The 230686-nt window shown below is 42.4% G+C and carries 212 protein-coding genes, 1 tRNA gene, 6 pseudogenes and 4 riboswitches (2 of these 223 running past the window's edge); of the genes and pseudogenes, 40 read left to right on the top strand and 179 right to left on the bottom strand.

Going from position 1 to position 230686, the window contains the following annotated elements; translation table 11 throughout:
• The 13 genes from ruvA to ACZ5Q0_RS09710 all read right to left on the bottom strand — a co-directional run.
• Positions 1 to 535 carry the 5' portion of a Holliday junction branch migration protein RuvA gene (ruvA, locus tag ACZ5Q0_RS09770; RefSeq protein WP_446818206.1) on the bottom strand. It extends 62 nt beyond the left edge of the window, so only the first 535 of its 597 coding nucleotides appear in the window; its start codon is at positions 533 to 535; its stop codon lies beyond the left edge, outside the window.
• Positions 535 to 1032 (bottom strand): crossover junction endodeoxyribonuclease RuvC, encoded by a 498-nt coding sequence (gene ruvC, locus ACZ5Q0_RS09765; protein WP_446818207.1) that lies wholly within the window; start codon positions 1030 to 1032, stop codon positions 535 to 537. Before ruvC ends, ruvA begins: the two co-directional genes overlap by 1 nt.
• 226 nt (positions 1033 to 1258) lie before the next feature.
• Positions 1259 to 1825, bottom strand: a complete 567-nt coding sequence (locus ACZ5Q0_RS09760) for a hypothetical protein (protein ID WP_447182504.1) — start codon at positions 1823 to 1825, stop codon at positions 1259 to 1261.
• A 156-nt stretch (positions 1826 to 1981) separates the two neighbouring features.
• Positions 1982 to 2740 carry a YebC/PmpR family DNA-binding transcriptional regulator gene (locus tag ACZ5Q0_RS09755; RefSeq protein ID WP_446818209.1) on the bottom strand — a complete coding sequence of 253 codons (759 nt, stop codon included), beginning with the start codon at positions 2738 to 2740 and terminating at the stop codon, positions 1982 to 1984.
• Between the two features lie 23 nt (positions 2741 to 2763).
• Entirely contained in the window at positions 2764 to 3435 is a 672-nt protein-coding gene (locus ACZ5Q0_RS09750) for a methyltransferase family protein (RefSeq protein WP_446818210.1), read from the bottom strand.
• Positions 3436 to 3453: 18 nt separating this feature from the next.
• Positions 3454 to 4200 (bottom strand): NAD(+) synthase, encoded by a 747-nt coding sequence (nadE, locus tag ACZ5Q0_RS09745; RefSeq protein WP_446818211.1) that lies wholly within the window; start codon positions 4198 to 4200, stop codon positions 3454 to 3456.
• Between the two features lie 5 nt (positions 4201 to 4205).
• Complete coding sequence (gene cysK, locus ACZ5Q0_RS09740) at positions 4206 to 5135, bottom strand: cysteine synthase A (protein WP_446818212.1); 930 nt, start codon at positions 5133 to 5135, stop codon at positions 4206 to 4208.
• Between the two features lie 4 nt (positions 5136 to 5139).
• On the bottom strand, positions 5140 to 5907 hold the full coding sequence (locus ACZ5Q0_RS09735; protein WP_446818213.1) for a UPF0280 family protein: 768 nt from the start codon (positions 5905 to 5907) through the stop codon (positions 5140 to 5142).
• 4 nt (positions 5908 to 5911) lie between these two features.
• The gene (locus ACZ5Q0_RS09730) at positions 5912 to 6337 is read right to left on the bottom strand and encodes an NIL domain-containing protein (RefSeq protein WP_446818214.1); all 426 of its coding nucleotides are present in this window, start codon (positions 6335 to 6337) and stop codon (positions 5912 to 5914) included.
• A 17-nt stretch (positions 6338 to 6354) separates the two neighbouring features.
• Positions 6355 to 7578 (bottom strand): homocysteine biosynthesis protein, encoded by a 1224-nt coding sequence (locus ACZ5Q0_RS09725; RefSeq protein ID WP_446818215.1) that lies wholly within the window; start codon positions 7576 to 7578, stop codon positions 6355 to 6357.
• Positions 7579 to 7596: 18 nt separating this feature from the next.
• Positions 7597 to 10092 (bottom strand): homocysteine S-methyltransferase family protein, encoded by a 2496-nt coding sequence (locus ACZ5Q0_RS09720; RefSeq protein WP_464827127.1) that lies wholly within the window; start codon positions 10090 to 10092, stop codon positions 7597 to 7599.
• A gap of 286 nt (positions 10093 to 10378) precedes the next feature.
• A riboswitch (SAM riboswitch) is annotated at positions 10379 to 10477 on the bottom strand.
• Between the two features lie 29 nt (positions 10478 to 10506).
• Positions 10507 to 10827: a Sec-independent protein translocase subunit TatA/TatB gene (locus ACZ5Q0_RS09715; protein ID WP_446818217.1), complete on the bottom strand. Its 321-nt coding sequence runs from the start codon at positions 10825 to 10827 to the stop codon at positions 10507 to 10509.
• Positions 10828 to 11016: 189 nt separating this feature from the next.
• Positions 11017 to 12438 carry a sensor histidine kinase gene (locus tag ACZ5Q0_RS09710; RefSeq protein ID WP_464827126.1) on the bottom strand — a complete coding sequence of 474 codons (1422 nt, stop codon included), beginning with the start codon at positions 12436 to 12438 and terminating at the stop codon, positions 11017 to 11019.
• Between the two features lie 317 nt (positions 12439 to 12755).
• Between ACZ5Q0_RS09710 and ACZ5Q0_RS09705 the strand changes: the two genes are divergently transcribed.
• Both ACZ5Q0_RS09705 and ACZ5Q0_RS09700 read left to right on the top strand, forming a co-directional pair.
• Positions 12756 to 14288 (top strand): YifB family Mg chelatase-like AAA ATPase, encoded by a 1533-nt coding sequence (locus tag ACZ5Q0_RS09705; RefSeq protein WP_464827305.1) that lies wholly within the window; start codon positions 12756 to 12758, stop codon positions 14286 to 14288.
• Positions 14289 to 14437: 149 nt separating this feature from the next.
• The gene (locus ACZ5Q0_RS09700) at positions 14438 to 14767 is read left to right on the top strand and encodes a phage holin family protein (protein ID WP_446818220.1); all 330 of its coding nucleotides are present in this window, start codon (positions 14438 to 14440) and stop codon (positions 14765 to 14767) included.
• Positions 14768 to 14876: 109 nt separating this feature from the next.
• On the opposite strand, the gene ACZ5Q0_RS09695 is transcribed toward ACZ5Q0_RS09700, so the two are convergent.
• The 10 genes from ACZ5Q0_RS09695 to ACZ5Q0_RS09650 all read right to left on the bottom strand — a co-directional run bounded on the left by ACZ5Q0_RS09695 (position 14877) and on the right by ACZ5Q0_RS09650 (position 27282).
• Positions 14877 to 16028 (bottom strand): methyl-accepting chemotaxis protein, encoded by a 1152-nt coding sequence (locus ACZ5Q0_RS09695; protein ID WP_446818221.1) that lies wholly within the window; start codon positions 16026 to 16028, stop codon positions 14877 to 14879.
• A 734-nt stretch (positions 16029 to 16762) separates the two neighbouring features.
• Complete coding sequence (locus ACZ5Q0_RS09690) at positions 16763 to 17863, bottom strand: putative sulfate/molybdate transporter (protein ID WP_446818222.1); 1101 nt, start codon at positions 17861 to 17863, stop codon at positions 16763 to 16765.
• Positions 17864 to 18196: 333 nt separating this feature from the next.
• Positions 18197 to 20368, bottom strand: coding sequence for a heavy metal translocating P-type ATPase (locus ACZ5Q0_RS09685; RefSeq protein WP_446818223.1), 2172 nt, complete (start codon positions 20366 to 20368; stop codon positions 18197 to 18199).
• Between the two features lie 54 nt (positions 20369 to 20422).
• Positions 20423 to 21268, bottom strand: a complete 846-nt coding sequence (locus ACZ5Q0_RS09680; protein WP_446818224.1) for a bifunctional 5,10-methylenetetrahydrofolate dehydrogenase/5,10-methenyltetrahydrofolate cyclohydrolase — start codon at positions 21266 to 21268, stop codon at positions 20423 to 20425.
• Between the two features lie 4 nt (positions 21269 to 21272).
• Positions 21273 to 22052 (bottom strand): deoxyribonuclease IV, encoded by a 780-nt coding sequence (locus tag ACZ5Q0_RS09675; RefSeq protein ID WP_464827125.1) that lies wholly within the window; start codon positions 22050 to 22052, stop codon positions 21273 to 21275.
• 314 nt (positions 22053 to 22366) lie between these two features.
• Positions 22367 to 22714 carry a YraN family protein gene (locus ACZ5Q0_RS09670; protein WP_446818225.1) on the bottom strand — a complete coding sequence of 116 codons (348 nt, stop codon included), beginning with the start codon at positions 22712 to 22714 and terminating at the stop codon, positions 22367 to 22369.
• The gene (locus ACZ5Q0_RS09665; protein WP_446818226.1) at positions 22711 to 22992 is read right to left on the bottom strand and encodes an EscU/YscU/HrcU family type III secretion system export apparatus switch protein; all 282 of its coding nucleotides are present in this window, start codon (positions 22990 to 22992) and stop codon (positions 22711 to 22713) included. Before ACZ5Q0_RS09665 ends, ACZ5Q0_RS09670 begins: the two co-directional genes overlap by 4 nt.
• Before the next feature lie 82 nt (positions 22993 to 23074).
• Positions 23075 to 24649 carry a hypothetical protein gene (locus tag ACZ5Q0_RS09660; protein ID WP_447182503.1) on the bottom strand — a complete coding sequence of 525 codons (1575 nt, stop codon included), beginning with the start codon at positions 24647 to 24649 and terminating at the stop codon, positions 23075 to 23077.
• Positions 24591 to 25319 (bottom strand): ribonuclease HII, encoded by a 729-nt coding sequence (locus tag ACZ5Q0_RS09655; protein ID WP_446818228.1) that lies wholly within the window; start codon positions 25317 to 25319, stop codon positions 24591 to 24593. The genes ACZ5Q0_RS09660 and ACZ5Q0_RS09655 overlap by 59 nt, the downstream gene beginning before the upstream one ends.
• Positions 25320 to 25338: 19 nt before the next feature.
• Positions 25339 to 27282, bottom strand: a complete 1944-nt coding sequence (locus ACZ5Q0_RS09650) for an oxidoreductase (RefSeq protein ID WP_447182502.1) — start codon at positions 27280 to 27282, stop codon at positions 25339 to 25341.
• 358 nt (positions 27283 to 27640) lie between these two features.
• On the opposite strand from ACZ5Q0_RS09650, the gene ACZ5Q0_RS09645 reads away from it, so the two are divergent.
• Both ACZ5Q0_RS09645 and ACZ5Q0_RS09640 read left to right on the top strand, forming a co-directional pair.
• On the top strand, positions 27641 to 27958 hold the full coding sequence (locus tag ACZ5Q0_RS09645; RefSeq protein WP_447182485.1) for a transposase: 318 nt from the start codon (positions 27641 to 27643) through the stop codon (positions 27956 to 27958).
• Between the two features lie 47 nt (positions 27959 to 28005).
• The gene (locus ACZ5Q0_RS09640) at positions 28006 to 28878 is read left to right on the top strand and encodes an IS3 family transposase (RefSeq protein WP_464827124.1); all 873 of its coding nucleotides are present in this window, start codon (positions 28006 to 28008) and stop codon (positions 28876 to 28878) included.
• A gap of 232 nt (positions 28879 to 29110) precedes the next feature.
• Here the strand turns inward: ACZ5Q0_RS09640 and ACZ5Q0_RS09635 are convergent, their stop codons facing one another.
• The 20 genes from ACZ5Q0_RS09635 to ylxM form a co-directional block, all read right to left on the bottom strand.
• The gene (locus tag ACZ5Q0_RS09635; RefSeq protein WP_447182501.1) at positions 29111 to 29923 is read right to left on the bottom strand and encodes a CoA-transferase subunit beta; all 813 of its coding nucleotides are present in this window, start codon (positions 29921 to 29923) and stop codon (positions 29111 to 29113) included.
• Positions 29924 to 30901 carry a CoA transferase subunit A gene (locus ACZ5Q0_RS09630; protein WP_447182500.1) on the bottom strand — a complete coding sequence of 326 codons (978 nt, stop codon included), beginning with the start codon at positions 30899 to 30901 and terminating at the stop codon, positions 29924 to 29926.
• 90 nt (positions 30902 to 30991) lie between these two features.
• Positions 30992 to 32140, bottom strand: coding sequence for an acyl-CoA dehydrogenase (locus tag ACZ5Q0_RS09625; RefSeq protein WP_447182499.1), 1149 nt, complete (start codon positions 32138 to 32140; stop codon positions 30992 to 30994).
• Between the two features lie 19 nt (positions 32141 to 32159).
• Entirely contained in the window at positions 32160 to 32942 is a 783-nt protein-coding gene (locus tag ACZ5Q0_RS09620; protein ID WP_447182498.1) for a short-chain-enoyl-CoA hydratase, read from the bottom strand.
• A gap of 35 nt (positions 32943 to 32977) precedes the next feature.
• Positions 32978 to 33832, bottom strand: a complete 855-nt coding sequence (locus tag ACZ5Q0_RS09615) for a 3-hydroxybutyryl-CoA dehydrogenase (protein ID WP_447182497.1) — start codon at positions 33830 to 33832, stop codon at positions 32978 to 32980.
• Positions 33833 to 33877: 45 nt separating this feature from the next.
• The gene (locus tag ACZ5Q0_RS09610; protein ID WP_447182496.1) at positions 33878 to 35233 is read right to left on the bottom strand and encodes an acetyl-CoA C-acyltransferase; all 1356 of its coding nucleotides are present in this window, start codon (positions 35231 to 35233) and stop codon (positions 33878 to 33880) included.
• A 206-nt stretch (positions 35234 to 35439) separates the two neighbouring features.
• Positions 35440 to 35619, bottom strand: a complete 180-nt coding sequence (locus ACZ5Q0_RS09605) for a Com family DNA-binding transcriptional regulator (protein ID WP_446818235.1) — start codon at positions 35617 to 35619, stop codon at positions 35440 to 35442.
• A 97-nt stretch (positions 35620 to 35716) separates the two neighbouring features.
• Entirely contained in the window at positions 35717 to 35827 is a 111-nt protein-coding gene (locus tag ACZ5Q0_RS09600) for a Com family DNA-binding transcriptional regulator (RefSeq protein ID WP_464827304.1), read from the bottom strand.
• A gap of 295 nt (positions 35828 to 36122) precedes the next feature.
• Positions 36123 to 37289, bottom strand: a complete 1167-nt coding sequence (locus ACZ5Q0_RS09595; RefSeq protein ID WP_446818236.1) for a CapA family protein — start codon at positions 37287 to 37289, stop codon at positions 36123 to 36125.
• A 238-nt stretch (positions 37290 to 37527) separates the two neighbouring features.
• Entirely contained in the window at positions 37528 to 37737 is a 210-nt protein-coding gene (locus ACZ5Q0_RS09590; RefSeq protein ID WP_446818237.1) for a sulfurtransferase TusA family protein, read from the bottom strand.
• A 12-nt stretch (positions 37738 to 37749) separates the two neighbouring features.
• Complete coding sequence (gene yedE / locus ACZ5Q0_RS09585; protein ID WP_446818238.1) at positions 37750 to 38820, bottom strand: YedE family putative selenium transporter; 1071 nt, start codon at positions 38818 to 38820, stop codon at positions 37750 to 37752.
• A 267-nt stretch (positions 38821 to 39087) separates the two neighbouring features.
• Positions 39088 to 39924, bottom strand: coding sequence for a ribosome biogenesis GTPase YlqF (gene ylqF, locus ACZ5Q0_RS09580; protein ID WP_446818239.1), 837 nt, complete (start codon positions 39922 to 39924; stop codon positions 39088 to 39090).
• Positions 39925 to 39999: 75 nt separating this feature from the next.
• A complete protein-coding gene (gene rplS / locus ACZ5Q0_RS09575) occupies positions 40000 to 40350 on the bottom strand; it encodes a 50S ribosomal protein L19 (RefSeq protein WP_446818240.1) in 351 nt (116 codons plus the stop codon).
• Positions 40351 to 40463: 113 nt separating this feature from the next.
• Positions 40464 to 41000: an RNA methyltransferase gene (locus ACZ5Q0_RS09570; protein ID WP_464827303.1), complete on the bottom strand. Its 537-nt coding sequence runs from the start codon at positions 40998 to 41000 to the stop codon at positions 40464 to 40466.
• Between the two features lie 38 nt (positions 41001 to 41038).
• Positions 41039 to 41773 carry a tRNA (guanosine(37)-N1)-methyltransferase TrmD gene (gene trmD, locus ACZ5Q0_RS09565; RefSeq protein WP_446818242.1) on the bottom strand — a complete coding sequence of 245 codons (735 nt, stop codon included), beginning with the start codon at positions 41771 to 41773 and terminating at the stop codon, positions 41039 to 41041.
• Between the two features lie 45 nt (positions 41774 to 41818).
• Positions 41819 to 42334, bottom strand: a complete 516-nt coding sequence (rimM, locus tag ACZ5Q0_RS09560) for a ribosome maturation factor RimM (RefSeq protein WP_446820779.1) — start codon at positions 42332 to 42334, stop codon at positions 41819 to 41821.
• A gap of 66 nt (positions 42335 to 42400) precedes the next feature.
• A complete protein-coding gene (locus ACZ5Q0_RS09555; RefSeq protein ID WP_446818243.1) occupies positions 42401 to 42631 on the bottom strand; it encodes a KH domain-containing protein in 231 nt (76 codons plus the stop codon).
• Positions 42632 to 42658: 27 nt separating this feature from the next.
• Positions 42659 to 42925: a 30S ribosomal protein S16 gene (gene rpsP / locus ACZ5Q0_RS09550; RefSeq protein ID WP_446818244.1), complete on the bottom strand. Its 267-nt coding sequence runs from the start codon at positions 42923 to 42925 to the stop codon at positions 42659 to 42661.
• Positions 42926 to 43099: 174 nt separating this feature from the next.
• The gene (gene ffh / locus ACZ5Q0_RS09545) at positions 43100 to 44446 is read right to left on the bottom strand and encodes a signal recognition particle protein (RefSeq protein WP_446818245.1); all 1347 of its coding nucleotides are present in this window, start codon (positions 44444 to 44446) and stop codon (positions 43100 to 43102) included.
• A gap of 16 nt (positions 44447 to 44462) precedes the next feature.
• Positions 44463 to 44804: a YlxM family DNA-binding protein gene (gene ylxM / locus ACZ5Q0_RS09540; RefSeq protein WP_446818246.1), complete on the bottom strand. Its 342-nt coding sequence runs from the start codon at positions 44802 to 44804 to the stop codon at positions 44463 to 44465.
• Positions 44805 to 45234: 430 nt separating this feature from the next.
• Here ylxM and ACZ5Q0_RS09535 point away from each other — a divergent pair, with 430 nt between their 5' ends.
• Together ACZ5Q0_RS09535 and ACZ5Q0_RS09530 are read left to right on the top strand one after the other, a co-directional pair.
• Positions 45235 to 46116, top strand: a complete 882-nt coding sequence (locus ACZ5Q0_RS09535) for a metallophosphoesterase (RefSeq protein WP_446818247.1) — start codon at positions 45235 to 45237, stop codon at positions 46114 to 46116.
• A 293-nt stretch (positions 46117 to 46409) separates the two neighbouring features.
• Positions 46410 to 47015, top strand: coding sequence for a hypothetical protein (locus tag ACZ5Q0_RS09530; protein ID WP_446818248.1), 606 nt, complete (start codon positions 46410 to 46412; stop codon positions 47013 to 47015).
• A gap of 387 nt (positions 47016 to 47402) precedes the next feature.
• Here ACZ5Q0_RS09530 and ACZ5Q0_RS09525 read toward each other — a convergent pair whose 3' ends face one another.
• Positions 47403 to 49604: a DUF3160 domain-containing protein gene (locus ACZ5Q0_RS09525; protein WP_446818249.1), complete on the bottom strand. Its 2202-nt coding sequence runs from the start codon at positions 49602 to 49604 to the stop codon at positions 47403 to 47405.
• 265 nt (positions 49605 to 49869) lie between these two features.
• Between ACZ5Q0_RS09525 and pflB the strand changes: the two genes are divergently transcribed.
• Complete coding sequence (gene pflB / locus ACZ5Q0_RS09520; protein ID WP_464827123.1) at positions 49870 to 52107, top strand: formate C-acetyltransferase; 2238 nt, start codon at positions 49870 to 49872, stop codon at positions 52105 to 52107.
• 3 nt (positions 52108 to 52110) lie between these two features.
• The gene (pflA, locus tag ACZ5Q0_RS09515) at positions 52111 to 52848 is read left to right on the top strand and encodes a pyruvate formate-lyase-activating protein (RefSeq protein ID WP_446818251.1); all 738 of its coding nucleotides are present in this window, start codon (positions 52111 to 52113) and stop codon (positions 52846 to 52848) included.
• A gap of 209 nt (positions 52849 to 53057) precedes the next feature.
• Here the strand turns inward: pflA and ACZ5Q0_RS09510 are convergent, their stop codons facing one another.
• The gene (locus ACZ5Q0_RS09510; protein ID WP_446818252.1) at positions 53058 to 53942 is read right to left on the bottom strand and encodes a DegV family protein; all 885 of its coding nucleotides are present in this window, start codon (positions 53940 to 53942) and stop codon (positions 53058 to 53060) included.
• A 307-nt stretch (positions 53943 to 54249) separates the two neighbouring features.
• Between ACZ5Q0_RS09510 and ACZ5Q0_RS09505 the strand changes: the two genes are divergently transcribed.
• From ACZ5Q0_RS09505 to ACZ5Q0_RS09490, 4 genes are all read left to right on the top strand, one after another.
• Complete coding sequence (locus tag ACZ5Q0_RS09505) at positions 54250 to 54654, top strand: hotdog fold thioesterase (RefSeq protein ID WP_446818253.1); 405 nt, start codon at positions 54250 to 54252, stop codon at positions 54652 to 54654.
• A 672-nt stretch (positions 54655 to 55326) separates the two neighbouring features.
• Entirely contained in the window at positions 55327 to 56190 is an 864-nt protein-coding gene (locus ACZ5Q0_RS09500; RefSeq protein ID WP_446818254.1) for a hypothetical protein, read from the top strand.
• A gap of 484 nt (positions 56191 to 56674) precedes the next feature.
• Positions 56675 to 56746 (top strand): hotdog domain-containing protein, encoded by a 72-nt coding sequence (locus tag ACZ5Q0_RS09495; protein WP_447182888.1) that lies wholly within the window; start codon positions 56675 to 56677, stop codon positions 56744 to 56746.
• 616 nt (positions 56747 to 57362) lie between these two features.
• Positions 57363 to 59354 (top strand): S-layer homology domain-containing protein, encoded by a 1992-nt coding sequence (locus tag ACZ5Q0_RS09490; RefSeq protein WP_446818255.1) that lies wholly within the window; start codon positions 57363 to 57365, stop codon positions 59352 to 59354.
• A gap of 78 nt (positions 59355 to 59432) precedes the next feature.
• Here ACZ5Q0_RS09490 and ACZ5Q0_RS09485 read toward each other — a convergent pair whose 3' ends face one another.
• Positions 59433 to 59684: a Ger(x)C family spore germination protein gene (locus ACZ5Q0_RS09485; RefSeq protein ID WP_464827122.1), complete on the bottom strand. Its 252-nt coding sequence runs from the start codon at positions 59682 to 59684 to the stop codon at positions 59433 to 59435.
• Between the two features lie 180 nt (positions 59685 to 59864).
• Here ACZ5Q0_RS09485 and ACZ5Q0_RS09480 point away from each other — a divergent pair, with 180 nt between their 5' ends.
• The 3 genes from ACZ5Q0_RS09480 (at position 59865) to ACZ5Q0_RS09470 (ending at position 63421) form a co-directional block, all read left to right on the top strand.
• Positions 59865 to 60545, top strand: coding sequence for an MBL fold metallo-hydrolase (locus ACZ5Q0_RS09480; RefSeq protein ID WP_446818256.1), 681 nt, complete (start codon positions 59865 to 59867; stop codon positions 60543 to 60545).
• A gap of 363 nt (positions 60546 to 60908) precedes the next feature.
• The gene (locus ACZ5Q0_RS09475; RefSeq protein ID WP_446818257.1) at positions 60909 to 62681 is read left to right on the top strand and encodes a B12-binding domain-containing radical SAM protein; all 1773 of its coding nucleotides are present in this window, start codon (positions 60909 to 60911) and stop codon (positions 62679 to 62681) included.
• A gap of 359 nt (positions 62682 to 63040) precedes the next feature.
• On the top strand, positions 63041 to 63421 hold the full coding sequence (locus ACZ5Q0_RS09470; protein WP_446818258.1) for a DUF3232 domain-containing protein: 381 nt from the start codon (positions 63041 to 63043) through the stop codon (positions 63419 to 63421).
• A gap of 188 nt (positions 63422 to 63609) precedes the next feature.
• Here the strand turns inward: ACZ5Q0_RS09470 and ACZ5Q0_RS09465 are convergent, their stop codons facing one another.
• From ACZ5Q0_RS09465 to ACZ5Q0_RS09455, 3 genes are all read right to left on the bottom strand, one after another.
• Positions 63610 to 64380 (bottom strand): transposase, encoded by a 771-nt coding sequence (locus ACZ5Q0_RS09465; RefSeq protein WP_446818259.1) that lies wholly within the window; start codon positions 64378 to 64380, stop codon positions 63610 to 63612.
• 92 nt (positions 64381 to 64472) lie between these two features.
• Complete coding sequence (locus ACZ5Q0_RS09460) at positions 64473 to 66194, bottom strand: diguanylate cyclase (protein ID WP_446818260.1); 1722 nt, start codon at positions 66192 to 66194, stop codon at positions 64473 to 64475.
• Positions 66195 to 66612: 418 nt separating this feature from the next.
• Positions 66613 to 66688 (bottom strand) — tRNA-Ala (locus tag ACZ5Q0_RS09455).
• A gap of 454 nt (positions 66689 to 67142) precedes the next feature.
• Here ACZ5Q0_RS09455 and ACZ5Q0_RS09450 point away from each other — a divergent pair.
• From ACZ5Q0_RS09450 to ACZ5Q0_RS09420, 7 genes are all read left to right on the top strand, one after another.
• On the top strand, positions 67143 to 67922 hold the full coding sequence (locus ACZ5Q0_RS09450; protein WP_446818261.1) for a Gmad2 immunoglobulin-like domain-containing protein: 780 nt from the start codon (positions 67143 to 67145) through the stop codon (positions 67920 to 67922).
• Positions 67923 to 68544: 622 nt separating this feature from the next.
• Positions 68545 to 69006 carry a COG2426 family protein gene (locus ACZ5Q0_RS09445; protein WP_446818262.1) on the top strand — a complete coding sequence of 154 codons (462 nt, stop codon included), beginning with the start codon at positions 68545 to 68547 and terminating at the stop codon, positions 69004 to 69006.
• Positions 69007 to 69099: 93 nt separating this feature from the next.
• Entirely contained in the window at positions 69100 to 69759 is a 660-nt protein-coding gene (locus tag ACZ5Q0_RS09440; protein WP_446818263.1) for a PIG-L deacetylase family protein, read from the top strand.
• Between the two features lie 12 nt (positions 69760 to 69771).
• On the top strand, positions 69772 to 70824 hold the full coding sequence (locus ACZ5Q0_RS09435) for a glycosyltransferase (protein WP_446818264.1): 1053 nt from the start codon (positions 69772 to 69774) through the stop codon (positions 70822 to 70824).
• Positions 70825 to 70929: 105 nt separating this feature from the next.
• On the top strand, positions 70930 to 71790 hold the full coding sequence (locus tag ACZ5Q0_RS09430; RefSeq protein WP_446818265.1) for a DUF2935 domain-containing protein: 861 nt from the start codon (positions 70930 to 70932) through the stop codon (positions 71788 to 71790).
• Between the two features lie 504 nt (positions 71791 to 72294).
• A complete protein-coding gene (locus ACZ5Q0_RS09425) occupies positions 72295 to 72717 on the top strand; it encodes a Na-translocating system protein MpsC family protein (protein ID WP_446818267.1) in 423 nt (140 codons plus the stop codon).
• A gap of 258 nt (positions 72718 to 72975) precedes the next feature.
• Entirely contained in the window at positions 72976 to 74028 is a 1053-nt protein-coding gene (locus tag ACZ5Q0_RS09420) for an alcohol dehydrogenase (RefSeq protein WP_446818268.1), read from the top strand.
• A gap of 923 nt (positions 74029 to 74951) precedes the next feature.
• Positions 74952 to 75069: riboswitch (molybdenum cofactor riboswitch) on the bottom strand.
• 227 nt (positions 75070 to 75296) lie between these two features.
• On the opposite strand, the gene ACZ5Q0_RS09415 is transcribed toward ACZ5Q0_RS09420, so the two are convergent.
• The 9 genes from ACZ5Q0_RS09415 to ACZ5Q0_RS09375 all read right to left on the bottom strand — a co-directional run bounded on the left by ACZ5Q0_RS09415 (position 75297) and on the right by ACZ5Q0_RS09375 (position 82704).
• Positions 75297 to 76088 (bottom strand): energy-coupling factor transporter transmembrane component T family protein, encoded by a 792-nt coding sequence (locus ACZ5Q0_RS09415; RefSeq protein ID WP_446818269.1) that lies wholly within the window; start codon positions 76086 to 76088, stop codon positions 75297 to 75299.
• Positions 76088 to 76945, bottom strand: coding sequence for an ATP-binding cassette domain-containing protein (locus ACZ5Q0_RS09410; RefSeq protein WP_446818270.1), 858 nt, complete (start codon positions 76943 to 76945; stop codon positions 76088 to 76090). The genes ACZ5Q0_RS09415 and ACZ5Q0_RS09410 overlap by 1 nt, the downstream gene beginning before the upstream one ends.
• Positions 76936 to 77763, bottom strand: a complete 828-nt coding sequence (locus ACZ5Q0_RS09405; protein WP_464827121.1) for an ATP-binding cassette domain-containing protein — start codon at positions 77761 to 77763, stop codon at positions 76936 to 76938. Before ACZ5Q0_RS09405 ends, ACZ5Q0_RS09410 begins: the two co-directional genes overlap by 10 nt.
• A gap of 197 nt (positions 77764 to 77960) precedes the next feature.
• Positions 77961 to 78689 carry an energy-coupling factor transporter transmembrane component T family protein gene (locus ACZ5Q0_RS09400; protein ID WP_446818272.1) on the bottom strand — a complete coding sequence of 243 codons (729 nt, stop codon included), beginning with the start codon at positions 78687 to 78689 and terminating at the stop codon, positions 77961 to 77963.
• Positions 78686 to 79369 carry an energy-coupling factor ABC transporter ATP-binding protein gene (locus tag ACZ5Q0_RS09395; RefSeq protein ID WP_446818273.1) on the bottom strand — a complete coding sequence of 228 codons (684 nt, stop codon included), beginning with the start codon at positions 79367 to 79369 and terminating at the stop codon, positions 78686 to 78688. The genes ACZ5Q0_RS09400 and ACZ5Q0_RS09395 overlap by 4 nt, the downstream gene beginning before the upstream one ends.
• Before the next feature lie 160 nt (positions 79370 to 79529).
• The gene (locus ACZ5Q0_RS09390) at positions 79530 to 80264 is read right to left on the bottom strand and encodes an energy-coupling factor ABC transporter ATP-binding protein (RefSeq protein ID WP_446818274.1); all 735 of its coding nucleotides are present in this window, start codon (positions 80262 to 80264) and stop codon (positions 79530 to 79532) included.
• 57 nt (positions 80265 to 80321) lie between these two features.
• On the bottom strand, positions 80322 to 80888 hold the full coding sequence (locus tag ACZ5Q0_RS09385) for an ECF transporter S component (protein WP_446818275.1): 567 nt from the start codon (positions 80886 to 80888) through the stop codon (positions 80322 to 80324).
• Between the two features lie 170 nt (positions 80889 to 81058).
• Positions 81059 to 81907 (bottom strand): tRNA (N6-threonylcarbamoyladenosine(37)-N6)-methyltransferase TrmO, encoded by an 849-nt coding sequence (gene tsaA / locus ACZ5Q0_RS09380; RefSeq protein WP_446818276.1) that lies wholly within the window; start codon positions 81905 to 81907, stop codon positions 81059 to 81061.
• 59 nt (positions 81908 to 81966) lie between these two features.
• A complete protein-coding gene (locus ACZ5Q0_RS09375) occupies positions 81967 to 82704 on the bottom strand; it encodes a hypothetical protein (RefSeq protein WP_446818277.1) in 738 nt (245 codons plus the stop codon).
• 316 nt (positions 82705 to 83020) lie between these two features.
• Between ACZ5Q0_RS09375 and ACZ5Q0_RS09370 the strand changes: the two genes are divergently transcribed.
• Both ACZ5Q0_RS09370 and ACZ5Q0_RS09365 read left to right on the top strand, forming a co-directional pair.
• Positions 83021 to 83392, top strand: a complete 372-nt coding sequence (locus ACZ5Q0_RS09370) for a NusG domain II-containing protein (protein WP_464827120.1) — start codon at positions 83021 to 83023, stop codon at positions 83390 to 83392.
• A gap of 15 nt (positions 83393 to 83407) precedes the next feature.
• On the top strand, positions 83408 to 83947 hold the full coding sequence (locus ACZ5Q0_RS09365; RefSeq protein WP_446818279.1) for a Gx transporter family protein: 540 nt from the start codon (positions 83408 to 83410) through the stop codon (positions 83945 to 83947).
• Positions 83948 to 83953: 6 nt separating this feature from the next.
• Here the strand turns inward: ACZ5Q0_RS09365 and ACZ5Q0_RS09360 are convergent, their stop codons facing one another.
• The 44 genes from ACZ5Q0_RS09360 to ACZ5Q0_RS09145 all read right to left on the bottom strand — a co-directional run bounded on the left by ACZ5Q0_RS09360 (position 83954) and on the right by ACZ5Q0_RS09145 (position 143841).
• Complete coding sequence (locus ACZ5Q0_RS09360; protein WP_446818280.1) at positions 83954 to 85096, bottom strand: FAD:protein FMN transferase; 1143 nt, start codon at positions 85094 to 85096, stop codon at positions 83954 to 83956.
• Positions 85062 to 85916, bottom strand: coding sequence for a 4Fe-4S binding protein (locus ACZ5Q0_RS09355; RefSeq protein WP_446818281.1), 855 nt, complete (start codon positions 85914 to 85916; stop codon positions 85062 to 85064). The genes ACZ5Q0_RS09360 and ACZ5Q0_RS09355 overlap by 35 nt, the downstream gene beginning before the upstream one ends.
• 46 nt (positions 85917 to 85962) lie before the next feature.
• Positions 85963 to 86475: a molybdopterin-dependent oxidoreductase gene (locus tag ACZ5Q0_RS09350; protein WP_446818282.1), complete on the bottom strand. Its 513-nt coding sequence runs from the start codon at positions 86473 to 86475 to the stop codon at positions 85963 to 85965.
• Between the two features lie 164 nt (positions 86476 to 86639).
• Positions 86640 to 87254, bottom strand: coding sequence for an FMN-binding protein (locus ACZ5Q0_RS09345; RefSeq protein ID WP_446818283.1), 615 nt, complete (start codon positions 87252 to 87254; stop codon positions 86640 to 86642).
• Positions 87255 to 87283: 29 nt separating this feature from the next.
• The gene (locus tag ACZ5Q0_RS09340; RefSeq protein ID WP_446818284.1) at positions 87284 to 88408 is read right to left on the bottom strand and encodes a molybdopterin-dependent oxidoreductase; all 1125 of its coding nucleotides are present in this window, start codon (positions 88406 to 88408) and stop codon (positions 87284 to 87286) included.
• A gap of 95 nt (positions 88409 to 88503) precedes the next feature.
• The gene (locus ACZ5Q0_RS09335) at positions 88504 to 89394 is read right to left on the bottom strand and encodes an FN3 associated domain-containing protein (protein WP_446818285.1); all 891 of its coding nucleotides are present in this window, start codon (positions 89392 to 89394) and stop codon (positions 88504 to 88506) included.
• An 82-nt stretch (positions 89395 to 89476) separates the two neighbouring features.
• A complete protein-coding gene (locus tag ACZ5Q0_RS09330; RefSeq protein WP_446818286.1) occupies positions 89477 to 90367 on the bottom strand; it encodes an FN3 associated domain-containing protein in 891 nt (296 codons plus the stop codon).
• 194 nt (positions 90368 to 90561) lie between these two features.
• The gene (locus ACZ5Q0_RS09325; protein WP_464827119.1) at positions 90562 to 92280 is read right to left on the bottom strand and encodes an S-layer homology domain-containing protein; all 1719 of its coding nucleotides are present in this window, start codon (positions 92278 to 92280) and stop codon (positions 90562 to 90564) included.
• A gap of 91 nt (positions 92281 to 92371) precedes the next feature.
• Positions 92372 to 92689, bottom strand: a complete 318-nt coding sequence (locus ACZ5Q0_RS09320; protein WP_464827118.1) for a DUF2149 domain-containing protein — start codon at positions 92687 to 92689, stop codon at positions 92372 to 92374.
• The gene (locus tag ACZ5Q0_RS09315) at positions 92667 to 93320 is read right to left on the bottom strand and encodes a MotA/TolQ/ExbB proton channel family protein (protein ID WP_446818290.1); all 654 of its coding nucleotides are present in this window, start codon (positions 93318 to 93320) and stop codon (positions 92667 to 92669) included. Before ACZ5Q0_RS09315 ends, ACZ5Q0_RS09320 begins: the two co-directional genes overlap by 23 nt.
• Positions 93317 to 94945, bottom strand: coding sequence for an Ig-like domain-containing protein (locus ACZ5Q0_RS09310; protein WP_446818291.1), 1629 nt, complete (start codon positions 94943 to 94945; stop codon positions 93317 to 93319). Before ACZ5Q0_RS09310 ends, ACZ5Q0_RS09315 begins: the two co-directional genes overlap by 4 nt.
• Before the next feature lie 212 nt (positions 94946 to 95157).
• Positions 95158 to 98910, bottom strand: a complete 3753-nt coding sequence (locus ACZ5Q0_RS09305) for an S-layer homology domain-containing protein (RefSeq protein ID WP_447182494.1) — start codon at positions 98908 to 98910, stop codon at positions 95158 to 95160.
• 180 nt (positions 98911 to 99090) lie between these two features.
• Positions 99091 to 102393 (bottom strand): molybdopterin-binding protein, encoded by a 3303-nt coding sequence (locus ACZ5Q0_RS09300; RefSeq protein ID WP_446818294.1) that lies wholly within the window; start codon positions 102391 to 102393, stop codon positions 99091 to 99093.
• A gap of 108 nt (positions 102394 to 102501) precedes the next feature.
• Complete coding sequence (locus tag ACZ5Q0_RS09295) at positions 102502 to 104064, bottom strand: purple acid phosphatase family protein (protein WP_447182493.1); 1563 nt, start codon at positions 104062 to 104064, stop codon at positions 102502 to 102504.
• Positions 104065 to 104300: 236 nt separating this feature from the next.
• Positions 104301 to 107669 carry a hemoblobin-interacting domain-containing protein gene (locus ACZ5Q0_RS09290; protein ID WP_464827117.1) on the bottom strand — a complete coding sequence of 1123 codons (3369 nt, stop codon included), beginning with the start codon at positions 107667 to 107669 and terminating at the stop codon, positions 104301 to 104303.
• A gap of 229 nt (positions 107670 to 107898) precedes the next feature.
• Positions 107899 to 110040 carry an S-layer homology domain-containing protein gene (locus ACZ5Q0_RS09285; RefSeq protein ID WP_446818297.1) on the bottom strand — a complete coding sequence of 714 codons (2142 nt, stop codon included), beginning with the start codon at positions 110038 to 110040 and terminating at the stop codon, positions 107899 to 107901.
• Between the two features lie 697 nt (positions 110041 to 110737).
• Positions 110738 to 110853, bottom strand: a riboswitch (molybdenum cofactor riboswitch).
• Positions 110854 to 111063: 210 nt separating this feature from the next.
• A complete protein-coding gene (locus ACZ5Q0_RS09280; protein ID WP_464827116.1) occupies positions 111064 to 115344 on the bottom strand; it encodes an RCC1 domain-containing protein in 4281 nt (1426 codons plus the stop codon).
• A gap of 373 nt (positions 115345 to 115717) precedes the next feature.
• Positions 115718 to 115835: riboswitch (molybdenum cofactor riboswitch) on the bottom strand.
• Between the two features lie 276 nt (positions 115836 to 116111).
• The gene (locus ACZ5Q0_RS09275) at positions 116112 to 117113 is read right to left on the bottom strand and encodes a mannose-1-phosphate guanylyltransferase (protein WP_446818301.1); all 1002 of its coding nucleotides are present in this window, start codon (positions 117111 to 117113) and stop codon (positions 116112 to 116114) included.
• 20 nt (positions 117114 to 117133) lie between these two features.
• Positions 117134 to 118702 carry a murein biosynthesis integral membrane protein MurJ gene (murJ, locus tag ACZ5Q0_RS09270; RefSeq protein WP_447182490.1) on the bottom strand — a complete coding sequence of 523 codons (1569 nt, stop codon included), beginning with the start codon at positions 118700 to 118702 and terminating at the stop codon, positions 117134 to 117136.
• Positions 118695 to 119627: a GDP-L-fucose synthase gene (gene fcl / locus ACZ5Q0_RS09265; protein WP_446818303.1), complete on the bottom strand. Its 933-nt coding sequence runs from the start codon at positions 119625 to 119627 to the stop codon at positions 118695 to 118697. Before fcl ends, murJ begins: the two co-directional genes overlap by 8 nt.
• Complete coding sequence (gene gmd, locus ACZ5Q0_RS09260; protein ID WP_446818304.1) at positions 119620 to 120669, bottom strand: GDP-mannose 4,6-dehydratase; 1050 nt, start codon at positions 120667 to 120669, stop codon at positions 119620 to 119622. Before gmd ends, fcl begins: the two co-directional genes overlap by 8 nt.
• A gap of 4 nt (positions 120670 to 120673) precedes the next feature.
• Entirely contained in the window at positions 120674 to 121933 is a 1260-nt protein-coding gene (locus ACZ5Q0_RS09255) for a WcaI family glycosyltransferase (protein ID WP_446818305.1), read from the bottom strand.
• 5 nt (positions 121934 to 121938) lie between these two features.
• A complete protein-coding gene (locus ACZ5Q0_RS09250) occupies positions 121939 to 123135 on the bottom strand; it encodes a glycosyltransferase family 4 protein (RefSeq protein ID WP_446818306.1) in 1197 nt (398 codons plus the stop codon).
• Between the two features lie 125 nt (positions 123136 to 123260).
• Positions 123261 to 124076, bottom strand: a complete 816-nt coding sequence (locus tag ACZ5Q0_RS09245; RefSeq protein WP_464827302.1) for an acyltransferase family protein — start codon at positions 124074 to 124076, stop codon at positions 123261 to 123263.
• A 217-nt stretch (positions 124077 to 124293) separates the two neighbouring features.
• Complete coding sequence (locus ACZ5Q0_RS09240; protein WP_446818307.1) at positions 124294 to 125724, bottom strand: hypothetical protein; 1431 nt, start codon at positions 125722 to 125724, stop codon at positions 124294 to 124296.
• 66 nt (positions 125725 to 125790) lie between these two features.
• A complete protein-coding gene (locus ACZ5Q0_RS09235) occupies positions 125791 to 127140 on the bottom strand; it encodes a capsular polysaccharide export protein, LipB/KpsS family (RefSeq protein ID WP_464827115.1) in 1350 nt (449 codons plus the stop codon).
• Between the two features lie 56 nt (positions 127141 to 127196).
• Positions 127197 to 128249 (bottom strand): pseudaminic acid synthase, encoded by a 1053-nt coding sequence (pseI, locus tag ACZ5Q0_RS09230; protein ID WP_446818309.1) that lies wholly within the window; start codon positions 128247 to 128249, stop codon positions 127197 to 127199.
• A complete protein-coding gene (locus ACZ5Q0_RS09225) occupies positions 128250 to 128828 on the bottom strand; it encodes a formyltransferase family protein (RefSeq protein WP_446818310.1) in 579 nt (192 codons plus the stop codon).
• A complete protein-coding gene (gene pseG, locus ACZ5Q0_RS09220) occupies positions 128800 to 129921 on the bottom strand; it encodes a UDP-2,4-diacetamido-2,4,6-trideoxy-beta-L-altropyranose hydrolase (protein WP_446818311.1) in 1122 nt (373 codons plus the stop codon). The genes ACZ5Q0_RS09225 and pseG overlap by 29 nt, the downstream gene beginning before the upstream one ends.
• The gene (locus ACZ5Q0_RS09215; RefSeq protein ID WP_447182489.1) at positions 129918 to 130655 is read right to left on the bottom strand and encodes a cytidylyltransferase domain-containing protein; all 738 of its coding nucleotides are present in this window, start codon (positions 130653 to 130655) and stop codon (positions 129918 to 129920) included. The genes pseG and ACZ5Q0_RS09215 overlap by 4 nt, the downstream gene beginning before the upstream one ends.
• Entirely contained in the window at positions 130652 to 131800 is a 1149-nt protein-coding gene (pseC, locus tag ACZ5Q0_RS09210) for a UDP-4-amino-4,6-dideoxy-N-acetyl-beta-L-altrosamine transaminase (protein WP_446818313.1), read from the bottom strand. Before pseC ends, ACZ5Q0_RS09215 begins: the two co-directional genes overlap by 4 nt.
• 6 nt (positions 131801 to 131806) lie before the next feature.
• Complete coding sequence (gene pseB, locus ACZ5Q0_RS09205) at positions 131807 to 132790, bottom strand: UDP-N-acetylglucosamine 4,6-dehydratase (inverting) (protein WP_446818314.1); 984 nt, start codon at positions 132788 to 132790, stop codon at positions 131807 to 131809.
• A gap of 14 nt (positions 132791 to 132804) precedes the next feature.
• A complete protein-coding gene (gene rfbD, locus ACZ5Q0_RS09200; protein WP_446818315.1) occupies positions 132805 to 133677 on the bottom strand; it encodes a dTDP-4-dehydrorhamnose reductase in 873 nt (290 codons plus the stop codon).
• Positions 133674 to 134240 carry a dTDP-4-dehydrorhamnose 3,5-epimerase gene (gene rfbC, locus ACZ5Q0_RS09195; RefSeq protein ID WP_446818316.1) on the bottom strand — a complete coding sequence of 189 codons (567 nt, stop codon included), beginning with the start codon at positions 134238 to 134240 and terminating at the stop codon, positions 133674 to 133676. Before rfbC ends, rfbD begins: the two co-directional genes overlap by 4 nt.
• Positions 134241 to 135122, bottom strand: coding sequence for a glucose-1-phosphate thymidylyltransferase RfbA (gene rfbA / locus ACZ5Q0_RS09190; RefSeq protein ID WP_446818317.1), 882 nt, complete (start codon positions 135120 to 135122; stop codon positions 134241 to 134243).
• A 16-nt stretch (positions 135123 to 135138) separates the two neighbouring features.
• Entirely contained in the window at positions 135139 to 136206 is a 1068-nt protein-coding gene (gene rfbB / locus ACZ5Q0_RS09185) for a dTDP-glucose 4,6-dehydratase (RefSeq protein WP_446818318.1), read from the bottom strand.
• Positions 136207 to 136250: 44 nt separating this feature from the next.
• Positions 136251 to 137780: an undecaprenyl-phosphate galactose phosphotransferase WbaP gene (gene wbaP / locus ACZ5Q0_RS09180; RefSeq protein WP_446818320.1), complete on the bottom strand. Its 1530-nt coding sequence runs from the start codon at positions 137778 to 137780 to the stop codon at positions 136251 to 136253.
• A 154-nt stretch (positions 137781 to 137934) separates the two neighbouring features.
• Complete coding sequence (locus ACZ5Q0_RS09175; protein WP_446818321.1) at positions 137935 to 139215, bottom strand: GumC family protein; 1281 nt, start codon at positions 139213 to 139215, stop codon at positions 137935 to 137937.
• A gap of 379 nt (positions 139216 to 139594) precedes the next feature.
• Complete coding sequence (locus tag ACZ5Q0_RS09170; RefSeq protein WP_446818322.1) at positions 139595 to 140170, bottom strand: hypothetical protein; 576 nt, start codon at positions 140168 to 140170, stop codon at positions 139595 to 139597.
• A gap of 19 nt (positions 140171 to 140189) precedes the next feature.
• Positions 140190 to 140732 (bottom strand): hypothetical protein, encoded by a 543-nt coding sequence (locus ACZ5Q0_RS09165; protein WP_446818323.1) that lies wholly within the window; start codon positions 140730 to 140732, stop codon positions 140190 to 140192.
• A gap of 1 nt (position 140733) precedes the next feature.
• Positions 140734 to 140970: a helix-turn-helix domain-containing protein gene (locus ACZ5Q0_RS09160; RefSeq protein WP_446818324.1), complete on the bottom strand. Its 237-nt coding sequence runs from the start codon at positions 140968 to 140970 to the stop codon at positions 140734 to 140736.
• Positions 140971 to 141260: 290 nt separating this feature from the next.
• Entirely contained in the window at positions 141261 to 141995 is a 735-nt protein-coding gene (locus tag ACZ5Q0_RS09155; protein ID WP_446818325.1) for a hypothetical protein, read from the bottom strand.
• The gene (locus tag ACZ5Q0_RS09150; protein WP_446818326.1) at positions 141996 to 142964 is read right to left on the bottom strand and encodes a ParA family protein; all 969 of its coding nucleotides are present in this window, start codon (positions 142962 to 142964) and stop codon (positions 141996 to 141998) included. It lies immediately after the preceding gene.
• A gap of 211 nt (positions 142965 to 143175) precedes the next feature.
• Positions 143176 to 143841, bottom strand: a complete 666-nt coding sequence (locus tag ACZ5Q0_RS09145) for a YdcF family protein (RefSeq protein WP_446818327.1) — start codon at positions 143839 to 143841, stop codon at positions 143176 to 143178.
• Positions 143842 to 143934: 93 nt separating this feature from the next.
• Between ACZ5Q0_RS09145 and galE (ACZ5Q0_RS09140) the strand changes: the two genes are divergently transcribed.
• The gene (gene galE / locus ACZ5Q0_RS09140) at positions 143935 to 144927 is read left to right on the top strand and encodes a UDP-glucose 4-epimerase GalE (protein WP_446818328.1); all 993 of its coding nucleotides are present in this window, start codon (positions 143935 to 143937) and stop codon (positions 144925 to 144927) included.
• Positions 144928 to 145184: 257 nt separating this feature from the next.
• Here galE (ACZ5Q0_RS09140) and ACZ5Q0_RS09135 read toward each other — a convergent pair whose 3' ends face one another.
• Positions 145185 to 149489, bottom strand: a complete 4305-nt coding sequence (locus ACZ5Q0_RS09135) for an acyl-CoA dehydratase activase-related protein (protein ID WP_446818329.1) — start codon at positions 149487 to 149489, stop codon at positions 145185 to 145187.
• Between the two features lie 168 nt (positions 149490 to 149657).
• On the opposite strand from ACZ5Q0_RS09135, the gene ACZ5Q0_RS09130 reads away from it, so the two are divergent.
• Positions 149658 to 150254 carry a TetR/AcrR family transcriptional regulator gene (locus ACZ5Q0_RS09130; protein WP_446818330.1) on the top strand — a complete coding sequence of 199 codons (597 nt, stop codon included), beginning with the start codon at positions 149658 to 149660 and terminating at the stop codon, positions 150252 to 150254.
• A gap of 345 nt (positions 150255 to 150599) precedes the next feature.
• Entirely contained in the window at positions 150600 to 151715 is a 1116-nt protein-coding gene (locus ACZ5Q0_RS09125) for an NADH:flavin oxidoreductase (RefSeq protein ID WP_446818332.1), read from the top strand.
• 180 nt (positions 151716 to 151895) lie between these two features.
• On the opposite strand, the pseudogene ACZ5Q0_RS09120 reads toward ACZ5Q0_RS09125, so the two are convergent.
• The 3 genes and pseudogenes from ACZ5Q0_RS09120 to ACZ5Q0_RS09110 form a co-directional block, all read right to left on the bottom strand.
• Positions 151896 to 152391 (bottom strand): annotated as a pseudogene (locus ACZ5Q0_RS09120) (DUF4411 family protein).
• A complete protein-coding gene (locus tag ACZ5Q0_RS09115) occupies positions 152388 to 153533 on the bottom strand; it encodes an ImmA/IrrE family metallo-endopeptidase (RefSeq protein WP_446818335.1) in 1146 nt (381 codons plus the stop codon). Before ACZ5Q0_RS09115 ends, ACZ5Q0_RS09120 begins: the two are co-directional and overlap by 4 nt.
• 278 nt (positions 153534 to 153811) lie before the next feature.
• A pseudogene (locus ACZ5Q0_RS09110) lies at positions 153812 to 153980 on the bottom strand (IS66 family transposase); the annotation flags it as partial.
• A 250-nt stretch (positions 153981 to 154230) separates the two neighbouring features.
• Here ACZ5Q0_RS09110 and ACZ5Q0_RS09105 point away from each other — a divergent pair.
• The gene (locus tag ACZ5Q0_RS09105) at positions 154231 to 154440 is read left to right on the top strand and encodes a helix-turn-helix transcriptional regulator (RefSeq protein WP_446818336.1); all 210 of its coding nucleotides are present in this window, start codon (positions 154231 to 154233) and stop codon (positions 154438 to 154440) included.
• Positions 154441 to 154839, top strand: a complete 399-nt coding sequence (locus tag ACZ5Q0_RS09100; RefSeq protein WP_446818337.1) for a DUF2178 domain-containing protein — start codon at positions 154441 to 154443, stop codon at positions 154837 to 154839.
• A 192-nt stretch (positions 154840 to 155031) separates the two neighbouring features.
• On the opposite strand, the gene ACZ5Q0_RS09095 is transcribed toward ACZ5Q0_RS09100, so the two are convergent.
• From ACZ5Q0_RS09095 to ACZ5Q0_RS09080, 4 genes are all read right to left on the bottom strand, one after another.
• Entirely contained in the window at positions 155032 to 155595 is a 564-nt protein-coding gene (locus tag ACZ5Q0_RS09095) for a hypothetical protein (protein ID WP_446818338.1), read from the bottom strand.
• Between the two features lie 201 nt (positions 155596 to 155796).
• The gene (locus ACZ5Q0_RS09090; RefSeq protein WP_464827112.1) at positions 155797 to 156693 is read right to left on the bottom strand and encodes a zinc metalloprotease; all 897 of its coding nucleotides are present in this window, start codon (positions 156691 to 156693) and stop codon (positions 155797 to 155799) included.
• Positions 156694 to 156706: 13 nt separating this feature from the next.
• Entirely contained in the window at positions 156707 to 156982 is a 276-nt protein-coding gene (locus ACZ5Q0_RS09085; RefSeq protein WP_446818340.1) for a hypothetical protein, read from the bottom strand.
• 396 nt (positions 156983 to 157378) lie between these two features.
• Positions 157379 to 159031 (bottom strand): carbon starvation CstA family protein, encoded by a 1653-nt coding sequence (locus tag ACZ5Q0_RS09080; RefSeq protein ID WP_446818341.1) that lies wholly within the window; start codon positions 159029 to 159031, stop codon positions 157379 to 157381.
• Positions 159032 to 159972: 941 nt separating this feature from the next.
• On the opposite strand from ACZ5Q0_RS09080, the gene ACZ5Q0_RS09075 reads away from it, so the two are divergent.
• Together ACZ5Q0_RS09075 and ACZ5Q0_RS09070 are read left to right on the top strand one after the other, a co-directional pair.
• A complete protein-coding gene (locus ACZ5Q0_RS09075; RefSeq protein WP_446818344.1) occupies positions 159973 to 160080 on the top strand; it encodes an SLOG family protein in 108 nt (35 codons plus the stop codon).
• Positions 160064 to 160339, top strand: a complete 276-nt coding sequence (locus ACZ5Q0_RS09070; RefSeq protein WP_446818346.1) for a hypothetical protein — start codon at positions 160064 to 160066, stop codon at positions 160337 to 160339. Before ACZ5Q0_RS09075 ends, ACZ5Q0_RS09070 begins: the two co-directional genes overlap by 17 nt.
• Here ACZ5Q0_RS09070 and ACZ5Q0_RS09065 read toward each other — a convergent pair.
• The 3 genes from ACZ5Q0_RS09065 to ACZ5Q0_RS09055 all read right to left on the bottom strand — a co-directional run bounded on the left by ACZ5Q0_RS09065 (position 160319) and on the right by ACZ5Q0_RS09055 (position 163780).
• The gene (locus ACZ5Q0_RS09065; protein WP_446818348.1) at positions 160319 to 160780 is read right to left on the bottom strand and encodes a VanZ family protein; all 462 of its coding nucleotides are present in this window, start codon (positions 160778 to 160780) and stop codon (positions 160319 to 160321) included. The genes ACZ5Q0_RS09070 and ACZ5Q0_RS09065 overlap by 21 nt on opposite strands.
• Positions 160781 to 160915: 135 nt before the next feature.
• Positions 160916 to 162076 (bottom strand): DNA-processing protein DprA, encoded by a 1161-nt coding sequence (gene dprA, locus ACZ5Q0_RS09060; protein ID WP_446818350.1) that lies wholly within the window; start codon positions 162074 to 162076, stop codon positions 160916 to 160918.
• A 9-nt stretch (positions 162077 to 162085) separates the two neighbouring features.
• Positions 162086 to 163780, bottom strand: coding sequence for a YifB family Mg chelatase-like AAA ATPase (locus tag ACZ5Q0_RS09055; RefSeq protein ID WP_446818352.1), 1695 nt, complete (start codon positions 163778 to 163780; stop codon positions 162086 to 162088).
• 1139 nt (positions 163781 to 164919) lie between these two features.
• Between ACZ5Q0_RS09055 and ACZ5Q0_RS09050 the strand changes: the two genes are divergently transcribed.
• The 3 genes from ACZ5Q0_RS09050 to ACZ5Q0_RS09040 all read left to right on the top strand — a co-directional run bounded on the left by ACZ5Q0_RS09050 (position 164920) and on the right by ACZ5Q0_RS09040 (position 167172).
• The gene (locus ACZ5Q0_RS09050) at positions 164920 to 165150 is read left to right on the top strand and encodes a hypothetical protein (RefSeq protein WP_446818354.1); all 231 of its coding nucleotides are present in this window, start codon (positions 164920 to 164922) and stop codon (positions 165148 to 165150) included.
• Positions 165151 to 165550: 400 nt separating this feature from the next.
• Positions 165551 to 166741 carry a thiolase family protein gene (locus ACZ5Q0_RS09045; RefSeq protein ID WP_446818356.1) on the top strand — a complete coding sequence of 397 codons (1191 nt, stop codon included), beginning with the start codon at positions 165551 to 165553 and terminating at the stop codon, positions 166739 to 166741.
• 2 nt (positions 166742 to 166743) lie between these two features.
• Positions 166744 to 167172 carry a Zn-ribbon domain-containing OB-fold protein gene (locus tag ACZ5Q0_RS09040; RefSeq protein WP_446818357.1) on the top strand — a complete coding sequence of 143 codons (429 nt, stop codon included), beginning with the start codon at positions 166744 to 166746 and terminating at the stop codon, positions 167170 to 167172.
• A gap of 152 nt (positions 167173 to 167324) precedes the next feature.
• On the opposite strand, the gene ACZ5Q0_RS09035 is transcribed toward ACZ5Q0_RS09040, so the two are convergent.
• The 4 genes and pseudogenes from ACZ5Q0_RS09035 to rsmH all read right to left on the bottom strand — a co-directional run bounded on the left by ACZ5Q0_RS09035 (position 167325) and on the right by rsmH (position 171664).
• The gene (locus ACZ5Q0_RS09035; protein WP_464827301.1) at positions 167325 to 168170 is read right to left on the bottom strand and encodes an IS3 family transposase; all 846 of its coding nucleotides are present in this window, start codon (positions 168168 to 168170) and stop codon (positions 167325 to 167327) included.
• 41 nt (positions 168171 to 168211) lie between these two features.
• On the bottom strand, positions 168212 to 168895 hold the full coding sequence (locus ACZ5Q0_RS09030; RefSeq protein ID WP_446818359.1) for a transposase: 684 nt from the start codon (positions 168893 to 168895) through the stop codon (positions 168212 to 168214).
• 633 nt (positions 168896 to 169528) lie between these two features.
• A pseudogene (gene galE / locus ACZ5Q0_RS09025) lies at positions 169529 to 170453 on the bottom strand (UDP-glucose 4-epimerase GalE); the annotation flags it as partial.
• Between the two features lie 146 nt (positions 170454 to 170599).
• Positions 170600 to 171664 carry a 16S rRNA (cytosine(1402)-N(4))-methyltransferase RsmH gene (rsmH, locus tag ACZ5Q0_RS09020; protein WP_446818361.1) on the bottom strand — a complete coding sequence of 355 codons (1065 nt, stop codon included), beginning with the start codon at positions 171662 to 171664 and terminating at the stop codon, positions 170600 to 170602.
• A gap of 606 nt (positions 171665 to 172270) precedes the next feature.
• Here rsmH and tnpA point away from each other — a divergent pair.
• The 4 genes from tnpA (at position 172271) to ACZ5Q0_RS09000 (ending at position 173937) form a co-directional block, all read left to right on the top strand.
• A complete protein-coding gene (gene tnpA / locus ACZ5Q0_RS09015; RefSeq protein WP_464827111.1) occupies positions 172271 to 172573 on the top strand; it encodes an IS66 family insertion sequence element accessory protein TnpA in 303 nt (100 codons plus the stop codon).
• 47 nt (positions 172574 to 172620) lie between these two features.
• Complete coding sequence (tnpB, locus tag ACZ5Q0_RS09010) at positions 172621 to 172923, top strand: IS66 family insertion sequence element accessory protein TnpB (RefSeq protein WP_464827110.1); 303 nt, start codon at positions 172621 to 172623, stop codon at positions 172921 to 172923.
• A 71-nt stretch (positions 172924 to 172994) separates the two neighbouring features.
• Complete coding sequence (locus tag ACZ5Q0_RS09005; RefSeq protein ID WP_446820783.1) at positions 172995 to 173663, top strand: IS66 family transposase; 669 nt, start codon at positions 172995 to 172997, stop codon at positions 173661 to 173663.
• A 1-nt stretch (position 173664) separates the two neighbouring features.
• The gene (locus ACZ5Q0_RS09000; protein ID WP_446818366.1) at positions 173665 to 173937 is read left to right on the top strand and encodes a hypothetical protein; all 273 of its coding nucleotides are present in this window, start codon (positions 173665 to 173667) and stop codon (positions 173935 to 173937) included.
• Positions 173938 to 174356: 419 nt separating this feature from the next.
• Here ACZ5Q0_RS09000 and ACZ5Q0_RS08995 read toward each other — a convergent pair whose 3' ends face one another.
• The 55 genes and pseudogenes from ACZ5Q0_RS08995 to ACZ5Q0_RS08725 form a co-directional block, all read right to left on the bottom strand.
• Positions 174357 to 175847 carry a DUF262 domain-containing protein gene (locus ACZ5Q0_RS08995; protein WP_446818368.1) on the bottom strand — a complete coding sequence of 497 codons (1491 nt, stop codon included), beginning with the start codon at positions 175845 to 175847 and terminating at the stop codon, positions 174357 to 174359.
• Between the two features lie 209 nt (positions 175848 to 176056).
• Entirely contained in the window at positions 176057 to 176710 is a 654-nt protein-coding gene (locus ACZ5Q0_RS08990; RefSeq protein WP_446818370.1) for a hypothetical protein, read from the bottom strand.
• Between the two features lie 327 nt (positions 176711 to 177037).
• The gene (locus ACZ5Q0_RS08985; protein WP_446818372.1) at positions 177038 to 177199 is read right to left on the bottom strand and encodes a hypothetical protein; all 162 of its coding nucleotides are present in this window, start codon (positions 177197 to 177199) and stop codon (positions 177038 to 177040) included.
• A gap of 144 nt (positions 177200 to 177343) precedes the next feature.
• Positions 177344 to 178054 carry an ImmA/IrrE family metallo-endopeptidase gene (locus tag ACZ5Q0_RS08980; protein ID WP_446818374.1) on the bottom strand — a complete coding sequence of 237 codons (711 nt, stop codon included), beginning with the start codon at positions 178052 to 178054 and terminating at the stop codon, positions 177344 to 177346.
• Positions 178055 to 178346: 292 nt separating this feature from the next.
• Complete coding sequence (gene istB, locus ACZ5Q0_RS08975; RefSeq protein WP_446818376.1) at positions 178347 to 179090, bottom strand: IS21-like element helper ATPase IstB; 744 nt, start codon at positions 179088 to 179090, stop codon at positions 178347 to 178349.
• Positions 179083 to 180639, bottom strand: a pseudogene (gene istA, locus ACZ5Q0_RS08970) (IS21 family transposase). Before istA ends, istB begins: the two are co-directional and overlap by 8 nt.
• A gap of 142 nt (positions 180640 to 180781) precedes the next feature.
• Positions 180782 to 181009 (bottom strand): hypothetical protein, encoded by a 228-nt coding sequence (locus tag ACZ5Q0_RS08965; RefSeq protein WP_446818377.1) that lies wholly within the window; start codon positions 181007 to 181009, stop codon positions 180782 to 180784.
• Between the two features lie 22 nt (positions 181010 to 181031).
• On the bottom strand, positions 181032 to 181418 hold the full coding sequence (locus tag ACZ5Q0_RS08960; protein WP_446818378.1) for a helix-turn-helix domain-containing protein: 387 nt from the start codon (positions 181416 to 181418) through the stop codon (positions 181032 to 181034).
• 54 nt (positions 181419 to 181472) lie between these two features.
• Positions 181473 to 182288: an ImmA/IrrE family metallo-endopeptidase gene (locus tag ACZ5Q0_RS08955; RefSeq protein WP_464827109.1), complete on the bottom strand. Its 816-nt coding sequence runs from the start codon at positions 182286 to 182288 to the stop codon at positions 181473 to 181475.
• A gap of 530 nt (positions 182289 to 182818) precedes the next feature.
• Complete coding sequence (locus tag ACZ5Q0_RS08950) at positions 182819 to 183748, bottom strand: hypothetical protein (protein ID WP_446818381.1); 930 nt, start codon at positions 183746 to 183748, stop codon at positions 182819 to 182821.
• 35 nt (positions 183749 to 183783) lie between these two features.
• Entirely contained in the window at positions 183784 to 183939 is a 156-nt protein-coding gene (locus tag ACZ5Q0_RS08945; RefSeq protein WP_446818383.1) for a hypothetical protein, read from the bottom strand.
• Between the two features lie 205 nt (positions 183940 to 184144).
• The gene (locus tag ACZ5Q0_RS08940; protein WP_446818384.1) at positions 184145 to 185233 is read right to left on the bottom strand and encodes an FRG domain-containing protein; all 1089 of its coding nucleotides are present in this window, start codon (positions 185231 to 185233) and stop codon (positions 184145 to 184147) included.
• A 23-nt stretch (positions 185234 to 185256) separates the two neighbouring features.
• Positions 185257 to 185928, bottom strand: coding sequence for a hypothetical protein (locus ACZ5Q0_RS08935; protein ID WP_446818385.1), 672 nt, complete (start codon positions 185926 to 185928; stop codon positions 185257 to 185259).
• A gap of 212 nt (positions 185929 to 186140) precedes the next feature.
• On the bottom strand, positions 186141 to 187151 hold the full coding sequence (locus ACZ5Q0_RS08930) for an SDR family oxidoreductase (protein ID WP_446818386.1): 1011 nt from the start codon (positions 187149 to 187151) through the stop codon (positions 186141 to 186143).
• Between the two features lies 1 nt (position 187152).
• Positions 187153 to 187938 (bottom strand): nucleotide sugar dehydrogenase, encoded by a 786-nt coding sequence (locus ACZ5Q0_RS08925; RefSeq protein WP_464827108.1) that lies wholly within the window; start codon positions 187936 to 187938, stop codon positions 187153 to 187155.
• 491 nt (positions 187939 to 188429) lie between these two features.
• Positions 188430 to 188660 (bottom strand): hypothetical protein, encoded by a 231-nt coding sequence (locus ACZ5Q0_RS08920; RefSeq protein ID WP_464827107.1) that lies wholly within the window; start codon positions 188658 to 188660, stop codon positions 188430 to 188432.
• A gap of 37 nt (positions 188661 to 188697) precedes the next feature.
• Positions 188698 to 189438, bottom strand: coding sequence for a PaeR7I family type II restriction endonuclease (locus ACZ5Q0_RS08915; protein ID WP_447182486.1), 741 nt, complete (start codon positions 189436 to 189438; stop codon positions 188698 to 188700).
• A complete protein-coding gene (locus tag ACZ5Q0_RS08910) occupies positions 189438 to 191177 on the bottom strand; it encodes an Eco57I restriction-modification methylase domain-containing protein (protein WP_446818390.1) in 1740 nt (579 codons plus the stop codon). Before ACZ5Q0_RS08910 ends, ACZ5Q0_RS08915 begins: the two co-directional genes overlap by 1 nt.
• A gap of 29 nt (positions 191178 to 191206) precedes the next feature.
• Positions 191207 to 191374, bottom strand: a complete 168-nt coding sequence (locus tag ACZ5Q0_RS08905) for a helix-turn-helix domain-containing protein (RefSeq protein WP_464827300.1) — start codon at positions 191372 to 191374, stop codon at positions 191207 to 191209.
• A 445-nt stretch (positions 191375 to 191819) separates the two neighbouring features.
• Positions 191820 to 193331 carry a recombinase family protein gene (locus ACZ5Q0_RS08900; protein WP_446818393.1) on the bottom strand — a complete coding sequence of 504 codons (1512 nt, stop codon included), beginning with the start codon at positions 193329 to 193331 and terminating at the stop codon, positions 191820 to 191822.
• Between the two features lie 262 nt (positions 193332 to 193593).
• Positions 193594 to 197421, bottom strand: coding sequence for a recombinase family protein (locus ACZ5Q0_RS08895; protein WP_447182483.1), 3828 nt, complete (start codon positions 197419 to 197421; stop codon positions 193594 to 193596).
• A gap of 113 nt (positions 197422 to 197534) precedes the next feature.
• Positions 197535 to 199193: a recombinase family protein gene (locus ACZ5Q0_RS08890; RefSeq protein ID WP_446818396.1), complete on the bottom strand. Its 1659-nt coding sequence runs from the start codon at positions 199191 to 199193 to the stop codon at positions 197535 to 197537.
• The gene (locus tag ACZ5Q0_RS08885; protein ID WP_447182482.1) at positions 199190 to 200809 is read right to left on the bottom strand and encodes a recombinase family protein; all 1620 of its coding nucleotides are present in this window, start codon (positions 200807 to 200809) and stop codon (positions 199190 to 199192) included. Before ACZ5Q0_RS08885 ends, ACZ5Q0_RS08890 begins: the two co-directional genes overlap by 4 nt.
• A 226-nt stretch (positions 200810 to 201035) precedes the next feature.
• Positions 201036 to 201092, bottom strand: a pseudogene (locus ACZ5Q0_RS08880) (hypothetical protein); the annotation flags it as partial.
• Between the two features lie 181 nt (positions 201093 to 201273).
• Positions 201274 to 201558, bottom strand: coding sequence for a helix-turn-helix transcriptional regulator (locus ACZ5Q0_RS08875; RefSeq protein WP_447182481.1), 285 nt, complete (start codon positions 201556 to 201558; stop codon positions 201274 to 201276).
• A 74-nt stretch (positions 201559 to 201632) separates the two neighbouring features.
• Positions 201633 to 202616 carry an N-acetylmuramoyl-L-alanine amidase gene (locus ACZ5Q0_RS08870; protein WP_447182480.1) on the bottom strand — a complete coding sequence of 328 codons (984 nt, stop codon included), beginning with the start codon at positions 202614 to 202616 and terminating at the stop codon, positions 201633 to 201635.
• The gene (locus ACZ5Q0_RS08865) at positions 202603 to 203019 is read right to left on the bottom strand and encodes a phage holin family protein (RefSeq protein WP_447182479.1); all 417 of its coding nucleotides are present in this window, start codon (positions 203017 to 203019) and stop codon (positions 202603 to 202605) included. Before ACZ5Q0_RS08865 ends, ACZ5Q0_RS08870 begins: the two co-directional genes overlap by 14 nt.
• 82 nt (positions 203020 to 203101) lie before the next feature.
• The gene (locus tag ACZ5Q0_RS08860) at positions 203102 to 204163 is read right to left on the bottom strand and encodes a hypothetical protein (RefSeq protein WP_447182478.1); all 1062 of its coding nucleotides are present in this window, start codon (positions 204161 to 204163) and stop codon (positions 203102 to 203104) included.
• Between the two features lie 14 nt (positions 204164 to 204177).
• On the bottom strand, positions 204178 to 205305 hold the full coding sequence (locus tag ACZ5Q0_RS08855) for a hypothetical protein (protein WP_447182477.1): 1128 nt from the start codon (positions 205303 to 205305) through the stop codon (positions 204178 to 204180).
• A 26-nt stretch (positions 205306 to 205331) separates the two neighbouring features.
• Positions 205332 to 207509: a phage tail protein gene (locus ACZ5Q0_RS08850; protein WP_447182476.1), complete on the bottom strand. Its 2178-nt coding sequence runs from the start codon at positions 207507 to 207509 to the stop codon at positions 205332 to 205334.
• A gap of 119 nt (positions 207510 to 207628) precedes the next feature.
• Positions 207629 to 207970, bottom strand: coding sequence for a type II toxin-antitoxin system RelE/ParE family toxin (locus tag ACZ5Q0_RS08845; protein ID WP_447182475.1), 342 nt, complete (start codon positions 207968 to 207970; stop codon positions 207629 to 207631).
• Between the two features lie 3 nt (positions 207971 to 207973).
• Positions 207974 to 208222 (bottom strand): type II toxin-antitoxin system prevent-host-death family antitoxin, encoded by a 249-nt coding sequence (locus ACZ5Q0_RS08840; RefSeq protein WP_446818407.1) that lies wholly within the window; start codon positions 208220 to 208222, stop codon positions 207974 to 207976.
• A gap of 157 nt (positions 208223 to 208379) precedes the next feature.
• Positions 208380 to 208526: a hypothetical protein gene (locus ACZ5Q0_RS08835; protein WP_447182474.1), complete on the bottom strand. Its 147-nt coding sequence runs from the start codon at positions 208524 to 208526 to the stop codon at positions 208380 to 208382.
• 131 nt (positions 208527 to 208657) lie between these two features.
• Positions 208658 to 210448, bottom strand: a complete 1791-nt coding sequence (locus tag ACZ5Q0_RS08830; RefSeq protein ID WP_447182473.1) for a reverse transcriptase domain-containing protein — start codon at positions 210446 to 210448, stop codon at positions 208658 to 208660.
• Between the two features lie 590 nt (positions 210449 to 211038).
• On the bottom strand, positions 211039 to 211455 hold the full coding sequence (locus ACZ5Q0_RS08825) for a hypothetical protein (RefSeq protein WP_447182472.1): 417 nt from the start codon (positions 211453 to 211455) through the stop codon (positions 211039 to 211041).
• A 326-nt stretch (positions 211456 to 211781) separates the two neighbouring features.
• Positions 211782 to 212357: pseudogene (locus tag ACZ5Q0_RS08820) on the bottom strand (major tail protein); the annotation flags it as partial.
• Positions 212358 to 212400: 43 nt separating this feature from the next.
• Positions 212401 to 212757, bottom strand: a complete 357-nt coding sequence (locus ACZ5Q0_RS08815) for a hypothetical protein (RefSeq protein ID WP_464827106.1) — start codon at positions 212755 to 212757, stop codon at positions 212401 to 212403.
• Between the two features lie 12 nt (positions 212758 to 212769).
• The gene (locus ACZ5Q0_RS08810; protein ID WP_447182884.1) at positions 212770 to 213180 is read right to left on the bottom strand and encodes an HK97-gp10 family putative phage morphogenesis protein; all 411 of its coding nucleotides are present in this window, start codon (positions 213178 to 213180) and stop codon (positions 212770 to 212772) included.
• A gap of 38 nt (positions 213181 to 213218) precedes the next feature.
• Positions 213219 to 213533, bottom strand: coding sequence for a head-tail adaptor protein (locus ACZ5Q0_RS08805; protein WP_447182883.1), 315 nt, complete (start codon positions 213531 to 213533; stop codon positions 213219 to 213221).
• Entirely contained in the window at positions 213460 to 213666 is a 207-nt protein-coding gene (locus ACZ5Q0_RS08800; RefSeq protein ID WP_447182897.1) for a hypothetical protein, read from the bottom strand. Before ACZ5Q0_RS08800 ends, ACZ5Q0_RS08805 begins: the two co-directional genes overlap by 74 nt.
• Entirely contained in the window at positions 213663 to 213971 is a 309-nt protein-coding gene (locus tag ACZ5Q0_RS08795) for a head-tail connector protein (RefSeq protein ID WP_447182471.1), read from the bottom strand. The genes ACZ5Q0_RS08800 and ACZ5Q0_RS08795 overlap by 4 nt, the downstream gene beginning before the upstream one ends.
• Before the next feature lie 18 nt (positions 213972 to 213989).
• The gene (locus ACZ5Q0_RS08790; protein ID WP_447182470.1) at positions 213990 to 214637 is read right to left on the bottom strand and encodes a hypothetical protein; all 648 of its coding nucleotides are present in this window, start codon (positions 214635 to 214637) and stop codon (positions 213990 to 213992) included.
• A gap of 63 nt (positions 214638 to 214700) precedes the next feature.
• Positions 214701 to 215894: a phage major capsid protein gene (locus ACZ5Q0_RS08785; RefSeq protein ID WP_447182469.1), complete on the bottom strand. Its 1194-nt coding sequence runs from the start codon at positions 215892 to 215894 to the stop codon at positions 214701 to 214703.
• 5 nt (positions 215895 to 215899) lie between these two features.
• On the bottom strand, positions 215900 to 216709 hold the full coding sequence (locus tag ACZ5Q0_RS08780) for a head maturation protease, ClpP-related (protein WP_447182468.1): 810 nt from the start codon (positions 216707 to 216709) through the stop codon (positions 215900 to 215902).
• 66 nt (positions 216710 to 216775) lie between these two features.
• Positions 216776 to 216958, bottom strand: coding sequence for a hypothetical protein (locus ACZ5Q0_RS08775; RefSeq protein WP_447182467.1), 183 nt, complete (start codon positions 216956 to 216958; stop codon positions 216776 to 216778).
• A 75-nt stretch (positions 216959 to 217033) separates the two neighbouring features.
• Positions 217034 to 218266, bottom strand: a complete 1233-nt coding sequence (locus tag ACZ5Q0_RS08770) for a phage portal protein (protein WP_447182466.1) — start codon at positions 218264 to 218266, stop codon at positions 217034 to 217036.
• Between the two features lie 37 nt (positions 218267 to 218303).
• Positions 218304 to 219857, bottom strand: coding sequence for a terminase large subunit (locus ACZ5Q0_RS08765; RefSeq protein WP_447182465.1), 1554 nt, complete (start codon positions 219855 to 219857; stop codon positions 218304 to 218306).
• 20 nt (positions 219858 to 219877) lie between these two features.
• Positions 219878 to 220390, bottom strand: coding sequence for a phage terminase small subunit P27 family (locus tag ACZ5Q0_RS08760; protein ID WP_447182464.1), 513 nt, complete (start codon positions 220388 to 220390; stop codon positions 219878 to 219880).
• A gap of 113 nt (positions 220391 to 220503) precedes the next feature.
• Complete coding sequence (locus tag ACZ5Q0_RS08755) at positions 220504 to 221556, bottom strand: Fic family protein (protein ID WP_447182463.1); 1053 nt, start codon at positions 221554 to 221556, stop codon at positions 220504 to 220506.
• Between the two features lie 94 nt (positions 221557 to 221650).
• On the bottom strand, positions 221651 to 221872 hold the full coding sequence (locus ACZ5Q0_RS08750) for a gamma-glutamylcyclotransferase (RefSeq protein WP_161820499.1): 222 nt from the start codon (positions 221870 to 221872) through the stop codon (positions 221651 to 221653).
• Complete coding sequence (locus ACZ5Q0_RS08745; RefSeq protein ID WP_447182462.1) at positions 221865 to 222671, bottom strand: virulence-related protein; 807 nt, start codon at positions 222669 to 222671, stop codon at positions 221865 to 221867. Before ACZ5Q0_RS08745 ends, ACZ5Q0_RS08750 begins: the two co-directional genes overlap by 8 nt.
• Before the next feature lie 92 nt (positions 222672 to 222763).
• The gene (locus ACZ5Q0_RS08740) at positions 222764 to 223261 is read right to left on the bottom strand and encodes a gamma-glutamylcyclotransferase family protein (protein WP_447182461.1); all 498 of its coding nucleotides are present in this window, start codon (positions 223259 to 223261) and stop codon (positions 222764 to 222766) included.
• 139 nt (positions 223262 to 223400) lie between these two features.
• A complete protein-coding gene (locus ACZ5Q0_RS08735; RefSeq protein ID WP_447182460.1) occupies positions 223401 to 224327 on the bottom strand; it encodes an amidoligase family protein in 927 nt (308 codons plus the stop codon).
• A 118-nt stretch (positions 224328 to 224445) separates the two neighbouring features.
• Positions 224446 to 224658 (bottom strand): hypothetical protein, encoded by a 213-nt coding sequence (locus tag ACZ5Q0_RS08730; protein ID WP_161820502.1) that lies wholly within the window; start codon positions 224656 to 224658, stop codon positions 224446 to 224448.
• Between the two features lie 100 nt (positions 224659 to 224758).
• The gene (locus ACZ5Q0_RS08725) at positions 224759 to 225988 is read right to left on the bottom strand and encodes a site-specific DNA-methyltransferase (protein ID WP_447182882.1); all 1230 of its coding nucleotides are present in this window, start codon (positions 225986 to 225988) and stop codon (positions 224759 to 224761) included.
• 272 nt (positions 225989 to 226260) lie between these two features.
• On the opposite strand from ACZ5Q0_RS08725, the gene ACZ5Q0_RS08720 reads away from it, so the two are divergent.
• Positions 226261 to 226650 carry an AbrB/MazE/SpoVT family DNA-binding domain-containing protein gene (locus tag ACZ5Q0_RS08720; protein WP_161820505.1) on the top strand — a complete coding sequence of 130 codons (390 nt, stop codon included), beginning with the start codon at positions 226261 to 226263 and terminating at the stop codon, positions 226648 to 226650.
• Positions 226651 to 226652: 2 nt separating this feature from the next.
• Entirely contained in the window at positions 226653 to 226946 is a 294-nt protein-coding gene (locus ACZ5Q0_RS08715) for a type II toxin-antitoxin system RelE/ParE family toxin (protein ID WP_447182459.1), read from the top strand.
• Positions 226947 to 226963: 17 nt separating this feature from the next.
• Here ACZ5Q0_RS08715 and ACZ5Q0_RS08710 read toward each other — a convergent pair whose 3' ends face one another.
• The 7 genes from ACZ5Q0_RS08710 to ACZ5Q0_RS08680 form a co-directional block, all read right to left on the bottom strand.
• Positions 226964 to 227314, bottom strand: a complete 351-nt coding sequence (locus ACZ5Q0_RS08710) for an HNH endonuclease (protein ID WP_447182458.1) — start codon at positions 227312 to 227314, stop codon at positions 226964 to 226966.
• A complete protein-coding gene (locus ACZ5Q0_RS08705) occupies positions 227286 to 227510 on the bottom strand; it encodes a hypothetical protein (protein WP_447182457.1) in 225 nt (74 codons plus the stop codon). The genes ACZ5Q0_RS08710 and ACZ5Q0_RS08705 overlap by 29 nt, the downstream gene beginning before the upstream one ends.
• 584 nt (positions 227511 to 228094) lie before the next feature.
• Entirely contained in the window at positions 228095 to 228535 is a 441-nt protein-coding gene (locus ACZ5Q0_RS08700) for a DUF1492 domain-containing protein (RefSeq protein WP_161820509.1), read from the bottom strand.
• Positions 228536 to 228538: 3 nt separating this feature from the next.
• Positions 228539 to 228730, bottom strand: a complete 192-nt coding sequence (locus ACZ5Q0_RS08695) for a hypothetical protein (protein ID WP_161820510.1) — start codon at positions 228728 to 228730, stop codon at positions 228539 to 228541.
• Positions 228727 to 229173, bottom strand: coding sequence for a DUF7768 domain-containing protein (locus ACZ5Q0_RS08690; protein ID WP_161820511.1), 447 nt, complete (start codon positions 229171 to 229173; stop codon positions 228727 to 228729). Before ACZ5Q0_RS08690 ends, ACZ5Q0_RS08695 begins: the two co-directional genes overlap by 4 nt.
• A 1-nt stretch (position 229174) precedes the next feature.
• Complete coding sequence (locus ACZ5Q0_RS08685) at positions 229175 to 230563, bottom strand: SNF2-related protein (protein WP_447182456.1); 1389 nt, start codon at positions 230561 to 230563, stop codon at positions 229175 to 229177.
• Positions 230538 to 230686, bottom strand: partial view of a VRR-NUC domain-containing protein gene (locus tag ACZ5Q0_RS08680; protein WP_447182455.1) — the 3' portion only. It continues 139 nt past the right edge of the window; 149 of the gene's 288 nt are visible here — the last part of the coding sequence; the start codon falls outside the window, past its right edge; its stop codon occupies positions 230538 to 230540. Before ACZ5Q0_RS08680 ends, ACZ5Q0_RS08685 begins: the two co-directional genes overlap by 26 nt.

Genomic DNA, 230686 nt, shown 5'->3' with positions numbered 1-230686 from the left:
CCAGTTGATTCTTTTCCTGTAAATCTACCAGCAGCGGAAAAACCTCATTACGCCCATAACCTAACACTTCCAGGGCTTCTAATATTTCATTAATCCCGCTGTTGGCGGTAGTATCCACGGTCAGGGGAATATTGTCTTTAACCTTATCTTTTAGTTCAAACATCAATCGCTGGGCAGTTTTTTTACCAATACCAGGTACCCGGGTAAGGGTCTTTTCATCCTGGCTGGCCACCGCTGTATAAAATTCACCCGGACTCAGATGGCTCAAAATATTCATAGCCGCCCGGGCCCCGATCCCTGATACTCCCATTAATAGTTGGAAAAGGTCTAATTCCTCATGTTCTATAAAACCATACAGCTTAAATTCATTATCTAATACCTGCAGGTAGGTGAAGACTAAAAGTGAACTACCCATCCGGGGCAGACGAGTCATATCTCTTAAAGATACTATCGCCTCCATCCCTAATCCATTCACTTCCACCACAATTGATTCCGTCCTTATCTCAAATAAAGTCCCCTTAATAAAGGCTAACATTACCAACCACCCTTTTTTAAACCATTTAAACGATAGGAATGAAGATGACATAAAGCAATAGCCAGGGCATCAGCAGCATCATCCGGCCGGGGAATTTCTTTCATCCGTAAAATTCGCTGCACCATTAACTGTACCTGCTTTTTATCAGCCTGTCCGTATCCTACTACCGACTGTTTAACCTGCAGGGGAGTATATTCATAAACCGGCAATCCGGCACTGGCTGAGGTCACTATAGCCACCCCTCGGCTCTGGGCCACCGTAATTACTGTTTTTGCATTTTTATGGTAGTATATCTGCTCAATCGCCATCGCCTGAGGACGGTATTTATCGATAACCTGGGCCAATTCCTGCTGGATAATACACAGGCGAGCCGGCATTTCCATACCGGCCGAGGTTAATACAGTTCCATAATCCACCAGACGTTCCCGACTCCCCTGACCCTCCACCAAACCATAACCGGTAATGGCTGTCCCCGGATCAATTCCCAGTACCAGCATTAACTCACACCTTTTATTTCGTTATTTTCATTATTCCTTATAATACTGTAACAGATTGCTGGTGATCATGGCTATTACTGCCCACAAAAAAAGACAAGGGATATTTTAACCTTGTCTACCTTGTCTTTTTTATAAACATATACTTTATATACTTTATAAAAATAAAATTAGGTTACTGCTTTCCAAACAGCGCCTTTCTCCCCGGGTAATATATTTTATCCTGAGCTTACACATATTCATCCAGATTTTCCAGAGCATCATTAAGGGCTTGTTCATTGTCAAATACCAGGTTTCCGCAGCGAATATCATTTTGAACCTTTTCAGGCAATGCCTCCATAGGTAAACGGGTTACCCTTAACAAAACATCATGCTCCGCATCAGGTCCCTTAAATATAGCTACCCGGCCATTATATTCTTTCAAACGATATTTTTCTTGATCCTGCGGGCACCAAGCATCCAACTGCTGGTGTATTATCAAAGCTCCAGCCTGCTCATAAACCTGGTATCCATTTTCCGGACGGTAAACCAGCTTTATTTCATCTAGAGACTTACCTACTAAAGACTGATGATCTTTGAATTCAGAAATAACTACATGACCACACCGAGTATATTCCTGTTCGTAAACAATTTGCGTATCCTCATTAACCACCCATCGTTTTTCTTCCACTCCCAGTACTGGTTTTTGTGGTCCCCGATCAGTATCTATTTTTTTATATAAATTAGCAGCTAAAGTTCCTAAAGCAAATCCCACTAACAAAACAGCCGCCGTAATAAATAAAATTGATTTTTTCATGGTGCACCATCACCTCGCTTAAATTCTTACCATTTTATTGTATTTTATACATGGCTGAACTGTTCCACGAGATGATATAAGAAATCGTCAATAAATGGAAAGGGGAAGCAAAAGGACCAGTTAGCTGGTCTCTTGCTTCCCCTTGCTTCCTTCTAGTTATTCTAATTTTTCCATAACTTCATCAGGAATGGACATATTAGTATAGACATTTTGCACATCATCATGATCTTCTAAAAGATCAATCAGCTTTATTATCTTAGTCGCCATTTCCGCATCGTTTATGTCCACGGTATTTTCAGGAAGCATTTCTAAATCCGCCTCCTCGATGGCGATGTTTTCCGTTTCCATAGCTTCTTTAACTTCCATAAAGCTCTCGGGGAAGGTAACTACTTCATAAACATCTCCCTCATCACGTACATCCTCTGCGCCTAAATCCAGCAGTTTGAGCATAAACTCATCTTCATCCATGTTGAGAGTATCCTTATTAACGGTAATTACTCCCGCCCGTTTAAACATCCAGCCTACACAACCGGTTTCCCCCAGGTTGCCATTATGCTTGGAGAAAAGATGACGTATTTCGGAAGCAGTCCGGTTACGGTTATCGGTAGCAATCTCCAGCATAACCGCTACCCCGGCGGGAGCATATCCCTCATAAATTAACTCTTCCAGGGCATCCCCCTGTATTTCACCGGTACCTTTTTTAATAGCCCGGCTAATATTGTCATTAGGCATATTTATAGCCTTGGCCTTTTGAATGGCCAGTTTCAGTTTTGAATTAGCTTCAGGATCACCACCGCCTCCGCTACGTACTGCTATGGTTATTTCTTTAGCAATTTTAGTGAATTCTTTACCTTTTTTCTCATCTGACCGGGCCTTTTTATGTTTAATATTGGCCCATTTTGAATGTCCGGCCATTTGCTAACCTCCTGCCATACTATTTACCAAATACCAGGAATAAGTCGGCTGGTGTGCTGCATGTATTCCCGGTAACTATCACCAAAATACTGTAAAAGGAATTCTTCCTCTACCCTTATTCTGTATACTAAAGCGGGTATAGTTGCCAGCACCATTATTAACAAGGCTCCCCAGGAACTGAAAATTACCGGAATAGCCATAAACGATATTAGTGATCCCAGGTATAAAGGGTGTCTAATATTCCGGTAAGCTCCGCTGGTTATTAACTGGTGGTTCTGGTAGACCGCCACCCGGGGATTAAAATAGGGTCCAATGGAATTAAATCCCCACCAGCGTATTCCACAGGAAATAATAAAAAGACCAAAACCAATAAATATTATATAAGGTTCTGCTGCTATCATTCTGGTAAAATGGTATTCTACGAAATCTATAGTAGCATAAAACAAGGCGATTAAAAAAGAGAGCTGCAAGTAAAGGTAGGAGCGGCGATCATCGTCTTCGATTACGAAATCACCGGGATCTTTATAAATAACCGTTTCCGACAGAATCGCCCATGATAGATACAAAGCGACAAAACTGGCGATTACCTTAAAATCAAAAGGAGGAAGTTGCTGCCAGGCCAGGTAGCCCACATAAGCAAATACACCCACCGCTAAAATCATCCTGATTAAAACATTTCTTTGCCGTGAGTTCAATTTTCAACCCTCCCGATATCAGACAATATCCCCGGGGATATCGGCGATAGGCGGCATGTGCCGCTTATGCTCACTAGTTTTAATAAGCTGTTCAATTTTTTGTGCAACTTCAGGATCACCCTGGCCGCTGGCTAGGTAGTGGTCTAACTGTTCATAGGTTAATCCCATCTCGCCCTCATCAGTCTGTCCCGGCCATAATCCACCTGATGGAACTTTATTAATGATCACTACCGGTATTTCTAAATAGCGGGCCAGTTCATAAACCTGGGATTTTAATAATCCCCCCAGCAACTGCAGATCTACTCCGGCATCACCGTGTTTAGTAGAATATCCTACCATTAATTCACTGCGATTACTAGTTCCTAAAACCAAATAATTACGGGCTTGAGCTGAATAATAAAGCGTAAGCATACGCAGGCGGGGCTTTATGTTAGCGCGCAGCAATTGCCCCACCTGACCATCAACCTTAATATAAGATTCAAATAGGGTAAAAAGGAAATTATAAGCGTTATCCAGATCCACGATATGATAAGGTATGTCAAACTGTTCCAATAGAAGCTGGCTATCCATCAGATCTGATACCTGACTTTCACAGGGAAGTACTAAACCTAAACACCGATCCGGAAATGCCTTTTTGGCAATTACTGCCGCTACGGCGGAATCAACCCCTCCGCTGACCCCCAGGACGACTCCTGAAGCCCCGGCTCCCTCTACCTTTTCCCGCAGCCAGTTTACCAGATATTCAGTAACAGCTTCCGCTTTCATGGTAACTACTCCTCCTCAACCTTCAATAAATCCGTGGATAAATATTTATCTATTCCATCGGGAGCAATCGCCAGTATTTTTTTACCGGCTCCCATTTCCCGGGCTACCTTCAGTGCAGCACTGACAGCTGCGCCGGAAGAAATACCCACTAACAAGGCTTCTTTTCGGGCTAGTTCCCGGCAGGTCTGGATAGCCTCTTCATTCTTTACCGTCATTATTCTATCGATCATGTCAATATTCAACACTGGGGGAATAAATCCTGCCCCAATCCCTTGAATTTTATGGGGTCCTGCCGGTTTACCACTTAATACTGCCGAAGAATAAGGCTCCACTGCTACAATCTGTATTTTAGGAATGGCCGGTTTTAAAACCCGGGCTATCCCGGTAAGGGTCCCTCCACTTCCTACACCACAGACCAGGGCATCTAATTCTGTTCCCATTTGTTCCAGTATTTCCGGCCCAGTAGTCATCTCATGACTTAATACATTATCCGGATTTTCAAATTGTTTTATCATATAATAATGGGGGTTTTCCTGGACCATCTGGTTAGCCACTTCTACTGCCCCGGACATGCCCTTTTCCGCCGGGGTTAATACCAATTTAGCACCATAAGCTCTCAGGATTTTTTTCCTTTCATCGCTCATATTTTCCGGCATAACCATAACAATAGGATAACCTTTTATACAGGCCGCCATAGCCAGGCCTATTCCTGTGTTACCACTGGTTGCTTCCAGAATAATGGAACCAGTACCCAGCCACCCCCGTTGTTCCGCCTGTTCGATCATGACTAATGCAGGACGATCTTTAATACTCCCACCCGGGTTATAGCTTTCCAGTTTTATATAAACCTGGCCGGCGTCATCATCTAGCATATGGTTGACTTTAACAATCGGCGTCTGTCCAATCAAATCTAATGCATTGTCAACTACTTTCATTTTTCTACCTCCTTGGGAACGGTACTATCTCCATCTTTCCCCAGACCGCCATCTTCTCCCCTTTTATGGCCAGGATACCTGTAATTCCTGGTATAGTTTTAGCCAAATCCACGGCTTTCATTAAGTCGGACTCATCATTTATAAGGTTACCGGCCCGGGTAGCCACTGTATCAGCTAAAGCTACCGGAAAGCCCTTCACCACTACAGCATCAGCCTGACCAAAACTAAGACTATGGCCAACCGTTCCTGATGAAGTACATATTCCCAGCGGGGTTTCCCGGGCCATAACCCGGACCCCTATCCGGTAACTAAAGGGAGAATCACCGGCAAAAACAGCTACAACCCGGGTATCTTTAGCATGTATATATATATCCCCGCCATTTTCTACGATTACCTCTTCTACCGGAGCAGATAATAATTTAGTCCCTACCCTTTCGGCAATAGCCCCGGCTACGGCGGCCATCGGTCCTACTCCTGCAGCACAGGCTGCCTCAGCCATACTCTTTACTATAGGACTAGCCCCAGGTAAGAGAGTTACCGGGAATAGTGCCTCCTTAAATCCGGGATGAATAGACATATAAGCCTGCAGATCAGCCCGCAATTTAATCACCTCCTGGCGGCAGATTTCCTCCAGGTGATTATTATAGCTTTTATGATCTACCCCGATATTAAGATCCGTTTCCTTTATCTTTACCTGAAAATAGCGCAGATTTCTCCCTTCATGCCATCGGCGGTAGTCCCGCTCCACATATCTGAAAGCACCCTTCTCCATCCTTTTAGGAAGCCGCCTCCTTGATTTCAAAGTATAACTTTATAGCTCTGGTAGGGCAACAATCCAAACACATTTCACATACTACACACCGGGAATTTTCAAAAGATACTTCCATAGTAGCTCGGTCAATAGCCAGGGCTTCCGTAGGACAAAAAGAAGCACAGGCTCCACACTGAATACAGGTTTCCGGCTCCCAAATAACCGTTTCACTTAATGGTTCCACCATTATTCCCAGGTTCTTGAGAAACTCCACTCCCTGGTCATACTGTTCCCGACTACCTTCCACTTCCATCACCAAGTATCCTTCCTTCTGAGGATTAATGTCAGCTTTTATAATATTGACTATTAAATCATAATTTCTTACCAGGCGGTATATAAGAGGCTGCTCTGATTGGGCCGCACTGAAATAGCATACGATCCGGTTTTTCATTATTAGCCCTCCTCTTGTTAGCGTTTAAAGAACACACCATTAGGCGAGCGTTCAGGAATCGACTTGAACTCAATTTTCGCATCTGCCCCGGGTAGCGAGGCCACCGGCCTGGTCAGTTCAAAACGCCCCTTTCCAATCCACTCTTTAAGTATATTAGCTATCCGCCTAGCCCGAGGATAACTGGATTGAGGGGTAGTGATAATCTCTTTACCATTTATATTAACCCGGCCGCTTTTTAACTGCCGGAAATTTACTACTCCCAGATCGATGGGTTTGCTATATGGATAGCCTTCATTATAATCAACTACTGTACAAAGTATATCCTCATCCTTTACTGCAGTATGGTACAGGATCTCCTCATCAAGTATCGGTATAGGTATACCAATTCCTATCGCCATAGTAGCCCCATAACCGATATAACTTAAACCTACCAGCCAGTTTGAATCCATCTGCTTAAGATCACCAATAACTGCCAAGGTCCCGGCTGAGGTTACCGGCACTCCATTTTCTCCCCGGGGTACATTAGGATGATGCTGGGTACCATTCCAGGCTACATAACCAGTTCCTCCCCCCAAAAATATCCGGGTACCTATGCCAATAGTCTTATAGTAGGGATCATTAAGCAACGGGCTAAGCTGCCCAGAGGTAGAATAGCTGATATTTCCCATATGAGGTTTTAATATCCCCATATAGGTATAAATAGGACGATCTCCCAGGTTCACTGCACAATTGTAATTTTGGTAAGCATTACGCGGATTAAAAAGAAAAGCTTCATTCACATCCTGAATAGTAATAATAGTATCTACTTTTTTATTAGGATAACAGTCAGTACCATAGGCAACCGCCTCCAGGCGGATCTCCTTGCCTGCCACCAGATCATGAATAACATGACCACCACCATAGCTAAATCTACCCGGATAAACCTTGTTTTCCGGATCAGTTTCCGGCAGCTGGGCCGCACCAATATAAGCATCAACCGCTGCGATACCGGTGTAAGCTTCGACCCCATTTAACCAGACTTTTTTCATTTTAATGCGCGGTTTAGAGTGGCCAAAATTGATAAAAGCACCTGAAGAACACATAGGACCAAAAGTACCGGTAGTAACAACATCAATTTGCCGGGCCGCCTCACTAAGACCTTTTTCCTCCACAATGTCAATCACTTCTTCTGCCGTTACAACTACTGCCTCTCCCCGGCGAATTTTCTCATTGATTTCCTCATAGCTCTTTTGAACGGCCATTGTTTTCCCCCCCTTTTTTTATTTTAGCAATCCCAGCAGTCTTTGCGCTGTCATAACTGCTGCCCGGGCATCGTCCGAATAGCCATCAGCCCCAATACTATCCGCATAATCCTGGGTAAGAACCGCTCCACCTACCATAACCTGACAATCCAGACCTCTGTTTTTTACCCCTTCAATCACTTCCTGCATCCGGGGCATGGTCGTCGTCATTAAAGCGCTTAAGCCAATGATATCAGCCTTCTCTTTCTGCGCCGCATTTAAAATCTGCTCAGCAGACACATCCTTCCCCAAATCCACCACTTTGAAACCGTAGTTTTCCAGCAATACGGAAACAATATTCTTGCCGATATCATGTATATCCCCTTCTACTGTAGCCATCACTATTACCCCTTGAAATTGAGCCTGTTTCCCGGCCATATGTGGTTTTACCAGGGCAAAAGCCTTTTTCATAGCTTCCGCTGCCCCCATGAGTTGGGGAAGAAAATACTTTTTTTGATCATATAGTTCCCCAGCCTTTTCAATGCCTGGTATCAAGCCCTGGCTAACAACCTCCATAGGATCCATCTGTTGTTTATTAAGGGCTTCATAAACCAGATTCTCTATCCCCTCCCGATTGCCTTCCAATACCGCTTTTTGTAAAAGACCGATAATTGATTCATCCTTAGCTAACCTGGTTTCCGGGCTGGCATCCGGTACTTTCTTAGGTTCAACTTTAACCGTCATGCCTTCTATCAGGTGGGGAATATTACACTCCCGGCAAATGCTATGTCCTCCCCCTGGAGAAACAGGCTGTGCCGACTGGTAATTACGGTAGTATTCAATAAATGCCCCACAGTCACGGTCACGATTAAGCAATACCGCTGCTGCCCTGGTAACATCCATCATTCGTTCATCAAAGGGGTTTAAAATAGGTAAATCTAATCCTGCTGCCCAGGCCATAGCCAGATAAGCTGAGTTAATCACCTCCCGGGCCGGCAGGCCGTGGGAAACATTACTGACCCCCAGCACCGTACCTACTCCCAGTTCGTTTTTAACCATCTGTAAAGCCTGAATAGTCTCCATGACCTGGGCTTGCTCTGCACTGGCAGTCTTAACCAGGCAATCGATATATATATCTTCATCCCTTAATCCATATTCTTTGGCCCGGGCATATATTTTACGAGCAACCGCTAACCGCCCCTTGGCATCGGCAGGTATACCCTGTTCATCCAGGCATAAACCTAGAATTGCCGCCCCATACTTGTGGGCCAGGGGCAAGAGAACTTCTAACTGTTTATCTTCGCCGGTAGTAGAATTAATAAGGGGCCGCCCCACAAACGACTTGAGCCCGGCTTCAATAGCTTCATGGTTGGCAGAATCCAGGGAAATAGGTATATCAATAGCTGCCTGAATATCCAGAACTGCTTTGCTCATAGCCGCCGGTTCATCTATTCCCGGGACCCCCATATTCACATCTAATATGGGTGCTCCACTGTTAGCTTGCTTCTTAGCCTCCTCCATGACCATCTGCATACGGCCTTCTTTTATATCCTGGGCCAGTTTTTTGCGGGCCGTAGGATTGATGCGCTCCCCAATAAAAGCCAGCGGTTCCTTTTCCCCCACCAGAATATAACGGCTGCGAGAAGCTAGCCCGCGTAAAGGATGGTAATCGCGTTTTATTGGCGGCATCCCTTTTAGAACACTGGCCATAGCCTGGATATGCCGGGGAGTGGTTCCACAGCATCCTCCGATGATATTGGCCCCGGCCACCCTGAGCATCAAGGCATACTCAGCCATTTCTTCCGGAGTATCCGGAAAAACCGTTTTACCCTCAATTAAGCTAGGCAGCCCGGCATTCGGCTCCACTGACAAATACTGGCTGGTATGCCTGCTTAAAAGCTCTATGACCGGTAAGAGTTCCCGTGCTCCTCCCGAGCAATTAGCCCCTATGGCCAGAGGTTGTAAGGCCTCCAGGGTAATCAGAGCAGTTATAGGATCAGTCCCCATCATAGTTCGCCCGTCCGCCTCGAAACTCAGGTGAGCCAAAACTGGTAGACGGGTATTAGCCCGGGCCGCAATCAGGGCAATTCTCATCTCTCCAATATCGGTCATCGTTTCTATAGAAATCAGGTCAGCTCCTGCATTTTCACAGGCCTTGACCTGCTCGCTAAAAGCTTGGTAAATTTCATCAAAACCCACCTCACCCATAGGGGCCAGCAATTGTCCAGTAGGCCCTATAGAAGCTGCTACCAGGGTATGGTGGCCTGCAGTGCGACGGGCTATCCTTACTGCTTCCGTATTAATCTCCGTCACCTGCTCCTTAAGTCCATATTCTTTCAATTTAAAAGCATTCGCCCCAAAAGTATTAGTCTGAATTATATTGGCTCCCGCATGAACATACTGGTAATGAATATCTTCAAGTACCGAGGGATTTTCAATGCCAAATAACTCTGGACACTGTCCGGGGCTCATTCCCCTTTCCTGCAGCATAGTTCCCATGGCACCATCTAATATCAAAACCTGTTCTTTTAACATCTTGTATAAGTCCCCGGACAACTCCAGCATCCCCTTTCAGTTATAAATAATTGTTATCTAACCATTCTCATATGTTTAGGTTCTATAAAAACCTGGTTTTACTTTCCAGGCTAAAAAAGCCTTTCATATATTTCTAATATCACTCTACATATTTATGCATTTCCATAAATAAATTAGAAATACAAAATCTCACCGGAAGATATACGTAACCATAAATTAGCATTAAGTATAAAAAACCCCTCTTTGCATGAAAGAGGGGTTTTTTTATATTTAATGCCAGCTCTCCCTCTCATCTGCCAGGATAACCTGCAGGAATTAGCACCATGCCTCTGTGGGCGGTTGCCGGGTTTCATCGGGCCAGTCCCTCCACCTCTCTGGATAAGAGTCTTTATGCCAATTTAATTTATTTATCAGCTACGGGATCTCCTTTTTAGCTATTACAGAATCCTCCTCATCATCTTCTTCCGGAGCCATATCCTCCTCATTTATAATTATTTCATCTTCATAGCCAGTGGAATTATACCTGGCCGGCTTAGCCGAGGAGGCAGGGGTATCCATCCGAATAGCATCTTCAAAATCTTTTTTAACTCCTGAGGTAGCTCTCTTAAACTCCCCCAATGCCTTGCCCATGGATTTGGCGACCTCCGGCAGCTTGCCCGGACCTACCACAATTAGGGCCACCAGCAGGATTAAAATTAACTCCCAGGGACCTATATTCCCAATAAAAGCAAACATCTTTTACCTCCTGGCTGCAAACTGATTTCTGAGTACATTGTACTTGTATTTTCCAAACCGTGCAATTGCTTTCTGAATTACAGATACATAGATCATATCCCTACCATCTATATTTTATCCCATATCAACACCAGATCAGGATAGTCTAAAACATGCTTAAATTCTTACACCGAATTTTCATTCATCTACTTAACCGCTAAATACCGGGTGATTATCTCTTTCATTAGCATTGGAACCAGCCGGTAAACCATGTTCACTATTAAGCTTACTTTTTTGCGGTAAACAAATCCAGAAATGGACCTGCCCCGAGGTATTTAACAACTCCATACTACCTTCATACTTTTCTATCAGCTGCCTTACAATATATAGTCCCAAACCGGAATGATCTCCCGGTTTAGTAGTAAAACCGGGGGTAAACATTTTTTTAATTATATGGGGCGGAATAATACCAGGGTTTAGGACTTCTATAATATAATTGTTATTTTTCCCCTCACTCATTTTCACATTAACTACCCGGTTTTGGTAATCTAATCCCTTTACATAATCAAAAGCATTATTAATCAGATTGCCCAGAATATTATTAAGCTCGTAATCTGGAATCTTTACCCTTTTCATCGGACTGCTAATTTCTACATTAAAGCGTATTCCATTAGCCCTGGCCAATCCCGATTTAATATAAAACAATGCTGATAATCCCGGCACTCCCACTTTAACAAACTGATCTGAATTAAGGGTATCTCCCATAAGCTCCGCCAAATATTTCTGTGCTTCTCCAGATTGCCCTAACTGCAGAAAACCATACAAGGTTTGAAAATGATTAATTAAATCATGATTTTGGGCCCTAAAAGCAGTATGTAATTCGTTAAGGGTTTGCAGGTAACCTAGCTGAGCCAAATAATCACTTTCCCGATTAGTTAATTTAAACAGTTCTTTGATCAAAAGAGCAGTAACTACTACTGCAACTACCAGGGTGATATTAGCACAAAACCCCAGCTGTGATAAGCTCAAAGTTTTCGAAAAATGGGACTGTCTACTAAAAGCTGTGATATTCCAAATACTTTGTAAAACCAAAAAGCAGCCTAAAACGGTTAGTAATCCTAAAATAACCTTATTACGCCGGGGATCAGTTACCATATCCAACACCGGGTAGTCCAGCAGGTACATATGAAACCTAATGGCGATAAAAATACCTACTCCTACCAGGAGGTATTGCGGTAAAGGAACTAGTATCCAGACTAACAAATTGTCAAAAAAACCTGGAGGAGCCTGCTCAAACAAATTTAAGGTCACTGATGCGACCAGAGCCTCACTTAACGCTAGGGGAATAATTCCTAATGCCGCCGTAATTAAAGCCCTGACCATATTAAGATTCCAGGAAACTATAATAATAAAAGCCTGGACTAACAATAATAGTATGAATATTAATTCGAGCTGATTGGATAAACTACGAATGCAAGTGGATAGAATAGCAAAAACACAGGCCGCCAGAAGGAGTTTACGAAAACTAGGCTTTATATTTACCATTAATAGACCTAGCCAGGTGGATAACAAACCAGATAAAAAACCATTATAGGCTAAAACGCCAATGGGCATAGGGTTCACCTGATTCACCTGCTCTCTATTTTCTATTTTTAAGTTTGTTTCTGTTTCACCTAGTTCAAATCACCTGTAAGATAAGCTGTATTTATTAGATCTTATCACTATATTACAACATTTTCCATATAAAGCCAAGTTTATGTCAATCTTCGTCCAATAATATTGTATTATGGTTAATTATGTTCCCCAATAGATATCTATTCCTACTCAATTTAACAAATCATTGACCTCAAATATATTTTTCCCACATTATGATAATAAACAGCCCTGTTATAAAGCCATATTTAATCACCTGTGTTAAAATAAGGTAATATTCATAAACGTAGGTGATAATGGTGCTGGCTTCCCTGAAAACTCTAGTCATAACTGGAATTGATGCTCATCTGGTAAGGGTGGAGGTAGATTTACAAAATGGCTTGCCGGGCTTCGATATCGTCGGCCTGGCGTCGGCTTCAATTCGCGAAGCCCGGGAGAGAGTACGTTCCGCCATTAAAAACTCCGGCTACCAATTTCCCAATCGCAAAATTATAGTCAATCTAGCTCCCGCTGACCTTAAAAAAGAAGGCAGTCATTTTGATCTTCCTATTGCGGTGGGTATTTTACTGGCTTCTGGGCAAATTGTAAATAGGAGTTTAGAGCATTATTATTTAGCAGGAGAGCTTTCTCTGGATGGTACCATCCGCAAAGTCCCTGGTATCCTGCCCATGGCTTTACAGCCCGGGCTTACCCGCACAATCAACTTCATAGTTCCCCATGATAATGGCAACGAAGCCGCCCTGGCAGGTACGGTGAATATTTTCGGGGTGAAAAACTTGCAGCAAATCTGTCACTATCTTGATGGCTATATTGAACTTGCTCCCTGGCCGGAAATAAACTTTGACCAGGCTTTAGATTTACATAATTCACCTGATTTTAGTGAGGTCCGGGGACAGGAGGCTGCTAAAAAAGCCCTGCAAATAGCTGCTGCCGGCATGCATAACGTACTACTCATTGGTCCTCCCGGTGGTGGTAAAACTATGCTGGCCCGGCGTTTGCCAGGAATCCTTCCCCCTATGACCCGGGAAGAAATACTGGAAACTACCAGGATTTACTCCGTGACTGGTCTCCTGGACCCGCTTCATCCGCTAATTGGCAGCAGACCGTTTCGGTCACCGCACAAAAATGCCTCTGCAGCCAGTATTATCGGTGGGGGGAAAATCCCCCGCCCAGGTGAAATAAGTTTAGCTCAAAATGGAGTTTTATTTCTCGATGAATTACCTGAATTTAGTCGGGATGTATTGGAATCCCTGCGGCAGCCGTTAGAAGATAAAGTTGTAACTATTGCCCGTTCCCAGGCTACCTACACCTTTCCGGCCAATTTCAGTCTTATCGCTTCCATGAACCCATGTCCTTGTGGAAATTTTGGATCAGATTTAGAATGCCGCTGCTCACCTTTACAAATTCGCAATTACCTAAACCGCATCAGCGGCCCGCTCTTAGACCGGCTGGATATGCATGTCGAGGTCTCACGGGTCAATTTTGACGAACTTCACCAGCCTCAACCTCAGGAAAACTCGGGCACCATCAGGGATCAGGTAAGCGAGGCCCGGGAAATACAAAAGATTCGCTTTACTGATTATCCCATTAAACTTAATTCACAAATGAATCCGGCCCAGGTAAAACTATTTTGCCGCCTGGACCATGAATCAGAGGACCTTTTAAAAAATGTATTTCAAAGGCTTAAATTAAGCGCCCGTGCCTATGACCGTATTCTAAAAGTAGCCCGTACTATTGCCGACTTAGACCACTCTAACCACATTAAAATCCACCACCTGGCAGAATCGCTCCAGTATCGTGGATTAGATCGCAAGTATTGGGAAAACTAAGTGTAGTTATATCTGGCATGATTGTGGATAATACCAAAGATTTTTTCATTAAGAGTTTTCTTTCCACAACGCATATTTTCTCCCGGGGTAAGGAATCATAAGCATGAAAACGCTTACTAACCTAGCTTTTTGAAAGGAGGCAAATTCCTTTGATAGGAGCAATTGTGCGTTTCGTGGTATCAGCTCTGGTGTTAATGCTGGTAGGATTCCTGGTTCCGGGAGTCACTGTGTCCGGATTTGTAGGGGCACTAATTGCTGCCATCGTTATCGCTGCACTGGGCTATGCGGTTGAGGCAATACTGGGAGATAAAATATCCCCGCGCTCCCGTGGAATTGTGGGATTTATAACCGCAGCAGTAGTTATTTACGTAGCCCAGTTTATCGTCCCCAATTACCTATCTGTTTCACTGCTGGGAAGCTTGCTCGCTGCGCTGGTCATCGGTATTATCGATGCTTTCGTACCCACAGAATTACGCTGAGCTAACAATCCCTCAGCAATAGACACCCTTAGTCAAGGCTGTTGAGTATGGTCAACAGCCTTTTTCCTTGACTAGAGGTACTCTCATTCTTTCATCTCACCTGGCAATACTACATTTCACGGGCTATCCGATCCAGTTCCTCTGCCATACTGGTAATTTCCTCTATACTGGCCGTTATCTCTTCAGTGGCTGCTGCCTGCTCTTCACTAGATTGCAGATTGATTTTGCTTTTGTGAGTAGTGGTAGCAACATCATTTTTTATATTAGTAATTAAATCCCTGATACTGATAACTGTTTGCTTTGATTCATCGGATAATTTGCGTATTTCTTTAGCAACTACTCCAAATCCACGTCCGGCATCTCCAGCCCGGGCCGCTTCAATAGCAGCGTTAAGACCTAACATTTTAGTTTCATCGGCAATCTGTTTAATAAAAGATAAAACCTCACTAATTTCATCAGCCATTTTGTTTACTTCTTCAATTTTTTCATTTAATTGTTTTTCGTTTAAATTTATATTAGAAGCCGAAGCTGCTAATTCTTCTACTACTGCTGAAATTTCCTGCAGACTGTTTTTTAAATTGCCGGCTAAATTACGCAGATTAACTGCAGTTTGCTTAGGTAAAGCAATATTGAAGGTAGCCACTACTTTGTTGCTATCATCTTCATCAAAACAGGGATTACTCATTATTAGTACCGGTACTCCATATACACTGGCATCCAACTCTTCTATCGCTAGTTGCTTACTTTTAATAGCTCGACTAGCAATAAATCCTTCTTTAATGGGATCACCTAAATTAAGGCCCGGCATATCAAACTTGTCGGAAGCCTGTCGATAAGCTATCTTCTGCAGATCAGTCATATATAAAAAAGCTCCTTCTGAAAACATATTAGCTATAATAGGAGCAAAATCGCCAAAAGAACGAGCTATCGGGTGCAGCCGCGGCACAATTATACACAAGGATTGAACCGGTTGTCCCTCTTCATTACACACTGGAATGGAAGTCATAATTACCCTCATGCCGTAAATCTGCCGGGCAATTTTTTCGGTTACAACATTATTTTGCTTGATAGCCTGGGCAGCAGCCCCTTCTGCTCTTACCTTTCCCCCCACCATAAACTGAGGAATATCAAACTCTTGTGAAGGGATCTTCCACAGGATGGTATCATGATCAGTAGCGGCAAATACAGCTCCACCCGGAAAAGTATCTACCATGAAAGGCACTAATTCCTTAAAAGCTTCCAAATATTCCAAGGTAATCATCCATATTCAACTCCCTTAAATAAAATGGCAGGAAACCAGAAGAAGCTGTGTCTATTCCCCGAAATATATCTGTAAAGAATGAATCTCCTGTCGATATATTAACAACATCGTGTACAAGAAAAATAATAAGTTTGCCCCAACTGAACTTGCTACAAAACCTCCCAGATCTAATAGCAAGTTCTTAAAAAAATGTATGCCCCCTGGTGGCCTTAACTTAATAGGAGGATACTTTTAGATACCATCACTATCATAATTGAGGACCTAAGCCCGATATACCACCATTATACAATGATATAAGTATCTTTTATACCGGACCTACGTCCCGTTTATCATCAAGAACTTGCTTATATAAAAACCAAACTTCCCTGGCTAAGCAATTAAGTAAATCGACCCATCACAACTGTAATCGGACTATATTACAGCTTAACTGAAACAGGTAACTCAAAACTACAAATGGCGAATAACTTCTAGGCAGCTAAACTGCCAAAACAACTGATTCGGCTTAACCTTAAAGCAAAATCTCATTAAACGGTCTTTATTATCAGACTGCAGTTCCTACCCTACGTAATTTCTTATTGCGCCAGTGGGCAGAAACGCTGTAAGCCCATTAAATAAGCGGGTCCAGCAATACTAGTTCCATAAAGGATTACCGTTTTATCTAAATCTAAAAAATTAATAATACTGCCATTAACAACAGTACTACCAGTTATTAGCGCTAGATAACTTCTCCTTAATCACCTGGTTCCTTTATGAATCAGTATGCCCGATAAAAATGCTATGGCCGGATTTACTGCCAAAGTCAGAGCCGCTACCAGTAAAGCTAGAAACCATTCCCCTTGGTCATCATCCACCCGTGCTGCCCGGGCCAGATCAAGCCCACTAAAAAAAAGCAGCGCCCCTAATACTGCTTCCGGCACCAGCAATAGCCAAGATACTGCATCTTTACCCAGCAAAACACCCGCTAACACCAGCAGTAATCCCATTATAAATGGAGTCAATCGGGTTCTGCCCCCATAACGATAATGAGCTGCCACTCCCCCACTACCATGGCACATCATGTAGCCTCCCCAAGGGGCAGCTAAAAGGTTGGCTGCCCCCATGGTTAAAGATAGATTTTTCTCTGTAACCCGTTCAGCCTTGGCACCATATAGCTCCTGGGATATAACGGTAGTTACCAGTACGGCATTAGTCAATGTTAAAGGCAGTTGGGGCAGTGTAATCAGAACAAAAGCCTGCCCAAAATCCCGGGCCTGGGGCCAGATAAATTCAGGGATATGTAAGGCCGGAATAAACTCAGGCCAAGATTGAGGAGGATGAAGCCATAACCCTACTATGGTACCGACTACCAGTATAATAAGGGCGGTGGGGAGTTTTTTAAAATAAAGAAGTACCAGCATTAACACCAGCATAATAGTTCCCAGCCACAAATCAGTTAAAGCCATATGCATTCCTAATATAGCCAACGATAACCCTAAGCCCAACTGGATTCCAGCCGTTACTCCCCGGGGGGTAATTCTAGCTAAACGCTCTATTAAACCGGTAATACCCAAAAACAACAATATAGCTCCCATTAATATTCCCGCTGCTGCTACCCCTTCTGGAGGTACTTTTTCGACCAAAATCGCTGCGGAAGCCGCCTTCATAGGCTGTACCGCCATAGGTATACCATAAAACCATCCGCTAAAAATATAAAATATCCCAAAACCTGTAAATATACTGGTAGCATCCAGCCCAGCCACGGTAATAGCCGCCAGAACATGTGGTAAGAAAGTCCCCAAATCTCCCAGGGAACCTGATAACTCATTTAAAAGTCCTAATCTGCTATGCTTATCCATATGTAAGTGCTCCTTTGCGGGAAGATCAGCACCCCCCTTCCCCTATAGCAAACCTGGCGATCCTGGCAAACCGATGGGCCGGTGACTTTATAATCCAAGCCCACATTAATCAACTTAATTCGCCATAATGAAGTATTTTCCTGCTTATGGAAATAAAAGCAACCAGGACAGCCCGGCAGCACAGGGACAGTTCTTGTGCTGCCTTCCTCCTTAAAAAGGAAAAGGAAGGATCGTCAGCCTTATTCTGTTTCACATACCAGGCTGCAGATGATCCTTCCATTCTATTATTATGAGGACTTTAAATGAAACGCAGCTATCCCGGTGTAGACTGCTCTAACTGACCCGGAAGCGTTTTAATCGTAATGAGTTAGATACTACAGTTACTGAACTTAGTGCCATAGCTCCCCCAGCTATAATGGGGGACAAATAACCAAAGGCCGCAAAAGGTATGCCAATAATATTATATATAAAAGCCCAAAACAAATTTTGCTTAATATGTTTCATGGTGGTACGGGATAATCTTATGGCTAGGGGAATAGCTCGCAAATCTCCCCGCATAAGAGTAACCTGGGCAGTTTCCATGGCTACATCGGTACCAGTACCAATAGCGATACCTATATCAGCCACCGCCAGTGCCGGAGCATCATTAATCCCATCTCCTACCATGGCTACCACCCCACCCTGCTTTTTCAGTTCTAATATTTGGTCAGCTTTATCACCGGGCAATACCTGGGCAATAACCTGGTCAATCCCCACCTGACTGGCAATTGCACCAGCGGTTCGCTCATTATCACCAGTGAGCATATAAATCTTAATCCCCATGCGCTTCAGTTCCGCCACTGCTGCCGCGGAATGTTCCCGCACTGTATCAGCTACCGCTATAATACCTGCTAATTCGCCATTAACAGCCATGAACATAGCAGTTTTACCTGCCTCCTCCAGCTTCTTAATAGCAGTTTCTCCCTGGGTAATATCCACCTGTTGCTGTTTCATCAAAGTACGATTTCCCAGTAAAACCGCCTGCCCAGCGACTAAAGCCCGCAACCCTAGTCCAGGTAAAGCCTCAAATTCCTCCCCCTCCGGTAGTTCTCCCGCCAGCTCTAAGGCCCGATTATATATCGCTTCTCCCAGAGGGTGTTCTGAATTTTTTTCCGCAATCCCGGCCAGGTATATAATTTTTTCGTCAGGTATACTGCCTAAAGATACTATATCGGTAACTTCCGGTTGTCCCCGGGTTATAGTTCCGGTCTTATCTAATACTAAAGTGTCAATCTGGTGAGCTGTCTCTAGGTATTCCCCACCCTTGATAAATATCCCATGTTCAGCACCTACCCCGGTTCCTACCATAATGGCAGTAGGGGTAGCCAGCCCTAGGGCACAAGGGCAAGCAATAACCAGTACAGCCACCGCCGTGGTTACTGCCGTAGTCAAACTACCGTTAGAAAGGTATTGCCCTATAAAGGTAACTAAGCTGATGATAATGATGGAAGGAACAAAAAAACCTGATACCCGGTCGGCCAGTTTTTGAATAGGGGCTTTACTGCCCTGGGCATCTTCCACCATTTTAATAATACGTGCCAGGGTAGTATTGTCCCCTACCCTGGTGACCCTAAATTTTAGGCTGCCCGTCTTATTAATCGTAGCCCCTACCACTTCATCTCCAGGTCCTTTTTCCACGGGAATACTCTCACCAGTCAGCATTGATTCATCAATCAGGGTGCGCCCTTCTATAACCTCACCATCCACTGATATCTTTTCCCCGGGACGCAGGAGGATAATATCACCTACCTGCACCTCTTCTACCGGAATATCAACCGTCATATCCCCTCTGACCACCCGGGCTGTTTTAGCCTGCAGCCCGCTTAGCGCCCGGATAGATTCAGTTGTTTTAAACTTGGCTACTGCTTCTAAATACTTCCCTGTCAATATAAGGGTAATTATAGTAGCCGAGGTCTCAAAATAAATGTTCTGGTGATTACCGACCCCAATATTATAAAGGCTGAAAAAATAGGCCGCTGTCGTACCTAAAGCTACCAGGACATCCATATTACTACCACCGGAACGAATCGCCAGGTAAGCATTACGATAGAAGCGATAACCTATAATAAATTGTACCGGTGTAGCCAGAATTAATTGTACATAGGGATTATGCAAAAAAGGGACATTAAGTCCCAGCACGGTAAGTACCATGCCGATAATCATAGGCGCACTTAATATTACTGAAGCTATCAGCAAATTACGCAACTGCCGGGCATCTTCATCATTTAAAAGCTCCGTATTAGCCAGACCAGTATCTTCTTCAGCAGAAAAGCCTATTTTAGCCACATTTTCTTTAATCACACCCAGGTTGATTATATCCGGATCATAATTCACAACAGCTTTGTTAGTGGCTAAATTAACTGTAGCTGACTCTACGCCTTCTAATGTATTAAGCTTTTTTTCCAGGCGTTGTGAACAGGTAGCACACGACATACCAGATATTTTAAGATTTATAACCTGTTTCATCACTAATCTCCCTCATCAGGAAGCAAGAGGACGGTCCCTCTTGCTTCCCCGCGGTTATTTTCTGTATTTTCTGGAGGCTAGGAAGCATAGGTTGTCAAATAGTTCGGCTACCGTTATAACTCCTACACCACCAGGTACTGCACTGGCTATCGATGCCCGATCACGGGCTTTTTCGTGCACATCCCCCCATACCTTCCCATTTTCATCCACATTTATCCCCGCATCAATTATAACGGCTCCCTCTTTTACCATATCGGGGGTAATAAATTCCCGCTTACCCACTGCTGCTACTAATATGTCGGCACCACGGGTTTCATCAGCCAGGTTACGGGTACGGGAATGACACAAGGTTACGGTAGCATTTTGTGCCGTCATCATAACGGCCAGGGGCATACCAACAATAGTACTGCGTCCTACTATAGTAACCTGTTTACCTTCCATACTGATATCATGTTCTTTAAGCATGCGAATAACAGCTTTAGGAGTACAGGGCTGTACCCCAGGTTGACCGCTGATAAGTTTACCCAGATTAAAATTATGAATTCCTTCTACATCCTTATCATAATCCAGGGAATTTATGAGATGGTTTATATCCAGGTTATCCGGCAGTGGTTTTTGAATCATCACCCCGGTAACCGCCTTATCACCATTTAGTTCCTCAATGGTTTTTAGTACCTGCTCCTCTTCTGTCCCGGCCGGCAGGTTTACAATATCCACTCCGATACCAGTTTCACTGCCAAAACGGCGGATACCATTTACATAAGCCATCGAAGCCGGATCATCTCCTACCTGCAGTACCACCAGGTTCATCTCCATTGAGGCCGCCTGTTCCTGAATGTGTTTTTTCAGCTTATCCCTTATTTCCCTACCGTAAATCAACATGGTATCTTTCCTTTCCAATAAACTAGCCAGCTTCCTGGCGAATTCGCTTCAATGTTTTTATATCCTCATCAACGGTTTCAAAAGGTGTTTCCAATATAAAGGGTAGTGCACCTAAAAAAGGATTCCTAAACATACCGGCAAATCCTTGTTCACCAATCATTCCTTGCCCGATGGGGGCATGCCGGTCCCGCCTGGAACCTAACTCCTTTTCACTGTCATTAGCATGAATCACCTTTATCCTGTCCCGACCTATAACTTGATCAATAGCTGCCATCAGGTCAGGTATTTCTTCACTGCGGGTCCAATCCCATCCAGCAGCGAAGGTATGACAAGTATCCAGACACACCCCTAGACATTCAGAACGTTTAACCCCATTTATGATATTTACCAGTTCGTCAAGATTACTGCCCAGCTCTGAACCTTGTCCAGCCATAGTTTCCAGCAGGATCATGGTATCACCGGAGTAATTTTCTAGTGCCTTATTTAAAAGTTTAGAAACCCGCTCAATTCCAGCTTCTACTGTAGAAGTAGTATAAGATCCGGGATGCAGTACCAGGAAATCTGCTCCCACCAGGGCACAGCGTTCCAGATCCTGCTGTACGGTTTCCAGGGCAAACTGGTATAAATCATCCTTAACCGCCGCCGGATTACAAATATAAGGGATATGTACTACTAGCGGATCAATGGCATTATCTTTAAGCGCCTTCTTAAAATAATCTACTTCGCCCTGGCTAAGCTGCCGGGCTCCCCGGCCGCGGGGATTGCGTAAAAATACCTGCAGGGCATCTAATCCCAGGCGCACGGCTTCATCAGCTGTATGCTTTAATCCTTTGCCTATAGGTAAGTGAGCCCCAATAGGTGGTGTTACTCTGTTAATATTCTTTCACCTCATCTTTTGCTCATTCAGGTAATTGACAAATTCCCCGAACTTGCCACAAAAATCCTACCTGAATAAAAAATAAAAAAATCTGGTTTATCGAAAGGAGGTAGCCCGGACAGTTAAGCTTGGGCCGGATACTGCCCGGGCCACCGGTTTTTCGTCTGCCAGATACCTTAGTGAAGGCTTTAAACCCCTTAAGGTTAGATCTTTCTTAAGTTATCTTATCAAAAACCTTCTTAAAAAGCATTTTCAATATGATTAAAAATCGGATGCCCATTTTGGAAACGTACCGCTATCACATCAAAACGGATCTGGCTGTAACCACTTTTACATTGACTAAGATAGCTTAAAGCCGCCCGCCGGATGTGCTCTATTTTATGCGGGGTCACCGCTTCTTCCGGGGTACCAAAGCGTTCACTAGTTCTAGTTTTTACTTCTATAAAAATGATATGCCCGCCTCGGGTGCAAATAATGTCTAATTCACCAAAGCGGGTATAGTAATTACGTTCCAAAATTCGATAACCCTGGTTAGTTAAAAAACTAACCGCCAGGTCTTCCCCTTTTTTTCCCAGTCGTTTTTTCATCCTTTATCACCTTCCGGATAGTGGCTGTTCATATTATAAATAAAAGCTAATATTTCAGCTACCACAGGATACAATTCCGGGGGAATCTCCTGGTACAAATCTAAGGCCATTAAATACTCTGCCAGTTCGCTATCCTTCTTAAGAGGAACTCCACTGGCACGAGCTATTTCCTTAATTTTTTCCGCCAGGTAACCCTGCCCGCTGGCTACTACAACTGGTGCCGAATCGTGATCAGGATTATAACCCAGGGCCACCGCCCTTTCTCTTTCCTTTTCCACTAACTCTCCCACCTTTAACCCCTAATATAGGCTAATTTTATAACCCGTATTTTAAATTTTACCCCTTCAGGTTATTACCGTTTTAAACGACAATATCTACACCTAAAGGTTTATAACCAGCCATGTGAGCTTCTTCTACAGCTGGTCGCAGGCAGTATTCTTCCGGCCGGCTAACCGTTTTTATTCCCTTGTTAATCACTTGATACCCTAGTGTGCTAAGTCCTTTCTCCAGTAGTGCAATATGGGTAGCCATAAACCGCCCCACCGCCTCACTTTGCACCACGCCCTGGAAAGTAATAACCCCCCGACGCTGCCAGTCAACATGAAAAAGCACCCTTCCCATTCGTGAGGTTTGCAGGGAAACGATTACTTTTAAGGCTTCCTGGCTGTTCATACTTCGGTTAGTCTCCCGCTGGAATCTCAGCTCACAAGGAACATATTCTTTTCCCATTTTCACTGGCAAGGAAACATAATAATACGGTAGGGAGCTATCCATCCCGGATCGGCTGGCGGCATTCATGAGCTGCTGGCTGGAAAGTTCTTTCTCCAGCTGGCCTAACTTTTCCAGCACCTCATTTATCAACGGATTTTTTAGCCGGGTAGCTTCTTCCTGGCCCAGCATCTCTACTAACTTCAATAAATAAGCCATTTCCGGCTGCATTTTTATAATATTAGCTAGTTTGGCCGGTAACTGTTCCGGATTCGTATCCAGGTTAAGAGACATTTCCTGGATTAAAGGCTGCAAAAGGAGCAGCACCCGCCTTAATGTCGTCATTTCCCTAGCCTCTGTTCCGCTACCCCGGACATAATCCAACTCTCCGGTCATACCACCTGTATTTGGGGAGCTGGTTAAAGCACCCTCCTGTTTAATAATCTCATCCGGAAAGTTTAACCGGGCAGCAGCACTTCCTTCTACCTTCTCCCGAACCGTTAACACTTCTTTATCAGGTATCACTAATCCTCCATCCGGTTTGGTTACCGCCAGTTGGTTGAGCAGGACCTTTTCTGACCCGGCCCACTGGCGGGGAAGCATCCCAGCTTTGTCCGCCATTGCTAACTGGCGGGATGTTATCCCTGCTTTCTCCAGAGTCGTCAGCAGGTCACGCAATAAACCGGCTATACCAGCCGGGGAAGAAGTCAAGTGATTAAGAAGATCTAAAATATCCGCCCTTACCGGTATCTGATTTTTTATAGCCCAGGCAGTCAATTCCAGATGACGAGCATCATTACCACCTAAAATCTGCAGCCCCCGAGCCATTTCCGCCATAGTATCCCGGCTTACAGGCAAGCCATACTGGATTAATTTCTCCGCCACCTGCAGTTGATGGTTATTTACCGGCATCCCTAGATTTCTCAGGTGGGCCGATAAGTTATCCTGTTCAATTTTACTAAGCATCTCCGGGGTTAAAACCTTCAAATAGGCTTTGCCTTGGTTAAAATTATCCACCCGCAGGTACAATTGTTGTCCCGGTTCTACCTTGGCCTCAGCCGCCGCTTCAATCAGCCGGCCTTTTAACAGGAGAGTTACTAATCCATCAGTTCTGACTTCCTGAACCATACCCTTAAGTACCTCCCCCTGGCTAAGGAACAATTCCGGACTACCTGGTGCGGTAATATTTAGCATCACCTTGGTCAAAGAGACCGGGTTGCTCTGCATAATCTCCTCCCGTAACCATAAATTTAACCGGTTCGAAACTAACCCGGTGAATGGGGCAGGGCCCTTTTTCCAATAACGCCTCTATATGCTGGCGGGTAGCATACCCCTTATGTCGGGCAAATCCATATCCCGGATAAATACTTTCGAAGCCTTCCATCATTTGATCCCGTTCTACTTTGGCGATAATGGAAGCACAGGCAATGGATATACTCAAACTGTCTCCTTTAATAATGGCTCGCTGGGGTATATGTATATCTTTTAAGGATAAAGCATCAATAAGCAAACAATCCGGTCTTATTTCCAGGCAGTTTACAGCCAACTGCATAGCCTGAACAGTAGCCTGGTAAATATTTATCTTATCCAGCAGCGGAGGATAAACCGCTGCTGCCGCCCAATCTAAAGCCTTGTCTTTTATGTGCCCTACTAATTGCCGCCGGCGGGCAGCAGTTAATTGTTTGGAATCATTTACCCCGGGTAAATTAAAATCCTGAGGTAGGATAACCACAGCTGCCACCACCGGCCCGGCAATTGGCCCCCGTCCGGCTTCATCTAATCCGGCAATATACTCATATCCCTCGCACCTGGCCTGGTATTCATACTGTTTCATATGCTCCAAGCGCTGCCTTTCCTGTTCATCTAATTCTTGTTCATTGTTATCTATTTTAGTCACTTATATACTCGACTCTCCTTTATCCCAACCGGGCCTGCAGCATCTCGCCCTGAAGTACCGCCGCCCTTATACCGCCAACTTCCAGGGCATCACCGATTACCAATACCCGAGAATGCTGACCTACCACCTCATTATACAGGCTGCGGTCGGGAACGAATCCAGAAGCAATAACCACATTATCCGGCCTTAAAACCCGGGTATCTTTCCCCTGGGTAGTTATTACTACACTATGGTCAGTAACATCTATAACCCGGCTGGAAGTACACTTTTCTACCCCGGCCTGGTCCAGCCTATTCATTAAAGCCCGTCGATTTTTCTTTTCCATGGCCGGAGCTAAAAATCGCTTTTGTTCCACAATAGTTACCCGATTTCCTTTAACCGCCAGGAAGTCGGCTACCTCACAGCCATTACAGCCCCCACCTAACACAACTACATTTTTCCCCTTTATTTTAACCTTTCCATCCAGCACCTCTCTGAGATTAAGCAAAAACCCACCTGGTTGTATCCAGGAATAGGGAGGATCAACTGGTCGGGAGCCGGTAGCCAGTATAAGATAATCTGGCGGCGTTTCCTGTAAATCCTGGGCGGAATAGGTACAATTTAACCGTATATCTACTCCCGAACGGAATAATTGACGACTGAGGTAATCCCGAAAACGGGCTATCCAATGTTTTCCCGGAGACAGGCAAGCCAGGTTAAGCAGACCGCCTACCTGTGATTCTTTTTCATATAGAATTACCTCAAAACCTCGATTTTGCAAAGATATAGCCGCCTGCATTCCAGCCGGGCCGCTGCCCACCACCACTACCCGGGGCTGATAACTACGCTGGCCTTCAACCAGCTTAAGCTGGTGTTCCCGCCCGGTAGTAGGATTAACTGAACAATGAACCGGCAGCCCTTTAAAATTATTTTCTATACACTTATTACACATAATACAGGGCCTTATCTCACGAGAACGCCCTTCCTGAGCTTTCTTAGCCCAATCACTATCTGCTAATAAGGCCCGGCCCAGAAAGATAAAATCCGTTTTCCCGGTAGATATAACCTCCTCGGCTTGGCTAGGATCACGAATTATTCCTCCCCCTATTACCGGTATATTAACCGCTTTTTTGACTTCTTCGGACAGGTACATCCGCCAGCCTTCTGCATAGGATGATGGCTCGATACTGGTGAGACCAGATTCATAGGTTCCGCAGGAGCAGTTAATTACATCTACACCACAGGACTCCAGTTTTTGAGCAATGATGATGCTTTCCTTCATACCTAGACCACCATCAATAAAATCATCAATATTAAGGCGAACACCTAGGGCCAGATTAGGGGCCTGTCCCTTAATACCGTTTACTATTTCTAGCAAAAAGGCCATTCTGTTTTCCAGACTTCCTCCGTAACAGTCGGTACGGTGATTAGTGTGAGGAGAAAGAAACTGATTAACCAGATAACCATGGGCAGCATGTATTTCAACCCCATCAAAACCTGCCCTTTCAGCATAAAGAGCTGATTTTATAAAACAATCCCGTAATCTTTCAATCTCATTAATTTCTAACTGTTGGGGTACTTCCCTAATAAACGAGCAGGGCAAAGGACTGGGAGCTACTGGGGGTACTCCCCCGGTAACCACCGAGCTGGTTTGACGGCCGGCATGAAAAAGCTGAATAAAAGCCCGGGCACCATAACTTTTTATAGTTACCGCCAGGCTGTTTAATCCATTTATATAGCGCATATTGTCAATACGCAGCTGCCCAAATCCTTCGCAGCCAGCCGGCATGTCCACGCAGGCTGCTTCCACTATGATTAACCCTACTCCCCCCCGGGCTCTGGCTCCATAATAATCAAGGGTAGCCTGGCTTACCTCACCATCAAGCGAAGCGTAGCCGGTAGCCATCGGCGACATAACCACACGATTCTGCACCAGATATCTGCCTATAAACGCAGGCGAAAACAAAGTTTTGTAACAATTCATAGAAAAAACGCCTCGCTTTCCTAATTTTAAAAATATTATACCATATTGGATAATAAAGCCTCGAAGTATTTCTCTTCCTCTTAGGCTTATTTCGACATAAAATCTCTAAATCTTTCTTAATAGGACTGGAAAAAACAAAAAGAGAAGAACACCGCAAAATAATAGCAGTCCTTCTCTTTATTTTATCTTTTAAATTATTTTTCGTCTGTAAATAAGGTAAAAATTTTACATACTCCGGTTTTAAGAAACCCCTTTTAAAACCCGGAAAGTTTTTACCTTAGTAGTGTTCTCTTTAGCCCCCTAACCGACTTGGACAAAGTATCTTAATCTGGTACCTTTTAAAACAGGAGGGGGCAATATGCAACGTAAAAGGTACTCACAAGAATTTAAAGATCAGATTGTTAAAGAATCTCTGGAAGTTGGCAATGCCGCTATTGTGGCCCGGAAGAATGATTTATCTGCCAACATGGTCAGTCGTTGGGTTAGAGAACATAAGAATCACAATAGTATTGGAATAGGACCAATCCCTGTTAGAATCGGACCATATAATCAAAGCGCTAAAGCATTGGAATCTGAAAACGAGAAACTTAAAAAGTTGCTGGGCGAAAAAGACCTTGAAATAGCCATTCTTAAGGATCTTGTAAAAAAAACGAACCCACAATTCAAGATAAAGTAGATATATCCAGCAAATGGATATCAAGAGGATATCATAAAACCCTTGTATTGCGATTGGTCGGGCTTAGCCGCTCAACATACTATTACCATTTGAAGCATCCAGTTTCTGCACTTAATCACAGAGGCGGCCACCCGACAACTGCAAGTACCTGCACTAACGATGGCAGATTTGTAAGCAATGAACAGGTTAAAGAATGGCTTTGTGAACTCATCTTCGCTGAAGGAGAATACTATGGTTACCACAAATTAACCTGGGCGCTCAGACGGAAATACCAGCTTATCATCAATAAAAAGAAAGTATATCGTTTGTGTAAAGAACTGGATATATTGAAACCGCAGCGTAAACTTAAAGCAAAGCATCCCAGACGACTGGCACGGAACCATGAAATTACTTCTTCAAATCGTCTGTGGGAAATCGATCTCAAATACGGCTATATTACTGGAGAAAACCGTTTCTTTTATATTCTGCCTATCATAGACGTGTTTGATCGGGTTATTGTGGATTACCACATCGGCCTAAACTGTAATGCTCAGGATGCTGCACGTACTGTACAGGCAGCCATGTTTAAACGTCAGGTATATGGAACCGATGATTTAGTCATCCGAAGTGACAATGGGCCACAGTTTATCAGTCATCATTTTGATGAAAGCTGTATTAAATTCGGCGTTGAACATGAGCGTATTCCTTGTCGTACACCCAATAAAAATGCTCACATTGAATCTTTCAATGCCATCCTAGAAGGAGAATGTCTGAGCAAGCATGAATTCCAAAGTTATGCCGAAGCTTACGATACGGTAAGCCAATTCATAAAAGACTACAACGCAGTGCGGATTCATTCCAGTTTGAAATATCATACTCCAAATGAAGCGTACCACCTGTTACAGCAGAAATCCTTAAAAATCCAGTCTGTAAGGGTATAATAATGATCCTGGCAAAGCCAGTTTATATAAATTTTCAAATTCTAAGTATCAGCCAGACATTAAGAGTTTTTGTACAATATTAGGGGGTCAGTCCGGTGTTCCGACAGTTACCTGTAAACCAGCCTTAGAACAACCCCTCTTTTTCTACCCGCCTAAACTATAACTATTAATATTTCCCTTTACCAATACCTGGCCGCAGAAAAACTCGCTTTGCACCTGTAGACTAAACAAATTAAGGTAGGAAAATTCCCTCTGGATCTACTGTTTTATATAATAAATCCAGTTCGTGGTAGGTAGGCGGTTTAGTTTCGCCACTAACCCGGGAAATATTAAGGTCAAAAGAACAGTTCTCTTTTACCTGTTCCGGGGTATAACCCGGGTGTACTGTTTCCAGGTACATAACCCCTTCCTCATCAAAACGAAATACCCCCATATTAGTTATAACTGCCTCAGGTCCTCCCCGGAAAAACTTTCCGTAGATTTCTTTTTTATGCGCCCATTCCCCTCCCGGCCATTTATGCAGTCGCCAGCCTGGAGAAGTAATATAATCCACATTTTCTCTAAAGCGACGTTTTTCCTGCACCATTATAAACACTGTACGCCGGGCCAGGGCATTAATATCCGGGTTACCTCCACTACCGGTAAACCTTTTATCAGGAGAGCAATAATTACCCAGTACAGTAGTATTAACATTACCATACTTATCTATCTCTGCTCCTCCTAAAAAAGCTAAATCCACATAACCGGTATGGAGCTGCCCAAAAAAGGCTTCGGTTAATCCCGCGGCCATGGAAGCCTGGTAAGCACAACGCGCATCCCCCACTGATGAAGGAAGATGAATAGGCCTTCCATCAATACTACCTGCTTCGTAAATACATACCGACGCAGGGGCACTAGTCAACTGGGCCAGCATAATAGCCAACATAGGCAGGCCGGTACCAGCAAAAACCACATCACCATCTTTTACCTCACGGGCTGCTGCCACAGCTAATAAGTCGATAGGTTTATATTCACCTGGTCTGGCAAAATCGTTCCTATCAGCCATTTATCTCGCCCCCCTTTTCACCCGGGTTGAATAGCCCAGAACCCGGTTAGCCCGTAATTTTTCTAATCGGGTTATACCTAGTTTTTCCAGGTATTCTTCATGGCTTTCCACCCCAAAGATCCACTCATTAGCCCATTTTTCAAAACCTTTTTCCGATTTAGAAGCCACATACAAATCCTTTATAAACTCGCCATCAACATCGTAATACCCTTGTGAACCGGTGGGATGAGCTCCCCAGGGTAATTCCAGTACATAATCTACCGCAAAACCAGGGGCCAGATTCTTTTCCGGTTCCTGGCGCAAATAGCTGTCCGGTACAATTTCTTCTGCTACCACGATCACCTTTTCAGCCGCTTTGATTACCTCGGCATCCGTATAGGTCTGAGCAAACATCCTTACAGTTCCTTCATCTCCTACCTGGGAAGCATATACCAGAGCCCAGTGGGGATTGGCAGCCGGCATAAGCAATACCTCTCCCATGCCAAAAAAGGGATCCTGTGCAGTAGTGTATTTCTGCAGCGGGATTTTGGGATTGGAACCATCACGTAGTCCGGCTCTTCTCAGCATGTCAAACTCCGGGTTTAATATGTCAGTACCCATAGACAATGCACAGGGTAAAAACGGCAGCCCATATGCTCCAGCCAACAGCCGGGCCACTACATGACCATGGCTGTAGTCCTCGACAATAATACCACCTTCCACCTGCCCCCTGGCAATAGCCTCCCCCAGTTTCCCGTATAATTCATGCCCTACCCAGCAGGATTCCCATATCTTAATAGTCCCGGCTCCGGCCAGTACCTCAGTATGGGTCCCGCCGTTAACTTCAAATAGGTGCAGGTTTTTCTTACCCTGACGCACCATTTCGTAAACTAAAGCCATAGGACGTCGCCAAATAGTGAATCCACTGAACGAAAGCATATCTCCATCATTTATTAAGGCAGCAGCTTCTGATAGTGTGATCCTTTTTGGTACTCCCATTTCTTTCCTCCTTTGTGTTACCAACCCCTTAAAAGCTGGTGCCAGCATAATCTACTGGCACCTAAACCCTTAAAGGGGATAGCTGGTTATTTAAAACTTACCAATCACTTCGCGGCCGATAATCATTCTTTGAATCTGGTTGGAACCTTCATAAATCTGGGTGATCTTAACATCACGCATCATTCTTTCAACGGGGAACTCACTGCAATAGCCATACCCGCCCATCAGCTGTACACAATCGGTACACACCTGCATGGCAGTATCCGTAGCAAATTTTTTAGCCATAGAGGCTTCCTTATTATGAGATAATCCCTGATCTTTAAGCCAGGCAGCCCGGTAAATTAAAAGCTGGGCAGCATCCAAAGCTGATGCCATATCTGCTACCATGAACTGAACCCCCTGGTTAGCCGCCAAAGGTCTGCCAAACTGGCGTCTTTCTTTAATATAATTTACAGTAAACTCCAGAGCCCCTTCCCCTATTCCTAGGCCCTGGGCACCAATAGTAATACGTCCTCCGGCTAAAAGGCCCATAGCTACCTTAAAACCGTCATTAATTTCCCCCAGTACATTTTCTTTAGGTACCTTAACATCTTCAAAATATAGTTCCACAGTAGGCGAACCGTTCATACCCATCTTGCCCACCGGTTTACTCATGGTAAAACCAGGGGTATCTTTTTCGATTATTAGGCAGGTAATCCCCCTGCCAGGAGGCTGGGTAGGATCAGTCTTTACAAAGGTACAATAGGTAGTAGCCACTCCACCGTTAGTAATAAAGATTTTGCTGCCATTAACCAGGAAATGATCCCCTTTATCCTCGGCTTTACATTTTAAAGAAGCCGCATCAGAACCAGCATCTGGTTCGGTAAGGGCATAAGCACCTATAATTTCTCCCGTAGCCAAAGCCCGCAGGTATTTTTCCTTTACCCGTTGGCTGCCATATAAATAGGTACTCATACATCCCAATCCAGTATGCACACTCATGATAACTGCAGTAGAGGCACAGCATTTGGCCAGTTCCTCTACAAATATAGCAAAATCCAGGTAAGTAGCCCCTGCTCCTCCCCATTCTTCAGGAATAGGCAAACCAGTAAGACCTAGATCAGCCATCTTTTTAAAATTCTCTATAGGAAACTCATGGGTTTTATCAATCTCCGCTGCCAGCGGTTCAATTTCATTTTTAGCAAATTTTCTAAACATATCCCGCATCATTAAAGATTCATCTGACAGAGCAAATTCCATTAATAAGCTCACTCCTCCCCTATTTCCCCCGGAAATCAGGCTTTCTCTTTTCTATAAAAGCCTGCATACCTTCTTTCTGGTCTTCGGTGGCAAAACAGATCCCGAATAAATCTACTTCCAGGCTCATGGCCCGGTCAATATCCGTTTGCAACCCCTCATTGACTGCTACTTTACACATCTGCACCGCCACTTGCCCTTTGCTGGCAATTTTATTGGCCAGCTTAGTTACATAGTCCATCAGTTCTTCACTGGCGACCACGTGATCTACTAACCCGATACGCAAGGCTTCCATAGCATCAATCACATCGCCAGTATAAAGAATCAACTTGGCCATACCCGGTCCCACAATACGGGGCAAACGTTGTGTCCCTCCAAAACCTGGGGTAACCCCCAGGCCTACTTCAGGCTGGCCAAACTTGCCCTTTTCCGAGCTAATGCGTATATCACAAGCCATAGCCAGCTCACAGCCTCCACCCAGACAAAAACCATTAATAGCAGCAATTACCGGTTTTTCCATAGATTCAATCAGCCGGAAAACCTGCTGCCCTAGGATCCCGAACTTACGTCCTTCAAGGGCCGCCATATCCTGCATAAAGCTAATATCAGCCCCGGCTACAAAAGATCGGTCACCTGCTCCAGTTATAATCAGAACTGCAATATCATTATCAGCCTGCACATTTTTTACGGCGGCTTTTATATCCAAAAGTGTTTCTTTATTTAGTGCATTCATCGCCTTAGGGCGATTAATGAATAATGTGGCTATCTGCTTTTCCTTCTGCAAAATAACGTTATCAAACTGCACCTTCATTCCCCCTTCCAATAACTGCCCCCTGACTGCTAGGAGCGGTAATTGTATATACCCCGGCCGGTTTTTCGCCCCAGCCAGCCGGCCTGTACGTATTGTTTGAGAAGTGGGGAAGGACGATATTTAGGATCACCATAACCGGTATACAAAACATTTAGTATAGATAAAACGGTATCCAGTCCAATTAGATCAGCCAGAGCCAGGGGCCCCATGGGATGATTCATACCCAGTTTCATAATATTGTCAATATTCTCGGGAGGAGCTACCCCTTCATACAATTCCCAGAGAGCTTCATTGATCATAACCTGCAACACGCGGTTAGATACAAAACCAGGTACATCCTTACACCATACCGGAGTTTTGCCCATTTTGACGGAAGCCTCTTCGATAATCTGGTAGACTTCATCAGAAGTAGCCAGGCCGCGGATGATTTCCACTAATTTCATCACCGGTACCGGATTCATAAAGTGCATACCGATAACCTTTTCCGGCCGTTTAGTAACTGCGGCTATCTGAGTAATAGGCAGGGAAGAAGTATTGGTAGCTAAAATAGCATGATCCGGGGTAATCTGATCCAACTGTTGGAAAACCTTTTTCTTAATATCAAAATTCTCAATAATGGCCTCGATGACCAGATCAGCCTGGGCGGCATCTTCCAGATTGACGGAGGGCGTAAGTCGCTTCATGATCGCCTCTTTTTCGTCTTCAGTCATCCTTCCTTTAGATACATTGCGTTTCAGGTTGCCTTCAATTACGGCCAGGCCTTTATTGACCAGATCCATATTGATATCATAAAGAACGGTATTCCATCCACTCTGGGCTGACACCTGGGCAATACCGTTTCCCATCTGGCCAGCTCCTACCACAAAAATGTTTTTTATTTCCATGTTTTCTGCCTCCTTAGTTGTACTAGTTAAAATTAAACGGTGTGCCTATGGCTCTACCTTGATTAGCATAGAATCACCTTGAGCATGACCGGAACATATTCCACAAACTCCATATCCACCGCCCCGGCGTTTTAATTCATAAGCCAGGGTCATAAGAATACGGGAACCAGTTGCCCCAATGGGATGGCCAAAAGCTATGGCACTGCCATTTACATTGACTTTTTCCAACATTTCTTCTTTTTGCATTCCCAGTACACCACGGGCACTGACTAGTACCACGGCAGCAAAAGCCTCATTAATTTCAATTAAATCCATATCTTTATAAGTCAGATTATTCTGTTGGAGGACCTTTTTAATAGATAATCCCGGAACAGTAGCAATATCCTTAGTTTGCTGGGATACTTCCGCATAATCAATCAGGGTAAATAATGGTTTGAGGCCTAGTTCATCAGCTTTTTCGCGACTCATCAGCATCACTGCCGTAGCCCCATCATTAACCCCGGGAGCATTTCCAGCTGTCACACTACCTGGAGCACCCGTCACTGTACTCTTGTGGTTGAAAACAGGTGTTAGCCTGCCTAATCCTTCCATAGTAGTATTAGGCCGCGGTCCTTCATCAACCCGCATAACATCTTTACCCCGCTTAATAGCCACTGGGAATACTTCATCATCTAAACGACCATTATTCATAGCATCTACAGCTCTGGACTGGGAGATAAAAGCCCACTCATCCTGATCCTCCCGCGTAATCCCAAACTCATCGGATACTTCGGAGCCATGCAGGGCCATATGCCGGTTATAAAAAGCATCCCATAAGCCGTCGTAGACCATGAGATCCACCACCCGCCCATTAGGAATACCCATACGACTTCCCCAGCGCAAATCAGGTAAAGAATAAGGGCAATTACTCATACTTTCCATACCACCAGCTATAACTATCTCGGCCCGGCCGACTTTTATTAATTGCATAGCCAAATCAACCGTCTTAATACCCGAAGAACAAACTTTATTTATGGTTATGGATGGTACTGATTCAGGCATACCAGCCAGCAGAGTAGCCTGGCGGCTGGGTACCTGTCCGCAGCCGGCGGGAACGACCTGTCCCATGTAGACATAATCTACCTCTTCAGGCTTAACTTTTTCATCTACCCTACGCAAACATTCCTTTATTGCCAAAGCCCCCAGCTGGGATGCATCGTATTCTTTTAATTTCCCCCCAAAAACTCCAAAAGGGGTCCGACAGGCAGAAACACATACAACTTCTCTTAACCGGGCATAGGCATTATCTGTAATGCGGCCCATCCCCTCAAACTTAGCCTTCCTCTCGCCTAGCTTAGCAACTGGCACCGTAGCAGGATAATCAGCTCGTTTCATCTCCAATTTCTGAACAAAATCAGACATGGCATTGCCTCCTTATAGGATATTTATTTTGGCATAAGATTCTTGTGGGTGCTATATACCCCAGGTAAACACGATAATTTTCTAGCCTCACCTCCCCGTGCAGAAATAGCAAAAGCCCCGCCAATTTTTTTTGGCGGGGCTCTGGGCCCTCTAATTCAAACATAAAAAGATAACAAGGGAAATTTATATTAATAAGGATAAAGCAGTTATAATTCGATAAAAATCTTAGTCGTTAACCGATCTTTATGGTCAGGTGGTTTATCTCCACTGATGGTCACTGTAAAATAGTTCACACAACCACATCGGCAACATTTTATTTCCAGTTCAGCATATTTTTTGTACCTGGCTAATAATTTGTGACACCTCCGGCACCTTAACTCCTGCATTATTCCACTCCCTTCAAAAAAACCCCGATAATTTTTATAAACTATCGGGGCTCTGCGGCTCTCTTTTTAAAATATTTACTTTTACCAGGTAATAAGTTTAGCTGTAACAAAGATTTCTCTTTATAGTTAATCTGTTATATAGATAGTTAATAAATCCACAGCGGGGGCACTTTATCTCCAATTCATACTCTCCCCGGCAGCGCCCCAGTAATTTGTTGCATTTTTTACATCGAAAATCCCGAATACCATCTTCACCTCTTTTTAAAAAACATAAACCTATAAAACCGATAAAACTTAAAATAACCTTTAAGGGAAAGACTAATTCTGCGTCTATACCAGGTACCTACTATCGGGAACAACCCTCGGCACAAAAATAGTTGTATTAAATAGCTATTATTTAAACCCGCAAAATATTACTAAAAAAAGAAGCAGGGGGACGGTCTTTTTGCTTCTTTTTCCCTTTTTAAGGAAGAAGGAAGCAAAAGGACCGTCCCCCCTGCTTCCTAATATGGTTGGCCTAGGCGGCTTTGGGTATCCCGTAGGACATTTTGAAGTAAAGGAAGATCGGTCTGGTTCATTACCGGTTCCTGCCCATTTTGAATTTTCTTAATGGTTTCTTCTACCGGTACCACCCGAAATTGTACTTTTCCATCCTGGGAATAGGAATGAGAATAGGTAGGAGTATAGGTTACCGAATCAAGCACCGTTATTCCAGTGCTCATATCCTTAGTAAATTGTAAACGCAGTACGATACCGCTGTTTCTTTCCTGACCACGCTGGTGGCTGATAAAGTTACCCATAGAATAAATTACATAACCAGTTCGCTCCCCTATATTGACTATCTCCATGGTCTGAATAACATGGGGATGACTGCCCAGGATTACATCGGCACCTGCCTTAATAAATTCATGAGCCAGCATCACCTGCTCCTGGGTCGGACGCGGGGAATATTCAACTCCCCAATGTAAAACCAGCATTAGTACATCTACCTCTGACCTTATCGCCTGTATATCAGTTAAGATCTTCTCCCGATCCAGAAAATTAAAAAAATAAGGGTGCTCCTCAGGTACTGGAATACCATTAGTTCCATAACTGTAAGCCAGGTACCCTACTTTTACCCCTTTAATATCCTTAATTAAAAATTTCCGGCTCTCTTCTTCACTGCTATAAGTGCCCACAGTATCAAGTCCCCGGCTGCGCAATACTTCCAGGGTACGCAAAGCTCCCCGGTAGCCCCGATCCAGAGCATGATTATTGGAAGTAACTATTAAATCAAAACCGGCTTCTTTAAATGTATCAGCTATTTCATCCGGGCTGTTAAAAGCAGGATAGCCGGTAAAACCTGATTCTGGCCCGGCCATAGGGGCTTCAAAGGTGGTTGAAGTATAATCTCCCTCCTGTAATAAAGGCTTTACTTCACGAAAAAAAGAACTAAAATCATAACTGCCCTCCCGCTGTTTTCCAGACCATATCTGGGTGTTATGCATTAAACAATCCCCGGCCGCTGTCAGAACTATGGTACTAGTGCGAGGGGCTATCCGTTCAGGAGGATCTTCCCGTTTAGATTGAGAAACAACCGGTACTTCTTCCCCTGCTTGCCATGAATAAATAAAGCAGGCCGCTACCATTCCTGCCACTAACAGAACTAACACCAAAAACCATCTTTTCACTACCTGATCCCCCCGGTAAAACCAGAAATCCCGCTTAAAAATCGGGTAGGAGGCTGCCCATTGTGATAGACACCCTTGCCCTCGGGTTATCTTCCTGCTGGTTAGGTGATAGGGTTTCTTTCAACCCATCGGCCCAGCAAACATGCTGGTCAAACTAAAAAGAAGAACCTTATAACAAACGGTTCTTCTTTCATTCTATCGTTTTAAACTATATTAGTCTGCAATTACTTGGAAAATATTACTTATGCAGTACCATTTCCCAGCTATCCTTTTCATCTTTAGTTATATTTACCGTATATCCCTGGGAATGGGCTAGTTTAGCAACATTTTCCTTGGATACCTGGCTGGTGCCCACCACCAGTAAATCATTAGCTCCCTGATCCATAGCTTTTTTACATCTAATTACCGGCATAGGACAGCTTAACCCCTGCACATCAACCTTTTGCATAACACCATCCTCCTATTCTTCCCGGAAACTCCAACCAATCCACCCCATAAGGATAATTCCTACTACACAGGCGATTTGCCCATAATTACCGACTCCAGCCGGGCTGGCTGCCAGCATAAAGTTATGGCAAAAGGCGGCTCCGATGACCATTCCGACAACTACGGCTGCCGCATCCATATCACCCTCACCAGATAAAATCAACTGGCGCAGGGGACACCCGCCTAAAAGAGTAGCAGTAAGCCCTACCAGGTATAATCCCAAGAAATTCCATACCTGCATGGTGTGAGCAACAGGCTGATCAGCGAAACCAGGCTTAAAGAAGCCAAAGGCCAGATTAAGAACCAGTGCACCAATAAATACACCTATGAATCCCAGTAAAAGATAATTGTCCCGGATAAGTATAAAATCCCGGATGCCCCCGCTCAAGCAAAGACGGGTTCGCTGGGCCAAAAAACCTACCACTATACCGGCCAGTAACGAAAGGGCCAGAGGAGCAGCCATTGATCCAGGTCCCTCAGCACTAAAGAACAACGGTCCTCCAGCATCCGGGTTAAAAACCGTACTTTTTAACAATAGGACAAAGAAAAAAACAAAAACTATAGGTAGCAAATATCCTCCGGTATTAGTGTGACTATACTCAGATCGTCCCAGATTGAATCCCTTTTTGAGGAAAAATACTCCCGTACCTACTCCAACAATAAAGCCCACCAGACCAACTACCGCATTATAATCCCCGCCAGCCATGCGCAGTACATCCCGCAAAGGACATCCCAGGAAAACCAGAGCACCAATCATCATAAATACGCCCATTACAAACCGGACCAGAGTTGCTGATCCTCCCCGGGCCTTAAACTCACCTGCAAACAACGATGTAAGCAGTGCTCCCAGTACAATACCGATGATTTCCGGGCGCATATACTGAACTACTCCGGCCCGGTGAAGCCCCAGAGCCCCAGCCATATCCCGCTCAAAACAAGCTATACAAAAGCCCATATTGGGTGGATTACCCAGTTTCACCAGTATAGCCGCAATTGCCCCAATGACCAGCCCAGTAATTAAAATAAACCACCTGCTTCTATCCATTCCTCCCCCAACCTCCTATTGACTATATATAACTATTGGTTATATATAGTATAATGTTTTCTAAATTATATTCGTTAACAAATTAGTTAATCCTTCTTTTTTCTTTACTTTTATCCAGAAATTCATATGGAATTCACCAGTCTTCGATAAAAAATACCGCAGAACGATCTTGGGATCGGTAGGATACAGAGGCTTATCAGTTATTTAATAATATGGCAAGGAGGTATCAGGGAATGGCTGAAGGGCTATTAGAAAAGCCCCGGGAAGCTAATCCAGACTGATTCTTCCCAGGTTACCTTTACGGTAATCCAGAATCAGTTGCTGGCAGGTTTTGTCCAGATCCAGTTCTCCACCTTTGACTAGATGACCGCGCTTTCTGGCTATGATTTCCAGTAAAGTACCTTCCGGTTGATCCGGTTCATCCACCTTATATCTTTCCGTCAATACCCAGGGAAACTTTTTCCTGAGCAGGCGGAGCAGGTACAGGCAGACATCCATTTCATGATAAGCGTTTTCCCCGATAATATTAAGCAGGGCCAGTTTTAAACCTTGTTCCGGATCCCCGATGCGGGGCCACATAAGCCCGGGGGTGTCCATAAACTCAATATCTTCCCTCACCCTGATCCACTGCTTTCCTCTGGTAACACCGGGGCGCTCTCCGGTACGAGCCATCTTTTTTCCTACCATAGCATTTAAAAAAGTGGATTTACCAATATTAGGGACTCCCACCACCATAACCCGGGCTGGGCGTACCCTTCTTCCTTTATTCTTCATGGCGGCGGCCTTTTCCTTATAAGCTGCCCGGAGCACTTCGACCACCTGCCGAGAACCCCGACCACTGATAGAATCCATAGCTGCTACCAGATAGCCTTCCTGTTTAAAATATTTTATGTAGCTGCGGGTAGCTTCAGGAGAAGCCAGATCAGCCTTATTTAAAATGAAAACGATTTTTTTGCGTTTAACCATCTCTTCCAGATCAGGGTTGCGACAAGACAATGGAGCCCGGGCATCTAGAAGTATTACCGCTATATCTACTAATTTCACATTTTCCTCTATTTCCCTGCGGGCTTTGACCATATGTCCAGGATACCAATTAATACTCACCTTAACCCACCTCCAGGAAAAAAAGAGAATACCCTAAAAAGGTATTCTCCTTATCGTCTATGTTTACAATCGTGGCTAGAAACGGCCCTTTTCTTTTACCCTGGCTTTCTTACCAGTTAGTTTACGCAGGTAGAACAAACGAGCTCTACGCACCTTACCCCGACGGGTAACTTCAATCTTAGCAATCTTGGGTGAATGAACCGGGAAGGTTCTTTCTACACCAACCCCATAGGAAACTCTTCTGACGGTAAAGGTCCGGGATAAACCGGTTCCCCGAATCTTTATTACCGTTCCTTCAAAAATCTGAATTCTTTCCCGGGTACCTTCAACAACCTTTACATGAACTTTGACTGTATCACCAGGGCCAAAACTGGGAATATCCTTTTTGCAATATTCTTCCTCTATAGATTTAATAATATCCTGCACCGTTTAAACCTCCTTCCAGAAGGTGTTCATACAATTTTATTTGTAGCGGACCACCTTTATTTACACAGAACAAAAATATTATAGCATAGCTATTCCGCCCTACTCAAGCATAATCAGTTGTTGTACCAGAATTCCCCTAAAAGACGATCTAAAATAATCGATACCGCACTGCGTACGGAAAGATGGTTATATATTCTTTCCGGCTCCACCGGTTCCAAAATATAGTCACACTGTTCGACAATTTCTTGTTGAATTCCCCATCCCGTACCAAATAAAATTAAATAGACCTCATTATTAGCAAACAGGCGGGCTTTTAAATCCCGGTAAGATATGTTTTGCGGGTAACGGCGGGCATCAGTAGCTACAACTAATGGTCTTTGTCCACTTTCAGCCTGTATAGCCCCTATCACGTCCTCCAAACTTCGTTCCACTTTAAGGAGCTCAAATGCTTCTTTGCGATCGGGATTATATTGCCCCCCATAACCTTCCTGCCAATAGGCAAGTATATCCCTTATCAACTGATGCTGGTTATCACAGGGATGGGCGATAAAAAAACCTTCTACATCATAGGTTCTCGCCACCCGGGCAATATCATGCAGATCCAGGTTAGTAACTGAGGTAGTAATAATATCCCTACGTTTGTTATACATGGGGTAGTGTAGCAAGGCTATATACACTTTCGAATTTCTCACGTTTTACCCCCCCAGTCAAAAAGAATCTCCTCCAGCAGACACCGCTCCTCCCCATCGAACTCGCGGTTTAGTAGCATATCAGGTCTCTTTAAAAGGGTCATCAGAATACTTTGCTTTTTTCTCCAGCGGCGAATATTTTCATGGTGCCCGGAAAGAAGTACCTCAGGTACCGGCTGCTCTTCAAAAACGGCTGGGCGGGTATAATGGGGGTATTCAAGCCATCCCTCCGCAAAGCTTTCCTCAGCGGCAGACTGTTCATCACCTAATACACCCGGCAGTAATCGCACTACGGCATCCACTACCACCATGGCCCCTAATTCTCCCCCCGTAAGTATGTAATCACCGATAGACACTTCCTCATCTATCCGTCCCCCGATACGGGCATCAATACCTTCGTAATGGCCGCATAGGATGACTAGATGGGCTTGTTGAGCCAGTTGCTGAACCCGGACCTGGTTCAAGGTTTTGCCCTGGGGGGACATGTATAAAACCCGGGACTCTGGTCTGGTAACCGAATCAATAGCCCGGCATACCACATCAGGTTTCATAACCATACCCTGCCCTCCGCCATAAGGGTAATCATCAACCTGCTGGTGTCGATCCAGGGCATAATCACGGATATTAATAGTGTTGATTTCCACCAGCCCCTTTTCCCGGGCTCTTTTAATAATACTATCGGCAAAAGGTGAAACAAACATACCGGGAAACAGGGTAAGGATATCAATTTTCATAGGCCCTTTACTACACCTCCCAGGTCCCCATCAAGGAGAATAGCTTTAGTCCTGATCCTCAATCAAACCAGGCAGCAAGCTAACCCGCATTTTCTTTTGGTCCAGATCTACTGCCTGGATAACTTCTTTTATAGCAGGGATAAGAACCTCTCCATAGCGGGGAGAATTAACTACATAAACATCATTGACCCCAGTTTCTAAAATCTCAACTAACTCACCAATATAACCCCGTTTCTTATCATAAACTGATAAGCCCTCCAGTTGAAAATGGTAATAATAACCTTCGGGTAAGGGGTATAAATCATCTTCAGTTATCTTTAACCAGGCATTACAGTAATCCTGACCGACTTCCCGGGAATCTATTCCTTTAATTTTTACCAGCATCATATCTCTATGAGGTTGAACAGATTCCATTTCCACCAGTTCGACTTGCCTGCCCCGGTGTATATATACTTTTTTTAGAACCTTAAAACGTTCGGGAAAATCAGTAAGCGGTACTACTTTAAGTATTCCTTTATACCCATGAGTACCAACAATCCTGCCTATGCTGACCAGATCCATGGGATTCAAGTTATCACTCCTGAAAAACGATATAGGATCAGAAAGTGAAAGGGCTAGTAAATAGCCCTAACGTAAAATTTCTACAACTACCCTTTTACCCTCCTTAGCGGCAGCCGCCTTGGTAAGGGTACGGATGGATTTAGCTATCTTGCCCTGTTTACCTATAACCTTCCCCATGTCATCAGGTGCCACTCTTAATTCTAAAATAATAGATCTTTCACCTTCCACTTCCTGGACATTGACATCATCGGGGTTATCCACCAGGGATTTGGCGATATACTCCACCAATTCTTTCATTTGCTCTCACCCCCTGCCTGTACTCCTCTATTTGCGGGCCTCGGCAAACCTGGCAATAATGCCTTGCTTCTGCAACAGCGTTTTCACTGTATCAGAAGGTTTGGCTCCACTGGCCAGCCATTTTAAAGCTTTTTCCTCATCAATGTTGACGGTGGCAGGACTGGTTGCAGGATCATAATAGCCGATCTCTTCAATAAAGCGCCCATCGCGAGGAGACCTGGTATCAGCAATAACTACTCTATAAAAAGGTCTCTTTTTAGCACCCATCCTTTTTAAACGCATCTTAGTGGCCATGTATTCACCTCCTTAACTGCTTTTTAAAGTAAGATTTATTTAGCAACAGATAAATCTATAAGACTTTCTCTGCTCGCTCTCTGCAAAACTGTCTGGGATATTAGAACATTCCATTCTCGGGTTTTAAGCCCCATTTTTATCAGCCCAGGTTACCTAAGGTCAACCCGGTTCATCTTAGTAAGGAAACTTAATAGGGGGCATTCCCTTTTTCTTCCCTTTTTTACCGGTCATATCCGCAAATTGCTTCATTAATTTTTTGGATTCTTCAAACTGTTTTAACAAACGGTTTACTTCCTGCACCCGGGTACCACTACCCCGGGCAATACGCTTTTTGCGGCTTCCATTTATAGTTACAGGATCCTGGCGTTCATCGGGAGTCATAGATCTGATAATCGCTTCTATATGCAGTAGTTCCCGTTCATCAAATTGCCCGGGCAGGTTTTTAACCTGTTTGCCCATACCCGGTATCATAGCCAGTAAGTCTTCTAAAGGCCCCATAGAACGCACCTGCTGAATCTGCTCTAAAAAATCCTCCAGGGTAAATTCCTGCTGACGCAGCTTTCTCTCCATTTCCCGGGCCTGTTGCTCATCAAAGGTAGCCTGAGCCTTTTCTACCAGGCTTAATATATCACCCATCCCTAAGATACGTGAGGCCATACGGTCCGGATAAAAGGGCTCCAAAGCCTCTAGCTTCTCCCCTACCCCGGCAAATTTAATAGGACATCCAGTCACCGCTTTTACTGACAAGGCCGCCCCGCCCCGGGTATCACCATCTAGTTTAGTAAGGATCACCCCGGTTAATCCAATTTGCTGGTTAAAACTTTCGGCTACATTGACCGCATCCTGTCCGGTCATAGCATCAACCACCAGCAATATATCATCAGGAGAAACACTCTCCTTAATATGCTTAAGCTCATCCATCAATTCTTCATTTACATGCAACCGGCCAGCCGTATCCAGTATCACTACATCGCGATTATTACTATGGGCATACTCTAATGATGCCTTAGCAATATCCACCGGATTACCCTGCCCCATAGAAAAAACCGGCACGGACAGCTGTTCACCTAAAACCTGTAATTGCTTAATAGCAGCCGGACGGTAAACATCACAGGCTACCATAAGCGGCCGCCGTCCCTGCTTAATGAGGTTTTTGGAAAGCTTAGCCACAGTAGTAGTTTTACCGGCTCCCTGAAGACCTACGGCCATGATCACTGTAGGAGGACGCGAAGCTAAATTAAGCTTTGTCTCCGTACCCCCCATCAATAGAGTCATCTCATCATGGACAATCTTTATAATCTGCTGCCCCGGTGTTAAACTCTGCAGGACTTCCTGTCCTACTGCCCGTTCCCGTACCCGGGCCACAAAATCTTTAACCACCTTGAAATTAACGTCTGCCTCCAATAAAGCCAGCCGCACTTCGCGCATAGCCACCTTGACGTCTTCCTCGGTGATTTTACCTTTTCCCCTTAGTTTTTTAAATATATCTTGTAGCCTTTCTGATAATCCATCAAAAGCCACGCTATCTCTCCTTTAATTACAGCGAATCGCTTACCTCTCGCAACAACTCCGCCGCCCGGCTAACAGTATCCCGGTCGGGATCGGGACGATTTAAAAGGGTGTAGACCTCTTCCATTTTTCTGCGTACCTGATAAAACCTCGCTACCAAATGCAGACGATCCTCGTACTCCTCTAAGGCCTTTTCCGATCTTTTCAAAAGATCAAAGACCGCCTGGCGAGTTATTCCCATATGACCAGCTATCTCCGTCATCGACCAGTCATTTTCGTAATACAGATATAGTACGGCCTGCTGTTTTTCCGTTAGAAGAGGACCATAGAAATCCTTTAACATGGTAATATGTTCGATTTTCTCCAGCATGTCCATACCCCTTACTTGTGTAAAGCATAACTACTTTACGAAGCAATTTTACAGGTTCTATGGACAACTGTCAAGCTGATTAAATACATTAACTATTCCCCTTCCTTTTTTAAAGTATAGGAACAGTCTTCCTTTTTAATCCTATTTTTTGCGTAATCTCTACCTTATCTCTTTTTGTACGATAAGGATATATAGTTATGAATACGGGAACACAACCCGCCATATTTATCTCCGGTAGTATCCATCCCCTCCCTTTTGGCCTTCTTGCCCGTCGTAGGCACACCACCGGAAGAGGAAGATGGTTGCCCATTTTCGAAACTTTTTCCCTTTATCCATGTATTGCTCATTGGCAGGTTAATTACTTATGGTAGAATATTGAATGGTTTTTAAAAATTAAAATGGAATGTCCTATGGAGAAGGAGAACTAAGAATGAAAAAAGTTGTCACCGCTATTCTTGGAATAGTTCTGGCTGCAGCCTTATTTATATACTGTCAAAACCATTGGCTCTATGTTTCCAATTACACCCTCAATTCACCCGCCCTACCTGATAAATTTAATGGTTTTAAAATTCTACAACTGTCTGATTTACATAGTCATAGCTTTGGCGAGAATAATACCCGGCTATTAAAAAAGATTCAGGCTATCAATCCCGATATTATTGTAGTTACAGGTGATATGCTAAATTCACTGCATGATGATGGTCATGTCTTTCGGAAACTGGCGCAAGAACTAGCTAATTACTATCCGCTTTACTACATATCCGGGAATCATGAACAAATTGCCCGCTTAAGAGCTGAGCAATCAGGAGCCCAATGGAACCAGGACTACCTGAATAGTCTTAGCCAATCGGGAGTTACCCTTTTGGATAACCAGATGATCAGCTTAAAAAGAGATAACCAGCATATTAACCTCTATGGATTAAAGGTTCCTTTAATGTACTACAGTGCTAAGAATACAACTATTCCCGAAGAAAAAATCGAATTAAACGTGTCCCTAATCGAAAAATACCTGGGTAAACCTGATCAAAACGCCTTTAATATCCTTTTAGTGCATACCCCTTCCTACTTATCCACTTATGATCAATGGGGAGCCGATTTGATATTCGCCGGCCACATGCATGGGGGAATAGTGCGAATACCCTTTAAAGGTGGCCTTCTCTCTCCGGAAAAAGAGTTTTTTCCCTATTACGATGCGGGACGGTTTGAAGCCGAAAAGGGAACCATGTTTGTAAGTAGAGGACTGGGTAATTACAGCCTAAACCTAAGGATATTTAACCCTCCCGAGCTGGTAGTAGTAACCTTAACCACCTAGGAAGCAAGGGGGCCGATCCCTTCGCTTCTTTTTTCCTTTTTAAGGAAGCAAAAGAGACCTGTCTCCTGTCTCCTGTCTCCTGCTTCTGCTCCCTACCTCTTCCCCCCTCTGCTCATTACCCTATTCCTCACTGCTTCCGGATAGCTTTCTTCCCGTACCCTCTCCACTCCCCAGTTATTTTCTATCTAATATTATTTGCCAACCGTATCTTGCCATTATCTTCCATTTTGTTATAATTAGGATATTAATTATAGTTTAACCTGGCTTAGTTTCATTAAGGGGGGAATTGGGTTTTGAATAAATTGGTGCTAGCTATTCTGTTCACCATGTTAATCTTAAGGAGCTGGGATACTACTATTAAGGCCGAATTGCCTACAGGAGCTCAGCAGGAGTTATCGGGATCGAATCTGAAGGACTTAACGAACCAGGCAAAAGCACCTGTAGCTATAAACACAGATTGGCAACCGGTATCTGCTAAAGATTACCCGGCATTTCAAGAAGTCGTTAAAGCTTTTACCATCTATACAAGTTTTTTTAACCAGGTGGTATGGCAGGATGGGTATGCCATACCCAAAAACGGATTAGATTCTACATCAGCCCAGCATTTTCTTAGCCAGGGATTCGAAGATACACTAGCTGCCGCTATTGTATCTACTTATACAGAATGGATTGCACCCCTGCAAAAGCTAGCCATTCTTCCCTGCGAGGGAATACCGGTTCTTACCGAAGCGGATTTTAAAGACCTCCTAATATCGCAACCAGCTCCCGATCGTATCTGTTTCCGCAAAGACTACTATAATTGCTATCAGGTAAACGACCATTATATTTTCCTGGTTTATTGCCGCCTTAACCATGATACCTATATCATTGAAAGCCTTACTCTTCAAGAAGCCAGGTAGGGAAGTAGGGAGACTTTTTTCTTCACTAAGGGCTTTAGGTACCCTCAATGGCTTCAGACAGCCAGTTAACAAGGGAGATGGCAGGCTGTATAAAAATGCTCCAGAAGTGCAATGAATATAGTAAATATGCGGATTACCTTCTTAGTCCTGTTTTCCAGCATATATTTATGATAGCTATGGATTCAAATACAGGTTTTAAGGGTTTTCTCACTGCCCACACAGGCGGACGTCCACCTGTATGAAAAGTGCCGTAATGTTGTATAAATATGCACAATCAACTTCCTATTGCCGTTTTACAGCGTATATTATGCACAGCGGCAGATTTAAATACAGGTTTTGGGGATATTCACACAGCCGACATAGCCGGACGGTCCCTCCGCTTCCTATCTATCGATACTGATCCAGTTCAAATGGCATGATTATTCGACTTTCACCTTTTTCGACCGTAAAAGAGCGAGTCCAAAAAGGCGGGTTGGGAGTCTCCTCTTTGGCGAGCATCTGTCTCCACTTTTCATCTGTCAAGCGATCCTTAAACGGCCAGTGGAACTCATAATAGGAATAAACTCCGCCCCTTACCATACGCAGACTGTCTTCTACCGGAACAACTGCATATATCTCATGGACATAACCAGTTGCTGCCTCCAGAACCCTTCCTAAAGGATCAGTGGCCACATCCGCCACCAGCATAGCTGGATTATCTGTTAACAACTGATCCCGACTGCCGCTTCCCTGGCCGCGCAAAGCCTCCAACCATAAATGTTCAATCTGGCTGCCATAGCTGTCAATTAATTCGTATTCATCCTCAGTTAGCAGCTCCCCCTTTAGTTCCTTTTCCGCAATCGTCTTCAGGTGCAGGGCCAGATTTTCCATCCAGTTAAGATTTTCCCCATCCTGATTTGTCAAAACGCCACGCTCCCGTAGTCCTTCCCGGATCTGGGCCGATAATGCAGCTAGGCGAGCATATAGGTGAGGATTAGGTTCTACATAACCCCTGCTATCAAAATCATCAAAACCTCCCCCTCCTATTTCCACATTAACCTGTTTAGAATAGAGGATGGTATTATGCTTTAATTCAGTCCAACTAGCTAGAAAAGTATTTAATTCTTTTCTGCTCCAAGCTCTATTTTTCATAAAAGATGGGTAACCTTCTGGTATCTCCCGGGTCAGGGAACGGAGATTATACATCCAATTCCAATAAAAATTCTTGTGCCAGTTATCCTCATCCAATCTGCTCAGATACCTATTGAGTCGATCCAAGTTTTCCGAATACCCCTCATATCGATATTCTCCTCTTTCATTTAAAATAACCCGGGCAGCCGTTGAACCGAAAGCAGCTGGAATGTCTATGCTTCGAGGCAGCAGGCGCCGCTGGCCCTTGTCATTCTCCCCTACCGCACCATAGATTAATTGTTGAAAAATATCAGCATCCATAGTATGACGCTGCCCCATAAATCGGAAACCTTTCCCTTCCCCACTCCGGCTGGACGGGTACTTCCCTGCCATCGGTATGGAGTTTGCCAGCAGCCCTTTCATACGGGTAAGCTCCTGCCAGAAATTTTGCCATTTCATCTGATTGGAAACCAGAACATCCAGGCTGACCTGGGGACCGTAGACCTGATTAATCAATGCCAAATATTCATTACAACCTGGTTCATCACTACTTCCCAGAAAAAAATTAGTAATGCTATAGACTTTTTCCCAGGATTCCCAATTATCTTCCTCCTGCAAAGCCATGGTCATCAAAACCGCCGAACGAGTCTCATCTTCATCTTTTAAACGAAAGCTCATACGCCCATAATAGGTCATATTTTTAAAATAGCTTTGTAGGTCCTCACTACGGCTATAATGCCCCCGGGGTATGTACTGGGTATAATCCTCTCGCCAAGACTCGATTATATGCGGTTTACGTCCCGTATTCATGACCGGCGAAATTGCTACTTTTAATTGTTCCTTAATTAACTTTAACTCAGCATTGACTTCATCCTTCACTACTACCGGAACTTTTACGGACGGGTCAAGCAGACAGCTTCCTACCGTAAAAAAAGCCAAATTGCGCCGGGCGGCATTCTCCCACGGGGTTCTTTTAAGGGCTTTAAACTGCTGTTCGGAAATGGTCATCATACTTTGATTTAAATTTTTCAGTTCTGGAATCAGGTTTTCTTCTTCCACTGTTTTTAACAGGTATTCATAAAAAAGGTGATAATTATGCAGCAGCGAATCCGTAGTAACCAGATTAGGGATACGATCATAGCAATTAACCTCGTAGATTATAAAAAATTCCCTAATCGAATCAGGCAAAACTACAAATCCGTTTTTTACTAATTGTTCCTGGGCAGCGGCAGAAAACTTAAAACGGCTGGCATTCTCTACATTTCCCAGATCAGGCCATATTGCATAAGGTGGTAGCTGTGGGTTTTCATCAACGACTACCTCCTGGTAGGGGGCAAACCCCTCTGACCAGGAAATATTTCCGGTAGACTGTTTCAGGCCCACATCACTATTATTCTGAGTTATACAGCCCCCTAGTAGACTACTAATTAATAAAAAAACTAGCGGAGTACTGATTTTTCTTAATATTTTATGCTGCATTGTCCACACCTCCTGGCCTTCTTTTCTTTATTCAACCACCGTTTAGTTCGATTAGGCAAGAGTAACCATTTTATCGATTTTAATACAGAGTATAAAACACCTTAATAATCCTACATATTCCCCGTATATTATACACCAAAACGCATATTTATCCGAAAATGAATCCTGTTTTTGCCTACCGTTCCGGTGGTGCAAAGTTAGCTGATAAATGATTAAAGCAAGATGAATATTCAAATACTATAGCGGAATAATTGCTTAACAAAGGATGGTGCTACAAGTGGATTCCTGGAGAAATTTTCGACCTGGACAATGGATGCATGAAATTAATTTGCGTGATTTTATCCAAAAAAACTATACTCCCTATGATGGGGATAGCAGTTTCCTGGCGGGCCCCACGGAACGAACCCGCCAGCTATGGAAACACTGCCAGGATTTATTAAAGGAGGAACATCAAAAAGGTGGAGTTTTAACAGTCGATCCAGATACGCCTATTAATATCACCAGCCATCCACCTGGCTACATTGATCGGGATAACGAAAAAATTGTGGGCCTGCAGACTGATACCCCCTTAAAGCGCGCTATCAATGTTTACGGCGGCCTGCGTCATGCTGAAAAAGCCTGCCGGGCCTATGGATACCAGCTTAATCCTGCCGTAGAAGAATTTTTTGCCCGGCACCGCCGCACTCATAATGAAGGAGTTTTTGCCGCCTATACTCCGGAAATGAAACTGGCTCGAAAAGTAGGTATAATTACTGGTCTGCCCGACTCCTATGGCCGAGGCCGTATAATAGGTGACTACCGTCGGGTCAGCCTTTACGGAGTAGACCGGCTTATTACCGCCAAAGAACTGGATCTTTCCCTGGTCAGTAAAACCATGACTGATGATGTTATCCGCCTGCGGGAAGAAATTTTTGATCAGATCCAATCCCTCCAGGAACTAAAGCAAATGGCATCAGCTTACGGATTTGACATATCTGCTCCAGCCGCCCATGCCCAGGAAGCCATCCAGTGGCTTTATTTTTCCTTTCTGGCTGCCATCAAAGAACAAAATGGAGCTGCCATGAGCCTGGGGCGGGTATCTACTTTCCTGGATATATATATAGAACGGGATTTAAAAGAAGGGATTCTGACTGAGGAGGAGGCCCAGGAGCTTATCGACCAATTTGTTATAAAACTGCGTATGGTTCGGCATCTGCGGACTCCTGAATACAGTGATCTATTTGCCGGAGATCCCAACTGGGTTACCGATGCTCTAGGCGGAGCAGGGGTAGACGGTCGCCACCTGGTCACCCGTACCACTTACCGTTTCCTGCATACCCTAGACAACCTCGGCCCTTCTCCCGAGCCCAACATGACTGTTCTATATTCTAAAAACCTGCCCCGTAACTTCCTGGAATTCTGCGCCGATCTCTCCATTCGCACCAGTGCCATTCAGTACGAAAACGATGACATCATGCGCCCTTATTATGGTGATGACTATGCTATTGCCTGCTGTGTTTCAGCCATGCGCCTGGGAGCGGAGACTCAATATTTCGGGGCCCGCTGTAACCTGGCTAAATTACTGCTCTATGCTATAAACGGGGGCCGGGATGAATTAACCGGTCAGCAGGTGGGAGTAGAAATGCCGGTTTATCAGGGAGAAGTGCTAGATTATGATGAAGTAATGCGACGCTTTTCCATCCAAATGGAATGGCTGGCGCAACTTTATGTTAATACCATGAACATTATCCACTATATGCATGATCGTTATGCTTATGAAAGAGTGGAAATGGCCCTGCACGATACCCATCTTACCCGTTTTATCGCCTTTGGTATCGCCGGGCTTTCAGTCGTAGCTGATTCCCTAAGCGCTATACGCTATGCCCGGGTAAAAGCCCTTAAGGATGAACGTGGTTTGATCAGCGATTTTACCATTGAGGGTGAGTTTCCTAAATTCGGCAATGATGACGACCGGGTAGATATGATTGCTGTCGAAATAGTCAAAACTTTTATGCGTAAGCTACGCAAATATCCTACTTACAAAAACGCAGTTCATACCTTGTCTATTCTCACCATAACTTCCAATGTCATGTACGGCAAACATACCGGCACTACCCCGGATGGCCGTAAAAAAGGCGAACCACTAGCACCAGGGGCTAATCCCCTCCATGGACGGGAAGAAAAAGGAGCTCTGGCTGCCTGTAACTCAGTAGCTAAAATACCTTACGGATGCGCCCGTGATGGGGTTTCTTACACTTTTTCCATCGTTCCTTCCGCCTTAGGCAAATCAGATCGGGAACAGATTAATAATCTGGTGGCTCTGCTCCAGGGTTACTTTGCTCAGGAGGCCCACCATATGAATGTAAATGTAGTAAACATCGAAACCCTTAAAGAAGCCATGGAACACCCCGAGCTTTACCCAGACCTTACCATACGAGTGTCAGGCTATGCAGTTCATTTTATAAAACTGAACCGTGAACAGCAGGAAGAAATTATCGCCCGCACCTTTTACAGGAGAATGTAAGCCATGTACGGGATGGTCCATTCTATTGAAACTTTCAGTACCCTGGACGGGCCAGGTATACGTATGGTAGTTTTCCTGCAAGGCTGCCATCTGCGCTGTCGCTACTGTCAGAATCCGGATACCTGGAAAACTACCACCAACACCGCCAGGAAATACTCAGCTGCGGAATTAATGCCGATCATCCGCCGGGGCCAACCTTATTTTGAGGCCTCAGGAGGAGGTCTTACCTTTTCTGGTGGCGAACCCCTGCTGCAGTATCGGTTTGTTAAAGAAGTCTTCTCCTGCTGTCAGGCGGAAAATATTCCTACGGCACTGGATAGCTCCCTTTATGTTAGCCATAAAATCTTACGGGAAGTACTACCGGTAACCGATTTAATCCTAGCCGATATAAAGCATATAGATCCGGAAAAAAGTAAAAACTTAACCGGTAGCAGTAATGAATTAAACCGGCACAACCTGGAATTAATCAACCAACAGAAGGTACCACTATGGGTACGCTATGTAGTAGTACCTGGAATAACCGATGAAAAAGAAGATATACGAAAAATGGCAGAATTCGTAGGTAGTTTAGAAATGGTAGAACGCATCGATCTGCTCCCCTACCATACTCTGGGCAGTCACAAATGGCAGCTTCTAGGGCTAAACTACACCCTGGCCGACACTCCTCCCCCCACCAAAGAATTACTGGCCAACCTAGCCCATTTAATACAAACCACCAGCAACAAACCCGTTCATTATTAGGAAGCAGGGAGACGGCAGGCTATGTGATAGTGCTGGCGAAGTGTATAAATATGCGCGATCATCTTTCTATTCCCGTTTTACTGTGTGCATTATGCATAGCGGTGGATCTAAATACACGTTTTTAGGGTTTTTACACATCCGGCCGATCCTTTGGCTTCTTTTTTCCCTTTTTGAGGAAGAAGGAAGTAAAAAGGCCGTCCCCTGCTGCCCTACTCCCGGTCAATGACATAACCGATACCTATTGCCCCTGGTCCGGAATGAGCTCCAATAGCAGTCCCTAAAATACTGCGCTGGACTTCCCCGACTTTGTCCAGGCGGGATCGCAGGTATTTTAACATAAATGATTCATCATCCTCACAAATAGCATTCTGCATACAGATTACCACCGGGGAATCCTGCTCCTTTATACGACTGACTAATACGTCTACCAGAGCTTGCAGAGACTTTCTCCTTCCCCGTACGGCTTTAATAGGATGAACCACCCCATTAACAAATTCACATACCGGCTTTATGTTTACCAGTTTGCCCAGCAGGGCTGTGGCCCCACCAATACGTCCTCCCGCTTTCATATAAGTAAAACTATCCACGGTAAAAAGGGTAGTAACCGAAGGTAACATCTTTTTCACCCTTTGAACCAATTGGTCCCAGTCGAGCCGATTATCATGAATCAACTGGCCTATGCGAATTTCCAGAGCAGCCTGACCACAGGCACAGCTATTAGAGTTAAACACTTCCACCCGAGCATCAGGCTTGTTTCCTAGAAAAATCTGGCTGGCGGCTCGGGCATTTTGAAAACTAGCTGATAGCCTTTCCGAAATAGTCGTAACCACAAAGTTCCGGTACCCGCCTTCATATAACTCCTCCAGGCATTTAAGCCAGTCGCCCACATTAGGCGCGGAAGTTTTAGGAATCTCTCGGGGATTATCCTGCATATGACGGTAAAAATCTACTGTATTAAAATCGATATTTTCCCGGTATTGGGAATGTTGATTAAACGTATAGTAAAAGGGAACTTCCCGAATTTTAAATCGCTGCAGTAAATCCCGGGGCATGCCGCCGGAAGAATCTACCAGTTGGGCTATCCTCTCCTGCATATGTATCACCTCAAATTATTGTTTACCCCCAGCACCAACTTTTAAACATTTCCGGTAGAAACTTTTCTTTATCCTCCCGTTTATACACCGGAATCATCCCTTTAAAAAACCAGCTTAAGACATTAACCGCACCATTTTGGATAACAATTAGGTGTCTAAAGTTGTTTGTCATTTTTTGTTCACTTTTACTTTACCGTCATACCATTAAGGGTTTTTTACCATCCCGCCCTTGCTTATTCACTTCCTTGCCTGATTTAATTATGTTAATATCACTACAAGAATTCAAACACTTTCTTGGGAGGTATTTATGTCTACTGAACCATATCTTTCTTTTCAAAACACTATAATGGATGTCCTAGGTATTGAAATCACCGAATTTACCCGGGGAAAAGTAGTAGCTACCATGCCAGTTACCCCAATAACTCATCAGCCGTTCGGTATAATGCACGGTGGTGTATCAGTTGTTCTAGCTGAAACAGTAGCCTCGGCCGGGAGTTACCAGTTCATCGATCCTGATCGGCAGCGTGCCGTAGGTTTAGAAATTAATGCTAACCATATACGCAGTCAAAAGGACGGTATAGTCACCGCCGTCGGTACCCCGATACATACCGGGCGAACCACCCTGGTCTGGGATGTTCGAATATATAATGAAGAAAAAAAACTAGTATGCATATCCCGCTGCACCATGGCAGTACTGAATCTTAATGGTTAAAACCTCATTTAAGAAAAAACGGCGGGCTAAAGTCAGTGGCTTTAACCCACCGTTTTTCTTGGCCTATCAGGCTATATGTGGTAACTATATAAATGGACTAAGATACTGTAGTTTTATGCACCTTTACCGGTAATGTTTTTTTCGCATCTAAACCCATTTTGGTGAACTTATCGAAATAGAAAGACCGCAACCCTGCCCGTAAAAAGGGCCCCTATGTTGGAATGCCTAAGTTTAATTATAACTACTAGCACCCTGTTTTAGGATGTCTTGGCAAAACCTATTTCCACTCCATCCGTCAAAATCAGTTTGTTTTATTAACGGCCCCCTGTAGACGATACAGCTGCTTTACCAGCCACAACAGCCACAAGAACCGTGCCTTTGGTTGATGGTTGTGTAAAACGGTAACTTTTAAGTTTATACCAGCATCTGTGACGATGTCAACATAATATTTGAGTTATTCTCCCATTGATGTTATAATAATGGTAACCGTAGTTCAAATTCCAATGTGATAATAGGTAGGAATAGAACGTAACGGTTTTTTTTATCCCATTTCTTAAAAAAGGAATAAACAGAGAAAATAGTCAGATGCAAGCAATAATTCTGTCATAGCTTTGACGTTCAAACCAAAGCAGATAAGAGGTTATATGAGTAAAATGAAGGGAGAATACATAAATGAATCTAGTCAATAAACAAGTAATGCACAAGAACTTCGGTAAAGGAAAAGTTGTTAAATATAACGATTCGTACATTAAAATTGATTTTCCATCAGGGAATAAAGAGTTTGTTTTTCCTGATGCATTTGAAAAATACCTTACATTTACCGATCAAAGAGCGGCTAATGTGATCGAAAAAATAGTGCAAAAAAGAAAAAGGGAGTACAAGGAAGAAAAACTGAGGCTTAAAAAATTAAGAACTTTGCAAAAGGAAAAACGGCAACGTCTATTGGAACGGGAAAGGCTTACTAAAATAAGTAAAGCCCATAAAATTCATCCCCGCTCACAGATCGTCTTTTGGTGTAAAGCACAAGAACAGGAAAGCATTTTTACAAGTTGGAATATTTTCACTGGTGTAATAAAAAGCGGTCAGAAAAAAGGTCAGCCACGACGGCCGGCCCGAATAAATCAAAATAGTGCTTGCCTTTTAACAGCAAGGGATTCTGATGTGCCAGAAAAAGATAGACGTATCTTAGGCCTATTCATGGTGAACGACAGTTTTAGCGGTAAGCAGTGTGTGGATGGATACATCCCCGCTCATTCAGAATACAGACTCCGCCTTTCAGAACAGGAATCAGAGAAAATTCTTTTTTGGAACTACTATGTTGACGAAAGATATCCGCACAAGATAACCTGGAATACAGGACGATATCGTTATTTTGATAATATATGGATGGCCCAAATTTTGCGAGATATCATTTCTCTTAAAAAGAATCCTCAAGAACGGGAGTATGTACAGCACTTTTTCCGGCATTTTTGTCACGTAAACTGGCTAAATACGGAAGAATTACCAAAGCCTTATGGCGCATTGATGCATATCTAAAAAAGATTAACTTTGGCGGCCCATGCGGTTGCTATATGTTTTCGGACATCGGGCCACGGTGCCAGATTACAACGCCACGGGGACGGTTTGGAGTGACCCCTTGCTGCAGGTGGAAAATATCCCTACGGCATTGGATAGCTCCCTTTATGTTATCCATAAAATATTACCGGAAGTACTACCGGTAACTGATTAAATCCTGGCCGGTGTAAAGCATATAGATCCGGAAAAAAGTAAAAGCTTAACCGGTAGCAGTAATAAATTAAACCGGCACAACCTGGGATTAATTTGCCTGGGAAAAAGTAGTAACTACCCTGCCGGTTACCCCAACAATCATCAGCCGTTCGGTATAATGCACGGTGAGGTATCAGTTGTTCTATATGAAACAGTAGCTCCGGCCAGCAAGTTACCAGTTCATCGATCCTGATCGGCAGCATGCCGTAGGTTTAGAAATCAATGCTAACCATATACGCAGTAAAAGGGCGGTATAGTCACCGCCATCGGTACCCCGGTACATACAGGGCGAACCACCCTGGTCTGGGATGTTCGAATATATTAATGAAGAAAAAACTAGCATGCATATCCCGCTGCACTATGGCAGTACTGAATCTTAATGATTAAAACTTAATTTATAGAAAAAACGGTGGGCTAAAGTCTGTGGCTTTAACCCATCATTTTTTCCCTGTCTGATCCCCCCTATATAGGAATCCATAGCCAATGTTAATCCTGCAACATAAATAAAATATCCCATCAAGGAGGAATTTCCCCGTCTGAATTTAATAATGAATATATGGCAAAATGCTCCTGGTATGGTAAGGTTCTAACTTTGAAGAACGTATTAGATATGAGTGTGTATTTTATAAGGTGATGTTGCGGTGGTGCGACTACTGGAGGTGTTAATAAGTTTACCTAAATTTTACCTAGACTTATAAAGCCTATTCTAAAATAGCCCTATTAAATTAGTTTTCCCTTGGCTAATATTACGGAAAGGCTTGGTTTCATAACCATCTACTGCGCTCGACTATTCCATAGCTCCCCTGACCCGGTTAGACTATATTCATATATAAGCCATTGGCATCTTTGTCACAGAGCTCACTTATTAGCATATCTTTCCATACTGCTTTCACGAAAGCTTGTAAGTAAGAATTTTTTAAAGATAAGGAGGTCTAAATAAAATGAAAAACCAACGATGGATCAGTGTAGTCGCATTACTTATGTTTCTAGTCACAGCCATATTACCAGGACAGGCCCTGGCCGCCCGGAGCTTTTCCGACACCAACGGACACTGGGCCAATTCCTATATTGAACGGCTGTCTACACTAGGTTATATTAACGGCTATCCTAACGGTACTTTTAAACCGGATCAATCTATGAGCAGAGCTGAATTCACTACTGCTCTAATAAACTGTATGGAGGTTAAACCAAGTAATTCCTCAGTTAAAAGCTTCGAAGATATGGCTGGTCACTGGGCTATAAACTACATAAACGAAGCAGTAAAACGGGGTATCCTGATTCCTTCTGAATACCCCCGGGGCCTGGACCCTAATGGTGACATAAAACGCAGTGAAGCTTCTGTTATGCTGGTCCGCGCCCTGGGCCAACAACCTGACAATGGAACCCTTCCCTTTACCGACAGTGATACCGTAGAGCGCAGTATGTACAAAGGCTATATTAAAAAAGCTTATGACCTTGGTCTAATTGCTGGTTTCCCCGATGGCAGCTTTGAACCCTTCCGGGAAATGACTCGTGCTCAGGTCTGTACAGTACTTACCAAATTTATAGACCAGCCCCAAGACAAAGACAGTACCCCTACTCCTAACTCCCCGGTTTACCCGGATACTGGCAGTACAGGCACCCTAAAGTATATAGCGGTAGGTGAGCAATTATTTGACCTGAAAACATCCCCGGTGGCTATCCGCTCCAACTTTAATGATATACCGGTAAATACCCTGACTGTTTCCGGTAATACCGTGCTGGCTAACAACTCCCTCGTTTTGGGGTTAACCAGCTCCAGTAACCCGGATATCGTCATTAACAATACCCGTTATGGCATCTCCCGGCTGTCAGTAAGTGGTGACAAACTGGTTATCTACCCTAGTTACCGTAAAATCAATACATTAACTGAGGGTTCCTACCGATATAATAGTGATTTTATAAAACTTTATATAAACTCGGCCGCCACTAATGATTATCTATCTGATATGGAAATTATCGATGAAGAGAAGGTATTGATACATGGCCATCCCTATTATATATCTCAGGATAAATTAACCATCGAGCTAAGAGATGACTTCTATGATATCAAAAGCATCCGTATTTCAGACACAGATGTTACCCTGAAACTTTCGGAAACTGATCCGGTTGTTTACCGGGGTATGTATATGTCTGATATCTCGGCTATTTTTTCCGGTACCCAAACCTTGGAACTCGGGAAGATCGATCGCATAGAATTTATTATTGATGGTGACCGTTACCGTATGTCTGAAGTGACCATCGATGCCTCTACTAATTTTACCGTCAACCGCAAAACCTATGCTCCTGACAAAGTGGTTATGGTCATTGACGACCGGCACTACAAAATTAACCACGTCCAGTTATACGATGAAAAATTCATCTTTTACTGTGAAGAAAAATCAGATACGGAATGGGTGATATTCAACAACGAGTACCGGGATTATGACGATATTAAAATAGTAAAAGACATGCTAGCCTATGATCTGGACCGGGTACTAGTAGTTTCCCGTAACCTGATCCGCATCGGCGGCAAACAGTATGAAGTTGATTCCTCGGTAAAATGTCAGGTTAATAATAAAATCTACGACATAAAATCTATTGATTACGATACCAGTAAAAACGCAGTCGTTATCAGGGCCAGTGAATCCAAGGATGCCTTTTGGGCCAGCCAACCAGTCAAATTTGTTTTCTTAGATGAGGATGAATACAAGCTGAAAGATGGCGCTGATGACAGTGTAACCATCTATGTAGACCGTAAATGGATAACCTTTGACCGGCTTTTGATTCCTGATCCGTCCCGGTTTACCTATGATGGTTCCAGCTATGACCTGATCGGTGCCCGGGTAATGATCAAAAATACCGAATACAAAATTGTGGATACCGCTTGGCACGGCCGCACCCAGGTACTGGATCTTTATCTACGGGGAAAATAGCAGATAAACAGTAATACAGTGAAAATAAAGCAGCTGGGAGTTTGTTCCTCGGCTGCTTTATTTTAATCCCTGCCCTATTTACGTTTCATTATTATGCTGTTCGCTGCGTATATAGGAAGCGGTAGGGGCGGGACTCTTACTCCGGATCATTCGCGCAAAGTCTCTAATGTTCACATCTATGGTTTTGGAATGGGAGATTCGTTCATCAATTAGATCAGTAATGTAAAAGGCAGAAATTTCACTTATTTTAGTTTTAGTGCCCAGAATGTCTGCAGCTTTTCCTTCGGCTACTATAATCCAATTGGTTTCCCGAATTTCATAGTCACGCATAAAAAAATCAAAATAGTATCTTTTTAAAAAGATATCGCAAAATAGAATAACTCCCTTTCCACGTAATGTTAGCGTTTATAGTATTCAGCAAATCAAGCGGAGCGATTCCACATCCGTCCAATTAAAAGTAAATATGGCTATAATGTAATATAAATATAGTTTTGCTTTGGAGGGATTAAAATGGGCCATTACCAAAAAGTTTGCCCAGGCGTGTTCCAGATAGGAGGCGGTATCTATACAGATGGGGATGACTGCTGTATATATCTGGCCGAAGGATCGGAAACGGCTGTTTTAATTGATACCGGGGTGGGAAATAGTGTCGGGGCTATTATCGACAACATCCAGGCTACAGGCATAGATATTAATAAAATAGGCTACATAATAGTTACTCATGGGCATATTGATCATATTGGCGGCCTTAAGGAACTGAAAGAGCTTTTACAGGCCAAAATCATTGCCCACCAGCTGGAGCTGGAAGCCATTGAAGAAGGTAACCCCCGGCTTACGGCAGCAGCCTGGTATGGGCAGGACTACAAACCTGTTAAGGTGGATCGGGTTTTACGTAAACATCTTGAATATTTATCCCTGGGAAATATGGAACTAAGTCTGATCCATACCCCTGGACATACCCCGGGTGGCATCAGCATCTTAGGTGAGATAGACGAAAAGAAAATACTTTTTGGTCAGGATATTCACGGGCCCTTTCATCCTGACTGGGGATCAGATAAAAAACAATGGAGAAAATCGATGCTGGAACTGCTGGATTACAACGCAGATATCCTTTGTGAAGGACATGCCGGTATCATCCAACCCGCCAAATCCGTCCGCAAGTTTATCCAAGGCTATCTAAATCAATACTAGGAAGCACGGGGACGGTCCCTTTACTTCCTTTTCTTAGCTTCTTAACTTCTTAACACGATCACACCCAAGGGAAGCAAAAGGGCCCGTTAGGCGGTGAGGAAACCCCAAAAACCTGTATTTGAATCCATCGCTACCCATAATAAATTCCGTAAAACGAGAATAGGGAGATGACCACGTATACTTATACAGTATTCCAGCACTTTCACACAGCCTGCTGTCCCCTTGCTTCGCTGGTCTCTTGCTTACCGTGCTTCCTTGGTTTTCTCTTGAGTTGGAAAAGAATTTATCGTAGGATGTATATAACCATAACTTGGATATTAATAATAATGTTAGGAGAAAAATCTTTCAGGAGGCAATAATGATATGAAAGTTACCCTTATAGAACCACGACCTGCAGGCAAACATGTTTTTAGCACTGTAAAGATGCCTCGTCTGGGACTGCCTATCCTGGGTACTATCCTCAAAGAAAAAGGCCATCAGGTTAACCTAATTTACGAAGCCACTGAAGAAATACGACTTACCGATCTAATTAATACTGACCTGGTGAGTATATCCACCACCACCTCAACTATCGTGGAAGCCTACCGAATTGCTGACTTTGCCAGGCAACATGATATCCCTGTCGTAATGGGTGGTGCCCACGTAACCTTTATGGTCGAAGAAGCATTACAGCACTGTGATTACGTTTGCCGGGGCGAAGCGGATGAGACCTTTAACCAGTTAGTTTCCTGCATTGAAAAAGGAGAACTGCCGGTAGATGTTCCCGGGGTCTCCTACTGGCAAGACGATCAAATGATTCACAATCCCATGCCGGATTGGGTCAATGTAGATGAAGTTCCCTTTCCAGACCTATCCCTGCTTAAAGACATTAAAATGTCAACTTATCCAGTAATGACCTCACGGGGATGCCCCTTTGACTGCACCTTTTGTAGTGTTACCCCCATGTTTGGACGTAAATACCGTTACCGAAATACCGAATCTGTTTTGGAGGAACTAAAACAGTACCGGGATAAGCAGGTCTTTTTTGTAGACGATAACTTTACTGCCAATCCTCACCATAGTAAGGAACTGCTACGGCAGATGATTTCGCGCAATATACGGCCCCGCTGGTGGTGTACACAGGTACGTACTGATGCGGCCCGGGATGAAGAACTGCTGCGTCTGATGCGTGATGCCGGCTGTGGCACCGTTTTTATTGGCATGGAATCCATAAATCCGGAGACCCTCAAAAAGTATAACAAAAAACAGGATGTTGAAGATATAGAATACTGTATCAAACAGTTTCACCGCTTTGGCATTTTAGTTCACGGTATGTTCGTTTTCGGCGGAGATGATGACACCGTTCAAACTATCCACGATACACTGGAATTCGCTATAAAAAACCATATCGATACCCTGCAATTTATGATTTTGACTCCCCTGCCAGGAACCCGTACTTACGCTGATATGGAAAAGGAAGGCCGGATTTTAACCCATGACTGGAACCTGTATGATGCCCATCATGTAGTTTATCAACCCCGCCTCATGTCAGCAGAAGAATTGCAGAAGGAAACTATTAAAGCCTTTCACAAATTCTATTCACCAGGGCGCATCCTGGGCAACCTATTCCGGACCGGAATACGCTCGGTTGCCTTTCGGGCAGTAGGCTTCTGGCTGGTGCGCAGTTGGGAATCAGAAAATAGCTGGTATTACCAGGTTCTAAAAAAACTAGCCAGCCACAACTCATCAGATTCTCTGAGTAATCGTATCTCCCGCAGCATCAGCTCTTTTCGCTTTAAGAACCTGCGCTATGTCACCACTGATCCGGTCTTAAATATAGAAGTTTCCCAGCAGGATGAAACTTTCTTGATTAACCTTAAAGGTTACCTAAATGATTTCTCCTTAGGGGAAACTTTTAAAATTCTCTCCAGCCATATACCATCCTTTTATCAAAACCTGGTGATAAATCTGGATGGAGTAAACTTTACTTCGGAAAAGGTGGCCCTGCAGTTTGTTAACCACCTTAATCGGATGGCTGCCCGCGCACGGCAAATCCAGATTCGGGTTCCCCAGGCCAACGATCTGATCACCCGGGTCATCGCTAAATATAACCTGCGGATACCAGGATTCGCTATTACCCGCTCACTAAACAGCTAATTAAGCTGAGACACAGGGGGAGAGACACAGGGGGACGGTTCCCCTGTGTCTTTATATTAAGCCTTCCGAACAATGTGGAATGGCAAGCCAGGGGACAAGTCGCCGCTTGGCTTCGGCATTATTTACTATAATTCAAGGGTAATTTACCTATCTGTAGAAAATTCTCCTTATGTATCACTAAAAAACACCTGAGAATCAGGTACAGTACCCAGTTAAGCTTGCAAAGTTTTAGGAGCATAACAGGTATAAATAATAAAAAGGACTTGCCTAGGTAACTCTGAAACTTATCACGACTTATCATTATCGAATTTATACATCACTTTTGAGTTATATTATCTACAATTGTGGGAGGGATATCAGTGGAAATTAAAAACCACATCGGTCAATTAATGGCCAGGATCGAGACTTCCAGCCTATCCGAGGATATGAAAGCCAGACAAAAAAACTTAATTAAGGAATATTTGCAGCACTGCCTAAAGTATGTAGCAATAGTAATTGAGCAGGGCATAGCTATCCAGGAAGCCGGAACTGCAACTGATCAAAACACCCTGCAGGAACTAGCTGATATCGATAAATCCAGATCCAGAGTCCATGATAGTTTAATAGCTAAAATCAATATTCTTAATCGCATTTGTGAAATCCATGAGATACCCCCTTTATATATGGGAAGTGATAATCGGAGGGAAAAAGGAGATTTTGCCTTCCAAACTATTTCCGAATACTTTGAGGATCGCCTATAGGTTTTATCCGTTGCATTAATAGAGTCATTTTTAATTTTTCAAACAACCAAGGGGGTGTATAATCAAGATATTAAACCTTGTTTCATCAGCCAGGGCTTTTAAAATTCCAAGAAACAGCCTTTATTTACATACCTCATATATTTAAAAACACAAGGAAACACAAGGGGACGGTTCTCCTGTGTCATTATTTAAACCTTTCGAACAATGTGGAATGGCAAGCCAGTTATCCTGCATATTTGCCACAGGCTTAATCCGTCATTTCTTAAACTACTCAATATTTTATTTCTTGTATTCTGATCCATTGTCTGCAAGTCCGTTATCGATTTGCCATTCATTATTTTCTTAATTATTTCATATGCTTCGCTTTCACTGATTCGTTTGGCTTCATCGCAATCCAGGCAGCGGTCTTCGTTATCCTCTTCCGTAAATTTTCGAAGTTCTTCAACCGCTTTTTTCTCTTCCTTTTGTATAATGCCTAAGATTAGTGTGGTATCAGGAAATCTGTTAATATTTCGATCCGCTTTATAATAAGCTGCGCAACTGCTCCATTCATATTCCTCCGGCTTGCTAACGAGGAATACTTTGATGGGGTTTAAGTGGATATAGCGAATGACTGTTAGTAGATATACGTCATCCTCTACGCATTCACTCTTAAACCGATCTTGAAATACATGTCCAACTCTTTCGTATTTCCAATTGTACCAGTAGGCATAACTTACACCCAACCGTTTCATAAACACTGATATGTTGCCGTCATGCTCTCTTAACAATAAATGAACGTGATTCGTCATCAAGCAATAACCTAGTACGCTTACCCCGCTGTCCAAAGATATCTTTTTTAGGGTTTCCAAGTATCTATGAAAATCGTCTCTTTCGTGAAAAATATCCTGCTGCCCGATTCCCCGTACCATAACATGGTAGATTCCCGTTGCACTTTTCTCTCTTGGCTTCTTGGGCATTCATTCTCATCCTTTTTTATATTTACCTGATTATACCAGGCCTTCTATTTTAACACAAGAGAACCGTCCCCCCGTGCATCCCCCCGTGCAACCTAAAATACAACAACTCGATTGCGCCCATGCGCTTTGCCGTGCAATAAAGCCATATCAGCATTTTTAATAGTACCTTCTATTCCAAGTGAATTACTATATTCAGACACTCCGAAAGTCATTGTTGTTTTCACGCTGATGTCTCCATATTGCAGGGTTTTGTCTTCGACTTCTTTTCGAATCCTTTCTGCCAAAATCTGCGCACCGCTATTATTGGTATCCGGCGCAACAATTAAGAACTCTTCCCCGCCCCATCTTGCTACAATATCCTGTTCCCTGCAACAGTCAGATATCAGTCTTGCTATGTTGGTAAGCGTAAAATCGCCGCAATCATGCCCATAACTATCATTAACAGTTTTAAAAAAGTCAATATCGCCAATTATGACCGAAAAAACAGATTGGCTTCTCTTATACCTACTTTCTAATTCATTTATTCTTTGAATAATATATCTTCGGTTATATAGACCAGTTAAGGGATCTTGTGTGGAAAGTTCCGCGAGTTTTACAACTGCCTCTTGTAACTCTAGTTTCAAGGCTTGCTCTTCTTCAATACTTTTCTGCAACATTTCAACGCCATTTGCAAGCTTTCCTATTTCGTCATTTCTTTCAATAAAGGGAACTATAATGTCTGTTTTTCCTAAACTAAGATTTTCTACTAAACCTACTATGGTGTTTAATGGTTGGATCAATCTGGTTTTTAGGTAGGCAGTTATTAATATAATGGTCAAAATACTTGCCAGCAATTGCAGTAAGCCTTTAATAAAGCTTTCATATCCATTTTTGATACTTTTTTGGTTTTCTATATACATTTCCTGCATTGCTACATCGGCTAGAAGTAGAACCGAGTCAAGAGCCGGCACAGATAATTTGGCAATTTCTTTATCGGCGTTATCATATAATTGGCCTTTTAGAGCAAGACCAAGAAGTCTATCTTGATTCGGCCGAAATTGCCTGTAATATTTATCATTAACGGTTTCCAGTGCTGTTATGAGATTATCTGAATCAATCATCGTAGCTTTGTCGTTCATGTCGAACCAAATCTGTTTTGACTCTCCCCTCAATAATAGAAGTGCTGCATATTCATCTTTGTTAATAGTTTTACTGCCAGTAATAGCCGATGTAAAAATAGAAGATTCGTTACCAACGATGCTTCTGAACCGAAGGGTATCAATGATTAACTCGTAATAAGTATCAATGGGATAGTTGTTTCGAGAAATTCCGCCAATTCTCTTAAGTGTTGTACCGGCCAGATTGATGTAGTTGGTACAATTTGTATACCATAGTGTCCGAATGCCTGGGGTTCTCTGCAGTAATGGTTTTTGCGATTCTTCATCCATCTTAATCCGCAAAATCTTTATTTTATCATATTCGTAACGGAGCAATGCTGTTTCTTCGGGATATTTTTTCTCCATTATGGAAAACCCAAGCTCAAAGGATTCATCAGACGCGGTTCTCCGTTCATTTATAAAAGAATGGTTTTCTCTAGAAATAGGTTCATGTGCAGAAAGAATCACATTCATCCGGCCTCTTTCGAACATGAAATTCTTCAGACCATCCGCAAAAGGACCTGTTATATCCTGAAATATTTTGCGTTCTCTCGCTTGCTGATAATCCCACCACCCAAGATATAACGTCTTAGAGGAATAAATCATAATAATGCCGCATAATATAGCTATTAAGATTGAGATTTTTGGTAAAATACTAGTATCTATTTTTTTGCACATGAGGGTACCTCACTTTCTGCAAAGTGAGAGTAAACTTTACCGAAATTTTATCATAAATGAAAATGATATAATCCGAGGCTCAAAAGGCGTGCTGCTGAGCTAGAGTAGGTTTAGATAACATTCTTTCCCACCATACATTCGTATAATTGTTGGCGGGAGGGGATGTTATTAATATGCTTGTAAAAATCATATCTGCTACAGCTAATATGGTTTATGGGATTCAAAGGGCTGTTGGCGCATTCACTTTGCATGGTAGCTTGATATAGCCTAAGCGTTTACCGATAACAGCATCTTTTGCCTGCCCTCCATAACCCCAAACTGTGACCGGGGAACCAGGCGGAAGGATCTGCTGCTGGAATTCCAGTATACCTACCATGTATTCGTTCTCAATAACTCCGGTGCCTGGCACCGCAAATATTGGTGGAGACGAGGGGATTCGAACCCCTGACCCCCTCGTTGCGAACGAGGTGCTCTCCCAGCTGAGCCACGCCCCCACAGCAACAGATATTATAACACATTATATACCGCCTAATCAAAGAAAATCTTACCACTTCCTATTTGGCCATACTTCCTGGTGGTTCAAGCGGTTTCATGATTCTTTTTGCAGGAACACTGATGCCCGTTTTTTAATCTTTTTGCAGGAAGGCTGTAGCTTGTTTGAACATATGAACTTTCATTCTCCCCTTACTCCCCTAACCTGTTTAATCTTTTCCTACCGTCCCTCTTGGCCCCGCTTAAATCCGACCTACTATCAGTAACCAAATAATACATCCCGATCTATAAAAATCAACATCGGCTTACCGGGTATTAGGTTTTCTTATAGCCACGAACCTATCTTCATGTATGCGGCACCATTTATGTAGGATAAAATATAAGTAATTTAGTAGGGTTTAGTTTGACCCCCGGTATCTCAGACTAGTAATAGCAATAAAAATGGAGGTCGTTACTATGCAAAGAAACATACTCATCACCCTGGTTCTGATTTCATTTGTTTTCGTGGCAGCCGGCTGCCAGACAACTTCTACCAAAAAGCCCCAGGAGTCACCCGCCCCGGCTGGAAAAGAGGCCCGCTACCCTGGTGAAGTTAGCACCTGGCTTAAAAACATGAAACCATACTTCGTGGCTGATTTTATCGAAAAGGGAGATAGCGTGTATTTCATCGTTAACGGTGGAGAAAAACGTACCGGTGGTTATAAGGTAGATATAACCCGAGTGCGGGAAGAGGCCAATGAAGTTATCGCCGAAGTCAAATTTACGGAACCGGAAGATAGCGGTGCTACCACCCAGGCTATCACCTATCCCTATGATGTTTATGAATGGAAAGGAAATTTAAATGACCGGCCAGTACATTTTCTGCACACTAACGGGGATCAATACATCCCCCGCATTATAGGCTGTAAACCTATCAGCCCATTCCAGGCCGGTAGCCAGAATATTAAGGTTTTAACCTCAACTTTTTCTCCCTCAGAAGTTAAAGTAAAAGGCCTGGCCCGGGTATTTGAAGCCCAGATAAACTGGGCCTTTGTGGATGACCAGGGACAAATCCTGGAAGAACACTATGTAACAGCAGAAAGCGGTGGACCTGACTGGGGCTGCTATAAGATCAATACTAATGACATTCCTGAGAATGCCAAAAGTATAGAAATATACTGGCGTAGCCCTAAAGATGGCAGCCGTCAGGATGTAATTAATATGAACCTTAACCTGGACAAGGTTCAGGGAGGTTGACCTACCTTTAGAATTGGTTAAAGGTTGTTAAAAAGATGGTTTCCTGGTCCAATTTTATTCGGCCGGTACCATAAAAAAGCAGCCTAAAAAAACCGTCCTTTACCCCAGGTTGGGGAGGGTAAAAAGGATTTTCTCATCTATATGCCTAGGGGTCTGAAATTAAGTTAGCTAATAGGCCCCTGGCATATTTTTTTGCCAAATTATATTACAATGAAAGTTTTGTATACTATACCAGTTTGGGGTAACCAATGGTGCTTTATTCATTAATTAGAGCAGATGAACCCTGCCCCACCGCTTGGCTCCCGGCCTATGTATATATCCCCCTCTTAACCGTGCCGGGGCGTCCACCAGGTGGAACTTAATAGTATGTAAATAGTCATAACCTAGCCTGGCAAAGTACTCCAACAATATGGCTAGTGATTAAAAAAATTAACGCAACCGGTTCATTGGCATAAGAACTAACCAGAAACGCCCTACTTGCGAAGAGGACTTCAGGAGGTTAAGATGGAATTAATCCTGTGAAGCTTTGGCAGGAAGGCCAAAAAAGATGGCTTGTTGGTGATTAATATAGAATTAGTCTTGTGCCAAGGTGCACTATTATTATCTTAAGGGGAAACAGTTAATGGATCAGGAAGCATGGCTGGTTTTAGTTACTGCGGCTACCCCGGTCATTGAACTGCGCGGGGCCATCCCTTTAGGTTTGGCCTTGGGTCTACCTATATTGGAAGTGTGGCTGCTGGCCTTAATAGGTAATATTATTCCCGTGCCCATTATTTTGTTAGGCATGGCTTTTATCATAACCCAATTAGAAAAAATTCCCCGTATTCACAGCTGGGTACAACAAATGGGCGAAAAAAAAAGCACCAAACTATATGCAAAAATCCAACGCTGGGGCTGGCTGGGCCTATTACTATTTGTCGCCATTCCCCTACCAGGAACTGGTGCCTGGACGGGAGCCATGGCGGCAGCAATTTTACGCCTGCCCTTCTGGCCCGCACTAGTATCTATCTGCAGCGGAGTAGCCATAGCTGGCCTAATCGTGGGTGGACTAGGAGCTGGATTCCTATCCGTCTTTGCCCTATAGGAAGCAGGGGAACGGTCCTTTCGCTTCCCTCTTCCTTAAAAAGGAAAAAAGAAGCAAAAGGAAGCTGGTCTCTTGCTTCCTGGAGGTGGTAGAATGAAGATCATGGTAATTGCCCCCCATCCGGACGATGATATTATTGGCTGCGGAGGCAGTATTGCCAGACATATCCAGCAAAATCATGAGGTTACTATAGTCTATATGACTTCAGGCGATGCCGGCAACCTGGCATATTCCAAAAAGGATCTGGGCAACTTACGGGAAAAAGAAGCTTGTCAGGCCGCCACTCTATTAGGGGTAGACGATCTCATTTTTTTGCGCAACCCGGACGGCTACATTCAGTTTAACCCGGAAAACCTGATTAGCCTCATAAACTTGCTCCGGGGAAAATGCCCGCATCGGATTTACTTGCCCCACCAGCATGACTTGCACCAGGATCACCACGTCACACATCAGGTGGTCATGGAAGCAATTAACCGGGCTAGTGGTCCCTGGTTTCAGGAATGTCAGGGTGAACCATGGCCTGTAAAAGAAGTGTTGGGCTATGAAGTATGGACCCCTATCACCCGAATTGGTGCCGTTCAGGACATCACCCCTTACATAAATGTAAAAATCGCCGCCCTTAACTGTCATACCTCACAGATAGAATCTATTCGCTATGACGAAGCAGTTCAAGGCTTGAACCGCTATCGCGGGGTTATGACTGGACAGGGCCATTATTGTGAATGTTTTGAAATTATTAAAACCATCTTGTAAGGAGACCTAAAAATGACCTGCCTCCATTTGCGCACCATAATTCTTATTACACCTTTTTACCAGACCCGCCGCGGTAATAGTATTACTACCGCCCGGCTGGCTCATGGTCTAAAAACGCAAAATATACCAGTTAAAATAATCTCTTTGGAAACTCCCTACTGGGAAACCGAACTTAAAAACACCCTGGCCCACCAACCTGTTTCATTAATCCATGGTTTTAATGCCCACTACCTGGCTCAGGTTTTCGAAAAGGTTCCGGAAACTCTGCAATACCCTCTGGTCGTTACCCTTACCGGCACCGATATTCATTATGATCTACCCGGTAAAAACCGGAGCAAAATTTTAAGTACGCTGTCCAATACTGAACGGATTATCGTTTTTCACAATGACTTTATAGACTTTATTCGCGCCCATTCACCCCGGATAGCTGCTAAGGTTTGGGCTATTCCCCAGGGGATTAATCTGCCTGATGCCTCCCCCATAGAGCGAAGCACTATCGGCATAGATGCAGATGATACAGTTTTTCTGCTGCCCAGCGGTCTTAGGCCGGTCAAAAACATAAATCTGGCTTTAAAGGCTCTAAATTTTCTTTATAGCCACTATAAAAGACTAAGGCTTTTAATTATCGGCGCACCTATTGACCCGGCCTACAGCCAAACCATACACGCAGAAATAAATAGACTTCCCTGGGTTCATTATCTGGATAACATCCCCCATGAACAGATGGCCAGTTATTTAAAAATCGGTCATGTGGTTTTGAACACTTCCCTGGCGGAAGGACAACCCCAGGGGGCTCTGGAAGCTATGAGCCTGGGAATCCCCGCTATATTATCAGCTATTCCCGGCAACTTAAATATCATGGAAAACGGTAAACACGGATTTTATATTGATGATGAAAATAAGCTGATCAAAGCCGCCCAATATATGCTTGATAACCCCGATAAAAGACGGCAGATGGGACAAGCCTGCCGCCAGCTTGTATTGGAACGTTTCTCACCTGAATACGAACTTAGGGAACATATAAGACTATATCAATCGCTATTTAAGCAAAACCAGGTAATTTAACCAATTGCTTAAATCATATAGCAAAATCCCTCCTACCTTGGCACCATTTGCACATTTATATTTGAAGTCACATATGATGCAACAAATCCCAAAGGAGGGACTATTATGTACTTTGTTAAAGAATCCTTGCGCCAAAATCGATTTTGGCTGCGAATTATGCAAGAACACTCACTTTTTATTAGGCTGGGACTACCCTGTGATGAAACTCAATTAATTCGCGAGGCTGAGCAATTTGAACAACTTTTTTTTAATCTACGTGCAACACTTAAAAGATTACCGGCAACCAGGGAAGCAGTACGAGAATTCAATGAAACGGTTATCGAGGCTTTAGGCAGGCTAATCGATTTTAAGACCGAGGTACTTAACCGTTTAATAACCTGCGACCTGGGCGGGTCCAACCTACCTTTGCTAATTGACCACGTACGTCGAGAAGCTATCCGCTTTCGAACCATTCTCCTTCGTCTGCAAAACAATATTAAAATTCCTTTAGCTGAACAAGCTCTGCAAGAAGAAATTTTTTGGTTACGCATAATGGGAGACCACGCATGGTTTATTGCTCATCTGCTTGATCCTTCTGAAAGACTACTTGTTAAACAGTCTGAACAGTTTGCGGAAAATTTTGAAACCCTCAGATTACAAGCCCGGGACTTGGAATCGATGGAAGTCCCCCAAGCCTTTGAAAACTGGTTATTACCGGAAAGCTTACGCAAACGTTATTTACCCCCAGGATTTGGGCAGTTACCTGATGCCATTTTAATCCCCCGGCTAGAACGATTTAATGAGGAAGTAATTCAGGCTACAGCGGAAATTAGAGACTTTAAGGAAACCGCCTTACAGTTAATTGAGTCTTGTAAAGTATTGAGCATCATCCCCCCTCTTCTGGCCGACCACGTGCTCCGTGAAGCACAAATGGCTTTAGAAGATTTACAGATCGTAGGGCGAAAAATTCACTGCAGCCATAAATAAGGCACACAAGGAAGCAAGGGGACGGCAGGCTGTGTGATAAATGCGCATATTATATAATATGCGCATTTATCTTCGGTTCCCGTTTTTATGCATATATTTTGCGTAGCGGTGTATAAATACAAGTTTTTGGGAGTTTTCACCCCGCCTACCGGTCCTGTTGCTTCCTTTTTCTTTATAATTCTTCGCACCCCGGCCCATATCACCTCCAGTTAGGACCAGGCAAATTAATCCTGCAACCTCTAGTAAATTTTTCCCAATTAGGCGGAAAAGGCTTGCCTATTGCTATTGTTATATTTTATAATATATATAAGACATATTTATGGCCGACAATCATTTTAACACATATGGGTGGTTGAGGTAGAAACCCCTGTGGGTGGCTCCAAAGAAACCAATATTTTTATTGGAAGGCTAATTTATATAGCCAACTTTCCAATGGAAATATTGGTTTATTTATTATCAGCTTAGCTTTTTCCTGGATCAAAATGGTGGGAGGGAAAATAAAACATGTTAGAGAATAAAAAACTTTTGACCCATAATAATGTTATCCCTATCGATGACCAACCCCGTCTTAATGATCAACAGCGCCGCAAACTGCAGCACGAATTTAAAATCTATATGGAAAAATATTTTAAAAAAGCCCTGGGTAAAGGAGTCGACTACACTAAAGTAATTATCTGGGAAGATATGCTGGTAATTCGTGGGGAAGGTTTCTTAACCGAACCCGAAAAATTCATTGTCCAGACTGATTCTGGTCAGGATGTGGTCAATGCTGCTCGTATGCAGGTGGCCAAACAGCATTCCATAGATAATATGCCCTATTTTGAACAGAGGTTAAGAGCCCGGGCCGTCCATCAAGTCTACAAAATTGAGGCAGAAAATGATTTTTGGATTCATATAACCATTTTTGATCGCATTTTAACGGATTAGTCATAATTTTAATAACAGGGTGGATTGAGGAGAAACCCTTTGGGGTGGCTCCGATAAAGACCGGTACTTTATGCTGTCGTCATTGTACGGCTCAGCATAAAGCCACCGGTCTTTTTTTTAAGGGATGTGTACATAACCAAAGGAAGCAAAAGGACCGTCCTCGTGCTTCCCGTGCTTCCTTTAAGGAGGTGTATGTTTAACCAGACTAGTTGTTAAAGGATTATCCACCAATAAGCAATTTTGAGGAGGTATTAAAAAATGAGCACTATGAAAGCTTTAGTTTACCATGGCCCGAAAAAAATTAGTCTCGAGGACGTTCCTATCCCCAAAATAATTGAACCGGATGATGCTATTGTTAAGGTTACCACCTCCACCATCTGTGGAACTGACATTCACATCTGGCATGGCGGTATGCCGGAAGTAGAAACGCCCCGGATTCTGGGACATGAATTTGTCGGTGAAGTGGTAGAAATCGGCCCAGCGGTACGTAATGCCAAAGTCGGAGACAAAGTGGCTGTTTCCTGTGTCACCCAGTGCGGCGAATGCTTCTATTGTCGTCGCGGTATCTACTCCCACTGCACCACCGGTAGCTGGATATTTGGCTACATGATCGATGGCTGCCAGGCAGAGTACGTAAGGGTTCCTCATGCTAATCTAGGGATGTTTGAAATCCCGGAAGGTCTCACTGAAGAAGATGTTTTATTTGTAGGTGACATCCTTTCCACCGGCTATCTGGGAGCCGAAAATGCCCGTATTGAACCGGGTGAAACCGTGGTTGTAACTGGTTGCGGCCCGGTGGGCATGTGCGCCATGACTTGTGCCCGGCTATGGGGTCCTGCCCAGGTAGTCGCCGTAGACCTTAACCAGGAAAGACTGGACTTTGCCGTTAAAAACGGAGTGGCCGATATAGGACTTAATCCCTTAAATGTTGATGTTCCTGAAAAAATCAGAGAACTAACCGAAGGCCGCGGTGCTGACCGTACCATCGAAGCCTGCGGGGCTAAGGGAACCTATGAATTAGCCTTAGAATCGGTTCGTCCGGGTGGAAATGTCTCCTTGATCGGAGTCTTTGAGGAGGCTCAGACTTTAGCCCTTAACAAACTATGGATTAAAAACATTAACCTCAGTATGGGCCTGGTCAATGCTAATCGTATTCCGGAGTTAATTAAACTGATCCAAACTGGAAAGATCAATACAAACTTCCTGATCACCCACCGGGCTCCGTTAAATGAGGTCCTTAATGGTTATGATGTATTCGGTAACAAAAAAGATAATTGTATCAAGTGGGTTATTACCCCGTATGAAAAATAATCTTTTCCAGGGCCAGGACTATTTTTAACATCCTTAAACATTTACTTAAATTTGGTAACCTGGCTAGGTATTTATTCTGGAATCAAACTTGGGGTACATTAACCCCAGGATTCATGTTCAAAAGCGAGAGCCCTCTGGAAAATTCCAGAGGGCTTTCGCTTTCCAGAAAGCAGGCAGGAAGAAAGGGACACCCCTCCAAGTAGATTTTTCCCTTGGATGGTTGCTAAAATCCCAGTCCCCATCTGGTAAGGTAGTTTTACCTCTGCCATTAGCATTAGGACCAGCAATCACCGTTTTCCCGTTTAAGCCTCTTCACAGTAGAGTTACTTTTTCCTGGTTTACTATTTGTAACCTTTTATGCCGGATAAAACCTGCCGCTTTCATTTTTATCATGCTTCCCGGCCAACTTTTTAATAAAGTTGGCCAGCATCTGGACTGCTTTAAACTCACCCCTCTTTAATGATTTTAACCAACCCGATTCTAAACTCGATCCACGCCAATAGCTTAATTTCCAGTTATTACAGGAGTAGACTGCCGCAGGCACATACAGTTAAGTGACACAGATAAGCCCACCGTTAATCCTACCGGTAAGCTAGCCAGCCAGAATATGCTGCCCACAACAATCCATCCTATAATACGGTAACCATATATACTGGGAGCCGACAAACGAAAAAGCCCTTATCACCACCTCCTAATATAAACACTTAAGTTTTTTAGTGGTCCAAAATTGAATCGAGCAGGCTCAGCAAACATGCTGGCCAAACACAAAAAACCCGGCGAAAAGCAGCGCCGGGTTCTTAATAGTTATTACTAATACGTTACAAGAATATGTTGCAAATGATCTAAATATGTAGTGCGAAAAACACAACGAATAAAACTATCAAAAAAGCGAGTCATGTGAAAACAGACTCGCCCCGAATATTATTCGAAGTACGGCTTCTCCTTTCCACAATGGGAGGCACGTCCGTTTCCCGACGTACCCTAACGACTTAAGACCCCTGGCAATGCTTTAGGTCCTTAAGTTCGGAAAAGTTTTATGTAATTTTAGCACAATCTATTTGTATACAATTGTAAACGCAAAACCAAAATAATGCAATAAGAATAAATTTCTGGAAGCAAAGGGGCCTTCGGGCTGTACGAAAAATGCTGGAATATTGTATTAATATGCGCGCTCATCTTCCTGCCCCCGTTTTACAGCATATATTATCCGTAGCAGTGGATTAAATACAGGTTTTTGGGGTTTTTCACACCACCTACTCTCCCGCTTCCTATAGTAAAACCGGTAGGAGAAAAAAGACGGATAGCACCCCCATGGCTATACCATCTCTCCAGGTAAAACCCAGGCTGCCTAGCCTGCTGTAATTCAGGCTACCGCCTGTATAGCATCTACTCTCCATGGCTAGGGCCAGATCGTTGGCTCTTTGCAAAGAGGCGGCCAGCAGGGGAATTAGTACCCCCTGCATAGTCTTCAATCGCACCGGTAGTGGGCCACAGTCAAACTGGGCCCCCCTGGATTTCTGGGCTTTAGTTATAATTTCTATCTCCTCGAGAATAGTAGGAATGAAACGCAGGGAAATATTTATAATCATGGCCAACTGGTGAACCGGAAAGCGCACATAAGCTAGTGGGGATAGCAATGATTCCAGCCCTGCCGAAAGCTTTAGGGGAGTAGTGGTCATGGTTAACAGGCTGGAGCCCAGATACAGTATGACTAAACGCAGGAAGGTAGAAAAGCCCAGGAAGAGTCCCTGCTTAGTAACCGCTATCCTCCCCCAGCTCTGGATAGGATCTCCCCCGGTAAAAAGAATCTGGCATACAAATGTAAGCAGGAATAACATCCGCAGGGATCTTAGCCCACGCAAAACTCTTCCTACCCCTACCTGAGCCAAACAAATGACAGCAATAACAAAACCCAAGTTAAGCAGCAGCGTAGTTATCGGTTGGTTGGGCCAGAGCGCCGCTACAATCACCGCCAAACATCCCATCAGCTTAGTACGCGGATCTAAACGGTGGATTATGGAATCGCCCCTTATGTACTGGCCGGTTATCATGCCTTTCATCAGCTTAACTCCTTTAAGATTTTATCTATTTCTATGGCCACCTCTTCCACGGTATAAATCTCAGTGTTTACCGGGTACCCGTAATCTGCCAACCGCTGTATTAATTGCCAATGATCCGGCAGTACTCTATCATCCAGATTCCGATCAGACAGGTAGTTAAGGACTTCCTGCCGGCTGCCGGAGGCAACCAGCCGTCCTTGTTCAAGAAAAAACAGCTTGTCAGCCAGATGAAATAACTCATTCACCTGATGTGATACCATAACCACAGTAGTGTGATACTCTTGCTGCATTTCTTTAACCGCCTTAATAATATGATGGCAGCCGGAAGGATCAAGACCGGCCGTCGGCTCATCCATAACCAGTATAGCCGGACGCATAGCCAGAACGCAGGCTAATGCCACCTGGCGGCGAATGCCCCCACTCAATTGCAGTGGTGACAGGGGCATGATTTCCTGCGGATTCAGCCCCATTTTAGCCAAGGTCTCCTCAATCCGGTTGGCAATTTCATGGGTATTAAGCCCCAGATTTCTGAGCCCGTAAGCCATTTCATCAAATACACTACCCGCAAAAAGCTGTTGTTCCGGGAACTGGAATACCAGGCCTACTTCCTTCCACAACTCCTGACGGTGGTGCTTGACCGCAGTATCCTTCCCACATACTATAACACTTCCGGCAGTAGGTTTCAGAAGTCCATTAAAATGCTGAATTAATGTAGATTTGCCGGAACCGTTGGCTCCTATAATAAGTACAAATGCTCCTGACTCTATCGAAAGAGATACCCCCTCCAGGGCTTTTTTTTCATATGGAGTTTTAGCCTCATAAACATGAGTCAAATTCTTAACCTGGATTACCGGCATAAAAATTCCACCATTTGCTCTAAAGTAACAATCTTTTCATCGATGGGATGTTTTTGTTCAAGCAAACGATTAGTCAACCTGGGAATAGGCGGCGGTTTTAAACCTGTAAGTGTAAATTCAGGTGAACGGAATACCTCCCAGGGCGGACCATCCAGGTAAAGCTTGCCCTGATGAAGCACAATCAGGCGGTCAGCCGGAGCCAGTTCTTCCAGGCAGTGGGATATCATAATTATGCTGATACCGTATTCCCGGCCAACGCCTTCCAGGCATTTGATAAGTTCATACCTCCCCTGCTGATCCAGCATAGAAGTTGGTTCATCCAACACCAGGTAGGCTGGCAGCATAGCCAGAGCCGCTGCTACCGCCAATCTCTGCTTCTCACCCCCGGAAAGCAGGTGAGGAGCATGATAACGCCGCTTCACAAGTCCTACCACTTCCAAGGCCCAGTCGACTCTCCGGCTGATCTGTCCTGGAGAAAGCTTAAGGTTCTCCACTCCATAAGCCACCTCTTCCTCAACGATAGGATTAATAATCTGGTTATCAGGATTTTGAAAAACCATTCCCACCAGGCGCCTAATTTCTAACCGGTAACGCCTATCAGCAGTATCCATGCCATTAACCAGAACCGAGCCCCTCGAAGGCCGGATCAGACCATTCAAAAGGCGGGCCAAAGTTGTTTTACCCGATCCATTCAAGCCGGCAATCCCCACCAACTCGCCCGGAGATATGGTTAGGCTAATGTCATTTAAGGCGCATATACGGGAATTACCCCGCTGGTATTCTTTGGTAACATTAAGGAGTTTTATCATCTCACCCATTCCATTCATATAATTGGCTGACTTTTCTCACGGCCCCTTCTTAATTACCCCTTCATTTCAATTCCACCCCTGAATGTATGGAAAAAACCGGACTATACTACTGCTGGCCTTATGATTGCCAATATCATTATTATTACCAGATAATATGAGGCACTTCGCCGAGCTCCTCCCGAACATCGCCGCCCCAGGCATTATTTTCACCAGATAAAATGCCCTACCGCTAAGAGGATGGTAATGGCTGCAGAAGCCAGCATTACCACATAATCAGCCCTCCTAAAGTGGAGCTGTCTAAGATAAGTACGCCGGGGAAAAGCTCTGAAACCCCGGGCTTCCATGGCTACCGCCAGCTGCTCGGCTTTAAGCATAGTCCGGTAGACAACCGGGAAAGCCAGGCGACGATACATGGCGATCTTTTGTCCCCAGGGTACTTTTTTAAGTTCCACTCCCCTTAACTGTACAGCAGTAACTACATTAATTAATTCATCCCGGAAAACCGGCAAAAATCGCAAGGCTATAAGCACCATAAAGGCTAATTCATAAGGAACTTTCCATTGTACTAAACCCAGGATAAAATCCCGGGAACTAAAAGTAGTAAACAGCATAGCCGCAGCCGTTATAACTATAATGCGCAAAACTACACTGGCCCCTGCTATCATCCCCTCAACCGTTAACAGCGGCACCGCCCCTACCGAAAACAACACCTGGTTCCCCGGGGAAAAGATGCTCTGTATTATAAAAAGAAACAGCATCAAGGATAAAAAAGGTTTAAGGTAGCCCCATATGGCACCAGGCTTAAAACTGAAAATTATCAATAAAGCTACTGTAACCGCTAAAATCAGAAGAAGCTGACCAGGGGTATTATACATCAAGGCTAAACTTGTAAGGCAAATAACCATTACCATTTTGGTACGGGGATCAAGTCTCATAGCCCGTATTGCCTCTCCCGCCTATCTGATTCAAGGCAGCCGTTTTTCATGGTAACCACCCTATCTGCCATCCTATTAACAAAGGACACATCATGACTGACCAGGAGCATACCCCGTCCTAACCGGGATACTTTATGTAAATAATCTTCTAAAAGTCTTTTACGGTAAGCATCCAGGCCGATAGTAGGCTCATCCAGGATAAGAAACTCAGGTTCATTAGCCAATACAGCTGCTATGGCCAGGCGCTGTTTTTCTCCCTGGCTTAAATACATGGGAAAAACATTACGGTAGGCGGCCAGTTCAAAATAATCCAGATAGAAATCCACTTTTTCCGCCACCGTTTGGGGATCATAACCCCGGTTAGTCAAACCAAAACCAACTTCTTCAGCTACGGTGCTGCAAAAAAGCTGCCAGTCAGGATTTTGAAAAACATAACCGATCCGACCTCCTATTTCCGCCAGCGAATATCCCGCCAGGGGGCACCCCTCCAGATAGATTTCTCCCCCGGATGGTTGTAAAATCCCAATCATCAATCTGGTTAGGGTAGTTTTACCACTGCCATTAGGACCAACAATCGCAGTTCTCCCATCCTTTTCCAGGCTTAGGTCAATCCCGATCACAGCAGGATTACTTTTTCCCGGGTAAGAAAAGGTTACCTGACGTAGTTCTAAAAATGGCATCTGCTGCCCACCCCACTTTTAACCATATACTTATCTATCCATTAACTGTATCCATGAGCCATACCGAAAACACAATCATTTGTTAACATGTAGTAGTTATATATCTATTAACCCCGAACGGCGGAGGATTTGTGTGATTACCTGGCCGATGCCCAAGTAGTTATGTATCTATTAACCCCCGGGCCCTTAAAAAATCCCGGTCATCTAAGAGGCTTGGGGTCCGTTCAAAGCGGATCAATTCACCACTTTCCAACACCATCATCCGGTCAGAAAAGGCAACTGCTTCCAGATTATGCTCTACAGCGATGATAGTTTTTCCCCGATCACGAAGCTTTTCCAGGACACCGGCCACCTTCTTCTTCCCGGCGGTATCAAGCTGTGACATAACCTCATCCAGGATTAATACTGGGGGATCAAGAGCTAAAACAGCCCCTAGGGCCACCAAGTGTTTTTCTCCACCGGAAAGATGGCAGGGATTCGCTTCTCTTAAAGTCGCTATCCCCAAAAGTTCCATTACCTTATTTACCCTTTCCCGAATGCGCTCCGGTGGCAAACACAAATTTTCCGGAGCAAAAGCAATCTCATCTTCTACCGTAGGCGAAAAAAGTTGGCTATCCGGATCTTGAAAAACCATACCCACTTCTAATGAGAGCCGAGCTCCGCTTATCTCCCGGATATTCCGGCCGTTTACCATTACTTTCCCGGTCATCACCCCATCCCGCTGGTGGCGAATAGCTCCACTAATACATAGGCATAAGGTACTCTTACCGCACCCGCTAAGACCGGTCACCACTACTACTTCGCCTTGGTTTACCTTACAATTAATGCCTTTTAAAACATAGCCCCCACCCGGTTGATATTGATAAGTTAGATCCTGAACTACCACTGCCCCCATCTTAAAAATTACACCTCTTTAAGTTAAATGCCGGTTAAAACGCTATTGACTAACATCTTAATCGTTACTATATGCTCTTTTACTAACCATCCGGGTCTGCTGCAAAATTTTAAAAGCTACTATACCGCCTAATCCACCTGATAGAGCCGCTAAACTCAAACTGAACACCAGGGGAATAAGCGGAAGACGGAAATATACAAAATTAACCATACTGGTACCACCAATATTACATAACATCCCGGCCAGAAAAGCGCAGGGCAGACAGCAGACCCGGTGTCCGATCAAAAGCAGCCCCAGATCAGCCAGAATACCGGGCATAGTATAGGTCAGTAAGCTCATCACTCCATGGGAACCAACTATACCAGTTGCTATTACTAAAATGGCCTGGACAAAGCAAATCAAGGTCATAGTTCCCCTTTTACCGGTGATACCAAACCCTAATACTAACCACATCATATAAAAGCCGCCCGCCACTGCCCCCGAAGGAATGAAAAGCGGTCCGGTAATAATATGGGCCAGGGGAACGATTATTGGTTTAGTGGCAATCCCCAAGGCCGCCATAAAGGCTACGATAATCAAGTCATAGAGAGAAAATTTATTCAGGCACTTTTGCAGTATATTCACTAATTGTCACCCTTTTATGCCAGCTACACCTCGCCATTTTCATTATCCATGCCTGCGAGAAAAACTTTTTAAAAGCCGGCCATTAATATGGACTACTTTTAAACTCATCACTCCCTAATGCTAATAATTTTAACCAACCCGATTCTAAGCCTTAATCCGCCGCCAAATAGTTAAGTGTTTTCAGTGGTTTGCACGGAAGCAAACAATCTCTTTTCATCAACTGCCAGCACTTCACCAGCTCCTGAGTATATATGATCCTTAAGCCTGATTTCCACTTCACCCTCTTTACCTAGGAGCTTTATTTTCCACTGCCCCGGTGAAGTATTGCTTTCCTTAAAACTCATATTATTACCTAAAACACTACACCCGGTAGCTCCTTCCACCCCCTGGGCAAAGAAATGGCTCCCTACTACTTCCGCCTTAACTGCTTCCCCACGCCTGATGCCCAGGACCTGTAATGCTTTACTACCAGTCCTGAGTCCGATGGTAAGTCCAACATTAATGGTATCCCAGTGCAGGTAGCGAGAAGTACTAATAAGCTCCTTATCCATCGCCCAATTCAATGGTACCTGGGCAAATGGGAAAGCATCATACTGGGGTATGTATACTTTTATATCCAGGACAGGAGTTCCATCAATAGCATCCAGCCCTTTAACATAAATACGATTTTCTTCACATTTAATGATTTCCACTACACAAGATCCTATGGCCGAAGGCCGGGAGGGAGAACGGGTGGTGTAGATTCCCTGGCGAGCCGGTTCACTAGCCTTAGTTAGGGTTGTCGGCGGCTGGTCGGTGGGCCCATTCATCAGCTTCAACCACTCCGACCGCTGGTGTTGAAAATAAATAACATGCATATGAGAAAAAGATTTCAATCCGATCAGAGCATCAGTAAGGTCTTCTCTCATATAAATCATACTTTCTCGGTGGTAATCATAAGTACGACTACATTCTTTAAAATCAGATACTACTACTCCAACCGACCGGATGGAGATAGTCTCATCAGGTACCATAACCATATATTCAACCCCTAATTTCACGTTAAGACTACAGGAGGCTGGAAAAACACTAAAACCTCTTAAAAACAACCTAGACCGCAGGTGGTTATACTATAACCACATTCATCACAGACATTGCCAAACAAAAATAAACTAACTCTAAGCTGGGCAGCCATGCGGTGGGCTTGTTCACAGGTTATCACCTGTTCAGGCAGTTTTTCCGCCAACATCATTTTTATCTTTTTCCTCTTTTCCAGGTAGGCCGCCCATACATCCTCCAGGCTATCCTGCAATTCCTTAGACAAGCCCTCTGACACCTTTTCCCTGAAAACGCGCACATCGGGACGAATCTTTTTTACCTGGGCTATAAATTCCCGGCTTTCTTCTTCAGAACCATCGACAACCATAATATCCGCTTTTTTAATCCATTCCAGGTCTAGGTCCTTACCTGTTGCAGGCCTCTGAATCAAAACTATTTGTACTGCCCAGGGAAAATCAATTATACCCTGGCGGCCTTCCAGTAAGACCTTATCAAACTTCCTATCCGTCTCAAAAAAACACATCTGCCGCACAACTCTTTGCAGTTTAACCCTGGGGCCGCTAAGCTCCAGAAAGGTTCCCGTGGCATCCCAATGCTTTTGAATATCCTGCACCACTTCACTATAAGTTGTAGGCTGACATAGTTCTAACTGACCTTTAGGTTTCTCCTCATCAGGATTCATCCTAACTACCTTAAAATCATTAAACAACTTAACCAATACCGTCCCCAACTGATTTTCTTCGGTACCCTGCGGATAGTTCAACGCTACTGCCAGCATCTTTAACACCACTCCCTTCTCCGTTATTAAATTTCATTACCGCCTATTCATTTAACCAGCGGCTCCACCTTAACCACTTCTCTATATCCATAAATTTATTTCCGTGGCACTACCTGATAGGGTGGGCAGCAGTCTTTTGTAGCGAAACACTGGATTCCCTTCCCGGGTGGCTTGTACTACTTTACGGCAGCAGCCCCGTCTTTTGTTTCGAACCCAGGTTTTTATGGTCCGGCTATGACTATCTCCCTCTCCCTTGTCAATATTTAAGGCAAGTACTAAAATGAGATTAGCAAACCGTTGGAAAAGGTATCCTGTAATGATTAAACCTGCCAAAATATTGATAATCGGGCTGGCTTTTGCCCTACTCGGTTACCTGATCTTCTTTCCTGTATACCAGAAAGAAGATCCTTTAATAGCGGAGATTTCCGTAAACGGGATGACATTTACTAAAATAGACTTAAACACCTTGGTAGCCAGCCAGTTAATTGACATTCCCGGTCCTATCGGAACTAGTGTGGCCGAAGTAAAACCTGGTGCAATCCGTATGAAATATTCGCCCTGTCCAGATCATTATTGTATGCAAACTGGTTGGATTAATCACCCTAGCCAGGTTATTGCCTGTGTTCCTAACCGCATCATCATAACCATAACCCCGGATAAAAATTCTATTGACACCATCTCACATTAGGGAGAGATACCCAACATGCCTACAAGAAAACTGACCATCATCGCTGTTCTGGTAGCCCAAGCCATAGTTCTCCACCTGTTCGAAGCCCTTATCCCCATCCCTATCCCTATTCCTGGAGTAAAGCTGGGATTAGCCAATATTATCACTTTACTGGCTCTAGTGATTTTTGATTTTAAAACCGGCTTACTAGTAGCCTTTTTACGCACCGTGCTAGGTTCCCTGTTAAGTGGTACCCTGCTTAATATAGCCTTTTTTTTAAGCTTTTCCGGAGCCATTACTGCTACCTGCCTGATGGCCCTCTTAATATACTGGATTCCGTCAGCCCGTCTCCCATCAGGTTACAGTTTGCTGGCTATTAGTGTAGCCGGGGCGGCTGCCCACAACCTGGGACAATTAGCCATGGCAGCACTACTCATTAAACATACTGCCATCTTTTATTACCTGCCTATTATGCTGCTTTCTTCGGTACCTACTGGATTTCTCACCGGACTTTTATTAAGAGAATTGCTTAAGTATTTAAAATCCTCAGGTCAGCTGGAGGAGTTTTACTTATAACATCTTTTACTCGAGAGGAAGCAAGGTGACCGTCCCTTTGCTTCCGTCTACGAAATAGGCTTTGGCATGGGGAAACTTTTTAATGAACTCGCTTCCCGGTCCGGGACCAAGTACAAAAAGGGTGGTAGATAACACATCAGCATCGGTGGCACTAGGAGCTACAATCGTCGTACTAATTACTTCACGAGCCGGCTTTCCGGTAGACGGGTCCAGGATATGGTGATAACGTATCCCCTCCCGGATGAAATAACGTTCATAATCCCCGGAAGTTACTACTGCCCTATCCTTAACCTGCAAAACAGTCATGAGCTTATTCTTATCCCGGGGATCTTGAATACCGGCCAACCATGGTGAACCATCTGGTTTAGCCCCCAGGGCATAAATATTGCCACCGGCATTGATGATAGCCGATTTTATACCCATTTGCCGCAGTTTTTCAGCAGCCCGGTCAGTAGCATACCCTTTAGCAATACCCCCCAGATCAATCTGCATACCCTTTCGTGGTAAAAACACAGTCTTTTCTTCCTTATTTATTACCACCCGCTGGTAATCAACTAAAGCCAGCCTGGATTTTAATTCTTCATCAGGAGGCACCCGGTATTGGTTATACCCAAATCCCCAGAGTTCCATAACCGGTCCAATCGTAACATCAAAAGCCCCTGCACATAGCCCGGCAAAATAGCTGCTTGTCTCCAGCATGGCCAGGGTATCTTCACTGACTGCTACCGGCTTTAGGCCGGCGTTTTTATTTACCTGGTAAACATCGCTTATTTCCGGATCCGGCAGGTTTTTTTCGGCAAACTTATCGGTTAAGTTTCCTATACGGGTAAATTCAGCCATAGCCTCATCTAATGCCTTATGGCCTAATTCCGGATCAGAGGAAAAAAGCCGGATACGAACCAGGGTATTCATAGCAAAGTTTTCCCGGGTGTATTCCTGCATGGGGGGGGACTTCTCCCCACAGCCCCCCCCTAAGGTAACCAAAAGTATTAAAACCAGTCCTCCTGCTATCTTAGGCACCAAACCTGTACGCTCACCTTTGATTCCCTTAGACAGCCAGGAGTCATGCTTTCTATTAGCAGCAGGATACCTGCGGGCTGTTCCCGCATCTATTCTATAATTCAATTTCTTGACCAGTTTTCTTCCCATAGCCCTTTACCTCTAAGGCCTGAGCCGGACAGGGTAAACACTCATTACAACGCATACACTCTCTATTATTAGGATCTTCGTAAACCGCAATGCCTAATTTACATTGAGCCTGGCAACGAGTACATGCGGTGCATTTTTGATTATCCACCTGCAGCCGATATAAACTTATGGGATTAAATAGTGAATAAATAGCCCCTAAAGGACAGATAAACCGGCAAAATGGTTTGAATATAATCGCGGATAATAATAGAATGACAACTAGCAAAAACAATTTCCACTTAAATAAAAACCCTACCGTAGCCATAACCGAGGGCTTAACTATCATCAATGGCAGGTTAGCCTCTAAAACCTCCACCGGGCAAACATACTTACAAAAAGCTGTACTGCTCATACCAAAAGCCCCCAGAGCGGGCAGCAGTAAAACGAAAAGAATTAAAATGACATATTTTAAGTTTTCCAGGGGTTTAAACCACTTTTTTATGGGCACTTTAGGTAGAGGCAGTTTAAAAATCAGTTCCTGCAGCAGACCAAAAGGACAGAACCAACCGCAGGCAAATCGACCCAGAATTATTCCCATCAACGCCAAAAAACCTACTATAAATAGTTTAAATTGGGAAGCAGCCCCACCGGCAATACTAGTCTGCAACATTGCCAGGGGGCATGAACCTAACGCCCCGGGGCAAGAACTGCAGTTAAGGCCGGGTACACAAAATTTCTTCAGATTTCCCTGATAAATACGCCCCTCCATAAAACCAATAAAATAACTGTTGATCCCGATAGCGGTCATAAACTGGATGGCCCGTCGCTTTATTCTGGTCAATTTTAGTATCCTCCGTGCTCCCATTGCTTTTTCAACTGCAGGTTGGCTATTCCAGCTCTATCTCTACCAGATAATTAGTAAATCTCTGCCCATATAGATCATTTAATATGATAATTCTCATAGTGCCTGAGGTACCAGTTTTGCTTTTCAGGGGTTCCCCGTTATCGGCATAAACCAGCAATACATTGTTTTTCTCCAGTACTTCTTCCATATTGACTCCAGAAACGTAATTATCCACTCCCCGGGTAATCACTCTTTCATACTGCTTAACAATCTGGGGATCAAAATGGTTAAATACTTCTGCCAGAGGAGTTCCAGTAAATTTATGTTTACTAAGGCCGCTGGTGGAATTTATTACTACTTTTTTATTCACCGCTGGTAATTTTTCCACATCTTCTATGGTAATTTCTCCGATAACCTGCTTACCTGCCTTTAGTATAATGGTGCCTTCCGCCAGCTTTTCTCCCCGGGCATTCAAATAGCCAAATAGGCCGATTAATACTATAAGAACAACTATTAACGCCAGTAATGATTTTAATGAGATCTTTTGACCTGGCACAGGAATATCCCCTTCTTTCCGGTTCTTCCTTAGCGAAGTGTATTTTGTTCATTAAATCAACCGACCTTGCAAAAGGAAAATGTTTTCCTTCTCAACAACTAATATCATCCATAAAAGGCTGCCCCGGCTGCCTATAACCTTATAGCCTGGCCTTAACTGTAAACTTATTGGCTTTCAGTAATAAACTCTTCCACTTTCAAGGGGACCGGCTCAGCTTCTTCTTCCAGGACTACTTCACGATAAATACCCATAGCAGCATTAACACCATTTAACACGGCCTGAGTAGTGACAGTAGCGCTAGTAATCTGTATAATTTCATTATCCTCCTTGGCTTCTAAAATAGCTCTCTCCAGGTATTTATGAACGTTTTTCCCCTTAAAGCGATCCGTAAACCAGGTTTCCGCCAGCCACTCTCCCCATCCGGGTGTTTCATTCTGCTGTATCACTTTAATCCCCATAACTTCCTGCTTATTATCATCTATCACTACCATGACACTAATGGGGGCCCGGTATCCTACCGGCTTAACCAAAAGTCCATAATTCCCCTCGCCATCACCAGCAATTTTAAACATCTTGGCCACAGCCGGAAATTTTTCAGCCGCTTCGGGAGAAATCGATACCATTTCAATCTGTTCAGCAGTTACTTCACCATTAATTATCTGGTTAAGACCCTTAAGCTGTAGTCCGGTAAGATTATCTTCTTCGGAACATCCCACCACAGCTAAAAGCCCTGCTATTATTACTAGTAAGACTGTCCATCCTATAGTCCTTTTTGGCATAGTTTTACTCCTTTATCCAAGGTCTGCCCTTATTGAGCCACACGTATACGCAGTAAATTGCTAACTGGTTGAAATTCTATCCCCTCCTGCCAAACCACCGGATAGGTACCGTCATTTTTAACCAGGATTAACCCCTGGGATAAGTCTGTTCCCCTTACCAAAACCCTCTCTCCATTAACACCTATTAATTCGAACTGTTTTTCTTCCTGATCCCGCAGTTGTACTTCCTCCAGCATTTCTGCCAGGGAAAGCCCCTCACTACCATCTAACTCTTTTTCCCCTATAAGTTCGATCATTTCCTCCGGAAATACGGCCGCATCCGCATTGGTCGAGAACCAGGCAATATGTTTTACATTCATGCCTAGTTTGATATTAGGCGCTATATTCATGGGGGCATCATTACCGGCTACTTTAATATAATAGTTTTTATTAACCACATTCAAGGCCTCATTTTTTATAAAGCCATCCGCTGATTTCATGGTAAAAAAGGCCTTATTGTTGACATTATCAAACCGGGACAATATCTGAGCTACCTCAATAGCATGATCTTTACTTCCGTAGTATTCATAAGGATATGGCTCTATTCCCTCGGCCAGGTTATTAAATACCCATACCGAAGTAATCTCTTTTCGGGGTATTTCCTTATAGAGCACAATTTTGTCTACCATCCGCACCCAATAAGGACCTAATTCCCCCTGGATACACAATCTGGCCGGGCGTAAGTTTTCCGGCAGTTCTAATTGCTTATCAATGGCTAAAGCTAAAACAACCTCTCTATTAGTCATTATTTCCGGTGTCACCAGGCAATAATAACCATCTTTGCCGTAAAACCCAACACCCTTAAACTCACTAACATCAATACCAGCATAATCTAAAACATCATTTAATTTCGGACCGGCCGCCTGAAATTCTTCTACCTGCCCGGTGGTCCGCTGAAATTTGCCCTGCAGCTCTACCTGGGGAAGTTTACGCATTTCCTCTACGGTAACCTCTTTAGTTCCTTCTATCTCTCCCTCGATTACTATTTTTTGTGTTTCATAGGCAGGGTTGCCGGTACTTTTACTACTTATCACCTGTTTTTCAGTACAACCGGACAGCATAAAACAAAATAAACTAACTAGGATAACAAGATATTTTATCTTTGGGGATAACATTTCGTCCCTCCCTTACCACCAGCCAGGATAGCCCTGGCTGTATCAGCACTTTCGCATAGCTACTCATGTCTAAAGCCGGTTAACCAGCACTAAATTTACTCCACATCATAGGCAAAAGTTGCTACCTGACTGTTATTCTTCCCAAAGCCCACCACCACTGCCTTGATAAGGACCGGTTTATCAACTGTAATAGGCTTTATAAGGTCCGGTTGGAAATAACTGGTGCTGGGATTATAAGGAAAACTTTTCTCGTCAGGAGTAGCCCCATCAATAGTGTAATATATCTTGACCCGATCCTGCTCAGGATGAGCCAAAACAATCCTGGTTCCCGGTTTAACTTTTCCCGGTACCGGCTTAGCCTGAACTGCTTCCCATTGGCCGGGTGCCCCAGTCAATACTTCGATCTTTACTACATCTTTTACGTACACAGGGGCAGTCGCATCATTTAATCCTGCCTGCCCTAAAAGCAGGCGCAGGTTCCCACTGGCTGCCTTATCCAGGTCATCAGTACCTTCCCAGTACTCCCAGGCCAGGATGGCGGGAACCTCCACTGCCCCTTCTTCACTGTCTTCTTTAAGGTTGGGAAAGCAATAACGCTTTTCCTCCAGCTGATCCCTAGTAAAGGTAGCATTATAACCATCCGCTGCCCAGACAATTACCGTTTGCGCCCCCTTTTTTATGCCGGCTTTTTCCAGCAGGTAGGATACCTTAATTCCCTTACCAACCCAAAACTTTTTAGTCGGCCAGTTGTTTACGGTAGAATAGCAGGCGCTAACCAGAGCATCCTCCAGGTTCTTTAATTCACTAATGGTAAAACTAGTTTCCTGCTCTACTCCGCTTCCGGTAATAGTCAGGATATCCGTCCGGCTGTCAATTTCCTGGCTGGTCCCAGCCTGTTTTTGGCTGTAACAGCCTGTCCCAAGGCTCAGGCCCAAGACTAGCAGGATAACTATAATTCTTTTAATTATGCGGTTCTGTCTATTCATGGCAAAATTCTCTCCCCGGTCTATCAGGTAAGCCTTTTTAATTCTAAACTGGTAGGGGTTGTTTTCCTTTCCCGAACATTAATTATTCAACCTGAAAATAAAATTCCGCAATATCACTATCATACTTACCAAAACCCTTAACCAAAACTTTAATAATAGTGTCCTGTTCAATTACTATAGGTTGGTTTAATTCCGGTTGATAAGTACTAGGGTTATAAAGGGTACTTTTTTCACTGGGGGTAGAACCATCCAGGGTATAATACATTTTCACCTGACCCAGTTCCTGATGCTGCAGTTTTACTGTATCATTTTTAATAATCATCCCTTCCGCAGGAAAAACAGTTGCCTCTTCCCATTTCCCCGGATCATCCCGAGTAACTATAATTTCCGTAACACCCTTTACAAAGACCTGCTGGGTCTGTTCATTAACATGGGCCTGCGGAATAATCAGGCATAAACTATCGGCTCTAACCTCGCTTAACTGGTCACTATTTTCCTTGTATTCATAGGCAATAATCGGCTCTACTAATTCTGCCCCGGCCGGATCACCCTCCAGCACCCCCGGAAAATAATATCTTTTAGTTTCTAATAACTCTTTTTTAGTAAATGTGCATTCATACCCGTCCTCACCTTTAAACGTAACTGATTGGGCCTCCCCGGTAATGCCCGCCGCTTTAAGTACCGCAGCCACCTTTACTCCCCGGGCGGAAAACTTCTTTTTAGTTGGCCAGTTATTGATCACCGAATACACGTATTCAAACTGGCTATCCGGCAGTTGAAGCATCTCTTTCAGGGTCATCCGGCTTTCTTTCCCAACCCCATCACCAGTAATGGCAATCACCTGTTCCAAACCTGAATCCTGTTCCGGTGAAACAGGTGCCCCGCCATTACAGCCCAATGGGAAAAAAATACCTAATATAAAGACCAGCCCCAGGAGAAAACATTTTAGGGGGAAAAAAGTTTTCCGTTTCATTCCACTTCCCCTTCCCGTTGCCGTCAACTAACTATTTAATAATACTGGATTCTTCTTACTGACTACTTTCTCACCTGGCCTAGAATCCAGCTAACTATAGAAACTACCAGAAATAACTGGATATTGATATTTCCAGTTTTTTATTTATCGAGTTAAAAGTAACATCAGACTGCTCTAAGCAGGTGGCTTTAAAACTAGTTATTCCGTGCATTAGCAATCAAAGTAATTGCCTCAGCCCGGGTTGCATTTCCCTGGGGGTTAACCGTATTGTCGGGATATCCTTTCATAATCCCCTTTTTAGTCACACCAGCCATAGCCTCCTTGGCCCACTGGGAAATACGACTGCTATCAGCAAATAAAAGTTCTTCTGCCAGTGAAGCCAATTGTACAGTCCTGGCAATCATCACCGCCATTTGCTCACGGGTAATCAGGTTATTTGGGCCAAAAGTATCGGCATCATAACCACTTACTACTCCGTGGGATGTTGCCCTGGCAATATAATCTTTAGCCCAGTGATCCTTCGTATCAGCAAAAACTTTACCTGCCCCGTTTTCAAGCTGAAAAGCCTTAACCAGCATAGTAGCAAATTCGCCCCTGGTGATGGTATTATCCGGTTTAAAGGTAGCATCCGGATATCCTCCTACCGTGCCATCAGCCACTAATTCCCGGATGTTCTTTTCGGCCCAGTGTCCCTGAATATCCGTCAGATTTACCACCTGGGGTATAGGTTTTTCCGGCTCCTGGGGCAGGTCAACAACTGGTTCTGTGGTATCATCCCCCTCCATACCCGGGACACCTGTATCTGTTGTGACATCAGCTTCCTCAGGTACTTTTTCATCTGGCTCAGTTCCTGGAACCGTATAAGTGAAAGCAACTACATCACTATCCCGCTTACCGGGCCCGATGGTTATAGCCTTAATAGTAGTACTTTCATTAATAGGACCTATGGGATGATTATAAATACCTACCTCATCCGCCCGGGACGACCACCACCGTTTAGCAATCCAATTATACATGGTGCTGTTTACTGTCGGGGTAGTGCCGTCGGTAGTGTAATAAACCTTATCATCATCCATATGGGCATTGCTCAGGGCTACCATAGTCCCTGCCGGCACTACTCCACTTTCCGGATTAGCCTGCGGTGTATCCCATTGAGGCGGTTCTGTGGTAAGTACCTCAATTTTGCTTAAATATTTAACAAATAAATTACCATTTTGCTCCGTAACCGCTCGCTGTCCCATCATTAAAAGCAATGAGTTTAAATCACTCATATATTTGGGATTATCACTTCCTTCAACACTTACCAGACCAATGATAGGCTCTACCAGCCTGGCATTGGCTGAAGAACCGGGAATATTCCCATCCCCATCACCAGCACTATTATCCTTAAAATGAGGGAAACAATAACGCTTATCTTTTAGTAATTCCTTAACAGTAAGTGTCACCGCATACCCATCACTGGAAATAAACTTAAGCAGCTGGGCATCTTCTTTTATGCCGGCCTGTTCCAACAAGTAAGTCAATTTAACACCTTTTCCTACATACCATTTTTTAGTAGGCCAGGTATTAATAGCACTGTAAACCCGCTGGTGCTGGTCCATAGCCTGAAGTTCGGCCAGGGTAAATGTGGTAGGGTTAGTCACCCCATCTCCACTTATCTCCAGTGAGTCAGTGGGTTCGGCCAGGGCTACCATAGGTGCTGCCAGGTTAAATGAACCAGCCAGCAAAAATAGCCCTAGAAAAACCGCTAAGATCCGGTAAAAACCTCTTTTTTTAACCGCCACTACTGATCCTCTCCTTTCCCCTGCTAATACAAAAGCCCACCCGGTTTTCCACTGTCTAACTAGTGCCTCTAATAGGACCACCCGCAGCACTAACCCTTTTCGGCTACGGCTGACCGCAGCATAGACCATCTAGCCTGATGATAAGTAAATCTGTACGTGGGACAAGTAAACCTGGTGCAGACATTTCCCCAATGAGTAACCCGCCCAAAACCGATCCCTTTTATTCATCTGTCAACATAAACAATTTTCCGGTAGCAGGATCTTTGTAGACCGTACCTATCCTTTCATAAAGCTGACCCTCTCCCTCAGTTTCTATCAGGTCATTTCTTATTTCCGTATCCTGTGATATTTCCTCTCCCGGGGTTACACTAATACCGCCATTTACGGAACTTAAATCAACATTCCAGCGAATAACCAGAGCCAGCATCAGCCCACAGGCAAATACCAGCATGGCATCCACAATATTAATGGCCCCTTCAAGAGGATTGACCTCTTCGGTCATTCTCAGCCTGTTTCTACTCCTCAAGCCGCCGTTCACGGGCGAACACCTCCAGTAAGCCTTCCATCAGAGCTTCAAGAGAACTTAAATAATCCTCATACCACCTTTTACGCAGCCGGGAAATCGCAAAGGCAATACCTGCCGCGGCCAGGCCGGTCACTGTAGCATCAAAGGCGGTAAGCAGGGAATCGGCTAAAGTTCTGGTATCACCCTGACCCAGTGCAATTAAACCCGGCCCCAGTGGAATCAGAGTTGCCATCAAGCCTAACATAGGCCCTAGACGTGCCACCAAATCAGTGCGGTTAGTTATCTTGGCATAATACAGTTCTTCACCAGCCAGCAACCGGCGGGCCAAAGCCTGGTGGGAAGCCGCCGGTAAATCCCGGTGCTTAATCAGCTCGCTCAAAGCTGCTTTTTGCCGCCGGAATAAATGACTTTTGTTAATTTCCTCCATAATCTCCCCGGCATTTTTCTCCTGAAAAACATCCAAGAGTACCGGTACATTTATTTTTACCTTGCGCCGCTCGGTCAGAGCCTCTACCAGCAGGCTGCCCAGTTCGATCACCATAAAAGCTACAAAAAGCAGCAAAACCGCAATGGTAGGTGCCAATAAACCAGATGAAATGCCATGCATCATTTCTTTGAGTGGTGTCAATATAGAGCCTGTCACCTTGCTACCTCCTTCGCATATTCCCGGTACCTTTTACCTGCACCTGAAAGAAACAGGAGCATAAATATAGGTAATGTATAAGTACGCAGATTACCCTGCTCCACCGGTGGCGGCAGGGCTATAGTATCTACCGACACCTCCCATATGCGCCCGTCCTTACTATCTGGCGGGGAAGAAATTTCGGAATGGCTGGCAGCCATAACCTCTTTAGGTGCCAAGTAGCGCTGATTTTCTTCCGGGACTTGGGATACTTCCTGCTCATCCCGGGAGTTATTGGCTTCATCAGTCTTGGCGGGCTCCTCAGCTACTGGTTCACCTGCATCGGGTGGTATCCCCTCTTTTGCCGCCAGGTACTGCTGCTTATCCTCCTGTATTTCTGGTTGAGCAGCCTCCTCCTCCTTCGCATCATTTTTTGAACGAGTTAGAGCAGCAGCAATTTGACCACCGTTATCCTCTTCTCCAGACTTCACAATACAGGTAGCCACCAGATCACCCACTACAGTTTTTGCGGTAATGGTGGCTGTCCCCGGGCCAACCACGGTAACCAAGCCATGATTATCAACCGTAGCTACCCGGGTATCACTGGAACTCCAAGTCACCCTTTTATCACTGACATTTTCCGGGCCAACTATGGCCTCTAATTCAAAGGTGCCACCCACTTTAAGGTTGATCATATCCTGATCGAGAGTAACCCCGGTAGGTGGTCCGCCAGGCGTCTTTGGTCCGGCACTGCTAGCACCTACCCGGTAAGAAAAGGTCACCACATCACTATCCTCCCGGCCAGGACCAATGGTTCTGGCCTTGATAATTGTGTCCTTAGTAATCTCCAGTGGTTTATTAATGTTTTTCAAACTATCCGGTCTTTGACCCCACCATCTTCTGGCACTCCAGTTGAATACCGGGCTGTTTACGGTGGGGGTACTACCATCAGTTGTGTAATGAATCTTATCAGAGTCATTACGCTTATTACTTAGTTCTATTAATGTTCCCGCTGGCACTTCCCCAGTACTGATATTCGCCCTGGGATTATCCCATTTGGGTGGGGCACTAGTTGATACCTCAACCTTTTGAATATACTTTAAAAATATATTATTCGTTTGCTCCGCTACTGCCCGCTGTCCGCACATCAGCAGCAAGGCATCCCTATCGTTCATATCATCAGGATTATTACTGCCCTCAGTACTTACCAGGGCCAGAATCGGCTCTACCTCTTTGGCATCCGCTGGAGAGCCGGGAATACTTCCATCGCTGGCATCATTATCTTTAAAATGCGGAAAATAGTACCGTTTATCCTTAAGTAATTCCTTGACCGTAAGTGTTACTGTATAGCCATCGTTCGAAGTAAATGTAATCAGCTGGGCTTCTTCTTTTATACCGGCCAGGTCCAACAGGTATCTTAATTTAACCCCGCTTCCCACATACCATTTTTTAGTAGGCCAGGTGTTAATAGTACTGTATACATGCTGGTACTGCTCCATAGCCTGGAGTTGATCCAGGGTAAAAGTAGTAGGGTTAGCTACCCCATCCCCGCTGATTTCAATAAGATCGGATGGTTCAGCCTGGACAGCTCTAGGTGCCGCCAGGTTTAGTGAACCGACAAAAAGCAAACCCAGAACGGTCAGCAAGAGACTGTAGAACCACTTTTTTTTAACTGTAATACCCCCCTCTCCTTTCCTAAACTGTAAACCTATTACCTAAAGAGTTTTTTTGTTCCTTGAGAGTCCTCCGGCTGTGGGGAAACTGCCGTGGAATTCACCAGCCCATTCGAGGATGATAATTCATTCAAATGCAAATCCTGGGGTTTTACACAGCCTCCGTTCCTTTGGTCCCCTACTTTTTAGATTTGGTTTCTAAGGGCATTCACAATAACTGTTACCGCCTCCGCTCTGGTAGCATTCCCCTGAGGATTGACAGTGTTATCAGGATATCCCTTCATGATTCCGTTACTGGTAGCAGCAGCCAGAGCTTCCCGGGCCCACCCGGAAATGCCGGCACTATCAGCAAACCGGTTTTCTTCCTCTATCGGGGCCAGTTTAGCTGCCTTAAAGATCATAACTCCCATCTGCTCACGGGTAATTAGGTTATCCGGGCCAAATTTATCACCATCATAACCACTAGCTACCTCATTAGCTGCTGCACAGGCAATATAATCTTCAGCCCAGTGCCCGGCGGTGTCAGCAAAGACATGACTGCCCTTGTTTTCGAGTTTAAACGCTTTAACTAATACAGTGGCAAATTCCGCCCGGGTAATGGTGTTATCTGGCTGGAAACTACCATCCGGGTAACCACTGATAGCACCCTGGACTACCAGTTTTTTAATATTGTCCATAGCCCAGTGACCATCTATATCTGTTAATGCCACCTCCCGGGGTTCCGGTATAACCGTCATCACCGCAAATATAGTAAAATGATCCACCTGTACACTTATGGCAGAACCAGATACAGTTCCACCCAGATCTACCCATTGCTCCGTAGCTTCATCGTAATAATAGATAGCCGGGATCTCCTTCCCCTCCAGTACATCCGGATCAAATTTCAGTTTTATAGTAACTTTTTTAGCAAAACTATAGCTGCCGCCATCTAAACTAAAGGCATATACATAAGATCCTTTGAGCAGCTTGCAGCCAGCCGGCAGATCGGGGAAAGTGCCTAACCGCTCTATTTTTACCTCTACCTTACCCGGTTTGGTAACTGCACCAGCCGGTATATCAATACTGGCTTCATCTTCCAGGCTCACTGTCCCGCCTTTAGCCGGGCTGATAATCCCGGTGACAACCATTTTTTCTATACCTATTACCGCAAACTTGGCAAAATGATCTACCTGCACACTTATGTTGCCATCTGAAATAGTGCCGCCGATTTTTACCCACTGCTCCGTAGCTTCATCATAATAATAGATAGCCGGTGGTTCTTTAGGATCAATAACATCAGGATCAAAGGATAATTTTATAGTGACACTTTTAGCAAAACTATAATTGCTGTTATCCCCTACACTAAACTCGTACACCCCACTAGCCAGTTTAAAACCGGCCGGCAGGTCGGGATAGACAGCTAAACCTTTTATATTAACCTCCACCGCCTGGCTCTCTTGCAGAGCATAAGCCGGTATTTCCACACTAGCTTCGCTTCCCAGGCTTATGGTTGAATCCTTATCAGGTGTGATGGTCTCTGTCTTACTACCCCCTCCTTCTTTTACCCGGTAGGAGAAGGTAACCACGTCGCTGTCCATTCTGCCCGGACCAATAGTTATGGCTTTAATAGTAGTGTCTTCTTTTATTTCTATAGGATGGTTAATGGTATCTAAGACATCTCCTCGTGATGACCACCAGCGGCTGGCAATCCAGTTGTACATGGGACTCTTAATAGTAGGAGTACTACCATCGGTAGTGTAATGAATCTTATCATCATCCATATTAGCATTGCTTAGTTTCACCATGGTTCCTACCGGTACATCTCCACTATCTAGGTTAGCTTTAGGAGCATCCCATTGGGACACATCACCAGTAAGTACTTCAATTTGGCTTAAGTTTTTAACAAATAACTGACCATTTTGTTCAGTAACTGCCCGTTGCCCTAACATAAATAACAAGGCATTCAAATCATTCATGTAGTGGGGATTATCAGTACCTTCAGCACTTACCAGGCCCACAATCGTCTCTGCCACCTGTTCACCAGCTGAAGAACCAGGAATATGCCCATCACCATCATTCTTGCTATTCTTGAAATTAGGGAAATAATAACGTTTATCCTTTAAGAGCTCTTTAGCTGTAAGTGTTATTGTATAGCCATCGACTGATGTTAATTTAAACAGTTGGGCCTCTTTTTTTATTCCCGCCTGGTTAAGCAGGGATTTTAATTTAACCCCTTCCCCTACATACCACTTCTTCGTAGGCCAGGTGTTAATAGCACTGTATACCTGCCGGTGTTGATCCATAGCCTTAAGCTGCTCCAGGGTAAATTGCATTTCCCGTTCCACCCCGCTGCCGAAGATAGTCAAAATCACACCTTGACCTGGGCCGGTGTCACCCCCGCTCCCTACCTTAACCGTAAATCTACTAGTAATAGCATCCGGCAGTCCTGCCCCATTTAAGGTAATAACATAGGTACCCGTCTTGGCACTGGAACTAAGCACGAAACTAGTCTCAAATTTACTATTAACTACCACCAGATTGGTAGGGCCATAGACGGTTTGCCCATCGGGATCGCTTACCTTAATATTCAGGCTGGCTAAATCACCCTGCACCGTTCCCTGGATGGTAACCTTTTCACCCTTCTTAAACTCCTGCCCACCAGCTGGGTTAGTAATGGTTACCGGAACTAACATCGACGGACCTACTACCTGGGTTACTTCAGCATCCTCAAACCCAGTAGCTTCAACTACTATCGTGTATTCCTTCGCTACCTTAAAACAACTCGCCTCAATGATTATTTTCCCTTCATTTACAGTATACTGAGAGGCAGACAGCATCATCCCATCTATACTTATGCTTCTGATGGCTGCCCGCCAGGAGACCTCATCTGCGAAGATAATTTCGATAGGCTGCCCCAGCACATTATTATCCTCATCAGGCATTAAAACAGGAGCCGGTTCCAGGTGTACCTGGTAATTAAAAACGGCTATATCACTGTCTTTTTTACCTGGACCAATGGCAATTGCTTTTATGGTAGTATCCCGGGTAATCTCAATTGGTTTTATTATTTCGGCCAGTTCATCTGAACGCGAACCCCACCACCTTTTTTTAACCCAGTTATAAATGGGACTCTTAATAGTAGGGGTACTATTATCGGTAGTATAGTGGATGTTATCTCCGTCCATGTCGGAGGTGCTTAACTCCACCATAGTCCCGGCTACAACCAGTCCACTTTCTTGGTTTGCTATCGGCTTTTCCCACTTATCCGGAGCCCGGGTTAAAACTTTAATTTTAGCGACGTTTTTTACAAATAGTTCATTAGTCTGTTCCGTAACCCATCTTTGCCCCATAACCAGCATCGGTGCAGTAAGATCATTCATATCTTCAGGGTTCTTACTATTTTCCACACTATTCAGGGCCAGTATCGTGTCAACCCGCACCGGCCTATCAGGTGATCCAGGTATATAACCAAAATATTCATGGTTATCTTTCAATCCCGGGTAATAATAACGAGGAGCATCTAACTGTTCTCGTGTAAACGTCTTAGTAAAACTATCGCTGGATATAAATGTAATTAACTTAGCATCGTCCTTGATTTTGGCCTTTTGCAAAAGATCGTCCAGTCTTACGCCCTCTGCCATATACCACTTCTTGGTAGGCCAGGTGTTAATCGTACTGTAAGGGCGGGCATATACCTGCTCCATTACCTTAAGGTCAGCCTCGGTAAAAGTGATAGGGTTTTCCACCCCATCGCCGGTTATAGTTACTGATATTTCTGCACTAGCTACTGCAGGTGCTACCAAACTAAATGAACCGACTAGGAGCAGAAGTCCCAAAGCCATTATCAGGAGGCTGCAAAAGTTTTTCTTTTTAAATGCTTGAAAAAGTAAGGAAAGAAAATTACTGGCATTTAAACACTGGTTTTTAATTCTATGCTTATGCTTTTCTATTGATTTCATCTCTTACACTCCCTTTACAATCCCCATAACACTTGTCTATTTCTTTTATTCAGCAGTTACCTTAACCCCAAGGCCGATTAAGGAATTGGATTTCATATCTTCAAAAAAGTGAGGGATGGGCCAAGACTCCTTTTGCAACATTTAAGGAGTCTGGCCTAACTCGCCGTTACTTCCGGTAAATTATTGGAATACTACTGGATTCTGATTGGCATCATTAGTCAATTGGTCAACAATATAAGCCTTGACTACATCACCAGGATTAACATTAAATCCGGCCTTAGCTTTATTTACTACATCAAAGTCAGCTACTGACGCACTAATTCCTAGCTGAACATCGTTTCTGAGATGGGTAAATACGGCTGTTTCTGTACCTTCATTTGCTTTTACCGGTTCAATGGCAACTTCAAAATACTTAAAGCCGCTTTGACCTGCATTTACGGTCATGGTTTTAATACCATCCTCATTTGCCCCTATGGTGTAAATAGCATCCGGTGTTGGTGTTACTTGGTATTGTGCCTTATCTGGTTGTATGGGCGTCGAGCTAACTAATTTGATGCTCACAATCTGTGAAATAGAACCTTTACCGCTTACTTTCGGTCCAACCAGCCGAAGGGGCCAGTTACTGTCAGTTTCGGGTATAAGCGCCCCATTTAGCGAATTAGCAATAATATAGTCGTTGTTACGAGTAATATCTGTGCTATCGATAGTTATTGAATGGCCATCAGCAGCAGTAATTACTACCTGGTATCCAGCCGTAGCCAACTCTTGGTTAAAGGCAAAACTGGAGTGTTGATCGGCATCATCGACAAATCCAAGCAGGAGCCACAGGGGCATACCTTCCCAGACCCGATCCTTAGAATCGGTGTAGCTGGCCTTATGGTTAGCCCCAAACTGGCAGGCTAGAGCCGACTCGAAATAGGTTTTGCTTACATCATAATGTAAACCACCTAAATCCTGACCGTCCAGCTCCAATGTCCAGTCACCCTGAGGCACGGAGTATACCCTTATTTCCGTAATATACTTGGCTGATAAACCAGCACAGGAAGGATACTGGACACCATCACCGTAATAGTAGTGCCAGTAGTTTTCTGGAAGGGTCTCATGCATATCCCATTGGCCGTAGACGTTGTCACCGTCAGGAGTAAAGAATAAACGCATACCATCTCTATAATCAGGTACATATTGCCCATCGGCCCACCAGGCTAGAATGGCATCCCCCTGTCGTGCTTGCACCGATGGGTCAGTATATATGGAGGAGTAGGGAAGCCTGGTCTCGAAACCATCTTTAGCTACCAGTACTACATCAGTACCTGTCCCCATGCCGCCCACTAGCTCACAAAGGTCTTTGATGCGGGTACCTTTTACAGCATTGGCTATCTTATAACCGCCGGGATAGGTCTCATCAGCATCCCATACATCGTCCGGGTTGTTGGTGATTCCCTCAAAGTAATATACAGTTTTTCCGTCTCCAATCACATCAAGCCCGCTCTCCCTCTCCATCCATAGATAATCAACGGTTCTTTCCTGGAGGATAGTGGTGTGATCCTCACCGTACTTAACAATGCGGACTTCTGGAATAGGCAGGGCCGTCTCAAAAGATGTTAGTTCAATCTCTACGATATTTCCAACACTGGTACCGCTGAGAGAACCATCAGGTCTGGTAACACCTTTGCCAACTAGACGTAATGGCCATGAATCGGTAAGGAGTTCACCATTATATTTATTCGCAATTATATAATCTTTGCTCCAGGCTATATCCTTGCTGGAAAAATCCTTGGTATAGCCATCATCGGCCTTTACCAGTATGGTGTAACCAGCGGTGGCTTGATTAGCATTGTATTTGTGAGGCTGCCGGTCATCTACCCAGCCGGTTAGATACCAAAGGGGTATACCTGACCAGACATTATTAGCGCTGTCAGTCCATTGAGCCGAGTGACATTTAAGAGCTTCCTCAAACTCAGTCCGGGAAATAACATCGCTGATTTTGCCGGTCAGAGTAAGATTCCAACTACCATCAACCGCCTCGGGTGTTTGCAGTTCGGGTATTTCTATCTTTACGATATTCCCAACACTGGAACCACCCAGGGAGCCATCATCTTTAGTAACACCGGCACCAACCAGGCGCAGTGGTCCTGATTCAGTAAGTGGTACACCATTGCACTTATTGGCAATGATATAGTCATCACTTTTGGCTACATCAGCACCATTAAAAGTTCTAGAGAAATCATCTCCAGCAACTACCTTCACTGAATAACCAGCAGCCAGGGTATCCTTAAAAGTCCAGTGGCTGCTGCTCTCGATATCGTCTACCGCACCTAAAAGCACCCATAGGGGTACGCCGGACCAGACATTACCATCCTTATCCATCCATTCCTTGTAATGACCTGACCCTGTACAGGCCAGTCCTTCTTCAAACTCCTCCTGGGTGATGGTGTCCCCTACTTCTCCACTCATTTCCAGGGTCCATCCTGCCAGTGGTTCAGGAAGATTTGTCAATTCGATCTTAACAATGTTACCTACCTGTCGACCGGAAAAAACAGCCGAACCCTTAAGATGCAAGGGCCAGGAACCTTTTCCCGAATCAAGCTTTTGCGGTAGCGGTTCGCCGTTAAGGGTATTGGCCACGATAAGCCCGTCATTATGGGCAATTTCCGTACTATCAAAAGTTGCTTTCCACCCGTCACCTGCTATAACGTTAACTTGATACTTCTGAGCAGCCAGGTCATCATTAAAGTTGAAATGCTTATCGCCAATATCGGGGTTATCGTCAACCATAGCCACGAGCAGCCATAGGGGCATACCTCCCCAGACATTACCTTCATTATCAGTCCAGGACACCCTATGACTTGAGGAACAGGCTAAACCCTTGTCGAAGTCAGCCTTGGTTACCTTTTCATTTTTTGCTCCCGAAAGCTGAAGAGTCCAATCGGTTGGCTCTATCGGTGCAACACCTGTAGCAGCAACGGTTTTTACGGCTGCGGTAGCTGCTGCCTTAACCGCCCCGAGATCGTTCTTGTCAACTCCGTCTACATAGTAGAACTCGACCTTATCGCCGTCGGCTAGTTCAATCAAGTTTAAGGCATCGGCAGCATTGTTGTAACCATCTTTGTAGACATCGTTAACGTAGGCTAACCACTGACTGCCTCTCTTAACATAAGAGTAGTTTCCTACATTGTCTAAAAGAAGAGCCCCTGATGTACTATAATTCTTGTCTGTGACATCAAAGGTAAAGCTACCGGCATCTGCAGCGGCCTTAAGTGCCCCCAGTGGTGTATTCGCATACACAGTATAAGCTACTTCCGAATTGTAGGCGGTCACATCAAAGGTCTCACCCGGTGTCAGAACAACTGTCCCCTCGTAGAGAACATCCATTGTCGATGCCTGGGCCATACCGGGCATCATTAGGCCGCTGGATCCCAATACTAAAGTAAACATTAAGCATACAGCAACTAATTTGCCCCATCCTTTTATCCTATTAAACATGAACAAACCCACCTCGTTTCTTGTTTATCTTATATCTCTTTTCGCCCCGTACTGGTGTTTGTCACCCCCCGATTTCCTCCTATTCATACTCTTTCCACCCATGCAACCCTACTGTAAAACTACCGGGTTATGATCTACGGCATTACTCAGTTGGTCCACAATGAAAACCTTAATTACGTCGCCCGGATTTACGTTAAATCCGGCTTTAGCAGTATTAACAACATCAAAATCTGCTACCGCCGCAGTAAGTTCTAGCTGAAAGTCATTCCCGATATGGGTAAATACCAAGGTTTCTTCTCCTTCATGGGCCTTTACTGGCTCAATACCGACCGTAAAATATTTAAATCCGGCTTGATTCCCATTTAAGGTCATGGTTTTGATACCATCCGGGGTGGCTCCTATGATGTAAATAGCATCTTCTTCTGGGATTATGTTGTATTGTGGTGTTTCGGGTTGTATAGGTGTTTTATTTATGGTGTAGCTTTCAATCAGCTCTCCATTGGCTTTTTTGGCAGTGAGGGTTAAAAGATCACCGTTAATATTAATAACCTGATAGTTACTACCAGTTTCTACCCGGGCAATGTAGGGAAAATCTCCTCCGCCGGCATAAGCCTTAGAACCGGCATTACCCATCACATAGACAATTCCATACTCTGCGGAATCAGTTTGTGCATCTCCCTGGTATATCGGGTGAGTTCTCATATACACGTGCTGGTGTCCCACAAAAACCATATCTACCTGGTTCTGTTCTAAAATAGGTACCCAATTTTCACATATAGATTTGTCAATTCCTTTGTAATCATTAAAGGCAGGATAAGCAGGATGGTGAAAAACAGCAAACTTCCATTTCTTTGTAGTGCTTTGCAAGTCTTCCTGCAACCACCGTTTGGCTGCTTCATTAGTATTGTTACTACTATTTAAAACTACAAAGTGGGCATTACCATAATCGAAAGAATAGAATTCTGGTTGTAACCCATCAGGTCCATTAGTTGGCAATGCAAAAAATTTCAAATACATACCGCCATCGTGATTTCCCATAGTAGGCATCATTGGCATCCGGGAAAAAACACCTGACGCAGCGTCAAGAAATTGTCCCCACTCATTTTCATCGTAACTGTTATCGGTCAAATCTCCACCCAAAAGAGAAAACTTAATCTGGGGATAATCCTGGTAGAGCGCATCTAACATGTTACCCCACTGAGTATATCCATCCTGTACATCACCCAGGTATAAAAATGAGAAGTTGTCTGTATCTGCAGCAGTAGTAAACGACAATGTATCACTCCAGACTCCTTCATTGCCTACCCGATATATGTATTTTGTATCTGGAGCTAATCCATTTAGATTTACCGTATAATGGTAGTAAACACTGCCAAAGGTTGTACCATTAACATCAACTTCTTGAGCAGAATCAAAATTGCCGTTAAACTCATCGGCCATTATGTATTGAACCTGGGCTGGTTCATCATTGGTCATTAACCAGGTAATAGTCTGGGATATAGCTGGATCTTTTGTCCAGGTTAAAATTATTTTTTCCGGCTGGCTAAATTCCTCCGCCAGGACAAAGGGGGAAAAAACACAGCAAAAAGCTACCACTAACAAAAAAACCAGGCCAATAGTACTTCCCAAGAACGGAATTTTTCTATGGTGATAACCCCAGCCTAGTTTCATAGCGGCATACTCCTTTATTCAAAATTCTTTTACCTGCATAAAAACAGTACATTCTATACCGATCCTTTTGGTTCACCTTACCTGAATAGCACTAACCGCCACGCTACCCCGTAACTCTTAAAAGCCCAGCAAAAACTCCCCGTAATTTCCAGGCAGTTTTTTGTAAACACTTTTAAAATTTTAGCCGGCCGCCTAAAATAAGCAGGCGGCCAGCCATATTTTTAAGAGATTATGGGTTAATAGTTAAAGACAGTCGGATTATAACCAGTTTCATTGGTTAAAGAATCCACAATGTAAGCCCTGATAACATCACCCGGCTGCACATTAAATCCGGCTTTAGCTGTATCAGCTACATCAAAATCGGCTACCACCGCATTAAGCTCCAACTGGGTATCGTTTCTGCGATGGGTAAATACGGCTGTTTCTGTACCTTCATTTGCTATTACCGGTTCAATAGAAACAGTAAAATACTTAAAGCCGATTTGATCCGCATTAACGGTCATGGTTTTTATACCATCCTCGTTTACACCTATTTCATAAATTGCATCCGGTTCCGGTGTTATTTTGTATTGCGGCGTTTCAGGCTGCACAGTTTCTTCTTCTAGTACGACAGTTACAGTTTGAGGTTCACCTGTAACTGTAAAGTTACCGGTTTGCTCAACATAACCTTCCGAACTTACGGTATAGCTATATTCGCCAGCTTCCAACTTGTAGGTTCCATCTGCTTCTGCAGTCACTTCAATACCTTCACTATCTTTAACCACTACAGTTGCGTCTTCTGGAGTTACTGCAAAGGTTACTGGGTAAGTTACTGGTTCCGAAGGTGTATCATTAACAGTAAAAACGGCGAAATTAACGGGGGAGAGGAAAGAAGCGCATACATTATAGTCTCCAGCGGGCACCGCCGGAACAATAAGAGACACAGGATGCAGATCGCCATTGGCATCTGTTGTTACTTCTACCTCGGTCTCATCAGCATCCCAGATGCCGTTGCCGTTAGTGTCAAACCAGATATAATAACCACTCGTCTTGTTTGGCATATATCCGTATCCTACAATGTCTAGGCTCGTACCTGCAGTCCCTGAACTGGTATTTAGGGCTACACCCCTGACGGTATAAGTGGCTGAGGCTTTAAGACCACAAGCCGGTATGTCAGCGCACACCTGATAGGGTCCCGGCATTACTGAAGGAACGTACAGGCCGGGCGAAATGGCCGTCCCCGCATTACCGGTGGTTACCGGTGCCTGATTCTCACCCTCATCCCACACTCCATTCCCATTAGTATCAAACCACACATACCCAGTCGCATTTGCCTGAAACCCATCAATATTCATGCCTATATTGTTTCCCGGATTACCTCTGGGAGAGGAAAAGTAAATACTCGGGGTAATAACAATACTGGCAGAAGCATCGATAGTACCATTCTTTCCAATATCTAAGAGAACATTGTATATGCCTGTCGGAGCTGAGGGCCAAGTCATGTTCGTCACTGACAATGTACCGGAAGCAGTTGTAGTACCCTCCTTGAACATAGTCTCATCAAAGACCCCGTTCCCATTCCTATCAATAAATAATCTATAACTTGTGTTGGGGAGAAAGCCGCTGCCATTAATAGTAATATAACGGGCACCAACCCTGCTGTTTCCATTAGTCGGATCCACAATTATACCACTGTCACTGATAGTGAAACTGGCGTTAGCTTCGATGTCACCGATATCAGCCTGCACAGTGTAGCTGCCCGCGCTTTCTGACGGCACAGTTAAACTTGTGAGCAGGGGAATAGCCCCATTCTCATCTGTGTTCACCGCAACCGACGGCTCACCTTCGTCCCAAACTCCGTTATTGTTTGTGTCGAACCAGATGGTCCCTGCCGTGTCAGCATCAAAACCGCTACCGGTGATAAATATAGTTACCCCCGGTATTCCAGAGTTACTGCTCAACAGTATCTCCGCATCGCCGATTGGTGACTCTTCATTAACGGTCTGGATCACTGTTGCATCTTCGTATCCGGTCGCCTTGACCACGATGGCATAATCACCGGCTACGTTAAATACGCTTGCGGCAATATTAAGGTTGCCGGCAGATACTGAATACTGGTTACTAGTTAATGCGTTGCCATTTACAGTAATTTCAGTAATTGCATTCTCCCAGGCTGCATCAGCGATAAAAGTAATGTCTACTGCCTGACCAACTTCGTTATCAGTACTGTCAGCAGTCAGAACCGGTGCCGGATCAGGAACGGGCACCTGATAATCAAAACTGACAATATCACTATCTTCCTTACCTATACCAATTACTACTGCCTTAATGGTCGTGTCCTCGTTCATTTCAATCGGATGATTTATTTCATCCAGGACATCTTCCCGGGATGACCACCAGCGAGAAGCAATCCAATTATACATGGGACTTTTATAAGTAGGATTACTGCCATCGGTGGTATAATGAACTTTATCAGCATCATTATTAGGACTACTCAGTTTTACCCCGGTACCTGCTGCTACAGTTCCGCTGGCTGGTGTCGCCGTCGGGTTAGCCCATTTTTCCGGAGTTGCAGTAGAAACTTCAATTGTACCTACATACTTTGCAAAAGCATGATTAGTCTGTTCCGTAACCCACCGCTGTCCAAAAACTAGCAAAGGTGCAACTTGATCACTCATGTACTCTGGGTTTTCGCTGTCTATACTTTGTAAGGCCAAAATGGTATCAACTTTGACCGCAGAGTCCGGTGAACCTGGTATTGAGCCGTCATATGGGGCGTTTTCCTTAAGCCCAGGATAATAGTAACGATGATCGGTCAACAGTTCTTTACGAGTGAATGTCATCTTATAACCATCAGTTGATTTAACTGTTATTAACTTGGCTTCAGGTTTAATTCCAGCCATATCCAAAAGATCCGCTAGCTTAACTCCTTCTGCCGTATACCATTTCTTGGTCGGCCAGGTGTTTATCGAACTGTAAGTTGAAAACACCTGCTCCATTTGCTCCAAATCGTCCTTGGTTAAAGTGATAGGATTTTCGACCCCATCCCCGATTATCTTAACCTCGTAACCAGCAGCTGCAGGCATTATTAAGTCATGGGAATTAGTAGAGATCAGTTCAGCATCCTCTTCAAATCCGTTATTTGTTGTGATGCTTACATCTGATGCCCCTGTCTGGGGTTCTGCTTCAAGAGCCCCACTAGCATCAGAATCACCCGTAGTCTCAACTAGTTCCTCAGAATCGCCAGCACCGGAAACCGTCTTAGGCTCGGGAGCAATGTCATAGCTGGAAACTGTATTATCTTCCACCTTTGGGTCTTTGCCATCTACTACATCATCACTGGCTAAACTCCCGTCCCCTTCATCACTAAGACTAGGATCCACAGGCTGATCCATGCTTTCATTAATATCAGCGTTTATAACGGGATCTGCTAGTAACTGATAATCCAGCACATCCTCGATTTCAGATAACGCTGCTACCGGTATTTCATCAACCGCATAAGCCGCTGCAGGCATTACCAGCCCGCTTAAGCCCAGGATTAGACTTAGCATTAAACATAAAGCTAATTTGCCTAAACCTTTTTTCCTAATTAGCACTATCCAAAACACTCCTTTCCCTAGTTTCATGAAGTACGGCAGGTGATTTCGTTAATATGCTCCCGCTTTATAGACCAGCCTCCCTTCACCAATTCCTTACAACCTGGTCGGAAAGTGTATAAATTCGACACTTTATCATTATTAATCTTTAAAATCTTATAAAAATAACATTTTTTGTTTAAAATACGTCCTCATAAATTTCATGCTGTAACTGCGTCCTTCAACCGCTAAACCATTTACTGAACTTTGCGGTTAATTCTTATTGAGCTAACGCATTTACTACTACTGTAACTGCTTCAGCCCGGGTGGCAGTTGCTTTAGGCTTAAAGGTGTTATCTGGATAACCGGAGATTATACCTTTTCCGCTAGCTCTACCCACAGCCTCTTTAGCCCAATCAGAAATCTGGGCTCCATCGGCAAAACTCTTTCCTGGCGCAGTATTAGCAAGTTTAGCTGCTTTATCGATCATTACTGCCATCTGTTCCCGGGTGATATTATCATTGGGACCAAAGTTGTCCGCATCATAGCCGCCAACTATGCCATACCCAGCCGCGGTAGTAATATAATCCTTAGCCCAGTGATTAGCAGTATCACTAAATACCTTGCCTTCTTTTGGTTGCAAGTTAAAAGCTTTGACTAATATAGTGGCAAACTCCGCCCTGCTGATGGTATTATCCGGTTTGAAGGAACCATCTGGATATCCGCTTACCGCACCTAAGGCGACCAGTTTACTAATATTAGCTTCTGCCCAGTGCCCAGTAGTATCTTTTAAGCTGGTAACTGGTGTAACTTTATCTTTTTCGTCATCAACTGGTGTGACCGGACTGGTTTTTTCACTACCTAGAACAGCAAACTTGCTGAAATGACTTACTTCACCACTGACTTTTGCAGCCGTAGTATCTACTTTTACCTGGTCGAGAATTACCCATTTGCTGTTATCCCAAACATAGATACCTACTTCATATTTGCCGTTATCTGCTTTATTACGGTTATAAGGCAGGGTGATGGTGACCGGCTTTTTAAAGTTAATATTTTTATCACTGCTGATTTCGTATACATCGCCCAGTAGTTTGAATCCCGTGGAAACTGCCGGAATACCTGTACTCAGTTTCTTGACAGTAACCTTAATATCACTGCTCACTGCATCCGCCGGAAAACTGACTACCGCTCCAGCTTCCTTTACAGTACCGCCATTGGTGGTAATAGTCTGACCGGCCGGGGTAACGGAACCTCCTCCACCGCCTTTACTTCCACTACTACTTGAAGGAGTGTAGGCTACAAACTCGGTAAAGTGTTTAGTCCATATGGCCAGATCTCTACCAACATCAACCTTACCGTCTTTAGCATTTTTCAGGGCTTTTTCTGCGGCAGCCTGATTATCTTCCGGTATAAGGGTTGTAATTGCGGTAAACTTACCATTACGAATATAACCGGCTGATTGGCCTTTCTGCCCGGGGATCAGCAACCGAACCGGCTTTTCAAAGGTTATTTCTTCATCGGATAATCCTACTTCAATAACCGCATTAACCTTCTGAGCTCCACTTACCGACGCACTAGGCTCAATTTTAACTATCGGCAGAGTAATAGCACCATCCCAGTTTGCCGGTGAGCTAAGAACCTTATTCCCTTCCGGGATAGCCATTTCCACCGTTCCTAGAGAGGTAGTTGCCTTTACTGCCACCAGTGGTAATGCTTCGTCCTGGTTAACCTTGATTTTAGCCCCACTGGCATTAGCAGGTACGTTTATGGTTACTGGAGTGTCCGGGGTTATGGCTATAGTTTCATTTTTAGTAGCCGTTTCCAGTTTTGTAATGGTTACATCATAGCTGGTATTCCGGCCATCCACGGTAATCGTTAAAACCTGCCGAGCTGCTGCCCGAGAACTATCAAAACCGGACACATTCGATTTCGTAATCTTTTCCACCCTGCTGCTACCATTACTGTAAGTTCCGGTTACCTCCAGACCAGTGAGGTCAAGGGTTTCACCAACGGTATAAATTAACTTTTGGGGTAGCTTAGTAATAGCTATACGCTCAAGAGTAACCGGGGTTACCCCACCACCATCCGATATCACCAACGGTTTAGTATCGACATTAGTACCATATCCGGCCACCACGGTGAGGGTACCGGGAGATACCGCAGGTACTATGAATTTACAGCTATAATCCCCGCTGGTATTTGATTTAACTGCATCAAAAAAGACTATATTCTGGGTACTATCCAGCACTTTAATAGAAACCCACACATCAGGATCGGCAGAACCTGATGCCATTATATTGGTTCCAGCCTTTGCACTATCCGTACTTAGCGTTAAGGTAACGCTGTTACCTAGGGCTATTCCCGGTAACATGGACAACACCAGCAACATTGATATGGTTATAGCTACTAGTTTTCTAGTCATTAAATATCACCCCTTGAAAGTATTAGTTTGCAAATCGAAATTCTTTTTTGCCCGGTTGCAAAAAAGATGGCTGATTGCACATACAGTTAGATTAAAGTGGATACCACATCATTTTGCAGTACTTAATGTCACCGGTAACTGGAATGAAGGTTTAAAATTAGCTCAGTTTTATTAAAAACATAAGTCCTGCATTTTTAAAATCCCTCCATACTTAACCGGACAGGATCAGCCCCGATGATACTGCTCATAAAAAACATGTCCAAGTAAATCTCTATACAATCAACCTATCCCCTCCAGTCTCATACAGATTCCCAGCTTATCCCTTCCCCTGGCGATAAATTCGGATTCGGGCTACTGCCCCAAGCATAATGGGTACTTTCTAAGTATATAAACAAACTCCATCAAAACATTTATTACCATTTTCGGTCATTGAGTCGGGGGTAATATGGCCGGATCTTTGCCTTTTTTCGGATAATAGGTAATTCCCGGTTTTAAGGTCCATTAAAAAACCCGGCGAAAAGCAGCGCCGGGTCTGAATAGTTATTTCAAATACGTTACAAAGATGTGTTTAAAGATATGCTATAAGGATGTGTTACAAATATGTCAAAAAGAAGTGGTTTATGTGTGTAATGTAATATGCAGCTAATAAAACTATAAAAAAAGCGAGTCATGTGAAAACAGACTCGCCCCAAGAATTATTCGAAGTACGGCTTCTCCTTTCCACAATGGGAGGCACGTCCGTTTCCCGACGTACCCAACGACTTAAGACCATGGTATTACTTTAGGCTCTTAAGTTCGGAAAAGTTCTATGTAATTTTACTGCACAATCTATTTGTATACAATTGTAAACGTAAAATCAAAATAATGCAATATAAGAATAAATTTATCATTAATCTTTATTTCCCGACATCAGAGGATATTATTCCAGGCTTTTTAAGACAGTTTTTGCAAACAACCTTTTAAAATTTTAGCCGGCCGCCTGAAATAAACAGGCAGCCAGCCATATTTTTAAAAGATTATGAATTAATAGTTAAAGACAATCGGATTACAAGCAGTTTCATTAGTTAAACGGTCCACAATGTAAGCCCTGATAACGTCTCCCGTCTGCACATTGAATCCGGCTTTAGCTGTATCAGCTACATCAAAATCGGCTACTACCGCATTAAGCTCCAGCTGGGTATCGTTTCTGCGATGGGTGAATACGACTGTTTCTGTACCTTCATTCGCTATTACCGGTTCAATAGAAACAGTAAAATACTTAAAGCCGATTTGATCTGCATTAACAGTCATGGTTTTTATACCATCCTCGGTTACACCTATTTCATAAATTGCATCCGGTTCCGGTGTTATTTTGTATTGCGGCGTTTCAGGCTGCACAGTTTCTTCTTCTAGTACGACAGTTACAGTTTGAGCTTCACCTGTAACTGTAAAGTTACCGGTTTGCTCAACATAACCTTCCGCACTTACGGTATAGCTATATTCGCCAGCTTCCAACTTGTAGGTTCCGTCTGCTTCTGCAGCCACTTCAATACCTTCACTATCTTTAACCACTACAGTTGCATCTTCTGGAGTTACCGCAAAGGTTACTGTGTAAGTGATAGGTTCCGCTGCTTCACTTACCTGTTGGGTAACAGCAGCATCTAGAAAACCGGCCGCTTTGACAGTAATAGAATATTCCCGGGCTTCGTTAAAATTACTACCATCAAGGATAATCTTCCCGGTAGTAACTGAATATTTATCGCTGGCCAAATTCACACCATCAACACTTACGCCAGTAATAGATTCCCGCCAGGCAGCGTCATCTGTGAAAACCAGCTCAACATTCTCGCCCAGGTTGCTCTCGGTAACAGCCTGAGTTATAGACTGCGGAGCCAGCCTAACCTGAGTGGGAACAGCTCTATCCTCAGTCGTCCCGTCACCGAGTTTCCCTTTCGTGTTTTGACCCCAGGACCATATGGTGCCATCCTTTTTAATAGCAAAAGAATGGAAGTATCCGGCATTTATCATGGTGAGATCAGCTGGTTCACATAGTTGAACGGGCATGGAACTAGATTGCAACCCTTCGATTCCAAACCCACCATAATTGTTATAACCCCAGACCCAGACAGTCCCATCATTTTTCATGCTGATACCATGGTTTTCCCCCGCAGCAACCATTTTAGTATCCGTCAATCCGATAACCTGAATCGGCACACAGCTATGAGCATTCCAACCATCAGGACCAGCCGGGCCTAACTTACCATCATAACTTGCACCCCAACCCCATACTGTACCATCATTCTTAATGGCGAAAGACAACCTCATACCAGCTGCAATTGCCTTGACATCTGTCAGCGGAGTATTTGTTTCTGGATCAATCATAACCTGAACCGGTATAGTACTTCTTTCGGACGAACCGCTAAGACCATTACCTAACTGTCCAAAATTATTTCTACCCCAGGTCCATACTGTACCATCATTTTTAAGGGCAACAGAATGTTCCTTCCCGGTAGCAATTGTTTTGACGTTCGTCAGGTCAGTAACTTGAACCGGTAAGATACTTGTTTGTGTAGTACCATCACCTAACTTACCGTACCCGTTGTTACCCCAGGTCCATACCGTCCCATCATTTTTAAGGGCTACAGAATAGCCATCCCCAGCCGCAATCATCTGTACATCTGTCAATGCGGTACCAGTTGCCGAATCGGTAATAACTTGAACTGGAACAGAACTATTTATCTTGGTTCCATCGCCAAGCCGGCCACTTAAATTGTAACCCCAGGCCCATACCGTGCCATCGTTCTTGAGGGCCAGTGTATGATTATCACCAGTTGCAACCATCTTAACCTCTGTCAAGCCGTAGACCTGATCCGGAACAGTTCTGCTTTCCTTTTCACCATCTCCTAGCATGCCTCCCTGTCCATCGCCCCAGGCCCATACCGTACCATCGTTTTTAATTGCTACTGTATGGTTATTCCTTCCACTCACATAAACCATGTTACCCTTTCCTTCGGTTACAAAACACATGGGTCTTGCCTCTATCTCCTGCATTACGCTAGCATCTTTGTAACCGTTGGCTTTAACAGTAATATTAAAAACTTTAACCTCTGTAAACAATCCCGCTATAATACTGATCTTACCGGTGGTCACCTTGTATTGCTCAGCATCAAGTTTTGTACCATCGATGCTTACCTCCGTAATAGCGTTCCTCCACTCCGGATCATCAGTAAAGAAAATCCGTATGGGGTTACCTACAGTGTTACCACTGGTACTTGCAGTCAAAGTTGGTGGTATATTAGATTCCGCTGATTCTACCATCGTCTGCGTTACAGTGGCATCCTGGTAAGCAGTTGCCTTGACAGTAATGGTATAATCTCCGGCAGCTTCAAAGATACTAGCATCAAAGGTAAGCTTACCTTCGGCTACTGTATATTTATCGCTGGCCAGTATAGTACCATTCACCTTAACTTCAGTAACCGCTGTTCTCCAGGTTTCATCATCTGCAAAGGTGATTACTATGGAGTTGCCCACCGTGTTATCAGTTGTAGCGGCTACCAATACCGGGGGATTAGCACTTTCCGGTTTAGTAACTGTAAGACCAGTTACATGCTTGTAATTCATTTTGCTATTATTGACATCAAAGTACATACGTAAAGGAGTTAAATTACTACCATCGACTACGATGGCCTCGCCGTCGATCTCATAGGTAAGCAGATAATCACTGGCAGACTCATCGAAAGCTGGAAGGGTAACACCATTAGGAGAGTCTTTCATAATAACCTTTACTGTCCAGGTGTTATCATTGATATTCAAGGCCTCCAGCAGATCCGGTAAAGCAACACCTTTACAGGATTTATTCCCATAAATATTTATGGTTGCAGGCATAGCTTTTAAGTCAGCCATAGTATAGGATGCCTCCACAGCATTCCCGCCAACGGTAAATACTATTGGTTCCGGCGCTGCTACCTTGTAATCAAGACTAACAATATCGCTGTCGTCCTTACCTATACCAATTACTACCGCCTTAATGGTCGTGTCCTCATTTATTTCAATCGGATGATTTATTTCATCCAGGACATCTTCCCGGGATGACCACCAGCGAGAAGCAATCCAATTATACATGGGACTTTTATAAGTAGGATTACTGCCATCGGTGGTATAATGAACTTTATCAGCATCATTATTAGGACTACTCAGTTTTACCCCGGTACCTGCTGCTACAGTTCCGCTGGCTGGTGTCGCCGTCGGGTTAGCCCATTTTTCCGGAGTTGCAGTAGAAACTTCAATTGTACCTACATACTTTGCAAAAGCATGATTAGTCTGTTCCGTAACCCACCGCTGTCCAAAAACTAGCAAAGGTGCAACTTGATCACTCATGTACTCTGGGTTTTCGCTGTCTATACTTTGTAAGGCCAAAATGGTATCAACTTTGACCGCAGAGTCCGGTGAACCTGGTATTGAGCCGTCATATGGGGCGTTTTCCTTAAGCCCAGGATAATAGTAACGATGATCGGTCAACAGTTCTTTACGAGTGAATGTCATCTTATAACCATCAGTTGATTTAACTGTTATTAACTTGGCTTCAGGTTTAATTCCAGCCATATCCAAAAGATCCGCTAGCTTAACTCCTTCTGCCGTATACCATTTCTTGGTCGGCCAGGTGTTTATCGAACTGTAAGTTGAAAACACCTGCTCCATTTGCTCCAAATCGTCCTTGGTTAAAGTGATAGGATTTTCGACCCCATCCCCGATTATCTTAACCTCGTAACCAGCAGCTGCAGGCATTATTAAGTCATGGGAATTAGTAGAGATCAGTTCAGCATCCTCTTCAAATCCGTTATTTGTTGTGATGCTTACATCTGATGCCCCTGTCTGGGGTTCTGCTTCAAGAGCCCCACTAGCATCAGAATCACCCGTAGTCTCAACTAGTTCCTCAGAATCGCCAGCACCGGAAACCGTCTTAGGCTCGGGAGCAATGTCATAGCTGGAAACTGTATTATCTTCCACCTTTGGGTCTTTGCCATCTACTACATCATCACTGGCTAAACTCCCGTCCCCTTCATCACTAAGACTAGGATCCACAGGCTGATCCATGCTTTCATTAATATCAGCGTTTATAACGGGATCTGCTAGTAACTGATAATCCAGCACATCCTCGATTTCAGATAACGCTGCTACCGGTATTTCATCAACCGCATAAGCCGCTGCAGGCATTACCAGCCCGCTTAAGCCCAGGATTAGACTTAGCATTAAACATAAAGCTAATTTGCCTAAACCTTTTTTCCTAATTAGCACTATCCAAAACACTCCTTTCCCTAGTTTCACAAAGTACGGCAGGTGATTTTGTTAATATGCTCCCACTTATAGGCCAGCCTCCCTTCCCCAATTCCTTACAATCTGGTCGGAAAGTGTATAAATCCGACACTTTATCATTCTTGGTTTCAAAAATGTATTTTTATTTTGCCATAGACAGATAATAGGTAATTTTTAGTTTTAAGGTCCATTAAAAAACCCGGCGAAAAGCAGCGCCGGGTCTGAATAGTTATTTCAAATATATTACAAAGATATGTTTAAAGATATGCTATAAGGATGTGTCACAAATATATCAAAAAGAAGTGGTTTATGTGTGTAGTGTAATATGCAGCGAACAAAAATACAAAAAAGCGAGTCATGTGAAAACAGACTCGCCCCAAGAATTATTCGAAGTACGGCTTCTCCTTTCCACAATGGGAGGCACGTCCGTTTCCCGACGTACCCTAACGACTTAAAACCCATGGCATTGCTTTAGGCTCTTAAGTTCGGAAAAGTTCTATGTAATTTTACTGCACAATCTATTTGTATACAATTCTAAACGTAAAATCAAAATAATGCAATATAAGAATAAATTTATCATTAATCTTTATTTCCCGACATTGGAGGATATTATTCCGGGATCTTTCGTTGGCAGAATTAGATACTCTGACCAGGCCCGGAGATGCTAAAAAAGTCCCGGCCTACTAACATTCCCAATCTTAGCGATAAACTACACAATTTGATCAAATCTTGCAATCTGCCATATAGTTTAACTTTACCCGAGGAAAAGCAAAGAGCTGTTATAGACAGGATTTATTTGGTTCAATCATTTCGACCAACCTTTTGATATCCTGTGATTTTCTCTTAGGACACACTAGAACTGTATCCTCACATTCCACTACAACTATATCATTAAGTCCGAACACAACTACCTTCTTGCCATTGGTGCGTACCAGGCAACCGGAGCTATCTACAACTAAAGCATTTCCATTTACGGAATTGCCGTTTTCGTCTTTCTCCAATACTTCCGCCAGTGACTCCCAGCTTCCGATATCATTCCAGCCGAAATCACCTACTATGACTGCCATATTACTACACTTTTCAGCTATACCATAATCAATCGAAATACTTGGAAAACTCGGATAAGCATTTAGATAATCATCGTTACCCTTGGCAATGTTCTTAAATAATTGGGGCAGATGTTTTTCCACAAGGTTTCCCCATACCTCGGCGGTAGCTAAAAATATTCCCGCATTCCAATAATAATTGCCTGCTTTAATATAATGCTCCGCAGTTTGCTGGTCCGGCTTTTCATGAAATGCTTTTACTCGATAAGATTCTTTACCCGCATCACGTTCTATATATCCATACCCGGTCTCCGGCCTTTCAGGTTTTATACCTATGGTAACCAGAAACCCTTTCCGGGCAAGTTCTTCCGCCTTTCTCACCACCCGGCAAAACTCGTCATCATCTTTTATGTAATGATCAGCTGGAAAAACTCCAATTACTTCTTTATTATCAATTAGCTTTTGCGACAGGACTAAACCAACTGCTGGAGCAGTATTCCGGCCTACCGGTTCCGACAGGATCTTCGCATCTAAATGACTAACATCATCTTTGATTAATCCTTCCTGATCCTGACCACAAACTACTATAACCGTACCTAGTGGTTTTAGTCTCTGCAAGGTCATAACCAGCAGGCTACCCTGCCCAAAAAAATCACATAATTGCTTAGGCCGGCTATCAGTACTTTCCGGCCACAATCTAACTCCCCGCCCACCGGCCAGGACTACTGAGATCATTAAACTCTCCCTCCCGCAACTTATCTTCCCAGCTTCATACACACCTTATTAATTATCCATTCCATTTCTTCGATTCTGAGTAGTTTTATGATTATAAAATATACTACTGCCCCCACCAGACTGCATATGATGAAATTGATTAAATCCCATTTGAAACTTATCGTGGAAAACCCTTGCAGTACATTGTAAAGGTAATACACACATACTCCCATGACTCCCGCAGCAGTTACTATTTTTAAACCAGTTATAATCAGATTTTTCCCCTGTATATGTTCAATCTTTTTTCGCAAATACCACATAAGTACCAGAAAGCTAATACAAAAGGTTATAGACGTTGCCAAGGCCAAACCCCCATGGGCCAAATATCTCACCAAAATAATGTTAAGTATTATATTTAAAGCTACGGTCCCCAATCCAATAAACATAGGAGTCTTAGTATCCTGTAAGGAATAAAAAGCCCGGAAAACAATCTCCCTAAGACACATCGCCGGTAGCCCCAGAGCATAAAAAAGCAACGCAAAAGCAGTTAACGTTGCTGCCGCCTCGTCAAACGCTCCGCGCTGGAACACTATCCGCACCACCGGATCTTTTAAAATAATGATTCCTACCGTAATAGGCATAATTATTAGTAACAAACCATTCAAAGAACGTATCAACGAGCTTAGAAAGGTTTTGCTATCTTTAACAACGGCTGATTGAGCTAACTCGGGGTATATAGCGCTGGCTACCGCTACCGCAATGATACCGTAAACCATACCATTAAGCTTAGTGGCATAATTAAGAGCAGCAATACTTCCTTCCACTAAGCCAGAAGCCAACATACGGTCAACTAGTAGATTAATCTGACCAGCTCCGCTCCCTACAATAACCGGCAAAATTAATAAACCCATTTTACGAAAACCTGAGTGAGAAAAGTTTATTTCTGGTTGGTATCTAAACCCAGCCCGACGCAGATCTGGTACCTGAAAAAGCCACTGGCTGATAGCCCCTACCAGAGTGCCCACAGCCAGACCTTTTATCCCCCAGGCCCCTCCCAGGATAAATATGGAAGCTATTATTATTAGGTTGTTAGGTATACCGATAAAAGCCGGATAAAAAAAGCGCCGCTGGCTCTGCAGGATTCCGGTTCCCATCCCCATTAAACCCATAAATAGCATCATGGGAAACATAATCCTACTTAAGTCTACGGCCAAAGAATGTGCCGGTCCACTAAACCCAGGGGCAACTAAATTCACTAAAATATCACCAAAAAGCTCCCCCAGCAAAATTATTATGGCTATCAGAACCGCCATAAAAGTAGTAACCGAATTAACCAGGCTGAGAACAGATTTGCGTCCTTCTTTTTCTTTGTATTCAGTTATAAGGGGTATAACTGTAGTAGTTAGCGATCCCCCTACTACAGAAAACAGCATCTGAGGAATGATCAGAGCTACTAAATAGGCATCCACATAATATGAGGCACCGAAAAAAGCAGCGATGGCTACTTCACGGATAAAGCCTAGAATTTTGCTGGTGGTGGTGCCGGCGGAGATAATAGTAGTATTGATTAATAAATCTTTAACTTTAACATTATTTTTAGTGTTATCCATTGTAATTGTCTGTAAACCACTTATAAGTTGATCTGATTCCTTCTTCTAAAGAAATTTTAGGTTGCCATCCTAAACTGTATAATCTACTGACATCTAATAGCTTTCTAGGCGTGCCGTCTGGTTTACTATCATCAAACACTATTGAGCCTGTATATCCTACTATATTTTTAACTAGTTCTGCTAGTTCTTTAATAGTAATGTCTTTCCCGCACCCAATATTTATAATTTCAGGACTATCATAATTCTTCATTAAGAAAACGCAAGCATCTGATAAATCATCAACATGTAAGAACTCACGCCTGGGTGTTCCCGTCCCCCAAACTGTAACACATTTTTGATTATGTAATTTAGCTTCGTGAAATTTACGTATTAAAGCAGGTAAAACATGTGACGATTCTAAATCAAAGTTATCGCCCGGCCCATATAAATTAGTCGGCATAACACTGATAAAATTAGCCTTGTACTGTTTATTATAGGCCTGACACATTTTTATCCCGGCAATTTTGGCAATAGCATAGGCTTCATTGGTTTCCTCCAGAATACCGCTTAATAAACTATCTTCTTTTATAGGTTGCTTAGCAAATTTCGGATAGATGCAGGATGAACCCAAAAACAGTAATTTTTTAACTCCAAAACGATAGGCCGAATCAATTACATTAGTTTCTATTAAAAGATTCTCTCTAATAAAATTCGCCGGATATGTGTTATTAGCAAGTATTCCTCCTACCTTGGCCGCAGCTAAAAAAACATACTCCGGGTGCTGCCTATTAAAAAAATCAAAAGTTGCCGCTGAATCTGTTAAATCTAATTCGCTATGGGATTTTGTAAGAATAGAAGTATAACCTTCACTAGTTAGTTTTCTTAGAATGGCTGATCCGACCAGTCCTTGGTGACCTGCTACGTAAATTTTCGCATCTCTATCCATTCGCTACACCCCGCTGTACAATATTAAATCCGGCATCTTTCAGGGTTCGTTCCTGTTTGGCAAGCTCTAGATCATGTTCAACCATCATATCTACTAATTGGTCCAGATCAACTTTAGGTTCCCACCCTAGCTTTTGCCTTGCCTTACTGGCATCTCCTAATAAAGCATCTACTTCAGTAGGGCGAAAGTAACGAGGATCAATTACCACGTAATTCTCCCAGTTTAGGCCTAAATGCGCGAATACTTTTTCTACAAATTGCCTCACTGAATGAGTTTTTCCGGTAGCAATTGCATAATCGTCAGGAGTTTCTTGCTGAAGCATCAGCCACATAGCTTGCACATAATCTCCAGCATAACCCCAGTCCCTTTTAGCATCTAAATTTCCCAGATAAAGTTTATCCTGCAATCCCATTTTTATCCGAGTTGCCGCACGAGTAATTTTTCTCGTTACAAATGTTTCCCCGCGTCGGGGTGACTCATGATTAAATAAAATACCATTACATGCGAAAATATTATACGCTTCCCGGTAATTAACCACTTGCCAATAAGCATATACTTTGGCACATGCATAAGGACTGCGCGGATAAAATGGGGTAAGTTCCGATTGTGGTGGTTTTGCCGCTCCAAACATTTCTGAAGAACTTGCCTGATATAATTTAACCTGCTTCCCAACACGCTGCTGGTAATCTCTTATTGCTTCTAATAAACGTAGTGTTCCCATGGCAACTGAATCGACTGTATACTCAGGCATTTCAAAAGATACTTTAACATGGGACTGCGCCGCAAGGTTATATACCTCATCAGGTTGGACCTTTTCCAGTATGGTACGTAAGCCTGTACCATCAGTAAGATCTCCATAGTGTAGAAACAACTCTACCTGATCTTCATGAGGGTCTTTGTAAATATGATCTATTCTATCAGTGTTAAAAGTCGAAGCTCTACGAATAATGCCATGTACTTCATACCCCTTATTTAACAGAAACTCAGCTAGATAAGATCCGTCCTGGCCAGTAATTCCGGTAATTAATGCTTTTTTATTCAACTTTTTAGCCCCTTTCCCTAACCAAGGAATAAAGTTTTTTTTCAAAATCTAAAAGAATTTGTTCTTTATCTATATATTGTTCAGCATAATTGCGTGCGTTTTTCCCCATCTCTTCCCTTAGTTCAGGTGAATCAATTAGCTGCACTAAACCTGATACAAATAATTCGGTATTCTCAGGAGGTACTACTACACCAGCCTTATGGTTACTTAATGTTTCATAAAGAGCAGTACCCGGATCAGCAGTAGCCACAGAGGGCTTCCCCGCCGCTAGTATATTAGTAAGCTTTGAAGGCATAACAATATCTGCTGCCTCCCTCTTTTGCACTACTAAGTGTATATCACCGGCTGCAAGCATTTCTGGAACACGTTCCCAGGGCTGAACAGGTAAAAATGATACACTAGTCAGATTCAATTTTTTTGCCTTACTTTCAAGACGTCCACGTGCAGCCCCTGAGCCAATAAGAATAAACTTTAAACGCTTATCTTCACGAAGACTGTTTGCTGCATCTAATATTAGCTCTAGCCCCTGCTTTTCGCCCATGTTTCCCGCATACATTAATACACACATATCCTGGTTTAATCCCAGCTCTTTCCTAAAGGAATTTTCCCGTGGCATTGGCTTTATAAAATTAATATCAGACCAATTAGGGAATAACCATACCTTTTCCTCTGGTATTCCTTTAGCAACTATTCGTTTTTTCATCGCTTCAGTAATAGTAGAAACCCGAGAAGCTTTAGAAAGCAAAAAACTCTCCACTTTATAAAGGGCATTACCAGCTACACCAGACTTGAGAATACCAAGTCGGAACGCTGCATCTACCTGCAAGTCTTGTATATGGAAAACCCAGGGTATTTTACGCAAACTACTAAATATCCACGGATAAACTCCAATTTGTAAAGGAGGACAAATTGCTATCATTACATCATATTTTTTATTAATTCCCTTGCTAAACCACCATCTGGCCGCATTCTTCGAAAAGCTAGTTTCATGATAAATACGCGTTTTTCCGGAAATTTTATCAGGCTCAGGAATATAAAGAGGGGTGCGGTACACGTTCACCCCATTTATTTTTTCTTGAAAAAATTTTAGCCCTTTATAATCTTCACTTAACTGCCAGGCAGGATAAAAAGGTGGAGCAACAATAGCATCAACGTGATGTCCTCTACTAGCTAACCAGGCAGCCATCTCCCCTGTATATTTACCCGTTCCGGTAGGTTCAGGATAATAGTTAAGACCATAAATCAGAATGCATAAAGATCTCACTCTTCTTACCTCTTATTAACCCGTTTTTTTCTAATAACATCTTCATATATATTCATTAGTATTTCATAGTTTATCTGCGGCGTATATTTCGCCTCATATTCAGCACGGGCCCGTTGGCTCATTACCTGCCACTCTTCAGCCCCTAAATCTATAGCAACAATTAACTTATCCTTTAGTGATTCAATACTATTAGGTGTAAATAAGTATCCTGTTTCGTTTTCTTTTACTATTTCAGGAAATCCCGCATGATTCGGAACTATAACAGGTAATCCTACCGAAAATGCTTCAATAATAACCAAACCAAATGTTTCATACCAGCGTGATGGCATAATTAAAAACTTTGCAGTTGCCATTTCCTTAAATATCTGTTCTTTGTTACACCAACCCTTCCACTCAACATTATTTAAATCGCTAAATTGTTTTTTAAGTACTTTTTCCTCAGGTCCATCACCAATAATAACTAAGTTAACTTCTTTTGTTCTAAGAGCCTTCCAGGCATTAAGTAATAAATCCAAACCTTTTTCTGGTGATAAGCGGCCTACAAAAACAACTTTGTTTACTCTTTTATTTTTTATTGGTAGTTTGGAGTTATAAATAAAATTAGGTTTAACATATACCCGTTCCCTTGGTAACCCTGACGCAGCCATTATCGACCGAGCAAACCCAGTTAATGCAATATAAGCATCTACCTTTTTTTTATATGTCCCCATTATTCTATGTAAAACCTGCATTCCTACAATTGTACCCGTTGCTGCTAATGAATTCCTATAACACTTATACCTTAGTGCTTGGACAGGTAAATGTCCTACGCAGCCGGTGCATGGCATATTATCACGCATTAATAATGCATTTGTACATATTAAGCGATAATTGTGTAAGGTCTGGACAATGGGTACTCCTTTTTTATTTATTGCCCAGTATATACTCGGGCTAAGTAATGGAAATGTATTATGAACATGGATTATATCAGGATTTATATTATTTAAAACGCTATAAACATAGCGATAGTTATTCCTCGACCACATAGTATTAAGAGCTAAATTAACCTCCGATGTAATTCGCGAAATATTAATATCCCTATTGCTGACTAGAAGCTGTTTAACTTGGTGGCCTTTTTGGCTTAATAGCTTTTTCTCCATATCCAACACAACATCCTCGCCACCAGGATTTTGGTATAAATTATGTATTTGAAGTATTTGCAATTTTAATCACCCACAGTATAGAAATACACTTATCTTAAAATTACTTGCCATAATAATTTCGATTAGTTGCTTTACCTTATACACCTTTGTCTAATGCGTGTTTATGATGTTTAGCTAATCGAAAATTACAACTTATTTTTACCTATCAGGCTTGGGTAATAATTATTAATAATTTGTATACACGGCAATAAGATTATGATTGATACAACGGTAAACAATATACCTATCACACTGTCTTGTACTACATATTCATTTAGTTTAAATACCCGTAAAAGTCTTTCAATAAATCTGTAGCTTAGCGGTAAATGCAACGCTAGTATTATTAGAGAATTAATGCCAAGGTAGGATAGTTTTTTTGAGTTTTGCATTTTCATGGCGATAAATACAAATGTAGCTATACCCGAACAAGCTATTAAAATATTCCGGAAATAGTTAACTACTACATTAGAGATTTGAGCCAATAATATGATTTGTAAAAAATCAGGATAGACTAATACTAATAAGTTAATTATAACCGCAATGTAAAATATTACTTTTCGGTATACTGGTTTAATATTTATTTTCGTTTTCGCCACAAGGTTACCTATTGCGAAAAAAATTATGTAATAGAACGCAAAATCTAAGCTCCATGGTAATCTATCCAGATTTAGGGACTCCAACACGCTTGGGCTAATGAGGCCGATCAATATTAGTGCTAATAGTATTGTGTAATTATTAGAAATACTCCTCTTTGCTACGTAATAAAATACTTGTACAAGAAATAAGCAAGTTAAAAACCAAAGTGGTTGGTTATACGGAATACAATTTCTCTCCGATAAAATAAAAGCCTTTAATACTCCGACTAAAGCTAAACCATGGTTATTTATTATGGCAATTAATATTACCGACAAAAATGTAAAACTAACGTAAGGAAATAATAATGATTTTATCTTTGATTTTATGAAAGTACTAAATGTTGGGTATTTTCTAAAAAGATACCCTGATATAAAAAAAACAGTGGCATATGAAATGAATAAATATAATAAAATAGTTTCTGAGATATCGGCATATGACTAATACAACAAGAATTATTACTAATTCCTTACATACATCGATCCATTTTATCCGCTGACTCTTCACTTTACTGTTCTCCTTGCAATTAGCTGTCTACGATGTCTCCTAAATTTTTCCTACATTCTCACCTCCTAATATATTTTGGTATGATTTGCATTTTGTCACAATGAGCATAAAACCAAGTATTGGAACTAAATATGCAAATGTGCTCATTATATCACCACGCAAAAAAAATAGTTGATATCCTGCAAAAAAAGGAACAAAAACTGTAACGAAACTACTTTTAGTCTTTTTTTCAAGGTATACCTTTTCTAATAAGCCAATAATAAAACCATAGCAAATAAATGCTAGTATAACACCTATAAGGCCTCCGTTAATATAAGCTTCGGCCCACAACGGAGCAGATAAATTTGTATAATCGTATCCCATGTACTCAGCAACAAATTCTCCAGTACCAAGAGGTTTATCTCCCCATACAGTTCGCGGTACAAAAAAAAATAATACCCCTAAAGCTTGGTTGCCTTTTGTTGAGCCTTCGTTTTCTACATATTCAACCGTATTAGCTAACTGTTTAAATGCATCATAATCACCATTTTTAGTCAATTCATTCGCAACACCTTGATAATCTATATTAATATCTTTTGTAGAACGAAATAAGTCTGCATATGGAAAAATAACTAGAAGCAAAATCAACAAAGACATAATCCATAACTTCATAGATTGCCTATCGTTCCATTTAAAAATCACAAACATAGTGCTTAACCCAACAAAGCCTACCTGATAACGAGCACTTGCTACCGGGTTTGAACATATACAAATAAGTATAGTAATCAAAAAGAATATTATAATTGTAATAGCCTTTAAGTTATTTCCTAATGACTGTGCATTATTCAATTTCACTAAACCTGCTATGTAGGCTACATAAATGGATGCTACTAAAAAATGTCCAATTAATAATATTTGGGTTTTGCTGTATTTGTTTGCTAAAAGCATACTTATTTCTGTTCTTGTCATCAGAAATGTAGAAAAGCCACCATAAAACCTAGTTATTATTATTAGGCTTACAACAATGGTTAATACAGAAAATAGTACCATACGTCTAGTGTCTAAAAATAGAATAATTCTCTGTTTAGCAAGACCCTTGTTACTGATACCGAGTTTATACCCGATGTCAAAAAACACCAGCCCTATTACTACAACTAGTAGTGACAAAGTTATTATTCCGGCTGGATTAATGGCCGACCATGGAGTAATGTTACTTAACACCTGCCCCAAAGGAACTATTCCTAGCCAAACGTAAACGAATATCCAAAACGTCAAGCTTAATAGTTTTTCTTTTCCATAAGCCCCTAACATTGTTAATCGTATAGTACCATAGAATAAGATTGAATATGCTAATACGGCCTCTAAGCTCCATTCTATGGTCGGCAGTTGGGATATTATGTAAAATGGAAATAGCAACCCAAGGGTAAAAATTAACCCTATATCCCACAACCAACCTATAGGTGTATCAGATATATTGTATTGATCTTTCATAAAGTACAATCCCCCATTTCAACTAGAAACCTAAGATGACATTAAGCACATTTCCTGAATACTAATTTAAATAGAGGATACTTTCTTAAAATGATCGTAAATGGCATTAATTATTTTTTCTGCATTATTTATTGTACGACAATTCTTGTTTGTATACACAAAACTGCCTGCATAGTTGATATTTAGATAGTTGCCAATAAATTGCATATTTTTTTTGTCCCATTCTTTATCAGTTAAATAATTTCCTTGTCGTAAATGCATATGTAAATCATCCCAGTTATTTATTTTAATAGCCGCTGGATGATGTTGAAAAAAGACCTCCCCAAATAAATATACCGGTTTTTTTAGTAGCAAGCTTTCAAATCCCATCGTACTCGTTAAAGTTATAACCCCTTTGGATCTTCGTATCAATTCACTATTATTAACATTGGCGCCTAATATTACAACATTAGGTAATTTTCTGATTTTATTATAAAAACTTGTTTTTCTAAGCTTGGCAAATTGCGGATGTTCTTTAACAACTAATTTGCAAGGAAAAGGTAACGACATTGCACAGTTTTTAACAAAGGTATCCAAATCACTATAATATGTTGCCTGTGCTGAAGTACTAGATTCTGGTTGAACATGCAAAGGTAGAACATAGTAAGGTTCCGTAGGTATATCCATTTCAAGTTTTCTTTTAAATGCATATCTAGAGATAATACTTTTAAAAACATTTCTAGGAATATTCTTAATAATAAACTTAGCTTCATAATCTCTAGATTTATCCTTTAGTAAGTACCATTTAGATAAAGCCCCACACTCTTCTTTTAGCCGCTTGCCATAATAAGAAACTATGCTTCTGCGTTCAGGAGATTCAATTATATATGAGGGAAGTAATGAATGAGTAACTATTCCGTTTATTATTTCAGGAATGTTTTTTTCTCGCATATCCATATCTAAATTGTTTTTTAATAATCTCGAAGTAAAACAACTATCAAAAATGTCAAATTTTCCTGGAATTCTTGAACCTATTAATCCAAAGTATTCAATATCTAACTCTTGGCAAATTGAAAAAACTGTTAAGCTAAACACATTAGATGGTGGTTCATAAATAATAATATCCGGTTTCTCCTTGGTGAGAAACTTATAAGTACTCTTATAGATTCTAGTAACTATTTCAATGGATTCTCTATAATCAAGTCTTAGCGGTCCAAATAAACATTTACGATCTATAGATGGGTACCATTTTCCCCACAAATCCTTTGGAAGACTTATATCTTCTTGTAAGCTATGACTATCCAATGTAGAGTAATAATTACACCCAGTAAACCTGTTTTTATATTTAATATCTACTAAACGGCTATTAGAAATAGCACATGTCTCCAATCCTTTTTGTTTTGCAACTGCATTTAGTAAACTAAATAATTCAACCATCCCAGGTGCATTGTTAAGCAAAAAACACAACTTCATATAAAAGCTACCTCATTAATTTAAATGATCTCCCATTTAACTGGAGTGCCTTTTTTTATATCTTCTCTAACTTTTCGACCTATTATCACATCATAATACTTCGGCTCTAATCCATACCCTGGCCTAACTATCCGTAAATTTTTCTCTGTAAATACATCGCCGGCTTTCATATCTTCAGCTACATATAAAGAGCGTCGAAATTTCAATGATTTTTCCTCATTTTTTGTTGCTCCATAGTTTATCTTACCTAATGCTTGCCAAGCACGCTCTGCTTCTACAACCAAATTTTCCATCTCTTTTGGTTCCATCGAAAATGCGGCATCTACGCCACCTTCATCACGACATAATGTAAAGTGTTTTTCTATAAAGGTTGCTCCTAATGCAACACTTGCTACAGCTACTCCAGTTCCAAGTGTATGATCGGAAAGCCCTACCTGGCAGTTAAATAAATCTCTCATATGAGGAATTGTTAATAGATTGCTGTCTTCTGGACTAGCAGGATATGAGCTTGTACATTTAAGTAGTATTATGTCTTTACAACCGGCTTCACGAGCAGCTCGAACTGTTTCGTCAAGTTCAGCAATATTAGCCATACCTGTTGAAATAATTATAGGTTTATCGGTTGATGCTACTTTTTTTATTAAAGGTAAATGCGTATTTTCAAATGATGCTATTTTATAACAGGGAACGTCTAATGATTCTAGAAAATCTACTGCTGTTTCATCAAACGGAGTACTAAAAGCTATTAGCCCTAATTCTTTACATCTATCAAAGATAGGCTTATGCCATTCCCATGGGGTGTAGGCTTGTTGGTAAAGATCATAAAGCGACTGTCCTTTCCAAAGGCTTTTATTGTCATCTATATAGAAGTCTTTAATTTTAACATCTAAAGTTAAAGTATCGGCTGTATAGGTTTGAAGTTTTACTGCATCTACACCTGTTTTAGCTGCTACCTCAACTATTTTCAGTGCTGTTTCTAGTGATTGATTATGATTACCTGACATTTCTGCAACTATAAATGGTTTATGGTATTTCCCTATTAACCTACTATTTACTGTTATATCATGCAACATTTAATCTCCCCTTTCTAATGCTTTCCCTATTATATCGGTGACAGGGGTATCCCATCCTTTTGTTAATAGGTGTTCCCATTTTTTTCTATCAATTGTTTTATGTAATGTTCCTCTCTTAGGCTGCGGTATAGGCATTATATTACCGTTTTTTATATCCAACCATTTCTCCATTAATAAGTTCTCGATTTCAATAATTAACTTTTCGTAGCTAGTTCTTAACGTGTCTTCTAAGCAATATTTTACGGTTTTTTGAATTATTATATCGCCTGTATCTAAACCTTCATCTATGTAATGAATTGTTACCCCTTTAGGGGTGTCTTCAAGGAAGCTCCAAAGGTTTGGGTCAGCTCCTCTGTTCCATGGTAAGTAGGAAATATGTAAATTAATTGCTCTTCGGTAAAACTTGGTAACCACTTCTTTGTTTATTATATGCCTATAACCATAACTAATGATAAAGTCATATTCATCCAGTTTTTCGAAAGTGCTAAGTGCCTGTTCTGTTTGAGTTACTTCATCACCTTGAGACACAAAAAAGCGATTAATATGCTTTTTATTGGGACCAAGATAAAGTATCTTCACTATATCCCCCTCTGTTATCAAAAAGAACTTTTATTAACCAATTAGGACTATTATTGCTCATTATTTTTAATGAATTAATACTCATCATTTTTATCTTAGCTTTGTTTTCTATTAAATTCTTCAAAGTATTATGTAATTTAATATAATCGACATTATCATTATTACCTTGATTAATTATTGCTTTGTTCCTAGCCATTGCTCGCACTATAGCTACTTGATTATCCGCCACTACAACACAAATTGACGGCAAACCCAGAAAACATCTCTCCCAAGTAGTAGAGCCACCTGCACCTATAGCTAAATCAGCTTTAGCCATTAATTCTGCCATGTTGTTTACTTGATAATGATAGTTAAAGCAAGCCTTATCGCACAAATGCTTTATTTCTTTTTGATGTGGATTACTAGCACCAACTACTACATCTACTTCTATATCACGACGGTTAAGTTTTTCTACTGCTTTGATAGCTTTTATGGTTTCATTAGTAGGATCACTCCCCCCGAAAAATATGTGTATCCTTCTTACGATTCCATCTCTTTCTTTTAAGGTAGCTCTCGCTTTATAGAACTCTGGACGTAATAATACGTATTTAGGCCCCAGTAGTTTTTTGCAAGATGCAGGTACTAACCTATCATATCTACTTTCCATATTTTCAACATAGTTTTGATCTAACAATATATCACAATTATGTTTTCTATTAGCAAGGTCATCTATTACCATAATTTTACTGCTACGCGATCTTAACTTATTTTCCCATTTTATATCCAAAGCATAGTGGTCTACAATTAGCAGGTCAACATTCTCTTCTTTTAAAGCCGTTATGGATTGTTCTGCATCTAATTCCCATGTAGCTCCTAACCACTCATCATATTCTTTAGTTAATTGATCATTTTTTTTATTAGTCATAACGGATAAACGGCTAACCCTATAGCCTTTGCTTTCAATAATACCTATTATATTGCCTTCTAAATCTCGGCATATAAACTCCACCTGTACTTCTTTTTCCTTCAGTTGATCTGCTAGCGTTAAACACCTCATTACATGTCCGGTTCCTATTTTTATTGAAGAATCGGTTCTAATTACTATTTTTTTCATTTTCCGTATGCCTTTTGTTCTATATCTTTATTAATATTTATCCACTCTGGGTTTTGTTTTATAAGTCTTAAACATTCTTCTAGTGTAAACTCGTTGTTTACTACATAAAGATTCTCAATTATTTTTTTAACGAGTTCAAAGTCTTCTGGTGTATCTACAGTCCATCTATGGTGACTTTGATTTTCTTGATATTCTAAATTACCTAATCTATAATTCTCCGGATTTCTATATATATATGAAGTCACATGTTCTCTATCCGGCTTTGATTTAGCTTTACTATTTATTTCTTCTAATACTTCAAAGCTAAACACTTCTGTATCCATGCCTCTCGGAAATGTCCTTTTCAAGGTATTAGAAACATAGTCATATCTGTCAATATTATGTATGTACATTTTTATTACTTCATTTACTATAGTAGTATCTATTAATGGACAATCCGAAGTAACTCTAACTATTACATCTGCACTATAGTATTTTGCTGTTTCGTAATAGCGTGACAGTACATCTTCCTCTAAGCCTCGGTAATATTTCACATCATTGTCTTCACACCAATGTATAATAAGATTATCTGAAGCATTTGTAGTAGTTGCCACTACTACTTCATCTGCTAATTGGACTTTTTTTAATCTCTCCACATGATACTCTAATAGCGGTTTATTCAATACTTCTTTTAATACTTTCCCTGGAAGTCTAGTAGAAGTCATTCTGGCCTGTGTAATTATAACTGTTTTCACGATAATACCTCGCTCATGCAATCGATTACATACTGTACATCATCATTATTCATAGCCGGATATAATGGTAAAGATAATACTCTTCGATAATGATCCTCTGCTACTGGATAGTCACCCCAGTCATAACCAAGTTCTTCTTTATAATATGGCATTGTATGAACTGGTATATAGTGAACTTGAGTATATATACTTTTTTCCTTTAACCTTTTATAAAGTTCTCCTCGATTTATGTTACCCTCATTTTTAACCCTTACAGCATATAAATGATAGGAATTATAATATTCGTTAGGCTCAACCGGTAATTCCAAAGGTAAATCTTTAAAAGCATTATTGTAATGTTTAACTATTTCTCTCCGTCGGTTTATAAAGTAATCTAATTTCTTCAATTGCGATGTTCCTAAAGCTGCCTGTATATCGGTCATTCGATAGTTAAATCCCAAATCTTGCATTTCATAATACCAATTTCCATGGCTGTTTTCCTTAAAGTGGGCTTTGTCCCTTGTTATTCCGTGACTACGCAACATAACTAGTTTTTTATATAGGTTTTCAGAATTGGTAGTAACCATCCCGCCTTCACCAGTTGTAATATGTTTTACGGGATGAAAGCTAAAAACAGTCATATCTGAGTAGTTACAATCTCCTATTATGCTTCCTTTGTATTTTGACCCTAATGCATGACATGCGTCTTCTATTACTACTAAGTCATACTTTTTTGCTATCCTATGTATTTCTTCAATATTACAGGGAAGGCCAGTATAATGAACAGGTATAAGTGCTTTAGTTTTATCTGTTATCTTATTTTCTATTTCGGAAACATTTATGTTATAGGTTGTGTAATCTATATCAACAAAAACAGGCATTGCACCTACGTATAAGGCAGCATTTGCAGTAGCAGCAAATGTCATCGGGGTAGTAATAACTTCGTCATTATCTTTGATGTTGGCTGCTAAATAAGAAATATGTAAAGCAGCTGTACCACTAGATACAGCAATAGCATATTTTGCGCCAATTTTTTTTGCAAATTCCCTTTCAAATTTCGTTATGTATGGCCCGGTTGTTAAATAATCACCTTTTAGAACCTCTACTACCGCATTTATATCATTATCATCTATATATTGTTTAGCATAAGGGATAACCTTTTCCATATATAGTTAATTCTCCTTGATTATTTCTCTTAATTCCTCTACCGTTAGCCACCGTGTATTGTTATTGCTATTATAATTGAAACCATCAGGAACAGCTTTTCCTCCGTTTTGGTCTAGGTATTGTTCTTTACTCCACCATGAAAATTGCGGTTGTATAACATAATAATCATTATACTCCAACGTATTTCTGGCATCTTCTTCAGATATCATATATTCATGTAGTTTTTCCCCAGGTCGTATTCCTACTATTTCTGTTTCACAACCGGGAGCAACAGCTTTAGCTAAATCCATTATGCTCATACTTGGAATTTTAGGAATAAACAGCTCTCCGCCCCTCATTCTTTCAAAGCTCTTTAATACAAAATTAACTCCCTGTTCTAGAGTAATCCAGAAACGTGTCATTCTAGGATCAGTAATTGGAACCTTTCCTTTTTCTTTACAACTTAAAAAGAAGGGAACAACACTTCCCCTGCTACCTACAACATTACCATATCTAACTACTGCAAACCTTGTTTCTTTACTCCCTGCATAAGCATTACCGGCTATAAACAGTTTATCTGAACATAGTTTTGTCGCTCCATATAGGTTTATAGGATTACAGGCCTTGTCCGTGCTTAGCGCTATTACCTTTTTTATACCACGGTCTATGGCAACATTTACAACATTTTCGGCACCGTTTACATTTGTTTTAATGGCTTCAATAGGGTTATATTCTGCAGCTGGGACTTGTTTTAATGCTGCTGCATGGACAACATAGTCTACACCATCAAATGCTCTATAAAGTCTTTCTTTATCTCTTACATCCCCTATAAAAAATCTCAACTTAGAATTATTGTTAAACCGCTGTGCCATTTCGTACTGCTTTAATTCATCGCGACTGAATACTATTAGCCTGTTTATATTGGGATATTTTTTTAAAACTATTTCACAAAATTTATTCCCAAAAGAGCCAGTCCCTCCTGTTATTAGGACTGTGTTGTTGTTGAACATGATAATTCCACCTTCTAGTTATTATTTAAGACTTTTTCTAATGACTTTTTCCAGTCTAATATCTTAATATTAAAACCACACTGCAGTTTTTTGTTATCGAGAACTGAATAGAGCGGACGATTAGATTTAGTTAAATATTCACATGTTTTAATTGGTATTATTTCGGTATTTATATCAGTTTTAAAATATAAAATGCTTTTCGCAAACCCATACCAGCTAGTCTGCCCTCCAGCCGTCAGGTGGTATAACCCGCTCTTATCTATTACGGGAGTTTTTCCCTGAACCATTATTAAAGCTGTGGCTTCCGCAACCATTCTGCACCATGTGGGAGAACCAATTTGGTCGTCTACGACTCTTATTTCATTACGTTCCTTAGCCAACCTTAACATAGTAAGAAGAAAGTTTTTCCCCCTAAGACCATACACCCAGCTGGTTCGAAAAATAAGATGGTTAGGATTAACAGCCTGAATGGCTTTTTCCCCGGCAAGTTTCGTCGCGCCATAAACATTAATTGGATTAGGTTCATCTTCTTCGGTGTAGGGAGTAGTTTTGGTTCCATCAAAAACATAGTCAGTAGAATAATGGACCAGAAATGCTCCTATTTTTTGAGCTTCTTCGGCTAGTATACCTGGAGCAGTACCATTAACCGCCATCGCCAGTTCTGGCTCTTCTTCAGCTTTGTCAACAGCTGTATAAGCTGCAGCATTGACTATTAAGCTAGGTTTTATATCATGTACTTTGGATCTTATAGAATCAGGATTAGCTAAATCAATCTCTGGATAATCCAGAGCAACAATTTGGCCTAAAGGAGCTAAAGTTCGCTGTAATTCCCAGCCTATTTGACCATTTTTACCAATCACTAATATTTTCGGCCATAAGGTGCTCATCTGGGGTCACCTCCATATACCGGTAGATATCCCGCTGGTAACTCCTGCAATGTTTTATACTTTTGATCCTTATCTGATAGGATAGGGGTTTTAACTGGCCACTCGATACCTATATGAGGATCGTTCCATATAACTCCGCCTTCAGTTGGTGGAGAATACAAATCGGTACATTTATATGTAAATAGCGCCGGCCCTCTGGTTACACAAAATCCGTGGGCAAAACCTTCTGGAATGTAAAACTGTTTTTTGTTTTCGCCAGATAACGTAACCCCCACCCATTTACCGAAACTGGGGGAACCTACCCTGATATCTACTGCTACATCAAAGACTTCTCCTTGTAGTACATAAACTAGTTTTCCCTGGGCCTTAGGGTTTTGAAAATGTAACCCCCGTACTACATTTTCAGCTGAATAAGAAAGATTATCCTGCACAAAACTAACTTTTAATCCAGCCTGCTCATACCTGGCCTGATTCCAGGTTTCCATAAAAAAACCACGCTTATCTTCAAAAATATCCGGTTCGATGATCAAAACACCGGGTAGTTCAGTTTCTATTATTTCCATTTATCTATCACCCTGTACCATATTGATTAAATATTTACCATAGCCATTCTTTTTAAGGGGTTCAGCCAGTTTGAGCACCTGTCCAGCATCAATCAGCCCCATGCGATAAGCTATTTCCTCCGGGCAGGATATTTTTAAGCCCTGGCGTGCCTGTATAGTTGCTACAAAATTGGCGGCTTGTAGTAAAGATTCGTGGGAACCCGTGTCTAGCCAAGCAAATCCACGGCCCAGTTTTTCGACTTTTAATAGTCCCTGTTCCAGGTATAATCTATTTAAATCAGTGATCTCCAGCTCACCCCGAGCCGAAGGCTTAAGCTGGGAAGCAAGTTCAACAACCTGGTTATCATAAAAATATAAACCGGTTACTGCAAAATTGGACTTCGGTATTTGAGGTTTCTCTTCCAGGCTTTTGGCCTTATCGTGTTGATCGAATTCAACTACGCCGTACTTTTCCGGATCTTTAACCCAGTAGGCAAATACAGTCGCACCCTTTTCCTGGGAAGCTGCCCGGCGCAGTTTAGCTGACAAACCATCCCCGTAAAAAATGTTATCCCCCAGAATCATGGCACAGGGGTCAGTTTCAATAAAGTCTTTTCCTATAATAAAAGCCTGGGCTAATCCGTCCGGGCTCGGTTGGACTGCATATTGAATATTAATTCCCCACTGGCTTCCATCACCCATCTGTTTTTGGAATAATGGCAAATCATGGGGAGTACTAATTACCAGAATATCATTTATCCCGGCCAACATCAGAATACTAAGCGGATAAAATATCATGGGCTTATCATATATAGGCATCAGTTGTTTGCTGATTACTTCAGTAAGCGGATATAACCTGGTACCTGATCCCCCCGCCAGAATAATTCCTTTAGTAATTGGCATGCATAACTCCTCCCTTTTAAGACTGTGCTATTCCTAAGCCCAGTCTTTCCCGGCGATAACTGCCATCCTGAACCTGGCGACACCATTCCGGATTGTTCAGGTACCATTGAACTGTTTTTTTCATTCCGCTGGCAAATGTCTCCCGGGGACTCCATCCCAGCTCGCGCTTAATTTTTTCAGCATCAATCGCATAACGCTTATCATGTCCCGGACGATCCTTAACAAATATAATCTGCTCTTTATAACTACTTATTTTATTACTTGGTTTCAGCTCATCCAGCAGGTTACATATGGTTTCTACAACCTCTAAATTGGTCTTTTCATTATTTCCACCGATATTATAAACCTCTCCCGGCTTTCCTTTGGTCAATACTGCTGTTATGGCTGAACAGTGATCCCCTACATACAGCCAGTCGCGAATATTAAGTCCATCACCATATATTGGCAGGTTTTTTCCTTCCAAGGCATTTAAAATTATTAAAGGTATAAGCTTTTCCGGGAACTGGTACGGTCCATAGTTATTGGAGCAGTTGGTAGTTAATACCGGTAATCCATAGGTATGATAATAAGCCCGCACCAAGTGGTCAGATGAAGCTTTGGAAGCTGAATAAGGTGAGTTAGGAGCATAAGATGTTTCCTCGGTAAAATACCCCTCCGCTCCTAAAGATCCATAGACTTCATCAGTGGAGATATGTAGAAACCGGAATGCTTCTTTTCTCTGTTCATCCAACTGGTACCAGTAAAGGCGGGAACATTCTAACAGATTAAATGTTCCTACTATATTAGTTGCTATAAACTCACTGGGGCCATCAATAGATCGGTCTACATGAGATTCCGCCGCAAAGTTGACAACTGCATCAGGTTGAAACTTACTTAAGATATTAGCTACCAATTCTTTATTTTCTATACTTCCCTGTATAAAAGAAAAGTTCGGATTATTTACTATATCTTTAAGTGAATAAAGATTACCCGCATAAGTAAGCTTATCGAGATTTAATACCTGCCAGTCAGGAAAATACTCAAATATGTAATGAATAAAATTACTGCCAATAAATCCGGCTCCGCCGGTAACTACTACTTTCATAATCTTTAACACCTCATAAAATAAAAATACCTCACATAGAAACCTTAATACGCACCCTTTTTCCCTATCACCACTCCTAAAGTCCGGAATAAAAGTGAAATATCCAGCCACAAGGACCAGTTACGAACATACCAAGCTTCTAAACGTAACCGTCCGTCAAATTCTATTTCATTGCGGCCACTTACCTGCCATAATCCTGTTATACCTGGATTAGCAAGCAGTATAGTATCGGCATAGACACCCATTTGTTCCTTTTCACGTGGTAAATAAGGTCTTGCCCCTACCAGACTCATATCTCCTTTCATCACATTTAAGAGCTGTGGCAGTTCATCAAGACTAAATTTTCTCATCCATTTACCAGACTTTGTTACCCTGGGATCATATTCTCTGAGTTTAGCAAATGTTTCCCATTCTTCTCTTGCCCTAGGGTTCTTGTCCAGATATTCCGTCAAGATTTTATCATTGTCCAGATACATAGTGCGGAATTTATAACATTTAAACGGAATCCCGTCCCTACCAATTCTATTACCGGAAAAAATAGCCGGACCGGGAGAATCCAGTTTAATTATCAGGGCTAAAATTAACATTAACGGTGCTGCCAGGATCAACATAACCATCCCAACAATTAAATCAAACATCCTTTTGGTAACTACATTCACCCCACTGGCCAGGTTATTGCGGGTACGAAAGGCGATTATTTGTTCATCAAAAAAATAATCAACTTCCCCACTTATACCAGGAACACCGAAAAGGTCTGGTACAACCAGTATTGACCGGGTATAGGGCTGGAGCTGGTTAGTCAGGGATACTACTTCTGGACCAGGTAATTCCGGAGCAGCTACTACCACCCGCCTTATCCCGGTGCTATTCAGGATATTAGCAGCATCACTAAAACGGCCTAATACCGGATATTTATCGCCGTTGATTTTAAGACTGCCTTTTTTCCTTTGATTGTCATCCGTTATAAAACCGGCTATGGTATAACCTAAGTATTTATCATTAACCAGGGCTTCGGCTACGATCTGGCCGGTTTTTCCCGTTCCCATTATAATAAGCGGTTCCTTCCATATACCTACCTGAGCCAGGATGGTTTTACCCAGATAGCGGCTCAAAGGAAGAATAAATAATGCGATTATGTAGGCCCCTACCAGAACGGTTCGGGATACTTCCCCACCCATTTTAGCCAGGGAAACAGCGGCCAGTACTAATATAAAGCCCAGGGAAATAGCACCCAGTAGACGTTTTATTTCCCGCCAGAAGGGGAGCCTTTTACTGTAAATTCCAGCATAGGCCAGGCATAATATATTTACTCCCAAGACCCAGTATATTTTGTCAGCTAGTTCGGGAGGCATAGTTGCAGGAAAAATGGCAAAAAATTGCGGTAAGATGTGAATACGCAGGTAATAACTTAGATACAGGGCGGCCAGCAGCCCGATTAGGTCAATAAATACCAGACTGGTAACCGCAATTACTTTTAATACCGACTGTTTAAAACTAACCATAGGAGTAGTTAATCCCTCAGCCGGCGGTTTAATTACAATACTGTTTTCCGCTTCGCATAGCAGTTTGGACATTTTTTCACTCTCCCCGGATACCTTACTTTAACCTCCCACGATCTGTTAGATTGCTATAACATGCAGGGTCGGCTTTACCTTGCTATTACCCTGTAAGTACGGGGGTATTATGCCCCCATCCATTCACTATACTGATTGATAATGATAGTTTCTATTAGGCTTTTTTAGGTTCTTCCCCGTTTTTCATGTATTCCATAAAAAACACTGCGAAGGTCGACAACATCAGGCCCAGAACAGCAGCTAAAGCGATGTTAAGTATTTTATTTGGTTTTACCGGGGTTTCCGGAGCAATCGCTTCCCCTACCGTAGTTATATTATTCTCAGCTATATCAATGGCCTGGGTTATTTTTAGATCAGCTATTTTCGAAGTTAAGAGACTGACTACTTTTTCTCGCCGATCCACTTCATCCTGCAATCTTTTTTCTTCAATCTGGTTGTTTATTAGTTCTGCTTCCAGCTGGCGAATTTCCTCTTCCAACTGGCTGGTCTTCTGCCGGGCAGTAGCTATAGCTGATTCAATACCAGCCAGAGTAGCTACTTTTTCGTTATAAGACTGGACTGCTGCTACATAGGCATCATTAAGATTTTCGCTGGTTACCTGACCATTTTTTATATCCAAGCCATTAGTTTCAACTGATAATAGACCCTGAGCTGAACTATTAGTAGTTATAGTCGCCGGAGTATTAGCAATGTTTTGCTTTTCCTGCTTAATTCCCTGTCTAAGGGCATCGCGCTGGATTTCAGCACCTATACTTTGCGATTGAAATAGGGCCAGATCTTCATTTTTCTGCTGTAGTTGGGTAGTTAAGAACTCGATTGACCGGGTTTGTAATTTATAGGCTTTTAGTTCCTCGTTAGCCACCTTTAATTCATTTTCTTCTTTTTTCAGGAGTTCTTTTTCCATCATCGCCAGGGAGCGCTCCACCTTGCGAGCATTTATAACATTAACATTAGCAACTACTTTTTCCCGGATGGTATTAGCTATTGAAGCTGCTAATTCTGGATCACTGTTACTAACAGTGATAGTTATCAGGTTAGTGCCTTTAGGATTATCCGTTTTAACACTTGCACGCAAGTCACTTCTTTTACAATTCAACCCCAGTTCCTTTATGGTAGCTTGTAGTATAGCAGGAGACTTTACCTGCTGCTGGCAGGCCTCGACACTCATTCGCGGGATTTCTCCCAGCTCCTGAACTACGTCTTCGATATCACCGGTCGCTTCCCGAGTATCCTGCTGCTGGTTTACCGAAATAACGGTACTAGCCTCATACACCGGATCGGCAATAAAAAAGCTAAAAATCCCGCTTATAAGCATACAAATAATAGTTACCGAAATAATGATATATCTCCGTTTGTGCAGGGTGTTAAATATTTGCCTGAGGTCGATTTCTTCGTAGTTGGTATAGACAGGATTATTGTTTTCCGGCTGGGTCATGATACACCTCTTTTGCCTGTTGGTTTTTTTCCGCTTCTAACGGTATATTTTAGCATATTTTGATAGGGAAAGAAGTACTAATTTGTGTTTTATCCACGGACTACGTGGGTTTTGAGAGTTTTATGGCCCTTGATAACTCCGGTAACTTAGTAACCCGGGATTTTCCCCCTGCCAAAATTAAAACCGGGAACGAATTCCCGGTATCATGAGTTGCCCCGTATTGCCCGGAAAGAATTTTCCGGCAGTAGGCTATTTATTTAATTATTCATCACTGAGATTGTAAACTGATGACCCTGGTTATTTAAAAAATTAAACCGAACATTTCTAAACCGAGGACAGGGTTGATCTGAAAGCAAACGGTCCTTTACCGTTCTTTCCCTTAAAGCCGCCTTTCAATGCGGGTTAGCTGGTCCTGGATGCGGTTAAAATAACTTAGAATAATTGTTACTGACTTTATAATCTCATCTTCCCCACTTACATTACCTGGTGGCTGTAAATAGGCTAACAATTCCTGGCCCAGGTGCTGACTGCTGATAATGGTAGTCCGATTACTTAAAACTTCCACCTTCTGGCCGGTGGTAAGCTCTACTATACAGGTATTTTTCTCCTCGTCACGTACCACTTTATCAATAAAACTCACATCTATATAACCATAGGTTGAGTCATTAACCGCTATAGCCTGTCTCATTTTTAACGGGATAAAAACCCTCGGCCCCGGCAGATAAAAAGGCAGTAACGACTTTCGTTTTAAAATCGCCCGGATATGATCATGCTGGGCCTTCAAATCCACGGCAAAAGCCCGGGCCAGGGCAGCCTGCACTGTAGTTATCACGCGCCGGTCCAGCCCTGTATCTCCAGAAGCATTAATAATCTGGGTAGCATTACCGGTATCCGTATATAACGGCTTAAGGCCTATAACCTGATCCCGCCAATCTTCCACTCGGACAAAAGACAACCTTTTCTCCCCCTTCCCCCTATTTTCCCTTATCCTGCTTACCCGCAGCTAGTCCTCCCTGCCACTCATTTATAAAGGACTCCTCCAGACGATACATACCTCTTTTTTCCGCCCGCACCACCCGGGGCTCTTTAGCCAAATGAGCGATTATATTAAGGCCCGGATTTTTGCCGGCCACCTGGTAACCCTTAAGACGTATACGCCTTAATATCTCCCGGTAATAAACATCATCCGGATAAGCTTCCTGTAAAACCCGCACTATTTCATCACGCAGGCGATCACCGCGCAATTCCTTGTCCTCATCTGTTTCTGGCTTAAGGGGCTCCTTTTCCCGGAAATTCTCGCCGGCAGCCGCCTCTTTCATTCTGCCTGTCTCTAATTCCTGGCCCTCCGCCGATGCCAGCAATGCCTCTAACAATTCGATATTATGGCTGATCTGGTTATATTCCTGCTGCAATCTATTGATCTCATCCTGTTTATTTTTAAGCTGATCATAAAGTTCTTCCAACCATTGGCGATTCATTTTCATTATGTCAGCCGGTACTGACCCTCGTTCTGCCACCTTAGCCCACCTTCTTAATCTTAGACCAAATAATCAGCTGGCTTTCACTTAACCCTAATTCCCGGGCTATTTGCAGGTAAACCTCAGGTTCTTTTTCCAGCCCCCGCTCCGCCCGGCTGATCTTTTTTATAGAAATCCCGGTCAGCTGGGCAGCATCTGCCTGGGTAAGCTGGACCCCGATGCGAAATCCCCTGATTAATGCTCCATCCCGCAGCAAATCCCTCTTGACTACTGCCATAACCTTCCCTCCCGTTAGAGTGTTTTAAATACAACTTATCATTATATTATCATCGTTGTTATAATATGTAAACATGTTTTTACTATATTTTAAAATATAGTAACTTATTTTAGAAAATAAAATGACCCCGTATTATTACGAGGCCATTTTAGATGTTTTCTCATCTATATAACCACTACTATTCATTAGCTTTAAATCTCATCAATCACGAATGCCCTTTGTTATGTTTTCATAGCTTATCTTCGGTTTATCGGGAGCACCCAGCCAACTTAACAAGTTTTCCGGTTCCACTAGTTTAACCGTCGTGGACGTTCAAAAATTCTGCGGTTAAGCTCTTTATAGCCAAATTGTTTAGCGATTAGCAAAATGATATTATCCCGGGTATTACTCGCTGATACCTTTACATTAAGCCGGCGAGCAATTTCTAATATTTCATATTTGCGAAACGGCTCAAGATAAACCATGATTTCCTCCTGGTTCATTTCCGGCAATTCTAAAATGGCATTTTCGATACTTTTTCCCTTTTTAGTCTTTTTAGGTTTGGGTGACTCGGCTTCCGGGATAACCTCACCAGGCACGTGTTTATGGCTGGCAATAGCTTCAATAATTTCCGCCTTTTTGATATTGGATTTAGTTTTTATATCCCAAATACCGGCTATCGTTTGCATTTCCCGGATAATATACTTATGAAATTTTAGGAAATCAACCCGTTCCTCCCGGTTCATATCCTGCATAAGCAAAGCGGCATCAGCTGAAGATGGCTTTTCTGGTTTTTGAGTTTTTTCCGGCTTTCCCGGTTTATCAGGCTTTTCAGTCCTTTCCATCTCTTCCGATCTTTCCTGTTTTTCCGCCTCCCTCTGGCTCATTTCCCTGGCATCTGGTTCAGGCTCTAATATTAAGGGCTCCGCAGGTACACAGCAGTGCTGATAAATATCGTCTAACATAAAATCTACCGTTTTATCCTGATAATGCTCCAAGATCAGGCTCAATTTCCTGATTATCCCCAGCACAGTGTCCACCTTCATTTAATCCACCTCATTGATTCTTTCCAACATCTCACATAATACTGCTAGCATCGCATCCCCCTGCTTCCTGGCAGTAGTACCCGTAGTAGGGATAGCATAGACCGGATAAGCCAGTTGCGACGCATAGCTTATTCCATCCCCTTCGGTAACGTAGTTTTGAAATACCATATCTCCAAAGGAATTGTATAACCTATCCAGCATATTGCTCTGACTGCCTTTGGGCTCCTTATTGTATTCTTTCACCAGGTTGGCAACGATCCCGATCAGTTCCACCGGTTTGTAACCAGACACCTGCCCAACGAACATATCATTTAGTTCTTTTACTTTAGAAATAATATAGGAAAGGCCATAAACAGAGAGGAAATCCAACTTAGTAGGAACAAGATAGTAGTCGCTAAGATATAAGGCATTCTGGGTAATGAAGTTTAAATTCGGTGGACAATCAATGAATATATAGTCGTAATTATCGCGAACCTGCCGCAGCATATTCTCCAACACCTGGAATTTATATACCCGTGGATCCAACTTCATATTTGCCTTATATCCCGCCGGCGAATAAACCGCAATATCCATATCAGTAAAGATAAGCTCCTGATGAGATGGTAGCAACTCCACCTGCGGATATCCTCCCCCACCACCACAATGTACTGCCCATTTCATTATGTAACTATTCACATCTATATCAGCATTTTCATTCTCCAGGAAAGGAATATACAGATCAGCAATGGTCCCCATCTTTTTACCGATAATTAGATCTTCATATTCAGTTTCTCCCAGACAGGAAACTGATAAACTACACTGGGCATCATTGTCAACTAAAAGAATCCGCGGCACTTCCGTCGTCCCCAGGTATTTCATCCGCTCTTCATCACTTAAATGCGTAAACCCTGTCCCCAGATGGTGGACCATGGTGGTTTTCCCCACTCCACCCTTCCAATTAATCACACTGATAACTTTCGCTCTCGACATACAATCGCCCCTCTCCCCCGATCAATAGTTAGGGCAATTATAACAAATTATGTGTAATTTTTACAGACAAAATCCCCTATTTTAGCTTCTTATTAATAGGGAATTTATTTTTTCTCTAATTTTAATTTATTATCTATACCTATTCTCAGCCACTGCTCCATCAGCTTTCGGAGTTGAATTTAACCTCAAAACACCCTACCAGGGTACCCCCTTACTCCCTTAGCAAAAACTGTTCCCGCAAATAAAAATTAGCCAGTTTAGCATATTCCAGGACTACCCGGCGGGAATCTTCCCGGTCCTGCCACCATTTGTCCTCATTAAAACTATCCTGTCGGGTAGGGCAAGATAGCACCCTAATATGGCCAGGCAGTGAGCGCGTAGCTTTAGTAAAAATCCTTTTGGCCCGCCCGGAATGATAGCGGGAAGTAACTAGCAAAAGGGAATCTACCTCTGGACGATCCCGCAAGTAATTTCTCACTGTTACCGCCTCATCCTGGGTACTTTCGGCCTCTCCCGGTAATATGATAAAAGCATCCTCCGGCAGTCCCATCTGCATGCCTATCATTTTGGCCCTTTCCGTATCATGAGGAATCTTAACCCCTTTTTGACTAAGTTCATCAAATCCGGCCATTTTATTTCTCACCATCAAAATTGTATCAGCATAGCCCGCCTGATAAAGCTCTACCGCTCCCGGCATACGCTCCGTTTCACTGCCCATTAAAAGCACAATCACATCACTAGGCAGCGGCTTATCTTCTGCCACCAGCATCCGGCCGAGATGAGGCAGGGAAAGTCTTATTAACACCACCACAAGCAGCAGAATTATTAAAAATATAGGGCTCTTTTTAACAACGGGTTTTTTAATAATGATCACCACACTTAAGCCCCCTGTTCCATATCTTGACAGGCCCTCAATAACCACCTAGCATGATTATATAATGAAGGGTTTAGCAAAATTCAGGAGGTTATTATGACTATATTAGTTACCGGCGGGACTGGATACATTGGCAGCCATACCTGTGTGGAACTTTTAAACGCAGGTTATGATCTCATAGTTTTTGATAACTTTAGCAACTCCAAACCGGAAGTCATCCAAAAGATAAAACAGATCACCCACCAAGACTTTAAATTTTATCAAGCCGATCTTTGGGACCGAACCGCTATGGAGCAAATTTTTACTGAAAACCAGATAGATGCAGTAGTACATTTTGCCGGACTTAAAGCGGTAGGCGAATCAGTGGAAATACCTCTTAAATACTATCATAATAATGTGGCTGGTACACTCGTACTCTGTCAAACTATGGCGAAGCACAAGGTTAAACGCATGGTTTTCAGCTCATCAGCCACTGTCTATGGCAACCCCCACACAGTCCCTATAAAAGAAGATTTTCCTTTATCCACTACTAACCCCTACGGCAGCACCAAACTTATGATCGAAAACATCCTGCGGGATTTATACACTTCCGACCATGACTGGAGTATAGCCCTGTTAAGATACTTTAACCCCATCGGGGCCCATAAAAGCGGTCTCATCGGCGAAGATCCCAATGGTATTCCTAATAACCTGATGCCCTATATAGTCCGGGTAGCAGCCGGACAGCTAGAGATCTTAAGCGTATTTGGCAATGATTATCCTACTAAAGACGGCACCGGTGTAAGAGACTATATCCATGTAGTTGACCTTAGCCTGGGTCACTTGAAAGCATTAGAAAAAATCAGCCAAACTAAAGGTGTGGAAGCCTATAACCTGGGTACCGGCCAGGGCTACAGCGTACTGGAAGTAATAACTACCTTTGAAAAGGCTACCGGGCAAAAAGTGAACTACCAAATAGCGGCCCGCCGGCCGGGGGATATTGCTACCTGTTATGCCGACCCTACCAAGGCTAAACTGGAGCTGGGCTGGGAGGCCACCCGGGGATTAGAGGAAATGTGTGCCGATTCGTGGAGGTTTACCGGCTCCTGATCGTACTCACCCTATAGCCAGTACCCATGACCCATGTGCACCACCAAAAAGCCATATACCTAATTTTGCAGGTATATGGCTTAATATAGTTAGAAATTTAGTTCGAAATTTTACCCATAGTCCTAGTGCTTTCATTTCTTCATAAGTTATGTAATTTAGCATGTAACTTAATAAGGTCATAACTCCAGTTAGTCAGGCTCTGCCCTGAGCGAAGCCCGCCGGATTGCTATGGACGAAATGGTCATGACTCTAGCTTGTCAGGCCCCGCCGGTGGGTGCACCTTTTAAGGTATGTTTTACCGGAGGCAGTCCGGGCCGCGGACCTTCGTTTTTCGCTTTAAAATTCTTAAAGGCGGCCGAAAGCATTAATTTGATACGATTTATTTGATTTAGCTCACTGGCACCAGGATCATAATCAATAGCTGTAATATTGGCTTCCGGATAATGCCTTCTTAACTCTTTAATCATCCCTTTGCCGGTTACATGGTTAGGCAGGCAGCCAAAGGGCTGTACACAAACAATATTACTTACTCCACTTTTAATCAGATCGACCATCTCCGCCGTTAGGAACCAGCCTTCCCCGGTATGATGACCCAAGGACAGTATAGGATCGGCCAACTCAGCTTTATAAAAAATAGAACTGGGGCTGGTAAATCTTTGGCTTTGATCTAAGGCCTCCTTCATCACCCTGCGGTAGCGCTCAAAACATTTTATCCACAACTGACCACCCAGGTAAGATTTCAATCCTCCTGCTAAGTTTCTATAAGCATAAATATTATCATAAGCACAATATAGGAAGAAATCCAGCATATCCGGCATCACCACTTCTACACCTTCACTCTCTAAAAGGTCGACTATGTGGTTATTGGCGGCCGGATGGTATTTAACCAGAATTTCTCCCACTACCCCTACCCGGGGCTTTCTAACCGTTGAAATTTCCAGATTATCAAACTCCCTGACAATTCCCCGCACGTTTTCTTCAAAATCCTTATAGTTGCCATAGCGCAGTTGGGTACTGCATTTATCTACCCAGCGTTCAAACAGCAGGTTAGCAGACCCGGCAATTAATTCATAAGGCCTTACCCGGTACAAAACCCGCATAAGAAGGTCCCCATAAACAAGCCCCATAGTAGCCCTTTTCAGCAGGCTAAGTGTTATTTTAAATCCGGGGTTCTCTTCCAAACCGCCCATATTAGTTGACAAAACCGGTATCTGTCCAAAACCAGCCTCTTGTAAAGCTTTTCTTAATAATCCAATGTAATTAGTAGCCCTACAGCCGCCTCCGGTCTGGCTGATAGCCACTGTAATATTATTAAGGTCGTAACGCCCCGATTGCAGGGCTTGTATTAATTGGCCGATGACAATTATAGAAGGATAACAGGCATCATTATGAACGTATCTGACGCCTATATCGATAGCATTCTTATCCACCTCGGGAAGTAGTTCCACCCGGTATCCTTCCGCATTAAATACCGCTTCCATAAATCTAAAGTGGATTGGTGACATCTGAGGACAGAGTATAGTATGGTTTTCCCTCATTTCCTGGGTAAAAACAATCCGCGGGGGAGTATCAACCTGGTCTTCGCCAGCTACTAGCCCGGTTCTCTCCCTTTCCTCTAAAGCTGCTATTAATGAACGTATTCTAATCCGGACTGCTCCCAGGTTACTTCCCTCATCTATTTTTAAAGCGGTATAAATCTTCCCACCGGAATTTAGTATTTCCTGGACCTGAGTAGTAGTAATAGCGTCCAGACCGCAGCCAAACGAGTTCAGCTGAATTAACTCCAGCTGTTTATGAGTAGTCACAAGACTGGCGGCTGCATACAGCCGGGAATGATACATCCACTGGTCTACCACCCGCAGTGGCCGGACTACATTAGCCAGGTGGGCAATGGAATCTTCAGTAAGCACTGCCAACCCATGAGCATTAATAATATCAGGTATGCCGTGATTAATTTCCGGATCAATATGATAAGGCCGTCCAGAAAGAACGATCCCTTTTTTCCCCGTTTTCTCCAGGTAAGCTAATACTTCCTCGCCCTTTTTCCGCAGCCTGGCTTTAAATTGTTCCACCTCGGCCCAGGCTTTATTTACTGCCCTTCGTATTTCCTTTTTAGGAATTTCAAAAACCTTCATTTCTTCATGAAGGCGCTTAATAAGTCGGCCCCTATTATGGTAGGGAAGAAACGGGTTCATAAAGTTCACACCGTTTTCGCGAATCATATCCATGTTATTTCTGATAACATCCGGATATGATATTACCATGGGGCAATTAAATTGGTTATCAGCTTCCGTTTGCTCCTTGTGTTCATAAATAATGGAAGGGTAAAAAATATTTTTAAGCCCCTGTTTTATCAGGGCTGCAATATGTCCATGGACCAGCTTAGCCGGATAACAAGCCGTATCGGAAGGAATCGTTTCAATCCCCATCTCATAAATGGTTTTCGAAGAGCGGGGTGACAATTCCACCCTGAATCCCAGTTCGCTGAAAAAGGTAAACCAAAAGGGGTAATTCTCATACATATTAAGAACCAGGGGTATACCTATTCGACCTCTAAAAGCCTTCTCTTTTTCCAGGGGCTGGTAACTCAGCAGTTGTTCATACTTGTAATCATATAAATTAGGGAGTTCTTGGTCCCGCTTTGCCTTCCCGACCATCTTTTCGCAACGGTTTCCGGATATGAATTGACCACCATCTGAAAACTTATTAATGGTTAGCAGACAGGTGTTTTCACAACCTCTACACCTGCCCATACTAGTTTTAAACGTAAATTTTTCCAGGCCTTCCCGGCTTAAAAGAGAACTTTGATAGCCAGCAGAATATTTATTCCTGGCGATAATGCCAGCCCCGAAAGCCCCCATCAACCCGGCTATATCGGGCCTGATTACTTCCCGACCGGTAATTAACTCAAAGGCTCTGAGAACCGCATCATTAAGGAAAGTCCCCCCCTGCACCACCAGCATTGTACCCAGGTCTTCCGGATTAGTTATATTAATCACCTTAAACAAGGCATTCTTTATAACGGAGTAAGAAAGGCCCGCGGATATATCCCCCAGCGTAGCCCCCTCCTTCTGGGCCTGTTTTACTTTGGAATTCATAAACACAGTACAGCGAGAACCTAAATCCACTGGGTCAGTAGCCATCAGAGCCTGCTCGGAAAAATCAATAACAGATATATTTAAGGAATGGGCAAAACTTTCAATAAAAGAGCCACAACCAGAAGAACAAGCTTCATTAAGTATTATGTTCTCGATAACGCCATTTTTAATCTGCAGGCATTTCATATCCTGCCCCCCGATATCCAGAACAAAATCCACGGCAGGATTAAAAAATTTCGCCGCGGTGTAGTGAGCCATAGTTTCAATTTCACCCAAATCAATCCCCAGGGCTGCTTTAATCAGCCCCTCTCCATAACCAGTTGCAACTGAATTGGCAATCCTGGCCCCGGCTGGTAAGCGGCTGTAAATATCCCGCAAAATCCTAACCGCTGCCTTAACCGGACTGCCTTCATTATTCCCATAAGAAGAATAAAGCAGATTTCCAGCCGCATCTATTAAAACAGCCTTAGTCGTAGTTGAACCAGCATCAATTCCCAAAAAACAATCCCCAGTAAAAGTAGCCAGGTCTTTTTTCTGTGCCTTATGCCGGGCATGTCGGCTCCTAAAAGCCTGAAGTTCTTCTTCACTGGTAAATAAAGGCTGCAATCCGGAGATTTCTGAAACTGCGGCGATTTCATCTGCAACTAACAATCTATCCATAATGCTTTGCAGGCTATAGATATGGTTTTGCTTAGATGCTATGGCCGTACCTATGGCTACGAATAACTGGGCATTAGCCGGACATAATACTTCATCATCTTTAAGCCGTAAACTTTCCTTAAACCTCTGCCTTAATTGAGGTAAAAAATACAACGGTCCACCCAGGAAAGCCACCTTACCTTTTATGGACTTACCACAGGCTAAACCACTGATGGTTTGATTTACAACCGCCTGAAAAACAGAAGCCGCAATATCTTCTTTCCTGGCTCCTTCATTAAGCAGGGGCTGTATATCCGTCTTAGCAAAAACACCACATCGGCCTGCAATGGGATATATGATCCCGTAATGGCTGGCCAGATCATCTAAACCACTGGCATCAGTAGCTAGAAGGGTTGCCATCTGATCTATAAATGCACCGGTTCCCCCGGCACAAGTACCATTCATCCGTTGTTCTAATCCACCTCTAAAAAAGGTAATTTTAGCATCCTCTCCCCCTAGTTCAATAGCCACATCTGTTTCCGGGAGAAAAGTTTCAATGGCTTGGTTGCAGGCGATTACCTCCTGAATAAAATCAAGCCCCAGCCAATCGGACACATACAAACCGGCTGATCCAGTAACCATAGCCGTAACTGGCCTATTTCCCACCTTAGCAAAGGCTTTTCTTAGGAGTTTAGCAGTACTGCTTTTGACTTCGGCATTGTGCCGCCGGTAGTTACTGTAAACCAGTTCATCATGATCATTTAATAGTACTATTTTTACAGTCGTTGAGCCCACATCTAATCCCATATGTAATGTGTTTTCCATTACTGTAACCCCCTAGCTAAACGGAGTTTCAATCATTGTTTGAACGACTCAACACCAGTCTATTTGACAATTAGAATATTGTCAAGATAGGCATACTAATATGTTTGACACCTGGTAATAACTAGTCTACAATTTTATTAAAACGTTGTTTTAAACGGGGGTTGAAATATGGGCGACCATAATAGCGGTTTCCAAACTAAAGAAAAAATCATCAAAGCTACCATGGATATTATTGCTGCCCAAGGATTTCAGAACGTTACCATTCGAAAAATCGCCGCTATGGCCGGTGTTAATGTATCTGCTATAAACTACCACTTCGGAACCAAAGATGCCTTAATAAATGAAGCCTTAAAAATTATTACCCTGCAGTTAAAAAACTCCTTCCAACACCTAAAGGAAGAACAAATCCCTCCCGAAGAACGCCTACAACTATTTGTAAAGGCATATGCAGAAACTGTATTTGAATACCCCGATATTATTAGATATATGATTAACCAGCTTATTTACAATGATCGGGATTGTGAAGTTGAATATCAGGAGTACCTTAAAGATGAAGGGGTAGAATTGATAAAAGACACCATTGGGGAAGTTTTAGATGAAACCGACCTGATTATATATATGAAGACACTGCAATTATTAAGTGCCTTCTCCTTCCCAGTCTTACTAGGGCACCAGGTCAAAGGTATCACCGGAGTCGATATCAGCCGGCCGGAAATAAGGGATAACTACAGTGATCTGCTCTTGAAAAACATCCTAGGAAACTAGGAAGCAAAGGGACGGTCCTTTTACTTTTTCCCTTTTAAAGGAAGCAAGGCCCCTCCCCCTTGCTTCCTCCTTTTTCTCTTGATCTACTATAGCTTTTCATAAAAAATCGGCCGGTACCAGTATAGGTACAATCCAGCACCTCTTGTAAAAAATCCCCAAACTCCGCTCCATTTTCGGTACAGTTGCGCACATCTTTTTTAAAATACTCCTCTTTTTGTGCCCTGGTAAATTCGAAAAACTCGGGCTTCTTCGTAAACAAAACCACCAGGCTATACAATAGCTGGATCTTGACAGCAATTACTAAGTGTTATAATAATGTAAATTCTCATTTACGGAGGGGAAAAGTTGCGTAAATTATTTGAAAAAACCGCCATAAATAATTTGGAATTACCTAACCGTTTTGTCAGGTCTGCCACCTGGGAAGGTTTAGCTGCTGGTGATGGATCAGTAACACCGGAATTAATTAACCAAATGCTTGAACTTGCCAAAGGCGGAGTAGGTCTGATTATCACCAGTCACGCCTACGTCCAGCCACAGGGTCAGGCAGGTCCCGGGCAGCTCGGAATTTATAAAGACGAACTAATCCCGGGACTGCGCAATATGGTTGATGAAGTCCATAACAACCGCGGCAAGATCATGATGCAACTTGCTCATGCCGGTAAATATGCACCATTCGATTTAACTAATAAACCGGCACTAGTAGTATCATACCGGGAGAAATCTGTCTTACCCCAGCAAGAAATAACTCATCAAGATATCCACAAAATCGTCCATGATTTTGCTAAAGCCGCCCAAAGAGCCAAAGAATCTGGCTTTGATGGAGTACAAATTCATGCCGCTCACGGTTATCTTCTTAGTCAGTTTCTTTCCCCTGCCTATAACCATCGTCATGATGAGTATGGTGGAGATATTTATAACCGCTCCCGTATACACCTGGAAATTTACCATGCTATTCGCAAAAGCGTCGGTCCACAGTTCCCCATAATGATTAAAATGAATTGTCAGGATTTTCTTAGTGACGGGCTTAGCCTATCCGACTCCATTCAATTTGGCAAAATACTGGCTGATGCAGGAATTGATGCTATTGAATTAAGTGGTGGAATTATCAAAAATGGCAATCTAGCACCAAGTCGGGTGGGGATTAATTCGCCCGAAGAAGAAGCCTACTTCAGAGAAGAAGCAAAACTCTTCAAAAAGGAAGTGGGGGTTCCCTTAATTATGGTTGGAGGAATTCGCTCCCTGGAAGTTGCAGAACGTCTGCTGAGTAACGGGCCCGCCGATTACATTTCCATGTCCCGTCCCTTTATTTGTGAACCGGATCTAATTAATAGATGGAAATCAGGTGATAATACCCCGGCCCGGTGCAAATCAGATAACCTGTGCCTGAAATCAGGTCGAGAAGGAACCGGAGTATACTGTGTTGTTAATGCGCACAAAAACAAAACCAGAACTTCCTTATAAATAGCGGATACTTAGAAACTAACTGCCCGCTGGCAAGTGTAGCAGCGAGCAGTTAGTTTATTGGTAGTGTATGAAATTTCGACATTTACTATTTAAATAGTAAAAAAATAAAAAACCTCAATCGGAGGACACACGTCTTACTTTTTATTACAATTCTTAACCTTTTGAGTAATGTAAATTCTATCCAAACCTAATACTTAACCTTCTTAACATTTCAAAAGTATTGATATTAGGGATATTGAAAGCACGACATACATTAGGAATTGGAATTTTTCTCTTTATATCGCGTTTATATTGTTCATGGGTAACTATTGTATAATTGTGGGCTTTTGCCACCGCTATTAACCAACTCTGCTACTGATGCAAATTCAGTTTTAGCTGCTTCTGAAAACTGTCTCTGGCTGATTGCCCATTCAATGACTTCTCTGTACGCATCAAATACAGCTTCAGAATCAGTTGACATGAAGAAATCCTTAAATTCACTATTTACCCATATTTTAAGCTGATCCGTATCATCATATTGGTAAATTTCTTGATATATACGATCTATACTAACCAAAAGACCAGCTTCAGCTTTTTGTTTTAATGCACGCCAAAATACTGGAGCTATATCGAATGAGTAATATCTTTTATATGCTTCAATAAAAACATTAGCATCTAATACAAATATACTCATACGAAACCTCCGAACCCAAGACGTGCCGCAAACTTTGAAAAAGTTTTTCCTTTAAGTCCTGTAAGTCGGTAAGCCTCATTGTATAAGATTTTCCCTTCCATTGTCGCCCTTATTATGGTTTCTGCAAAGCGACGACCAATGCGATAATTTTGTGTATAATAAAAATTTCCTCCATTGCTGTTTTTATTAGATTCAACCGTAATACGATTTTGATAAAAATCAAAAAACTGATCTTTTGTAATTAATCTCAAATCTAAGGTTCTTCGGGCTGTAACAATTTCACTAACTTTAAAGTGTCTCGCTAACCGTTGAAATGTATCAGATTTTCCTTGAACGTTCGGCCAAATTGTACGCAGTTCTATTTCTGGAACGAGGAATTCTGCCGCAACTCTATTACAGGCAATTTCAATTTCATCGCTGGAGGGTTGAAGCTCGCGCAAATCAAAAGCAGCGCTGAAACCATACCAAATATGCGCGAGTTCATGCGCTAAGGTAAACATCTGTGCAGCTTTTCCGTCCGATCCATTGATGAAAACAAGTGGAGCATATTCATCTACAAGAACAAATCCCCGAAATTCGCTAACATCCAATTTGCGGTGGGTATTATTCCCCACAATGCCGTTTACCACTAACAGAATTCTTTCATCTTCAATCTTATCGTACAACATACGTAAAGCATCTTGCCAAGTTCGGCAACTAGCTGCCCATCCACCACTTAAACCTAACCTATCCCTTATTTCCTTAGCAATCTCGATTGGATTATCATTTATATCCCTTGCTCCAGCAAACGGTAAAGGGTCGTACCTTTGCTCAATAAGATACTCTCTCATCCACTCTTGACGTCGCTCCATCATTTGCACGGTTTCATAAAGATCAGGACTTGGAGTATCCATCTGATAATGCTCATTGATAGTCCTAAAATGTGGTATTGGTAACTGTTCAACCGGTGGTTCCCTGAGAAAAAAATATCCAAGAGGAGTGGAGGTTATCTTCGCCAATTTTTCCAGTTGTTTTAACGTAGGTTGGCTTTCGTTATTCACCCATTTAGTCCAATTAGGAAAATTAGCACTGATTGTATCAATCTTTCCAGAACGAGTAGCTGCCCAGTGTAAAATATTTGGACTAACATCAACCTTCGCCATAGTAAAAACCTCCCTATAATATTATTATACTAAAATCCGTTTATATAAAGGAGGGAATTATTGATTATATCAAGATCTCCAAATACAATTCCGATATCATATCAATCGGTCTGGTTCATCAAGAGGTATTATATTATTATATGTACCTTAACATACGGAGAACCTGTAGTTTGGCAAAAACGTAAATTCTGTTATCATTTTAGCCCTCCTGCTTCGCGATCTTGTATGTATCGGCAAACAAAAAATTACCGATTAATAGAGTTTAGATTAGATGGATTTTCAATATTTGTGCCTTTGCCCGTTTTAGTTATGCTATATATAATTGCGCTACCCCTGGGGACCCCGGGGGTGTTCGAAAACAGAAAGTTTTTTCTTCCTAATTATGAATGGCTTAATTGACCGTCCGGTACGATTATTATCACCCTCCAATCGGCCATCCAGGGAGAATTGTTTCCATAGGTACATAACAAATAGTGTTACAAATGCATCTCCGTTACTGCACAAATTTGGCCCCAATCCATCGCTAAAGAGTTTCATCCCGTCCTTTAATAATCCTTTAACCTCCTGAAAATTAATTGAAATAACCCAGCCCTGTCGCCCAGCAGAAATTATGTAAAGCCGACTTGACATCTATAGATGCCCTGCGTATACTGTTTGTAAAGTACACTTTACTTTTTTTTGAATGGTGGTGCCTTTAGTGAACAATCGTTTGCGCAATCTACGCGAAGAAGTAGGTTGGACCCAGGAAGATCTGGCATCCCGGGTAGGAGTGTCCCGCCAGACTATCATATCTTTAGAGCGGGGCAAATATAATCCTTCTATCATATTGGCTCACAAACTAGCCCAGGTTTTTGGCCTGATGATTGAAGAGGTATTTATCTTTGATGAGGAAAAGGGGGACGACTAAATGACTCAGAAGGTCAGGTTTTGGCTGGGCTGCCTTACACAACTATTATTGCTGGGGCTAGGAATGTGGGCTATACATCTTGGCAAAGTAGGATTTGGCATTGGACTTATCTCTGCCACCTGTGCAGTATTTGTTATGCATAGGATAAAGTTTAAAAAGTTGCAGGAACTTCAGGAACAAGGTTTAAACCCTTATGATGAAAGAGCCGAGGTGGTAGTGGGAAGAGCCGCCTACGCTACCTATCTGAGCTTTGCCCTTACCACGGCACTGATTGTATTGATCGGGGCTACTTTTGGCCCCAGTATACAGGCCAATATCTACGATACTCTAGGCTTATCACTAGCGGCACTAGTTATTCTCTACACGATTTTCTACTATTACTACAACCAGCGCATCTAAATACATTTGAAATACATGAACCCCGATACCCGAAAATCCTTTCTACAATCAGCATATCTAAATGCTAAAGAGGCTATCCCCAAGGACCGAATATAACCAAAGGGATTAGAGTGGCCCTTGGCTTCTAACAAGATCACATCATCATACCCAAGGGAAGCACTGGGTCCGTCCCCTTGCTTCCCCCGTGCTTCCTTAGCTTGCTTTTTTAACAATGTTATTAATTATGCCATACCAATGGGAAATATCTTTGGAGGCTAGTTTATATTCTTCACTGTCTTTACTAACTTCCCATAAAAGAAAGTTCGCCAAAACAAAAGTGTTTTGGGGATCATTAAAGGATATTTTTAAATCAATCCGGTTAATTCTTTCTTCCTCCTCCTTGCCAGAATGACCGTCTATCACCTTCCCCACACTGTCACCTAGAATATTAATAACTTTTTGACCATGGACCTGATTGTTAGTATCAGTAACTTTATATTCAATAACTTCGCAAGCGATTACATCATTATAGTGATATACCACAGGAACCGGGGAACCATTTTTCATAGTGCTTACACAAAGCTTTTTTTCGTCTTGATTTACAGCAATGGCCATGTTCTGATTGGCATATTGTTGTGTGGCAGTAAAGGATTTAATGGATTCCTCCAGACTTTTTTTCCTTTTCATAAAATGATTATAGGTTTTCATATTTCTATTATTAAATAACATGAAGACTACAAATCCACACGCAGCCACTGCCGCTACGATTTTAAGCAAATAAATCAACTCCTTTATATTATCATGAGTAAGTTGACCTAAATTTTTAAGTCTCCATAAGCTTTAAACTCCTGATAAGCTAATGCCGGACTTAACAGCGTTTCTCGCCTGAAAAAGCCCATACCGAATAACTATATAAGTTACGAGTATGGAAAACCCGCCTAACTCACGACTGAAAGCCATGAGTATGCGGCGGGTTTTTTAAAGAGCTAAACGTACAAAGAGAATTATCCAGATGAGGAAAAGGGCAAATCGTGCTGACAGGAAAATCCTCTTTATGTTTTCATTAGTAAGATGTAATTTGACCAGATCTTCATATACCCATCCGCCATCTAATGGACTAATGGGGAAGGAGTTAATAAAGCCGAAAAACAAATTGCCCAAAGCCAGAACTATTAACAATTGTGAGGAGGTTATTATACCTATGGCTGCTAAAATTACGGCTAGCAAGGCATTAGTTCCGATGCTGGCTGCGTTGAATCTTAAGCGCACCCTGGGGTGGGCTGCGAAAAAAGTAGTCTCATCTGCCTCAACAAACCCGCCGACCATGGAACCTGCCATCGCTCCTACCCGATTAATTTTGATCCCGTTATTAGCTAAAACAACACCATGTGCAAATTCATGAACACATAAGCCGAGAATAACACCGATCACGAATACCACACCATTTATTCCCGAGATTACACCGTCGTAAAAACCAATGAAAGGAATGTTCCCGACGGCTAAGAAATAGGTTAGACCAATTAAAGTGAATCCGACCATTCCCACCCCAAATGCGGCGGATGTTTTTTCGAACATTTTCCATATGTCTTGATACCGGCCGGTAATTCGGTAAAAGAATTCAGGTAAAGTGCTGTGGCTGGACATGACTAAACCGTCATCCTGTACCTCAACTTCATCCGCAATAGATTGAAATTTTACGAGTAAAGCTTTATACTTTTCAGTTGTTTCTGCTAATGCTTGATCAGTTGGAGCTGTGTCCAGGTAGTTGCCAACGTCTCTAAGATCCAGGTGGGTTTCGTTAAGCAAACTGCCTACTGCACACCCCTTCTCCTGAAACGTCTGAATCCTGACCAGATTATTTTCCAGCTTGGACAAAAGTTTATTAAGACTAATCAATGTTGATTGCTGCATTTTTGCCTTTTTCAGTTATATCGTATTTCTTTGCTCCAAAGAGCTTTTTCTCAACTACAACAATATAGCCGTCTTTTTCAAGTTCGTCCAAGACTGCTTGTGATCTCCCCGTGGCACCTACCGGGTTATTACCACCTTTCAGTTCAGTAAGTCGATCACGGACTATTCGGGCCAGTGTACTGGAATCCTTGGGACCTTGTTTTAATGCTTCCAGATAAAGTTTTTGGACTAATGTTAATTCCTTGTTTCCCATATTTTTTAAGCACCTCCAATAAGATCGTTATCAACCAAAGTCTTAGTAAAACCTGACAAAAAGTAAACTTTTCCTTATGTTCCACTAAAAATTAAGGATTGGCCTACTGTCCCTGACATTTTCCTAAACCATGGTATGAGATAAAATTCATATGGTGGTTACGTTTAGACCCTCCTTTCCCCTTTCTCCTATCAGTACAGGAGCGAGCGAAATGTCAGCTTAGACTTTTTCTAGAATAATGTCCTTACCTGTTACAGTGGTGATTGCTAATCCTATCTTTATGGGTATAGCATTTGTATTCCGACCGGGAGAAAAGACTTCCCCCGGTCTTTCTTTACCTGGTTTGATTTGCTCCCGTACTAATAAGCCTTTTTTGATTAGTATATAAACTTGGGCTTAGTCCTTATCTTCCTCGGCAATAGCCAGGGCAATATCCTGAGGTGTAATGGAATTTTTCTTTTTAAAGAAGTCGAAGTAGAATATTGCGGTCAGGACAATGGCTAGTACCGGTATCCAAGCCAAATGATACATTCCTTTAACCACATAAGTGTAGCTAAGGTAACCTGCTCCCGGTACTGCTATAACAAAGGTAGTAAATAATAGTGCGAACCACCAGTACCCGGTAGGTCTGCCCACCAGCTTAAGCCAAATGATAATCGTCATAAAGGACATTAATGCTAGTAGACTTGATAAGGCCGGGAAAAGTACCCATATATAGAACCAACCTCCGGAAAGCGCCAGAACTGCGCAGGCTACCAAGGAAATGGAAGCGGCAGTCCATTTAGAAGCATTAGTAGGTGGAACCGGTTTAATTATCATTCCGTAAAGCTCAAGCAAGAATATTCTCATATTCCTGGCCCCAGATTCTAGGGTTGTTATCATAAATATGCTGCCGAGCAATCCACCCCAGATTAACCAGATCTTATTCGGAATGAAGGTAAATACGCTTCCGGCAATTTGTGCATATCCACTTTGGAGGATAAATATCCACCCTTGTCCTATATATTCCGAATAAACGGTCAAAGACAAGACAGCCGCAGAAGCCAAAGCTACAAAGGCAGTAAGTCCTTCTAATACTTCACCGCCATAGCCAATGAGGCGTACATATTTCTCATCAGGTACCCTTCTGGAGGTATATCCCGTAGTCCAGAACGAGTGCATCCCAGTCAAGGCACCACATGATATAGTCAGGAATAACATCGGCCAAAGAGGTCCTTCCGTGGCGTGCATGATAACAGTCGGCAGCTGCAGGGGAATATTACCGACAATACAACCTATCAAAAGGACCACGGCACCTACACACATGAAACAGAAATTTAAGAAATTTCGTGGCTCAACCAACATCCACGCTGGAATAGATGCTGATATTATCGGATAAATGGTGAAGATAGCAAACCATACCGGCCACGGTAAACTGATAGGATATTGAAGACCAAAATAAATGCAAATTACAACAATCACTATTCCAAGAAGAGTAGCTCTAAGAACCGGCCAACCAAAACGATAAATCAGGAATCCCATCAAAACACCGCTGGCAGTGAAGGCAATTGTCGGAAGAGTCAATTCTGGTGTTGCTGTGAAAAGTTCCGCTAAAGCTGACAAAAAAACAGCGGTAAATGCTGCAATACTAAACCAACCTAAACACACACCCATTTTCCCAGATCTTTTACTGATTAGCTCCTGTATAAGCGTCCCAATGGTCTTCCCTTTTTTGCGCATCGATATATGCATAGTTGCATAGTCATGGGGAGAGCCTAGAAATATGTTACCAACCGTAATATAAAGGAAAGCAGGCAGCCAACCCCACATGGCACCAGTTGCGCCCCCTGCCAAAGGTGCACCACCGGCTATTGATGCCCAGTGATCACCAAATAGGGTTACCGGGTTAGCCGGGTAAAAATCCACATCGTCCCGAAATTCAATGGCCGGCACTTTCCGACCGGGTTTGTATTTAAGATAAACTTTTCTAAGATAACCACTAATTACTAGATATCCAAAAGTCCAGATGGCAAGTCCGATGATTGTCAGTGTCGTTGTAGTAAGTTGCAAATTATTTCCTCCTTTCCGGCTTAAAAAATACTAGGCGTATCTATTTACCAAATCGTTCTCCTCCAGTCTTTAACGAAGCTATAGGATTTCCAAGCCTAAAAAGCCAAATAATTACCACGACCAACTGCTACAATTTAGCTACAAGAATATTTATTATAGTGACAAATTAATTAAGCTCTTCTTTACCTTTATTTAGCCTGATTCACCCTCCTTCGACATTTCTTTTAATTATTAAACTAGGAATTTATAAGTAATGCTCTACAAACACCTCCTCATTCTGGTGGGAATTACCACTTGAGGCTTTCCCAAAAACAGGCACTCCAGAGTTGTTTTTTTTCCGCCGTTGCAGTTTGTTAAAATACATTTAGATTCTCGATAATTATAATAAGCATATTCCGTGCCAAACTTGTGAAAGAAAACCATACTGGCGCACATAGCGTACCAAACTAAAGAAAAATGCCCATACTTGAGCATATTCCCTGCCAAACTCAATATAAAAGCTAAAACCCCTGGGGACTTTTGCCTAAACCCTGCAAAATGAAGGATTACTGGAGATTCAAATATGTCTGCCAGGAAATTAATGTCATAGCTAACCTATAAAACTGTGTCGGAAATCTGACACACCGTCAGGCTTTTGACACTGATTCTGTCAACTAACTGACAACTCAATTCAACTGTTTTCGAGTAAAACCCAAGTGAAAACTTGATTTAAGTGGGGAGATTTAAGTAGAAACCGTACTTGACTAGAATTAGGTGGATGGAGAGATGATGCCCAAAATAGTTAAGCTTAAGAAAGCAGAGCCTAAAGCATTTTGGGTAATAATTAGGTATGCGAAGATGGATAGAAAGGAGGCTTTATTGCATAAAGCCCGGAAAAGTATTGAAAGAGTAAAACCGGGAAAACACGGAAGGATTACGGCATAACTGCATTTATTAGCGGTATGGCCCTTGCTGTTGAACAATGGGCTGCGGAAGCTGTTCTGGAGTTAAAAAGAACATGCCCAGACCTATCTTTGGAATGCGCCTTACCTTATGAAACGCAGGACTGAATCACAGGGGGAACGCTATTTCTCGATTATAGGCCGCTGTGACAAAGAAACATTACTAGCCTACCACTATACCCCTGATTGTATGCATAATCTGAACCGGTATATGGTGAACCATAGCAACTTCGTAATTGCCGTATGGGATGGCAGCTTTGGGAGAACAGCCGGCACCATACGCTATGCACGGCAAAAGGGGAAAAAAGTTATCATCATCAATCCCGTTACTTTTAAGGTGCGTAGATCAGCTCCGGTTAAACACTAAAGTCACCATTAGCACTCCTAAAAGGGCACCGCAAAAGTCAAGACAAATATCCGAAAACTGAAACCCTCTTCCGTCAACAAACAGTTGGTGTAATTCATCGGTTGCAGCATAAACGGCGCAAATAACCAGGACAGTAAAAACCTTTACTTTCAACTTCAATTCATAAGAAATCAGGGTACACATGCACAATATTCCGAGCATAAAATATATCAAAATGTGGGCTATGTCTCTGACTAGATGCTGTAAACTTGACACTATTTCGTTCTGCTGAACCTGCGACATATCAATAAATTCCGGCATAAATATTGGAATCAGTGTATGGATAGTTTTACCGCTAAGCCCGGATGATTTAGCGGCCGTCTGGGCCGATAGAAAAAAGATACTCCCCATCCACAGGATTACAAACAACCAGAGTATGAATCTCTTAGATTTTATATTCAAACCATTAGACTCCATATCTACCCTTCAATCATAACCAACCGATTCCAATAAGTCCGGGAACTGCACCCGGACTTATTAATTATTGGCATATCAGATGCCCCTATCTCTTACAAATTCTCCCGAGATAAGTTGCTGTCAGGCACCGTCATGAGGCACCAACAGTCCTGCAAACCTGCCCCCAGGATAAGTCCGAATCAAACCTTCCAGTTCCATTATGGAAAGAACTTGGATTAATTGGAGCTGGTCTATCTGGGTGTCTGCACTTATTTTTTCGATAGTCTTAGGGGCAAAAGAGAGACTGAAGAGAATTTTTTGTTCCGTATTACTTAGAGGTCTATCAGGCTTGCGAAAATTTTCGCTGCTTATGTCCACCCTATTCAAGTTAGGTATTTCTTCATTTTCAGCAGGAAGGCTATTTATTGAAGCTATACCTGTATGATCTAAATCAAAATTCGGCAATAATTGTGACGGGTGCAAATAGACATGAGCACCTTGTGCAATCAGTCGATTGCTTCCTTTTCCGGTTGGATTACTTATTTCATGGGGTAAAACGTGGACATCCTTTCCCTGAGCTCTGGCAAAACCTGCAGTAATCAATGCCCCGCCATTTTCAGCCGCCTCAACCACAAATACTTTATAGCTCCAGCTACTGATGAGCGCATTCCTCTCCGGGAAGTATTCAGGACGGGGTCTGGTCCCTGGCGGGTACTCGGAAATAACAGCGCCGTTTTCGATGATACCCGCCAATAATCCATCATGTTCCTTGGGATAACAAATATCAACACCATTACCCAGAAAGGCAATGGTGTATCCTCCAGCCTTTAAACACGCAGTATGGGCATAGCCATCAATGCCCTTCGCCATCCCACTGATTACAGGAATATCATTTTGGCCCAGAAAATATGCTGCTTCCACCGCCGCCCGTTTCCCATAATCTGTACATCTACGGGAACCCACAATCGCCACACCAGTGCTATTTTCTCTAATGCTTCCTCTATAATATAAGAGAATTGGAGCTTCCACAGAATTTCTGGCAAGAACAGGATATAAGGGATCATGGTAGCTCAATGATTTTATATCCCGCCTTAAGGTCTCTTCTACGAGGGTACGGGCCTGATCTAAAGAACGATGCTGTCGTATCACTTTGGCTAATGTAGGGCCTATTCCCTCCACCGACAACAGTTCTTCTTCACATGCTTCATAAACTGCTTGCGGGGATTGGAAATGACCTAATAATCTTTTTTGCAAGATAGTTCCGATACCTCTAATTTGTTTTAACCAGATCCAGTACTCCATGCTTCCCTCCTAAATGACCATCATACCCGCCTTTTCCTTGTCCAGATCTCGGGCCATCAGGGCTAACGCCACATCCTTTTTGCGAATATTGGCTGCATCGTCCAAATCAGCAAACGTTCTTGCCACCTTTAGATATTTATAATACGTTCTGGCACTGTATTTGAATTGATCATGTGCGACCTGCAGCAAACGTTGGCTTTCTGCATCCAGCTCACAAAATTCCTTAATCAAGGCATGTCCCATCTGGGCATTGCAGTTGATCCCTGCAATCTTTTTAAACCTCTTCTTCTGAATACCCCTGGCAAATTCAACCCGTTCCCGAAGCTCTTTAGAACTCTTCCCCAAAGCGTACTCAGATAGATTTATAAAGTTGACCGGCTGAACATACTTTTGGATATCCATCCGATCCATTATAGGACCTGATAATCGTTGTCTGTATTTGATTACCTCATAATCGCTGCATCGGCATTTGTCACTTCCATAATAACCGCACGGGCAGGGATTCATGGCTGCCACCAGCATGAAGCTGGCCGGATAAGTGTTGCTGTATTTCACCCTGGAAATCGTAACCTCTTGATCTTCTATAGGCTGCCTTAACGCATCCAAAGTTTTCTTGCTGAACTCGGCAATTTCATCCAGAAACAATACCCCGTTATGGGCCAGGGATATTTCCCCAGGAGTGGCATTGTTCCCTCCGCCAATTAGGGCATTGGTTGAAGCATTATGATGAGGTGCACGAAACGGACGTTCCTTAATTAAATGTCCCTTTCCTTTCAGCATTCCTGCTACGCTGTAAATTTTCGTTGTTTCCAAAGCCTCTTGCTCTGTCATACTAGGAAGAATCGTAGGAATGCGTTTCGCAATCATGGATTTGCCGCAGCCCGGGGCACCAATCATCAACAAATTATGTCCCCCTGCCGCTGCCACAACGATATATTCAAGCATGGCCTCCTGGCCTTGAACTTCATTAAAATCCACCGGATAGGGATCTTCTGCCGGGGCATGAAAATTCATTTCCTGTTGAATAGTGTATTCTTTCTCCCCTTCCAGGAATTGAACTACTTCTTTTAAATAATCAAACCCAACCACATTCATCCCCTGCACCAGCAAAGCTTCATGAATGTTTTCCCTGGGTACAATAATATTTTTGATCCCGGCCTGCTTAGCCGCAATCACCATGGGAAGAACGCCGGTGCAGGATCGCAGCCGCGCATTCAAAGATAACTCGCCAAGATAAGTTGGTGTCAGGCACCGCCATGTTCTATCGCCACATGTTCTATGGTCACTGCTCCATTTGTAGTGCTTAATGTTTTGACATATTTTTGCCCGCACCGGATTATAATGAATATAGCGAAGCAACGAAAAGAGATATTTGTCATCAAGCACCAAGATCCCCTTGTATCTTCCCCCAAAAACATGATCTGATCGGTTATGCCTTTTGTTGTAGTCCTTACTGTAGCGATTATTGATGGTTTGCATGATTTTATTTAGAGGCTTGTCTTGCGTCTGTATGATTAGATGATAGTGGTTATCCATGATCACATACCCCATCAGGTTAAACCCGCCGTCTTCTTTGGCATATGCGATATATCTCAACAAAAATTCTTTATCTTCTCGTTCCTGAAAAATATAGTCCCGATTATTTCCCCGCTTAATGACGTGATAGATTGCTCCCTTAAACTCCACTCTCGGTTTCCTACCCATCACAGCCCCCGTTTGCATTAAAGCTGAATATGAATATGAATTCATATTATATTTTAGCAAATATGTTAATATTTCGCTATTAATGTCATAAAAAAACTGAACCATTTAATAAGTTCACATGAAAATACCCAGTAGTCCCGCTCAGAAGCAGGAACCCACAAAGATGTGGCTTAAAGTATTTTCATGTCTTTTCATGTCCGGTTGTCAGTTGATAAGAGGTTGATAAGTTGTGTCAGGCACTGTACCAATTCAATCAAAGCATAAGGAGAAAGTAATTCGCCTTCCTGACCCTCTTTTTGAGGAAGTACCAGATGATCTCCATATACCTATGAGCTGGATGCATACTAGCGTCAATCCCGGGGATAGTTTTTAAACATGCAATGTTAGATATCCCTAACCCTATCCATATATGTAAGCAGCGTTAAATTGTACGAATATTTAATAAGTTGATAAATTGGTGTCAGGCACCGTCATGTACCGTCATGTAACCGAAAATAGAAATAAGTGTCAGCTTCTTGGATAGATGTTCGAGAAACTGACACTTATTGTAACTTACCGTTGATGGTTAACGTTTCCTTAGATTTTATTCTAATAATCTGACACCACTTTTTTATTGCTAACAGTGTTATTGCCAATATATCGGCAATCTGCTAGCCATTAAAAATTGGCATGTTAATTGCAATTAAAGTTAACTAGATGAACTAGATGCAACAAACGATAGAAGAACGTTTGCAAAAAGACGCACTTAGAATTGGTGAAGTGCAGAAGGAAAAATGTGTGATGTTATATAACGACTAGCACTGTTATCAAATCTTACTACTAAAAATGATAACGGCTTTTAGTCCAACTTTAGAGAGATGGTCAAATTTTTACATTTTACACTTGGGCATTCATTATTTCTACATTTTTTATTAGCAGCAGTTACAGCCAATTAGATAGGAAAGGGAGGTATTCAAGGGCGTTATTTTATCAAATGTGTAGGTGCTCACGATCGAAGCAAAGGCATGCCGTTTGTTCAAAAGTCTGTTGCACGTATACAGCAAAGCAAGCAGAGGAACTTAAAAAAAGCTCATCCAGACGCAGACATTTATGTCACGTATATGGATATTAATCGAACAAAAGGCGGATTTGAACCATACGTGCATACAATGTGGCTGTTGTACCAGTCGTGGATCGATTACATGAATTACAGTCCTCGTCAAATGATTCAATTAATGAAGATGAATCAGCGGGATATTTTACTCGAAAAGCTAAACGTAGAAGTAGTCCATTTAATCGATGTATTATCTGAACCATCTGTTCTTGAGACCTTGAAGGAATTCAAACAAAATTCAGAGACCTTAAGGTTATTTGCTACTATGGATGTTTGACGGTTAGACCAAAATTCGAAACTGAAGCAGACGATTCGAAAAATTCACAAAGTATGGATAATCTTTTAAAGCTCTTAGGGATTAATTCAAGGGATTGGTCTCATAAAACATAGAGTGTTGTGGCGGAAGTCACTCGCTGGCGGGCCTAAACTTGCCACGATCAGAACGGATGAGGTCATAAGCAGGCAAAGGCTGCCGGAGCGGAAGCTATCGTTGTGGCGTGCACCTTGTGTCACTCAAATTTGGAATTCAGTTTACATGACCAAGGTACAAATATTCCATTGGTGTTTTTTATCCATTTGCTTAGTCTAGACTTAGGTTATTCTGAAAAGGAGGTTGGACTTCACAAAAGGATAAAACAATAAAACCTATAGTAAAATAAGCAAGGAGGACTCTATTTATGAGTACAGATTTAAGAAACAAGTATTCCATTGTAGGTGTAGGTTACACACCGCAGGGAAAAGTTCCTGGACGATCTGCAGCTAGTTTTTATCTCGAAGCGACCATGAACGCCATTAATGATGCGGGACTAAAAAAGGATGATATAGATGGTCTGATTTTATACCGCGATTTCCCGATTTTACCCGGTGACGCCTTTCATCATACAGGCAACGTAATAACCTACAGTCTTGGCATACGCCCGAAATTCTTAAGCCAGGAAGCTTACTGCTACCGGACCAATATCAATAAAGCAATAGGTGCTATCGAAAACGGAACATGTAAGTATGTTCTTATCGTATTTGCCGAGAGTGGCAGAACCGGTCACCGTACATGGACAGATGAAATTGACCTGTTCAGCAGCAAGCCCTATGATGAGTACGCAGCCTACGGAAACATTTCAGCTTTCACCAACTATGCCATGTTCGCTAGTCGTGCCATGCATGAACACGGAACAGGACCTGATTTATGGGCGGAGATAGCTGTCGCACACCGCAAATGGGCCAACCTGAATCCCAATGCTATTCACTACAGAAAGCCTTTGACAAAGGAAGACTACTTTGCAACACCGTTTCTTTCATGGCCGTTCCGGGCCCTGGATGCAACTGCATCAACAGACGGCGGCCGCGCAATTATCATCACCACCACAGAGCGGGCCAGAGAACTAAAGAATCCGCCTATCATGATCCGCGGATACGGCTCTGCCAATGATACCGCCAAGGGCTGGCAGCTTACCCCGGGCGATCCCGCGAGCAGCGCCGCTATTGCCGGAGCCCAAGCTTTTGAGATGGCCGGACTGAGCCCCAAAGATATAGGCGCAGCCCAGATATATGACTGCTACACCTACACGGTTGAGGCAACCCTGGGTGATTACGGATTCTTTGAGAAGAAAAAAGCCCGTGACTTCTTAACAGTTGAGAACATAGGACCCGGCGGGGCATTCCCGGTAAACACCGGCGGCGGGCTGCTTTCTGAAGGTTATTATATGGGAATGACTCCCATAGCCGAGGCCGTGATGCAGATGTCCGAGCGCTGTGGAGATCGTCAGTTAGGTGTCATACCTGGCACAAAACTTCCTGAATTCATGCTCGTCTCGGATAACGGCGGTTTCTATCAAAGCAACGAAACTCTTATTTTAGAAAGGGGAAAATAAGAATGACTCAAGTAATAAAAGTAAATCTGCCTTATGACCTCAGAACCAGCTCCGATAATGATGTATTTTATAAAACTGCTCATGAAGAACAGAAATTTATTCTGCCATACTGCAACAGCTGCGGACAGTACTTCTGGCCTGGCGCTATTATCTGCCAGCACTGCGGCAGCAAGGATGTTGAGTGGAAAGAGGCTTCGGGCCATGGCAAAATATATTCCCACGTGGAAGGGCGATTCGCTTTCCATCCCGACATCAAGGAATATCTTCCAATCGCCATATGCTCTGTGGTTCTGGACGAGGGACCGCGCGTTTTCGGCCGCCTTGTCAACTATGGCGAAATCGAAAAGGTTCCTTATGATGCCCCTGTGCATATCGTATGGCTTCAAGACGATGAAAGAGGATGCACAATCATGGGATGGGAAATGGATTAAATTTAGAGCATAGATAAAGTTAAACCTATCGAAAGGCGTGGACGCAAAGCTACAAAGAGAATCCCTGCAGGTTCTGAACTGCTCCCTGTCAAGTAGACAGACGAAAAAAAGAAAACCTTTTACCGGGCTCCGTCAATGACGGGGCTCAGTTTTTAGGCTGCATTTTCAAGCAACTGACGGTAGGTCATCGGAGGCAGTTTGTTCAGTCTCCTTTGCCGGCGTTCGTAGTTGTAGAAATATATGTAGCTTTCAATAGCCGCTACCAAGCTATCGTAATCCGGGAACTTACCAAGGTAGTACATCTCGCACTTAAGAGTACCCCAGAAACCTTCCATTGGGCCGTTGTCAATGCAGCGGCCGACACGCGACATGCTTTGTTTCATTCCGGCATTATTCAATCTGATCTTGAAATGCTTGCTTGTATATTGAAAACCTCGGTCACTATGAAACAGCGGGTGAGCATCGGGGTATTTAGAAACGGCCAAATCAAAGGTTTCAAACACGAGCTGGTTATTGTTGCTTCGTCCCATGGCGAAAGAGATAATGCTTCTGTCTTTGAGGTCAAGGATTGCGCTCAAATACAATTTTTCATTATTTCCGTACTTGAATTCTGTGACGTCGGTCAGCCATTTCTCGTTAAGCTTTTCTGCTGTGAAATCACGGTTCAAAATATTCTCCGCTGTAACTTCAGGAGTAGACCGCTGGTATTGCGGACGCTTTCTGCGGATGACGGCGTTCAAGTTAACCAGTCGGGTAAGACGATATATACGCTTGTAATTGTAACTGGTTTCGTATCTGGCGTTCAGTTCATCTGTCAGTCGCCGATATCCATATATTCCGTTGAATTCAGCGTAGAGATAACCAAGCTTGTGAAGAAGATCTTCGTTCTCATACTCGCGGGCACTCTTGCTGCGGTGGAGCCATTTGTAATAGGATGACCTGTTCAGGTCTAATATCCTGCAAATGTCCTTTACTGGGTATGCTTTATTTTCGTGCAGTTCCTTTACGGTCAGGTAAAGCTTTTCCTGCCGGACCCCGCTCAGCCCCGCCTCCTCTCGATCTCCTGGAGTTTTTTTAACACGGCAATCTCCATTTCTTTATGCTCGTTCTCGGCTTTAAGCATCCTGTTCTCTGCCCGAAGACGCTCAACTTCGGTCATTTCATCCAACGGTTTGCGCTTCCCGCGCTTGTCGATTAGGCCGTCTACGCCCTTTTTCTCATATTTGCATACCCAGCTATATATTTGCTGGTAGGATACCCCATACTTCTCGATTGCTGCACCATAGTCCTTACCATTGGCTATACAGTAGCCGACAATTTCTATCCGCTCCTCCAACGTGGTTAATCGTCCTTTGGTCATATAAATACCTCTCCCTCGGCCCCCGGTGGCCCGAATATCTTTATGACCATTATAATCCGTTATCCAATCCTGGAGTTGCCTTTTGCTACGAATGCTATACCTCTTACATATTTCCAATAAGCTTGCTTCACCCCGTAGGTACGCCTCTACCGCTGCGGTTTTCAGTTCCACGCTGTATCTGGTGTTTGTCTGCTGGGCTGCTAACCCAGACGGGCCCATGGCCTCATAATTGACTATCCATTGACGCAAAGTGGATGGATCTATCCCATATTTGCGCGCTATACTATCCTGACTTCCTTCTCCTTGCTTGTACTTCTCGACGGCTTCAACTTTCTTGCCCCAATCGATCCTACTTCTACCCATAAAAAAACTCCCCTTTGTGTAGTCCTGAATTTTTGTTTTTTCAGGTGTCTACTCAAAGGGGAGCATATCATTCCCTGCGGGGATTCTTTATGTGCGCCCGGCATGGGCGCAGTCTAACGGGTGATAATTTGGTGTCAGGCACCACCATGTTTTTTAAGCCAGGTATCAATTATTGGTTTTACTGGATCAAGTTTAGACGGTCGGCCTCTCTTGGGCTTCTTGTTTTAAATTAAAATCAGCTTCTTCAGCGTATTTCTTTACGGTTCTTAAAATCATACCCGGTATCTTTGGCGATACTTCTAAGGGATTTTCCTTTATGGAAGCTCTGGTATTTGATATGATATCTTTGCATCATCGTTAGCATCCTTTCTTTACTACTCCTTACTACTCCTTTTGCTGTCACAAAAAGAGTAGTATTTTTTCAGGGTACTGGCGATGATTTTTTCCATTTTACTGCTGTATTTTTAACTTGCCATTCGCTCTATTTTTATTTTGCCACAGACACACCAATCACGAGGATAGTTTTTAAACATGCAATGTTAGATATCTCAAACCCTATTCATATGTAAGCAGCGTTGAATTGTACGAATATTCAATAAGTTGATAAGTTGGTGTCAGGCACCACCATGTTCAGCCCAGTTCTCTTTCGGCTTTACTTGCATTAGCATAACACTCAGCAATATCTCCCGGTCTGCGGTCCATAATATCATAAGGTACTTTGAGACCGTTTGCTTCCTCAAAAGCCTTCAATAACTGTAGTACACTCGTACCCTTTCCGGTACCCAGATTGTATATGTGTACACCTGCTGTCAGCTTGTACAGGGCAGCGACATGTCCTTCAGCCAAATCCACTACATGAATATAATCTCTGACACCTGTCCCATCCACCGTGGGATAGTCATTACCGAAAACCCTTAGTTTCTCCAGTTTGCCTTTTGTCACTTGGGTGATATAGGGCATAAGATTGTTAGGAATGCCTGTTGGGGCTTCACCGATCAAGCCACTCTCATGGGCTCCTACTGGATTAAAGTAACGCAAGAAAGCCACCGACCAATCAGGATTTGCTTTAGCAAAATCGGTAAGAATTCGCTCACTCATGGCTTTGGTTTCGCCATAAGGGTTGGTGGTTGGTAGAAGTGGCATGGTCTCTATAAACGGAACCTCATTTTCACCATAAACCGTTGCCGATGAACTAAACACAAATCGCTTTACTCCATATTTCTGACAGGCTCGGCAAAGAATCATGGTACTAACAGTGTTGTTATAATAATAGGCCAGTGGTTTTTCAACTGATTCGCCAACCGCCTTTAGTCCTGCAAAATGGATAATCCCATCTATATTGTGATTTGCAAAAATGGTGTCCACCGCTTTTGCATCGGTAACATCGATCTGATAGAAAGTAATTTTTTTATTGGTAATCTGTTCAACTCGCTCTATAGTCTCAGCTTTACTGTTGCAAAGGTTATCTAGTAACAATAACACTATGGCCTGCCTCCAGCAAAGCTACACAGGTATGTGAGCCTATATATCCGGTACCGCCGGTGACTAGTATATTCATAGTACATCATCAACCTTTCAATAAATCGCGGGGACAGATACCTTGAAGCCATCTATTACAATCATCGTCTAAATTGTCATAATATTCAACAATTTGATAACTTGGTGTCAGGCACCGGGGGTTTTCAATAATTTGATAACTTGGTGTCAGGCACCGGGGGTTTTTGCTTTTATTGCCCAACGCAATTTGGCAGAACGAGCACGACTATTGCTATTACGTTCTTCCAATGATGGTTGAATAGGACCGGGAGCAATTTCACGATAGACGCCTTCACGGAAAAAACGTTGAAAAGATTTTTTGACGAGACGATCTTCACCTGAATGAAATGAGAGGATAGCAACGCGCCCACCTTCAGCAAGGGCAACAGGAAGTTTTTGTAAAAATTCATATAACACTTCAAATTCATTATTGACATCAATTCGCAATGCTTGAAAGCATCGTTGACAGGATTTTTTAATCTCATCTTTTCTTTCATTTTTCGGAATAAAGTTCAGCGCATCAGTGATAATTTGTCGGAGCATCGTTGTTGTTGATATGTCTATTCCTTTTCTATTTGCTGCAATAATGGCGCGAGCGATTACTGCGGCGTTAGGCTCGTCCGAGTTTTCTATCAACATACCTTCTAATTCATCTTGGAAAATCGTTTTCAAACGAGCTGCGGCAGATAAACCTCTTTTAGGATTCAGCCGTAAGTCTAATGGTCCTTCACTCCTAAATGAAAATCCTCTTTCAGGATTGTCTATTTGCATTGAAGAGACACCCAAATCTGCCAACACAAAATTCAATGGCCCCGATTCTAAAACAATTTTATCTATATCACAAAAATTCATATGCTTGATCGTTAAAATTTCAGATCCATAACCTAAGCTCTCTAAACGCTCCTGGGTGTTCGCTAATTCAATAGGATCTACATCCATTGTATACAAGTGTCCCTGTGAATTTAAACATTTAAGCATCTCTAAAGTATGTCCACCATAACCTAGGGTTGCATCTAATCCAGTTTGTCCAGGAGTAATTTGTAAGAATTCCAATATTTCTTTAACGCAAACTGAACGATGCATACCAGCGGGAGTACTACCCTTTTGAATCACTTTTGCAACAGTATCGGCATATTTTTCCGGTTGCAGTTCCTTATATTTTTCGTTAAAAGCTCTAGGGTGAGTGCCTTTATATCGAGGACGTCGCTGATGTTTTTGCTCTTGATTATCCATTGCATAACGAAAGGAATTTAGCGTTTGTAAATTCGAAATTTAAAATTGATGTTGTACAAATCATTTGGCTCATTCTTTCTCCCTCCTTTGTATTATCCAATGTCTTTATTTTTAGATATATAGATGCGGTGGATTACTTTTATTTTAACCTATGCAGGCCGCAAGCAAAAGAATCAAAGAATTGAAATAAAAGGCTGGCAAGTAATAAAAGAGACCCTTTGGCAAGACACTAACATAAGGAGACACAGCATATGATAAGAACCGTGAAGATTTTCTCCATTCTCTTAACCTTATCCTGTTCTTCCTCGTATTTTGGGGAATACATAAAGGCATAGTCTTTTCTCCATCGTTATGGTTATTCTATATAATGATTATTACGCTGTCAGAACAACATCGATACGCGTTTGAGCATCACCTGTACGTAAGCGTCAAAGATACCATCACATAGAATAGCATCACAAAAGGTAGTACAATCACAATGAAATAAGGTTGAAAAAGTTGAAAGGGTTTAAAAACTTGAAAAAGTTAGCAAAGTTTTTCAACCAAAAACGGAGTGATTGTATGAATATACAAAAAGTTACATCGGATTACCGGCTATCGCAATGGATGCATGTGATACAGGAAAGGCAGTTCAGCGGGCAAAGCATTAAGGACTTCTGTCGGGAGAAAGGAATAAGCAGTAACGCATACTTTTACTGGCAGAGGAAGTTACGAAAGGCTGCATGTGCAGAGCTTACAAATCCAGAAGAGCCCGTTAACTATGTTCCAGAAGGATGGATGCAACTTGCCCAAGGTCAAGAAATAAAATCAACGTTGGATATTGAAGTCGGCGGTTGTCGTGTCACCGTGGATGAAAGTACTGATCCGGAACTATTAAAAAAAGTCTGCCGCATATTAAAGGTACTGTAATGAGATGGAGCGAAAAACCCGTATACATATGCTGCGGACATACAGATATGAGGAAATCTATCAACGGGCTCATGGCACCGGTTAAAGACAGCTTTTCCCTTGATCCGTTTTCAGAGGCGCTATTTGTCTTTTGCAACCGGAATCGGGATAGGATAAAAATCCTGGAATGGGACGGCGATGGATTCTGGCTGTATTTCAAGCGCCTGGAGCGTGGGCATTTTCGCTGGCCGGCAAGAGGAGATGCCGTCACTATGGTACTTGATGCCAAGGAATTATCATACTTAATAGAAGGTGCGAAACTAGAGAAAAAGCTTAAACGGGAAGAAGTTCTCGAGTGGCAAATCTCCTAAAACATTTATCTCACAAAAGCGCCCAAAACCGCTTTAAATCTAGCTTTTAAGCAGTTTTTCTGGTATAATCTATTTATGGAAACACAAGAAATTTCAGCAGAAAAACTGCTTGCCTGGCACATCTGCGTCGGAAGTTTTTCGATGCCTTTAAAACCCTGCCCGAGGAGAAACGACCGGAATCCAATGCGGCAAAGGGAATTGCATACTTAGACAAACTGTTCCATTTTGAAAAACAGTTTGCTCCGCTTACCCCAGATAACCGCCTTAAGGATCGCAAACGCCTATCAAGGCCTTTGTTTGATGAATTTTACAATTGGCTTGAGGGCCTTGCTGCCTTGCCTAATACTCTTCTTGGTAAAGCGGTGCATTATGCAAAGTCCCAGAGGAAATATCTTGAGAGGTATCTGTCTGATGGGCGTCTTGAAATTTCAAATAACCGTGCGGAACGCAGTATTAAACCATTTGTAATCGGCCGCAAGAACTGGCTTTTTGCTAACACGCCAAACGGCGCCAGGGCCAGTGCCATTTATTACAGCCTGATTGTGAGCGCAAGAGAAAATGGCCTAAATCCATTTGAATATTTAACATGGATTTTTACAAATGCCCCTAATTTGGGAAAAGCAGGTTACACAGCCTCAGTTAAAGACTTCCTGCCCGGTAGTGCAGCTATACCAGAAAAGGTATTTACCCCGCAGCCGGGTGATACAAATCTGAAAAAGTTCGCGTGGGAGGAAGACTGATATGGGAAAGAATATTGATTATATGATGGAACTGGTAAATGAATATCTGTCAGGTAAAACTCCCCGGTATATATTCGAACTAGACTTTCAGACCGAGATCTTAGCTCGTTACAAGAAAATGGTGCGGGAAGATAGGGACTATGCCGAATATTTTTATGATATGCTTTCGGAATATGGCGTGGATGCGGGCGATGGTTTATCGGATGCACAATTTAAACAGCTGATCCGAAGACAGTACAAAAAAGTAAAAAGTGTTGCCGATGATGTCTTCTGATGATATTGACGTTTAGTAGGTACTAGCCTGTTTGACGCTTACACCTGTACGCACGATAGCATCACTTTGTTTTTTGGAAGCGATTCGCACGTGAGCATCGCTAGCTGTAGAATTATTTTGAGTGATTATTTCGCGCTTAGCGTACCACCAATACGCAACATGATACCGGCGATTAAGGCAATGGTACCACTGCCTTAATCGCAGCAATTCGCATATAGATACCATCAATTCACGCATGGATACCACCCGGCTGTACAATGATTTTGAGGACAACTCCTCAATCATTACAGGAAGGAGGCCATGCTAATGGCCAAGAAAATTCAGGTGAAACAAATCTTAGAACTTCGTGCAGCGGGGCTTTCGCAGAACAATATTGCGAAAAGCCGTCACATGTCCAAAAGTTCGGTCAGCGATGTGTTTCAACTCGTATGTAACCAAGATTCTTGTATTCTTTCCCAATCCGTCCCTAGTTCCCGTTTCCATTCTTCGGAGAGGTTTGGGTTTTGTGGCATAATGTGCTCTATCGTATATTGATCAATTTCCACTCTTTCTTTACGATTATAGTTTTCCAGTTTTCTAAGCCAGTAACTGCGGCGCGGAATATTATACAAATCTCTTGTTCGGAACTCCTTAATAAATTCTCCGTCATTTGGAAATCTCCGATATGAAGGTAGTAACATGAATTGGGCCATAACACTTTCAAGATAGTTGTTTTTATCTACAGACTTCATAAAAGTAGCAAAGGTTTTGTTAAGAGAATTCGTAGGAATAGAACAAATTGCTCTTCTAAAGACGTATGCTTCGATAAAGCGAACAATTTTTATAAAATCATCTTTATGAAGAAGGCCTTGCTCGTAGTCATCATAAAGCTCTAAAAGCAACGGATAAACTACCTCAACTTTCAATTCCCTAACATCATTGAAAACTTCCCTTAATTCCTTATCATTTTCGTGATTTAAAGCCATTGCGCAGTAATACTTTGAAAACCTTCTTATATCTTCAACAATCTCTGATATATCTACTCCTTTGGAGGCCATAACTTGTGTAAAGTTTTTAAATGCCTCGTATACTTCATGTAATCGAGGAATATTGCCGGTTTTCACAGTAAGATAATGTCTCATAAAACTATCAAAATCAGCTGTGTAAGCTTCCTGACCAAAGTCCCTCTCCATTGGTCGCCAGTAATTATCATATAGTTGGGTTTGCTTTTTGATTTCCAGACCCATTAATATGTAATTTCTTATTAAATCGGCTTGAGTTAATTCTTTACCGGTAGAGTTCATGCTCTCAAATATCAATTGTGGATTATCCTGATCTCGGCTAAGTGCAATATCAACTATTATCAGTTTGGCTATTCCTTTACATATTGCTTTTAAATCGCCTGCGTAGTTATCGAGCCACTCATTAAAAAGCTTGTAATTTTTAATAATTCTTATTGAAGCATCTTTAGGGATCTCTTTATTATCAATCACTGCAATCAAAGACTCCTTGTCCGTCTTTGATAAGATTAATTTATAATGCCTCTCCCCATCTTCTTCTGGATTTGATAAATAATAGTTTCTGAGCTTTCTAGGAGAAAAACCTTCAATTATTTCCTGCTTCCCTTGAGGCAAATCATCCAATCGATTTGCTAATGCTGCAAGTAAGAGAGATAAGGTAGTCAACCGTTGTTGCCCATCAATAACAAGTAAGGGCGATTGACTTGTTACCTGGTATATCCCTTTTTCTATATATACAATAGAACCAACAAAGTGTGCTTTTATTTCATCGTTTTCTCCAGTCCTAATAATGTCATCCCAAAACTGACGACACTCTCTATCAGTCCATGAATATGCCCATTGATATATTGGAATAACAAACTGTGGCGATTTCTTTATAAATTCCAATAATTTTGCTTCTGTTGCTTTCATTTTGTTTTGTTGCCTCCTAGATTATTCTCTAGTTGCCCATAGATTGGATAAATAATTAATTCATCTTGGGTGCTGCATTTAACATCATAAGTCCTGGCAGCCAGTCTCCGATGTCCTCTTTCTCGGTAAACCTCCAATTCCGGCGGTACCAATTCCCGGAGAGTTGATGACATATTACCTTCAATTTTATCCTGCGGTTCAATCCTTATTTACTTTGTAATAGAGCAGAGCAAATTTCCAAATTCATTTGTTGAAATATAACGAACGGTGTGTGAGTTTTGGCTACTACCAATGCTCAGCGATTTAGTAGCTGAATGAAGAAGTCCTACAGAAATTAATCGATCAGCTTGATAACCCAAACATTGGGTCGTATCAGTTATTTCTTTACTAAAAACCTTATATAATAAATGTATATCCGTAATAAAAAGCCGTGTAATAACATCAGATAGCTCACAGAATTTTTCCCAGTTAATTACTTCTTCTATATATGCCCTAAACACTTTCGCCAGTAATTGTGACTTCTTAATTTCTACATTACTATTTAGAATAATTAATACACGTCCCAACTCTTCTTCAGCTTTCTTAGGGTTTTTATTAAGAGCATTCCTATATTTACGTAGTTTTTCTTCACTTATGTATCTGTCATTAAATGCTTTGATGAAGTTCAACGTTTGTTTTAACAAGTTACGATCGTGAATGTTTTGTGCCGTTTTTCCAATCCCGACCAATAAACTCACTATTGGGATGTTCTTGAGGATGCCATCATCTATCAATGAATCAATACCTATTTCAGCTAATTCAATCGAAGAACTAAATGCCGGTTCTAGGAGTGAAACTTCAAATGTAGGTATTATTTTATCCATAAAACTCTATCTCCTTATATAACATTACCCGTAGGCAAAATTTAGTAGAGCCTGTTTTTCCAATTTGGGGGACTTTCTTGCCCCTCTTTTTTAGTAAGTACCGGATCTCCATATACCGATGAGCTGGATGCATACTAGCACCAATCCCGGGGATAGTTTTTAAACATGCAACGTTAGATATCTCTAACCCTATCCATATGTAAGCAACGTTAAATTGTACGAATATTCATTAAGTTGATAAGTTGGTGTCAGGCACCGCCATGCTGTGGTCATCCGGCTATTTGGTAGTTCACTCGACTCCGTTGCTCGGTATGGATTACACTTTGCTTATAATGCCTTGGCCTTTATTCGATTGTTGGTAAAAACTATGTCAATAATGTTTTTGCACTTGGGGCACTTAATCAGAAGTTCTCCGTCCTTGCCCGATACCAGGTCCATTAATCTCTTATTAGAACATACTGGACATTTGATTTTTATTGCTATAGTCATCACCTCCCCTACTGTCCGTCTTGTCAGCGTGCCTGCGAACACTATGGTTAAAAAAATTGTTTTTTTGTAGGGTTGTATTGGCATACACGCATCTTTGCGAACAGTGGTGTCTAAAATAACAGCACGAGAAAACTCCTGCTGTAACTATACTAACTGAATATCTAAAGTGTTTAATCTTATTTCTACCGCCTGCTTTGATACCTGAAACGTCGAGGCCAAATCATCAACGATAAATTCTTTGATAAGCCCTGGATTAAACCCTTTCCACATGAATCCATTAATTTTTTCTCCTACTTTATAGCCTGATTTAAGCTCTTCAGCCTTCTGTTTAAACATTTCTGCAGGCATCAGGATTGCTGCGGCTAAGTTGTCAGCTTGCCATTCTAACCAGTCTTCCGCCGTTTTTGGTCTATAGACTTTTGCAATCGGGCAGCGACAGGCCTTTGCTAAAGTTTTATCCTTATAAGAAAGAGCCATAAATCTGAGTTGGTGTTTGTCCCAGTGAACCATTTCATGGGTGATGGTAAACCGTTCTCTACCCCTGTTTGTTTCCGAAAGATTACTTTCAACAAGTAGCGTTCCTCTCTTGTAAGCTCTTCTTATATACTGATCTGTATCTTGGTCATAAAGTTCTACTGGCCCGTCAGAGAATATCATCATGCCTAAAGTATCTAAGTCTTGGTCGATATTCACATAGTCAATTTCCAGGTCCATTTTCAGTTCTGCGATATCTTCAACCGGAACCGGCAAGGGTTCTTCCAGAGCTTCAGGACAATACTTCTGTAAAAACTGTGATGCTTCTTTATCCATATCCTTTTTTCTAATAATCGGCACCAGGTCTTTGTTTAAATGCATTAGCATTCCCCCCCCTCACTTGTTATAGGCTTCAATTCCATCGACTGTAAAATTTTTCAGCTCAGCGTTTTTAAGTATCGCACTGCAGCTTAACTTAAACCACTGGCATACTGATTCTAATATGGTTTCTCGATAGGCGTAATCTCCTATTTCAATGTCACAGCTAACCAGTGAGTAATATTTTGAGGTAGAACCAGTAGTGTACTAAATCAGAACCACCTTGTTCATCTTAGAGAACCACTCTGGTCTTTCTCAGAGCCGCCGTCAAAAGACGGCAGCTCCAAGTATTGTTTTATTCTTTTAGACCATGACGTTCCCTCATTGATATTTCACCATCAATAAGAATAGTATAGGAATCATGAACTATACGATCCAAAATGGCATCGGCTAAAGTATCTTCACCTATTTTCTCGTGCCATCCCCTGGGATCAAACTGCGAGCAAAAAATAGTCGATCCAGTTTGATGTCTGGCTTCCACAATTTCCAGAACATCCATGGCTTGTGGTTCTCGTAAAGGCCTTAATAACCATTCATCCAGAATCAGGAGGCTTACTTTTTTGTACTGCTTCATGACTTTTTGATAAACCCCTTCACCTCGTGCAACAGCTAATTCATTGAGCAAATCTGGAAGACGAACATATTTAACAGTATAATAATTTCTACAGGCGGCTATACCGAAAGCACACCCCATATAGGTTTTTCCGTTTCCAGCAGCACCCATAATGATAATGTTATGCTTTTCCTGTATGTAGTTACAGGTAGCCAGGCGTAAGAGCTGGGTTTTGTCCAATTTCCTGTCCGGGTGGTATTCAATATCTTCCATACATGCCTCGGGAAAACGGAATTGCGCTTGTTTGATTAAACGGGCAAGCTTATTTGTTTTTCTTCTTGACCATTCAATGTCTACCATTAGCCCTAAGCGTTCCTCAAAGGATAGTTCCTGATATTTGGAATCAGATAGCTGGTCTCTATAGGAATCTGCCATTGCCGTCAGTCGCATTTCATTGAGTTTTGTTATCGTGCTTTGGTTAATCATGCTTCTTACCTCCAAAATAGTCAGCACCACGGGTAAAGCCGAAGTTTTCTGCTGTATTTTTCTTTGAAGTAGCTATTGGGTTTGTTCCTTCTGTCAGTTTGTCTTATCCGGTTTTCAAGATAGTCTGGATGCTCTTTAAATTCGGACAAGGCGTATAGGATAATGCCTTCCTACAGGCGGATTCTACTCTGTTTACAGAATATTTGTCCGCCAGTTTCATTAGTGACATACAGGAACGATATCCTTGCTGTTCTACTTTATGTGAAGATAAGATAGCTTGCATGGCAGCCTCTGTGTTAGGACCAACAGTTCTAGCCCAGTCCATGAAGCGCTCGCCGTTCCATGATAGATACTGTTTATGGTTGTCTGGCATATGTTCCGGTAATATTACGGGATCGTTTCCTTCCCCATAAATACGGACATGAGATGCTATACGGTGGTTATGATAAAAAACCTCAATGACTTTACTTGTTACACGAATATCCACCTCATGTTTGATGTATTCATATGGAACCGAATACTTGTTTTTATCAACATGTATGAGATAATCATACTGTACAATAGCTTTTTTCCAGGTAGCTAACTCGTATGGGGAAGCGGGTAGGGGTAAAAGCAAAGCCTTCTCTTCTTCAAGGAACGCACTCTTCCTGCTTCCCGGTTTCTTTTGAAATGGTTTTTCATTAAACTCGTCTAGTTTGATAAAGATGGCCTCATTCAATTCCCTTAATGAAAAAAACTGCTGGTTCCTTAGGGAAGCAATGATCCAGGTGGTGATGATCCCAACTGTCCCCTCTACGACACTTTTATCTTTCGGGTGTTTCACCCGGGTTGGGATAACAGCAGTACCATAGTGTTCTGCCATCTCGTTATAGGTTCGGTTAATAGTAGGCGTAGGTCCTGAAACTCGATCAACTCCTGTCTTAAGGTTGTCGGGTACAAGGATTCTAGTAACGCCACCAAAGTACTGATAAGCATGGATATGGGCTGTAATCCAGCTCTCCATATCCATTGATAAAAATGCCTCCACATATGCAAACTGGCTGCACGGAAGTGCTGCAACAAATACATAAGCCGGAATAATTTCGCTGGTAATATTGTTAATGATGGATGCAGTTTTTCCTGCCCAATCCACCTCCATAATTTCACCGGGTTTACGTTGGATACGCATGGTAGCTTTTGTTGTACTTGCGTAGCGTCGATAATATCTGCAAAACTGACTGTACATAAGTGGGATCTCACCGCTTAAATGGCACTCCTCACAATATTCATTCCATAGAAGGGTAAGTGTTACGCCACTCTTAGCCATTTCCTTATGAATACGCTCACAATCCGGCATCTTCCGGCTAGAAGAAACACATTTTTCAGGAAATAGAAGCTGATGTAACTCGCCATCTGTTCGGTCTGAAGGTAGCGGCCACGAAATACCACGTTGTTCTGCCCGTTCCAGGACGGCAGTAATGGTATTACGTGAACAATGACAGCTAGTGGCTATGCCTCTTTTGCTCATACCCTGGCTACTAAGCCTAAGGATTTCACGATACTGGGTCATAATATCGACCTCCCGTATAAGATTTACACTGATAAACAGTGCATATCCTTACTATACAGGTGTGGTTTTCGCTATGACCATAATGGTTCTATTTTAAGACCACAGTGGTTCTAACACAGTACACTGATGGGTCTATTGAAAGCTAATTTGCAACCAGTATGTCGAAGCTGATTTCTTCTGCATCTTGTTTGATATCAAGGATTCTTAAAAGCTCAATGTTGTCGAGGCTAGCTTCCAAAACTTCATTAACGACATTTGCTCTCAAGGCCAGATCATATTGGTCATAGTTATCCGTTACCTCATTTTGCAGGGATTCGAATATGTTTTGATAAAAGTGTTCCTCAATCATGCTTTTAAATATCTCATTCATACGCACCCCTCCCTTGTCCTTTTTACTCTTCTTCGTCTAAAGCTTTTATAAACTCTTTCCACGCTTTATCAGTAGTTTCACTTGTCCCTTCAATTTCATCCTTTTTACGGGCTTTTCGAAGGGCTATTCTGGCCAGATCACTATCTTTAATATAATCGGGTAAATCCATAGGAATTTCATCCCTATCCTCTGAGGCAAGGTCAATCATTATTTCTTTTTCTTCCTGGGATAGTCCCAGCAGTTTAGCTATTTCTTTTATCTTGCTTAAGTTAGGTGGATTTCTCCTCCCTTTTTCGATGTCACTCCAGTAAGCTGGAGAAAAATCTAGCAGCTCTGCCATCTTTCTTAAGCTGATCTCCTTATCTTTTCTTTTTGCGGCCACAAATGCTCCAAACTTATTTGCAATCATAATCTTCACCTCCTTCTAATGCTACAGTTACCTTATCCCAGCATTCTTAACTCTTCAACATTTCAAATTCAAGGAATATTGTCTCTCCTGATGGTCTATGATCAATCTCAAATTTCTCAGCCTTATTTTTGCTGCAGTCACCGACACTTCAAAGGTATCAGCCAGCTCATAGCCCAATACATCTGCCCACAAATCCTTTTCAAAATCGGTACCTATCTGGTAATATCCATCATCGATCCCAGCAGATTTTAATTCTCCTTCGACTAGTTTGCTAAATGCTTTTTTAGGCATTAGCAAAGCTGAGGCCATATAGTCCGCTTGCCATTCCATCCAGTCATCATCAGTCACTAATCGTTTTTTACCAACACACTCGATATCCGTAGTGCGACATTTAATAACTGGTTGCTTTTCCTCTTCCAAGTCATCGAAAAGCGAAATCTGGTTCTTATTTACCACATAGATTTGCCGGTGCAAAAGCCAATGAGAGGCTTCATGACCAAGTGTGAACCGCCCTCGTCTTAGCTGATCATCTTCCAAAAGGCTATTATCAATAAGAATCGTACCTTCATCCACAGGTATTTTCTTTGCCCTGTCATTTTCAGGGTCATAAACGGGGATATAGCAATTATTGAAAACCGTCATGCCTAGTATGGATCGGTCATGAGTTAGATCTTGATAATCCATCTCCAGTGAGGCATAACATTCTGAAAAGTGTTCCACATCTAGCACACCAGGATTATCAAGAAGTTTTGGATTATAGTCCTGCAATACAGCCTCAGCAATATATTCAATCTCATCTTTCGAGAGAATCGGAACGCCATTTTTCTTCGTTCTAAAATCAACTTGAATCATTTTATTACCCCCTCTCACAACTGCGTGTATGCTTCTATGCGAACATTATACTAAAAAATATATTCCCTGTCAACCCTAAAAATGGAATGATTTATAGAAGAATATAACATAAGTTTTTAAACACCAGCCTTATTTCAATAATCAACATAACCACTCCAGAGATTGTCGCCAACATATTTATAATTAATCGACTTTAATCTTAACAACATTTACTCATCCATCCCCCTATGCCCCGTCATCTCCTCATCCACCCAATCTTCCTCCACATAAACCATCCCGTTCCGGCCTTGGACTTTCGATTAGAGCCGGCCTTATATAATTTACAACTCAAAGGACCATAACAGAATGTCTCAAACCGGTATTTCCTCCTGCCCCTCGGGTTCCAATTATCTACCATAATTTCCACCGGCATCCTACAACCCCACATGCAGTTGCTACACTTACTATCATAAATCCTGGCAGCTAGTCTACGATGTCCCCTTTCGCGGTAAACCTCAAGCTCCGGCGGCACCAATTCCCAGGGTGCTGATAAACTTCCCAGCGGTATTTTATTTTTCTTGTTCGGCCGCCATTTTCGACCTTGTATCAAATGCATCAATAAGCAGTACCAAGCCCCAACGGAGTTGAACATATTCCAAATTAAAAGTTGGTCGGTAGAATTCATGGGTTTTTGATTTGTCGGGGAAAATCTCCGATGATTTGAGTAGAAAGAAATCATGTCCCTCAAGCCCAAATCGTTTTTGCATATCCCGAGCTTTATCCCGCAAAGTAAGTGCTTTCTTGGAAAGCAACGCTACCTCATGCATTAGTAGCTGAAATCTTTCTATTTCTTGCCTGCTCGTTTTTAGAATTGGAATCAGGTTAAAGAAATCTGACATAGCCTCGATTGCTGCTCTATCATCTGCATGGAAATGTGAGTTGCTCAACAATTCGTTCTTACTAACCCATATTACGAAATCGATTTTTCCAGTATCAATATCCGTTCCATTACCACAGCGTAGAGGGATTCTTGCATGATGTGTTAGATAGTTCCGGAGCGCTTTAATAAGGGATCGTGTGCTCATAGACCCTTTTAGATAATTGTAATAATCTTTAACCTTATTTCCCTGAATTTTTTCACTACGTAGGTAGTGTCCGACAAAAGATTTCCAGTGCTCAATCAATACTTGAAAGGCAAATATATAGTTAGCTGCTTGAACTGCAACTCTGTCTTCCAATTCACCATATGATATACCCTTATAATCGTCTATTGACTTATTATCGGTTATATCCGTTAACCATTTGAAATTTAGCTCGACCGGGGTGAACAGCTCACAGACCTCAACCAATGGCTTCGATTCAATTTCAAGACTCTTATATTCTTCTACTTCGGCTTCTGTGGCATATTTTAAATAACGATACGGAAAGTTTATTCTTCCATCGCTCTGACGGTTTAGTGCTACCATTTCGCAAAACTGCCAGTTCTTGTTTTTAAGCATGAACGATACTCCTTTTCCTGCTCAGCATTTTTCTCTCACATGAAATCGGGGAGTTTTGCATATTTAATGGAAGCCAGGATATTCATATAATCCCGCGTCCAAAGATTTAAACAGCCTATCATTTTTCTTGGTTCATAATCTACAGCACCCGGAGAATCTTCATATTCTAATTGCATCCAAGGTTCAAACATCCCGGCTCCTCCAGGGATTATCTTACGCTCTAATATGTGAATTCCATAGACTCTCTCTGGGGAAAAGTCTTGATAAATGGCGTCTATCTTTTTTCGCCTTCCGCTGCTGATTTTCCATGGATTTCTATCTATTATTTCAATTGACTTATCAGCTTTTCCTAATTTAACTTTAAAACTGCCGAGGTCTTTTAAGCACTGATCTTCATCAGATATACGATAATATTGACTTTTTTTTTAGAGCATAATAAAATGCAACTTTTGAAAATACCGTAGATTTTTTTATTTCATCAATAATAAACTGAGCTTGAGTTAATCCTTCATGAGGATAAATTGCTTTTCCTCCATCCATTTCCTTAAATATTCTTTTTGAAAGTTCTTCACTGTGTCTAAATCTAAGTTTCTGAAACCCTATATCATCTTGAAGCGGTTGTGCTCTTCTCATATAGATGCCATACCCATCCTGCATGGAGCAACGCATAAATGGCTGAAACCCTATGGGGTATATAAGATTATCATGCTTTTCATAATATTTCGGATGGTTCAACAATTCGTACTGTCTTTCACCTTTTTCATTTTCACCTTTAACATCTCCGCAATCACTGAATTTTTCGGTATTCATTGACCATCTCATCGGCATACGATTACTGGGCATATGAAATATCATCCCATATTTTGTCATCTCATCCTTTTCAGTATCAGATTTGTTTAGGGGTCTCCATTTTCCGTTATCAAAGGTACAAGTTGCGAAGAATAACGCAACATTGAAATTACTTGTTATATCAAGCCATCCGGTTTCTAGTCCGTAATGCTGCGCCAAAACATCATATAAGGTGTCGCATACATTCCAGGTATTAACATGCTCGAACTTTTTTAATAGCATCGCAAACTCTGCGATACGCATATCAGCAACTATGCGGTATAACTCTTTTTCTTTTCGTGTAGAATACCCATTCTCTGGGTTATTGAGCGTTCTTAATAACGATGGCACTGATGACTCATATTGTTGATTTTCTCCCCTATAGAAATTACGCCTTTGAGATTGCTGTATTATCACACCATGGGGATACTGAACACGCATCCCAGCAGTTAATGGATCCCTATACAAATATTCCTTGTCAAATTCGTCTTGTAAGTTCTTATCCGTATAGTAGTTCTCACCCCGATAAGATGATTGCGTAATGCGCCTTCCTTCTGCTTCCTCACGCCGGTTATCCTTATATAGTTGTTTGATTTGCTCATATGATATGTCATGAACTGTATTATCGAGAGTGCCTTGAAATAAATATTCAGCCATTGCAATACTCCATTATTATTATCCTACCATCTATGCCTTCCCTGCTGTTTCTTTTTTTCTTTTAAACCAACCTTCCATATTGCATAACATTCGCCAATAAATAGGCGAACAGGACGGATTAACCTTGCCAGCTTTGCGACAATGCCTGGCGATAATAATTTTTCCAAGGATTCGGTCAGTGCCGTTGAAAGTGCCGTGGAATCAACTAATAATTTCCGTAAGGCATTAATCATTTCCGTGTCTGGTGTTTGTTTAACTTTCATATCTGTAAACCCAGACTCACCGAATTCGTATAATGCCTTATGTAGCTGAGCAGCAAGTTTTTCTGATTCTTCGACCGTAACAGCCTTTATATACCGTAAAACGAATTTCCTTTTTTCTCGCAACGCTTCATTGAGTGATAGGCATAATCGACCAACCTCATTCGCCGCCGCATTGTATTCATCATTACTAAGCAATTTGAACGATATACCTATCTCCAGCTGGTCTAGTCCTTTTTGCAAATTTTCAGCTCTTTGAAGAAGCCCTTCAATAATCTTTCTCTGCATTTCGAATTTGCTTTGTTTTTTCATTGCGCCGTTATTGATGATAACGGTAATAAGACCCCCAAAAACAACACCCATAACAACAAGAATGCTTTCCTGAACAAAGTCCTGCTGAAGAGAAGCTTTTATAAATTCAACATACTCTTGCACAGGCAACCCTCCCTACATCCTTGTCAATCCATCTTTCCAATCAAGCAATTGTTTTTGGTGCTTCATTCCTCGGACTTCCCGTATTTGGCCTTTACGCCATCATCAAAGTCTATAACCATTTTATGGGCATTACCTTATAAACCTTTAGCTTACTGATTCGTTTTGTTAGTTTTAAATCATAATAAAGCAACTTTGCATGACAACGCACGCACCTACAAATTCCCCTTATACCACTCAATCGCTGCCTCAATTCCCCGCTCGAAGCTCCATTCCGGATTATACCCTAGAAGTTCTCTGGCCTTACTGATATCGGCATTACTGTGTTTAATATCCCCGGGCCGATCCGGCCCAAATATCGGCTCGATATCTTTACCCAGTGCTTTACACAGTTCATGGTAGATGTCAATTAAGTATTCTCTGCCCCCGTAAGCGATATTAAGCGACTGGCCTCCGGCTTCGGACGGTGCCAAGCATGCCTTGAGATTAGCTTCAATCACGTTCTCAATATATGTAAAATCTCGGCTCTGTTTCCCATCCCCATTAATGGTTGGCTGATCATCATTGAGTAACTGTTTGATAAACTTTGGTATGACAGCAGCATAGGCCCCATCCGGATCCTGCCTTCTGCCAAACACGTTAAAATACCTTAATCCATAAGTGTCCAGACCATACAACTTGGTATACAATTTCCCATACTCTTCATCAACACGCTTTGTCAAAGCATAGGGAGAAAGCAACTCCCCTTCCTGACCTTCTTTTTTAGGAAGTACCGGATGGTCTCCATATACCGATGAGCTGGATGCATAAACAAATTTCTTGACTCCCAGCTGTCTGGATGCCTCCATCATATTAAGGGTACCCCTAATATTTATTTCTTCATATAATAAGGGCATTTCTATGCTTCGAGGAACAGACCCCCAGGCCGCTTGATGCAGGACATAATCTACCCCTTCACAAGAAACCAGGCATGCTTCTAAGTTACGAATATCATCTTCAATTAGGGTAAAGTTTATATTATGTAAAAACCCTTCAATGTTTTCTCTCTTCCCGGTGGAGAAGTTGTCCATACATCTTACTTGATAACCCATATCCAGGAGAGCTTCACAGATATTAGATCCAATAAAACCTGCTCCCCCTGTAACCAGGAAGATACTTCCCCGGTCAAACTCTAAATCTTTATAGCCTGCATTTTGCTTATAGCCCACATTATGTTCGTAACCCACCCTAAAGCCTCCAGTACAAATAGTCTAATTCTTCTGCTTCTTTTCTATCAAAGATACCTTTTACATCAATGAGAACATTTTTTATATTCCCACAACCATTTTCAATTGTCGCAGCAACTTCATCATTTATTGCGCTAAAAAGATGATTAGGACATGCCCGATACCAGTCTTTGATTTCCTCCAAGCTCAAGTTAATAAAATCATCGTGGGCTACGGCAAAAATGACTGCATCCACCCCTCTTAGGTCTTCTAACCTATTTAAATGAATCCCATATTCTTCCTCAACCTCTTGTGCATCAGCCACAGGATCTATTACCTGTACATTAACGCCATACTCTTTTAATTCTTTAATAATATCGATCACCCTGGTATTCCTGCTATCGGGACAATCTTCTTTAAATGTTATACCCAGGATAGCTACATTGGCTCCCTTGATTGGTTTATTGGCTTGAATCATCTTTTTCACGGTGTTTTCCACCACATATTTGCCCATATCATCATTGATGCGTCTGCCGGATAGTATAATCTGCGAATGGTATCCTATCTGCTCCGCTTTATAGGTAAGATAATAAGGGTCAACTCCAATACAATGTCCGCCAACTAACCCGGGAAAGAAATTTAAAAAATTCCACTTGGTTCCGGCAGCTTCCAGAACAGCCTTGGTATCAATACCAAGTTTATTGAAAATAATAGACAGCTCATTCATAAAGGCGATATTAATATCTCTTTGCGAGTTCTCTATCACCTTGGCCGCCTCTCCATGACGCCTTGGTAATAAAAACCCCAAATATACACTTTTATGTGGCAATAAAAAAAGGCCCACCACAACGTGATGGACCGACTTCCTTCCTATTATATAAGGTTCTTATTTTATCGCTGATTAAAGCATGAATATTTTAGCGAGATAACATTTGTTTTAATTTTTGCTCACCTCGCCTCTCCTTTTCAGACGATACCAGGCTTCTATTTATTTTAATACTCTCCTTGGGAGTGGAAATAATTCTCATGAATGACTCCACAGTCTTCTTTGGTGGTATTCAAAGTGATATTTTTATTAAAAGACGATATAGCTACCCCAAGTCCTCCTTCGGCTTTAAGATTGGGCTGAAATGATTCCCTTGCTTAAAAAAATCATAAACCTAACTGCTAAACTTCTTTTCAATATGTGTTATAGTAAAAACAGCAAAAAAGAACTATGATCCTTTACCGATGGTTTAGGATGAGCAAAGGCTTCCGCCACTGGGCCAGATAACCAGTGGTTGTTTTGTTTGCATTTTGTTAGTTAGCTTTTCTATATGCATCTTTCATTGCTTGACTATTCTCCCTAATCATATCTTCAGTTTCAAGATATTCATCCGCCAAACTGCAGTATTCATAAATTGCCTTGAAGGATACTTCCCCTCCTTTATATTCCTCTGTATCCGTAAGCATAACTGTTTGCACTTCGTGTTCTTCCAGACAGATGAGGCATAACTTTTTTTCACTTTTTATTAGTTTTATTTTCCTCACCCCAAATCATTAAAATCTTTGTTCTGGTTTCCTTCCTTTATCCAAGCCTTGCAGCAGTTGCTGCCATATGGCCTGCAAGGGAAGTAACAAACGTCCTGATGTTAGTCATATCAGATATCTGAGCATAACTGCCATTATCTAAAGTTTCCCTAGGAGAAGCGATAACTGAAGCTGTAGTATAAAGCTGTTCCCTTACTAGTTTCCGGCATAATATATCATAACGTTTCAAGTAAGATGTATTTTCAAATTCTCTAAACACCGGAAAATGAGGAGAAGCACAATGTACTTCAGATCTAGAACCCGGAGCGTCCTCTACTAAGATTAACCAGCCTACAAAAGGTCTGGGTTGCTCTCCAAAAGCTCCTTCGCGATAAGCAGTCCAAAAATCATGAGCGGTGCCTATTGCCTCTTCAGTTCGGTTGTTAAAGTTGTTCCCAAAAGACGGTCCAACCTGGCTTTTCAACTCTATAGCAGCAACCAACTCGCCTTTATACATAACAATAAGATCCCATAATTTCGTTGGCCTGAAAAAGCCTGGAAGAGCCAATACAGCTCTACTCTGATGAATCTCTGCTTGGGATAACCCGTTTGCGCGAATAATATCTAGTATTAAAGCTATAAAACCATCCATGTTCTTTCCTGCAGTCACACCAGCTCTTTCTCCTTGGTCAACATTTCCGGATTCTATTTGCTTTTGTCTAGCTGCATCTCTGTTTCCCCAAAAGGCTTTCACAGCCTCTCTTACTTTAACATCATAGTTCACTAAGTCTAGCGTCATTATTCCCCATTACCTCCTAACGCTGATCGTTCTTCTCGATTTAATTCATATAATTTAAAGACAGCTTTATTACATTTGTCGATATCCCGTTTTTCGGCTGCATCAATAAGTTCTTGCCTAAGCTCAGGTGATACGTCCTCCCATTTGGGAATCCTTATCCTGCGTAAATACTGTGCTTGAAAACGGAGGTATCCCCCACGTATTTTTGTAGAGTAAGTACCAATAAAGAGCTTTGCAATATTCGATAAAAGTACCGCCTGTAATGCCCTAAGATTCCATTCTTCCGATATAACATAATATAAATTATGATGGGGATAATACTTGCCCGAATCATATACAATGTGAGCTTCACCTTTAATATCCGGTATTAATAGTTTCTCTTTTGTAGTCAAATCAGGCCAAACCCGATCTATCGTTCTGAACCAGTTGTCCGGGTTCTTTTTAGCTACATGCCTATTATTAATTAAATCCTCGTGGGAATATAAAAACCTTGATAGTTTTGGATAGTCATCCAAATTAACAAGACCACCATCATCATTGAATGTATTAATGACACACTGCCCAAGCCAATTGATCTCCCCGGTCTGTATATCTTTTGTTGTCACTAAAGGTATTTTTCTATCTTCTTCAATATCTAGCTCAGTAAAATCTTGGATATAGATTTTATCTGCTCCTGTAGCAACACCAATCCCAACTTTACAACCTGCCTCTTCGAGAGCAGGATAGGCATTTTCAATTTTCCTTAGTAAATTCACTTGATCAGTTGATTCAAGAAGCCATGGTTCATTACCATTTACAATCCCAGCTACTTCTTTCACTTTTGTAGTGTCCGATATTTTTTGACTTAGTATTTCCCTGGATAGAGATTTCAAAATGCTTTTATCAACTGTTGGCCGGTGGCCAATTCTTGTTGGACCCTGCTTCTCCCTACTTATTATTGTTATTGCGGGATAAGCTGAAACTTCCGTGTGAAAAGCATCTGTATCAACCATATCAATATAGGCTTTTAAATTAAACCTATTAGCCACAAATTTTCTCAATGGTCCACCATACCGGTTCTTCATCCATCGGTCAGAACATATAAAACCTAAAGTCCCTTTAGGATTAAGTAAATTTAATGATCTTTCTATAAATGGGATATATACATCAGCCCTATCATACATGGTCCTATATCTTAACCTGTATTCTTTCAATAAAGGTTCAGGGATAGCTTCCTGTCTTAAATATGGGGGGTTCCCAACTACATAATCATAGTTTTCTGTTATGCCAATTAGTAAAAAGTCTCCCTGAATTAGCCAAGTATTTGCAAGTTTAACTGCTACTTCTTTGGCCACCCCGGCTCCCTTTATTTTTTCAATCACAGCTTTTTTTGTGTTTTCATAAGTTTCATAGTGTAACTCAACAGCACGAATTGAATTGGAAAGCTCTGCGAAAATCAAACTACGATCCCCTGAATGTTTTATCCATGATTTAAGTAATCTATCAATGATTAATAGTAAAAAATCCCCATTGCCAAATGAAGGTTCTAAAATACTTTTATTATATAATTTTTCTTCCGCATCATAACCCACTAAATCAAGTATGAATTCAACTACCTCTGCACGGGTAAATACCGCCCCTCTATCCTCATCTTTATTTGAGACAGCAAGGGTATCTATTGCCGCTAATACTGGGCTATTCATTTGATAGGTAGAAACTCCAAGTACATCAAATAAAGACATTTGCTCTGGGCTTGCCATAATAGTTCCCCCCAAATTAATAAGAAGGTTTAATCACTTTTTTCTTCTTTAATATAATCCACAATATCTCCAATATTGCAATCAAGGGTATCACATATTTTCACTAAAACTTCCATGCTTACATATTGGTCTTTCCCTAGCTTTGATAGTGTCGTTGTGCCTATTCCGGCAGCATCCTTTAACTCAGTCCTATTCATCCTTTTATCAATTAAAATCTTCCACAATTTATTATAACTAACAGGCACATTATTCCACCTCGCTTATATTTTCTCTAGTTTATCATGCGCTTATGGATATAACAATAAAAAGTATGGGTTATGAGATTATTGTTTTGCACAGCGAGATATTTTTTCCCTGCCGAAAACCAATCCAAAATAGGTTTGTGAAAATTTAATAAAGCACCCTATAAAGATGCGAATTATACTTGTCTAAGAAAATCACTCTCCAATGTAAAATGGATGATAGACTCGCTTGCTTCAATGTAAAGCATATGATATTATGTGTTCAGAAAAGATCGACTAAAGGCTGCGGGTTTATTTTTAACCTTCAGCCTTTCTTCACTATAAATGAAAACAAACCCACCAAGTGGCCTGATAACCCCTATCCGCCAACTCAGTGGGTTAGTATATCGCTCTTTAATTTTTATTCAACCCAAGAATATATCCAATAATTAGAGGTGTTTCCTCGCTCCTGTTTCAGTTTACCGGCTTTACAAAGTGGTTTGAGTATCCGTTTATCAAAGGAGTTATTCGATTCAATGCCTAGATGGGTTCGTATCTCTTTAGTTGTTTTTGCAGTTTTACAGAGTTCCTTCATTTCCATTACCTCACTGGAATTAAGAAGTTCTTCAAGCTGGATCTTTGCTTTTTCCTTTTCAAAAGTTTTTTTATACTCTTCATATATCATATCAACCCCAAACTCAACGCCCTCGGCAAACTTGTATTTTATACGGCCATCACTATCAATCGTCCCGCTTATAACTTGTTTCCTAAACACATCTTCCGGAAAATAATCCGCACCTGCCGGATCAATATAGCTACTATTTCTCGCATTATTTGTCGTTGCATAAATGCTATCCCCCGGCTTAATACGGGGCCGCATATGGTGAAATTCCTTAAAAGAAATAGGCTTCGTTTTTTCACAGTATTTGAGTAGTTTTTCCAAGCGGTTGCGATCTCTCTTCAGCTTTTCCATCCTATCCCAATAAACCTGAAGCTGCTGACGCAGTGAAATAATACCACTTATGATTTGATTGATTTGATTTGTATCTTGGCCGTCTTTTTGAATCTGCGTATCCACTGCCCTATATAGCTCTTGATTAAGATTTTCTATTTGCTCTTCCAGAAGGTTCATATGGCTTAAATCTCTTGATTTAAGATCTAATGATTCAAGATAAGCTTCCATCATTTTTCTAAATTCATGACTCTTTTTAATTGCCTCAAGAGTAAGCACAAAATTATAATCTAGATATTGCTCCAGTATCATCCTTTTAATATTACATGTAGAGCCGACTATTTTATATGAATTTCTACATCTCCATGCGCTTCCTTCTTTGGAGTCATAGCTGCTGCTACTATTCCTGGAGATTAAGCCTCCACACTCACTGCAATAAAACTTTTGATAATACGATTCTCTTCCTGCGGTTCCATCTTTCCTGGCTTCACAGGTAATTTTTCTTTTGTTTTGATTTAGAATTTCCTGCGCCTTTTCATAGATGCCTTTATCTACAATCGGCTCATGATGCTCTTCTATATAATATTGGGGGACCTGACCACGATTAACCCTGGGCTTGCTTCCTACTGTGTCAGGAGTGTAGGTCTTTTGAAAAATGTAGTCCCCAATATATTTTTCGCTTGCTAAAATCGATCTTATTGTATTATAATCCCAATATTCATTACCATTAGGACTTGGGATTTTCTTTTTATTTAAGTGCTCAATAATTTCATAAATGCTTTTCCCGGAAACATAGAGCCGATACATTAAACGAACAACCGCCGCCTCTTCTTCAACAATATTCCATTCCCTATTCTCGGTAATGCGATAACCATAAATATCAGTTGTTCTTGTGATGATACCCCTCTTTGCAAAACTTTTAATACCCCAAGTAATGTTATTTGATAAAGAAATTATCTCATCCTCTGCTAATGCGGCCATGACTCCATGATTCGCGAAGGATAAACAAATATAAATGTACATTTGAAAACGGCAATAAAAAAAGCCCACCACAACGTGATGGACCGACTTCCTTCCTATTATTATAGGTCTTACTAAATTGCTTATTTATTTGAACAAAAAAAAAGACTCAGTAAGATTTCCTCTCCCCTCGGTACTGTGCCGAAGTTAGATTCTTTCTTACTGAGTCTTTTTCAAATGCACTAATCCTTATTATTTGTTAATTCGATCCCATCAAGACTATTTAATTTTCATCTTCAACCCAAGAATAAAGATAACACTTAGAGGTGTTTCCTTGCTCCTGTTTCAATTTACCGGCTTTACAAAGTGGTTTGAGTATCCGTTTATCAAAGGAGTTATTCGATTTAATGCCTAGATGGGTTCGTATCTCTTTAGTTGTTTTTGTAGTTTTACAGAATTCCTTCGTTTCCATTACCTCACTGGAATTAAGAAGTTCTTCAAGCTGGATCTTTGCTTTTTCCTTTTCAAAAGTTTTTTTATACTCTTCATATATCATATCAACCCCAAACTCAATACCCTCAGCAAACTTGTATTTTATACGGCCATCACCGTCAATTGTTCCGCTAATAACTTGTTCCCTAAACACATCTTCCGGAAAATAATCCGCACCTGCCGGATCCATATAGCTGCTATTTCTCGCATTATTTGTAGTTGAATAAATACTATCCCCCGGCTTGATGCGAGGACGCATGTGGTGAAATTTTTTAAAGGATAGAGGCTTCATTTTTTCACAGTAATTCAGTAATTTTTCCAAGCGCTCGCGATCTCTCTTTAGCTTTTCCATCCTATCCCAATAGACCTGAAGCCGCTGACGCAGGTTAACAATGTCACTTGTGATTTGATTAATCTGGTTTGTGTCTTGGCCATTTTTTTGAACCTGGGTATCCACGGCCCTATATAGCTCTTGATTGAGCTTGTCTGTTTGCTCTTCTAAGAATTTCATATGCTTTTGTTCCTCTGGCTTAAGTTCCAAGAATTTAAAATAATCTCTCATCAAATTTCTAAATTCATGACTCTTTTTAATCGCCTTAAGAGTAAGCACAAAATTATAATCCAAGTATTGCTCCAGTATCATCCTTGTAACATTACACGTAGTGCTGGCTATTTTATTTGAGTTTCTACATCTCCATGTACTTCCTTCTTTGGAATCATAGCAGCTGCTACTATACCTGGAGATTAAGCCCCCGCACTCACTGCAATAAAACTTTTGATAGTACAATTCTCTCCCTGCGGTTCCATCTTTTCTGGCCTCCCAAGTAATTGTCCTTTTGTTTTGATTTAGAATTTCCTGCACCTTTTTATAGAGGTCTTTATCTACAATCGGCTGATGATGCTTTTCTATATAATATTGGGGCACCTGGCCACGATTAACCCTAGGCTTGCTTCCTACTATGCTAGGAGTATAGGTCTTCTGAAAATTATAGTCCCCCATATATTTTTCGCTTGCTAAAATCGATCTTATTGTATTGTAATCCCAATATTCATTACCATTAGGACTTGGGATTTTCTTTTTATTTAAGTACTTAATAATTTCAAAAATGCTTTTCCCGGCAGCATAAAGCTGATACATCAAACGAACAACCGCCGCCTCTTCTTCTACAATATGCCATTCTCTATTCTTGGTAATGTGATAACCATAAATATCAGTTATCCTTGTGATGATGCCTCTTTGAGCCAAGCTTTTGATGCCCCAAGTAATGTTATTTGATAAAGAAATAATCTCATCCTGGGCTGCGGTAGCCATAAGAGATAATAAAATTGATGCCTGAGGGTCATTTGATCTCAGGCCTTCCTTTTGAAAATAGCAAAAAACAGGGGGATCAAGCTCGTGAAGTATCTTAATTGTTTCTAAAACATCTACTACATTCCGGCTGAACCTTGATATTGATTTTGTAATAATCATGTCAATTTTACTATGTTTTGCGTCTTCAATCATTCGGTTAAAATCGTCTCTAAATTCCGTCTTTGTACCTGATATACCCTTATCGGCGTAGATACCGGCTAGAACCCAGGAGGGGTTACAAAGAATGTAGTAATTGTAATATGCAAGCTGGGTTTGAAAAGAAAGTTTTTGCTCCTCTTGTAACGTAGAGACCCGGCAATAAGCCGCTACTTTTAATTTCTTTTCTTTTTCTTCTTTTAAATTGGCCATTTTAGCCTTTAGTATATTCTTTTTCAGGTTCCCCAAATCTTTTATGCTCATACCATCTTCAAGTTTTATTAAATCTTTAATGGGTTTAATTGTACTTTTAATAGGCTTTGTTTCCCAGCCTTCTTTTGGCACTTTTAATAATGCCTCCACTATAGGCTCCTCCTTTCTTGGTAAATCTGATACCTTCTCTGTTTGAAGAACTCCTGTGGTCTTATCTACAAACCTTAAAGGTTCATCTATTTGCTTAAGTCGTTCCATTCTAGCCGTGCGTTTTTCCTCAGCTAATTGTTTTATTAGTGGGATTTCTTTTTCTCCAATTGTTGTTGTTTCTTTATCAATCCATTCCACGATATAGGAATCCAACGAATATATTTCTATGCTGGTCACCCAGGCCCTAACAATTTCAATCGTAGAAGTTCTAATAAATTCGTTTATACTACCGATGCCTTTAATCCAGGTTAAAGCCTCATCCCGATATTCCCGGTCATCTTCAATGCGGCTTACATCCTCTTCAAAGGATTTATATTCAGCCTTAATTCTTTCCACTTCATCTGTCTGATCAAGGTTTTTGGCTATTTCCACTTGGGTAAAATATCTAAGGCGTTGAAATTCAAAGTGGTCATTTTGATTGGCCTTCTTAAGGATCATTTCTAACTCTTTTGTCATCCTTAAGAAATCACTATTTAACTGATTTTCACTCCTATTGAAACCATCTTGCATCTGGTAATAAATCTCTTTTAAATTTTTATATGCCGTAACATCTAAGTCCATCATTCTTTTAAAAAGAGCTTTTATCGCCATGGATTGTGGTGTGAATCTTTTTAGTCTTTCTTGGTCACAAAGGTTAACGGAGGCATCTTCATTGATGCATCCATAAGAATAAATACTCTGCTTTTTAAAGTGATTTCCACAACGGCCGCAAAAAAGTCTTTTATACAAGGGGTTTTTTTTGGCCGGTGATTTTTTATGCTGTTTTTTTCTAGCGGCTAATACTTCTTGTGCTCTATTAAAGGTTTCGCGGGAGATAATTGCCGGATGACTATTGCTTATTAAATACAATTGGTCACTTGGTGTAATTTTCCCCGTCATAATATCTTTAGTCCGTTTTAATGCTATTTTATCCCCGGTATAAGATACCTCTTGAATAATCTTCCTGATTTGCCCAGATACCCACTTATCGTTTCCCTTCTTAGTTTTTATGCCTTTATGGATGAGTTCCCGGTTAATTTCAGCATAGGTTTTACCTTGAATAAATTCGTTGAATATCCATCTGACCACTTCAGCTTCTTTTTCATTAATTTTAACCATTGATTTATTTGATTCTTCTACTGGGTCATAGCCATATAGGTTTCCATAGTATGGTCGGCCTTTCTCAAGTCTTCTTTTATAAGAGAATTTAACCGTATTTGAGTTCTTTTCAATATAGTCTTGGGCCATTGCAGCATGGGTCTCAAGTAATAGTGGGTTAAATCCTTTAAAGGTTTCTATACCTTCTGTTTCAAAATAAATGACTGTATTTTCAAGCTGATTTATGACTTCTAAAAGTTCTGGAACATTTCTCGAAAACCGGGAAATACTTTTTGTCAGTATCAGCTCGATTCTCCCTTCTTGTGCATGCCTTATCATCCTTTTAAATCCGGGTCTGTGTTTTATGGTTGCTCCAGATATTTTATTGTCAAAGTAAATACCGACGAAGTTCCAGTTGGGGTGTCTGTGTATATAATTGGTGTAATAACTGACCTGATTTTCTAATGAAGTAAAATTATCTTTTCCATTACTAATTCTGCAATAGGCGGCCACTTTAATTCCATTTCTTTTGCTATTAATTATGCTTTGATTTAATTGATCAATGGGTTCCCATAACTTATGAACCCACATGGAATTTTCTATTTCATCCATATAAAAAACTCCTTCCTTAAAAGATCATACTTGCTGGTATATTCACTCTATATAAAACATATTGCAAGTATAATCTCCTCTTAGAAGGAGTTTTAAATGAAATACTCTACCCGTTATTTATCTTTTTGCTTGCCTCTAAGTCTTCCGTAAGCAGTTCTCTTTACGCCGCATTTGAAGGTGAATTCAATTTCATAGTTTTCATGGAGAATTCCGCTTTCTACTATATCCTTAATAGCAGCAACATCTATGGGACCGTCAAGATACTCTAGCAGTTGGTCCAATTGCTTTTTTAAATAAATGCTTTCATCTTGATTACTCAGAAGATTTTCATATTCCTGTTGGAAAATTTGAGCTTCATAAATAAGGTTTCTAAGGGTCGCATCATAAACAGGGTCTTTCATGATGCTTTCTCTTAAAGACATTTCACTGATCTGCTTGCTAACTCTATCAATTATATCCTCAAGTTCCTGAAGCCGTTTGTTTTCTTCTTCAGTTAGATTAACCTCTTTAATTGCCTTTTCTCCTTCAATGCGTATCTGCTCTTTTTCTTTTTTCATCTCAGTTAACAGTTCCAAAAAAGCTTCTTCAAGGACTTCTTCCCAAATATATTTAGCGCTACAGGTAAAATCTGCTTTTATTTTTTGAGAAGCTACCCGGCAGTGCCAGGCTGTAAAGTAGTACTTTTCTCCTTTTTTCTTTGAAGTAATTCTTCTCCGGATAATAGGCATACCGCAAACTCCGCACAACAACATATTGGAAAAGGGGGCTCTGCCGCTATAAGCACTTCGATATTTTCCACCCGGGTCATGGAGCATTTTACTTCGCCGATCTAGTTCTTTTTGAGCTTCGTTCCAATCTTCTTCCGAAATAATTGGCGGATGATGATTCCTGATAAAATATTGGGGTTTATGTTTTTTATTTCTCACCCGTTTATGGGTAAGAGGATCCAAAGTGACCGACTTCTGGCAAAGGGCATGCCCGGCATATTTTTCATTTCGCAGCAGTTTAAGCACTGAATCGCTGGTCCATTTAGTATTTCCCCTGGCAGTTTTAACTTTATCCTTGGTCAATCCTTTTGCAATTAGCACGGTTCCTTTCCCATCAAGAAGTTCTCTATAAATCCGCCTTACTGTTTTAGCCTCCTTTTCATTTATAATAAGATTGCCTTCTTCATCCTCGTCATATCCTAGAAAATAAGTTGTGGGGATATGCGGAATTCCTTGAGAAAATCTTTTGGTTACGCCCCAGCAGACATTGGCACTAATGGACTTACTTTCCTCCTCGGCTAGGGATGATATTACGGTGAGCAAGGTCGAAGAATGGTTGTCCAGTGTGAATATTTTCTCACGATCGAACAAAATACCAACAGGCTTTGTTAAGCCTTTTAACATACGCACATATGTCAAACAATCAAGGGTATTTCGGGCAAAGCGGCTAATTGATTTAGTTATAATTAAATCGAATTTTCCTTCTTTTGCGTCTTCAATCATCTCATTAAAGGCAGTTCTATTTTTTGTATTTGTTCCAGTAACTCCATGATCGGCATAGACTTTATACAATTCCCAGTTTTCATTTTTGGCAATCATTTCTTTAAAGTAGCTTTCTTGAAGCTCCTGGCTTGATTGTTGTTCCTCTTCAAATGTAGAGACACGGGCATATACAGCAATCTTCTTCTTTTCTCCATCGGGATTAGCATCATTCCTTCCTGTTTCAACCTTCGCAGGAATAACCCGCACCCTTGGGTTTACAACAGCTTGGCTATTTATCTTCATAACATATACCTCCTTCTGAACTGCCCCGCTACCGTTTTGCTTCCATCAATCCACTTTACGGTAAATAAATAAGGTGACTCGATTTTAATTCGAATCACCCAGGCTCTCATAAAAGATATATCCAATATTCTATTTATTGATTGTACCGACCCTTGTAGGTCTTTCAGTTTACCCAGTGCCTTTCTTCGGAAGGCTTCATCCCTATCAAATAGCTCCCAATCAGTGGCTCTTTCAGCAATTTGCTTTTCTAAAGCAATTCTCTTTTCTTTAATAGGCCCAGTTTCTAAGCCATCGATTACAGCCTTATTTTCTTCTATTAGGATCTTTTCTAATTTTACTCTAAGAAGGTTTTGCTCCCGGTCACGGGCTGCCTCAGCATTCATCAATTCTTTCATTAACTGCTTTTTAAACCGGTTACCATCAGTAGTTATATTGTCTCCGTACCTTTTATAGAATCCTTCCTTTAATAACTTTTCAATCTGTTCTTCATTGATAGATTCCATCTTGCATAATTTCTTGCTTTTCTTGCTGGTGCTACATATCCAATCAACCTTCCCATTTGGATTCTCCTGCCGATGAAAATTAGCCCCACAATTAGTGCATTTTAATCTTTTGGATAAGGGATATGTTTTTTTCCTAATTCCTTTTGCAGTAGACACACTTTGAGAAAGAATATCTTGAACCCGTTGGAAATCTTCCTTTGATATAATTCCTTCATGATGATTTTCAATATAATACTGGGGCTTGTGACCATCATTTACTACAGATTTATGGCTTCTAAAATCTAGAGTGCAGGTCTTTCTGCTAAGCACATCACCGGTATAGCGTTCATTAGTTAGAAGTCCCCTAACACCGCTTCCGTCCCAATCAATTCTTCCATTCTTTTTTCTGTAACCCCTTTCAATGAATTTCTCGGCAATTTCCGACATGCTTTTGCCTTCGAGAAACAACCTATAAGCTTCTCTTACAATTCCGGCTTCCTTTTCTACTACTATCCATTCTTTATCCTTATTGAAATCATACCCAAGTATCTTTACAGCTCTTACTTCGCCCTTCTCAAATCGCCTTATTAAGGACCATTCAATGTTTTCAGAGATGTTCCGACTCTCTTCCTCAGCAAATAAAGCGAGTACAGTCAACAATATTGAACTGGACATTTTCGAAGTATTTATCGCTTCTTTTTCGAATATTACTGTCACGCCTTTTTCGCTTAGTGATTTTACAATGTTTAGAGTGTCCAGTACATTTCTCGCAAACCGTGAAATAGATTTGCACAGAATAATATCGATTTCGCCGGCCATGGCTCTACGGATCATTCTATTAAACCCGGTACGGCTTCCAGTTTTAGTCCCTGATTTGCCTCTGTCTGAGAATACCCCTGCAAACTGCCACTCTTTATTTGAACGGATGTAGTTGGTGTAGTGGATAATCTGGTTCTCCAAGGAGCCAAGTTGTATTTCTTCTTCGGTACTCACTCTACAATAAGAGGCAACTCTAGGCTTTCGAGGGGCCTGATCAAAAATATTCTTATCCGAAATCGGAACCACACTCACCATTTGATCTAAACCGGGATTAATATTTTTTGTAGCTACAGCATCCAACAACGCATTACTCACTTAGTTTCCTCCTTTCTTTATCCCGCTTTTCGTATCATGGTTAGTAGCCATTTAACTTAAAAGCGGAAAAAATATATCGCCCCAAAACCCTTTAATAGGGGCTTTTAAGGCTTTTCGCATGTCACATATTCCCTCTAAGTCGAGTATTTATCAAGTCATTTCCGACCTAAAAAGGGATAAAAAAAAGAGCTGATGTGCTTAACACACCAACTCTCTCGGAGCCCCTTTATTCATATTTCACATAGGCCTTAAATCCAGCCCGGGCCAGCTCTTTCATCAGGTTTTCAGCATTTTCTTGTTTGCTAAAAGCGCCTACCTGTACTCAGTAGAATTTTGCTGAACCGGTTTATCCAGCGGAACTGAGACTGGATCCACAATCTTACTGAAAAAGAAAAAGGCGCTGATTCCTCAGTGCCTTCATCATCCGTAGTACTATTATTTTATAAATAACTTCCCTCAAAACGTTATTTTAAGGTTACCTGTACCTCTTTTCCAAGACAACGGGCTACTTTAGCCAGAAAATCAAGAGATGGATTGTAAGTTCCGCTTTCCAAGCGACTGATGTTGGATTTTTTAGTTCCAACCCGAAGTGCCAGTTCCTCTTGGGTAATGTTTTGGCTTGTTCTTGCTTCAATAATTTGTGAAATGACATCATAACGCGGTTTTAGCTTTTCATACTCTACTTTGAACTCTTCATCTTTCATTAAAAGCTCCTTCACTTCCGAAAACTTTACTCCTGCTTCACTCATCCTTACACCCCCAATCCAAGTATATGCCGTGTTCCGCATTTGTGTTATCATAAATGATAACATAAATCGAGAAGTTATTCATATTTTACATAGGCCTTAAATCCAGCCCGAACCAGCTCTTTCATCAGCTTTTCAGCATTTTCTCGATTGCCAAAGGCACCAACTTGTACCCGATAAAACTTCCTTGTTGAATCTGTAGTTATAGGTTCTTTTAATCCGGAAGATATTAAATTAAGCACATCGATATCCACCCAAGTCATTATACCTGCAGACACATTGCCAGTTAGTTTATGAACTTTCTTCCCCAGGAGTACACTGTGTTTACCGCCTTTGTAAACTTCTTTCCCACTGGTTGTTATTTGGGTTACTTCATGATAGGTATCTTTAACCCAAGGAGGTATCAGGGGGCCACCTGGATAATACCGGGTTGCTGAGGACTTAATCTCCACAATATCTCCCAGAGCAAGTTTTAACCCGTTCTCATTCTCGGATTGATTAAGTGCCGCTTTCACTGCGGTTCGGAAGGTATCCATACTCTCCCCATGTTTTGGGTACCAGTGCAAAGGATCTGCATGATTGCTAGCAATACCTTGTCTATGGCCTTCAGCATGGCCGAGGATATCCTTCTCCGTCAGACCATATTGTTTGCAAAGAAAGATACATAGGTCCACTGCATTCTTCCAAGCAGCACGAAAATAAGCTTCATTCTTTTTTACATCATAGCCCACCATGGTAGAGCCGGAATAAGAAAACCCACCCGGTTCACAAAGCTCTATTCCGATATGAGTATCGTTGGCTTTACCCCCGGCATGCCAGCCCCGATGGTTCCAGGGCAGGTACTGCCAGATTTCCTTATCATCTACGAAAGCATGAACACAAGCCTGATGGTTTATCTCCCCCACCTTATAGGATTTATTCCACCGGCTAAACCAATCCGCCGCCATCACACCCGGAGTTGCGGTGGAGTGAACCATGATTCCTTTTGGTGTGATCTTCCTGCCAGCAGTGTAGCAGTCATTTCTGGTCATGTATTTGGTCTTAAGATTACTTGGTTTCATCCTTATCCCCTCCATCCTTTAGCTGTGCCAGGATATCTTTAAGCTTTTCAGGAACCGGCAGTCCCATCTGAGTAGCATTTTCGATGATACTGATGCCTTCATTAGATAAATAAAAGAAAATTACTGCTGTGCGAATTACACTGCCCTCTCCGATAATATTGCTATCAATAATATGGGCCACGCCCACCAGGCAAAAGATCATTACTTTTTTAAAGATCCCCCGAGCACCTATATCACTGGATAGCCTTTTTTCCAAGAATGCCAGCATCACCCCGGTAATATAATCCAGAACCACAAAGGCTACCAGGGCATATAAGAAGCCATCAAGGCCGCCTAAAAACCAGCCCAGCCATCCACCAATAGCGGTAATGGCGATTTGTATGTAGGTCCATATTTCTTTCATGTTCATTACCTCGCTTTCTGCATATAAAAAAAACGCCCTAATCTCTTAAGGCGTAATTCTTCTCCCGAGTATTAAGGCGTCTTTAATAGGGAGCGTAGTAGACATAGCCGGTGGCCTTTATATAGAAGCCATCTCCCGGCACATAAATAGCACCTTCAAAATTGTCGTATTGGCTAACACTAAGCCCTGGCTGTTCTACCCCTTCCCAGGTTAGGCCATCGTCTGAAACATAGAGCATCTCTTCTGCAAAGAGGGCATATTTACCCCAGTCTGCCATCCAGATGATGTTGTTGGGATTGGGGATATTGTTATCAGCTAAGCCCCCCACATTATATAGATTAGTCTCTGTCAGCTCCGTAGCACTGTCGTTTAAAACACATAATTTTACATGGTAGATACTATTGATATAATTCCACTTCATGACAAAGAGCTTCCCATTAATTGAACGGATGTTCATATAATTGGTTTCATTCAAATCTGCGGCAATGGTAGTAGACCAGCTGCCGGGACTGCTTGAACTGGCCTTGGCGATAGCTTTGCTGCTGCTAACGATTCCCACAAAGTTTCCTTTATGCATAGTCAGGTATCTAAAAACCGGGACTGATGTTCCGTCAGCCCCGACCAGTGTCCAGGCGGTACGTTCCTTCAAAGAATCGTAGCTATAGTAAAGGGGAGACTGATAGTACCACCAAGATACTACCCCGCAGCTAGTTGCAGGGTCGTAGGCACCGCAGGTCATATCGTTCTTGGCACCTTGACAATAACCAGCGTTATACCAAGTTATCCCGTCAAAGGAGGCAATGATATTGGCGAGACCCACAATACAGGCCAGAAAGACCCCTTCTCCCGCCCAGAGGATATAAGGCTGTCCGTAGCTCCACCAAGGTACACTAACTACTGTCCACTGCTTAGTACTTTGGTTGTAGTAGGACATATAGGGGGTTTTGGCGTAATACACCGCGATTTGAGCAGATCCGTTGTCATATACATCAATTTGGGTTTCACTGCCGTACTGGGTATAGCCAAAGTCGTTATAGTATTTCTTGCTCCAGTTGAGAGTTGGAGTAGCCACAGTAACGCTCCCCCGACCTCCAAAGGCGGTCCAGATAGCTAACGGGTTATTAAAATTACGATGATAAGTCATGCTTTAACCCCCCTTTAGACTTTTTCAATGGCGGTGATTCTGCCGCTACTGTCAGTAGTATAGGTGTAATTTGCTGTACTGGCGTCTGCATAAGTAACAGCAAAAGAAGCTTCATCAACCATTAATGAAGATACTTCTTTTAACAAAAGCTCTGAGAATATATCTTCTAAGGTAATGGAGGTAATCCGCCCGCTAGCATCGGTGGTAAAACTGTACTGGGCATGGTACTGATGGCTTGCTCCTTTTTCTACTTCATAGGTAACATTGACGGTGTTATCCACCACAGATAGTTCCTTGACAATGGTGTAAGAAACCTGCAGGTCATAGACCTGGTTTTGCAGATTATCTACCGAACTGCTCACACCACTAATAGAGCTTTCTATCCGGTAGAAGGTATCGGAAATACTGGGCCGGTAGGAACCTACTTCCACCCGGATGTTATATCTATAGAAGGGATTGTACTCTAAGGAAATAATCCTGGTTTTAACGTTAATCCCCAGGGGGTTAAAAACTATCTGGACATTGTCCCCTACAGATAAATTCAGCAACTTAAAAAAGGCAATATCATAGGAAGAACTATTCTCCCGGGAATCATATGATACCGCCACATTGGTTACATTTTTTGTATCCATCACCAGCTGGTAATTGGTACTTCCTCTATGGCTTCTGATATTAATTTTGTAACCGTCGTATTCAATCTCCCCGCCTAAGATGGCGATGTACTGCATCAGGGCCGCCCTTCTGGAGACCTTTTGGTTGATTTTCATAGTAACACTATCGGTGAAATCTACGATACCGGCTGTAAAAGGTGTTCCCGCTAAAACTTGAGTTAATCCTGCGGTAGGATCTCCGGTAAAATCAAATTCAGTGATGTTATACATTTCATGATTAAGTAGATATGACACATGTTCACAAAGGACTGAGCAGATAGGTAGATCCCCCTGAAGGGATTTACTAATCTGCACAATCTCAAAGGACTGGCCATCTATTTTAGCTACCTGCCGGGTTTTTAAAGCCAGGGCAGACTTGGCCAGTACCGTAAAAGATAGGGTATATTCCCCATCCAGGGTTTCTCTTAAGTTAGCACTCATGACTTTTTTAATGGATTGAATCAGGGTACTTCCTGCATATATGTCAATCATGGCCGGACTGCCCTCCTTTAATTTATTTAAGCTCCGGCTACTCCCAGGTTTCTAACGGTGACCGTATTTTGGTTCCACTGCAGCTGGGCAATTACTCGGGTTAAGATATTTCCGTCAATGGTTAAGGGAATGGTCACATCAAAGACTGCTCCGCTGCTGCCGGCTTCTACCCCGCTGACTACACTATTCATATCTAAATCAAAGTCGGTAGGAATAGCCCTAGCCATTTCTTTTTCTACATCTTTCATAGCACTACTAAACCCTTCTCCAATTCCTTGCCCCATGTTTTCACCAATACCAGCAAAGACTTTAGATGGTGAGCGGATCCCTAGTACCCCTTTCATACTGCTCACGATACCGCTTACCATGCTGTTTACTTTACTTTGGATCCAGCCCAGCATGGATGCAATTCCACTCCAAAGACCTTGTATGATGTTTTTGCCAATCTCCACTATGGAGACGGCAGCTTTTCCTATGCCAGTTATAATGGCGAACACAATCTGCGGCAGGCTTGCGACTAATTGAGGCAGGGCCTGAATTAATCCAGCCGCAAGCATAATTGTAAGTTCAACGCCTAATCCAATAATTGTGGGCAGATTTCCTGTAATAAAATTAATGATGCTAGTAATGATATGAGGCAACGCCTCAATAAGCTGTGGCAGAGCATTTAAAAGCCCTTCCGCCAGTCCAGTTATTATGGCAAAAGCCGCCTCGATGACTTTATCCATGTTCTCAAGCAGCCCTTGTACGATTGTTATAACCGCACTCATCGCCGCAGGAATCAATTCCGGCAAAGCAAGGCCTAAGCCTTCTACAAGAGCGGTCACTAATTGCACCGCCGCATCGATTATTAGCGGGAGGTTATCGATTAGTGCACCGACAATCGTCATAATCGCATCAACGGTGGCCGGAATAAGTTCCGGAAATAGGTTCAGGATTGTTTCCAGTACCTGGCTAAACAAATTCGTGACAGTATTAAGCAGTGTAGGAAGCAGATCGCCGACCGCCGACAGAATCGCATCCATTGCTATCGGCAGTGCAGTTACGATATTCTCTAAGACAGGCACAATGTTTTTAACCACCGCCTGAAAAGCGTCCACTAGGTTCTGTGTTAGCTTCGTCATGTCAGCGTTGGTGTTGCCAAGCCCCGCTGTGAACGAGCCGAGCGCAGCCTTCATCAACCCGATGGAGCCGGTTATGGTTTGTGTGGATTCCCTGGCAAAGTTTCCCGCGTACTGCTCTGTATTCTCAAAGAACATTTGCATTGCGACTTCAGCTTTTTCGGCGTTTGTAGCAGATGCCCAGGTGAAATCCAGGCCCTTGGCGAGGGCGTAGGCTTCAATGTTGGTAGCATTCATCGCAACGCCAAGGTTATCCATCATCGTGAAGTTGCCCTTGGCTGCTCCCGCAACAGAATCCAAAGCCATCTGCATATCAATGCCCATCACAGATGCCATATCTGCCGCCCGCTGCATTGCCTTTTCCGTCAATTCAAGGCTTTTTTGCTGTTCAATGCCGGAGCCTTGGAACAAGGCCCCCATCTTGTTAGCGGTAGCCAGATAATCACTCTGTGACACGCCGAGGTTCTTGTAGGCTTCCTCGCCCGTCTTTTGGATTGACGCGGCATATTGGCCGAACACGGCTTCCGACCCGCCAAGATTCTGTTCCAGTTCACCGAACTGTTGCACGACCTCTTTACCGAGTTTTATCGCAGCGGCACCGGCTGCGACGGCCACTGTACCCATCGCCGCTCCGACACCTTTTAAGATACCGCCTAGTTTCTCAAACCTACCTCCAGCCGCATCTGCAGATTTACCTGTTTCCTCCAACTCATCGCCAAGTTTGTCCGCATCGGCGGCGGACTCCTCCAACTCCCGTTCCATTTTATTAAGCTCAGCATTGGCGTTATTAAGCTGGGTTTGCCAAGCTAGGGTTCTTTTATCATTTTCACCAAAAGATTCGGCGGCGTTTTTTAGCGCTCTTTCCAGGGTACTGATCTTTTCTTTTTGGGCATCAATTTCTTTATTTAGTACTGCATTTCGGGCGGTGATGGCCTGCAGGGATTTATCCTGCTTATCAAACTGGGAGGTGACCAGATTCATTTCCGAACCCAGCACCTTAAAGCTCTGGTTGATTTCCCTTAAAGCGTTTTTAAACTGCTTTTCCCCTTCGATGCCGATTTTAAGGCCAAAATTGTCTGCCACAGTGTTTCACCTCCTCCCATGCAGGCATGAAAAAAGACACCCTAGTTTTAGAGTGTCTTGTTATATTCTTCAATTATTTATTGACTCACAGAACTATAAAATAACCTCTTGCCTATACATTATTCCATATCTGTATCCTCCGTAAATTGAGGTTCTTCAAAAAGTATTCTTATATAATCTCGTCTGGCATAAAGTATTCGACAAATAGACACATAGGTATCATCTAATTTATAAAACACTATATACTTGCCACTAATCAAATATCGATAATCGGTTTCGATGTTGATTTTTGGTGACAACTCAATACCTAGTAGCGGAAACTCCTTTAGCTTTTCATAGCTTTCAATAATTTTTGAAATTACATTAATAGCAGCACCGGGGCTATCCAAATCATTTGTAATGTATTCTTTAATACCAAGCAAATCTTGCCTTGCCAGAGGGTTAATTCTTAGCTTGTGCATAAATTACACTCCAAGTTCTTTCCTGACTTGTTCCTCTGAAAGCCACTCTTCACCTGTCTTTATAGCTTTTTCCGCCTCCAACAACTTTGATAGAAGTTTAATAGTAGCCTGGCTCTTTTGATATTCTTTAATATCAAGAATTACATATTTCCCCCGGCCATTTTTAGTTAAAAATACAGGTTCCCCTACATCAATATCTTTTAGAACTTCGTTATAGCTTCTTAAATCTGACACCGGTTTTATATTAGGCATAACATCAACTCCTTTGCTGCTATTATTGTACCCTTATTTTACTTAAAATACAACGGCACAAGAGTAAGCTATTCCAGTTTATCTCCTCCGGTGTCCTTCGAGTCTAAAGATTTTTTCATCCTTTATGGTAAAATCTTGTAACTTTGAATCGGGAAAATCAGAGCCACTCAGGAATTACCTCATCAATAAAGGCGATTTTTTTAGGCTTGGCAACCCCGATAAACTGCTTATGGCATTCCCACAGATCCATCAAATAACCTATAGGCATCAGCCAGACTTCATCTTCTTTTCGGTTTAATTGCACCGTCCCATAGTGGAGTAGGAAAATGCCGCCTTGCCGCATTTCTACGGTAGGTTTGCACAGTCCTCTCCCGGAACCGGACTTACCCCTCTCAAGGTATCCGGCTCCCCATTGTTGTTTGGTCAGTTAAACTCTTAATGATGAATTGTGTTATGACAGTTTCTGCAAACCACCATAGTTTTTCGCCGTTTGGCTATCATCGCCACTTTCCAAGGCTCTTTCCCTTTGAGGTCTTTTACCTTGTGAATGTGATGAATTTCATAGTGTTCTGCATCCGTTGTCCCACATAGCTCGCAAACTTTCGCTTTCAACCTGTTTTCAAAGGTATTTCTTGCGCTCATGTGGATTACAAAAGCGTTTGGCAATATATCCGTACAGAATTTTGCCCCTTTGCAATCGGCTAATTTAGCGAAATAACAGCGCTTTTCACCCTTTTTAGTCGTATAAGGAATACCCCATTTGCCATGACCGTCTTTGAACTTCTCCTTGATTTTGCTAACCTTTGATTTGTGTTTTCCTGCAAGCGTTCGTAAACAACTATATTCCATCAGATATGCAAAATACCCAAGACTATTATAGTTGCTGGCTAATCTGTAATAATTGCATATTCCACGGAGTTCGGCGTTGTAGGTCATCACAATTTCAAGGTCGGTCAATCGTTCCAGGGCGGGTCTGTGCGTTGGGTAGACAGTACCGTTCAGCCGTTGTTTAACAACACCCTTTGAGAACAGGAATTTATTGATTTTATCTTCAAAGGGCACTAAGAGTTCCACATTATTGCTAAGCGTGCGTTTAGTACAACCATTTTTACCGCCGCGCTTAATTTTTCCGTTTCTCCTCACACGTACATCGTAGCCCAAAAACCGCGCGTAATCATTGCTATGGGTAATCAACGTTTTTTCGTCGCTGAGTTCCATTTTCAAGGTCTGTCCGATAAATTCGAATAACCTGCGCTTGATTTCCGCACAGTCCTCACGACTTCCGTTGACGGCAATCAAAAAATCGTCTGCATATCTGATATACTTGATTTTCTTATCAGTTTGTGACTTCGCGGGGGTTTGTAATAACTGTGCGCGAGTTGCTTTATATTCATCAAGCAATTGCCCACGCTTGTCACCGTCCGCGTTTTCGATTTCCTTACGGAGTTTTTTCATCTTTCTTCTTATAACCCCGTATTCATACGTGGAATGGGTTTCTCTCGGCTTGTTAAACTCTGCCTTTAACATCATTACAAACTTATCCAGTTCGTGCAGATAGATATTGGCAAGCAACGGCGAAATAATTCCGCCTTGCGGAGTACCGCTGTAGGTGTTGTGGTACTGCCAATTTTCCATATAACCTGCTTTTAAAAATTTGTAAATCAGTTTGACTATTCGTGCATCCTTCACTTTCTTGTTCAGCATACTTATTAAAACGGCGTGGTCGATATTATCAAAACAACCCTTAATGTCGCCCTCGACAAACCAACGCGCCCCTGTAAACTCTTTCTTCAAACTTGCCAGCGCGGTATGACAGCTTCGGTTCGGTCTGAAACCGTGCGACCAATCCAAGAAAGACGGTTCATACACAGCTTCAAGTACCATACGAAGTGCCTCCTGCACCAGTTTGTCCGTAAAAGTCGGAATGCCCAACGGTCGCTTTTTCCCGTTTCCCTTATCGATATAAGTTCTTCGCACTGATTTTGGCGTGTAGGTTTCATCACTAAGCGATTTTATTATTTTATCAATTTTCGCTTCGCTAAAACCGTCTGCGGTATCATTATCCACGCCACGGGTCGCTGCTCCGTTATTGGCATACAGGTTTTTATATGCTTCAAAGTAGATATCTGGTCGCAACAAATAGCGGTAAAGTCTTGTAAAAACTTCATCCTTGTTTGCGTTAGAGTTTACGCTGATTCTTGCTAAAATCTCTATTGTTGGTTGCATATGAGGTTTTCCTCCCTAATCAATTTTGATTTTAGTACACAACAACTGCGTCCCTTCGCCATGTGGACGGCTTTCCCGTCCTCGGACTACTACGAACGCTCCGTACCCATGCAGGGTATTCAAGCCCTGTGGCTATAGCCGCGTTGTGGCGTTCCTGTTTAGGGTATCCCCAGTTAACACTGCCTACAGGTATGTGCGGATTGTCGGTTTTGCTTTCGTTTCGTTATCACAAGTTCTCTTGCGTGTTGAACAGGATATTTGATAACCGATTGTCCCTCTATTAATGACAACCTTTCCTGCTCCAGAGGTTACAAACACATTTCCTCCGCCTACGACTAACAGAAACTGGAAACTCGCATTCAATAAACCCAATTTAAACCTTATATCCGCTTAATATTGCAGTTCAGTCGCACCAATGTGTTTTAAGGTGACTTACCGCTTTCCCACCGTGCTTTGTTCCCGTGCCAGCTTTCGCCTTTCGGTTAAGTGGGTTATTTCCCGAGTTATCGTTCGGAGTGGCTCCTACACCACATTAGGCAATGCCCTATCTGGGCGCACATAAAGGAGTCGGGTAAAGAGTTCTCCCTCACTTACCCGACCGCCTCGTTTTTTGACTCTTCACTCTCCACATTTCTTTTGGTGCCCTTCAGCATGCTGGCCATGATAGCATTTTTGTATTGGGCCAGATCCAAAGGCGAAGTCAAAAGCTCCATCTCTTCTTCAGTTAATAGTTCCTGCTTATCCTCTTTGTTTCTAAGATTGTGGATCAGGATGGACTGATTGGCCAGCAAAGTGATGAGCCACACCACTTCATCCAAGGCCATTTCAAAGTTCTCTGTTTTCATGAGTTTTTCGCCAAGCTTCTCAAGTCCTCCATAACGCTTAGCGATGGCTTTGGTCGCTTTCGTGGTAAGAATTAGCCGATACTCCCTATCACCAATGGTTATCACTGTACTTCTTTCTTCAGAAGCTTCATCTACTTCCACCGGTTTTATTTCATTAGCCATAAGTCATCCTCCCATCTTTATTCTGAAACCACTACCGTAGCTACAGTGGTGGTTACGCTATCAGCGCCGCTTAGGCTTAAAACACAATAGTAATAGTAGGTACCGGCTACTAAATCAGTAGGAATGTCAAAGCTGGCTGAGGTTTCCCCATTGATAATTGTGCCGCCAGTGGAACTATCCACCTCATTCTCATACCACTGGTAAGTGACTGGGTTACCGGTATTGCTGCTTGCTACCACCGAAAGGCTCTCGGTAATGCTGCCCTCAGTCACTTCCGTTGTAGCTGCCGGTTGAGTCGTAATGGTAATAGTGGGTGTCACCTCAGTAAAGTCGGGTTCATAAACAGATGTGAACCAATTGGTAATGATGGAAGCTGCCACTCCATCATCTCCTTCTGTCACTTCTGCTTTCCATGGGTGTTTATTCTCCCCATCAAGCTTGTTTCTCCTGAAAACAGTGCCTTCTATGGTGGGACTACTAAAGGTAATGGAATCCCCCTTGGTGGCCAGACTGGTAGCAGGAATACTAAAGATAACCCGATAAAGCCAGAAGTGACGATATTTCCCGTTAGCCTTTTTTGCCCGAAACCCAATAGCCACCGGGCTGCCACCATCCTCACTTCTGGAAACTACTACGTTGTTACTGTCAATCTTACAGCCGGTTAAGTCCTGGATAACTGCTGACGCAAGATCATCCACCCCCAGGCTCAAAGCACCGCTTTTAAATTCTTTGACTATTTCTGAAGCCCCATCATCGGCATACAAAATCGCTTCAATAAGCTCTACACTTAGCTCAGCGGTCATGGCCTTGGCCAGTATTTGGGGAGTGCCATAAGTTTCATCACCATTTGTATCTTCAGTGATTTTGGCGTAATATAGCCGATCCAATCCTATGGTTGCCACGATCCATTTCTCCTTTCAAAATAAAATCCGGCAAGTTAGCCGGTTATAGGGTTACTGCATATTCTTTAGCCACATCAATAGCTATATGGTGAAAGCCTGTTTCCGCCTCTTCTCCTATATAGCGGCGGTCAGTAATGGTAAAATCACTGGATATGAGTAAAGCCACTATCTGATTTTTTCTGGCCATATAGTTGCCTTTAGTAAATAAAGAAATCCGAGCTTCCTGTAGGTCCATCTGAGGCAGATTGTCAGCAAAAAAATCGAAGAGATCATTCATAGGGGTAATTACTAGATACTCTTCGGGGGCCTGATCGCTGAACACTCCGGTTTCCATAGGAAGCCCGGTACTCATTAAAGTTTTTTTGAGGTCTCTTAAAATACTGTTATAGTTGTTCACCATCTGCCTCCCTTCCTACGATTTATTGATTTCTTCATCCAGCTTCCTTTTCATAGCTTCAATACAGGCTTTTTTACTGGCGGTTTTAGCTGGTTTTAAGAATGGCTTAGCAGGTTGACCGGATTTACCATATTCTAAAATATTGGCAATCTTGGCATTGGATTCCCCATCATCCCGTGGTTCATCAAAACCCACCTTGACGTTATAATTGCCGTTTCGATCCAGCCCTGCCGGGCTTACCCCCAAAGCTTTTATAAGTTCTCCGGTGGAGCGAGGTTTTGATTTCAGATTGCTACCCACTACTGCCTGTAGGTTAGCTTTCACTTTATCCGCTACCACCTGGCCGCCTTCCTCAAGCACCTTGGGTATAATTACATCGGTTTTATCTGCCAGAGCCGATACTTTTAATAAAAAGTGTTCCGGCATTTTATAACTTAATCTTCCCAATGCTCCCCCTCCCCTTTTTATGCCTTGGTGGGTTCCAGTTTTTTTGCCAAAACCTCAAGGTAGAGCCCTTTTACTTTTTCCACATTGATGATGGTGTAGCTCCCAGTGTCGCAGACCAGAATCATTCCAGCTTTTAGCTCAAGGTCAGGAATCACCCGCAACTGGAACAAAGCATCGGCTTCGGTGTAGGCAGCCAGGTTAACCCATTTTCGGGAGGGGCGGCGTTCTTCCCGGTATGCCCGCGTACTGGCGATGATATTATCTTCTTTCTTCACAAAGCCTTCTTCGTCTTGGCTGGTGGTAGTCTCGATAATATCTATTAGAGTTATCATTTTCCCAAAGCTCATCTATTTCACCGCCTTTTATTAAGGCTTCATCATATCCGTGGTTGCGATTTTTGCGTCTGCCTTTTCGGTAACAGCGCTTCTGCCTTTTTCTTTGTCTGCCAAACTCTACTACTTTCACACTTTCCACTCCCTTCCCATGCGCAAAAGAAGATGAACAGCGTTCCAGACCTGCTCCGAGGCCTTAACATTATCGCCGAAGAAACCGCCGGTAGAGCCATCCCGGGATTCGTAAAAGTGAGAGGAAAGCATAATAACAGCCTGCTGGGTGGTAGCTGACATTGGCTCTTGTTCATAGGTTCCTGGGCTTAAATGTTGAAAGCTCTCTGCATAGGAAATAGCGGCGGCGATATACATCTCCAATAACTCATCGTCACTATCATGGTCTAAAATAAGGTTGGCCTTAACCTTTTCAAGTAGTGTCATCTCCGCCACATCCTTTCCTTATTCCCCTGCTGGAGCCACTATTTCAACCATGAATTCAGTTTTCTCATAGCCGGAGGACCAGAGTGTAAAGAGCTTAGGGGTTTCTACAATTTCATCACACTTGAGCCACATGATGATATCACCGTCCGTTCCGCCTACGGTAGCCGACTCCAAAACATCATCCTGAGTGAGCTGATAATCGTTGTATTTAATTTTGGTGATATCAGAAAGTCCGGTAGATATTAAAATCCCTATCCATTTGTGGATGCCCTGTGCCGGATTAGAACTATCAAACTCCACCAGTTCCTCCACATCAACCGTAACACTGATTATGCCATCGGCAATGGTAACAGCAGTGACCTTAATTTGATTCTCTGTTATCGGCTCCCCTTCAGTAGTTATCGGTGCTTTAGCAACAGATAAGTTCCAGGTGTCAAATTCCATGAAACCGGCATCCTTAAGCTTGGCAAGCAAGTCATTGAAGTTATCCTTTAGATCATTGACCGTCGCGGCGGTGCTATTGGCCTGGTTTGAAGCTATCGGGAAACCCTTTAAAAGGGCTCCTTCTTTAATCTCCAAAGAGCCACCCTCTTTAACTTCCAAGATCCCACCTATAACCGTTTTCTCGCCGCCTTGCTCGGTGTAGTTTTTTGTGTTGTATCCCATGGTTCTACCTCCTTAAAAAATTAGGCAGGCAGCCGAATGGACTACCCGCCCTTCTTTATTCTCTTAGGCCTTCTGCCTCAGAACCTTCACAGATTCGCTAAGAATTAGTTTAGCATCAAGGCGCTGCCAGGCTAAAAATCCTACCTGTCCATTAGCTGCATACAGTTCGTTCAGGCGTTTAAAAGTTCTGCCCTGACGATCAGCAATCCAGTAATAACTGAGATCACCAAAGAGAATAGTCTTCTCTCCGGCAGCAGCTATCGGCATATATTGAGAGGTTACCACCGGACGGTTTAAGATTGTATCTGGGGTTCCCTGAGTAATGGAGGGCTGCCACAAATATTGTCCCTGTCCATCCTTCAGCTTGCGGATCGCTTTTACCGTTGCATCGTTGACTACAAAGGTGGCATTTTTACGATAAGGAGCTTTCAAGCTAAAGAATAGGTCAATTACTTCCTCCATGGTAATCGCGGTGGGACTAGCTGCTGTGACACCAACCTCAGCTCCCCCAGTGGTATGAAGTAAACCTGTGGGCTTACTGCTACCGTCTCCCAAGAGGAAAGCCTCTTCTTCCGCAGCCCCAATGCGTCTGGCAAATTCCGTGGACACATATCCTTCCAGATTAAAGAAAGCATCATGTAAAAGCTCATCGGAGATTTTTAGCATGGTCCCCAGCTTATAGGCCGAAAGGCTAACCTGATCGAATTTGTCATCCTCTTCCTCAAAGGGTCCAGCCTCATCCATCCAGGAAGCTTTGCCGTGGCTCGCCACTACCGGAATCTTTCTATCCCCGAAGCTCGTAGAAATCACATGACAAAGCTTTCTCATCACATTGACTTCTTCCAAAGCTTGAATCAGCTGACGCTCATATTCATCCGGGACCAGATACCCCCCTTCCGTATCCTCACCTATCCTGAGGGCATTTTGTACCGCTGGGTTTACCCGGTTTCGCATAGCCCCCCAAAAGGCAACCTTATACTCCTCGGCGGCTCTACCGGTTTTTTCTTCTCCCATCTTATCCGGACGGGTGGTCAGAGGTTTGTTAATGGGAGCAGATAGCTCTCTGTCTATCATCTCCTGACGCTCAAGGCGCTCTATTTCCTTCCCTAAACTCACAACTTCGTCTTCCATCTTTTCATAGACTGCAGTGTCTTCCGGAGAAATAAGGCCGTTTTCCTGACGGTGTTCGTCTAAAAACCTTTTGGCCTGTTCCCAGACCGCTGCCCGTTTTTCTCTTAATTCTTGAATTCTCTTCATCTTCATTACCTCCAATTTTTAATTAGATTCAGTCGTTTTTCTAACTGGGCTACAGGAACCTGATCCACTTCATTAGCCGGTTGCTCCAGTGTTTCCTGGAAATCGTTAGGCTGCTTGCTGTCTAAGGGTTCAGGTACTCCTTTGTTTACTGTAAGCTCCGTCATCCTGGCTTTAATCCCCGGCAGCTTTTTTAATAGGGTGTTGGTAACAGTTAACTGGTCAAAAATAAAGCCCTGGTCGGCCATATCCACCGGCAAAGCTTCATAAAGAATCCTATCGGCAAATCTTAGTTCAATGGCTTTATGGGCACTCATCCAGGTTTCTGCGTCCATCATATGGGCGATTTTTATTCGGGAAAGACCGGTCTTGTCGTGATAGGCATTGATTATACTCTCCTTCACTTCGCTAAGTAGATTAATACCTACCTGAAGATCCGCCACTTCACCCGCGATAAGCATGGCAGGATTATGGATCATGATTACTGAAACGGGAGAAACACACACTTCGTCTCCGGCCATAGCAATTACCGATGCCGCACTGGCAGCCAGGCCATCCACATGTACGCTGATTTTGCCGGGATATTCTTTAAGCATGTTGTAAATCCGGGCTGCAGCAAAACAGTCTCCCCCCGGCGAGTGTATCTTTACGATGATGTCATCAGTATCAGAGCCGCTGCCATAAAGCTCACTCTTAAACTGTTTGGGGGTGACATCATCATCAAACCAAGAGGACTCTGCAATATATCCTTCTAAATATAGGGTTCTTACTGCAGGCTCCCCGGCTTCATTCGTCACCCAGCGCCAAAATTTATCCATCCCATCGACCTCCTTTTGGGCACAAAAAAAGACGTTATCTAAACGTCTTCTAAGGCTACTTAAGATTTATTTATTTTCTGTTTTTTCTTGTTTAATCTCCCTTCGAACTTCTTTAACTAAATTAACAATATCCTCTTCGCTCTTAAGACCTAATCTTTCCGCTTCTCCCGCCATATCATTTTGAACCTTTTTAAGAACCTCCATGGCAGAATTAGTAATTTCAATCCTATCCTCTTTTTCAGCCCCCATTAGGACACCCCCCACATTCATACTGATTTATAACAAGTATATGCATTTGCAGGGATAAATCAAATGTATTTTACTTCACTCTTCATCACCCGCATTTTCCTCCAGGGCCTTCTTGGCATAAGCCCCCGCCAACTTTAGAGGCAACATATTGCCGTTGGTAAGATAAAGATCCCCACCTTCCTCCTCGGGTATTGGATCCATGTTTTCCATTCTCCTCACATCGTTAACAGAAAAGAATCCGTTTTGAATGCCAATGGCATAACCATCCATCCGGGATTTATAGTCTCCTCGCATCAGGGCTGAGGCATTAAAAGAAACAAAACACTGGCCTTTTTCCTTTTCTTTAAAAAGCTTCCGGTTCATAGCCTGTTCAATCCGTACCAGCCAGGGACGAATGGTATGAACCACAAAGCTGATCGACTGATTCTCAATGTTGGAAAAACTGGATCGGCTCAGATCAGCCACCAGATGGGGCGGCACCTGAAAAATCCGGCAGATTTCTTCTATCTGAAACTTTCTGGTCTCTAAAAACTGGGCGTCGGAGTTAGGCATGCTGATAGCCTGATACTGAAGGCCATCCTCTAGCACCGCCACTTTATAATTATTGCGTCCCCCATAAGCGGCCTGCCAGGCATCCCTGACCTTGGTTGGATCCTTTATGGTTCCGGAAGTGGAGAGAATCCCTGTGGGTGTAGCATTGTTAGCAAAGAATCTGCCTCCGTATTCCTCGGCAGCGATATTTAAACCGATGGCGTTTTTTGCTAAAGCCACCGGCGAGTAGCCCATAACCCCATCAAAACCTAAGCCAGGAATATGCAGCACTTCATCCGGGCCAAGAAAATAGCTTTGTCCTTCCTTACGGTAGGTGTAGTAAAGTTCACCCTTTTGATCCCGGTCTACCAGCATCTTATCCGGCAAAAGCGGGTATAGCCCCAGCACATCTCCCCAACCATTTCGGATAATCTGAGAATAGCTGTTCCCCCAAAGGAGAAGATGGGTCATCATCGTCTCCCGCAAGGTAAAAGAGCTCATTTCCGGATTCGGTTCATCATGCAAAATCCGGTACAAGGGATGGTCATACATCTTTTCTTTTCCTTCACCCCGGTACCGGTAGGTGTGCAGAGGTAATGATGCTATTGTCTCAGCAATGATTCTCACGCAGGCGAAAACAGCTGTAGTCTGCATAGAGGTTCTTTCATTAACCATTTTCCCCGCTACACTCTGGCCCATATAAAAGACCGGTGCCCCGCTGACACTATCATGAGGTTTATCTCGGGCTTTAAAGAGCCATTTAAAAAAGTTTGCCATATTTCACATCACCCCTTTTCATTAGCAGCTGTTCCTTTTACAAAATGATCATGTCTCTTTGATCATAAATAGATCCCCCATCATCGGGCGGATTTACTGTGGCTCTGGCCAGACCCATGATCATGGCTACAATGCCGTCAATCTTTTCTACGGATTTATCCTTATCCACTTTGATATTTCCGGCGGGATCGGTTCTCACCACAATATTATCCGCCATCCATCTAAGCACCGGATGACCGCCATGGGCGATTTGCTGGCTTAAAATCAGGCGCATCATTTCTTTGGTGGGTGGTGACATATCCTTAAAACCCTGACCAAAGGGCACAACTGTAAAGCCCATACCTTCTAGATTTTGACTCATCTGGGTAGCTCCCCAACGGTCGTAGACAATTTCCCTAATGTTATATTTCTCCCCCAGCCTTTCGATGAACTTTTCAATAAAGCCATAATGAACCACATTCCCCTCCGTTAGGTTTAGCAATCCCTGCTGGTACCAGATGTCATAAGGTACGCTGTCTTTTTTCACCCGCTGGTAAAGAGTCTCTTCCGGTATCCAAAAGAAAGGCAGCACATAGTATTTGTCCCCTTCCTCCTCTGGTGGGAATACCAGCACAAAGGCGGTGATATCAGTAGTAGAGGATAAATCCAGTCCTGCATAGCAGTCCCTCCCTTTCAGCTCTTCCGGATCAACCGGGAAATTACACAAATCCCACTTCTCCATGGGCATCCATTTAATATTCTGCTTTAACCACATGTTTAACCTTAGCTGCTTAAAAAGAGCCAAATCCGCCGGATCCTCCTTCGCCTGCTGATAATGTTCCCGGACCCGTTCTATCTGAATGGTATGGCCCAGACTGGGGTTGGCCTTATACCAGTTGTTTTCATCTTCAATATCCGCATCATCTTCCAGTCCATAAATGATGGAAAGAAAACTGGGATCTACTCTTCTGCCTTCCAAGATATCTTTAGCCTTGCAGTGCATTTCCCAACCATAGCCGGAAAGCTGGTTGCCTGCGGTGGTTAGATATAAAAAGAGGGGTTGGGTCCTGGCATCACCAGAGCCGGTAGTGAGCATCTTAGCCAAATCCGGATTAGGATAGGTCCAGATCTCATCTAAAATTACACAGGAAGCGTTAAGTCCTGATTTGGATTTCACATCAGAGCTTAATACCTGATAAAAGCTCCCGGTCTTAGGGTAGACAATTCGTTTAGTAGAGCGCACTAAGTTTGTGACTTTGGAGAGGGTCGGGTTTCCCTCCACAAAGTTAACACTGGTATTAAAAATGATGCTGGCCTGCTGCCTATCACAAGCAGCCACATACACCTCCGCATTAGGCTCCCCATCAGCTAAAAGCATATAAAGGGCAATGGCAGCGCCGAGCTCCGATTTTCCATTTTTCTTCCCTATTTCCAAATAAGCGGTGCGATACTGCCTTGTGCCATCTTCCCTCAAAGTGCCAAATAGCTTGCTCACCAAATCCCTCTCCCAAGGCAGCAAGATGAAAGGTTGACCTGCCCATCTGCCTTTGGTGAGTTTTAATTGCTGGATAAAGTTGATAGCATGGTTAGCATGAACCTCACTGAAAGGCAAGATGATCACCTCCTTCCTCGTTAGTCATCTTCTGCCATAACCATGAAATCCTCTGCATTCGGTATTTCTTCCAGTAGACTAGCCATGGCATCTCCCTCAATAACACCACCGGCGTTAGTAATGTTGAGTCTACTGCGAGCTGAAGGAGTAAGCCCCAGCTCCGAGCAGAAGTTTCGCATCTGCTTTAAATTCTGCTGAGCAATAGAGACTTGAGGAATCTGCTGAATATATCCCGAGGCAGTCTTTAAAATGGAACCGTGCTTAGAGATAAATTCCTCAGCTTCCTTCCATCTAGCATAAGCCTGGCAGTAACCGGCAAAGGCGGCCATGTCTATTCGAGTTAAAAGCCCCATAGCTTCCAACTCTTTTGATAACCTGCGCCATTCTTTCTTGGCATCCGGAAGCAGCCATGACGGGCAGTTGGGTGCTTTCTTTTCGGGTTTGGGTTCATTTTGATTTAAAGGTCTTTTGCCGGGATTGCCTTCCAGCACTTTTAGTGCGGTAGGTTTCGGTGGTCTTCCTCTGCCTGCCATTGGCTTTCACCTCCTTTATTTTGCGCAAAGAAAAAAAGACCCAAAGGTCTTTATTTGCAGCATATAATATAAGTTACTTTAAAGAAAAAGAGTCTTTTTGAGGCCCCATCAATCTAATCTTCATTTTTAACATATGCAGTGGCTCTTCCGGAACCAACTTTTTTAATATACCCTTCCTTCAATAAATCAGAAAGAGCCTTTTCAATGGTAGTCACACTGATATCAGGGTAAATATTAGCTATATCTGACTTTGAAATCTTTCCAATTCTTCTATCAAATAATTCCTTTACCCTTTCAGCTTTACCCATTTTATCAACCACAACTGTTTCCACTCTATGAGAAAACTCCTTATAGGCTTTAGCTATTATCTCTAAATAATACTTTACAAAGGGGAAATAGTTGTTTTGATTTTCATACCACCCCTCTGAGCTTTGTTGAAGTGTCCTGTAATAACTTTCCTTAGAGTTTTCTATCAGCATTTCCAGGCTAATATATTTCCCTACAAAATAACCCTGTTTGTATAGAAGTAATAAGGTTAAGAGTCTACTCATTCTTCCATTTCCATCATTAAAGGGATGGATTCCTAGAAAGTCAAAAACAAACTTGGAAATTAAAATCAAAGGATCAATTTTAGCCTCTCTAATAGCCTCTTGATACTCGGTACAAAGTCTTTCTATGGCTTCTGGTGTTTCAAAAGCTGATAGAGGTTTAAAACGAATGTGTCTTATCCCTTTTTCGTCCACTTCTTCTATAATATTATCCTGATTCTTATATTTTCCACCATCAACTGTTGGGAGAAAGCTATATAAGTCCCTGTGCAATTGAAGAATTACATTTGGTTTTAAAATAATATGCTCATAGTTTTCGTGGATTGTGTTTAAAACTTCTCTGTAGCCAGCGATTTCTTCTTCATCTCTATTAAGAGGCTCTGCTTTTTCAGATACCAACTCCACCAGCCTTTTATCTGTTGTAAATATACCCTCAATCCTATTGGAAGCACCTGTGCTTTGAACTTTTGCTACTTCAAGCATTGATTTTAGAATATCCGGCTTTGCTTTCATAAAAAGCTCTTGTTTTCCCTTATATCCATGAATTGTTGAAACCAGATTCATCACTTCAGGCACCATCAATTCTTGATCAACTTCCCTATAATTAAACTTTTTCATTATACTTACCTGCCTATTTAAAGATTTATATGCATAATTTTATCACTATTATATGCAGATAACAATCAAAATATGCAGATACTAATATAAACCTCTATCCCTTAATCCCCTTAAAATTGTAATTCCCCTTTTTAATTTCCTCATGGTCTGCCTCAACTGCTTTGTTATAATCCGGCTCATTGGTCTCCTTTTCCTTACAGCTCATGCAAAGGCAATCTTCATTGAACATGGACATGATTCTGCCGCCCGCTAAACTGCCGCCGCAACGGTCACAAGTTGTCTGAGTAAAGAAATTATCCGGTGTCTTTTTATTCATGTTCTCTCACCGTCCTAAAGGCAGCACTACCCCCCAGATGAGCCAACATCGCTTTTCTGGTAGCCTTGTATTTTTCCCCATTCATCCCCAGCCGAATGAGCCAAGTCCTCAAAGCATATTTGGGATTTTCCTCTTGGGTCTGCTTAAAAGATGCCCTCTTTAATGTTTTAGATAAAGTGTTAATTAAAGCCGTAAACTCTGTAAAAGCATTTATAATATCCTGGTCCGGATTAATCCTGCCCAGTTTAAAGGTCAAGGTTTCTTCCCCAAAATCAAAGGTCAGCCCGGGACACCGGTCTGCTCCTAAATTTTCAAAGGTTGCTTTAAAATCCTCTAAAGTGCTGATTTTTTCCTTGCTTAGATCTTCAGCGAAACTATCATCCATAAAAGGAACCTCTGTTTTAAAAGCCTGCATTATCAGGTTTTGTTTGCTGTAAATCATGTTAATGAGATTCCGAAGGCTTAAAGCTGAATGGCCCTCTAAAGGAAACTTTACTTCAATACTATCAAAAGCTTGTGTGTCACCGTTATTCGCGATTGCCCTAGCTTCAGGTTCGGCCTCCATTGTCATCTCTCCAGTAATCTCCTCTTCAGCTACTGCTGCACTCGGTGGCGGTGCATTTAAAATTTCCTCCATGCTAACTACTTGCCCATTGCTAGTGGTAATAACCCCATGCCGGTCAATGGTGTAGATTTCATTAGCGGTTGTGATTTGGTAGTTAAAGCTGGGAACCGACAGATATTTTGGCGTAACTCCCAGGTGCTCGCCAAGCCTTTTTACTATTTCTTTCCGAGTCATAATTTTTACCTCCCTTGTGTTTTTGGTACTCTATACATTGCTCTAAACACAAGATATATCAAGCTATTTATGCATTTACATTGCTTTATTTTTCATCGCACCTGCCTTCTTTCCCTATTTCGTAAATCTTGTTCTTTTCTGCTGATATCGAGAGCGGCTTCAATGTATTTATTATCAAAACCAGCCATAGCATAACCGACCCTTACAGTTTCAAGATAACTCCGGCTGGGTAGGTTAAGCTGAATCCTCTCCATCACTTCATCTGTCATGATATACACCATAGCGGTAATTCTCTCCCCGGTTTCAAGATTCAATTCCACTTCCATCTTTTCATAGAACCTGGGGTAGCCTTCGTAATAATCCAGTGCCTTTTCATCCTCCGGCTGCAGCTCCCACACCAACACCGGTACCTTACTTCCCCGTTTTGGTTCAATAGTGGCATAGGCATTATCTTCTCTGCCTTTGAAAAGCAGCTGATAATCTAAAAGTATCCCCTTGCCATAGATTTTAGCTGTAGGACAGCGATAAACCATCTGCCCCAAATTCAAGTTAGAACCATAGGCTAAGTTTAGAATTTTATTTTCCTTCATTGTTTCACCCATCCTTTCCAAAGAGCCTTTCTCTGCCCCACTTTGGCCTCGTGTGGCCCTTTATATCAAGGCTTGCCCTTATATACCACCTAAAGGGCGGTTCCCCGCCCGGTGGCCTTTAGGTTGCTGTCTTTTTTAGTTAAGCGGCCCTTTGGAATCTCCAGGCTGCACTTCCCCTTAGGTGCTTTATAAGATGCTCCCGGCAGTTTTTGAATTCTTCGCCGATGAAGCCGATTCTATTAAGCCAAGTCCTCATTGCGAACTTAGGATTTTCCACCTGGGGCTTTTTGCTGCTGGCGCTCTTTTGAGTTAAGGCTTGGTAATTCATGGCCAAGGCAAGGGTTATGTATGTGCGTATTTTCCCGGCATGCAGTCGGCTGGCGTTAAAACCTCTTAGCTCTACCGTGCCGCAGCCGTTGAAAAAGCTATGTAGGTTGATAAAATGATACCGGCTTTCGTGGTAGTGCCTTGCTCGGCTGTCGCTGTAACCTTCATACCAAATGTCCTCTATCTGCTTAAAGGTGGTAGGCTTTTTCCGGTTCATTCGCTCCACCAAATCTTGGTCCATCTTTTTGCAGTAGCGCATCCTGCTGGGCTCTATCTCCAGGCTTTCATAAAGCAGGTCGTTTCTGGAGTAAATGATGTTAATAAAGTTCCTTAGGCTCCTCGGAGTGTGATCGGCCCCGTTCAAGTGGATGTGAACCCCTGTTCTGTTAAGCCTCTCTGAGAAGGCCCCAGCCTTTCTAAGTTTTCTGATTAACTCCTGCAAAGTGGCCATGTCTTTTTCGTATGTAAGAATGGGGCTAACCAGCTCAACGCTATATTCCCTGCCCGCTGAAACCTTCTCTCCGTTCACTCTCTTTTGGGTGTAGATGCTGCCATCGTAGACGAATTTCCAAACCCTTCCGTCCGGGGCAGTAACCTTGCAAGTACCGTAAGAGTCCCTTGTCTCTGTAATGGTTCCACCCAAATACCTGGCTGCAACCTCGGCTGCTTGCCTTCTGGTAATTCCCGTAAATTCTACTTCAATGCCAAACTTGGCGGCTAAAAAGTTTTTGTTTTCCATCTGTATTTCCCCCTTCGTGTGTTTTTTGGTAGTCTATATATCACTTAGAACACACATAATAGCAAGGTTTTTATTGAAGAAATACAGTATTTATTTCAATACAATTTAGGGTTAAAACTTACTCAACATCCACGTATTCCATGATAATTCTTAGGGCCTCATCATAGGAGCCGGAGGCCATAACTCGCTGGCTTACCTCTTGGGCCTGCTCATTTTTCCCGCTCGCTTTCAGAGTTTGCCGCACCCGGCCTAAAATGAAGAATATATTGCCGTCCTCTCCAACCAGCCTACATTGGGGTTTTAACCCATCAGTTTTTTTCTTACTACCCATAAAAATACCTCCAAATAAGATAGTCACACCATATATCCCTCAATGTTCTCATAATAGCAAGAGGATTTTAGTGTGAATCTTATACGAAAATAGCGGGCTGTTAGCCAATTTCCAGATCTTTATATTGAATCTTTCTCCCTTCCCTAATTAAGTAGACATCCTCATCACTTCCAACATACTCGATAAATCGCTTCACTCCAACATCCACAAAGCGTTCTTCTAGCTCTGCGGCAAAACAAATCCTGTCTATCTGCTCACAGGCTATCAAAGTTGAAGCACTGCCGGAAAAAGGATCTACAACGATAGCATTAACTGCTGTGCTATTTTTAATGGGATAGGCCATTAAGGGGATCGGCTTCATGGTGCTGTGGAGTTTATTTTTAGAAGGTTTATCAAACTCCCATATAGTAGTCTCAGATCTTCCCGCATACCATTTATGTTTACCCTTCTTCTTCCAGCCAAAAAGGCAGGGTTCATTTTTCCAATGATAGGGTGAGCGGCCTAGTACCAATGATTGCTTAACCCACTGGCAAACCCCTGACAAATAAAATCCGGCATCTTCAAAAGCCCTTCTGAAAATTAAGCCTTTTGTATCTGCATGAAATACATATATAGATGCGTCGTTAGCCATTATGCTTTCCATATTTTTAAATGCGCTTAAAAGGAACTTATAAAATTCTTCGTCTTGGAGATTATCATTTTTGATAGTTCCCTGACTTCCTTCATAAGCGACACCATAAGGTGGATCTGTCAGTATCAGGTTGGCATTTTTGCCGTCCATTAATTTCTCATAGGTTTCAGCTTTGGTGCTATCGCCGCACATAAGGCGATGCCTGCCCAATAGCCAAATGTCACCCGGTTTTGAAATAGGCTCCTCCTCCAAAGCAGCATCTACATCAAAATCGTCATCCGTAACATCTTTATCATGTACCTGACTGAAAAGATCCTCTATCTCTGCAGCATCAAAGCCAGTCAGGCTTAAATCAAAGTCCTGTTCATTTAGCTCATGCAATAAATCAGCTAAGGCTTCAATCTCCCAGTCACCGGTTACTTTATTAAGAGCCAGATTAAGAGCTTTCTCCTTGTCTGCAGATAATTTCACTACTACACATTCAACTTCTGTATGACCTGCTTCTAATAATATTTTGTACCTTTGATGGCCACCCACGATATTTCCGGTTTCTTCATTCCAGATAATAGGCTCCACATATCCGAATTCTGTCATGGAACGTTTAAGCTTTTCATAGGCCGGATCTCCCGGTTTCAAATCCTTTCTTGGATTATATTTGGCCGGATTAATTTCGCTTACCGGTATCTTTTGAACAATCATCCCTTGGTTCATTTACAAACCTCCTCCGTTTCTTTTCATTAAAAAAGCCCGAAGACGTAAGTCTACGAGCGTTATACCCCCCCTTGCGAATTATGCGATTTTTCACACAAGCCCCTGGCGCGTTGTCGTTTCAAGGCTTCCCGTAAGATGTCTACCCCCTAGGGGCGCTAATTGTAAAATCAATTTGACAACTGTTCCCTAAAGCTTTACAATTTAAGTAAGGAACTTTGTTTCCTTACTTATGCATTTTTAGTTGAAAGGAGCATAAAATAATGTTAACAACAAATATAAATGCAGGAGATGGACAAATGGAAAAACGCCGGATTAATATCTCCAGTAAAAGACAGATCACTATCCCCGCAAAATATTTTGATTCCTTAGGTTTAGATAAAGAGCTTGACTGTATTTATTCTAAGGATATGCTGATCCTTTTGCCTGTAAAAAAAGAAGATCCCGCTTTTGCTGAGGAGATCTTACAAGATCTAATCGAGCAAGGTTTTTCAGGTGAAAAACTATTAACCGAGTTTAAAAAAGCCAATCGTAAAGTTAGGCCTGCTGTTGAAAAGTTAATCGAAGAAGCTGATGAAATTGCAAAGGCAGCCTCTGTAAATTATATAGATCCAACAGACGATATCTTTGGCGATGAAGAAACGGAGGCTTAATAATGCTTCCTGTAGTCTATACCCCAATGGCAGAAAAGTATTTTAAAAAGCTTAAAGACAAGCAGCTAAAGAATTCATTCAAGGAAGCAATTGTAAGTATAAGAACAAATCCCCAAATAGGAGACGCCAAATCTGGCGATCTAAAAGGTATTTATAGCCTCGATATTTACTATAATCGTACGAATTATGAGCTTGCCTATAGGATATCTCAACTCGAAAATGGCGAAATGGTAGTCATCATCATGGCTGGCACTAGGGAAAACTTTTATAAAGAACTAAAAAGATATATGAAGTAATGCTAAGTTAGTCCTTTCTAAATATTTCCAAAGCCGCCATCTTCTTCAGCGGTCTTTTTACTGTGACAACTTTTACAAAGGGGCTGCCAGTTCTTTCTGTCCCAGAAGAGTTTTCTGTTCCCGCCGTGGGGAATGATATGGTCCACCTCTGTTGCCGGAGTAAGCCTTCCTTCTTTTTGACATTGAACACACAAAGGATTCTCATTTAAAAAAGTTTTACTCGTCTTACGCCATTGGTAAGTGTAAAGCCTGGAGCTTTTAAGGTTTTGTTCTTTTGTTACCCGTTTCCTGTGCTTCTCGCAGTACCTGTCATTAGTTAATGCCTGGCACCCGGGGTAGCTACAAATAGTTTTTGGTTTCCGAGGCATCAGTCTTCACCTTCCTCTCCCCTTGGTCACAGCCAGACCAGGAGATCCGTTTATGTTTATCGCCGTTTTCGGAAATGTTAATTAAGGATTTATGATATTCGCTTTCTGGATTGCTGCATTCATAAGCTTTCCAATCCCTATCGCTGGCTGATTCATCAATAGTAGCAAAGTGACAGGATATACATTTGATTTTCATAAGACACCTCCCCGTTTTGGGCATAAAAAAAAGCCCCGATAACAAATTAAATGTTTCAGAGCTTTTCTATATTAAATTAGGTAGGTGGCCTAAAACCACCCTAGGAAATCCAGTGTGCCCAACCAGATGCTGGGCTAAATAGTTTTTGCCAATACCCAATCAGAATTTTAATGTATTATAAAACAGGCCGTTCAATCCATTTTCAGATAAATGAAAGCCTATTACTGCGCCGAAAAACGCCTAAAAATAAAAATACGAGATGGTGCAGGCACCTTCTCGCTAAAAACTCCTACGAGTTTTTGTTCATTGCTAGAATTATATACATAGACTACAAAAATAGTCAATGGTTTTGCCATAAAAGTATTATATCAGATTATGACAAAATTCTGCTTATATAATTTGGGGCATAGAAAAAGCCCTTAAGGATTTGATCCCTGAGGGCTCTATATCAAGAATGCTGCGTTTCCCGGGAGTCGTGGTCGATCTATCCCTAGGGCCTATTCAAACAGCATCTGGTGTTCTTGATTTTCTATACCATTACACTTTATAGTATAGCACGGGTTGGCTGTTGCTTCTTGTTGTTTTTATTGCTTTTTGTTGCTTTTTGATGCGTGTTTCATTTTTTTCTCGATTTCTTTTAAAGCACTACCGTGCAAACGTGAAATCCAACTCCTATCAAATCTTAATTCCCCGGCTACAGCTTCCCAAGACCAACCGTTAACATATCTCATCTCCAACAGCAACTGGCAAATAGGATCATCCACCTGGCTAATAGTATCCATGATTTCTGCCTTCACACCCACCAGACGGTTAATGTCCCGATTAATTTCTTTTTCTAAATCCACAATTTTGGCTATGGTATTTTCCATATGGCTTTTTGTATTTTTGCCGCCGGACACTTTTTCCTCTGTAAGATTAACACTTACCTTCATAGCCAACGCTCTTAAAGTTTCTAATAGCTCCAGCTTGCTATTAATCCGCTGATCAAGCCACAAGGCTTGAGATAAATATTCCTTAGCGCCCATGCTTTACACCTCCATCTTGTAATACTTTTCAAAGATGTGTTTTTGCTTCTTAGCATCTAAACCTCGAATTCTCTCCAATGCCTTTTCTTGGTCCAGTAAATATTGCTCCTTGGTTTTATAGAAATTGCAGCCTTCACATTGTTTTTCTTTCAAAGCTATGCAGCTATTTCGTTTATAAGCAAAGCAGTCTTTCATCTTCTTTGACCCCCAATCTCCCCGTATTCCCTTTGTCCTGTCATCTCCCGGCATTCCGTTGTGAAATATCGAATCGGGATATTCCACTTCTTTGCTCTTCTCACTTCTGCCGCCATTCCGGTTGAAAGCTCTCGTCCAAAAACCCATAACTCCTGACACTTGCTTAAAAGGATTAGTCCCATTTCCATTCCCAGCTTTCTTTCCTCCGGATCATTTTCTTCTAAAAATTGTGGATACATGAGATGCGGGATGATCGGAACAACGTTTTTGATTACGGCGAAACGTCCATACCTTCTTGCTCTTATAGTGTTTAGCTCCAAATCCCCGGCAAAGGGGCTGCAGATGAACACTATCTTTTTTCTTCTTTCTCTCTCAATATTAGTTAAAGCCTCATGGGCCGTTGGATCCAGGTATCCTTCTTGGTTATATAAACTCACTCCCATGCTATGTTTCCTCCCCTTCTTTTTGATTGGCTTTAAGCCTGGCTCTCACTGCCTCAATCAAGGCGCTTTGGCCGGTATCTTTATTATCCAGAGCCGTCATTACTCTGTGATCGATAGTACCTTTGGTTAAAATGTGATGGATGACTACCGTTTGTTTCTGACCCTGCCGCCACAGCCTGGCGTTCGCTTGCTGGTAAAGTTCCAGGCTCCAGGTAAGGCCAAACCAGATGATAGTGGAGCCACCTTCCTGCAGATTTAGGCCATGCCCTGCTGATGCCGGATGACAAAGGGCTAACTGCATCTCGCCCCGGTTCCATTTAGCAATATCCTCTGAGGTGTTAATCTCACCGGCACTAAAGCGTTTTCTGATCCGATCCCTTTCATGCTTAAAGGCATAGTAGACCAGAACCGGTTTTCCATTGGCCGCCTCAATCAAGTCCTCTAAGGCTTCCAGCTTTCTTGCATGAATCAAGTGCGCATCTCCATATTCGTCGTATACTGCTCCACCCGACATTTGCAAAAGCTTGTTCGATAATACCGCAGCATTGGCGGCATCTACATCGCTATCCTCAAAGGGTAACAGCAGATTCCGTTCCAACTGCCGATAAAGCTGCATTTCCTTTTCCGATAACTCTACTTCCACTTTGTTAAAGATGATCTCCGGCATTTTCAAATACTCTAGAGCCTTCATGCTGATGCAAATGTCAGATATCTTCTCATAGATCTTTTCTTCCGCACCTTCGTTAATTGCATAATCAGCAGGTATACCACCGTTAATATATTTTTGTGGATGAAAGTATCGGCTGCGGTAGCCGCTATAGGTTCTTCCCAATCTCTCTCCACCATCCAAAAGATAGATCTGACTCCATATATCCAAAAGACCATTAGGAGCAGGGGTCCCGGTAAGCCCCACAATTCTCTTGATTTTGTGGCGGACTTTTTTAAGAGCTCGAAAGCGTTTAGCAGATGGAGATTTAAAGCTTGATAACTCGTCAATGATGACGGTATCAAAATCCCACTCTTTAGTTTTTATAAGCCATTCAACATTTTCACGATTTATAACATAAATATCCGCTTTAGTATAAAGGGCCATTTTTCTTTCCTTTTCACTGCCGAGAACCTTAGATATGGTAAGTCCTTTTAAGTGCTCCCATTTTTCGCATTCCCGGCCCCAGGTATCTCGGGCCACCCTTAATGGTGCAATTACCAACACTTTAGTAGCATCAAAATAGTCATATAAAAGAGCCAATATGGCGGTTAAGGTGATTACTGTTTTGCCAAGTCCCGGTTCTAAAAAAAGCCCTGCTGCTTTATGGTTTAAAATAAAATTTGTAGAAAATGTTTGATATTCATAGGGTTGATACTCACACCTTGTTACCGGCAATGCCATCCACCACACCTCCGGTCTCCTCCGGATCGTCTAGGCAATACACCAAAAACCCTAGCGATTCCAGCTCTTTTTTTCTCTTTATCTGATTGGGCCGCATCTTCTTCCCCGGTGCTTTGACTTCTA

This window comes from Syntrophomonas erecta subsp. sporosyntropha, from assembly GCF_055395365.1.
Note: the sequence above shows the minus strand (reverse complement) of the source record. Positions and strands in the feature narration are given on the sequence as shown.

Coding starts and splice junctions, on each gene's coding strand:
- ruvC (WP_446818207.1), bottom strand. CDS start 1,032: ATGCTGGTACTGGGAATTGATCCGGGGACAGCCATTACCGGTTATGGT.
- ACZ5Q0_RS09760 (WP_447182504.1), bottom strand. CDS start 1,825: ATGAAAAAATCAATTTTATTTATTACGGCGGCTGTTTTGTTAGTGGGA.
- ACZ5Q0_RS09755 (WP_446818209.1), bottom strand. CDS start 2,740: ATGGCCGGACATTCAAAATGGGCCAATATTAAACATAAAAAGGCCCGG.
- nadE (WP_446818211.1), bottom strand. CDS start 4,200: ATGAAAGCGGAAGCTGTTACTGAATATCTGGTAAACTGGCTGCGGGAA.
- cysK (WP_446818212.1), bottom strand. CDS start 5,135: ATGAAAGTAGTTGACAATGCATTAGATTTGATTGGACAGACGCCGATT.
- ACZ5Q0_RS09735 (WP_446818213.1), bottom strand. CDS start 5,907: ATGGAGAAGGGTGCTTTCAGATATGTGGAGCGGGACTACCGCCGATGG.
- ACZ5Q0_RS09730 (WP_446818214.1), bottom strand. CDS start 6,337: ATGAAAAACCGGATCGTATGCTATTTCAGTGCGGCCCAATCAGAGCAG.
- ACZ5Q0_RS09725 (WP_446818215.1), bottom strand. CDS start 7,578: ATGGCCGTTCAAAAGAGCTATGAGGAAATCAATGAGAAAATTCGCCGG.
- ACZ5Q0_RS09720 (WP_464827127.1), bottom strand. CDS start 10,092: ATGTTAAAAGAACAGGTTTTGATATTAGATGGTGCCATGGGAACTATG.
- ACZ5Q0_RS09715 (WP_446818217.1), bottom strand. CDS start 10,827: ATGTTTGCTTTTATTGGGAATATAGGTCCCTGGGAGTTAATTTTAATC.
- ACZ5Q0_RS09705 (WP_464827305.1), top strand. CDS start 12,756: ATGGTGCTGGCTTCCCTGAAAACTCTAGTCATAACTGGAATTGATGCT.
- ACZ5Q0_RS09695 (WP_446818221.1), bottom strand. CDS start 16,028: ATGATTACCTTGGAATATTTGGAAGCTTTTAAGGAATTAGTGCCTTTC.
- ACZ5Q0_RS09690 (WP_446818222.1), bottom strand. CDS start 17,863: ATGGATAAGCATAGCAGATTAGGACTTTTAAATGAGTTATCAGGTTCC.
- ACZ5Q0_RS09685 (WP_446818223.1), bottom strand. CDS start 20,368: ATGAAACAGGTTATAAATCTTAAAATATCTGGTATGTCGTGTGCTACC.
- ACZ5Q0_RS09670 (WP_446818225.1), bottom strand. CDS start 22,714: ATGAAAAAACGACTGGGAAAAAAAGGGGAAGACCTGGCGGTTAGTTTT.
- ACZ5Q0_RS09660 (WP_447182503.1), bottom strand. CDS start 24,649: ATGCAGAGCAACCCGGTCTCTTTGACCAAGGTGATGCTAAATATTACC.
- ACZ5Q0_RS09650 (WP_447182502.1), bottom strand. CDS start 27,282: ATGAATTGTTACAAAACTTTGTTTTCGCCTGCGTTTATAGGCAGATAT.
- ACZ5Q0_RS09645 (WP_447182485.1), top strand. CDS start 27,641: ATGCAACGTAAAAGGTACTCACAAGAATTTAAAGATCAGATTGTTAAA.
- ACZ5Q0_RS09635 (WP_447182501.1), bottom strand. CDS start 29,923: ATGGCTGATAGGAACGATTTTGCCAGACCAGGTGAATATAAACCTATC.
- ACZ5Q0_RS09630 (WP_447182500.1), bottom strand. CDS start 30,901: ATGGGAGTACCAAAAAGGATCACACTATCAGAAGCTGCTGCCTTAATA.
- ACZ5Q0_RS09625 (WP_447182499.1), bottom strand. CDS start 32,140: ATGGAATTTGCTCTGTCAGATGAATCTTTAATGATGCGGGATATGTTT.
- ACZ5Q0_RS09615 (WP_447182497.1), bottom strand. CDS start 33,832: ATGGAAATAAAAAACATTTTTGTGGTAGGAGCTGGCCAGATGGGAAAC.
- ACZ5Q0_RS09610 (WP_447182496.1), bottom strand. CDS start 35,233: ATGTCTGATTTTGTTCAGAAATTGGAGATGAAACGAGCTGATTATCCT.
- ACZ5Q0_RS09605 (WP_446818235.1), bottom strand. CDS start 35,619: ATGCAGGAGTTAAGGTGCCGGAGGTGTCACAAATTATTAGCCAGGTAC.
- ACZ5Q0_RS09590 (WP_446818237.1), bottom strand. CDS start 37,737: ATGCAAAAGGTTGATGTGCAGGGGTTAAGCTGTCCTATGCCGGTAATT.
- yedE (WP_446818238.1), bottom strand. CDS start 38,820: ATGGATAGAAGCAGGTGGTTTATTTTAATTACTGGGCTGGTCATTGGG.
- ACZ5Q0_RS09570 (WP_464827303.1), bottom strand. CDS start 41,000: ATGTATAACAAACGTAGGGATATTATTACTACCTCAGTTACTAACCTG.
- trmD (WP_446818242.1), bottom strand. CDS start 41,773: ATGAAAATTGATATCCTTACCCTGTTTCCCGGTATGTTTGTTTCACCT.
- rimM (WP_446820779.1), bottom strand. CDS start 42,334: ATGGATCTGGTCAGCATAGGCAGGATTGTTGGTACTCATGGGTATAAA.
- ACZ5Q0_RS09555 (WP_446818243.1), bottom strand. CDS start 42,631: ATGAAAGAATTGGTGGAGTATATCGCCAAATCCCTGGTGGATAACCCC.
- rpsP (WP_446818244.1), bottom strand. CDS start 42,925: ATGGCCACTAAGATGCGTTTAAAAAGGATGGGTGCTAAAAAGAGACCT.
- ylxM (WP_446818246.1), bottom strand. CDS start 44,804: ATGCTGGAGAAAATCGAACATATTACCATGTTAAAGGATTTCTATGGT.
- ACZ5Q0_RS09535 (WP_446818247.1), top strand. CDS start 45,235: ATGAAAAAAGTTGTCACCGCTATTCTTGGAATAGTTCTGGCTGCAGCC.
- ACZ5Q0_RS09525 (WP_446818249.1), bottom strand. CDS start 49,604: ATGCAGCATAAAATATTAAGAAAAATCAGTACTCCGCTAGTTTTTTTA.
- pflB (WP_464827123.1), top strand. CDS start 49,870: ATGGTGCTACAAGTGGATTCCTGGAGAAATTTTCGACCTGGACAATGG.
- pflA (WP_446818251.1), top strand. CDS start 52,111: ATGTACGGGATGGTCCATTCTATTGAAACTTTCAGTACCCTGGACGGG.
- ACZ5Q0_RS09510 (WP_446818252.1), bottom strand. CDS start 53,942: ATGCAGGAGAGGATAGCCCAACTGGTAGATTCTTCCGGCGGCATGCCC.
- ACZ5Q0_RS09505 (WP_446818253.1), top strand. CDS start 54,250: ATGTCTACTGAACCATATCTTTCTTTTCAAAACACTATAATGGATGTC.
- ACZ5Q0_RS09500 (WP_446818254.1), top strand. CDS start 55,327: ATGAATCTAGTCAATAAACAAGTAATGCACAAGAACTTCGGTAAAGGA.
- ACZ5Q0_RS09490 (WP_446818255.1), top strand. CDS start 57,363: ATGAAAAACCAACGATGGATCAGTGTAGTCGCATTACTTATGTTTCTA.
- ACZ5Q0_RS09485 (WP_464827122.1), bottom strand. CDS start 59,684: ATGCGTGACTATGAAATTCGGGAAACCAATTGGATTATAGTAGCCGAA.
- ACZ5Q0_RS09480 (WP_446818256.1), top strand. CDS start 59,865: ATGGGCCATTACCAAAAAGTTTGCCCAGGCGTGTTCCAGATAGGAGGC.
- ACZ5Q0_RS09475 (WP_446818257.1), top strand. CDS start 60,909: ATGAAAGTTACCCTTATAGAACCACGACCTGCAGGCAAACATGTTTTT.
- ACZ5Q0_RS09465 (WP_446818259.1), bottom strand. CDS start 64,380: ATGCCCAAGAAGCCAAGAGAGAAAAGTGCAACGGGAATCTACCATGTT.
- ACZ5Q0_RS09460 (WP_446818260.1), bottom strand. CDS start 66,194: ATGTGCAAAAAAATAGATACTAGTATTTTACCAAAAATCTCAATCTTA.
- ACZ5Q0_RS09450 (WP_446818261.1), top strand. CDS start 67,143: ATGCAAAGAAACATACTCATCACCCTGGTTCTGATTTCATTTGTTTTC.
- ACZ5Q0_RS09445 (WP_446818262.1), top strand. CDS start 68,545: ATGGATCAGGAAGCATGGCTGGTTTTAGTTACTGCGGCTACCCCGGTC.
- ACZ5Q0_RS09440 (WP_446818263.1), top strand. CDS start 69,100: ATGAAGATCATGGTAATTGCCCCCCATCCGGACGATGATATTATTGGC.
- ACZ5Q0_RS09435 (WP_446818264.1), top strand. CDS start 69,772: ATGACCTGCCTCCATTTGCGCACCATAATTCTTATTACACCTTTTTAC.
- ACZ5Q0_RS09430 (WP_446818265.1), top strand. CDS start 70,930: ATGTACTTTGTTAAAGAATCCTTGCGCCAAAATCGATTTTGGCTGCGA.
- ACZ5Q0_RS09425 (WP_446818267.1), top strand. CDS start 72,295: ATGTTAGAGAATAAAAAACTTTTGACCCATAATAATGTTATCCCTATC.
- ACZ5Q0_RS09420 (WP_446818268.1), top strand. CDS start 72,976: ATGAGCACTATGAAAGCTTTAGTTTACCATGGCCCGAAAAAAATTAGT.
- ACZ5Q0_RS09415 (WP_446818269.1), bottom strand. CDS start 76,088: ATGAAAGGCATGATAACCGGCCAGTACATAAGGGGCGATTCCATAATC.
- ACZ5Q0_RS09410 (WP_446818270.1), bottom strand. CDS start 76,945: ATGCCGGTAATCCAGGTTAAGAATTTGACTCATGTTTATGAGGCTAAA.
- ACZ5Q0_RS09405 (WP_464827121.1), bottom strand. CDS start 77,763: ATGGGTGAGATGATAAAACTCCTTAATGTTACCAAAGAATACCAGCGG.
- ACZ5Q0_RS09400 (WP_446818272.1), bottom strand. CDS start 78,689: ATGAGACTTGATCCCCGTACCAAAATGGTAATGGTTATTTGCCTTACA.
- ACZ5Q0_RS09395 (WP_446818273.1), bottom strand. CDS start 79,369: ATGCCATTTTTAGAACTACGTCAGGTAACCTTTTCTTACCCGGGAAAA.
- ACZ5Q0_RS09390 (WP_446818274.1), bottom strand. CDS start 80,264: ATGGGGGCAGTGGTAGTTCAGGATCTAACTTATCAATATCAACCGGGT.
- tsaA (WP_446818276.1), bottom strand. CDS start 81,907: ATGGTTATGGTACCTGATGAGACTATCTCCATCCGGTCGGTTGGAGTA.
- ACZ5Q0_RS09375 (WP_446818277.1), bottom strand. CDS start 82,704: ATGCTGGCAGTAGCGTTGAACTATCCGCAGGGTACCGAAGAAAATCAG.
- ACZ5Q0_RS09370 (WP_464827120.1), top strand. CDS start 83,021: ATGATTAAACCTGCCAAAATATTGATAATCGGGCTGGCTTTTGCCCTA.
- ACZ5Q0_RS09365 (WP_446818279.1), top strand. CDS start 83,408: ATGCCTACAAGAAAACTGACCATCATCGCTGTTCTGGTAGCCCAAGCC.
- ACZ5Q0_RS09360 (WP_446818280.1), bottom strand. CDS start 85,096: ATGGGAAGAAAACTGGTCAAGAAATTGAATTATAGAATAGATGCGGGA.
- ACZ5Q0_RS09345 (WP_446818283.1), bottom strand. CDS start 87,254: ATGCCAAAAAGGACTATAGGATGGACAGTCTTACTAGTAATAATAGCA.
- ACZ5Q0_RS09340 (WP_446818284.1), bottom strand. CDS start 88,408: ATGTTATCCCCAAAGATAAAATATCTTGTTATCCTAGTTAGTTTATTT.
- ACZ5Q0_RS09335 (WP_446818285.1), bottom strand. CDS start 89,394: ATGAATAGACAGAACCGCATAATTAAAAGAATTATAGTTATCCTGCTA.
- ACZ5Q0_RS09330 (WP_446818286.1), bottom strand. CDS start 90,367: ATGAAACGGAAAACTTTTTTCCCCCTAAAATGTTTTCTCCTGGGGCTG.
- ACZ5Q0_RS09325 (WP_464827119.1), bottom strand. CDS start 92,280: ATGGTCTATGCTGCGGTCAGCCGTAGCCGAAAAGGGTTAGTGCTGCGG.
- ACZ5Q0_RS09305 (WP_447182494.1), bottom strand. CDS start 98,910: ATGAAATCAATAGAAAAGCATAAGCATAGAATTAAAAACCAGTGTTTA.
- ACZ5Q0_RS09300 (WP_446818294.1), bottom strand. CDS start 102,393: ATGTTTAATAGGATAAAAGGATGGGGCAAATTAGTTGCTGTATGCTTA.
- ACZ5Q0_RS09295 (WP_447182493.1), bottom strand. CDS start 104,064: ATGAAACTAGGCTGGGGTTATCACCATAGAAAAATTCCGTTCTTGGGA.
- ACZ5Q0_RS09290 (WP_464827117.1), bottom strand. CDS start 107,669: ATGAAACTAGGGAAAGGAGTGTTTTGGATAGTGCTAATTAGGAAAAAA.
- ACZ5Q0_RS09285 (WP_446818297.1), bottom strand. CDS start 110,040: ATGACTAGAAAACTAGTAGCTATAACCATATCAATGTTGCTGGTGTTG.
- ACZ5Q0_RS09275 (WP_446818301.1), bottom strand. CDS start 117,113: ATGATCTCAGTAGTCCTGGCCGGTGGGCGGGGAGTTAGATTGTGGCCG.
- murJ (WP_447182490.1), bottom strand. CDS start 118,702: ATGGATAACACTAAAAATAATGTTAAAGTTAAAGATTTATTAATCAAT.
- fcl (WP_446818303.1), bottom strand. CDS start 119,627: ATGGATAGAGATGCGAAAATTTACGTAGCAGGTCACCAAGGACTGGTC.
- ACZ5Q0_RS09240 (WP_446818307.1), bottom strand. CDS start 125,724: ATGAAAGATCAATACAATATATCTGATACACCTATAGGTTGGTTGTGG.
- ACZ5Q0_RS09235 (WP_464827115.1), bottom strand. CDS start 127,140: ATGGTTGAATTATTTAGTTTACTAAATGCAGTTGCAAAACAAAAAGGA.
- pseI (WP_446818309.1), bottom strand. CDS start 128,249: ATGTTGCATGATATAACAGTAAATAGTAGGTTAATAGGGAAATACCAT.
- pseG (WP_446818311.1), bottom strand. CDS start 129,921: ATGAAAAAAATAGTAATTAGAACCGATTCTTCAATAAAAATAGGAACC.
- pseC (WP_446818313.1), bottom strand. CDS start 131,800: ATGGAAAAGGTTATCCCTTATGCTAAACAATATATAGATGATAATGAT.
- pseB (WP_446818314.1), bottom strand. CDS start 132,790: ATGTTCAACAACAACACAGTCCTAATAACAGGAGGGACTGGCTCTTTT.
- rfbD (WP_446818315.1), bottom strand. CDS start 133,677: ATGAGCACCTTATGGCCGAAAATATTAGTGATTGGTAAAAATGGTCAA.
- rfbC (WP_446818316.1), bottom strand. CDS start 134,240: ATGGAAATAATAGAAACTGAACTACCCGGTGTTTTGATCATCGAACCG.
- rfbA (WP_446818317.1), bottom strand. CDS start 135,122: ATGCCAATTACTAAAGGAATTATTCTGGCGGGGGGATCAGGTACCAGG.
- rfbB (WP_446818318.1), bottom strand. CDS start 136,206: ATGAAAGTAGTAGTTACCGGCGGAGCCGGATTTATTGGCAGTAATTTT.
- wbaP (WP_446818320.1), bottom strand. CDS start 137,780: ATGTCCAAACTGCTATGCGAAGCGGAAAACAGTATTGTAATTAAACCG.
- ACZ5Q0_RS09175 (WP_446818321.1), bottom strand. CDS start 139,215: ATGACCCAGCCGGAAAACAATAATCCTGTCTATACCAACTACGAAGAA.
- ACZ5Q0_RS09160 (WP_446818324.1), bottom strand. CDS start 140,970: ATGGCAGTAGTCAAGAGGGATTTGCTGCGGGATGGAGCATTAATCAGG.
- ACZ5Q0_RS09155 (WP_446818325.1), bottom strand. CDS start 141,995: ATGAAGGTGGACACTGTGCTGGGGATAATCAGGAAATTGAGCCTGATC.
- ACZ5Q0_RS09150 (WP_446818326.1), bottom strand. CDS start 142,964: ATGTCGAGAGCGAAAGTTATCAGTGTGATTAATTGGAAGGGTGGAGTG.
- galE (WP_446818328.1), top strand. CDS start 143,935: ATGACTATATTAGTTACCGGCGGGACTGGATACATTGGCAGCCATACC.
- ACZ5Q0_RS09135 (WP_446818329.1), bottom strand. CDS start 149,489: ATGGAAAACACATTACATATGGGATTAGATGTGGGCTCAACGACTGTA.
- ACZ5Q0_RS09130 (WP_446818330.1), top strand. CDS start 149,658: ATGGGCGACCATAATAGCGGTTTCCAAACTAAAGAAAAAATCATCAAA.
- ACZ5Q0_RS09115 (WP_446818335.1), bottom strand. CDS start 153,533: ATGGCGAAGGTTGATGTTAGTCCAAATATTTTACACTGGGCAGCTACT.
- ACZ5Q0_RS09100 (WP_446818337.1), top strand. CDS start 154,441: ATGACTCAGAAGGTCAGGTTTTGGCTGGGCTGCCTTACACAACTATTA.
- ACZ5Q0_RS09085 (WP_446818340.1), bottom strand. CDS start 156,982: ATGGGAAACAAGGAATTAACATTAGTCCAAAAACTTTATCTGGAAGCA.
- ACZ5Q0_RS09075 (WP_446818344.1), top strand. CDS start 159,973: ATGGCCCTTGCTGTTGAACAATGGGCTGCGGAAGCTGTTCTGGAGTTA.
- ACZ5Q0_RS09070 (WP_446818346.1), top strand. CDS start 160,064: ATGAAACGCAGGACTGAATCACAGGGGGAACGCTATTTCTCGATTATA.
- dprA (WP_446818350.1), bottom strand. CDS start 162,076: ATGGAGTACTGGATCTGGTTAAAACAAATTAGAGGTATCGGAACTATC.
- ACZ5Q0_RS09055 (WP_446818352.1), bottom strand. CDS start 163,780: ATGGGTAGGAAACCGAGAGTGGAGTTTAAGGGAGCAATCTATCACGTC.
- ACZ5Q0_RS09045 (WP_446818356.1), top strand. CDS start 165,551: ATGAGTACAGATTTAAGAAACAAGTATTCCATTGTAGGTGTAGGTTAC.
- ACZ5Q0_RS09040 (WP_446818357.1), top strand. CDS start 166,744: ATGACTCAAGTAATAAAAGTAAATCTGCCTTATGACCTCAGAACCAGC.
- ACZ5Q0_RS09030 (WP_446818359.1), bottom strand. CDS start 168,895: ATGGGTAGAAGTAGGATCGATTGGGGCAAGAAAGTTGAAGCCGTCGAG.
- rsmH (WP_446818361.1), bottom strand. CDS start 171,664: ATGGATAATCAAGAGCAAAAACATCAGCGACGTCCTCGATATAAAGGC.
- tnpA (WP_464827111.1), top strand. CDS start 172,271: ATGCATGTGATACAGGAAAGGCAGTTCAGCGGGCAAAGCATTAAGGAC.
- tnpB (WP_464827110.1), top strand. CDS start 172,621: ATGAGGAAATCTATCAACGGGCTCATGGCACCGGTTAAAGACAGCTTT.
- ACZ5Q0_RS09000 (WP_446818366.1), top strand. CDS start 173,665: ATGGGAAAGAATATTGATTATATGATGGAACTGGTAAATGAATATCTG.
- ACZ5Q0_RS08995 (WP_446818368.1), bottom strand. CDS start 175,847: ATGAAAGCAACAGAAGCAAAATTATTGGAATTTATAAAGAAATCGCCA.
- ACZ5Q0_RS08990 (WP_446818370.1), bottom strand. CDS start 176,710: ATGGATAAAATAATACCTACATTTGAAGTTTCACTCCTAGAACCGGCA.
- ACZ5Q0_RS08985 (WP_446818372.1), bottom strand. CDS start 177,199: ATGACTATAGCAATAAAAATCAAATGTCCAGTATGTTCTAATAAGAGA.
- ACZ5Q0_RS08980 (WP_446818374.1), bottom strand. CDS start 178,054: ATGCATTTAAACAAAGACCTGGTGCCGATTATTAGAAAAAAGGATATG.
- istB (WP_446818376.1), bottom strand. CDS start 179,090: ATGATTAACCAAAGCACGATAACAAAACTCAATGAAATGCGACTGACG.
- ACZ5Q0_RS08965 (WP_446818377.1), bottom strand. CDS start 181,009: ATGAATGAGATATTTAAAAGCATGATTGAGGAACACTTTTATCAAAAC.
- ACZ5Q0_RS08960 (WP_446818378.1), bottom strand. CDS start 181,418: ATGATTGCAAATAAGTTTGGAGCATTTGTGGCCGCAAAAAGAAAAGAT.
- ACZ5Q0_RS08950 (WP_446818381.1), bottom strand. CDS start 183,748: ATGCTTAAAAACAAGAACTGGCAGTTTTGCGAAATGGTAGCACTAAAC.
- ACZ5Q0_RS08945 (WP_446818383.1), bottom strand. CDS start 183,939: ATGTTTGAACCTTGGATGCAATTAGAATATGAAGATTCTCCGGGTGCT.
- ACZ5Q0_RS08940 (WP_446818384.1), bottom strand. CDS start 185,233: ATGGCTGAATATTTATTTCAAGGCACTCTCGATAATACAGTTCATGAC.
- ACZ5Q0_RS08915 (WP_447182486.1), bottom strand. CDS start 189,438: ATGACGCTAGACTTAGTGAACTATGATGTTAAAGTAAGAGAGGCTGTG.
- ACZ5Q0_RS08910 (WP_446818390.1), bottom strand. CDS start 191,177: ATGGCAAGCCCAGAGCAAATGTCTTTATTTGATGTACTTGGAGTTTCT.
- ACZ5Q0_RS08905 (WP_464827300.1), bottom strand. CDS start 191,374: ATGAATAGGACTGAGTTAAAGGATGCTGCCGGAATAGGCACAACGACA.
- ACZ5Q0_RS08900 (WP_446818393.1), bottom strand. CDS start 193,331: ATGGCCGCATTAGCAGAGGATGAGATAATTTCTTTATCAAATAACATT.
- ACZ5Q0_RS08895 (WP_447182483.1), bottom strand. CDS start 197,421: ATGGATGAAATAGAAAATTCCATGTGGGTTCATAAGTTATGGGAACCC.
- ACZ5Q0_RS08890 (WP_446818396.1), bottom strand. CDS start 199,193: ATGAAGATAAATAGCCAAGCTGTTGTAAACCCAAGGGTGCGGGTTATT.
- ACZ5Q0_RS08875 (WP_447182481.1), bottom strand. CDS start 201,558: ATGAGTGAAGCAGGAGTAAAGTTTTCGGAAGTGAAGGAGCTTTTAATG.
- ACZ5Q0_RS08870 (WP_447182480.1), bottom strand. CDS start 202,616: ATGAAACCAAGTAATCTTAAGACCAAATACATGACCAGAAATGACTGC.
- ACZ5Q0_RS08865 (WP_447182479.1), bottom strand. CDS start 203,019: ATGAAAGAAATATGGACCTACATACAAATCGCCATTACCGCTATTGGT.
- ACZ5Q0_RS08860 (WP_447182478.1), bottom strand. CDS start 204,163: ATGACTTATCATCGTAATTTTAATAACCCGTTAGCTATCTGGACCGCC.
- ACZ5Q0_RS08855 (WP_447182477.1), bottom strand. CDS start 205,305: ATGATTGACATATATGCAGGAAGTACCCTGATTCAATCCATTAAAAAA.
- ACZ5Q0_RS08845 (WP_447182475.1), bottom strand. CDS start 207,970: ATGCACAAGCTAAGAATTAACCCTCTGGCAAGGCAAGATTTGCTTGGT.
- ACZ5Q0_RS08840 (WP_446818407.1), bottom strand. CDS start 208,222: ATGCCTAATATAAAACCGGTGTCAGATTTAAGAAGCTATAACGAAGTT.
- ACZ5Q0_RS08830 (WP_447182473.1), bottom strand. CDS start 210,448: ATGCAACCAACAATAGAGATTTTAGCAAGAATCAGCGTAAACTCTAAC.
- ACZ5Q0_RS08825 (WP_447182472.1), bottom strand. CDS start 211,455: ATGGCTAATGAAATAAAACCGGTGGAAGTAGATGAAGCTTCTGAAGAA.
- ACZ5Q0_RS08815 (WP_464827106.1), bottom strand. CDS start 212,757: ATGGTGAACAACTATAACAGTATTTTAAGAGACCTCAAAAAAACTTTA.
- ACZ5Q0_RS08810 (WP_447182884.1), bottom strand. CDS start 213,180: ATGCCGGAACACTTTTTATTAAAAGTATCGGCTCTGGCAGATAAAACC.
- ACZ5Q0_RS08805 (WP_447182883.1), bottom strand. CDS start 213,533: ATGATAACTCTAATAGATATTATCGAGACTACCACCAGCCAAGACGAA.
- ACZ5Q0_RS08795 (WP_447182471.1), bottom strand. CDS start 213,971: ATGACACTACTTGAAAAGGTTAAGGCCAACCTTATTTTAGACCATGAT.
- ACZ5Q0_RS08790 (WP_447182470.1), bottom strand. CDS start 214,637: ATGGGATACAACACAAAAAACTACACCGAGCAAGGCGGCGAGAAAACG.
- ACZ5Q0_RS08785 (WP_447182469.1), bottom strand. CDS start 215,894: ATGAAGAGAATTCAAGAATTAAGAGAAAAACGGGCAGCGGTCTGGGAA.
- ACZ5Q0_RS08780 (WP_447182468.1), bottom strand. CDS start 216,709: ATGGATAAATTTTGGCGCTGGGTGACGAATGAAGCCGGGGAGCCTGCA.
- ACZ5Q0_RS08775 (WP_447182467.1), bottom strand. CDS start 216,958: ATGGGGGCTGAAAAAGAGGATAGGATTGAAATTACTAATTCTGCCATG.
- ACZ5Q0_RS08770 (WP_447182466.1), bottom strand. CDS start 218,266: ATGGCAAACTTTTTTAAATGGCTCTTTAAAGCCCGAGATAAACCTCAT.
- ACZ5Q0_RS08760 (WP_447182464.1), bottom strand. CDS start 220,390: ATGGCAGGCAGAGGAAGACCACCGAAACCTACCGCACTAAAAGTGCTG.
- ACZ5Q0_RS08755 (WP_447182463.1), bottom strand. CDS start 221,556: ATGAAAAAGTTTAATTATAGGGAAGTTGATCAAGAATTGATGGTGCCT.
- ACZ5Q0_RS08750 (WP_161820499.1), bottom strand. CDS start 221,872: ATGAATAAAAAGACACCGGATAATTTCTTTACTCAGACAACTTGTGAC.
- ACZ5Q0_RS08745 (WP_447182462.1), bottom strand. CDS start 222,671: ATGACTCGGAAAGAAATAGTAAAAAGGCTTGGCGAGCACCTGGGAGTT.
- ACZ5Q0_RS08740 (WP_447182461.1), bottom strand. CDS start 223,261: ATGAAGGAAAATAAAATTCTAAACTTAGCCTATGGTTCTAACTTGAAT.
- ACZ5Q0_RS08735 (WP_447182460.1), bottom strand. CDS start 224,327: ATGGAAAACAAAAACTTTTTAGCCGCCAAGTTTGGCATTGAAGTAGAA.
- ACZ5Q0_RS08730 (WP_161820502.1), bottom strand. CDS start 224,658: ATGGGTAGTAAGAAAAAAACTGATGGGTTAAAACCCCAATGTAGGCTG.
- ACZ5Q0_RS08725 (WP_447182882.1), bottom strand. CDS start 225,988: ATGATTGTTCAAAAGATACCGGTAAGCGAAATTAATCCGGCCAAATAT.
- ACZ5Q0_RS08720 (WP_161820505.1), top strand. CDS start 226,261: ATGTTAACAACAAATATAAATGCAGGAGATGGACAAATGGAAAAACGC.
- ACZ5Q0_RS08715 (WP_447182459.1), top strand. CDS start 226,653: ATGCTTCCTGTAGTCTATACCCCAATGGCAGAAAAGTATTTTAAAAAG.
- ACZ5Q0_RS08710 (WP_447182458.1), bottom strand. CDS start 227,314: ATGCCTCGGAAACCAAAAACTATTTGTAGCTACCCCGGGTGCCAGGCA.
- ACZ5Q0_RS08705 (WP_447182457.1), bottom strand. CDS start 227,510: ATGAAAATCAAATGTATATCCTGTCACTTTGCTACTATTGATGAATCA.
- ACZ5Q0_RS08700 (WP_161820509.1), bottom strand. CDS start 228,535: ATGGGCGCTAAGGAATATTTATCTCAAGCCTTGTGGCTTGATCAGCGG.
- ACZ5Q0_RS08695 (WP_161820510.1), bottom strand. CDS start 228,730: ATGAAAGACTGCTTTGCTTATAAACGAAATAGCTGCATAGCTTTGAAA.
- ACZ5Q0_RS08690 (WP_161820511.1), bottom strand. CDS start 229,173: ATGGGAGTGAGTTTATATAACCAAGAAGGATACCTGGATCCAACGGCC.
- ACZ5Q0_RS08685 (WP_447182456.1), bottom strand. CDS start 230,563: ATGGCATTGCCGGTAACAAGGTGTGAGTATCAACCCTATGAATATCAA.